Origin of the sequence: Amaricoccus sp. W119, assembly GCF_047275745.1 — a bacterium.
GTDB lineage: Bacteria > Pseudomonadota > Alphaproteobacteria > Rhodobacterales > Rhodobacteraceae > Amaricoccus.
In genome coordinates, this window is the sequence record NZ_JBKQWU010000003.1 from 1 (window position 1) to 226,343 (window position 226,343).

Annotated in this window: 207 protein-coding genes, 1 other RNA gene and 3 pseudogenes (1 of these 211 running past the window's edge); 98 read left to right on the forward strand and 113 right to left on the reverse strand. The window is 68.4% G+C overall.

What is annotated here, in order from left to right; translation table 11 throughout:
• Positions 1–60: 60 nt before the first annotated feature.
• The 10 genes from ACLJK8_RS03000 to ACLJK8_RS03045 all read right to left on the reverse strand — a co-directional run bounded on the left by ACLJK8_RS03000 (position 61) and on the right by ACLJK8_RS03045 (position 8,644).
• On the reverse strand, positions 61–237 hold the full coding sequence (locus tag ACLJK8_RS03000) for a hypothetical protein (RefSeq protein ID WP_413148532.1): 177 nt from the start codon (positions 235–237) through the stop codon (positions 61–63).
• A gap of 9 nt (positions 238–246) precedes the next feature.
• On the reverse strand, positions 247–498 hold the full coding sequence (locus ACLJK8_RS03005) for a hypothetical protein (protein WP_413148533.1): 252 nt from the start codon (positions 496–498) through the stop codon (positions 247–249).
• Complete coding sequence (locus tag ACLJK8_RS03010) at positions 498–1,676, reverse strand: phage portal protein (protein WP_413148534.1); 1,179 nt, start codon at positions 1,674–1,676, stop codon at positions 498–500. The genes ACLJK8_RS03005 and ACLJK8_RS03010 overlap by 1 nt, the downstream gene beginning before the upstream one ends.
• An 88-nt stretch (positions 1,677–1,764) precedes the next feature.
• Positions 1,765–3,102, reverse strand: coding sequence for a DNA-packaging protein (locus ACLJK8_RS03015; protein WP_413148535.1), 1,338 nt, complete (start codon positions 3,100–3,102; stop codon positions 1,765–1,767).
• A 430-nt stretch (positions 3,103–3,532) separates the two neighbouring features.
• Positions 3,533–4,531 (reverse strand): endolytic transglycosylase MltG, encoded by a 999-nt coding sequence (gene mltG, locus ACLJK8_RS03020; RefSeq protein ID WP_413148536.1) that lies wholly within the window; start codon positions 4,529–4,531, stop codon positions 3,533–3,535.
• Positions 4,532–4,540: 9 nt separating this feature from the next.
• Positions 4,541–5,809: a beta-ketoacyl-ACP synthase II gene (fabF, locus tag ACLJK8_RS03025; protein ID WP_413148537.1), complete on the reverse strand. Its 1,269-nt coding sequence runs from the start codon at positions 5,807–5,809 to the stop codon at positions 4,541–4,543.
• A gap of 139 nt (positions 5,810–5,948) precedes the next feature.
• A complete protein-coding gene (locus tag ACLJK8_RS03030; protein WP_413148538.1) occupies positions 5,949–6,182 on the reverse strand; it encodes an acyl carrier protein in 234 nt (77 codons plus the stop codon).
• Positions 6,183–6,366: 184 nt separating this feature from the next.
• The gene (gene fabG / locus ACLJK8_RS03035; protein WP_413148539.1) at positions 6,367–7,104 is read right to left on the reverse strand and encodes a 3-oxoacyl-[acyl-carrier-protein] reductase; all 738 of its coding nucleotides are present in this window, start codon (positions 7,102–7,104) and stop codon (positions 6,367–6,369) included.
• Between the two features lie 31 nt (positions 7,105–7,135).
• The gene (gene fabD / locus ACLJK8_RS03040) at positions 7,136–8,068 is read right to left on the reverse strand and encodes an ACP S-malonyltransferase (protein ID WP_413148540.1); all 933 of its coding nucleotides are present in this window, start codon (positions 8,066–8,068) and stop codon (positions 7,136–7,138) included.
• Between the two features lie 99 nt (positions 8,069–8,167).
• On the reverse strand, positions 8,168–8,644 hold the full coding sequence (locus ACLJK8_RS03045) for an Lrp/AsnC family transcriptional regulator (RefSeq protein WP_413148541.1): 477 nt from the start codon (positions 8,642–8,644) through the stop codon (positions 8,168–8,170).
• A 141-nt stretch (positions 8,645–8,785) separates the two neighbouring features.
• Here ACLJK8_RS03045 and ACLJK8_RS03050 point away from each other — a divergent pair, with 141 nt between their 5' ends.
• From ACLJK8_RS03050 to rplI, 4 genes are all read left to right on the forward strand, one after another.
• Positions 8,786–9,802, forward strand: coding sequence for a 1-aminocyclopropane-1-carboxylate deaminase (locus ACLJK8_RS03050; RefSeq protein WP_413148542.1), 1,017 nt, complete (start codon positions 8,786–8,788; stop codon positions 9,800–9,802).
• A gap of 250 nt (positions 9,803–10,052) precedes the next feature.
• On the forward strand, positions 10,053–10,433 hold the full coding sequence (rpsF, locus tag ACLJK8_RS03055) for a 30S ribosomal protein S6 (RefSeq protein WP_413148543.1): 381 nt from the start codon (positions 10,053–10,055) through the stop codon (positions 10,431–10,433).
• 17 nt (positions 10,434–10,450) lie between these two features.
• The gene (rpsR, locus tag ACLJK8_RS03060; RefSeq protein ID WP_413148544.1) at positions 10,451–10,678 is read left to right on the forward strand and encodes a 30S ribosomal protein S18; all 228 of its coding nucleotides are present in this window, start codon (positions 10,451–10,453) and stop codon (positions 10,676–10,678) included.
• A gap of 12 nt (positions 10,679–10,690) precedes the next feature.
• Positions 10,691–11,272 carry a 50S ribosomal protein L9 gene (gene rplI / locus ACLJK8_RS03065; protein ID WP_413148545.1) on the forward strand — a complete coding sequence of 194 codons (582 nt, stop codon included), beginning with the start codon at positions 10,691–10,693 and terminating at the stop codon, positions 11,270–11,272.
• Between the two features lie 145 nt (positions 11,273–11,417).
• On the opposite strand, the gene ACLJK8_RS03070 is transcribed toward rplI, so the two are convergent.
• Positions 11,418–11,804: an ester cyclase gene (locus ACLJK8_RS03070; protein WP_413148546.1), complete on the reverse strand. Its 387-nt coding sequence runs from the start codon at positions 11,802–11,804 to the stop codon at positions 11,418–11,420.
• Between the two features lie 142 nt (positions 11,805–11,946).
• Positions 11,947–12,621, reverse strand: coding sequence for a DUF2270 domain-containing protein (locus ACLJK8_RS03075; RefSeq protein WP_413148547.1), 675 nt, complete (start codon positions 12,619–12,621; stop codon positions 11,947–11,949).
• Positions 12,622–12,790: 169 nt separating this feature from the next.
• Here ACLJK8_RS03075 and ACLJK8_RS03080 point away from each other — a divergent pair, with 169 nt between their 5' ends.
• Both ACLJK8_RS03080 and ACLJK8_RS03085 read left to right on the forward strand, forming a co-directional pair.
• A complete protein-coding gene (locus ACLJK8_RS03080) occupies positions 12,791–14,275 on the forward strand; it encodes a replicative DNA helicase (protein ID WP_413148548.1) in 1,485 nt (494 codons plus the stop codon).
• 93 nt (positions 14,276–14,368) lie between these two features.
• The gene (locus ACLJK8_RS03085) at positions 14,369–14,512 is read left to right on the forward strand and encodes an entericidin A/B family lipoprotein (protein WP_413148549.1); all 144 of its coding nucleotides are present in this window, start codon (positions 14,369–14,371) and stop codon (positions 14,510–14,512) included.
• A gap of 21 nt (positions 14,513–14,533) precedes the next feature.
• Here the strand turns inward: ACLJK8_RS03085 and mgtE are convergent, their stop codons facing one another.
• On the reverse strand, positions 14,534–16,114 hold the full coding sequence (gene mgtE, locus ACLJK8_RS03090; RefSeq protein ID WP_413148550.1) for a magnesium transporter: 1,581 nt from the start codon (positions 16,112–16,114) through the stop codon (positions 14,534–14,536).
• Between the two features lie 210 nt (positions 16,115–16,324).
• Between mgtE and alr the strand changes: the two genes are divergently transcribed.
• The 7 genes from alr (at position 16,325) to ACLJK8_RS03125 (ending at position 23,252) form a co-directional block, all read left to right on the forward strand.
• Positions 16,325–17,428: an alanine racemase gene (gene alr, locus ACLJK8_RS03095; protein ID WP_413148552.1), complete on the forward strand. Its 1,104-nt coding sequence runs from the start codon at positions 16,325–16,327 to the stop codon at positions 17,426–17,428.
• Positions 17,425–18,213 carry an MlaE family ABC transporter permease gene (locus ACLJK8_RS03100; RefSeq protein ID WP_413148554.1) on the forward strand — a complete coding sequence of 263 codons (789 nt, stop codon included), beginning with the start codon at positions 17,425–17,427 and terminating at the stop codon, positions 18,211–18,213. The genes alr and ACLJK8_RS03100 overlap by 4 nt, the downstream gene beginning before the upstream one ends.
• Positions 18,213–18,986, forward strand: coding sequence for an ABC transporter ATP-binding protein (locus ACLJK8_RS03105; RefSeq protein WP_413148556.1), 774 nt, complete (start codon positions 18,213–18,215; stop codon positions 18,984–18,986). Before ACLJK8_RS03100 ends, ACLJK8_RS03105 begins: the two co-directional genes overlap by 1 nt.
• A gap of 13 nt (positions 18,987–18,999) precedes the next feature.
• Positions 19,000–20,406, forward strand: coding sequence for a DNA repair protein RadA (gene radA, locus ACLJK8_RS03110; RefSeq protein WP_413148558.1), 1,407 nt, complete (start codon positions 19,000–19,002; stop codon positions 20,404–20,406).
• Between the two features lie 11 nt (positions 20,407–20,417).
• Positions 20,418–20,978 carry a CvpA family protein gene (locus ACLJK8_RS03115; RefSeq protein ID WP_413148560.1) on the forward strand — a complete coding sequence of 187 codons (561 nt, stop codon included), beginning with the start codon at positions 20,418–20,420 and terminating at the stop codon, positions 20,976–20,978.
• 133 nt (positions 20,979–21,111) lie between these two features.
• On the forward strand, positions 21,112–22,575 hold the full coding sequence (purF, locus tag ACLJK8_RS03120) for an amidophosphoribosyltransferase (protein WP_413148562.1): 1,464 nt from the start codon (positions 21,112–21,114) through the stop codon (positions 22,573–22,575).
• Complete coding sequence (locus ACLJK8_RS03125) at positions 22,572–23,252, forward strand: SDR family NAD(P)-dependent oxidoreductase (protein WP_413148563.1); 681 nt, start codon at positions 22,572–22,574, stop codon at positions 23,250–23,252. The genes purF and ACLJK8_RS03125 overlap by 4 nt, the downstream gene beginning before the upstream one ends.
• A 153-nt stretch (positions 23,253–23,405) precedes the next feature.
• Here ACLJK8_RS03125 and tsf read toward each other — a convergent pair whose 3' ends face one another.
• The 17 genes from tsf to metZ form a co-directional block, all read right to left on the reverse strand.
• Entirely contained in the window at positions 23,406–24,284 is an 879-nt protein-coding gene (gene tsf / locus ACLJK8_RS03130) for a translation elongation factor Ts (protein WP_413148565.1), read from the reverse strand.
• A gap of 103 nt (positions 24,285–24,387) precedes the next feature.
• The gene (rpsB, locus tag ACLJK8_RS03135; RefSeq protein WP_413148566.1) at positions 24,388–25,161 is read right to left on the reverse strand and encodes a 30S ribosomal protein S2; all 774 of its coding nucleotides are present in this window, start codon (positions 25,159–25,161) and stop codon (positions 24,388–24,390) included.
• A gap of 272 nt (positions 25,162–25,433) precedes the next feature.
• Complete coding sequence (locus ACLJK8_RS03140) at positions 25,434–25,685, reverse strand: hypothetical protein (RefSeq protein ID WP_413148568.1); 252 nt, start codon at positions 25,683–25,685, stop codon at positions 25,434–25,436.
• 163 nt (positions 25,686–25,848) lie between these two features.
• The gene (gene glmM / locus ACLJK8_RS03145; RefSeq protein WP_413148570.1) at positions 25,849–27,189 is read right to left on the reverse strand and encodes a phosphoglucosamine mutase; all 1,341 of its coding nucleotides are present in this window, start codon (positions 27,187–27,189) and stop codon (positions 25,849–25,851) included.
• 21 nt (positions 27,190–27,210) lie between these two features.
• Positions 27,211–28,233, reverse strand: coding sequence for a dihydropteroate synthase (gene folP, locus ACLJK8_RS03150; RefSeq protein WP_413148571.1), 1,023 nt, complete (start codon positions 28,231–28,233; stop codon positions 27,211–27,213).
• Positions 28,230–28,910, reverse strand: coding sequence for an HAD-IA family hydrolase (locus tag ACLJK8_RS03155; protein ID WP_413148573.1), 681 nt, complete (start codon positions 28,908–28,910; stop codon positions 28,230–28,232). Before ACLJK8_RS03155 ends, folP begins: the two co-directional genes overlap by 4 nt.
• A gap of 21 nt (positions 28,911–28,931) precedes the next feature.
• Positions 28,932–29,846, reverse strand: a complete 915-nt coding sequence (locus ACLJK8_RS03160) for a dihydroneopterin aldolase (RefSeq protein WP_413148575.1) — start codon at positions 29,844–29,846, stop codon at positions 28,932–28,934.
• A 201-nt stretch (positions 29,847–30,047) separates the two neighbouring features.
• Complete coding sequence (locus ACLJK8_RS03165; protein ID WP_413148577.1) at positions 30,048–30,809, reverse strand: cell wall hydrolase; 762 nt, start codon at positions 30,807–30,809, stop codon at positions 30,048–30,050.
• A gap of 182 nt (positions 30,810–30,991) precedes the next feature.
• Positions 30,992–31,930: an ArgK/MeaB family GTPase gene (locus ACLJK8_RS03170; RefSeq protein WP_413148579.1), complete on the reverse strand. Its 939-nt coding sequence runs from the start codon at positions 31,928–31,930 to the stop codon at positions 30,992–30,994.
• Positions 31,927–34,563, reverse strand: a complete 2,637-nt coding sequence (locus tag ACLJK8_RS03175) for a putative PEP-binding protein (protein ID WP_413148580.1) — start codon at positions 34,561–34,563, stop codon at positions 31,927–31,929. Before ACLJK8_RS03175 ends, ACLJK8_RS03170 begins: the two co-directional genes overlap by 4 nt.
• Before the next feature lie 180 nt (positions 34,564–34,743).
• Positions 34,744–37,128 (reverse strand): glycine--tRNA ligase subunit beta, encoded by a 2,385-nt coding sequence (gene glyS / locus ACLJK8_RS03180; RefSeq protein ID WP_413148582.1) that lies wholly within the window; start codon positions 37,126–37,128, stop codon positions 34,744–34,746.
• Between the two features lie 85 nt (positions 37,129–37,213).
• Entirely contained in the window at positions 37,214–37,657 is a 444-nt protein-coding gene (locus ACLJK8_RS03185; RefSeq protein ID WP_413148584.1) for a DUF6446 family protein, read from the reverse strand.
• Positions 37,654–38,595, reverse strand: a complete 942-nt coding sequence (locus ACLJK8_RS03190) for a glycine--tRNA ligase subunit alpha (RefSeq protein WP_413148586.1) — start codon at positions 38,593–38,595, stop codon at positions 37,654–37,656. Before ACLJK8_RS03190 ends, ACLJK8_RS03185 begins: the two co-directional genes overlap by 4 nt.
• A 71-nt stretch (positions 38,596–38,666) precedes the next feature.
• On the reverse strand, positions 38,667–40,115 hold the full coding sequence (locus tag ACLJK8_RS03195) for a TrkH family potassium uptake protein (RefSeq protein WP_413148588.1): 1,449 nt from the start codon (positions 40,113–40,115) through the stop codon (positions 38,667–38,669).
• A gap of 182 nt (positions 40,116–40,297) precedes the next feature.
• Positions 40,298–40,645, reverse strand: coding sequence for a hypothetical protein (locus tag ACLJK8_RS03200; protein ID WP_413148590.1), 348 nt, complete (start codon positions 40,643–40,645; stop codon positions 40,298–40,300).
• Positions 40,646–40,995: 350 nt separating this feature from the next.
• Positions 40,996–42,078: a GTP cyclohydrolase FolE2 gene (gene folE2 / locus ACLJK8_RS03205; RefSeq protein ID WP_413148592.1), complete on the reverse strand. Its 1,083-nt coding sequence runs from the start codon at positions 42,076–42,078 to the stop codon at positions 40,996–40,998.
• Between the two features lie 202 nt (positions 42,079–42,280).
• Positions 42,281–43,459 (reverse strand): O-succinylhomoserine sulfhydrylase, encoded by a 1,179-nt coding sequence (gene metZ / locus ACLJK8_RS03210; RefSeq protein WP_413148593.1) that lies wholly within the window; start codon positions 43,457–43,459, stop codon positions 42,281–42,283.
• A 183-nt stretch (positions 43,460–43,642) separates the two neighbouring features.
• Here metZ and ACLJK8_RS03215 point away from each other — a divergent pair, with 183 nt between their 5' ends.
• From ACLJK8_RS03215 to glgX (ACLJK8_RS03255), 9 genes are all read left to right on the forward strand, one after another.
• Positions 43,643–44,347 (forward strand): glutathione S-transferase N-terminal domain-containing protein, encoded by a 705-nt coding sequence (locus ACLJK8_RS03215; RefSeq protein WP_413148595.1) that lies wholly within the window; start codon positions 43,643–43,645, stop codon positions 44,345–44,347.
• Positions 44,348–44,524: 177 nt separating this feature from the next.
• On the forward strand, positions 44,525–45,562 hold the full coding sequence (gene pyrC, locus ACLJK8_RS03220; protein WP_413148597.1) for a dihydroorotase: 1,038 nt from the start codon (positions 44,525–44,527) through the stop codon (positions 45,560–45,562).
• Between the two features lie 74 nt (positions 45,563–45,636).
• A complete protein-coding gene (locus tag ACLJK8_RS03225; RefSeq protein WP_413148599.1) occupies positions 45,637–46,332 on the forward strand; it encodes an orotate phosphoribosyltransferase in 696 nt (231 codons plus the stop codon).
• Positions 46,333–46,561: 229 nt separating this feature from the next.
• Positions 46,562–49,024 carry a glycogen/starch/alpha-glucan phosphorylase gene (locus ACLJK8_RS03230; protein WP_413148600.1) on the forward strand — a complete coding sequence of 821 codons (2,463 nt, stop codon included), beginning with the start codon at positions 46,562–46,564 and terminating at the stop codon, positions 49,022–49,024.
• Positions 49,025–49,150: 126 nt separating this feature from the next.
• Positions 49,151–51,385, forward strand: coding sequence for a 1,4-alpha-glucan branching protein GlgB (glgB, locus tag ACLJK8_RS03235; protein ID WP_413148824.1), 2,235 nt, complete (start codon positions 49,151–49,153; stop codon positions 51,383–51,385).
• 57 nt (positions 51,386–51,442) lie between these two features.
• The gene (gene glgC / locus ACLJK8_RS03240) at positions 51,443–52,663 is read left to right on the forward strand and encodes a glucose-1-phosphate adenylyltransferase (protein WP_413148602.1); all 1,221 of its coding nucleotides are present in this window, start codon (positions 51,443–51,445) and stop codon (positions 52,661–52,663) included.
• 41 nt (positions 52,664–52,704) lie between these two features.
• Positions 52,705–54,159 carry a glycogen synthase GlgA gene (gene glgA / locus ACLJK8_RS03245; protein ID WP_413148604.1) on the forward strand — a complete coding sequence of 485 codons (1,455 nt, stop codon included), beginning with the start codon at positions 52,705–52,707 and terminating at the stop codon, positions 54,157–54,159.
• Positions 54,156–55,784, forward strand: coding sequence for an alpha-D-glucose phosphate-specific phosphoglucomutase (locus tag ACLJK8_RS03250; RefSeq protein ID WP_413148606.1), 1,629 nt, complete (start codon positions 54,156–54,158; stop codon positions 55,782–55,784). Before glgA ends, ACLJK8_RS03250 begins: the two co-directional genes overlap by 4 nt.
• An 8-nt stretch (positions 55,785–55,792) precedes the next feature.
• Entirely contained in the window at positions 55,793–57,841 is a 2,049-nt protein-coding gene (gene glgX, locus ACLJK8_RS03255) for a glycogen debranching protein GlgX (RefSeq protein WP_413148608.1), read from the forward strand.
• On the opposite strand, the gene ACLJK8_RS03260 is transcribed toward glgX (ACLJK8_RS03255), so the two are convergent.
• From ACLJK8_RS03260 to ACLJK8_RS03290, 7 genes are all read right to left on the reverse strand, one after another.
• Complete coding sequence (locus ACLJK8_RS03260) at positions 57,838–58,098, reverse strand: formate dehydrogenase subunit delta (protein WP_413148610.1); 261 nt, start codon at positions 58,096–58,098, stop codon at positions 57,838–57,840. The genes glgX (ACLJK8_RS03255) and ACLJK8_RS03260 overlap by 4 nt on opposite strands.
• Positions 58,095–58,940 carry a formate dehydrogenase accessory sulfurtransferase FdhD gene (gene fdhD / locus ACLJK8_RS03265; protein WP_413148611.1) on the reverse strand — a complete coding sequence of 282 codons (846 nt, stop codon included), beginning with the start codon at positions 58,938–58,940 and terminating at the stop codon, positions 58,095–58,097. The genes ACLJK8_RS03260 and fdhD overlap by 4 nt, the downstream gene beginning before the upstream one ends.
• Before the next feature lie 4 nt (positions 58,941–58,944).
• Complete coding sequence (fdhF, locus tag ACLJK8_RS03270; protein WP_413148613.1) at positions 58,945–61,845, reverse strand: formate dehydrogenase subunit alpha; 2,901 nt, start codon at positions 61,843–61,845, stop codon at positions 58,945–58,947.
• A 13-nt stretch (positions 61,846–61,858) separates the two neighbouring features.
• Positions 61,859–62,905, reverse strand: coding sequence for an EamA family transporter (locus tag ACLJK8_RS03275; RefSeq protein ID WP_413148615.1), 1,047 nt, complete (start codon positions 62,903–62,905; stop codon positions 61,859–61,861).
• Complete coding sequence (locus ACLJK8_RS03280; RefSeq protein WP_413148617.1) at positions 62,902–64,449, reverse strand: NADH-ubiquinone oxidoreductase-F iron-sulfur binding region domain-containing protein; 1,548 nt, start codon at positions 64,447–64,449, stop codon at positions 62,902–62,904. The genes ACLJK8_RS03275 and ACLJK8_RS03280 overlap by 4 nt, the downstream gene beginning before the upstream one ends.
• Entirely contained in the window at positions 64,446–64,916 is a 471-nt protein-coding gene (locus ACLJK8_RS03285) for an NAD(P)H-dependent oxidoreductase subunit E (protein ID WP_413148619.1), read from the reverse strand. Before ACLJK8_RS03285 ends, ACLJK8_RS03280 begins: the two co-directional genes overlap by 4 nt.
• Before the next feature lie 150 nt (positions 64,917–65,066).
• A complete protein-coding gene (locus ACLJK8_RS03290) occupies positions 65,067–65,978 on the reverse strand; it encodes a LysR family transcriptional regulator (RefSeq protein WP_413148621.1) in 912 nt (303 codons plus the stop codon).
• A 256-nt stretch (positions 65,979–66,234) separates the two neighbouring features.
• Between ACLJK8_RS03290 and ACLJK8_RS03295 the strand changes: the two genes are divergently transcribed.
• The 4 genes from ACLJK8_RS03295 (at position 66,235) to mdoH (ending at position 72,004) form a co-directional block, all read left to right on the forward strand.
• Positions 66,235–66,507 carry a SemiSWEET transporter gene (locus tag ACLJK8_RS03295; RefSeq protein ID WP_413148623.1) on the forward strand — a complete coding sequence of 91 codons (273 nt, stop codon included), beginning with the start codon at positions 66,235–66,237 and terminating at the stop codon, positions 66,505–66,507.
• Positions 66,508–66,722: 215 nt separating this feature from the next.
• A complete protein-coding gene (gndA, locus tag ACLJK8_RS03300) occupies positions 66,723–68,138 on the forward strand; it encodes an NADP-dependent phosphogluconate dehydrogenase (protein WP_413148625.1) in 1,416 nt (471 codons plus the stop codon).
• Between the two features lie 261 nt (positions 68,139–68,399).
• Positions 68,400–69,905 (forward strand): glucan biosynthesis protein, encoded by a 1,506-nt coding sequence (locus tag ACLJK8_RS03305; protein WP_413148627.1) that lies wholly within the window; start codon positions 68,400–68,402, stop codon positions 69,903–69,905.
• Positions 69,893–72,004: a glucans biosynthesis glucosyltransferase MdoH gene (mdoH, locus tag ACLJK8_RS03310; RefSeq protein WP_413148629.1), complete on the forward strand. Its 2,112-nt coding sequence runs from the start codon at positions 69,893–69,895 to the stop codon at positions 72,002–72,004. Before ACLJK8_RS03305 ends, mdoH begins: the two co-directional genes overlap by 13 nt.
• Before the next feature lie 75 nt (positions 72,005–72,079).
• On the opposite strand, the gene ACLJK8_RS03315 is transcribed toward mdoH, so the two are convergent.
• Positions 72,080–73,162, reverse strand: coding sequence for a helix-turn-helix domain-containing protein (locus tag ACLJK8_RS03315; protein WP_413148631.1), 1,083 nt, complete (start codon positions 73,160–73,162; stop codon positions 72,080–72,082).
• Positions 73,163–73,387: 225 nt separating this feature from the next.
• Here ACLJK8_RS03315 and adh point away from each other — a divergent pair, with 225 nt between their 5' ends.
• The 4 genes from adh to ACLJK8_RS03335 all read left to right on the forward strand — a co-directional run bounded on the left by adh (position 73,388) and on the right by ACLJK8_RS03335 (position 77,398).
• Positions 73,388–74,905 carry an aldehyde dehydrogenase gene (gene adh / locus ACLJK8_RS03320; protein WP_413148633.1) on the forward strand — a complete coding sequence of 506 codons (1,518 nt, stop codon included), beginning with the start codon at positions 73,388–73,390 and terminating at the stop codon, positions 74,903–74,905.
• A 69-nt stretch (positions 74,906–74,974) separates the two neighbouring features.
• Complete coding sequence (locus ACLJK8_RS03325) at positions 74,975–75,382, forward strand: DUF779 domain-containing protein (protein ID WP_413148635.1); 408 nt, start codon at positions 74,975–74,977, stop codon at positions 75,380–75,382.
• A gap of 67 nt (positions 75,383–75,449) precedes the next feature.
• A complete protein-coding gene (adhP, locus tag ACLJK8_RS03330; protein WP_413148637.1) occupies positions 75,450–76,481 on the forward strand; it encodes an alcohol dehydrogenase AdhP in 1,032 nt (343 codons plus the stop codon).
• A 182-nt stretch (positions 76,482–76,663) separates the two neighbouring features.
• Positions 76,664–77,398 carry a response regulator gene (locus ACLJK8_RS03335; protein WP_413148639.1) on the forward strand — a complete coding sequence of 245 codons (735 nt, stop codon included), beginning with the start codon at positions 76,664–76,666 and terminating at the stop codon, positions 77,396–77,398.
• Positions 77,399–77,444: 46 nt separating this feature from the next.
• On the opposite strand, the gene ACLJK8_RS03340 is transcribed toward ACLJK8_RS03335, so the two are convergent.
• Positions 77,445–78,410 (reverse strand): GlxA family transcriptional regulator, encoded by a 966-nt coding sequence (locus tag ACLJK8_RS03340; protein ID WP_413148641.1) that lies wholly within the window; start codon positions 78,408–78,410, stop codon positions 77,445–77,447.
• A gap of 175 nt (positions 78,411–78,585) precedes the next feature.
• Here ACLJK8_RS03340 and ACLJK8_RS03345 point away from each other — a divergent pair, with 175 nt between their 5' ends.
• From ACLJK8_RS03345 to ACLJK8_RS03355, 3 genes are all read left to right on the forward strand, one after another.
• Positions 78,586–79,956, forward strand: a complete 1,371-nt coding sequence (locus ACLJK8_RS03345) for a class II 3-deoxy-7-phosphoheptulonate synthase (RefSeq protein WP_413148643.1) — start codon at positions 78,586–78,588, stop codon at positions 79,954–79,956.
• Between the two features lie 5 nt (positions 79,957–79,961).
• Positions 79,962–80,843 carry a phosphoserine phosphatase SerB gene (serB, locus tag ACLJK8_RS03350; protein WP_413148645.1) on the forward strand — a complete coding sequence of 294 codons (882 nt, stop codon included), beginning with the start codon at positions 79,962–79,964 and terminating at the stop codon, positions 80,841–80,843.
• Between the two features lie 96 nt (positions 80,844–80,939).
• Positions 80,940–83,300 (forward strand): ATP-dependent helicase, encoded by a 2,361-nt coding sequence (locus tag ACLJK8_RS03355; protein WP_413148647.1) that lies wholly within the window; start codon positions 80,940–80,942, stop codon positions 83,298–83,300.
• Positions 83,301–83,313: 13 nt separating this feature from the next.
• Here ACLJK8_RS03355 and ACLJK8_RS03360 read toward each other — a convergent pair whose 3' ends face one another.
• Positions 83,314–83,853: an AAA family ATPase gene (locus ACLJK8_RS03360; RefSeq protein ID WP_413148649.1), complete on the reverse strand. Its 540-nt coding sequence runs from the start codon at positions 83,851–83,853 to the stop codon at positions 83,314–83,316.
• Between the two features lie 219 nt (positions 83,854–84,072).
• A complete protein-coding gene (locus ACLJK8_RS03365) occupies positions 84,073–84,282 on the reverse strand; it encodes a DUF1127 domain-containing protein (RefSeq protein WP_413148651.1) in 210 nt (69 codons plus the stop codon).
• Between the two features lie 517 nt (positions 84,283–84,799).
• Between ACLJK8_RS03365 and ACLJK8_RS03370 the strand changes: the two genes are divergently transcribed.
• The 8 genes from ACLJK8_RS03370 to ACLJK8_RS03405 all read left to right on the forward strand — a co-directional run bounded on the left by ACLJK8_RS03370 (position 84,800) and on the right by ACLJK8_RS03405 (position 92,833).
• On the forward strand, positions 84,800–85,888 hold the full coding sequence (locus tag ACLJK8_RS03370; protein WP_413148653.1) for an Mrp/NBP35 family ATP-binding protein: 1,089 nt from the start codon (positions 84,800–84,802) through the stop codon (positions 85,886–85,888).
• Between the two features lie 152 nt (positions 85,889–86,040).
• Positions 86,041–87,228 carry an ABC transporter substrate-binding protein gene (locus tag ACLJK8_RS03375; RefSeq protein ID WP_413148655.1) on the forward strand — a complete coding sequence of 396 codons (1,188 nt, stop codon included), beginning with the start codon at positions 86,041–86,043 and terminating at the stop codon, positions 87,226–87,228.
• Between the two features lie 70 nt (positions 87,229–87,298).
• Positions 87,299–88,057 carry an ABC transporter ATP-binding protein gene (locus ACLJK8_RS03380; RefSeq protein ID WP_413148825.1) on the forward strand — a complete coding sequence of 253 codons (759 nt, stop codon included), beginning with the start codon at positions 87,299–87,301 and terminating at the stop codon, positions 88,055–88,057.
• Positions 88,058–88,077: 20 nt separating this feature from the next.
• A complete protein-coding gene (locus ACLJK8_RS03385; RefSeq protein WP_413148826.1) occupies positions 88,078–88,758 on the forward strand; it encodes an ABC transporter ATP-binding protein in 681 nt (226 codons plus the stop codon).
• The gene (locus ACLJK8_RS03390; RefSeq protein WP_413148657.1) at positions 88,758–89,771 is read left to right on the forward strand and encodes a branched-chain amino acid ABC transporter permease; all 1,014 of its coding nucleotides are present in this window, start codon (positions 88,758–88,760) and stop codon (positions 89,769–89,771) included. The genes ACLJK8_RS03385 and ACLJK8_RS03390 overlap by 1 nt, the downstream gene beginning before the upstream one ends.
• Positions 89,768–91,075, forward strand: coding sequence for a branched-chain amino acid ABC transporter permease (locus tag ACLJK8_RS03395; protein WP_413148659.1), 1,308 nt, complete (start codon positions 89,768–89,770; stop codon positions 91,073–91,075). Before ACLJK8_RS03390 ends, ACLJK8_RS03395 begins: the two co-directional genes overlap by 4 nt.
• Before the next feature lie 82 nt (positions 91,076–91,157).
• Positions 91,158–92,204 carry an aldo/keto reductase gene (locus ACLJK8_RS03400; RefSeq protein ID WP_413148661.1) on the forward strand — a complete coding sequence of 349 codons (1,047 nt, stop codon included), beginning with the start codon at positions 91,158–91,160 and terminating at the stop codon, positions 92,202–92,204.
• Positions 92,201–92,833, forward strand: coding sequence for a glutathione S-transferase family protein (locus ACLJK8_RS03405; protein ID WP_413148663.1), 633 nt, complete (start codon positions 92,201–92,203; stop codon positions 92,831–92,833). The genes ACLJK8_RS03400 and ACLJK8_RS03405 overlap by 4 nt, the downstream gene beginning before the upstream one ends.
• A 5-nt stretch (positions 92,834–92,838) precedes the next feature.
• On the opposite strand, the gene ACLJK8_RS03410 is transcribed toward ACLJK8_RS03405, so the two are convergent.
• From ACLJK8_RS03410 to ACLJK8_RS03445, 8 genes are all read right to left on the reverse strand, one after another.
• Entirely contained in the window at positions 92,839–93,972 is a 1,134-nt protein-coding gene (locus ACLJK8_RS03410; protein ID WP_413148827.1) for an META domain-containing protein, read from the reverse strand.
• 291 nt (positions 93,973–94,263) lie between these two features.
• A complete protein-coding gene (locus tag ACLJK8_RS03415; protein WP_413148665.1) occupies positions 94,264–95,856 on the reverse strand; it encodes a phospholipase D family protein in 1,593 nt (530 codons plus the stop codon).
• A gap of 265 nt (positions 95,857–96,121) precedes the next feature.
• Positions 96,122–97,072: an alpha/beta fold hydrolase gene (locus tag ACLJK8_RS03420; protein ID WP_413148667.1), complete on the reverse strand. Its 951-nt coding sequence runs from the start codon at positions 97,070–97,072 to the stop codon at positions 96,122–96,124.
• Between the two features lie 127 nt (positions 97,073–97,199).
• The gene (locus tag ACLJK8_RS03425) at positions 97,200–97,940 is read right to left on the reverse strand and encodes a YebC/PmpR family DNA-binding transcriptional regulator (protein ID WP_413148669.1); all 741 of its coding nucleotides are present in this window, start codon (positions 97,938–97,940) and stop codon (positions 97,200–97,202) included.
• A 249-nt stretch (positions 97,941–98,189) separates the two neighbouring features.
• The gene (locus tag ACLJK8_RS03430) at positions 98,190–99,914 is read right to left on the reverse strand and encodes an SLC13 family permease (protein ID WP_413148828.1); all 1,725 of its coding nucleotides are present in this window, start codon (positions 99,912–99,914) and stop codon (positions 98,190–98,192) included.
• A gap of 159 nt (positions 99,915–100,073) precedes the next feature.
• Positions 100,074–101,003 carry a DMT family transporter gene (locus ACLJK8_RS03435; RefSeq protein WP_413148671.1) on the reverse strand — a complete coding sequence of 310 codons (930 nt, stop codon included), beginning with the start codon at positions 101,001–101,003 and terminating at the stop codon, positions 100,074–100,076.
• Position 101,004: 1 nt separating this feature from the next.
• Positions 101,005–101,844, reverse strand: a complete 840-nt coding sequence (locus ACLJK8_RS03440) for a YmdB family metallophosphoesterase (RefSeq protein ID WP_413148673.1) — start codon at positions 101,842–101,844, stop codon at positions 101,005–101,007.
• Between the two features lie 139 nt (positions 101,845–101,983).
• Positions 101,984–102,568: a 5-formyltetrahydrofolate cyclo-ligase gene (locus ACLJK8_RS03445; RefSeq protein ID WP_413148675.1), complete on the reverse strand. Its 585-nt coding sequence runs from the start codon at positions 102,566–102,568 to the stop codon at positions 101,984–101,986.
• 450 nt (positions 102,569–103,018) lie between these two features.
• On the opposite strand from ACLJK8_RS03445, the gene ACLJK8_RS03450 reads away from it, so the two are divergent.
• Both ACLJK8_RS03450 and ACLJK8_RS03455 read left to right on the forward strand, forming a co-directional pair.
• Positions 103,019–103,639 carry a hypothetical protein gene (locus ACLJK8_RS03450; RefSeq protein WP_413148677.1) on the forward strand — a complete coding sequence of 207 codons (621 nt, stop codon included), beginning with the start codon at positions 103,019–103,021 and terminating at the stop codon, positions 103,637–103,639.
• 34 nt (positions 103,640–103,673) lie between these two features.
• The gene (locus ACLJK8_RS03455; RefSeq protein ID WP_413148679.1) at positions 103,674–104,495 is read left to right on the forward strand and encodes a hypothetical protein; all 822 of its coding nucleotides are present in this window, start codon (positions 103,674–103,676) and stop codon (positions 104,493–104,495) included.
• 24 nt (positions 104,496–104,519) lie between these two features.
• Here ACLJK8_RS03455 and ACLJK8_RS03460 read toward each other — a convergent pair whose 3' ends face one another.
• The 7 genes and pseudogenes from ACLJK8_RS03460 to ACLJK8_RS03490 form a co-directional block, all read right to left on the reverse strand.
• A complete protein-coding gene (locus tag ACLJK8_RS03460; protein ID WP_413148681.1) occupies positions 104,520–105,584 on the reverse strand; it encodes a HesA/MoeB/ThiF family protein in 1,065 nt (354 codons plus the stop codon).
• Between the two features lie 6 nt (positions 105,585–105,590).
• Positions 105,591–106,556 (reverse strand): cysteine synthase A, encoded by a 966-nt coding sequence (cysK, locus tag ACLJK8_RS03465; protein WP_413148683.1) that lies wholly within the window; start codon positions 106,554–106,556, stop codon positions 105,591–105,593.
• A gap of 8 nt (positions 106,557–106,564) precedes the next feature.
• Complete coding sequence (locus tag ACLJK8_RS03470; protein WP_413148685.1) at positions 106,565–107,014, reverse strand: RrF2 family transcriptional regulator; 450 nt, start codon at positions 107,012–107,014, stop codon at positions 106,565–106,567.
• Between the two features lie 113 nt (positions 107,015–107,127).
• Positions 107,128–107,565: pseudogene (dut, locus tag ACLJK8_RS03475) on the reverse strand (dUTP diphosphatase); the annotation flags it as partial.
• Between the two features lie 20 nt (positions 107,566–107,585).
• Positions 107,586–108,782: a bifunctional phosphopantothenoylcysteine decarboxylase/phosphopantothenate--cysteine ligase CoaBC gene (gene coaBC, locus ACLJK8_RS03480; RefSeq protein WP_413148687.1), complete on the reverse strand. Its 1,197-nt coding sequence runs from the start codon at positions 108,780–108,782 to the stop codon at positions 107,586–107,588.
• A 133-nt stretch (positions 108,783–108,915) separates the two neighbouring features.
• Positions 108,916–109,770, reverse strand: a complete 855-nt coding sequence (locus tag ACLJK8_RS03485) for a ChaN family lipoprotein (protein ID WP_413148689.1) — start codon at positions 109,768–109,770, stop codon at positions 108,916–108,918.
• An 88-nt stretch (positions 109,771–109,858) separates the two neighbouring features.
• Entirely contained in the window at positions 109,859–110,740 is an 882-nt protein-coding gene (locus ACLJK8_RS03490) for an RNA polymerase factor sigma-32 (RefSeq protein ID WP_413148691.1), read from the reverse strand.
• A gap of 361 nt (positions 110,741–111,101) precedes the next feature.
• Here ACLJK8_RS03490 and ACLJK8_RS03495 point away from each other — a divergent pair, with 361 nt between their 5' ends.
• On the forward strand, positions 111,102–112,601 hold the full coding sequence (locus ACLJK8_RS03495) for a YifB family Mg chelatase-like AAA ATPase (protein WP_413148693.1): 1,500 nt from the start codon (positions 111,102–111,104) through the stop codon (positions 112,599–112,601).
• Here the strand turns inward: ACLJK8_RS03495 and ACLJK8_RS03500 are convergent.
• Positions 112,586–113,500: an alpha/beta hydrolase gene (locus tag ACLJK8_RS03500; RefSeq protein WP_413148695.1), complete on the reverse strand. Its 915-nt coding sequence runs from the start codon at positions 113,498–113,500 to the stop codon at positions 112,586–112,588. The genes ACLJK8_RS03495 and ACLJK8_RS03500 overlap by 16 nt on opposite strands.
• 15 nt (positions 113,501–113,515) lie before the next feature.
• Positions 113,516–114,457, reverse strand: a complete 942-nt coding sequence (gene gshB, locus ACLJK8_RS03505; RefSeq protein ID WP_413148697.1) for a glutathione synthase — start codon at positions 114,455–114,457, stop codon at positions 113,516–113,518.
• Between the two features lie 240 nt (positions 114,458–114,697).
• Between gshB and ACLJK8_RS03510 the strand changes: the two genes are divergently transcribed.
• Positions 114,698–114,904, forward strand: a complete 207-nt coding sequence (locus ACLJK8_RS03510) for a TOBE domain-containing protein (protein WP_413148699.1) — start codon at positions 114,698–114,700, stop codon at positions 114,902–114,904.
• A 124-nt stretch (positions 114,905–115,028) separates the two neighbouring features.
• Here the strand turns inward: ACLJK8_RS03510 and ACLJK8_RS03515 are convergent, their stop codons facing one another.
• Positions 115,029–115,604, reverse strand: coding sequence for a PadR family transcriptional regulator (locus ACLJK8_RS03515; protein ID WP_413148701.1), 576 nt, complete (start codon positions 115,602–115,604; stop codon positions 115,029–115,031).
• 115 nt (positions 115,605–115,719) lie between these two features.
• On the opposite strand from ACLJK8_RS03515, the gene ACLJK8_RS03520 reads away from it, so the two are divergent.
• The 4 genes from ACLJK8_RS03520 (at position 115,720) to ACLJK8_RS03535 (ending at position 120,053) form a co-directional block, all read left to right on the forward strand.
• The gene (locus ACLJK8_RS03520; RefSeq protein WP_413148703.1) at positions 115,720–117,756 is read left to right on the forward strand and encodes an FAD-dependent oxidoreductase; all 2,037 of its coding nucleotides are present in this window, start codon (positions 115,720–115,722) and stop codon (positions 117,754–117,756) included.
• Between the two features lie 36 nt (positions 117,757–117,792).
• Entirely contained in the window at positions 117,793–118,233 is a 441-nt protein-coding gene (locus ACLJK8_RS03525; protein WP_413148705.1) for a nuclear transport factor 2 family protein, read from the forward strand.
• 490 nt (positions 118,234–118,723) lie between these two features.
• Positions 118,724–118,852: a hypothetical protein gene (locus tag ACLJK8_RS03530; RefSeq protein ID WP_413148707.1), complete on the forward strand. Its 129-nt coding sequence runs from the start codon at positions 118,724–118,726 to the stop codon at positions 118,850–118,852.
• 259 nt (positions 118,853–119,111) lie between these two features.
• Complete coding sequence (locus ACLJK8_RS03535) at positions 119,112–120,053, forward strand: EamA family transporter (RefSeq protein WP_413148709.1); 942 nt, start codon at positions 119,112–119,114, stop codon at positions 120,051–120,053.
• A gap of 31 nt (positions 120,054–120,084) precedes the next feature.
• Here the strand turns inward: ACLJK8_RS03535 and ACLJK8_RS03540 are convergent, their stop codons facing one another.
• On the reverse strand, positions 120,085–120,708 hold the full coding sequence (locus ACLJK8_RS03540) for a TetR/AcrR family transcriptional regulator (protein WP_413148711.1): 624 nt from the start codon (positions 120,706–120,708) through the stop codon (positions 120,085–120,087).
• Between the two features lie 102 nt (positions 120,709–120,810).
• On the opposite strand from ACLJK8_RS03540, the gene ACLJK8_RS03545 reads away from it, so the two are divergent.
• On the forward strand, positions 120,811–121,224 hold the full coding sequence (locus ACLJK8_RS03545) for a VOC family protein (RefSeq protein WP_413148713.1): 414 nt from the start codon (positions 120,811–120,813) through the stop codon (positions 121,222–121,224).
• A 45-nt stretch (positions 121,225–121,269) separates the two neighbouring features.
• Here the strand turns inward: ACLJK8_RS03545 and ACLJK8_RS03550 are convergent, their stop codons facing one another.
• Both ACLJK8_RS03550 and ACLJK8_RS03555 read right to left on the reverse strand, forming a co-directional pair.
• Positions 121,270–122,322, reverse strand: coding sequence for an NAD(P)H-dependent flavin oxidoreductase (locus ACLJK8_RS03550; RefSeq protein ID WP_413148715.1), 1,053 nt, complete (start codon positions 122,320–122,322; stop codon positions 121,270–121,272).
• A 170-nt stretch (positions 122,323–122,492) separates the two neighbouring features.
• On the reverse strand, positions 122,493–123,953 hold the full coding sequence (locus ACLJK8_RS03555) for an APC family permease (protein WP_413148717.1): 1,461 nt from the start codon (positions 123,951–123,953) through the stop codon (positions 122,493–122,495).
• 428 nt (positions 123,954–124,381) lie between these two features.
• Here ACLJK8_RS03555 and ACLJK8_RS03560 point away from each other — a divergent pair, with 428 nt between their 5' ends.
• Positions 124,382–124,618 carry a DUF6489 family protein gene (locus ACLJK8_RS03560; protein WP_413148719.1) on the forward strand — a complete coding sequence of 79 codons (237 nt, stop codon included), beginning with the start codon at positions 124,382–124,384 and terminating at the stop codon, positions 124,616–124,618.
• A 75-nt stretch (positions 124,619–124,693) separates the two neighbouring features.
• Here the strand turns inward: ACLJK8_RS03560 and ACLJK8_RS03565 are convergent, their stop codons facing one another.
• Together ACLJK8_RS03565 and ACLJK8_RS03570 are read right to left on the reverse strand one after the other, a co-directional pair.
• On the reverse strand, positions 124,694–125,950 hold the full coding sequence (locus ACLJK8_RS03565; RefSeq protein WP_413148721.1) for a glycerate kinase: 1,257 nt from the start codon (positions 125,948–125,950) through the stop codon (positions 124,694–124,696).
• A 12-nt stretch (positions 125,951–125,962) separates the two neighbouring features.
• Positions 125,963–127,036 carry a tartrate dehydrogenase gene (locus ACLJK8_RS03570; protein WP_413148722.1) on the reverse strand — a complete coding sequence of 358 codons (1,074 nt, stop codon included), beginning with the start codon at positions 127,034–127,036 and terminating at the stop codon, positions 125,963–125,965.
• Between the two features lie 130 nt (positions 127,037–127,166).
• Between ACLJK8_RS03570 and ACLJK8_RS03575 the strand changes: the two genes are divergently transcribed.
• Both ACLJK8_RS03575 and ACLJK8_RS03580 read left to right on the forward strand, forming a co-directional pair.
• Positions 127,167–128,081 (forward strand): LysR family transcriptional regulator, encoded by a 915-nt coding sequence (locus ACLJK8_RS03575; RefSeq protein ID WP_413148723.1) that lies wholly within the window; start codon positions 127,167–127,169, stop codon positions 128,079–128,081.
• A 126-nt stretch (positions 128,082–128,207) separates the two neighbouring features.
• Complete coding sequence (locus ACLJK8_RS03580; RefSeq protein WP_413148724.1) at positions 128,208–129,473, forward strand: SLC13 family permease; 1,266 nt, start codon at positions 128,208–128,210, stop codon at positions 129,471–129,473.
• 61 nt (positions 129,474–129,534) lie between these two features.
• Here the strand turns inward: ACLJK8_RS03580 and ACLJK8_RS03585 are convergent, their stop codons facing one another.
• Positions 129,535–129,933 (reverse strand): DoxX family protein, encoded by a 399-nt coding sequence (locus ACLJK8_RS03585; protein WP_413148725.1) that lies wholly within the window; start codon positions 129,931–129,933, stop codon positions 129,535–129,537.
• A gap of 343 nt (positions 129,934–130,276) precedes the next feature.
• Positions 130,277–131,335 (reverse strand): DUF3616 domain-containing protein, encoded by a 1,059-nt coding sequence (locus ACLJK8_RS03590; RefSeq protein ID WP_413148726.1) that lies wholly within the window; start codon positions 131,333–131,335, stop codon positions 130,277–130,279.
• A gap of 242 nt (positions 131,336–131,577) precedes the next feature.
• Here ACLJK8_RS03590 and ACLJK8_RS03595 point away from each other — a divergent pair, with 242 nt between their 5' ends.
• The 6 genes from ACLJK8_RS03595 to ACLJK8_RS03620 all read left to right on the forward strand — a co-directional run bounded on the left by ACLJK8_RS03595 (position 131,578) and on the right by ACLJK8_RS03620 (position 136,951).
• The gene (locus ACLJK8_RS03595) at positions 131,578–131,928 is read left to right on the forward strand and encodes an ArsR/SmtB family transcription factor (RefSeq protein ID WP_413148727.1); all 351 of its coding nucleotides are present in this window, start codon (positions 131,578–131,580) and stop codon (positions 131,926–131,928) included.
• On the forward strand, positions 131,925–132,983 hold the full coding sequence (gene arsB, locus ACLJK8_RS03600; RefSeq protein ID WP_413148728.1) for an ACR3 family arsenite efflux transporter: 1,059 nt from the start codon (positions 131,925–131,927) through the stop codon (positions 132,981–132,983). Before ACLJK8_RS03595 ends, arsB begins: the two co-directional genes overlap by 4 nt.
• Entirely contained in the window at positions 132,980–133,408 is a 429-nt protein-coding gene (gene arsC, locus ACLJK8_RS03605) for an arsenate reductase (glutaredoxin) (protein ID WP_413148729.1), read from the forward strand. Before arsB ends, arsC begins: the two co-directional genes overlap by 4 nt.
• The gene (arsH, locus tag ACLJK8_RS03610; RefSeq protein WP_413148730.1) at positions 133,405–134,115 is read left to right on the forward strand and encodes an arsenical resistance protein ArsH; all 711 of its coding nucleotides are present in this window, start codon (positions 133,405–133,407) and stop codon (positions 134,113–134,115) included. Before arsC ends, arsH begins: the two co-directional genes overlap by 4 nt.
• Positions 134,116–134,318: 203 nt before the next feature.
• Entirely contained in the window at positions 134,319–134,921 is a 603-nt protein-coding gene (locus tag ACLJK8_RS03615; protein ID WP_413148731.1) for an NAD(P)H-dependent oxidoreductase, read from the forward strand.
• Complete coding sequence (locus tag ACLJK8_RS03620) at positions 134,918–136,951, forward strand: cation:proton antiporter (protein ID WP_413148732.1); 2,034 nt, start codon at positions 134,918–134,920, stop codon at positions 136,949–136,951. The genes ACLJK8_RS03615 and ACLJK8_RS03620 overlap by 4 nt, the downstream gene beginning before the upstream one ends.
• Positions 136,952–136,977: 26 nt before the next feature.
• Here the strand turns inward: ACLJK8_RS03620 and ACLJK8_RS03625 are convergent, their stop codons facing one another.
• Complete coding sequence (locus ACLJK8_RS03625; protein ID WP_413148733.1) at positions 136,978–137,394, reverse strand: Rrf2 family transcriptional regulator; 417 nt, start codon at positions 137,392–137,394, stop codon at positions 136,978–136,980.
• Positions 137,395–137,477: 83 nt separating this feature from the next.
• On the opposite strand from ACLJK8_RS03625, the gene ACLJK8_RS03630 reads away from it, so the two are divergent.
• Together ACLJK8_RS03630 and ACLJK8_RS03635 are read left to right on the forward strand one after the other, a co-directional pair.
• Entirely contained in the window at positions 137,478–137,921 is a 444-nt protein-coding gene (locus tag ACLJK8_RS03630) for a group III truncated hemoglobin (RefSeq protein ID WP_413148734.1), read from the forward strand.
• Positions 137,922–137,973: 52 nt separating this feature from the next.
• The gene (locus tag ACLJK8_RS03635) at positions 137,974–138,384 is read left to right on the forward strand and encodes a DUF488 domain-containing protein (protein ID WP_413148735.1); all 411 of its coding nucleotides are present in this window, start codon (positions 137,974–137,976) and stop codon (positions 138,382–138,384) included.
• Between the two features lie 54 nt (positions 138,385–138,438).
• Here ACLJK8_RS03635 and ACLJK8_RS03640 read toward each other — a convergent pair whose 3' ends face one another.
• Positions 138,439–139,071: a trimeric intracellular cation channel family protein gene (locus ACLJK8_RS03640; protein ID WP_413148736.1), complete on the reverse strand. Its 633-nt coding sequence runs from the start codon at positions 139,069–139,071 to the stop codon at positions 138,439–138,441.
• Positions 139,072–139,455: 384 nt separating this feature from the next.
• Here ACLJK8_RS03640 and ACLJK8_RS03645 point away from each other — a divergent pair, with 384 nt between their 5' ends.
• On the forward strand, positions 139,456–139,929 hold the full coding sequence (locus ACLJK8_RS03645) for a MarR family winged helix-turn-helix transcriptional regulator (RefSeq protein WP_413148737.1): 474 nt from the start codon (positions 139,456–139,458) through the stop codon (positions 139,927–139,929).
• A gap of 423 nt (positions 139,930–140,352) precedes the next feature.
• Here the strand turns inward: ACLJK8_RS03645 and gyrB are convergent, their stop codons facing one another.
• The 8 genes from gyrB to mutM form a co-directional block, all read right to left on the reverse strand.
• Complete coding sequence (gene gyrB / locus ACLJK8_RS03650) at positions 140,353–142,770, reverse strand: DNA topoisomerase (ATP-hydrolyzing) subunit B (protein WP_413148738.1); 2,418 nt, start codon at positions 142,768–142,770, stop codon at positions 140,353–140,355.
• 150 nt (positions 142,771–142,920) lie between these two features.
• Positions 142,921–143,355: a VOC family protein gene (locus ACLJK8_RS03655; RefSeq protein WP_413148739.1), complete on the reverse strand. Its 435-nt coding sequence runs from the start codon at positions 143,353–143,355 to the stop codon at positions 142,921–142,923.
• A 101-nt stretch (positions 143,356–143,456) separates the two neighbouring features.
• Entirely contained in the window at positions 143,457–144,578 is a 1,122-nt protein-coding gene (recF, locus tag ACLJK8_RS03660) for a DNA replication/repair protein RecF (RefSeq protein WP_413148829.1), read from the reverse strand.
• Between the two features lie 50 nt (positions 144,579–144,628).
• The gene (dnaN, locus tag ACLJK8_RS03665) at positions 144,629–145,747 is read right to left on the reverse strand and encodes a DNA polymerase III subunit beta (protein WP_413148740.1); all 1,119 of its coding nucleotides are present in this window, start codon (positions 145,745–145,747) and stop codon (positions 144,629–144,631) included.
• A gap of 230 nt (positions 145,748–145,977) precedes the next feature.
• Positions 145,978–147,576: a chromosomal replication initiator protein DnaA gene (gene dnaA, locus ACLJK8_RS03670; RefSeq protein WP_413148741.1), complete on the reverse strand. Its 1,599-nt coding sequence runs from the start codon at positions 147,574–147,576 to the stop codon at positions 145,978–145,980.
• 536 nt (positions 147,577–148,112) lie between these two features.
• On the reverse strand, positions 148,113–148,379 hold the full coding sequence (rpsT, locus tag ACLJK8_RS03675; protein WP_413148742.1) for a 30S ribosomal protein S20: 267 nt from the start codon (positions 148,377–148,379) through the stop codon (positions 148,113–148,115).
• A gap of 155 nt (positions 148,380–148,534) precedes the next feature.
• Complete coding sequence (locus ACLJK8_RS03680; RefSeq protein ID WP_413148743.1) at positions 148,535–149,311, reverse strand: enoyl-CoA hydratase-related protein; 777 nt, start codon at positions 149,309–149,311, stop codon at positions 148,535–148,537.
• A gap of 63 nt (positions 149,312–149,374) precedes the next feature.
• Positions 149,375–150,247 carry a bifunctional DNA-formamidopyrimidine glycosylase/DNA-(apurinic or apyrimidinic site) lyase gene (gene mutM / locus ACLJK8_RS03685; RefSeq protein WP_413148744.1) on the reverse strand — a complete coding sequence of 291 codons (873 nt, stop codon included), beginning with the start codon at positions 150,245–150,247 and terminating at the stop codon, positions 149,375–149,377.
• A 92-nt stretch (positions 150,248–150,339) separates the two neighbouring features.
• Here mutM and ubiE point away from each other — a divergent pair, with 92 nt between their 5' ends.
• From ubiE to ACLJK8_RS03715, 6 genes are all read left to right on the forward strand, one after another.
• A complete protein-coding gene (gene ubiE, locus ACLJK8_RS03690; protein WP_413148745.1) occupies positions 150,340–151,101 on the forward strand; it encodes a bifunctional demethylmenaquinone methyltransferase/2-methoxy-6-polyprenyl-1,4-benzoquinol methylase UbiE in 762 nt (253 codons plus the stop codon).
• Positions 151,102–152,628 carry a 2-polyprenylphenol 6-hydroxylase gene (gene ubiB, locus ACLJK8_RS03695; protein WP_413148746.1) on the forward strand — a complete coding sequence of 509 codons (1,527 nt, stop codon included), beginning with the start codon at positions 151,102–151,104 and terminating at the stop codon, positions 152,626–152,628.
• Between the two features lie 155 nt (positions 152,629–152,783).
• A complete protein-coding gene (locus ACLJK8_RS03700; protein ID WP_413148830.1) occupies positions 152,784–153,866 on the forward strand; it encodes a DUF475 domain-containing protein in 1,083 nt (360 codons plus the stop codon).
• Positions 153,863–154,300, forward strand: coding sequence for a DUF1801 domain-containing protein (locus tag ACLJK8_RS03705; RefSeq protein ID WP_413148747.1), 438 nt, complete (start codon positions 153,863–153,865; stop codon positions 154,298–154,300). Before ACLJK8_RS03700 ends, ACLJK8_RS03705 begins: the two co-directional genes overlap by 4 nt.
• A gap of 190 nt (positions 154,301–154,490) precedes the next feature.
• The gene (locus ACLJK8_RS03710) at positions 154,491–155,618 is read left to right on the forward strand and encodes an aromatic ring-hydroxylating oxygenase subunit alpha (RefSeq protein WP_413148748.1); all 1,128 of its coding nucleotides are present in this window, start codon (positions 154,491–154,493) and stop codon (positions 155,616–155,618) included.
• A 118-nt stretch (positions 155,619–155,736) separates the two neighbouring features.
• Entirely contained in the window at positions 155,737–156,666 is a 930-nt protein-coding gene (locus tag ACLJK8_RS03715; RefSeq protein ID WP_413148749.1) for a lytic transglycosylase domain-containing protein, read from the forward strand.
• 52 nt (positions 156,667–156,718) lie between these two features.
• On the opposite strand, the gene murD is transcribed toward ACLJK8_RS03715, so the two are convergent.
• The 15 genes from murD to ACLJK8_RS03790 form a co-directional block, all read right to left on the reverse strand.
• Positions 156,719–158,128, reverse strand: a complete 1,410-nt coding sequence (gene murD / locus ACLJK8_RS03720) for a UDP-N-acetylmuramoyl-L-alanine--D-glutamate ligase (RefSeq protein WP_413148750.1) — start codon at positions 158,126–158,128, stop codon at positions 156,719–156,721.
• Positions 158,129–158,227: 99 nt separating this feature from the next.
• Positions 158,228–159,745 (reverse strand): calcium-binding protein, encoded by a 1,518-nt coding sequence (locus tag ACLJK8_RS03725; protein ID WP_413148751.1) that lies wholly within the window; start codon positions 159,743–159,745, stop codon positions 158,228–158,230.
• A 155-nt stretch (positions 159,746–159,900) separates the two neighbouring features.
• Positions 159,901–160,986, reverse strand: a complete 1,086-nt coding sequence (gene mraY, locus ACLJK8_RS03730) for a phospho-N-acetylmuramoyl-pentapeptide-transferase (RefSeq protein ID WP_413148752.1) — start codon at positions 160,984–160,986, stop codon at positions 159,901–159,903.
• Between the two features lie 94 nt (positions 160,987–161,080).
• On the reverse strand, positions 161,081–162,544 hold the full coding sequence (locus tag ACLJK8_RS03735) for a UDP-N-acetylmuramoyl-tripeptide--D-alanyl-D-alanine ligase (protein ID WP_413148753.1): 1,464 nt from the start codon (positions 162,542–162,544) through the stop codon (positions 161,081–161,083).
• Between the two features lie 71 nt (positions 162,545–162,615).
• Positions 162,616–164,136, reverse strand: a complete 1,521-nt coding sequence (locus ACLJK8_RS03740) for a UDP-N-acetylmuramoyl-L-alanyl-D-glutamate--2,6-diaminopimelate ligase (protein ID WP_413148754.1) — start codon at positions 164,134–164,136, stop codon at positions 162,616–162,618.
• Between the two features lie 46 nt (positions 164,137–164,182).
• Positions 164,183–166,021, reverse strand: coding sequence for a peptidoglycan D,D-transpeptidase FtsI family protein (locus tag ACLJK8_RS03745; RefSeq protein WP_413148755.1), 1,839 nt, complete (start codon positions 166,019–166,021; stop codon positions 164,183–164,185).
• A complete protein-coding gene (locus ACLJK8_RS03750) occupies positions 166,018–166,425 on the reverse strand; it encodes a cell division protein FtsL (RefSeq protein WP_413148756.1) in 408 nt (135 codons plus the stop codon). Before ACLJK8_RS03750 ends, ACLJK8_RS03745 begins: the two co-directional genes overlap by 4 nt.
• The gene (gene rsmH / locus ACLJK8_RS03755) at positions 166,422–167,420 is read right to left on the reverse strand and encodes a 16S rRNA (cytosine(1402)-N(4))-methyltransferase RsmH (RefSeq protein ID WP_413148757.1); all 999 of its coding nucleotides are present in this window, start codon (positions 167,418–167,420) and stop codon (positions 166,422–166,424) included. The genes ACLJK8_RS03750 and rsmH overlap by 4 nt, the downstream gene beginning before the upstream one ends.
• Complete coding sequence (locus ACLJK8_RS03760; RefSeq protein WP_413148758.1) at positions 167,417–167,926, reverse strand: division/cell wall cluster transcriptional repressor MraZ; 510 nt, start codon at positions 167,924–167,926, stop codon at positions 167,417–167,419. Before ACLJK8_RS03760 ends, rsmH begins: the two co-directional genes overlap by 4 nt.
• 530 nt (positions 167,927–168,456) lie before the next feature.
• Positions 168,457–168,853, reverse strand: an RNA gene (gene rnpB, locus ACLJK8_RS03765) — RNase P RNA component class A.
• A gap of 11 nt (positions 168,854–168,864) precedes the next feature.
• On the reverse strand, positions 168,865–169,494 hold the full coding sequence (locus ACLJK8_RS03770) for an N-acetylmuramoyl-L-alanine amidase (protein WP_413148759.1): 630 nt from the start codon (positions 169,492–169,494) through the stop codon (positions 168,865–168,867).
• Between the two features lie 86 nt (positions 169,495–169,580).
• Positions 169,581–170,213: a hypothetical protein gene (locus ACLJK8_RS03775; protein WP_413148760.1), complete on the reverse strand. Its 633-nt coding sequence runs from the start codon at positions 170,211–170,213 to the stop codon at positions 169,581–169,583.
• A gap of 109 nt (positions 170,214–170,322) precedes the next feature.
• A complete protein-coding gene (gene gatA, locus ACLJK8_RS03780) occupies positions 170,323–171,813 on the reverse strand; it encodes an Asp-tRNA(Asn)/Glu-tRNA(Gln) amidotransferase subunit GatA (RefSeq protein ID WP_413148761.1) in 1,491 nt (496 codons plus the stop codon).
• A complete protein-coding gene (gene gatC, locus ACLJK8_RS03785) occupies positions 171,813–172,100 on the reverse strand; it encodes an Asp-tRNA(Asn)/Glu-tRNA(Gln) amidotransferase subunit GatC (RefSeq protein WP_413148762.1) in 288 nt (95 codons plus the stop codon). The genes gatA and gatC overlap by 1 nt, the downstream gene beginning before the upstream one ends.
• Before the next feature lie 38 nt (positions 172,101–172,138).
• Positions 172,139–172,816: a ceramidase domain-containing protein gene (locus tag ACLJK8_RS03790; protein ID WP_413148763.1), complete on the reverse strand. Its 678-nt coding sequence runs from the start codon at positions 172,814–172,816 to the stop codon at positions 172,139–172,141.
• A gap of 57 nt (positions 172,817–172,873) precedes the next feature.
• On the opposite strand from ACLJK8_RS03790, the gene ACLJK8_RS03795 reads away from it, so the two are divergent.
• Complete coding sequence (locus ACLJK8_RS03795) at positions 172,874–173,566, forward strand: metal-dependent hydrolase (RefSeq protein WP_413148764.1); 693 nt, start codon at positions 172,874–172,876, stop codon at positions 173,564–173,566.
• 73 nt (positions 173,567–173,639) lie between these two features.
• Here ACLJK8_RS03795 and ACLJK8_RS03800 read toward each other — a convergent pair whose 3' ends face one another.
• Together ACLJK8_RS03800 and ACLJK8_RS03805 are read right to left on the reverse strand one after the other, a co-directional pair.
• Positions 173,640–174,554: a sugar ABC transporter substrate-binding protein gene (locus ACLJK8_RS03800; RefSeq protein ID WP_413148765.1), complete on the reverse strand. Its 915-nt coding sequence runs from the start codon at positions 174,552–174,554 to the stop codon at positions 173,640–173,642.
• A 155-nt stretch (positions 174,555–174,709) separates the two neighbouring features.
• Complete coding sequence (locus ACLJK8_RS03805) at positions 174,710–175,144, reverse strand: nucleoside deaminase (RefSeq protein ID WP_413148831.1); 435 nt, start codon at positions 175,142–175,144, stop codon at positions 174,710–174,712.
• Positions 175,145–175,272: 128 nt separating this feature from the next.
• Between ACLJK8_RS03805 and ACLJK8_RS03810 the strand changes: the two are divergent.
• Positions 175,273–176,005: pseudogene (locus tag ACLJK8_RS03810) on the forward strand (pseudouridine synthase); the annotation flags it as partial.
• Between the two features lie 249 nt (positions 176,006–176,254).
• Here ACLJK8_RS03810 and ACLJK8_RS03815 read toward each other — a convergent pair.
• Positions 176,255–176,458 carry a cold-shock protein gene (locus tag ACLJK8_RS03815; protein WP_413148766.1) on the reverse strand — a complete coding sequence of 68 codons (204 nt, stop codon included), beginning with the start codon at positions 176,456–176,458 and terminating at the stop codon, positions 176,255–176,257.
• A gap of 515 nt (positions 176,459–176,973) precedes the next feature.
• Between ACLJK8_RS03815 and ACLJK8_RS03820 the strand changes: the two genes are divergently transcribed.
• From ACLJK8_RS03820 to ACLJK8_RS03840, 5 genes are all read left to right on the forward strand, one after another.
• Positions 176,974–177,921, forward strand: coding sequence for a 5-bromo-4-chloroindolyl phosphate hydrolysis family protein (locus ACLJK8_RS03820; RefSeq protein WP_413148767.1), 948 nt, complete (start codon positions 176,974–176,976; stop codon positions 177,919–177,921).
• The gene (locus tag ACLJK8_RS03825) at positions 177,918–179,099 is read left to right on the forward strand and encodes a toxic anion resistance protein (protein WP_413148768.1); all 1,182 of its coding nucleotides are present in this window, start codon (positions 177,918–177,920) and stop codon (positions 179,097–179,099) included. The genes ACLJK8_RS03820 and ACLJK8_RS03825 overlap by 4 nt, the downstream gene beginning before the upstream one ends.
• An 11-nt stretch (positions 179,100–179,110) precedes the next feature.
• Positions 179,111–180,160 carry a DUF2927 domain-containing protein gene (locus tag ACLJK8_RS03830; RefSeq protein ID WP_413148769.1) on the forward strand — a complete coding sequence of 350 codons (1,050 nt, stop codon included), beginning with the start codon at positions 179,111–179,113 and terminating at the stop codon, positions 180,158–180,160.
• 14 nt (positions 180,161–180,174) lie between these two features.
• Positions 180,175–181,302, forward strand: a complete 1,128-nt coding sequence (locus ACLJK8_RS03835; RefSeq protein WP_413148770.1) for an SPFH domain-containing protein — start codon at positions 180,175–180,177, stop codon at positions 181,300–181,302.
• Positions 181,303–181,531: 229 nt separating this feature from the next.
• Entirely contained in the window at positions 181,532–182,620 is a 1,089-nt protein-coding gene (locus ACLJK8_RS03840; protein WP_413148771.1) for an NADH pyrophosphatase zinc ribbon domain-containing protein, read from the forward strand.
• Between the two features lie 72 nt (positions 182,621–182,692).
• Here the strand turns inward: ACLJK8_RS03840 and ACLJK8_RS03845 are convergent, their stop codons facing one another.
• The 5 genes from ACLJK8_RS03845 to ACLJK8_RS03865 form a co-directional block, all read right to left on the reverse strand.
• The gene (locus ACLJK8_RS03845) at positions 182,693–183,448 is read right to left on the reverse strand and encodes a hypothetical protein (RefSeq protein ID WP_413148772.1); all 756 of its coding nucleotides are present in this window, start codon (positions 183,446–183,448) and stop codon (positions 182,693–182,695) included.
• A 165-nt stretch (positions 183,449–183,613) separates the two neighbouring features.
• Positions 183,614–184,108 (reverse strand): transcription antitermination factor NusB, encoded by a 495-nt coding sequence (nusB, locus tag ACLJK8_RS03850; protein ID WP_413148773.1) that lies wholly within the window; start codon positions 184,106–184,108, stop codon positions 183,614–183,616.
• Positions 184,108–184,638, reverse strand: coding sequence for a 6,7-dimethyl-8-ribityllumazine synthase (locus ACLJK8_RS03855; RefSeq protein ID WP_413148774.1), 531 nt, complete (start codon positions 184,636–184,638; stop codon positions 184,108–184,110). The genes nusB and ACLJK8_RS03855 overlap by 1 nt, the downstream gene beginning before the upstream one ends.
• Positions 184,639–184,641: 3 nt before the next feature.
• Positions 184,642–185,748 carry a 3,4-dihydroxy-2-butanone-4-phosphate synthase gene (ribB, locus tag ACLJK8_RS03860; RefSeq protein ID WP_413148775.1) on the reverse strand — a complete coding sequence of 369 codons (1,107 nt, stop codon included), beginning with the start codon at positions 185,746–185,748 and terminating at the stop codon, positions 184,642–184,644.
• Positions 185,749–185,764: 16 nt separating this feature from the next.
• On the reverse strand, positions 185,765–186,385 hold the full coding sequence (locus ACLJK8_RS03865) for a riboflavin synthase (RefSeq protein WP_413148776.1): 621 nt from the start codon (positions 186,383–186,385) through the stop codon (positions 185,765–185,767).
• Positions 186,386–186,620: 235 nt separating this feature from the next.
• On the opposite strand from ACLJK8_RS03865, the gene ACLJK8_RS03870 reads away from it, so the two are divergent.
• Positions 186,621–187,748: a polysaccharide biosynthesis/export family protein gene (locus ACLJK8_RS03870; RefSeq protein WP_413148777.1), complete on the forward strand. Its 1,128-nt coding sequence runs from the start codon at positions 186,621–186,623 to the stop codon at positions 187,746–187,748.
• Positions 187,749–187,785: 37 nt separating this feature from the next.
• On the opposite strand, the gene ribD is transcribed toward ACLJK8_RS03870, so the two are convergent.
• Both ribD and nrdR read right to left on the reverse strand, forming a co-directional pair.
• A complete protein-coding gene (gene ribD / locus ACLJK8_RS03875) occupies positions 187,786–188,895 on the reverse strand; it encodes a bifunctional diaminohydroxyphosphoribosylaminopyrimidine deaminase/5-amino-6-(5-phosphoribosylamino)uracil reductase RibD (protein ID WP_413148778.1) in 1,110 nt (369 codons plus the stop codon).
• 5 nt (positions 188,896–188,900) lie between these two features.
• On the reverse strand, positions 188,901–189,374 hold the full coding sequence (gene nrdR / locus ACLJK8_RS03880) for a transcriptional regulator NrdR (RefSeq protein WP_413148779.1): 474 nt from the start codon (positions 189,372–189,374) through the stop codon (positions 188,901–188,903).
• A 476-nt stretch (positions 189,375–189,850) separates the two neighbouring features.
• Here nrdR and ACLJK8_RS03885 point away from each other — a divergent pair, with 476 nt between their 5' ends.
• Together ACLJK8_RS03885 and ACLJK8_RS03890 are read left to right on the forward strand one after the other, a co-directional pair.
• Entirely contained in the window at positions 189,851–190,633 is a 783-nt protein-coding gene (locus ACLJK8_RS03885; protein WP_413148780.1) for a DeoR/GlpR family DNA-binding transcription regulator, read from the forward strand.
• A complete protein-coding gene (locus ACLJK8_RS03890) occupies positions 190,633–191,817 on the forward strand; it encodes an MFS transporter (RefSeq protein ID WP_413148781.1) in 1,185 nt (394 codons plus the stop codon). The genes ACLJK8_RS03885 and ACLJK8_RS03890 overlap by 1 nt, the downstream gene beginning before the upstream one ends.
• Before the next feature lie 4 nt (positions 191,818–191,821).
• Here ACLJK8_RS03890 and ACLJK8_RS03895 read toward each other — a convergent pair whose 3' ends face one another.
• The 3 genes from ACLJK8_RS03895 to nthA are packed head-to-tail and all read right to left on the reverse strand — an operon-like array spanning position 191,822 to position 193,543.
• A complete protein-coding gene (locus ACLJK8_RS03895) occupies positions 191,822–192,211 on the reverse strand; it encodes a nitrile hydratase accessory protein (protein WP_413148782.1) in 390 nt (129 codons plus the stop codon).
• A complete protein-coding gene (nthB, locus tag ACLJK8_RS03900; RefSeq protein ID WP_413148783.1) occupies positions 192,198–192,857 on the reverse strand; it encodes a nitrile hydratase subunit beta in 660 nt (219 codons plus the stop codon). The genes ACLJK8_RS03895 and nthB overlap by 14 nt, the downstream gene beginning before the upstream one ends.
• Positions 192,854–193,543: a nitrile hydratase subunit alpha gene (gene nthA, locus ACLJK8_RS03905; RefSeq protein ID WP_413148784.1), complete on the reverse strand. Its 690-nt coding sequence runs from the start codon at positions 193,541–193,543 to the stop codon at positions 192,854–192,856. The genes nthB and nthA overlap by 4 nt, the downstream gene beginning before the upstream one ends.
• A 97-nt stretch (positions 193,544–193,640) precedes the next feature.
• Between nthA and gyrA the strand changes: the two genes are divergently transcribed.
• Positions 193,641–196,448, forward strand: a complete 2,808-nt coding sequence (gene gyrA / locus ACLJK8_RS03910) for a DNA gyrase subunit A (RefSeq protein WP_413148785.1) — start codon at positions 193,641–193,643, stop codon at positions 196,446–196,448.
• Between the two features lie 45 nt (positions 196,449–196,493).
• Here gyrA and ACLJK8_RS03915 read toward each other — a convergent pair whose 3' ends face one another.
• The gene (locus tag ACLJK8_RS03915; protein WP_413148786.1) at positions 196,494–197,342 is read right to left on the reverse strand and encodes an urea carboxylase-associated family protein; all 849 of its coding nucleotides are present in this window, start codon (positions 197,340–197,342) and stop codon (positions 196,494–196,496) included.
• Between the two features lie 130 nt (positions 197,343–197,472).
• On the opposite strand from ACLJK8_RS03915, the gene ACLJK8_RS03920 reads away from it, so the two are divergent.
• On the forward strand, positions 197,473–197,814 hold the full coding sequence (locus ACLJK8_RS03920) for a DUF2853 family protein (protein ID WP_413148787.1): 342 nt from the start codon (positions 197,473–197,475) through the stop codon (positions 197,812–197,814).
• 114 nt (positions 197,815–197,928) lie between these two features.
• Here ACLJK8_RS03920 and lpdA read toward each other — a convergent pair whose 3' ends face one another.
• The 4 genes from lpdA to queA all read right to left on the reverse strand — a co-directional run bounded on the left by lpdA (position 197,929) and on the right by queA (position 202,593).
• Entirely contained in the window at positions 197,929–199,326 is a 1,398-nt protein-coding gene (gene lpdA, locus ACLJK8_RS03925) for a dihydrolipoyl dehydrogenase (protein ID WP_413148788.1), read from the reverse strand.
• Between the two features lie 152 nt (positions 199,327–199,478).
• Positions 199,479–200,048, reverse strand: a complete 570-nt coding sequence (locus ACLJK8_RS03930; protein ID WP_413148789.1) for a DUF924 family protein — start codon at positions 200,046–200,048, stop codon at positions 199,479–199,481.
• A gap of 42 nt (positions 200,049–200,090) precedes the next feature.
• Entirely contained in the window at positions 200,091–201,380 is a 1,290-nt protein-coding gene (locus ACLJK8_RS03935) for an MFS transporter (protein WP_413148790.1), read from the reverse strand.
• 169 nt (positions 201,381–201,549) lie between these two features.
• Positions 201,550–202,593 carry a tRNA preQ1(34) S-adenosylmethionine ribosyltransferase-isomerase QueA gene (gene queA / locus ACLJK8_RS03940; RefSeq protein WP_413148791.1) on the reverse strand — a complete coding sequence of 348 codons (1,044 nt, stop codon included), beginning with the start codon at positions 202,591–202,593 and terminating at the stop codon, positions 201,550–201,552.
• Between the two features lie 185 nt (positions 202,594–202,778).
• Between queA and bcp the strand changes: the two genes are divergently transcribed.
• From bcp to ACLJK8_RS04030, 18 genes and pseudogenes are all read left to right on the forward strand, one after another.
• Complete coding sequence (bcp, locus tag ACLJK8_RS03945; RefSeq protein ID WP_413148792.1) at positions 202,779–203,240, forward strand: thioredoxin-dependent thiol peroxidase; 462 nt, start codon at positions 202,779–202,781, stop codon at positions 203,238–203,240.
• Between the two features lie 313 nt (positions 203,241–203,553).
• Complete coding sequence (locus ACLJK8_RS03950) at positions 203,554–204,897, forward strand: DUF5930 domain-containing protein (RefSeq protein ID WP_413148793.1); 1,344 nt, start codon at positions 203,554–203,556, stop codon at positions 204,895–204,897.
• Positions 204,887–205,402 (forward strand): bactofilin family protein, encoded by a 516-nt coding sequence (locus ACLJK8_RS03955; protein ID WP_413148794.1) that lies wholly within the window; start codon positions 204,887–204,889, stop codon positions 205,400–205,402. Before ACLJK8_RS03950 ends, ACLJK8_RS03955 begins: the two co-directional genes overlap by 11 nt.
• 148 nt (positions 205,403–205,550) lie before the next feature.
• Positions 205,551–207,272, forward strand: a complete 1,722-nt coding sequence (metG, locus tag ACLJK8_RS03960) for a methionine--tRNA ligase (RefSeq protein ID WP_413148795.1) — start codon at positions 205,551–205,553, stop codon at positions 207,270–207,272.
• 126 nt (positions 207,273–207,398) lie between these two features.
• Entirely contained in the window at positions 207,399–207,947 is a 549-nt protein-coding gene (locus ACLJK8_RS03965) for a cytochrome b (RefSeq protein WP_413148796.1), read from the forward strand.
• Between the two features lie 142 nt (positions 207,948–208,089).
• Positions 208,090–208,461: a hypothetical protein gene (locus ACLJK8_RS03970; protein WP_413148797.1), complete on the forward strand. Its 372-nt coding sequence runs from the start codon at positions 208,090–208,092 to the stop codon at positions 208,459–208,461.
• Between the two features lie 448 nt (positions 208,462–208,909).
• Positions 208,910–210,511, forward strand: a complete 1,602-nt coding sequence (locus ACLJK8_RS03975; RefSeq protein ID WP_413148798.1) for an ABC transporter substrate-binding protein — start codon at positions 208,910–208,912, stop codon at positions 210,509–210,511.
• 87 nt (positions 210,512–210,598) lie between these two features.
• A complete protein-coding gene (locus ACLJK8_RS03980) occupies positions 210,599–211,606 on the forward strand; it encodes an ABC transporter permease subunit (protein WP_413148799.1) in 1,008 nt (335 codons plus the stop codon).
• On the forward strand, positions 211,603–212,505 hold the full coding sequence (locus ACLJK8_RS03985) for an ABC transporter permease subunit (RefSeq protein ID WP_413148800.1): 903 nt from the start codon (positions 211,603–211,605) through the stop codon (positions 212,503–212,505). The genes ACLJK8_RS03980 and ACLJK8_RS03985 overlap by 4 nt, the downstream gene beginning before the upstream one ends.
• Positions 212,506–212,507: 2 nt before the next feature.
• Positions 212,508–213,347 carry an ABC transporter ATP-binding protein gene (locus ACLJK8_RS03990; RefSeq protein WP_413148801.1) on the forward strand — a complete coding sequence of 280 codons (840 nt, stop codon included), beginning with the start codon at positions 212,508–212,510 and terminating at the stop codon, positions 213,345–213,347.
• A 53-nt stretch (positions 213,348–213,400) separates the two neighbouring features.
• Positions 213,401–213,634: an ATP-binding cassette domain-containing protein gene (locus ACLJK8_RS03995; protein WP_413148832.1), complete on the forward strand. Its 234-nt coding sequence runs from the start codon at positions 213,401–213,403 to the stop codon at positions 213,632–213,634.
• Positions 213,577–214,317 (forward strand): annotated as a pseudogene (locus ACLJK8_RS04000) (ATP-binding cassette domain-containing protein); the annotation flags it as partial. The gene ACLJK8_RS03995 and the pseudogene ACLJK8_RS04000, both read left to right, overlap by 58 nt.
• Positions 214,318–214,542: 225 nt before the next feature.
• Positions 214,543–216,648, forward strand: coding sequence for a glycogen debranching protein GlgX (glgX, locus tag ACLJK8_RS04005; RefSeq protein WP_413148802.1), 2,106 nt, complete (start codon positions 214,543–214,545; stop codon positions 216,646–216,648).
• A gap of 43 nt (positions 216,649–216,691) precedes the next feature.
• Positions 216,692–218,827 carry an AGE family epimerase/isomerase gene (locus tag ACLJK8_RS04010; RefSeq protein WP_413148803.1) on the forward strand — a complete coding sequence of 712 codons (2,136 nt, stop codon included), beginning with the start codon at positions 216,692–216,694 and terminating at the stop codon, positions 218,825–218,827.
• 81 nt (positions 218,828–218,908) lie between these two features.
• Positions 218,909–219,475, forward strand: a complete 567-nt coding sequence (locus ACLJK8_RS04015; protein ID WP_413148804.1) for a hypothetical protein — start codon at positions 218,909–218,911, stop codon at positions 219,473–219,475.
• Between the two features lie 72 nt (positions 219,476–219,547).
• Entirely contained in the window at positions 219,548–220,183 is a 636-nt protein-coding gene (locus ACLJK8_RS04020; protein WP_413148805.1) for a DJ-1/PfpI family protein, read from the forward strand.
• 16 nt (positions 220,184–220,199) lie between these two features.
• Positions 220,200–221,801: a GMC oxidoreductase gene (locus ACLJK8_RS04025; RefSeq protein WP_413148806.1), complete on the forward strand. Its 1,602-nt coding sequence runs from the start codon at positions 220,200–220,202 to the stop codon at positions 221,799–221,801.
• Positions 221,798–222,592 (forward strand): DUF4239 domain-containing protein, encoded by a 795-nt coding sequence (locus tag ACLJK8_RS04030; protein WP_413148807.1) that lies wholly within the window; start codon positions 221,798–221,800, stop codon positions 222,590–222,592. The genes ACLJK8_RS04025 and ACLJK8_RS04030 overlap by 4 nt, the downstream gene beginning before the upstream one ends.
• Positions 222,593–222,731: 139 nt before the next feature.
• Here ACLJK8_RS04030 and ACLJK8_RS04035 read toward each other — a convergent pair whose 3' ends face one another.
• The 4 genes from ACLJK8_RS04035 to ACLJK8_RS04050 form a co-directional block, all read right to left on the reverse strand.
• A complete protein-coding gene (locus ACLJK8_RS04035) occupies positions 222,732–224,132 on the reverse strand; it encodes an aldehyde dehydrogenase family protein (protein WP_413148808.1) in 1,401 nt (466 codons plus the stop codon).
• A gap of 88 nt (positions 224,133–224,220) precedes the next feature.
• Positions 224,221–224,433 carry a DUF2783 domain-containing protein gene (locus ACLJK8_RS04040; protein ID WP_413148809.1) on the reverse strand — a complete coding sequence of 71 codons (213 nt, stop codon included), beginning with the start codon at positions 224,431–224,433 and terminating at the stop codon, positions 224,221–224,223.
• Positions 224,421–226,016, reverse strand: coding sequence for an FAD-dependent oxidoreductase (locus tag ACLJK8_RS04045; RefSeq protein WP_413148810.1), 1,596 nt, complete (start codon positions 226,014–226,016; stop codon positions 224,421–224,423). The genes ACLJK8_RS04040 and ACLJK8_RS04045 overlap by 13 nt, the downstream gene beginning before the upstream one ends.
• Positions 226,017–226,025: 9 nt before the next feature.
• On the reverse strand, positions 226,026–226,343 hold the end of the coding sequence (locus tag ACLJK8_RS04050) for an MBL fold metallo-hydrolase (protein ID WP_413148811.1). 642 nt of this gene lie beyond the right edge of the window; only the last 318 of its 960 coding nucleotides appear in the window; its start codon lies beyond the right edge, outside the window; its stop codon occupies positions 226,026–226,028.

The following is a 226,343-nucleotide window of genomic DNA, read 5'->3' on the forward strand; positions in this document are numbered from 1 at the left end:
CGACGGCCGCCATCAGTGATGATCTCTATCTCAGACATAAGCACGTGCTCAGGCATATGCCTAAGCCTCCATGGCTGTGCTCAAGTGTCCGGTCGAAACGGGGGCCAATTCACCGCCCTGGTCCGGCGCGCCGAACAGGCTCGCATACCCGGCGATCTCGGTCCCATCGCCAAGCCCGAGATCACCGCCGAACTTGGCGAACTTGGTCTCGAGCGCCCCTTGCAATCCGAAGTTCATGCTCCCTCCTCAGGAACCGGTGACGTTCATGAGCCCGTAGGCGATATCCGCGAGGATCAGCGAGGCCGCGCCATAGACCGCGACCCAGATGCGCCGTTCGAGCCGGTCGAGTCCGACTTCGATCTGCACAAGCCTTCGCTCGAGCTGCGACCATCGCTCCTCCGCGATGCGCTCGTTCACTTCCAGCCGCGCGGAGGCCGCGTCGAACGGTTCGTAGAGAAACCGCGACCCGCCGACCCGGGCCGTCGAACTCTGCCGCATCACGCCTCCTTCGCGCCGGGAAGACCCAGCATGCGGCGCTTCTCGGTCTCGCTCAGGAAATCGGCCGCGGCGATCCGCGACCAGAGCGCCTCCCGCTCGGCCGAGAGCGCCGGGACATTGTCCTCATCGACCCGAAGCTGGAACGCCGTGCCGTAGAACGGCGGCAGCCATCCCGAGAGCGCCGCCAGCGTCTTCGCGACCATCGGCAGCACGGTGAGGCGATAGAAGGCCCGGTGCGCCTCCTGATAATTGGCGTAGGTATTGTCGCCCGGCAGCCCGAGCAGCATCGGCGGCACCCCGAAGACGAGCGCGATATCGCGCGCGGCCGCCTCCTTCGTCTTGTGGAACTCCATGTCGGAGGGTGAGAAGCCCATCGGCTTCCAGTCGAGCCCACCCTCCAGCAGCATCGGCCGCCCGGCATTGCGCGCACCCTGATGATGCGCTTCGAGCTCGTCGATGAGCCTGCTATACTGATCCTGCCCCAGCGCGCCCATCCCGTCGGCGCCCCGGTAGACGATCGCGCCGGAGGGCCGCGCCGCGTTGTCGAGCAGACCCTTCGACCAGGCGCCGGCGGAATTGTGCACGTCGATCGCGCTTCCCGCCGCGCGGAGCGGCGTCAGCCCATAGTGATCGTCCATCGGGTGGAAGCTCTTCACATGCAGGATCGGCGGCTGGTCGGGGACCCGCATGTCGAAGACATGTTTGCGCGCGCCCACGGCGTATTGATAGGCCTCGGGCCAGCCATCGGCGCCGGGAACCACGCTCATCCGATCGGACCGCAGGCAATGCAGTTCGCGCGGCCCTCCCGCCGTATGCTGCCCCGCGGCCTCCAGGTATGCGTCGCCTGCGAGCAGGAGATTGCCATAGAACGCCTCCATGAGCGCGGCGCCGCTCTGCCCCGGATTGGGGGCCGCGAGGAGATCCAGCACCGGATGCGTGTCGAAACGGCGATCGATGTCCTGCGCGATCACCGGGACCGCAGCCGCCGCCTCGGCGATGATCTTGACGCATCGGTGGCCGACCGGATTGTCGAGGAAGCCGATGCGCGTCAGCGTTCCGGGATCGCGGGACGACCAGGCGGCGCGCCCCGCCGCCTGAAAGGCAATCAGCGGCGCGGCCGCCGAAGCCTTCGCCTCCGGTACCCGCGGCGCTCCCGCGCGAAAGAGTTGCAAGACCATGAGGCCCGCTCCCGAATTGCCCTTGCATGTGTCGTGTCGTGACCGTCCCGCGCCGGGCGCGTCGTCGCGCCTCGCGGGAGGTGATCGCTCAGAGCCCGCGCACCCGGGGCTCGCGCCAGCTTTCGGCCGGCTCGATCATGAGCTCGGTCATCGCCCAGACCAGCGCGTCGACCCGGTCCGGGCTGCCACGCCCGGTAAAACCGTTGACGCTCATGGCCGTCATCTGATCTTCAAGCGCCGGGAAAGCTCCCCGATGGCAGATCCGGCCCTGTTCGTAGAGGGCCGCGACCGGCTCCGCCCGGACCGCCTTGCCCCGCGAGGCCCGGACCGCGCGGAACGACACCAGGGGATCGACCTGCCGCACCACGGTGGACACGAGATCGCCTCCCTGGTTGACCTCGGCGATCAGACGGTCGGCCTTGAAGCGGTGAAACAGCTCCACCGCGCGCGCCGCCCAGACCGTCGGCGTCGCTCCCTTCACGCTGCCGTCGAAGATGACCTCGCCGATCCAATCCTTGGGGTGGCCGTCCCGCGCGACCCCCGCGACGACGATCCCGCATTCATCGGCATCCTCGCCGGCGCTCACCGGGGGATCGACCGCCACGACAACGCGCGTGAGCTCGAGCGGGCGCGGCGTTCGCGCCGCCTCCAGCATCGGCCAGGTCCAGAGCGCGCCTTCGACATCCGTGAGCATAGCGCCGTCGAGTTCCTGCCGGCCGAGCCTGCTTCCGGCGTAGCGCCGGGTCACGGTCTCTAGGAAGCTCTTCGCGAGATGCATCCGGTTCGCCGAGGTCGGCGCCGCCGTCCTGACCGTTTCCACGTCGGCCAGAATGGCGCGCAGGAGAGCGTTGTTCCGCGGCGTGGTCGTCACCAACTGCCGGGGCCGCGTCCCGAGCCGGAGCCCGAACTGGAGCATGTCCCAGGTCGCCTGACCCTTCGGCCATTTCGCCAACTCGTCGCTCCAGGCGCAGTCGAACTGCGGGCCGCGCAGGCTCTCGGGATCGCTCGCCGAGAAGATCCGCGCCTCCGCGCCGTTCGGCCAGACCAGCCGGCGGCGGGAGGCCTGCCAGTCCGGTATCCGGTCCGGGGGCGAGCATCGCAGGATGCCCGACTCCCCGAAAACCATCACGTCGCGGGCCTGATCGAGTGTCTCCGCGATCAACGCGACGCGGGAGCACTCGCCCGGATCTTCCGGGCAGGCTCCTTCTACGCGGGCGCGGATCCACTCCGCGCCCGCGCGTGTCTTGCCTGCGCCGCGTCCCCCGAGGATCACCCAGGTCGTCCAGTCGCCCTCAGGAGGCAACTGGTGACCTTCAAGTGCCCAGTGCTCGAAGAGCCAGGGGAGAGCGGCGAGGGCGTTCGGCGAAAGACCGTTGAGGAAACGGTCGCGGTCAGCCTCGCTTTGACCAGACAGAAAGTCTCGCAAGGATTTCCGCTCGCGCGGCGTCGAGGTCGAGCTCTCCGCCCGCCCCCTCCGATCTGCTTCGTGCGCCAAGACCAGCCTCGATGTCGAGAACAGTTTGCAAGGCAGTCTGGTGCGCCCGGATCAGAGCCTCGTCCCGCCTGCCGCTACCGGGCTGACGCCCGTCGATGCTGCGCGCGATCCGCCCGTGAAGTGCCACGGTGAGATCACGATACAACTCTCGCGCACGCTCAAGCAGATCGCTCGGCGCCGCCAATTCATAAGCTGAGATTGTCATGTGATGATCGCCCTGGCTGCTCCGCCCGGGCCGAAACGAAAACGGCAGCTCACGCCCAAGGGCGTGTCTGCCGTCGCATTTCTACCAGCTTGCCCGAAGGTATACCTTAGGGCGTACGCTATGTCAACAGCTAAATCTCTGGTTGCGCGAAATCGGCTACTGGCCGGCCTCCCTCTGCCGCTCCGCCTCGATCCGACGCCAGGCGGCCACGTTGCGATTATGTTCGCTCAGCGACGCGGCGAAGACGTGGCCACCAGTGCCATCCGCCACGAAATAGCGCATGTCACCATCCGCCGGATTGGCCGTCGCCTCGATCGCCGCCTTGCCGGGATTGGCGATCGGCGTCGGCGGCAGCCCCTGAATCACATAAGTATTGTAAGGAGTTGGCCGCGATAGCTCGCTCGCCCGAAGGCCGCGTCCCAGTGCCTCCCTGCCCTCGGTCAGCCCATAGATCACCGTCGGGTCGGTCTGCAGGCGCATGCCCTCCCGCAGCCGGTTCTCGAAGACCGAGGCCACCATCGCCCGCTCGTCGGGCACGCCGGTCTCCTTCTCGACGATCGAGGCGAGGATCAGCAGTTCCTCCGGCGTGCTGAGCGGCAGGCCCTGTTTCCGGTTGGCCCAGGCCTCGGCGAGAATCTCCTCCTGCCGCCCGCGCATCCGGTCGATCAGCGCCTGGCGCGAATCGCCCCGCTGGTAGTCATAGCCCGCCGGCGCCAGCGACCCTTCGCCCGGGACCTCGGCGATCTCGCCCGACAGGTCGTCCCGCCCGTTCAGCAACTCGACCACCTGCCAGCTCGTCCAGCCTTCAGGCACGACGATCTGGCGCAGGACGTTGCCGCCCCGGTTCATCAGCGCGAGGATATCCTTCATCGAGGCGCCGGCGGGGATCTCGTATTCGCCGTATCTGAGCCCCTGATCCTGTTTCGAATACCGAGCGGCGATCCGGAACATCGACCCGTTGCGAATGGCCCCGCCGTCCTCGAGTTTCGCGGCGATGCTCGACAGCCCCTCGCCGCGATCGACCTCCATCAGCAGTGGCTCCGCCAACGGCCCCGGCGCGGCATACTGCCGCTGCCCCCAGACGATCACCCCGAAGAGCAGGGCGAGGCCGACGATCAGGACGGTCAGGGCATTGGCGGCGAGGTTCCGAAACATGCGGCGATCCTACACCGGACGGCGCAGGACCAGCGAGGCATTGGTGCCGCCGAAGCCGAACGAATTCGAGAGCGCGATGTTGATCTCCCGCTTCACCGCTTCCTTCGGCGCCAGGTCAATCGGGGTCTCGACGCTCGGATTGTCGAGGTTCAGCGTCGGAGGCGCCACCTGATCGCGCAGCGCCAGCACGCAGAAGATCGCCTCGATCGCGCCAGCCGCGCCAAGCAGATGCCCGGTCGCCGATTTCGTCGAGGACATCGTCACCTTGCTCGCCGCGTTCCCGAGGAGCCGAGCGACGGCCCCGAGTTCGATCTCGTCGCCGACCGGCGTCGAGGTCCCATGCGCGTTCACATAGTCGATGTCCGCCGGCGCGATCCCGGCGTCCTTCAGCGCCGCCGCCATCGCCCGGTAACCGCCGCTGCCATCGGGCGCCGGCGAGGTGATGTGATGGGCGTCGCCGGAGAGGCCATAGCCGATCACCTCGGCGTAGATCTTCGCCCCGCGCGCCTTGGCATGCTCGTATTCCTCGAGGACCACGATCCCCGCGCCTTCGCCCATGACGAAACCGTCGCGATCCTTGTCATAGGGTCTGCTGGCCTTCTCGGGCGTATCGTTGAACCCGGTCGAGAGCGCCTTGCAGGCGGCGAATCCGGCGATGCCGATCTCGCAGATCGCACCCTCCGCGCCGCCCGCGACCATCACATCGGCGTCGCCGTACTTGATGAGCCGGGCGCCGTCGCCGATGGCATGTGCCCCGCTCGAACAGGCGGTGACCACGGCATGGTTCGGACCCTTGAACCCGTACTTGATCGAAACCTGCCCCGAGCAGAGGTTGATGAGGCTGCCCGTGATGAAGAACGGGGACACCCGCCGGGGGCCCTTCTCCTTCAGCGTGATCGCCGTCTGGGCGATGTTATCCAGACCGCCGATGCCGGAGCCGATGATCACGCCCGTGCGCTCCCGGTCGGCCTCGTCCTCGGGCATCCAGCCCGAGTCCTCGACCGCCATCTGCGCCGCCGCCATCGCGAAGAGGATGAAGTCGTCGACCTTGCGCTGCTCCTTCGGCGGCATCCAGTCATCGGCGTTGAAGGTGCCGTCCGTCCCGTCGCCGCGGGGAACCTCGCAGGCGATGTCGCAGGCGAGATGACTCGCGTCGAACCGCGTGATCTTGCCCGCGCCCGACTGGCCGGCGATCAGCCGGGCCCAGGTCTCCTCCACGCCGCTGGCCAGGGGCGTAACCAGGCCAAGACCGGTGATAACCACGCGCCGCTTCGTCATTTTCACGCCCTCTTGTCGGTTTTGCGACCCTTTAGCCCGAAGCCCGCGGACCGACAAGCCCGGGGACCGTGCCAGCACATGAAAACGGCGCCCGGAACCCCCGGACGCCGTCGCGCCGCACCGAATTCAGGGCAATCGGTCAGGAGTTCGCCGAGATGAACTTCACCGCGTCGCCGTAGGTCTGGATCGTCTCGGCCGCGTCGTCCGGGATCTCGATGCCGAATTCTTCTTCGAACGCCATCACCAGCTCGACGGTGTCGAGGCTGTCCGCGCCGAGGTCGTCGATGAACGAGGCGTTGTCGGTGACCTTGGACTCGTCAACGCTCAGATGCTCCACGACGATCTTTTTGACGCGTTCTGCGATATCGCTCATTGTCTCTTCCTCTTTGGATCCCGGTCCGGGAGTCTTGACCTTTTCCGCCGATCCCCGGTCCGTCGCGCCGCTCGGGCAGTCCGAGGTGGTCCGAAGCTCGCCTATGGCTCGTCGCGCGCTATAGCATAACCGGGGCGCGCCGCAAATGTTAATGCGGGTGGCGCCAAGTCGCGCCCCCCGGTGGTTAAATCATGGCCATTCCGCCATTTACGTGCAGAGTCTGTCCGGTCACATAGCCTGCCTCCGACGACGCGAGATAGGCCACGGCGGCGGCGATCTCCTCGGAACTCCCCATCCGCCCGGCCGGAATGCCACCGAGAATCCGCCCCCGCTGATCGTCGTTCAGCGCGTCGGTCATCGCCGTCGCGATGAAGCCCGGCGCGACGCAGTTCACCGTCACGCCCCGGCCCGCGACCTCCTGGGCGAGGCTCTTCGACATGCCGATCACGCCCGCCTTGCTCGCCGCGTAGTTGGCCTGTCCGGGATTGCCCGTCACGCCGACGACCGAGCTGATGTTGATGATCCGCCCCCAGCGTGCCTTCATCATGCCCCGGAGCACGCCGCGCGAAAGCTTCATCACGCTCGTCAGGTTCACCGCGATGACCGTCGCCCAGTCCTCGTCGGACATGCGCATGAAGAGTTGATCGCGCGTGATCCCGGCGTTGTTGACGAGAATGTCGACCCCGCCCATCGCCTCCGCCGCCCGTTTCGGCAGCGCGTCGACCGCTTCCGGGTCGGACAGGTCGCAGGGCACCACGAAGGCCGCGTCGCCGATCTCCCCCGCGAGTTCCTCGAGCGGCGCGACCCGTGTGCCCGACAGCGCGACCTTCGCGCCCTGTGCCGCTAGCACCCGCGCCACATGGCCGCCGATGCCCCCCGAGGCCCCCGTCACCAGCGCGGCCTTTCCCGTCAGATCGAACATGCTTTCCTCCCCCTCAGACCCGAGCTTCGCGTCACGCGGACGCCAGGGCCGCCACATCGGCCGGCCCGTTGACCGCGCTGACCGCGACACTTCTGTCGATCCGGCGGATCATCCCGCTCAGCGCCTTGCCGGCGCCGATCTCGACCATCTCCTGAACGCCCTGCCCGGCCATCCAGAGCACGCTCTCGCGCCAGCGCACCCGGCCCGTCACCTGCTCGACCAGGAGGCGCCGGATCTCGTCCGGATCGCTCACGGCCTCGGCGACGACATTGGCGACCACCGGCACCGCCGGCGCCCTGATCTCCACATCGCCGAGCGCGGCCCGCATCGCTTCCGCCGCCGGCGCCATCAGCGCGCAATGGAACGGCGCGCTCACCGGCAGGAGCAGCGCGCGCTTGGCACCCTTCGCCTTGGCGATCTCCACCGCGCGCTCCACGGCGGCCTTGTTGCCCGAGACCACGACCTGCGCCGGGTCGTTGTCGTTCGCCGCCTCGCAGACCTCGCCCTGCGCCGCCTCGGCCGCGACGGCCTCGGCGCCCGCGAGATCGAGCCCGAGCAGCGCCGCCATCGCGCCGACGCCGACCGGCACCGCCTCCTGCATCGCCCGGCCTCGAAGCCTGAGCAGCCGCGCCGCGTCGCTCACGCTCAAGGCCCCGGCGGCCGCCAGCGCCGAATATTCGCCGAGCGAATGGCCGGCGACGAAAGCCGCCTTGTCGATGCCGAACCCCTCGGCCTCCATCGCCCGGAACGCCGCGAGCGAAGTCGCCATCAGCGCCGGCTGCGCATTGGCGGTCAGGGTGAGATCGGCGATGTCGCCGTCCCAGATCAGGGCCGAAAGCTTCTCGCCAAGCGCCGCGTCCACTTCCTCGAACACCGCCGCCGCGGCCGGATAGGCCTCCGCGAGATCCTTGCCCATGCCGATCACCTGAGCGCCCTGCCCAGGGAAGACAAACGCCCGTTTCATGGTCCGGTCTCCCTCGTTTTCAGCCTGACTAGCGCCCGCCCGCCCGAGCGTCCAGCCGTAGGGTGGGTGATTCACCCACCATTCCCACCCGCCATTCCCTCAGAACGCGAGCCGGCCGCCCTCCTTGACTTCCTTCATCACGAAGAAGGTCCGCGTCTGCCGGACGCCGGGAAGCGCGATCAGCGCCTCGGCGTGCAGCTTGTTGAAGTCACCGATGTCGCGCGCGCGGATCTTCAGGAGATAGTCGAAATCTCCGGCGACCAGATGGCAGTCGAGCACCACCGGCAAGGCCAGCACCGCCGTCTCGAAGGCCGCGAAACTCTCCGGGGTCGAGCGGTCGAGGACCACGCCGACCAGCACCACGGCGCCAAGCCCGACCCGCTCCGGCGCGATCACCGCCCGGACCTCGCGGATTACCCCCGCGTCGATCAGCCGCCGCGTCCGTCGATGACAGGTCGCCGGGCTGACGCTGATCCGCTCCGCCAGATCCGCGTTCGACATCCGCCCGTCCTCCTGCGACGCACGCAGCAGCAGGAGGTCGATTCGGTCCAGTTCGGCTTCGGAAGATTCGTTCATGTCACGGGCCGACATAGTTCTCTTCTCTCAGGCTGGCCAACCTGACGCAACGGATAGCATGGGAATGCTCCCAAGTTTGAAAGCACTCACCGCGCCGCCCGTGCTAACCCGGGCCCCGAAACAGAACGCAACGGAGTCCGCATGCGCCTCGACAAATTCGAACGCTACCCCCTCACCTTCGGCCCGACGCCGATCGAGCATCTGCCGCGGCTGACCGAAGCGCTCGGCGGCGAGGTCGAGATCTACGCCAAGCGCGAGGACTGCAACTCCGGCCTCGCCATGGGCGGCAACAAGCTCCGCAAGCTCGAATACATCGTGCCCGACATCCTCGCCTCCGGGGCGGATACGCTGGTCTCGATCGGCGGCGTGCAGTCGAACCACACCCGCATGGTCGCGGCGGTCGCCGCCAAGCTCGGGCTCAAATGCCGGCTCGTGCAGGAAAGCTGGGTGCCGCACGAGGATGCCGTCTACGACCGCGTCGGCAACATCCTGATGACCCGCCTGATGGGCGCCGACAGCCGCGTCGTCGAGGACGGGTTCGACATCGGCATCCGCAAGACCTGGGAGGCCGCGATGGACGAGGTACGGGCCTCGGGCGGCAAGCCCTACGGCATTCCCGCCGGCGCCTCGGTCCACCCGCTCGGCGGCCTCGGCTATGTCGGCTTCGCCGAGGAGGTGCGCGCGCAGGAGGCGGAGCTCGGCTTCGCCTTCGACTATATCATCGTCTGCGTGGTCACCGGCTCGACCCAGGCCGGCATGATCGTCGGCTTCAAGGCGGATGGCCGCGCCGAAAGGGTGATCGGCATCGACGGCTCCGGCACGCTCGACCAGACCCGCGCCCAGGTCGCGGAGATCGCGCGCAGGACCGCCGATCTGGTCGAACTCGGACAGGAGATCACCGGGGCCGACATCCACATCAACCCCGACTACGCCTATCCCGCCTATGGCGTCCCCTCGCGCGAGACCAACGAGGCGATCCGCCTCGCCGCCCGGACCGAGGCGATGATCACCGACCCGGTCTATGAGGGGAAATCGATGCAGGGCATGATCGACCTGACGCGCAAGGGCTTCTTCCCGAAAGGCTCCCGCGTTCTCTACGCCCATCTCGGCGGCGCCCCGGCGCTCAACGGATATGCATATACATATCGCAACGGCTGATCCGGCGACCGGGCGAGCCGGGTCCGGGCGGTCAATATGCTAATGCATGTCCGCGCCCAAGGCGTTTCTCCATCGCGTCCCGCCCGCGCGACGGGAAGCGCCCCCGGTTCGGCCAGCACCGCCGCCCTTGCCTTTTCACGGCCGATCTGACATAGCCCGGCATCCCTCCAAGGATTGCGTCGCGCGGCCTCTCGTATGGACCAGGAGGGGGTCGGTTCCATTTTGAAGCCCGCTTGGAAACAGGTGACATATGTCTCTTTACGAGCATGTCTTCATCGCGCGTCAGGATCTCTCCAACGCGCAGGCCGAAGGCCTCATCGAACATTTCGGCCAGGTCCTGAAGGACAACGGCGGCTCGGTCGTCGGCTCCGAATACTGGGGCCTCAAGACGATGGCCTACAAGATCAACAAGAACCGCAAGGGGCATTACGCCTTCCTGAAGTCGGATGCGCCCTCCGACGCGGTTCAGGAAATGGAGCGGCTGATGCGGCTCCACGAGGACGTGATGCGCGTCCTGACCGTGAAGGTCGACGCCCATGAGGAAGGCCCCTCGGTGGTCGTCCAGTCGAAGAACCAGCGCGACGAGCGCGACCGCGGCCGCCGCCCGCGCCGCGACGACGACAACAACTGAGCAGGAAGGCATAAACCATGGCGACCAGACCGTTTTTCCGCCGCCGCAAGTCCTGCCCCTTCTCGGGTGCCAACGCGCCCCGGATCGACTACAAGGACGTGAAGCTGCTGCAGCGCTACATCTCCGAACGCGGCAAGATCGTGCCCTCGCGCATCACCGCCGTTTCCTCGAAGAAGCAGCGTGAGCTTGCCCGCGCGATCAAGCGCGCCCGCTTCGTCGCCCTCCTGCCCTACGCCGTGAAGTAAGGAGCCAGAGAGATGGAAGTCGTACTTCTCGAACGCGTCGCGAAACTCGGCCAGATGGGCGAGGTCGTGAACGTCAAGCAGGGCTACGCCCGCAACTTCCTGCTGCCGCAGGGCAAGGCGCTCCGCGCGACGCCCGCGAACATGAAGCGCTTCGAGAACGAGCGCGCGCAGCTCGAAGCCCGCAACCTCGAAGCCAAGGGCGAGGCCGAGAAGGTCGCCGCCAAGCTCGACGGCCAGAGCTTCGTCGTGATTCGCTCCGCCTCCGACGGCGGCGCGCTCTACGGGTCGGTCAACACCCGCGACATCGCCGACGCCGCGACCGAGAACGGATTCTCGCTCGACCGCCGACAGGTCGTGCTGAACCAGCCGATCAAGGAACTGGGCCTGCACGGCATCGAGGTGCACCTGCACCCCGAAGTGACCGCGACGATCACCGTCAACGTCGCGCGCAGCACCGAGGAAGCCGAGATCCAGGCCACCGGCAAGAGCATCCAGGACCTCCAGGCCGAGGCCGACGCCGAGGCGGAGTTCGATATTCAGGAACTCTTCGACGACATCGGCGGCGCGGTCGAACCCGGCGACGACGACCGCTGAGCGTTCCGACCTCGGACATCTGGAAAGCCCCGCCCCTCCGGCGGGGCTTTCTTTTTTGGACTACTGTCCTGTGTCGCACCAGCCGCGGCGGGCGTCCAATCCACCCTTGAACGGCTGCGTTGAGCCCATGCTATCCTACAAAATCTCAGATTTGCGCGGCGATACTTGACTTGTCGATGATGGACCAGACGTTCTGAATCTTTCCATCCCGGAATTCGTAGAACACATTCTCGTCGAAGCGGACCCGCTTGCCGTTCACGCCTAAACCGAAGAGTTCGCCCGCCGGCGTGCAGTCGAATGCAAGCCGGCTGGCAATTATGGGCGGGTCGCAGGCAAGAACCGCGATGTTGAAGGAAAGATCAGGGATAGCACGGAAATCCGCAACGAGCATGTCCAAGTAGCCTTCGAGGCCGATTGTGGCGTCGTTGTATCGCACTTGGTTGGCAACAAAATGATGAAGATCCTGCCATCCCTGCCTGTTCAAGCACGCGATGTATCCCTGATAGGACTGTATGATCTCGTCTCGCCCCACTGCTCCCTCCTCAGTGTTCCGCCTGCACTGACTACAATTTGCGGGAGAGAAGAGGCAACGGCACGTCTGCTTTGTCCCGCGTCTCGGACCCTGCCCCGTAACAGACACGTCCGCGCGCATCGGACCATCGCCGGTTCACCCCTCACCCCACCGCCGCGCTGGTCCGGACCTGCCAGGCCAGGCGGTCCTGACGGGCGGTGAGGATGGCGATGACGACCCAGGTGCCGTGGAACACCAGCCCCGCGAGCACGACGACGAGCCCCGGGATCGGCCCGACGGCGGCGCGGATCAGGAAGACGTCCCAGTTCGGCACCGAGATCGGGTGGATCGCGAGCTTCCCGTAATAGGCCACCGCCTGCACCGCGAGGATATAGCCGTAGTTCTTGCGAATCCGTCGCCCGATCGCGCGGAGATAGCTGATGTGGAAATCCGGGTGCTGGTAGTCGTTGGCCAGCAGCCGGTTCCAGCTGCCGTCCCGGCGCACGCCCTCGCCGCGCAGCAGGGGTCCGCAGACATCCGTCTCGAGGAGGCGGCATCGCGCGCGCCAGACGTTGAAGTAGCGGTAGCGCCGCGCCTCGAACATCAGGAATACCGCGACCAAGAGGCCGACCAGAATCAGCGGCAGCGGCGAGGCTCCGGGGCCGGCGAAGGTCAGCGACAGCGCGAGGCCGGTCGTCACCACCGCCCAGTTCGTCGTCTGGTCGAGCCGCGTTCGCCAGATCGTGCTCCGGTAGACCTCGGCCCGGTAGATATGCGCCAGCATTCCCATTTCGGCCGAGTCGAACTTTCCGCTCTTGTCGTCCTGGCCCGCGTCCATGCCTCGTCCCCCTGTCGTTCCGGACAGTCTCCACCCGGTAGTCCACTATCGCAACCCGCCGGGCCGAGCCAGCACTTGCCGTCCCGAGGTGTTCCCCGCTATCCCCACAACTCACAGGCGGCGCCCCGGGACTTCCGGGGTATAACGACCGCTTCGAGGAGAGAGCAGCATGGCCGATGGACCGACCGCGCCCGAGGAGCTTTCGGGCACAACCCTGCCGCATAATGTCGAGGCGGAGCAGGCGCTTCTGGGCGCGCTTCTGGTGAACAACGACGTCTATGACCGGGTGGCGGCGATTCTGCGCCCGGGTCACTTCTTCGACCCCGTGCATGCCCGGATCTACGAGGTGGCGGGCGAGCGGATCAAGAAGAACGCGCTCGCGACCCCCGTGACGCTCAAGGCCTTCTTCGAGGAGGACGCGGGCCTCGCCGAACTGGGCGGCCCGGCCTATCTCGTCCGGCTCGCGGGGGCGGCGATCTCGCTTTTCGCCGCGCGTGACTACGCGCAGCTGATCTACGATCTCGCGATCCGGCGCGACCTCATCCTGATCGGCCAGGGGATCGCCGAGAAGGCGATGCGCGTCGATCTCGACAGCGAGCCCAAGGACCAGATCGTCGCCGCCGAGCAGGAGCTCTACCAGCTCGGCGAACAGGGCAAGGTCGACAAGGGGTTCGTCACCTTCCGCCGCGCGGTGACCGAGGCGGTCAACGTGGCGAACGCCGCCTATTTGCGCGACGGCGGGCTCGCCGGCATCTCGACCGGTCTCGCCGACATCGACAAATGGCTGGGCGGGCTGCACAATTCCGACCTGCTGATCCTCGCCGGCCGTCCCTCTATGGGCAAGACCGCGCTTGCGACCAACATCGCCTACAACATCGCGCGGAACTACAAGCGCGGCATCCGTCCCGATGGCAGCGAGGGGGCGATCGAAGGCGGCGTCGTTGGTTTCTACAGCCTCGAGATGTCCTCCGAACAGCTCGCGGCGCGCATTCTCTCGGAAGCGAGCCGCGTGCCCTCGGAACAGATCCGCCGCGGCGACATGACCGAGGAGGAGATGCGCCGCTTCATCCAGGCGGCGCGCGATCTCGAGAACTGCCCGCTCTTCATCGACGACACGCCCGCGCTGCCGATCTCGACCATCGCCGCGCGGGCGCGCAGGCTGAAGCGCCAGCACGGGCTCGACGCGCTCTTCATCGACTATCTGCAGCTCGCCCGCCCCGCCTCCTCCCGGTCCGAGGGCCGCGTGCAGGAGGTCTCCGAGATCACGCAGGGGCTGAAGGCGATCGCGAAGGAGCTGAACGTTCCGGTGATCGCCCTTTCCCAGCTCTCCCGTCAGGTCGAAAGCCGCGAGGACAAGCGGCCGCAACTTTCCGACCTCCGCGAGTCGGGCTCGATCGAGCAGGACGCCGACGTGGTGATGTTCGTCTTCCGCGAGGAATACTACCACGAGCGTCTGGAGCCGCCGCAGAACGACCCGAAATACGTCGACTGGCAGACCAAGATGAGCGACCTGCACGGCAAGGCGGAATGCATCATCGGCAAGCAGCGCCACGGGCCGGTCGGGACCGTGCGCCTCGCCTTCGAGGGCGCCTTCACCCGGTTCTCGAACCTCGTGCGACCGTATCAGGCCGGATCGGACATCGATTTCGGCTGAGATTCCGGCTGAGCTTTCGCCCGAGATTCCGGGCGGACTGAAACCGTTTGCCGGCTCCCGCGTTGAGAGCGGACAGAAACAAGCGAGGTTAACATGCGTACCATCACCACCATCCTGGCTCTCGGCTTCGTCGTCGCTCTCGCGGGCTGCAACACCATGCGCGGCGCGGGGCAGGACATCGAGTCGGGCGGAGAGGCCATCAGCGATCAGGCGACCGAAACCCAGAACAGCATGTAACCTCCAGGGAATCGGCGGCGGTCAGGTGAGAAAGACCGCCGCCAGCCCCAGAAAGGCGAAGAAGCCGAAGACATCGGTGATCGTCGTCACGAACGTCCCGGAGGCCAGCGCCGGATCGGCGCCGACCCTTTCCAACCCGATCGGCACGAGAACCCCGGCCAAGGCCGCGATCACCATGTTCCCGACCATTGCGATGGCGATCACGCCGCCGATGGCCACATCCTGATAATAGAGCCCGCTCATCGCCCCGATCATCACGGCGAAGCCCAGCCCGTTGATCAGGCCGACCACCGCCTCGCGGCCGATCACGCGCGGCATGTTGGAGGCGGTCAGGTTCCGCGTCGCGAGCGCGCGCACCGCCACCGTCAGCGTCTGCGTTCCCGCGTTACCGCCCATCGAGGCCACGATCGGCATCAGGACCGCGAGCGCCACCACCGATTCGATCACCCCGGTGAAGAGCGAGATCACCGCCGAAGCGAGGATCGCCGTGCCGAGATTGATGGTGAGCCAGATGAACCGGCTCCGCGCGATCTCGGCGACCCCGTCGTTCAGCCCCTCGTCGCCGACACCCGCGAGCAGGCGGAAGTCCTCTTCCGTTTCCTCTTCCAGCACGCCCATCGCGTCGTCGATCGTCACCATCCCGACGAGCCGGCCATCGGCGTCGACCACCGGCGCCGAGATCAGGTGGTACTTGTTGAAGTCATGGGCGACTTCCTCCTGCGACTGGTCGACTTCGAAGGTCCGGAAATCCTCGCTCATCAGGTCGCGGAGCCGCGCGACACGGGGCGCGGCCATCAGCCGGCCGAGGCTGACGAGGCCGATCGGCTTGAACTGCGGGTTGACGATGATGATGTCGTAGAAGCTCTCAGGCAGGTCCTCCTCGTTGCGCATGAAGTCGATCGCCTCACCCACCGTCCAGTGTTCGGGGGCGAGCACGACCTCGCGCTGCATCAGACGGCCGGCGGAATATTCCTCGTAGGTGGCGAGCGAGCGTTCGACCGCGAGCCGGTCGACGAGATCGAGCGCGCCGAGCAGGCGTTCCTGCTGCGGCTCGTCCAGATCCTCGGCGAGATCGACCACGTCATCGGTCTCGAGATCCTGGACCGCCGCCTTCAGCACCGCGTCCGGCAGTTCCTCGAGGATCTCGTCGCGGACGCCCTCGTCGAGTTCGGACAGCACCGCGCCGTCGAATCCGTCGCCCCAGAGCTTGATCAGATCGCGCCGCTCGTTACGGTTGATCTGTTCCAGCAGGTCGGCGATGTCGGCGGCGTGCAGCGGCTCCAGCAGGTGTTCGAGGCGCGGCCGGTCCTCGGTCTCGACGGCTTCGAGCACCGCCTCGACCTTGCGCCGGGTCAGCTTGTCGCCCTCGATCTCGGCCTGGATCTCCGCCTCGAGCCGCGCCGCCTCCTCGGCCCGCGCGGCTTCTTCCTCGGCCTCCCGCGCCGCGCGCGCCGCCTCCCGCGCCGCCCGGTCCTCGGCTTCCGTCTCGTCGGAGATTTCGGGACCCGCGTCGGCGTTCCCGCCCTCCGCGTCGGGCCGGGGGGCGACCTCCCGCTCATCGGCGTCACCGGGCTTCGGCGCGTGCTTCTCGTCCTCGGTCATCGTCGTCTCCTCGCACGGCCTCGCGCAGCGAAATTACACAGAACGCCCCGGACAAAAAGCCGCGGCGGCGAACAAACTGTGCCCCACCGCCGATTTCGGCGGCATTCCCGGCGGAGCGCCCACCACAGGCGCGCGGAGCCGGGGCACGCGGCCTTGACGCTCGGCCCGGCATCGTTCCCAGTGTCCCGATCTGGCGAGGGGAGACTGAACGTGGCGCGTGCTAGCCTGACCATCGATCTCGACGCCATCACGGCGAACTGGCGCGCGCTCGCGGCGATCGCCGGGCCCCGGGTGGAGGCCGCGGCCGTCCTCAAGGCGGATGCCTACGGGCTCGGCACCGCCCGGGTCGGGCCGGCGCTCCGCGCGGCCGGCGTCCGGTCCTTCTTCGTCGCGCTCGCCGAGGAAGGCGCCGCGCTCCGCGCCGCGATCGGCCCCGGCCCGTCGATCCGGGTCCTGAGCGGGCTGATGCCGGGGGACGCCGCCCTCTGCCGCGAAGCGGCGCTGACGCCCTGCCTCAACAGCCCGGAGCAACTGGGCGAATTCGAATCGGACCTCGCCGGGGCGCCCTGCTCGGTCCAGATCGACAGCGGCATGCAGCGCCTCGGCTTCGCCCCCGCCGACCTCTCCGCCTGCGCCGAACGACTGCGCGCGCTCCGGCCCGATCTGGTGATGAGCCATCTCGCCTGCGCCGACCTGCCTCACCCGCGCAACACGCTCCAGCTCGAGCGATTCGCCGCCGGCTCCGCCCTGCTGCCCGGCATCCCGCGGAGCCTCGCGGCGACGCCCGGCATCCTGCTCGGCCCCGGCTGGCATTTCGATCTCGTCCGGCCGGGCGTCGGCCTATTCGGCGGTCTGCCCTTCGCGGCCGCCCGGCCCGTGGTCCGCCTCGCGCTGCCGGTCATCCAGACCCGCGCCGTCGAGCCCGGCGAGGCCGTCGGCTATGGCGCCGCCTGGATCGCGGAGCGGCCGTCCGTCGTGGCCACGGTCTCGGGCGGATACGCCGACGGCCTGCTGAGAGCCATCGGGGGCGGGATCGGGGGTGGGATCGGCGGTCGTATCGAGGCGACGGGCATCTTCCTCTACGCGGGCGACGTAGCCTGTCCGATGATCGGCCGGGTCTCGATGGACCTCATCACCGTCGATGTCACCGAGCTCGCCTCGGTGCCGCCGCGCCTCGAAATTCTGAACGCGCGTCAGGGTGTTGACGATCTCGCGAGCGCCGCCGGCACCATCGGTTACGAGATACTGACGGCCCTTGGCGACCGGTACGAACGCGTCTACAACGGCGCCGCCCTGCCATTGGACCCCGCATGAACCCTGGTATCATCGTTTTCGGTTTCCTGGCCTCCGTCGGCCGGTCCGTCCTCGCGCTCCTGAACGCGACGGGACGGATCACGCTCTTCGCGGTCCAGACACTCTCGCACCTGCTGCGTCCGCCGTATTATCCGGTGGAATTCGCGCGGCAGATGCTCTCCATCGGCTATTTCTCGCTGCCGGTCGTCGGCATGACCGCGCTCTTCACCGGCGCCGCGCTCGCGCTCCAGATCAAGGCGGGGGGCGGCCAGATCGCCAGCGAGACGCTGGTGCCCTCGGTCGTGGCGATCGGCATCGTGCGCGAGCTCGGCCCCGTTCTCGCTGGTCTCATGGTCGCGGGCCGGATCTCCTCCTCGATCGCGGCCGAGATCGGCACGATGCGCGTGACGGAGCAGATCGACGCGCTGACCACGCTTTCGACCGACCCGATGAAGTACCTCGTGCTGCCGCGCGTCCTCGCCGCCTTCGTCGCTCTGCCGCTGCTCGTCGCGGTCGCGAATGTCATCGGCATCTTCGGCGGCTATCTGATCGCGGTCGGGACCTTCGGCTTCAATCCGGGCGCCTATATCCGCAACACGCTCGACTATATCGACCAGATCAGCGTCGTCTCCAGCCTCGTGAAGGCCGGGACCTTCGGCTTCATCCTCGGCCTGATGGGCTGCTACCACGGCTACAATTCCGGCCGGGGCGCGCTCGGGGTGGGTCAGGCGACCACCAACGCGGTCGTCTCCTCCTCGATCCTGATCCTCGCCGCCAACTACATGCTGACGCAGGCGTTCTTCTGATGTCCGGACCCGTATCAACCACGCCCAGGATCGCGCTCGTCGACGTGCACAAGTCCTTCGGCCCGAAGACGGTGCTCGCCGGCGTCAACCTCGCCGTGACCCGGGGCGAGAGCCTCGTCATCATCGGCGGCTCGGGCACCGGCAAGTCCGTCACGCTGAAATGCATGCTCGGCATCATGACCCCCGAACGGGGCCAGGTGCTGATCGACGGCACGCCGATCGAGAAGACCGACCGCGAGGCCTTCCTCAACGATTTCGGGATGCTGTTCCAGGGCGGCGCGCTCTTCGACAGCCTCACCGTCTGGCAGAACGTCGGCTTCCGGCTGCGCCGCAAGCCGTTCGCGCTCTCGAAACAGGAGGCGCGGGACCGCGCGATCGCCAAGCTCGCCCGCGTCGGCCTCGGGCCCGAGACGGCGGATCTCTTCCCGGCGGAGCTTTCGGGCGGCATGCAGAAGCGCGTCGGCCTCGCCCGCGCCATCGCGACCGACCCGCATGTGATCTTCTTCGACGAGCCGACGGCCGGTCTCGATCCGATCATGGCGGGGGTGATCAACGACCTGATCCGCGAGTTGGTGACCGAGATGGGCGCGACCGCGGTGACGATCACCCATGACATGACCACGGTGCGCACGGTCGCGGACAACGTGGCGATGCTGCACGATGGCAAGGTGCGCTGGCACGGTCCGGTCGGCGAGATGGACGATGCCACCGACCCCTATCTCGACCAGTTCATCCACGGCCGCGCCACGGGGCCGATCGCGGCGATCCGCTGAGGCGCCGAGCGGTATGGCCGCCCGCGCTCCCCGCTATGCCTGCGTCGAATGCGGCGCCACCCATGCGAAATGGTCCGGCCGGTGCGATGCCTGCGGGGTGTGGAATTCGATCGTGGAGGACGCGGGGCTGGCGCCGGGTCCTGCGAAATCGCTCGGGGCTGCGCGGGGGCGGCCGGTCGTGCTCTCGGACCTCTCCCATGCCGAGCCGGAGCCGCCCCGGACGCTTTCGGGGATCGCGGAACTCGACCGGGTGCTCGGCGGCGGACTCGTCCCCGCCTCGGCGGTGCTGGTCGGGGGCGACCCGGGCATCGGCAAGTCGACGCTGCTCCTGCAGGCGGCGGCCGCCTTCGCGCGCGCGGGGCGCGGTCCCGCGCCGATCTATGTCTCGGGCGAGGAGGCTTCGGCGCAGATCCGGATGCGCGCGGCCCGGCTCGGGCTTTCGGACGCGCCGATCCGGCTCGCCGCCGAGACCAATCTGCGCGACATCCTGACCACGCTCGAAGCCGAACGCCCCTCGGTCGCGATCATCGATTCGATCCAGACCATGTGGGCCGATCACGTCGAGAGCGCGCCCGGCTCGGTCGCCCAGGTCCGCGCCGCCGCGCATGAACTCGTCAGCTTCGCCAAGCGCCGGGGCACGGCGGTCATCCTCGTCGGCCATGTGACCAAGGAGGGCCAGATCGCGGGACCGCGCGTGGTCGAGCACATGGTCGATACCGTGCTCTATTTCGAGGGCGAGCGGGGTCACCAGTTCCGCATCCTCCGCTCGGTCAAGAACCGCTTCGGGCCGGCCGACGAGATCGGCGTCTTCGAGATGACCGGCGCCGGGCTCGCCGAAGTCGCGAACCCTTCCACGCTCTTCCTCTCGGAACGCGGCGCCGCCTCGCCGGGCTCGGTCGTCTTCGCCGGGATCGAGGGGACGCGCCCCCTGCTCGTCGAGGTGCAGGCCCTCGTCGCGCCCTCGGTACTCGGCACGCCCAGACGCGCGGTGGTCGGCTGGGATCAGGGCCGGCTCGCGACCGTGCTCGCCGTGCTCGAATCCCGCTGCGGCGTCGGATTCGCCGGGCTCGATGTCTATCTCAACATCGCGGGCGGGCTCCGGATCTCCGAACCCGCCGCCGACCTCGCCGTCGCGGCCGCGCTCGTCTCCGCCCGCGAGGGCATCGCGCTGCCGGCCGATCTGGTCGTCTTCGGAGAAATCAGCCTCTCGGGCGCGCTCCGCCCGATCGCGCAGGGCGAAGCCAGGCTCCGCGAGGCGGCCAAACTCGGCTTCGGCGGCGCCTATGCGCCCAAAGGGTCGAAACTGCCCGCGGCGAGCGGTCTCGCCATGGAGACGGTTGCGAACCTCGCCGGCTTCATAGAGAAGTGTTTCGGGCCCGCGCGATCGGAACCCGTAAAACGAGTACCTGGGGACGGTTAGGGTATCGAGGGATGGACGGTTTCACTCTTGTCGACGGCATCGTGCTCGCCGTCATCATCCTCTCCGCCATTCTCGCCTATGCGCGGGGCCTCGTGCGGGAGATGCTCTCGATCACCGGCTGGGTCGTGGCCGCGATCGCGGCCTTCGCCTTCGCCCCGGCCGTCGATCCGCTGATGCGCGAGATCCCGGTGCTGCGCGACGTTCTGGGCACGAACTGCGAGCTTGGCCTGCTCGCGGGCTTCGCGGCGGTCTTCGCGCTGGCACTGGTCGTCGTCTCGTTCTTCACGCCGTTTCTCGCCGGCGTCGTACAAAATTCCGCGATCGGGCCGATCGATCAGGGGCTCGGCCTGCTCTTCGGCGTGGCGCGCGGCTTCCTGCTCGTGATCATCGCGCTCGTCGTCTACAATCAGGTGCTCGGCGGCTCGGGCGGCATCCCGATGGTCGACAACAGCCGCAGCAGCGCGGTGCTCGACGCCACGCAGCGGCGGCTGACAGAGGACGCGCCCGCGGCGCTCTCCTGGGTGGTCGAGCGCTACGAGCTCCTGACCGCGAACTGCGCCCGCCCCGCCTGAGACCAGCCCCGCTCGAGGTCGAACCTGTCCGAGAACAATCCGCCGCGATCCGGAGACAATCCGTGTCGCTTGGTCCGGGTGACATTCCCGCGACACCGCCCTATATAGCGACCCGATCCCGAGACTCAGGGCGGTGCGAACAGTGTTGTCTCATCCATTCGACGACGACGAGCTGCATGAGGAATGCGGCATCTTCGGCGTGGTTGGCGTCCAGGACGCCGCGAACTTCGTCGCTCTCGGCCTTCATGCGCTGCAGCATCGCGGCCAGGAAGCCGGGGGCATCGTCTCATACGACCACGAGGCGGGCTTCTCGGAGGCGCGCCGCTTCGGTTACGTGCGTGACAATTTCACCAAGGCCTCGCTGATGGAAACGCTGCCGGGCAGCCTCGCCATCGGCCATGTGCGCTACTCCACCGCCGGCTCCAAAGGCACGACGGCGATTCGCGACGTGCAGCCGCTCTTCGCGGAATTCGCCATGGGCGGCTGCGCCATCGCGCATAACGGCAATCTCACCAATGCCGTCGCGCTCCGCGAGGAGCTGATCCAGCACGGTTCGATCTTCCAGTCGGGCTCCGACACCGAGTGCATCATCCACCTGATGGCGCGTTCGATCCAGAAAACGATACCAGAGCGGATCAAGGACGCGCTTCGCCGGGTCGAGGGCGCCTTCTCCGTCATCGCGATGACGCGCTCGAAACTGATCGGGGTGCGCGACGCGCTCGGCGTGCGGCCGCTGATGCTGGGCCGGGTCGGCGAGACCGGCTGGGTGCTCGCCTCCGAGACCTGCGCGCTCGACATCATCGGCGCGAGCTTCGAACGCGAGGTCGAGCCGGGCGAGATGGTGATCTGCACCACCGAGGGCGTGGAGAGCTTCTTCCCGTTCCAGAAGGTGAAGCCCAGGTTCTGCGTCTTCGAATACGTCTACTTCTCCCGCCCCGACAGCGTGATCGGCGGCCAGTCGGTCTACGAGACCCGGCGCCGGATCGGCGAGGAACTGGCGAAGGAAGCCCCGGTCGAGGCCGATCTGGTCTGCCCGGTTCCCGACAGCGGCACACCGGCGGCGATCGGCTTCTCGCAGCAGTCGGGCATTCCCTATGCGATGGGGATCATCCGCAACCAGTACATGGGCCGGACCTTCATCGAGCCGACCGAGCAGATCCGCAACATGGGCGTGCGCCTCAAGCTCAACGTCAACCGCGCGGTGATCGCGGGCAAGCGCGTCGTCCTCGTCGACGACTCGGTGGTGCGCGGCACCACGAGCCAGAAGATCCGCGACATGATCATCGACGCGGGCGCGGCGGAGGTCCATTTCCGCATCGCCTCGCCGCCCACCATGTGGCCCTGCTTCTACGGCGTCGATACACCCGACCGCTCCAAGCTCATCGCCGCGAGCAAGAGCGAGGAAGAGATCCGCGCCTACCTCGGCGTCGACAGCCTGCGGTTCATCTCGCTCGATGGCCTTTACCGCGCCTGCGGCGCCGCCGAGGGCCGCGATGCGGGTGATCCGCAATTCTGCGACGCCTGTTTCTCGGGCGAATACCCGATCCGTCCCTCCGACATGATCGACCACGGGTTCAAGCTCAAGGTCGTCGCGTGAGCGAGGCCCCCATCGCCCTCGTGACCGGCGCCAGCCGGGGTCTCGGCTACGCCGTCGCCCGCGCGCTTGGTGCGCGCGGCCATCATGTCGTGGCGGTCGCGCGCACCGTCGGGGGACTGGAGGAACTCGCCGATGCGATCGAGAGCGACGGCGGTCCGGCGCCGACGCTGGTGCCGCTCTCGATCACCGACACGGAGGGGCTGGCGCGGCTCTGCCTCGCGATCCACGAGCGCTGGGGGCGGGTCGATCTCGCCGTGCACTGCGCCGCCAACGCGCCGCCGCTCGCACCGGCCGCGCATATCGCCGACAAGGATTTCGATCAGGCGATCGAGGTGAACCTGCGCGCGACCGAACGGCTCATCACCATGGCGCAGCCACTGCTGCGCGCCGCGGCCTCGGGCCATTTCATCCATGTGACGGACGATCGCGCGGGCCAGCCGAACCACGGTTCCTATGGCGCCGGCAAGGCGGCGGCGGAGGCTCTGGTGCGCTCCTGGGCGGTCGAGACGGCGCGGATCGGCCCGAAGGTGTCGCTGTTCCAGCCGCGCCCGATGCCGACCGCGCTCCGCGCCCGGTTCTTTCCAGGCGAGAACACGTCGAGCCTGACCCCCTGCGCCGAGGAGGCCGCCCGCCTGCTCGAACTCGTCGAAGCGCCGGCGCCTGTCCCGGGCGGCTGACACCGATCCTCTCCGGTTGGCACGAGCGCATTCAGCCGGTGCTCGGAAGGCCGGGCGTTCCGAAAAAACAAGACCCCGCCGATCATCGGCGGGGTCTTTCGCATCAGTCCGGGCGGGATCGCCCGGGGATCGGCGGCCCGATCAGCGCCCCGATCAGCGACCGGCGGTCTTCGCGACCTCGGCGGCGAAATCGTCGGGGTCCTTCTCGATGCCTTCGCCCACGGCGAGCCGGGCGAATTCGACGATCTCGACGCCCGCGTCCTTCGCCGCCTGTCCGACGGTGATGTCCGGGTTCATCACGAACTTCTGCTTCAGGAGCGTGACCTCCTCGAAGAACTTGTTCATGCGGCCGACGATCATCTTCTCGATCACGCCCTCGGGCTTGCCGCTCTCGCGGGCCTGCTCGGTCAGGACGGCCTTCTCGCGCTCGACGAGCGCCGGGTCGAGGTCGGCCTCGGAGAGCGAGGCGGGCGAGGTCGCCGCGACATGCATCGCGATCTGCTTGCCGATCCCGTTATCCGTGCCCTTCAGGGCGACGACGACACCGATCTTGCCGAGCCCGTCGGCCACGGCATTGTGGACATAGGAGGCGACGGTTTCGCCCTCGACGGCCACCATGCGGCGGACGTGAAGGTTCTCGCCGATGGTCGCGATCTTCTCGGTCACGGTCTCCTCGACCGTCTTGTCGCCGAGCTTCGCGCCCTTCAGCGCCTCGATGTCGGAGACCTCGGTCGCCACCTCGGCGATCGCGCGCACGGTCGCCTGGAAGTCCGAGTTGCGCGCGACGAAATCGGTCTCCGAGTTCACCTCGACGATCACCCCGACGCCGCCCTTCACGGCCACGCCGACGAGACCCTCGGCGGCGGTCCGGCCCGACTTCTTCGCGGCCTTGGCGAGACCCTTGGTCCGCAGCCAGTCGACCGACGCATCCATGTCGCCGCCCGTCTCGGTCAGCGCCTTCTTGGCATCCATCATCCCCGCGCCCGTAGCGTCGCGCAGTTCCTTCACCATCGTCGCGGTGATCGTCGTCATCATCGCTCTCCCTCAATTAACATCGACGCCGGCGAGAGGGCCGGCGCCGCGAGCGGCCGCGGCGGCGGAGCCTATCCCCGCGCCGCGACGGTCACATGATGGCTTACGCCTCGGCCGGGTTCGGCTCCTCGGCGAATTCCTCGACCGGCGCCTCTTCCATCGCCCCGATATCGACGCCGGCCGCGCCCATCTGGGCGGCCATGCCGTCGATCGCCGCGCGGGCGATCAGGTCGCAATAGAGCGAGATCGCGCGGGCCGCGTCGTCGTTGCCCGGGATCGGGTAGTCGATGCCGTCCGGCGAGGAATTCGAATCCACGACCGCGATGACCGGGATGCCGAGCTTCTTCGCCTCGAGGATCGCGAGATCCTCCTTGTTGGTGTCGATCACGAAGATGAGGTCGGGAACGCCGCCCATCTCGCGGATGCCGCCGAGCGACTTCTGCAGCTTCTCCTGCTCGCGCTCGAGGTTCAGCCGCTCCTTCTTCGTGAGGCCGCTCGCGCCGGATTCGAGCTTCTCGTCGATCGCCCGCAGCCGCGCGATCGAGTTCGAGACCGTCTTCCAGTTCGTGAGCGTGCCGCCGAGCCAGCGGTGGTTCATGAAATACTGCGCCGAGCGTTCGGCGGCGTCGGCGACGGCCTTCTGCGCCTGGCGCTTGGTGCCGACGAAGAGCACGCGGCCACCCTTCGCGACCGAGTCGCGCACCGCCATCAGCGCCTGGTCGAGCAGGGGCACGGTCTGCGTCAGGTCGATGATGTGGATGCCGTTGCGGTCGCCGTAGATGTAGGGACCCATGCGCGGGTTCCAGCGATGCGTCTGGTGACCGAAGTGCACGCCGGCTTCGAGAAGCTGACGCAGAGTGAACTCGGGAAGAGCCATTACCGTCTTTCCTTTCCGGTTTTCGCCTCGGACGGGGAGAAGAGCCCTTCGGACCCAACCGGTGGACGACCCGGGGATGTCTCCCCCGGGGCGCCGCGCCCCCGCCTGTGGAATTGAATGCGCCGCCCATAGAGCCTTTCGCGGGGGAACGCAAGCCCGCCCCTCCCCCCGTGATCCCCGACGCACGCGCCGGGGATCACGGGCGACGAAAGAGGGCGGCCCCGCGGGACCGCCCTCCTGATGGCATTCGGCGTTTCGGTCGTCTCGCGGGCTCAGTCCGCCTGCGAGCCAGGCGCGCGATTGATGATCGCCGAGATCTGGTTCTGCTTGGACGCCCGGTCGGCCGGGCTGCCGGCGACCAGCTTGATCTCCTGAAGCTGCTTCAGGGTCAGCGTGGTCACGTCCACGCCGCTGATGCCGTTCTGGGCGAGGTCGGTGTTGACCTCGGCCTCGACGCGGCTCATGTCGGTCGGCGGCGCGGCGCAGGCGGCGATCGCGAGCGGAGCGGCGACGACAAGGGCCATGGCGGCCATTCTGTTCACGGAACGTCTCATTCTTTTCCCTCTTCTTCAGTCTCATGCCGACCATGGAAGGTGGCCGTTGCCCGGCGTCGCCTCCTGTTAGCAGTCGCATCTAAACTGCGATGGCGGGGAAAAGTTCCACTGAAAGAAGAAGATCGCGGGTGGATCAGGCGAACTTGACGGCCTCGGCCTCGATCTCGTCGAGGATCTCGCGCAGGAGCCCCGGGTCCTCGCATTCGCCCATGATGCGCACGAGGGGCTCGGTACCCGACTTGCGGATCACCAGCCGGCCGTGGCCGTCCATCCGCGCCTCCGCCGCCGCGATCGCCGCCCGGACGCTCTCGGCCTCCAGCGGAGCCGCGCCCTTGCGATAGCGGACGTTACGCAAGAGCTGCGGGAAGGGCTGGAAGACCCGCGCCAGTTCGCTCGCCCGCTGCCCGGTCTCGACCATCGCGCTCAGGAACTGCAGCGCGGCGATCAGCCCGTCCCCGGTGGTGACATAATCGGTCATCACGATATGGCCGGACTGTTCGCCGCCGAGATTGTAGCCGCCGGCCCGCATCGCCTCGACCACGTAGCGATCGCCCACGGCCGTGCGCAAGAGTCGCAGGCCCTGGGTGGCGAGATGGCGCTCGAGGCCGAGGTTCGACATCACGGTCGCGACCAGCGTGCCGCTCGCGAGGCGTCCGGCAGCGCCCCAGCGGTCGGCGATCAGCGCCATGATCTGGTCGCCGTCGGCCACCGCGCCGGTCTCGTCGATGATCATCACCCGGTCGGCATCGCCGTCGAGACTGATCCCGAGATCGGCGCCGTGCTCGACCACGGCCCGCGACGCGAGTTCCGGATGCGTGGAGCCGCAGCCGTCGTTGATGTTGAAGCCGTTCGGCCGCGCGGCGAGGGTCACGACCTCGGCGCCAAGCTCCCAGAGCACGTCGGGGGCCGTGCGATAGGCCGCCCCGTTCGCACAGTCGACCACGACCTTCAGCCCGTCGAGCCGCTGGCCGCGCGGGAAGGTCGTCTTGGCGAATTCCATGTAGCGGCCGCGGCCGTCGTCGATCCGGGTGGCGCGGCCGATCTGCCCCGGTTCCGCCAGCGAGGGCGCCGCGTCGAGCAGCGCCTCGATCGCCTCCTCGTCCTCGTCCGAGAGCTTGAACCCGTCCGGGCCGAAGAACTTGATGCCGTTGTCCTGGAAAGGATTGTGCGAGGCCGAGATCATGACGCCGAGATCGGCGCGCATCGAATGCGCGAGAAAGCCCACCGCCGGCGTCGGCACCGGGCCGACGAGGAAGACATCCATGCCGACCGAGGTGAAACCCGCCGTCAGCGCGTTCTCGATCATGTAGCCGGAGCGCCGGGTGTCCTTGCCGATCACCGCGCGATGCGCGTGGCCGCCGGTCTTGAAGAAGCGGCCCGCCGCCTGTCCGAGACGGAGCGCCATTTCCGCCGTCATCGGGTCGTCGTTCGCGCGGCCGCGCACCCCGTCCGTGCCGAAGAATCTCCGCGCCATGCCGCTCGCTCCGTTTCCGCCTTACCGCCTCGCGCCGCCTTCCTCGATCGCCGTCCAGAGAGCGACGGCCTGCCGGGTTTCGGCGACATCATGTACCCGTAGCACCTGCGCGCCCCGCCGCAAACCCTGCAGCGCGGCGGCGAGCGAGCCCGGCAGCCGGTCGTCGGGGTTCGGCGCCGTCCCGATCACGTCGATGAAACGCTTGCGCGACACGCCGAGCAGCACGGCGCAGCCGAGGTCGTGGAAGGCTGCGAGCCCGTCGATCAGCGCGAGATTGTGCTCCGCCGTCTTGCCGAAGCCGATGCCGGGATCGACGAGAATCCGCGACCGGGGAATCCCCGCGGCGACGCAGGCCTCCACGCGCCCGGCGAGATAGGCGTGGACCTCGGCCAGAACATCGGCGTAGCGCGGCGCCTCCTGCATCGTGCGCGGATCGCCCTGGGCGTGCATCAGACAGACGGCGGCGCCCGTTCCGGCCGCGAGTTCGAGACTGCCCGGATCGTATTCGAGCGCGGAGACATCGTTGAGGAGATCCGCCCCGGCGGTGATCGCGGCGCGCGCCACCGCGGCCTTGCGGGTGTCGATCGAGATCGGCGCGGCGATGCCGTCCTCGCGCAGCGCCTCGATCACCGGCACCACGCGGGCGATCTCCTGCTCGACCGGCACTTCATGCGCGCCCGGCCGCGTCGACTCGCCGCCGATGTCGAGGATGTCGGCTCCCGCGGCGATCAACGCCCGCGCCCGCGCGACCGCGTCGGCATGGGCGAGGAACCGGCCTCCGTCTGAGAAGCTGTCCGGGGTGACGTTCAGCACGCCCATGATCCGCGGCCGGTCGAGCGACAGCCCCAGAAGCGGCGCGCGCGGCGCCGTCAGCCTGACACGGGCGGCATGGGGCAAGCCCAGGGCCGGGACGAGCCTGGTCGGATGGCCGGGCCTATGCTCAGCCACTGTCGAGAAGAACAGCGCCCCACCGGCGAGCGGCAGCGCGCCTTCCGGCCATGGTGGTCCGACGAGCGGGATCGGGCGATGGAAGACACCGGTCATCGCGCGGTCTCCGCCGGCACGATCCGGGCCATGATCCGGGCAATCAGTGCCGGAAGCTCATCGTAATGTGCGAACTGCCCGGCGACGGGGAAATCCGCCTCGGGCCGTTCGCCATAGCCGCCCGCGCGCATCACGAAGGGCACGCCCGCCGCCTCGGCCACGCGGGCGTCGATCAGGCTGTCTCCGATCATCACCGCCGGCCCCGGCGGCAGCTGGTCGGCGGCGTGGGTGAACATCCGCGGATCGGGCTTCAGCACACCAACGCTGTCACCGCCGGTGAGACCCGTCACCGGCGGCATCAACGAAAGCCCGGTCAGGATCGCCCGCGCCGGCGCCACCGGCTTCTGCGTGCAGACCGCGAGCCCGTGGCCCTCGGCCGCCAGCGCCCTCAGCGCCTCCCCGGCGCCCGGATAGGCGATGACGCCGGTGATGGGATCGGCGCCGTAGAGCGCGTGATAGCGCGCGAGCGCCGGCTCGACGCCGTTCTCCGGGACCCCCCCGGTATGTTCGAGCAGCCGCGTCACCAAGACCCGCACGCCCCAGCCGACGAAGCCCGAGCAGGTTTCGGCGCTGACGGGCGGGCGGCCCAGTTCGGCGAGCATGCGGTTCGCGGCGGCCAGCATCGCGGGCAGCGAGTCGACGAGCGTGCCATCGAGGTCGAAGATGAGACGGGCCATGGCGGCTCCAGGGCTGAGAGGTCAGGAAAGGGTCGAGAGATCGGCGGGGTCGGAGAGCACCTGCGCGGTCGCGGCGCCGCCCGCCGCCGAGAAGCTGGCGCCGAGCCGCTCCGCGAGCCATCTGGCGAGCAGGGGCGGGTCGCTCGCGTCGGCCCCGGGGCGGGCGCGGGCGTCGAGCACCATCTTCGCGGGCGCCCAGATCACATGCTGGCGCCGGGCCAGCGCCCAGTCGAGTTCGGTGCGCGAGCCCACCACAGCGAAGCCCGGCGCCCGGTCGGCCAGCCGCCAGGCCGCGCGATCGATCGAGAGAAGTCCGGCACGCAGCGATGCCTCCGAGCGGGCCAGCGCTTCCGGCGGATCGGGGGCGACGCAGAGAACGAGCGGGCCCTGACGTTCAAGCGCCGCGGCGATCCAGGCCGTGCCGCGCGGGCCGCCGAGATGCTCGGGACCGAGATAGATCACGAGAGGCGTCACGCCCGCCACCGACTCCCCCGGAACTTCTCCGGCATCGGCGCGGGCGCGGACGATCTCCACGCCGAGGGAGCCCGTTCCGCGGTCGAGCTTCTCGATCCTGATGAAGACACGGCGCGCGCGCGGGTCGGCGAGCGTCCGGTCGGCGATGCGCTCCGCCAGCGTTTCGAGCAGGTCCAGCCGCTCCCGCTCCAGCTCGGCCGTGATCGCATCGGTGATCGTGTCATAGGAGATCACGCGGTCAACGTCGTCGCCCTCCGCCGCCGCGTGCGGCGCGACCTCCAGCACGACGTTGAACCGGAGCCGCTGCGTCGTACCGCGCTCCTCGCCGAAAGCGCCGATCTCGACCGCGCGGATGTCGTCGCGGACCGCGATCCGATCGCACGGCCGCCCCTCCGCCATGGCCCGCGCCCGGGCCTCAAGCGGACCGAAGGCGAGCCCGATCTCTTCCGAACCCTCTGCCAAGGACCACCCCCCGCGAACTCCTCCCGACCCCCTGTTAGCCCCGCCCGGCACCGGTTGAAAGCGGGAACCGCGGGGGAATACCCGAGGGTTGCGCCGATGATCTCGGGACGACAGCGGCTTGGAGATGAGGGATGGACCGGCGAGCGCGATCCGAAGGCGGCGGGCTGGCGGCAGGCCCAAGCTGGCAGGGCGCCTCGCGTCTCAGTTCGAGGCGACGCGCGTCCCGCCGGCGCGGTAGAAGACATGATGCCCGACCTTGGCGACGCGGGTCAGCTTGCGCGACCAGGAGGGACGAACCGCCGTGGTGTGGAAATGCGTCGCGCCATCGGTGACGGTACGCTCGCGCCCGGCGAGCATGAGGGTCGCGAGCTTCCGCGCGCGATCGCGCGGCTGGGCGCTGTTCATCACATCGGACCGGCCATCGCAGGCGTAGGAGAACTGACAGGCGCGGCCGGCGGTGCCGACCCCCTGCCGCGTCACGCCGCAGACGGTCTTCGGATAGGCGGGACTGTCCACGCGATTGAGGATCACCTCGGCGACGGCGATCTGCCCCGAAAGCGGCTCACCGCGCGACTCGAAATAGATCGCCTCGGCGAGACATTCCCAATCCTTGCCCCCGGTCGTCTCCGGCAGCGCGTCGAGCGCGGCGAAGCTGAGGCTGCTCTTTCCCGCCGCGCCGGCGAGCGCGCGCGCCGAACCCGGATCGACATTGCGGGTCGCGACCCTGGGCGCCCCCGCGGCGCCGCCCTTGGCAAGTTCGGAGAGCCGCCCCTTCCCGAGCCGCGCGCGCTCCTGCTCCAGCACCTTGGCGACGGCGGCGGTCGGCACCGGCGCCGTCGCCTCGGCCCGCGCCGTGCCGGGCGCGGCGATCAGACCGGGCACGGCGATCAGGCCTGCCAGAAGCAGGCTGGCGGTGATGACAAACAGGGATTGCCGGCGGGCAGGGATTTGCTGGCCGTTCATGGGCGTCCATCTCTTGGGCCGAGCCTCGTGCTCGGTCGGTCACATGCGTGTTGCTACTTTGCTCAGCCCGCGTAGTGGCCGATCCGGACCCCAAAAGTCCAAACGTTTACATTGCATGAGCGAAAAGCCGCCGCGGCTGCGATTTCGGCGACTATTGCAGTGCAGTTGAAAATCTCTGTGTTTCAGATGTTTTCAAGACTTGCCTGAACCGCCGCGCGAGCCGCGTCAGTTAACTCAACCACCGCTGAGAACGGTGTCGGATACTGATCTATACGCGGAGCCAGCGCCAAGAGGCCGACACTGCCGAATGATTCGGCGAGGCGCGATTCGGCCCAGGCCCGCGCCCGCGCCGCGTGCCGGGCCGCGCCCGCCGTCCCGTCCGGGACCCGCGCGGCGATGAGATCGAGCGCCTCGCCGATCCCCTCCCCGGTCGCGGCCGAGAGGATCGCCACCTCCGCCGGCGGCCCGTCCTCGGCGGCGAGCGACAGCGCGCCCCGCACATCCGCCGCCGCGCGCCGGGCCGGAGCGCCCATGTCGCCCTTGGTGACCAGCACGATGTCGGGCATCTCCATCACGCCCGCCTTCATGAACTGCAGCGCGTCGCCCGAACCCGGCTGCGCGCAGAAGACCACGATGTCGGCGCAATCGGCGATCTCGGTCTCCGACTGGCCGACGCCGACCGTCTCGACGATCACCCAGTCATAGAGCGCCCGCATCAGCACCGCGGCCGGGTAGGTCAGATCCGCCAGCCCGCCCAGTCGCTTGCGCGCCGCCATTGACCTGACGAACACGCCCTGATCGTCGGGATCGGTCTCGATCCGCGTCCGGTCACCGAGAAGCGCGCCGCCGCTTCTGCGCGAGGAGGGATCGACGGCGATCACGCCCACCCGCTCGCCCCGCGCGCGGAGCCGCGCGATCATCGCATTGGTGAGCGTCGATTTTCCGACACCCGGCGGCCCGGTCAGGCCGAGCACGATCCCGCCCGGCGCCCGGAAAGCCGCGTCGAGCAGCGCGACCAGCCTCGGATTGGCCGGATCGGTCTCGAGCGCCGACAGGGAGCGTGCGAGCGCCGGTTTGCCGCCCGCGCGCAGGGCGGCGAGATCTTCGGGCAGGGTACTCATGCGGAGGTCTCGTCCCCGCTCACATTGCCGACCAGGATCGTCGCCTGCGCCGCGGCGAGCCGGGCGATCGGCACCCGGAACGGCGAGCAGGACACATAGTCGAAGCCGGCGAGCCGGCAGAACCGCACCGAGGAGGGATCGCCGCCATGCTCGCCGCAGAGGCCGAGCTTCAGATCCGGGTTGCGCGCCCGTCCGCGCCGGGCCGCGATCAGCAGAAGCTCGCCCACCCCTTCGATATCGAGCGAATGGAACGGGTCCTCCGGGAAGGCGCCGACATTGACGTAATCGCGCATGAACCGCCCGGCATCGTCGCGGCTGAGGCCATAGGTCATCTGCGTCAGGTCGTTGGTGCCGAAGGAGAGAAAGGCGCTCACCCCGGCGAGATCGCCCGCGCGGAGCGCCGCGCGCGGCGTCTCGACCATGACGCCGAGCGAATAGTCGAGCGTCGCGCCCTGCTCCTCCTGCACCGCGATCGCCACCGCGTCGATGCGCTGCTTGACGAGTTCGACCTCGCGATAGGCGGAGACGAGCGGGATCATGACCTCCGGCACCACGGGATCGCGCGAATCGCGATTGACGGCGATCGCCGCCTCGAAGATCGCCCGCGCCTGGGTCTCGTAGATCTCCGGCATGGTGACCCCGAGGCGGACGCCGCGCTTGCCGAGCATCGGATTGACCTCCGCGAGCTCGCGCGCCCGCGCGGTGACCTGCGCGGCCGGAATGCCCATCGCGGCGGCGATATCCGCCATCTCCTCCTCCTCGTGCGGGAGGAACTCGTGCAGCGGCGGGTCGAGCAGCCGGATCGTGACCGGCGTGCCGCGCATGATCGCGAAGATCTCCTCGAAATCCGCCCGCTGCATCGGCAGGAGCAGGTCGAGCGCCGCGCGCCGCTCCTCCGGCGTGTCGGCGAGGATCATCTCCCGCATCACCGTGAGGCGCGCGGGATCGAAGAACATGTGCTCGGTCCGGCAGAGGCCGAGGCCGTCGCAGCTGAAATCCCGCGCGACGCGGGAATCGGCGGGGGTGTCGGCATTGGCGCGCACGTCGAGATCGCGCGCCGCGTCGGCCCAGTCCAGCAGTTCGGCGAGCGCGCCGCCGAGATCGGGCGCCACCATCTTCGGCGCCCCGGCGAGAATCTCGCCCCGGGTGCCATCGATGGTGATGAGCGCGCCTTCGTGCAGGACGCGGGAATCGGTGGTGACGAGCCTGCGGTTCTCGAGGTCGAGCCTGAGGTCGCTGGCGCCGACCACCGCCGGCAGGCCGAGGCCGCGGGCGATGACCGCCGCGTGGCTGGTCATGCCGCCCCGGATCGTGAGCACCCCCTTGGCCGCGTGCATGCCACGCACATCCTCGGGGCCGGTCTCCATCCGCACGAGGATCGTGTCCTCGCCCTGCGCCGCCGCCTGCATCGCCGCCTCGGAGGTGAAGACCATGTATCCGGTCGCAGCACCCGGGCTGGCCGCGAGGCCGCCACCCCAGACATCGCGCGCTGCGGAAGGGTCGATCTGCGGGTGCAGATGCTCGATCAGATTGTTCGGCTCGATCCGGAGCAGAGCCTGTTCGCGTGTGATCGCGCCCCGGTTGGCGAGATCGACCGCGATCCGCACCGAGGCGCGGGCGTTGCGCTTGGCGGGAACCGCGTCGACGACGTGAACCTCGCCGTTCTCGATGGTGAAATAGAGCTGAACCGCGTCGCCGAGACCCTCGGCCGCCCGCTCCGCGTAGCCGCGCAGCGCGTCGAGGCCTTCCGGGCACATCTCCTCGAGCGCGGGCTGCTCGCCGCCCTCGCCCCCTCCGGCCCGCCGCCCGCTCGCCAGCAGCACGCCGGTCCGGCGCGAGCCGGGCGAGGTCACGGCCCGCTGCTTGCGCGGCAGGAAGATCCCGTCGCAGGCCGGCGCGCCGGTGCGGGCATCGACGGTCTGGATATGACCCGCGCCGCTTACCCCCGGCGCGAGGCCGAGCGCGAGTTCCTGGATCACCAGCCCCAGCCCGCCCTCCGCCGGGCCGCCCTTGGCCTGACGCAGGATTCGCGCCGAGGCGCGGTCCCAGTCGCGCGCCATCGCCCGGGCGACGCCTTCGAGTTGCGCCGAGACGCTGTCGGGGAAATCCTCGTCGGTCTCATCGGCGTAGTAGCGCAGCATCTCGTCGGTGGCCGCGCGCATCGCCTCCGCCTCGCGCGGGCCGGAGCCGAGCGTCTTGTGGGCGATCGCCTCGAAACCTTCGGGGTCCACCCCGTGCACCATGAGCGCGAAGGTCGAGATCAGCCGGCCATGAAGCGAACGCGCGTCGAAGACGCCGATCGCCTCCTCGAGCGCGGGCAGGTTCTCGCGCGTGATGCCGATGTTGAGCGTGGCAGTCGGTCCGCCCCAGGCCCGTTCCATCGGGCTCGGCCGCAGGCAGAGCAGCCGTCCCGGCGCCGCGGTGGTCGGCAGTTCCGGCATCGGCCCGCCCTCGGAAAGCTGACGGACGCAATCGAAGGACAGCGCGACGCCGGGCGGAACCGGAAGCCCGAGCGCGGTCAGGCGCGCGAGCATATGGGCGCGGGAGCCGTGGACCTCGGCGCGCACCGCCTCACCCGCGTCAAGGCTGACGACGGCGTCCGTGGCGAGCTGGGTGATCTCCTGTGGCTTCATTGCGCCGCAACATAGTCTGGATTTTCAAACTGGCAAAGCGAAAGGTGAACGGACCATGACCATCGCCGAGGCTGTCACGGCGTGGAAGCGCAGCGCCGCAACACCCTGGCTTAAAGCCATGTTTCCGCCCGGCACCCACCGTTCCGGAGCCGATCGCCGACGGCGAGACTTTGGTCTCGCTCAGCCCTCGATCGCCGAGAAAACCGCCACCTGGTTCATCACTGCCCGGATTCGGTTCAGCAGGCAGAGCCGGTTCCGCCGGACCATGGCCGCCGGGGCGTTGACGGTGGTGGTGTCGAAGAAGGCGTCGATCGGCGCGCGGAGCCCCGCGAGCGCGGTCATCGCCGCCTCGAAATCCTCCCGTTCGAGCGCCGGGCCGATCGCCGCCTCGGCCTCGTCGAGCGCGTCGAAGAGCAGCCCCTCCTCCGGCGTCTCCGCGAGCTTCGGCTCGGGCGCCAGCGAGTATTCGACGCCGTCCTTCTTCTCCTCCGCTTCGAGAATGTTCACGGCGCGTTTGTAGCCTTGCAGCAGGTTCGCGGCGTCGCGGGCCTTGAGGAACTCGTTGAGCGCGTTGACCCGCGCGACGAGCAGCGTGAGGTCGTCGTTGCCGGGCATCGGTAGGCAGGCATCGATCACGTCGTGCCGAATTCCCTGATCGCGAAGGTACACCTTCAGGCGATCTCTCAAAAAATCAAGTATGTTAACGATTTCTATCGGCACTCTATCCGATGTGGCATCCGCTCGCGACTCAACAACTGCACCCTCATGATCTTCGGATACATTGACATCGGCATCGTCGTCGTCGTCAAATTCGTCTAGATCAAATCCCAAGAACGGGTAATCGTCGTCGATTATGCCCATCTCTTTGAGAGTAGGTATCAATCTATCCTCAAGATAAGCTTCAGAAATTAGTGCCGCTGCTTCAGCTTTGATATTCTCTTGCTCATCAATAAAATCATCGATCCTTTGAGTGAGGGCCGCTTTTTGCAGAGATCGAATGGTCCTTTGCGTATGGGCCGCGAGCACCCCGCTCAACCGCATCCGCAGCCTGGAAGCTAGCACCAACCGGATCACACCCAGCGCCGCCCGCCTCAGCGCGAACGGGTCCTTGCTCCCGGTCGGCTTCTCGTCGATCGCCCAGAAGCCGGTCAGCGTGTCGAGCTTGTCGGCGAGCGCCACCGCGACCGGGACCGGTTCGGAGGGCACGAAATCCGAGGGGCCGAGCGGCGAGTAGTGTTGCTCCGCCGTGAGCGCCACGGCGGCATCCTCGCCCGCCTTCTCGGCGTAGTACCTGCCCATGACGCCCTGAAGCTCGGGGAATTCATAGACCATCTGGCTCGCCAGATCGGCCTTGGCGAGTTTCGCCGCGCGTTCCGCGAGGTCAGGATCGGCGCCGACGAGCGGCGCGATCTCACGCGCCAGCGCGGCGATCCGGGCGATGCGCTGGCCCTGCGTGCCGAGCTTGTTGTGGAAGGTCACCGCGTCGAGCTTCGCTGCCATGTCTTCAAGCGGCGTGCGCAGGTCGTTCTCCCAGAAGAAGGCCGCGTCGGAGAGCCGGGCCGCGAGCACCTTCGCATTCCCCGCGAGGATCGCCGCACCATCGTCCGCCGTTTCGCGGTTGGCAACGACGATATAGCCCGTCACCTGCCCCGATTTCGGATCGCGGATCGAGAGGAACTTCTGGTGCTCCTTCATCGAGGTCGAAAGCACCTCGGGCGGCAGGGCGAGGAACCGCTCCTCGATCCGGCCCATCAGCACCACGGGCCATTCCACGAGCCCGCCGATCTCGGCGAGCAGCCCCTTGTCCTCGATCACCTCCAGACCTTGCGCGAAGGCGAGCTGGGTCGCGTCGTGCCAGATCTTCTCCGCCCGCGCACCGGCATCGAGAATGACGAAGGCGCGCGCGAGCTTCGCCTCGTAATCCTCGCAGGAGGAGACCGAAAATTCAGCCGGCGCCATGAAGCGGTGGCCGCGCGTGAGATTGCCCGAAGCGATGCCGTCGATGTCGAAGGGCACCACTTCCGCCCCCGCCTCGGTCGTGAGCAGGCAGAGGATCGAGCGGAGCGGGCGCACCCAGCGCAGGCTCCCCGCGCCCCAGCGCATCGATTTCGGCCAGGGGAAGGCGCGGATCACCGCCTCCACCGTCTCGGCGACGATCTCCGCCGCTTCCCGGCCCGGCTTCTCGATCCGCGCGAAGAGCACCTCCGCCTTCTTGTCGGGCCGGATTTCGATCCGGACGCCGGGGATCGCGATCACCTCTACCGGCCCCGCGGCCATCTCCGCCGCGTCCGCGGCACCGAGCCCGCGCAGGAAGCCCTCGCGCGCCTTCGCGGGCGCGTCCACCCGCGGCCCCTTGCGCTCCTCGTGACGAAGCGGCGAGCGTTCGCTCAGCCCTTCGAGCGCGAGCGTCAGCCGCCGGGGCGTGGCGAAGGCGGCGGCTCCGGAATAGGTCAGGCCGCGTTCGACCAGCCCCTCGGTGACGAGCCGGCGCAGGTCATCGGCGGCCTTCGCCTGCATGCGCGCCGGGATTTCCTCGGAGAAGAGTTCGAGCAGGAGATCGGGCATGGGCGGGGCTCAGCGCTTGGGAGGGAGGTGGGCCCGCGCTGGGCGGGCGTCGGTTTCGGGGAGACGCGGCGCGGTCATCGGGGCCTCACTGGTCGCGGAAGGTTTCGTTCAGCTGGCGCCAGAGATAGGCGCGGCCGTCGGGATAGACCGCCACCATCTCGTCGAACCCCTTCGGCTCGTCGCGGGTCAGCGCATAGGCGGTCGCCGCGCCGGCGACGATATCCTCGGTCAGCTGGTGCGCGTCGAAGCAGCGGAACCAGAATGGCGCGGTCAGCGGAGTCGCATCCGTGGCTGGCGCCAGACCCGCCACCGCTTCGGGGTCGAGCGCGAAACAGGCCCGGGGCTTCAGTGGCGAGGAGGAGGATGAGATGCCGCGATAGCCGGAGACCGCCACCGGCGTGCCCGCGATCATCAGCGACTCCACCCCGTCCCGCCGCTCGTAATAAGCGAAGAACTGCGTGTAGATCAGCAGGGCGGCGAAGGCCGCGAGGAAGACCAGGAAGCCCTGGACGAGCCGCTTGCCGTTCATGCCGCGGCGCTCGGCCTGCCCGCCTCGGTGGTCACGAAGGCGTCGGCGCAGGCCTTCGCGAGCGCGCGGACCCGGCCGATATAGGCCTGCCGCTCGGTCACTGAGATCACGCCGCGCGCGTCGAGCAGGTTGAAGAGATGGCTCGCCTTGATGCACTGGTCATAGGCGGGATGCGCCATGACGATGGTCCGCCCGGCCTTGTCGGGCTGGGGCGTCGCGAGAATGCGCTGGCATTCCGCCTCCGCGTCCTCGAAATGCCGGAGCAGCGTGTCGGTATCGGCCACGTCGAAGTTCCAGCGCGAGTATTCCTGCTCGGTCTGGCGGAACACATCGCCATAGGTGAGCGCGATTGGCGCGCCGGGATCGTTGAACGGCATGTCCATCACGTGATCGACGCCGAGCACATACATCGCCAGCCGTTCCAGCCCGTAGGTGAGCTCGCCCGAGACCGGGTGGCAGTCGTGACCGCCGACCTGCTGGAAATAGGTGAACTGCGAGACCTCCATCCCGTCGCACCAGACCTCCCAGCCGAGACCCCAGGCGCCGAGCGTCGGGCTTTCCCAGTCGTCCTCGACGAAGCGGATGTCGTGCAGCTCCGTGTCGATCCCGATCGCGTCGAGCGAGCCGAGATAAAGCTCCTGCAGGTCGGGCGGGCTCGGCTTGATCAGCACCTGGTACTGATAATAGTGCTGCAGCCGGTTCGGGTTCTCGCCATAGCGCCCGTCGGTCGGGCGGCGCGAGGGCTGGACATAGGCCGCCGCCCAGGGCCGGTCGCCGAGCGCGCGCAGCGTCGTCGCCGGGTGGAAGGTGCCCGCGCCCACTTCCATGTCATAGGGCTGCAGGATCGCGCAGCCCTTCGCGGCCCAGTAGGACTGGAGCCTCAGGATCAGCTCCTGAAAGCTTCGCGGGCGGGCATTCGGCGTCGGTTCGGTTCTCATCGCGGCCTCGGCGAAGGGATCAGGGGCGCGTTGCCTCCTTAAGCACCGCGTCCCCGACGGTCAATGCGCGCTCAGGCCCGCCAGTAGCTCGGCATGAAGAGCACGTAGACCGCCATGAGTTCGAGCCGGCCGGCCAGCATCAGGAAGGTCAGCACCCAGATCGCCGGATCGGGCAGCGACGCGTAATTGCCCGCCGGACCGATCACCGGACCGAGACCCGGCCCGATGTTCGAGAGCGCCGAGGCCGCCCCGGAGATCGAGGTGACCGGGTCGAGTCCGATCAGCACGAGCACCACCGCGCCCAGGCCCAGCGTGAGGAAATAGAGCATGAAGAAGGCCATGACCGAGCCCATGACCTCGGGCGAGATCACCTGGCCCTGATAGCGCGGCGTCACCACCCGGCTGCGGCTGTGCAGGCGCCGGATCTCGGCGTTGATGTCGGCGAAGAGCAGCTGGTAGCGGAACACCTTCGGCCCGCCGCTGGTCGAGCCCGAGCAGCCGCAGATCATCATCGCGACGAAGAACAGCGTCTGCGCCATCGGGCCCCACAGGGTGTAGTCGGTGCTCGCGAAGCCGGTCGAGGTGATGATCGAGGCCATGTTGAACAGGATCTCGCGCAGCATCTGCTCGCCGAGCACGTCGCCATTCAGGAGCCGCGCGACGACGAGCCCGGCGCAGAGGATGAGATAGATCGCGAGGAAATAGCGGATCTGCGAATCCCGGAAGAGCGATCTCGCATCACCCCGGGCGAACTGCACGAAGCGGATGAAGGACATCGCGCCCAGAAGCATGATGACAGTGCCGACATATTGCGCGAGCGGGCTGAAGTCGGCGAAGGAGTTGTCGTAGGTCCCCATTCCCCCGGTCGCCGCCGTCGCCATCGCATGGAGCACCGCGTCGAAACCCGACATGCCGCCGAGCGAATAGCCGAGCGCGCAGATCAGCGTGAGGAACACATAGACCGCGCCGCAGGCGATGACGATCTGCTTCGCCCGCGGAAGGACCTTGCCGAGCGTGTTGAAATCGCTCGTCTTCAGGAGCTGCATGCCGCCGATGTTGAGCAGGGGCAGCAGGATCAGCGCCATCAGCACGATGCCGAGACCGCCGATCCAGTGCAGCAGCGAACGCCACAGCAGCGCGCCGCGCGGCATTTCCTGAAGCTTCGCGATGACGGTGCCGCCGGTCGTCGTCAGCGCCGAGGTGGTCTCGAAAAGCGCGTCGGTCACGCTGAGCGACGGATCGCCGAGGATGAAGGGGACCGTGCCAAACAGGATGAAACTCACCCAGGCACCGACGGTCAGCAGGAAGCCCTGGCGCAGCCCGAGATCCGAATGCCAGCTGTCGGCGCAGGCGAGCGCCAGCGTGGTGCCGCAGCTGACCGTGATGATCATCGCGGCGACGAAGGCGCGGAAATTCGGGTCGCCGTCGATCAGGTCGAAGACCGCCGGAACGGCCATGACCCCGCCGAGCAAGGCGACGAGCCAGCCGATCACATATCCCACTGGCCGAAGGTCGAGCATTCGTGATCGATGGATGCCGCGCGGGGCAGCTGTCAAGTCCGCTCACATCGGAGCGGGCTCCGTCGTGCCGAACAACGGTAGAAATGACCCGGGGACTCCACGAAGAAAATCAGCGGTGGAACGCGGGACCGAACGCGGTACGCGAGGCCGATCGCCGAGGCGGACCGTCGGGTCGCCCGCGATCATCGGATCTGAAAGTCGACGATCTCCCGGCCGCGCAGCGAGCAGACCGCGTCCCTGAACTGGAAACCGTAATCCGGATCCGCGGCGTCCTTCCTCAGTTCATAGCTGATCGTGACGGTCTTCTCGTAGTCGCCGGATACGCGATCGGTCACTTTCCTGACCACCGGATAAGGGAGCCTGTTCCGCGCGAACCGGTCGCAGATCGTGACCGCGAGCCCGTCTCCGATGGTCTCGCGCTCCTGATGGGCCTCGCGGCGGTCGGCGCGATCCTGTTCCACGATCCGGGCCGCGGCGAGGCATTGAGCGAACTCGGGCGTTCCGGCCGTCAGGCCAGAGGCCGTGCACAACAACTGTTCCCGCGTCGGTTCCGGGTCCGCGCTCGTCGCGAAATCGCTATCGGAGCAAGCCACGACGACAAATGGGAGCGCGAGCAACAACCTTCCGAGCATGTCTTCCGTACTCCGATGACAGATCCCGCGTCATTGATATCGGAGTTTCTTCGATCCAACAAAGAGAACTGGCGGGTATCGATGATCACTTCGCGCGATGATCCCCGAACCCCCCGTTTACTGTCCGGCGCGCGATCGGAGGCGGCAAACGGTCCGCGGGACAGGAAAAATCGCCGCGCCGGCCAGGCGCGTGGCGGTCCGGGCGCCCCCGCGCGATGCCGCGAGCGGGTCGCCGCTCGCGGCATCGCTCAACCGACGTGATAGAGCGTGTCGAATAGCCGCGGGTCGTAGCTCGACTGGTGGAAGGTCTCGCCGCGCGTCAGGATCGACACCGCGTCGTGCGAGTGGAGCGATTCCTGATGGCTCGCCACAACGCGGAAGTCGCCGATCCGATGCTCCTTGTCGAGTTCGGCGCAGAGCACGCGCACCGCGTCCTCGACGAAGATCGGATTGGCGCCGGAAAGCTCGGCGAAGGCCTGTTCGTCCTCGCGCTTCACCATCACCTGGGTCTCCGTCGGGATCGCGCGGGCGCAGAGATCGACCAGATCCTCGAACCACAGCCGTTCGGCCCCCGCGAGTTCCACCGAGACGCGCGCGACGGAACGCTGCGCGTGCGGGACCGCGATCCGGCCCCGCGACTCGCGCGCATGCTCGGAAAGCTCCAGCGAGCACGGGCAGGTCGAGGAATAGACGTAGTCGAGATGCATGATCCGCTTCGTGTCGCGGCCATGGCGGACCACTTCGAGCGCCACGTCGTAATACTGGTAGCCCTCGAGTCCGCTTCGCAGCGAGCGGCGCACCATCGGATAGCGGAAACGCATCTGGATGCGCGCGTCGAAGGAATCGAGATCGGCGACGTAGGAATCGAGCACGCCCTGGATCACCTCGGCCGAGAAATGCTTCTCGGCATGCTGGTAGAAGGAGCGCATGATCCGGCTCATGTTGATGCCCTTGCGATCCGCCTCGAGCGAGACGGAGCCGGTCACCGAGGTTTCGAGCTGGACCTCGCCGCCGCCCCGCACGCGGTAGCGGATCGGCAGGCGGAAGTTCGAGATCCCGACGTGCTGGATCGGCACCCGCGCGCCCTTGATGAGCCCCGCGGGGCCGTTCTGCAGGTCGGGCATCGCCGCGAGATAGGCGGCGTCGGGACGGAACCCGTCCTCGTAGCCGCGGGCGAGATCGGGATAGGGCGCGGCGCGCGCGATGAGTTCCGCCACCTCGGCGGCGCCGGCGTCGCCCGCGCGGCCGGCCCAGCGCATGAGAAGCCGCGCGGCGGCCTTCGCCTCCGCCTCGGTCGGCTGGTGCTCTTCGATCAAGGTCGGTCCGTCCATTTCCTTACCACCCCTGGTCTCGCCCGGATCATATAGGGTGCCCTGGGCACGCTCCCAAGCGGGAAATGCCCGGCCGATGCTAATTGGCAATGCCGGGCAAGAAGTTAAAGCTGAATGACGACGGTTTTTCGTCGGTTCGCGACGGATGGTCGCGGATGAGGCCTACGACGGCCGGGGCGGCCGTCCATGGAACCCGTGCCGATCAGACCGACTCCAATGCCCGCTTCAGATCCGCGATGAGATCGTCGCCGTCCTCGAGCCCCACCGAGAGGCGGACCAGCCCGTCCGAGATACCGAGGGCCGCGCGCTGCTCCGGGGTGAGGCGCTGGTGCGTCGTGGTCGCGGGATGGGTGATCAGGCTCTTGGCATCGCCGAGGTTGTTCGAGATCCGTACGATTTCGAGCGCGTCGAGGAAGCGGAAGGCGCCGGCCTTGCCACCCTCGATCTCGAGCGCCAGCATCGTGCCGCCGGTCTCCATCTGCCGCTTCATGACCTCGGCCTGCGGATGATCCGGCAGGCCGGGATAGATCAGCCGCGCGAGGCCTGGAGTGCCGGGCAGCGCATCCGCGATCGCGGCGGCGGTCTCCGCCTGGGCGCGGCAGCGCAGGTCGAGCGTCTCGAGCCCCTTCAGCATCACCCAGGCGTTGAACGGGCTGAGCGCCCCGCCGGTGTGCTTCACGAAGGTCTCGAAGGGGCCGCGGATGAATTCCTCGGTGCCGAGCACCACGCCGCCAAGGCACCGGCCCTGGCCGTCGATATGTTTCGTCGCCGAATAGACGACGATATCGGCGCCGAGCGCGAGGCTGCGCTGGAAGACCGGCGTCGGGAAGACATTGTCGACCACGACCTTCGCACCCGCCGCGTGCGCGATCTCCGCGACGCCCGCGATGTCGATGACTTCCAGCGTCGGATTGGACATGGTTTCGAAGAAGACGAGCTTCGTCCCCTGCCGAACCGCCGCGCGCCACTGCTCGAGATCGGTGCCGTCGACGAAGCTCACCTCGACGCCGAAGCGCGGCAGGATCGTCTCGGCGATATAGAGGCAGCTGCCGAAGAGCGCGCGCGACGACACGACATGATCGCCTGCCTGAAGCTGGCAGGTCAGCGCCGCGTAGACCGCCGCCATGCCCGAGGCGGTGGCGAAGGCCGCCTCCGCGCCTTCGAGCGCGGCGATCCGGTCCTCGAACATGCGCGTGGTCGGGTTGCCGTAACGGGCGTAGATGAACTCGTCCTCGCCCGAGGAGATGAACCGCCGCTCCGCCGTCTCCGCGTCGGGATAGACGAAGCCCTGGGTCAGGTAGATCGCCTCGGAGGTCTCGCCGTAATGGCTGCGCCGCACGCCGCCATGCACCAGTTTCGTGCGCGGGCTCCAATCGGTCATGATCGCCTCCTCGCCGGACGCTCCGGCTTTCCGGGGCCTCGGCGACTAGCGGAACCGGGCGACGCGGTCAAGGGACAGCCCCCCGGGACCCCGGTCCCCGCGGCGCTTCCGTCTTGACTTGCGCCCCGGCCGAGGCAACTTCGCGGCCGAAGCCCTTGTTGAAGCCCTTGTGGGAGGATGGCCATGAAGGCCCCGATCGATCTCTACTACTGGCCGACGCCGAACGGGCACAAGATCTCGATCGCGCTCTGCGAGATGGATCTGCCGTTCAACGTGAAGCTCGTGAACATCGGCGCGGGGGAGCAGTTCGAGCCGGATTTCCTCCGCATCGCACCGAACAACCGGATGCCCGCGATCGTCGATCCCGAGGGGCCGGATGGCCAGCCGATCGCAATCTTCGAATCCGGCGCGATCCTGCAGTACCTCGGCCGCAAGACCGGGCGCTTCTATGGCACCTCCGAGCGGGAGCGGGTCGAGATCGACAAATGGCTCATGTGGCAGATGGGCGGCGTCGGCCCGATGGCGGGCCAGGCGCATCACTTCCTGAACTACGCGCCCGCGATGGAGCCGCCGAACGATCTGCCCTACGCGAAGGACCGCTACCGGCGCGAGGTCGGGCGGCTCTATGGCGTGCTCGACCGCCGGCTCGCCGATCGCGACTATGTCGCGGGTTCCTATTCGATCGCCGACATGGCGATCTGGCCCTGGGCACGGGGCTGGGAGAAGCAGCAGCAGGATATCGCGGACTGGCCCAACATGGGCGCCTGGCTCGACCGCGTGGGCGAGCGCCCCGCGGTTCAGGCCGGTGTCACGCTCGCGGACGACAAGCGCGGCGATCTGACCACCGATCGCGCGGCGCAGCGGATTCTGTTCGGCCGGCCGGACTGATCCCCGGCTCCGACCGATACCCGATACCCGACCCCGGCCCGTGCCCCGGCGACGGTCGGGGATGGGGCCGGGACGGACATTCCAGCCCTTCGGCCTTGCCCGCCGGCGGTGGGGTGGGTATGGCCTTGCCGACCGCCGGCCCCGTTCGGCGCCCCCTTGAACCCGGACTCGCGGCCCATGACCGAGATCACCATAACCCGACCGGACGACTGGCATCTGCATCTGCGCGACGGCGAGATGCTGAGGGGCGTCCTGCCCGCCTCGCGCGATTTCGCCCGCGCGATCATCATGCCGAACCTCGTGCCCCCGGTCGTCACCGGCGCGGAGGCCGCCGCCTATCGCGACCGCATCCTGGCCGCGCGGCCCGAGGGGCAGGGCTTCGAGCCGCTGATGACGCTCTACCTGACCGAAGGGACCGATCCCGAGGATGTGGCCAGCGCCGCCGCTTCCGGCCTCGTCACGGCGGTCAAGCTCTATCCGGCCGGGGCCACGACCAATTCCGCGAGCGGCGTGCGCGATGTCGCGAAGGTCATGGGCGTGCTCGAACGGATGGCCGAGATCGGCCTGCCGCTCTGTGTCCATGGCGAGGTGACCGACCCGGCGGTCGATATCTTCGACCGCGAGGCCGCCTTCATCGAGCGGGTGCTGGACCCGGTTCGCACCCGGCTGCCGGAACTCCGGATCATCATGGAGCATGTGACGACCAGGGACGGGATCGACTACATCGCGGGCTCCGGGGAGAACCTCGCCGGATCGCTGACCGTCCACCACCTGATCCTGAACCGCAACGACCTGCTGGTCGGGGGCGTGAAGCCGCATTTCTACTGCCTGCCGATCGTGAAGCGCGAGCACCACCGCGCCGCTCTCGTCGCGGCGGCGACCGGGGGCGACCCGCGCTTCTTCCTCGGCACCGACAGCGCGCCGCATTCGAAGGACCGCAAGGAATGCGACTGCTGCGCCGCGGGCGTCTTCACCGCGCCGAATGCGATGGCCTGGCTCGCCCAGGTCTTCGAGGCGGAAGGCGCGCTCGACCGGCTCGAAGGTTTCGCCTCGCTCAACGGCCCGGCCTGGTACGGACTGCCGCCGAACGCGGAGAAGCTGACGCTGCGGCGGTCCGAAGCGCCCCTGCCCGCCCCGGAAGCGCTCCAAACCGGCGCCGGGCCCGTCGTCGTCTTCGATCCGGGGCTCCCGCTTCACTGGCACGTGGTCGCCTGAAGCGCGACCTGACAAACTCGACCTGAAACTCTCGACCAGGCACTCTCGACCGGACACTCTCGAAAGGATCAGCCATGTTCGCCAACACCTTCCCGACCGAGGCGGAGATGGCGCGGCTCTTCGCGCGGATGCTCTGGGAGATCCGGGCGGTGCATTTCAACGCCGCCGAGCCCTACAAGTTCGCCTCCGGCATGGCGAGCCCGGTCTATATCGACTGCCGCAAGATCCTCTCCTACCCCCGGGTCCGGAGCGCGGTGATCGACTTCGCCGCCGCCACCATCCTGCGCGGCGCGGGTTTCGAGCAGTTCGACGCGGTCGCGGGCGGCGAGACGGCGGGCATCCCGCTCGCTGCGCTTCTGGCCGACCGTCTCGGCCTGCCGATGATCTACGTCCGCAAGAAGCCGAAGGGCCATGGCCGGGGGGCGCGGATCGAGGGCGAACTGCCCGAGGGCGCGCGGGTGCTGGTCATCGAGGACCTGACCACCGCGGGCGGCAGCATGATGAGCTTCATCGAGGCGATCCGCGCGGCGGGCGGCGTGGTCGAGCACGGAATAGCGCTCTTCTACTATGACATCTTCCCCGAGGGCCGGCCGGGAATGCGGGCGAAGGGCGTCACGCTCCACAACATCTCGACCTGGCGCGACGTGCTCGCCGAGGCGCGACGCGACCGGCTGTTCGACGAGCGCACGCTGGGCGAAGTCGGCGACTTCCTCGCCGCGCCGCTCGAATGGTCGGCAGCCCATGGCGGCGTCTCCTCGCTCGGAACCTGACGATTTCTCTCGTCAGTCCAACATCTTGAAACACTCCGCTCCCACGGCGGCCCGCTCGGGCCGCGCGTGTCGGTGGTGCTTGATCCCGGCGACAACATCGACATACTCCGACTCAGTGCGGCGGGTCCGCCGGGAGGAAGCGACCACCCCGACAGGAGACGATGCGACAAAGCATCGCAATGGCTGAAAGACTCAATCGGCCCACCTTGTGGCCACCAAGGACAGACCCATGAACCAGCCGCAGCAATCCCTCCCGCTGTCACGCACCCGTTCCACCGATCCCGAACACCTCGCCAACGAGATCATCGACCGGCTGATGTATCGCATCGGCAAGAACTCCCGCGCCGCGAAACCCTATGACTGGCTGGAAGCGTCGATCCTCGTGATCCGCGACCGCGCCATCGAGCGCTGGATGGAGACGACGAGCGACACCTACGCCGCCGGCACCAAGCGCGTCTATTACCTGAGCCTCGAATTCCTGATCGGCCGGCTGATGCGCGACGCGGTCAGCAACCTCGGCCTGCTGGAGCCGATGCGCGACGCGCTGAAAATCCTGAAGGTCGATCTCGACCTGATCGCCGAACTTGAAGCCGACGCCGCGCTCGGCAACGGCGGCCTCGGCCGGCTCGCCGCCTGTTTCATGGAGAGCATGGCGACCGTCGGCCTGCCCGCCTATGGCTACGGCATCCGCTACCGCCACGGCCTCTTTCGCCAGAAGATTTCCGATGGCTACCAGGTCGAACTGCCGGAGACCTGGCTCGAGCACGGCAATCCGTGGGAATTCGACCGGCGCGAGGCCGCCTACGAGATCGGCTTCGGCGGCCGCGTCGAGTTCCACGAGGCCAGCGGCGCCGAGGAGAAATTCGTCTGGGTGCCGCAGGAACGGGTGATCGCGACCGCCTATGACACGCCGATCGTCGGCTGGCGCGCGGAGCGGGTGAACACGCTGCGGCTCTGGAAGGCCGAACCGCTCGATCCGATCCGCCTCGACGCCTTCAACGCGGGCGATCACGCGGGCTCGCTCGCCGAGAGCAACCGCGCCGATGCGCTGACCCGCGTGCTCTACCCCGCAGACACCTCGCCCGCCGGGCAGGAACTGCGGCTCCGGCAGGAGTATTTCTTCTCCGCCGCCTCGCTCAAGGACATCATCCGCCGCCACCTGCAGCAATACGAGACGCTCGACAATCTCGGCGAGAAGGTCTCGGTCCAGCTCAACGACACCCACCCGGCGGTCTGCGTGCTGGAGCTTATGCGGCTGCTGGTCGACGAACACGGGATGACCTCGACCAAGGCGTGGAAGATCACCCAGGAGACGATCAGCTACACCAACCACACGCTGTTGCCCGAGGCGCTCGAAAGCTGGCCGGTGCCGCTCTTCGAACGGATGCTGCCCCGGCACATGCAGATCCTCTACGAGATCAACGCGCGGTTGCTGCGCCAGGCCCGGACCGAGCTTCGGATGCACGACGACCAGATCCGCAACATCAGCCTCATCGACGAGGATGGCGAGCGGCGGGTGCGGATGGGCAATCTCGCCTTCGCGGGCGCGCATTCGATCAACGGCGTCTCGGCGCTCCACACCGAACTCATGAAGGAGACGGTCTTCGCCGATCTCCACAAGATGTTCCCGACGCGGATCAACAACAAGACGAACGGCATCACGCCCCGGCGCTGGCTCATGCAGTGCAATCCCGGTCTCTTCAGCCTGATCCGCGAGGCGATCGGCGACGGCTTCATGGACGATATCGAGAAGATCGCGGATATCGAGAAATTCGCGAAGGACGCCGAGTTCCAGAAGCAGTTCGCGGCGGTGAAGCTCGCGAACAAGGAGAGGCTCGCGGGGCTGGTCCGGGAACGGATGGGGGTGAAGGTCAATCCGGAGTCGCTCTTCGACATCCAGATCAAGCGCATTCACGAATACAAGCGCCAGCTTCTCAACATCATCGAGGCCGTGGCGCTCTACGACCAGATCCGGTCCCACCCGGAACGCGATTGGGTGCCGCGCGTTAAGTTCTTCGCGGGCAAGGCGGCGCCGACCTACTACAACGCCAAGCTCATCATCAAGCTGGCGAACGACGTTGCCAGGGTCATCAACGCGAACCCGTCCGTGCGCGAGGTGCTCAAGATCGTGTTCGTGCCGAACTACAACGTGAGCCTCGCGGAAGTTCTGGTTCCGGCCGCGAACCTCAGCGAACAGATCTCGACCGCCGGCATGGAAGCTTCCGGCACCGGCAACATGAAGTTCGCGCTGAACGGCGCGATCACCATCGGCACGATGGACGGCGCCAATGTCGAGATCAGCGAACAGGTCGGCATGGACAATATCGTCATCTTCGGCCTGAGCGCGTCGGAGGTGGCGGCCAAGCGGGCCGAGGGCTACGACCCGCGCCAGGTGATCGAACGGTCGCCCGAACTCAGCCAGGCACTCACCGCGATCGCCTCGGGCGTCTTCTCGCCCGACGATCCCGACCGCTACAAGGGACTGATCGGCGGGCTCTACGACCACGACTGGTTCATGGTGGCGGCTGATTTCGACTCCTACGCCGCCGCCCAGCGCCGGGTCGATGCGATCTGGAGCGACAGTTCGGACTGGTGGGAAAAATCGATCCTGAACACGGCGCGGATGGCCTGGTTCTCGTCGGATCGCACGATCCGCGAGTATGCGCGGGAAATCTGGAAGGTCGATATCTAGAACAGATGGCCGGCGCGCCGTGCCGGTCACGATGGAGGGACGCCTATCGTGAAGAAACCGACAGCGCGCGCCAGGTCGGGCGGAAAATCCGGGCCGGACGAGACATCCGGCGCGGATGAGAAACCCGTGTCGGGCGGCAAGTCCGGGACGGGCGGGCGGTCCAAGGCGACGCCCGGGCTTCCTCCCGGAGAGATCGAGGCGATCGTCGATGGCCGGCACGGCGATCCCTTCGCCGTGCTCGGGCCGCATTCGGTGGGCGCGCGGCTCTTCGCCCGCGCCTTCGTCGAGGGCGCCGACACGCTCGCCGTCGAGACGCTGGAGGGCAAGCCCGCCGGTGAGCTCGAACGCAAGCACGACGCGGGCTATTTCGAAGGCTTCCTCAAGATCCGCAAGCGCCAGCCGCTGCGCTACCGGGCGCGCAACGAGGGCGGCGAATGGGAGGTCGTCGATCCCTATTCCTTCGGCCCGGTGCTCGGGCCGATGGACGACTACTACATCCGCGAGGGCAGCCACCTCCGGCTCTTCGACAAGATGGGCGCGCATCCGATCAGCCATGAAGGCGCGGAAGGGGTGCATTTCGCCGTCTGGGCCCCGAATGCGAGCCGGGTGAGCGTCGTCGGGCCGTTCAACGCCTGGGACGGGCGGCGCCATGTCATGCGCCTGCGCCGCGATACCGGCATCTGGGAGATCTTCCTGCCCCACGTCCATTGCGGCGAGCCCTACAAATACGAGATCCTCGGCCCCGACGGGACGCCGCAGCCCCTGAAGGCCGATCCCTTCGCCCGCGCCGCCGAGCTTCGTCCGGCGACCGCCTCGGTGATCGCGCCCTGGCTCGACCATGAATGGGGCGACACGGCGCATCGCGAGTTCTGGGCCAAGACCGATCCCCGGCGCCAGCCGATCTCGACCTACGAGGTTCATCCCGGCTCCTGGAAGCGGCGCGAGGACGGCTCCTTCCTGAGTTGGGACGAACTCGCCGACGATCTCATCCCCTATGTCGTCGAGATGGGCTTCACCCATATCGAGTTCCTGCCGGTCAGCGAGCACCCCTACGATCCGTCATGGGGCTACCAGACCACCGGCCTCTACGCGCCCAGCGCCCGGTTCGGCCCGCCCGAGGGGTTCGCGCGCTTCGTCGACGGCGCGCATCGCGCGGGGATCGGCGTCATCATCGACTGGGTTCCGGCGCATTTCCCGACCGACGCGCATGGGCTCGCGCATTTCGACGGAACCGCGCTCTACGAACACGCCGATCCGCGGCAGGGGTTCCACCCCGACTGGAACACCGCGATCTACAATTTCGGCCGGCAGGAAGTGATGAGCTATCTCATCAACAACGCGCTCTACTGGTCCGAGATCTTTCACGTCGACGGGCTGCGCGTCGATGCCGTGGCCTCGATGCTCTATCTCGACTATTCGCGCCGCCAGGGGGAGTGGATTCCGAACCGCTACGGCGGGCGCGAGAATCTCGAGGCGGTCGAGTTCCTGCGCGGCATGAACAAGGCGGTCTACGGCAGCCACCCGGGCACGATCACCATCGCCGAGGAAAGCACGAGCTGGCCCAAGGTCTCGGCGCCGGTGCACGAGGAGGGCCTCGGCTTCGGGTTCAAGTGGAACATGGGGTTCATGCATGACTCGCTGCAGTATTTCCAGCGCGACCCGATCTACCGGAGCTTCCACCACAACGACCTGACCTTCGGGCTGCTCTACGCATTCTCCGAGAATTTCGTGCTGCCGATCAGCCATGACGAGGTGGTGCACGGCAAGGGCAGCCTTCTCGGCAAGATGCCCGGCGACGCCTGGCAGAAATTCGCGAACCTGCGGTCCTATCTCGCCTACATGTGGGGCTATCCGGGCAAGAAGCTCCTGTTCATGGGGCAGGAATTCGGCCAGGGCGCGGAATGGTCGGAATCGCGCGGGCTCGACTGGTGGCAGCTCGGCCTGCCCGAGCATCAGGGAGTCCGCGATCTGGTGCGCGACCTGAACCTGGCCTATCGCGACCTGCCCGCGATGCATGCCCGGGACTGCGAGGGCGAGGGTTTCGGCTGGCTGATCGCCGATGACGCGCGCAACTCGGTCTATGCCTGGAGCCGGCAGGCGCCGGATGCGAACCAGATCGTCGTCGTCTGCAACCTGACGCCGGCGACCCACGACCACTACCGGGTCCCCTTCCCGAAAGAGGGGCGCTGGCGGGAGATCATCAATACCGACGCGGCGGCCTATGGCGGTTCCGGCAAGGGCAACATGGGCGGCGTGACCGCGACGCGGGACGACAGCGGAATCGGCGCGCATATGGTTCTGCCGCCGCTCTCCGTGACGTGGCTGGAACATGAGCCCGAGACGCAGGACTCAACAAAATGACAGGACGGGGGAAATACCGTGGTTGAAAAGAAAGCGCAGCCGCTCGCGAGAGACGCGATGGCTTATGTCCTCGCGGGTGGACGCGGAAGCCGGCTGAAGGAACTGACGGACCGGCGTGCCAAGCCCGCCGTCTACTTCGGCGGCAAAGCGCGGATCATCGATTTCGCGCTGTCGAACGCGCTCAATTCCGGCATCCGCCGCATGGGCGTCGCGACCCAGTACAAGGCGCACAGTCTCATCCGCCACCTGCAGCGCGGCTGGAACTTCCTCCGCACCGAGCGGAACGAGAGCTTCGACATCCTGCCCGCGAGCCAGCGCGTCAGCGAGACGCAGTGGTACGAGGGCACCGCCGACGCGGTCTTCCAGAACATCGACATCATCGAGGACTATCACCCGGAATTCATGGTGATCCTCGCCGGCGACCACATCTACAAGATGGACTACGAGCTGATGCTGCGCCAGCACGTCGACTCGGGCGCCGATGTGACCGTGGGCTGCCTCGAAGTGCCGCGGATGGAGGCGGTCGGCTTCGGTGTCATGCATGTCAACGAGAACGACGAGATCACCGCCTTCGTCGAGAAACCCGCCGACCCGCCGGGCATCCCCGGCCAGCCGGACATGGCGCTCGCCTCGATGGGGATCTACGTCTTCAGCACCAAGTTCCTGATGGATCTGCTGCGCCGCGACGCGGCCGACCCGAATTCAAGCCGCGACTTCGGCAAGGACATCATCCCCTACGTGGTCGAGAACGGGAAGGCGATCGCGCACCGCTTCAGCCAGTCCTGCGTCCGGTCGAGCCATGAGGCGACCTCGTACTGGCGCGATGTCGGAACGGTCGACGCCTATTGGGAAGCGAACATCGACCTCACCGACATCATTCCCGAACTCGACCTCTACGAGCGGAACTGGCCGATCTGGACCTATGCCGAGATCACGCCCCCGGCGAAATTCGTCCATGACGAGGACGGGCGCCGCGGCTCGGCGGTCAGCTCGCTGATCTCGGGCGACTGCATCGTCTCGGGCGCCTCGATCCGGCGCAGCCTGCTCTCCACCGGCACCAAGGCGCATTCCTACGCCAGTCTCGAAGAGGCGGTGATCCTGCCCGATGTCCATATCGGCCGCAACGCGCGGCTGCGGAAGGTGGTCGTGGATCGGGGCGTGATCATCCCCGACGGGCTCATCGTCGGCGAGGACCCGGAGCTTGACGGCAAGCGGTTCCGGCGGACGGACAACGGCGTCTGCCTGATCACCCAGCCGATGCTCGACAAGCTCGGCTGACGCGTGCCCATGCCCCGGTGAAACGATGAAGATGTGAAACGATGAAGATCCTCTCGGTCGCCTCGGAGGCCTATCCGCTCATCAAGACCGGCGGCCTCGCCGATGTCGTCGGCGCGCTCCCTCCCGCCCTAGCCCGGCGGGGGATCGAGATGCGCGTGCTCCTGCCGGGCTACGGCTCGGTGATGACCAAGCTCCAGGGCGCGCCGAGCGAGGTCGTGTTCGAATACGACTCACTCCTCGGCGTGCCGGCGCGACTCCTGTCGACCCGAACCGACGAGCTGGACCTGATCGTGCTCGACGCGCCGGGCCTCTATCATCGCTCCGGCGGCCCCTATGTCGACGCGGCGGGGATGGACCACGGCGACAACTGGCATCGCTTCGGCGCGCTCGCGCGCGCCGGGGCCGACATCTGCGCCGGCATCCTCGAGGGATTCAGACCAGATGTCGTTCACGCGCATGACTGGCAGGCCGGGCTGCTGCCCGCCTATCTGCGCTATTCGGCCATCGCCTGCCCCTCGGTGATGACGATCCACAACATCGCCTTCCAGGGGCATTTCTCGGCCGCGGTCCTCGGGGGGCTTCATCTGCCGCCGCATGCCATGGCCCTCGACGGCGTCGAATACCACGGCGGCGTCGGATACCTGAAGGCGGGACTCGCCAATGCGAGCGCGATCACGACCGTGAGCCCGACCTATGCCGAGGAGATCCGCACCCCGGCCTTCGGCATGGGGCTCGAGGGGCTGATCAACTCCCGCGCGGCCGTGCTGTCCGGGATCGTCAACGGCATCGACACCGATGTCTGGAACCCGGAGACCGATGCGATCCTGCCGCGCACCTATTCTGCGGGCGATCTATCCGCGCGGCGCGCCAACCGGCGCGAGATCGAGACGCGCTTCCAGCTCGACGAGGACGACGACCCGCTCTTCATCGTGGTGAGCCGCCTCACCACGCAGAAGGGCATCGACCTGCTGGCCGAGGTGACGGGCGATCTTGTCGCCGAGGGAGCGAAGCTCGCGGTCCTCGGCACCGGCGACACCTGGCTCGAAGACGGTTTCGCCGGCGCCGCCGCGCGGCATCGCGGCCGGGTCGGCGTCGTCATCGGCTATGACGAGGGCCTCTCGCACACGATGCAGGGCGGCGCGGACGGGATTCTCATCCCCTCCCGGTTCGAGCCCTGCGGCCTGACCCAGCTCTACGGGTTGCGCTACGGCTGCGTGCCCATCGTCGCACGCACGGGCGGTCTCGCCGACACGGTGATCGACGCGAATTCCGCCGCGCTGAACGCCGGGGTCGCGACCGGCGTCCAGTTCCTGCCCGTGGACGCCCCCGGCCTGCGCTACGCGATCAAGCAGGCGGTGCGCCTCTATCGGCAGCCGGGAACCTGGGCCGGCCTTCAGGCCAACGGCATGGGCGCCGATGTCTCCTGGGATCGCAGCGCCGGCCTCTACGCCGACCTCTACAAGTCACTCCTTCCGGTAGCAGGACAGCCCGCATGATCAAGACCGTCACCACGACCCCGTATGACGACCAGAAGCCGGGCACGTCCGGGCTCCGCAAGAAGGTTCCGCATTTCCAGCAGCCGAACTATGTCGAGAACTTCATCCAGTCGATCTTCGACAGCCTCGAAGGCTATGAGGGCAAGACGCTGGTGATCGGCGGCGATGGCCGGTACTTCAACCGCGAGGTGATCCAGATCGCGCTGAGGATGGCGGCCGCCGCCGGCTTCGGCAAGGCGATGGTCGGCCGGGGCGGCATTCTCTCGACGCCCGCCGCCTCCAACATCATCCGCAAGTACGGCGCCTTCGGTGGCATCATCCTGAGCGCCAGCCACAATCCCGGCGGTCCGAACGAGGATTTCGGGATCAAGTACAACGCCTCGAACGGCGGGCCGGCGCCCGAGAAGATCACCGATGCGATCTACGCCCGGACCCGGGAAATCAAGGAGTACAAGGTCCTCGACGCGCCCGACGTGGATCTCGACGCCGAGGGAACGTTCCAACTTGGCGAGATGGCGGTCGAGGTGGTCGACCCGGTGGCCGATTACGCCGCGCTCATGGAGGAGCTTTTCGACTTCCCTGCGCTGAAGGCGATGTTCGCCGACGGCTTCACCATGTCGATGGATTCGATGTCCGCCGTGACCGGGCCCTATGCGAAGGAGATCCTGGAGAACCGGCTCGGCGCGGCGCCCGGCACGGTGAAGAACGCGACTCCCCTGCCCGATTTCGGCGGCCATCATCCGGACCCGAACCTCGTTCATGCGAAGGAGCTCTACGATCTGATGATGAGCGAGGACGCGCCCGATTTCGGCGCGGCCTCGGACGGCGACGGCGACCGGAATCTCGTCATCGGCAAGGGGATCTTCATCACGCCCTCCGACTCGCTTGCGATGCTGTCGGCGAACGCGCATCTCGCGCCGGGCTATGCCGGCGGGCTTGCCGGGATCGCGCGCTCCATGCCGACGAGCGGCGCGGCGGACCGGGTGGCCGAGAAGCTCGGCATCGGCATCTACGAGACGCCGACGGGCTGGAAGTTCTTCGGCAACCTGCTCGACGCCGGCATGGCCACGATCTGCGGCGAGGAGAGCGCCGGCACCGGCTCGAACCACGTCCGCGAGAAGGACGGGCTCTGGGCGGTGCTGCTCTGGCTCAACATCCTCGCCGCGCGCAAGGAACCGGCGAAGGCGATCGCCGAGGCGCATTGGAAGGAGTTCGGGCGCAACTATTACGCGCGCCACGACTACGAGGGGATCGACACCGCCGCCGCGAACGGGCTGATGGACGCGCTCCGCGAGAAGCTGCCCGAGCTTCCGGGCAAGGAGATCGCGGGGCTGAAGATCGTCGAGGCGGATGACTTCGCCTATCTCGATCCGGTCGACGGCTCGACGAGTTCGAAACAGGGTATCCGCGTGCTCTTCGAAGGCGGCAGCCGCGTAGTCTTCCGCCTCTCGGGAACCGGAACCTCGGGCGCGACGCTGCGCGTCTATATCGAACGCTACGAGGACGATCCGGCGAAGCTCGATCAGGAGACCCAGGCCGCGCTCGCCGATCTGATCGCCGCCGCCGAGGAAGTCGCCGAGATCTCGACCAGGACCGGCCGGTCGGAGCCGGACGTCATCACCTGAGCGGCGCCATGGAACTGCCGGCGGGCATCCGCTTCGGCGCGGAGCCCCTCGGCGATGGCACGCGCTTCACCGTCTGGTCGGCTTCGGCGGACCGGATCTGGGTTTGCGTCTTCGATGAGGCCGGGCGCGAGATCGACCGCGTGGCGATGACGCGCAACGCGGACGGTATCCATTCGGCGATGGTGCCCGGGACCGGTCCGGGGACGCGCTACGGCCTGCGCGCCGATGGTCCGAACGACCCGGCGGCGGGGTTCTGGTTCGATCCGGCGAAGCTCCTGGTCGATCCCTACGCCTGGGAACTGGACCGGCCCTTCGCCTACGATCCGCTGCTGGCGAGCCCGCGCGCGGCGAAGGTCGATACCGCGGAGCTGATGCCGAAGGCGATCGTCCCGCGGGCGGTGGCACCGCTCGAACCCGCGCCTCCGGTCTTCAAGCCGGGCGGGCTGATCTACGAGCTTTCGGTCCGCGGCTTCACGATGCTGCATCCGGAGGTGCCGGCGAAGCAGCGCGGCACTGTCGCAGCCCTCGCTCATCCCGCCGTGCTGGCGCATCTCAAGGCGATCGGCGTCTCGGCCGTGGAGCTCATGCCCATCGTTGCCTGGATCGACGAGCGGCATCTCGGCCCGCTCGGCCTCACGAATTCCTGGGGCTACAATCCGGTCGCGATGATGGCGCTCGATCCCCGGCTCTGCCCCGGCGGGCTCGCGGAGTTACGCCGCGCGGTCGCGGCGCTCCGAGCGGCGGGGATCGGCGTGATCCTCGATCTCGTTTTCAACCACACCGGCGAGAGCGACGCCTTCGGCCCCACGCTCAGCCTGCGCGGTCTCGACGCCCGGGCCTATTTCCGCATGGGCCCGCAGGGGCAGCTCATCAACGACACTGGCTGCGGCAACACGCTCGCCTGCGATCATCCGGCGATGCGCCGACTGGTCCTGGATACGCTCCGGCATTTCGTCGGCCAAGCGGGCGTGGATGGGTTCCGCTTCGACCTGGCGCCGATCCTCGGGCGCTCGGCGCGGGGGTTCGACCCGAAGGCGCGGTTGCTCGCCGAGATCGCCGCCGATCCGCTGCTTGCCGACCGCGTGCTGATCGCCGAACCCTGGGACATCGGGCCCGGCGGCTATCAGCTCGGCAGTTTCCCCGAGCCCTTCCTGGAATGGAGCGACACCTTCCGCGACCGTGTCCGGCGGTTCTGGCGCGGCGACCCATACATGCTCGGCCCCTTCGCGACGGCGCTAGCGGGCTCGAGCGACACCTTCCGCCCGCCCCGGACGCGTACGGTCAACTTCGTCGCCGCGCATGACGGGTTCAGCCTCGCCGACCTCACGGCCTATTCCCGCAAGCACAACGAGGCCAATGGCGAGGAGAACCGGGACGGGCATGACGAGAACCTGAGCTGGAACAACGGGGTCGAGGGGTCGACGCGCGATCCGGCGATCCTCTCGGCGCGGGCGCGCGACACCCGGGCGTTGCTCGCGACGCTCTTCGCCTCGCGCGGAACGATCATGCTCGCGGCGGGGGACGAGTTCGGGCGCGGCCAGCACGGCAACAACAACGCCTATGCGCAGGACAATGCGATCACCTGGCTCGACTGGCGCGGGCGCGACCGGACGCTGGAGGCCTATTGCATCGACCTCGCCCGGACCCGCCGCGCGCATCCCCGGCTTGGCGACCCCCTGTTGCTGACCGGGCAGGCGGGGCAGGCGGGGCCGGAGGATGTGCCCGACGTGGCCTGGATCACGCCGGAGGGCGCGGCGATGACCGACGGCGACTGGGAGCGGGCGGAAGGCCGGGCCTTCGCGATGATCCTCGGGGCCGCAGGCGCCCGGGGAGGCCCGGAAAGGCTCGCCGTGATCTTCAACCGGGGCCATGACGAGATCGCCTTCGTGCTGCCACGGCGCGACGGTTTCGCCTGGGACACCGCGCCCGACACCGCGCCGAATGTCCCGCAGGTCACCATCGCGGGACGCGCCGTCCGGTTCATCGAAGAAAGCTCGGTACCGGACACCGCGCGAACCGCGCCCGATCCCGGCCGGCCCGGCGCCACTGTTTCCTAGCCGGCGTCGCACCCTGGCTGGGGTACGGGCGATGGCCGCGGATCGGTGAAGACGCGGATCGCGCCCGCGCGGGCGAGTTCGCTCAGGCCCTCGCCGCCTGTGTCGAGGATCGCGGCGAGCTGGCGGCGCATCCGGGGGTCCCAGAAGTCGCGGATATGGTGCTCGACGCTCTGCTCCGCCTCCTCCCGCGGATAGGGGCGGAAGAAATCGGCGATCTGGTTCAGCATCCGGATCAGTTCGGCGTGGCTGTCGCTCATGGCGTGCGGTCTTCCCTCAGTGGCGCGGCGAGCGCGGTCTCGTCGAAAATCATGATGTCGCGTCCCGCGCGGCAGGCGAGCACGAGCCCCGCCCGCGCCGCGAGACGAAGCGCCAGCGCGCTCGGCGCCGAGACCGCGGCGACGAGGGGCGCGCCGATGGCGGCGGCCTTCTGCACCATCTCCACGCTGACCCGGCTCGACAGCAGGATGAAGCCGTCGGCCGCGTCCCGCCCGTCGCGGGCGAGCGCGCCGGCGAGCTTGTCGAGAGCGTTGTGCCGGCCGATATCCTCGCGGACCAGAAGCCCGCCTCGCGCGCCGTCGCGGAAAGCCGCGGCATGGGTGGTCTTGTTGACCTGCTTCATCACCTGAGCGGCGGGCAAGGCGTCGAAGGCTTCGAGCAATGCCGCGCGATCCGGCAGCGGCCCGCGGCGGGCAACCCGGCGCGGCGGGGGCAGCACGGCCTCCAGGCTCTGCGCGCCGCAGATGCCGCAGCCCGCCCGGCCCGCGAGCGTGCGGCGGCGGCCCTCGACCTTCTCGATCCGCGCCGGATCGAGCGTCATGTTGCAGATCATGCCGTCCGCCGCCTCGGCGATGCGGAGCCCGCCGATATCGCCCGCCCGCTCGACGATCCCCTCCGTGAGCGCGAAGCCGACAGCGAAATCCTCGATATCCGCGGGCGTCATCATCATCACGGCGAAGGTCTCGCCGTTCAGCAGAATCGCGACCGGCATTTCCTCGGCGATCTGCCAGGCGGCCCGCTCCGCGCCATCGGGCGTGAGCAGCGTCCCCGCCGCCACGGGCGAGACGTCGAGCGGTCCCGTATCGAGGCGGCGGATCTCCATGCGCCTATTCCGCGGCGGTCAGGTTCACGCGGTAGTTCGTGCGACCGAGTTCCTCGCGTTCCTCCTGCCATTCCGAAGGCTGGTTCGAGCGGGTGATCTGAACCGCCGTCACCTTGTATTCGGGGCAGTTGGTCGCCCAGTCGGAATTCTCGGTCGTGATCACATTCGCGCCGGAACCGGGGTGATGGAAGGTCGTGTGTACCACGCCCTGCGGCACCCGGTCCGAGACGCGCGCGCGTAGCGTCGTCGTGCCGATCCGGCTGCCGACCGAGACGAGGTCGCCGGTTTCGATCCCGCGCTCCTCCGCGTCGTGCGGATGGATCTCGATGATATCCTCCGGATGCCACTGGCTGTTCTCGGTCCGCCGGGTCTGGGCGCCGACGTTGTACTGGCTGAGAATGCGGCCCGTGGTCAGGATCAGCGGATAATAGCGCGTCGAGCGTTCGGTCGTCGGCACGTATTCGGTCACCATGAACCGGCCCTTGCCGCGCACGAAGCCGCCGATATGCATGATCGGCGCGCCGTCGGGATAGTCGGCATTGACCGGCCATTGCAGCGAGCCCGCCTCGTCGAGCCGGTCGAAGCTCACCCCCGCGAAGGATGGCGTCAGCCGCGCGATCTCGTCCATGATCTCCGCCGCGCTCTCGTAGTGCATCGGATAGCCCATCGCGGTCGAGAGGCGGCAGACCACCTCGTGCTCGCTCATCCCCTGCTTCTCCTCCATCACCGGACGGACGCGGTTGATGCGCCGTTCGGCATTGGTGAAGGTGCCGTCCTTTTCGAGGAAGGAGGTGCCGGGCAGGAAGACATGGGCATAGGCCGCCGTCTCGTTCAGGAACAGGTCCTGCACGACGAGGCAATCGAGCGCGGAGAGCGCCGCCTGCACATGGCCGGTGTTCGGGTCGGACTGCGCGATATCCTCGCCCTGGACGAACATGCCGCGATAGCTGCCGTCGATGGCGGCGTCGAACATGTTGGGGATGCGGAGCCCCGGTTCGCCCAGCAGCGTGACGCCCCAATCCTCCTCGAAAAGATGCCGCGTCACATCATCCGCGACATGGCGGTAGCCGGGGAATTCATGCGGGAACGACCCCATGTCGCAGGAGCCCTGCACGTTGTTCTGGCCGCGCAGCGGGTTCACGCCAACGCCGTCATGGCCGATATTGCCGGTCGCCATCGCGAGATTGGCCATCGCCATGACCATGGTCGAGCCCTGGCTGTGCTCGGTCACGCCGAGCCCGTAGTAGATCGCGGCGTTGCCGCCGGTCGCATAGAGCCGCGCCGCTTCGCGCAGCGTCTCGGGCGTGGTGCCGATCGTCTCGGCGAGTGCCTCGGGCGAGTTGCGCTCCTCGGCGACGAAGGCGCGCCAGCGGGCGAAATCCTCCGCCTCGCAACGTTCGGCGACGAAATCCTCCTGAACCAGCCCCTCGGTCACCACGACATGCGCGAGCGCGTTCATGAGCGCGACATTGGTGCCCGGACGAAGCTGGATGTGATGCGCGGCCTGGATGTGCGGCGAGCGCACGAGGTCGATCCGCCGCGGGTCGGCGACGATGATCCGTGCCCCGTCGCGCAGCCGCTGCTTCATCCGGCTCGCGAAGACCGGATGCGCGTCGGTGGGATTGGCGCCGATCAGCAGGATCACGTCGGACTTGTCGACCGATTTGAAGTCCTGCGTCCCGGCGGAGGTGCCGAATGTCATCTTGAGCCCATAGCCGGTCGGCGAGTGGCAGACGCGGGCGCAGGTATCGACGTTGTTGTTGCCGAAGGCCGCGCGGATCATCTTCTGCACCACGTAGACTTCCTCGTTGGTGCAGCGCGAGGAGGTGATGCCGCCGATCGAATCGCGGCCGTGCTTCTCCTGGATCGCCTTGAACCGGGCCGCGGCGAAATCGATCGCTTCCTCCCAGGAGACCTTGCGCCACGGATCGGTGATCCTCTCGCGCACCATCGGCGAGAGCTGGCGGTCCTGGTGCGTCGCATAGCCGAAGGCGAAGCGGCCCTTGACGCAGGAATGGCCTTCGTTGGCGCCGCCGTTCTTCCACGGCGTCATGCGCACGATGGTCTCGCCCTGAAGCTCGGCCTTGAAGGAGCAGCCGACGCCGCAATAGGCGCAGGTGGTGATGACCGAGCGGGTCGGGATGCCGTGCTCGACCTGGCTCTTCTCGACCAGCGTGGCGGTCGGGCAGGCCTGCACGCAGGCGCCGCAGGACACGCAGTCCGAGGAGAAGAAGTCATCGGCTCGGGTGCCCGCGGAGACGCGGCTCGCGAAGCCCCGACCCTCGATCGTCAGGGCGAAAGTGCCCTGCACCTCGTCGCAGGCCCGCACGCAGCGCGAGCAGACGATGCATTTCGAGGCGTCGTACTGGAAATACGGGTTCGAGACGTCGATCGGCACCTTGTGGGCGTCGTCGAAATGGTTCTCGCCCTTCATGCCGTAGCGCACCTCGCGCAGGCCCGAGACGCCGGCCATGTCCTGCAACTCGCAATCGCCGTTGGTCGGGCAGGTCAGGCAGTCGAGCGGGTGGTCGGAGATGTAGAGCTCCATCACGCCCCGGCGGAGCTTCTCCAGTCGCTCGGTCTGGGTGCGCACCACCATCCCCTCGCGCACCGGCGTCGTGCAGGAGGCGGGCGTGCCCTTCACCCCCTCGATCTCGACGAGGCACATGCGACAGGAGCCCCAGGCCTCCATGTTGTCGCTGGCGCAGAGCTTCGGGATCGGCCGGTCGACGAGGCCCGCCGCCCGCATGACGGAGGTGCCTTCGGGGACCGTGACGGGAACGCCATCGATCGAGAGCGTGACCGGCGCGCCCTCCCGCCCCGGTGTGCCGAGATCGACTTCCGGCCCGATGCCGGGCGCGCGGAGGCCGCGGAGGATCTGGGGGATGTCCTGATGGATCGTCATGATGCGGTTCCTCTCAGTGCCGGTGCCGGTGGTGGGCGTCGGGATAATGCCGGTGGCTGTGCGTCATCGCCGCGTGCCGGTGCGGATGCGAATGCCAGGTGCCCGGCGCGACCGGATATGGGTGATCGTGAAGATGGTGCGCGTCATGGCGATGCCAATGCGTATGCTCCATCGCCAGATGGGTGTGATCGTGCTCATGCGTCTCGGTCAGATGCAGCCAGACGCCGAGCGCCATCAGCGCGCCGGCGGCCAGCAGGCCGACGGTCAGCGGCTCGCCCATGAGCGTGACGGCGAAGGCCGCCCCGAGGAACGGCGCGACCCCGAAATAAGCGCCCGCCCGCGCGGTGCCGAGCCCGCGCAGCGCGAAGATGAAGAGCGTGAGGCTGACGCCATAGGCGAGGAACCCGAGCAGCAGCGCCGCGCCGAGCGCCGGCGTCCCGGGCAGACCCGCCCCGAGCACGAGGGCGATCGTCACATTGACCGGCCCCGCGACGAGGCCCTTCACCATGGCGAGCCAGCTCGCATCGGCGAGCGAGACCTGACGCGTGAGGTTGTTGTCGATCCCCCAGGCGAGACAGGCGCCAAGCACGAGCAGCGAGGGCACGAGATCGCCCATTTCGAACTGCCCGCCCGTGGCGATCAGCACCGCGCCGGCGGTGATCGCAACCATGCCGAGCGCGACACGGCCGTCGAAATTCTCGCGAAAGACGAACCAGGCGACGAGGGCGGTGAAGACCCCCTCGGCCGTCAGAAGCAGCGAGGCGGCGGAGGCATCCATGCCTGCGAGTCCGGCCATCAGCAGGACGGGCCCGACGACGCCGCCCGCGAGGATCGCACCCGCGAGCCAGGGAAGCTCGGCCCGCTCCGGCCGCGCCTCCGGCTGACGCGTCGCATGCCGCCAGATAAGGAGTCCGAGGCCCGAGCCGAGATAGAGGAGCCCCGCGAGCATGAACGGATCGACCGCGCCGACGAGCAGCTTGCCGAGCGGCGCGGCCAGCCCGAAGAGCAGCGCGGAGGCGAGCGCCGCCTGGACCGCCGGATCGCGGAGGGCGCCCATCATTCCGCCGCCACGGGGGTGGCGCGGTCGAAATCCTCGGGGAACAGCCGGATCGCCGAGAGGACCGGCATCGGCGTCAGCCCGCCCATCGCGCAGAGCGAGCCGTCGCGCATCACCTCGCAGAGATCGTCGATCAGCGCGATGTTCTTCGCGACATTCTCGCCGCGCAGGATCTTCTCCACCGTCTCCTTGCCGCGAATGGCGCCGATCCGGCAGGGCGTGCACTTGCCGCAGCTTTCCTCCTCGCAGAACTCGAAGGCGAAGCGCGCCATCTCGGCCATGTCCACGGTGTCGTCGAAGACCACGACGCCGCCATGGCCGAGCATCGCCTGCGCCTCCGCGAGCGCCTCGTAGTCCATCGGCAGATCGAGCATCGCCTCGGAGACATAGGCGCCGAGCGGCCCGCCGACCTGCGCGGTCCGGAACGGGCGGCCGCTCTTGGTGCCGCCGCCGAAATCCTCGATCAATTCGCGGATGGTGACGCCGAAGGCCTTCTCGACCAGACCGCCATGCTTGATGTTCCCGGCGAGCTGGAAGGGCTGGGTGCCCTGCGAGCGGCCGACGCCGTAGTCCTTGTAGAAGGCCGCGCCCTTGTCGAGCACGATCGGCACCGAGGCGAGCGTCAGCACGTTGTTGATCACCGTGGGCGCGCCGAAGAGGCCCGCGATCGCCGGGATCGGCGGCTTGACGCGAACCGTGCCGCGCTTGCCCTCGATGCTCTCGAGCATCGAGCTTTCCTCGCCGCAGATATAGGCGCCGGCGCCGCGGCGGACCCGCATCCGGAAGGCGCGGCCCGAGCCGCCGACATCCGGCCCGTTCCAGCCCGCGTCCTCCATCACGCGAATCGCGGCCTTCATCTGGCTGATCGCGCGGGGATATTCGGAGCGGATGTAGATATAGCCCTCGGCAGCGCCGGTCGCGAGGCCCGCGATCGTCATCGCCTCGACGAGCAGCAGCGGATCGCCCTCCATCACCATCCGGTCGGCGAAGGTGCCGCTGTCGCCCTCGTCGGCGTTGCAGGCGACGTATTTCCTGGGCGCGCTCTGGTCGAGCACCGTCTTCCACTTGATCCCCGCCGGAAAGCCCGCGCCGCCCCGTCCGCGAAGCCCGGATTCGAGCACTTCGGCGCCGATCGCCGCCGGCTCCATCGCCAGCGCCTTCCGAAGGCCCGCGAGCCCGCCATGCGCCTCGTAATCCGCGAGGTCGAGCGGATCGATCACGCCGACGCGGGCGAAGGTCAGCCGCTCCTGTTTCGCGAGATAGGGAATGTCCCCGGCCCGGCCGTGGCCGAGCGGATGATCGCTCCCGTCGAGGATCGCGTCGAGCACCGAGGCCGCGTCCTCCGCGCTCACCGGGCCGAAGGCGACCCGCTCGGCACCCGTGCCCGCCTCGACGAGCGGCTCGAGCCAGAGCAGCCCGCGCGAGCCGTTGCGGATGATCTCGATCTCGACGCCCCGCGCCTTGGCGGCGGCCCCCAGGGCGGCGGCGGTCTCGTCGGCGCCGGCGGCGAGCGCCGCGGTATCCGCCGGCACATAGATCCGGGTCATGACAGCGCCTCCACCAGAGCCGCGTCGAGCTTTTCCTCGGTCACATGCGCGAGCGGCCGGTCGTTCAGCATCGCCGCCGGCGACTGGGCGCAGAGGCCGAGGCAGAACACCTGTTCGATGGTGACACCGGCGCGGGACGTTCCGCCAAGCTCGGTGCCGTAGCGCTCGCAGATCCGTTCGATCAGCCGGCTCGCGCCCATCGACTGGCACGATTCGGCGCGGCAGACCTTGAGGACGACGCGCCCCGCCGGCTCGCGGCGGAAGTCGTGGTAGAAGGAGACGACGCCATGCACCTCCGCCCGGCTGATGTTGAGCGCGTTCGCGATCGCGGGCAGCACCTGCTCGGGCACGTAGCCCTCGCGGTCCTGAAGCTCGTGCAGGATCTCGATCAGTTCGGCGGGGTCGTTTCCGTGGCTTGCGCAGATTTCCGCCGCGGCCGTCGCCCGCGGGTCGGTTGCATCGGGCATCGCTTCGTTTTCCTCCTGTCCGCGCCTCTCGGTAGCGCGGCTTCTCCCTGAAATATGCGCCCACATCGGTCAGGTTGCAAATCGGGTGATTCTATGACTCGATAGACAATGTCGATGATGCGGCGCATCATTGATCGACACCATCAATGATCATTCCGTGGCGGAGGTCAGCCCCGCGATGCCGCCCAGCGCCTTCGCGGTCTCGATGAGCGCGGCGATGAGTGGCGGCGGCGGATCGCGCTCCAGCGCCACGATGCCGATCGTCCGCGTCAGCGCGGGCGCGACGAGGGGGATCGAGCGGACGCGGCCGCCCTCGCCGAAGATGGCGGCGAAATGCGCCGGCAGGATCGTCGCATACCCGCCGTGCGCGACATGGGCGCAGAGCGCCAGCATCGAGTTGCTCTCCACCATCGGCCGGGGCGCGCGCTCGGCCGTCGCGAAGGCCGCGTCGAGGATGCGCCGGTTCTGCATGTCGGGCGTCATCGCGCAGAGCGGCAGGTCCGCCGCCTCGGCCCAGGTGATCTCCGCGCGCCGGGCGAGCACCGAATCGGCGGCTACGAACAGCCGGTACTGCTCGGCGAAGAGCGGCCAGGTCGTGCCGATCCCGAGCGGTTCGCCGTCGAGATAGGTGAGGCCGGCGTCGATGGAGAAATCCTCAAGGCCGCGCGCGATCTGGCGCGAGGTCTGAGACAGGATCTCGAATCCGATCCGCGGGTAGCGCAGGCGGAGCGCCTCGGTCAGCCGCGGCAGGCAGGGCATCGCGGTTGGAATCACACCGAGCGTCATCCGCCCCTCGGGCTCGCCGGAAAGCGCGGAGAGGTCGCGACGCATGCCGTCCACGTCCTCGACGATCCGCCGCGCCCAGCCAAGCACGCGCTCGCCCTCGGGCGTCAGCCCGTGGTAGCGCTGGCCGCGCAGCACGAGCGGAACGCCCAGTTCCTCCTCGAGCTGGCGAATCCGTGCCGAAAGCGTCGGTTGGGTGACGAAACAGGTCTCCGCGGCCCGGGTGAAATGCCCTTCGCGCGCCAGAGCGATCAGGTAGCGCAACTGCCGGATGTCCATCCCGATCTCCCTCGGCCCCCGCCCGATCCATCCGCCGAAGGGAGCAGGAGCCGGGCCGCGACGCAACCGGCAACCGTTCCCGCGCGAATCCCCAAGGCCATCTCTGCGAGCATCCCCGAAGGCAACCCCGGCTTTCGGCGCGGTTAACGGCGGGATGCGCCAAATGCATGGCAGGCATGCGAAAATCCGAGCATCGCGCGGCGCCCGCGTCTCTCTATATTCGCCTCGTTTCGCCCTCCTGTTCGGATTAGTAACGATGCCTGGCATCCTCGAAGCGACCGGCCTTGTCGCAGCCGTCCTGACCACCCTCGCCTTCCTGCCGCAGGTCATCCAGACCTGGCGCAGCCGCTCGACCGCCGGCCTGAACCTCGGCATGCTGCTGTCGCTCGCGACCGGTGTCGCACTCTGGTTCGTCTACGGACTCGGAACCGGCCAGGTGCCGGTGATTCTCGCCAACGGCGCGACGCTGATGCTGGTCGCGGTGCTTCTGGGCCTGAAACTGCGCGATCTGTTCGTCCGGCTGGCCTGAGCCGCGCCCGCGCCGCGGAGGAGCAGCTGAGAAGCCGGGCGAGCCTCGGGGGAAACGCGCCGTGCCCGCGCGTTTCCTAGGGCCGACAAATTGTCTCGGTGAAAGATTGCGTCGCCCCGGACGCATCCGCGCTATATATTCGCAATCGCAGCGTACCGCGCGGCGACCCGGACGACAGCGCGTCGGCCGGTTTCCGACAATGCCCAGGGGGAACTATGAGCTCAGAAATCGGTCTTCTTGGCCTTGGCACGATGGGCCGGGCACTGGCACTGAACATCGCTGACAAGGGCCACGACATCGCCGTTTTCAACCGCACGACCGAGGTCACCGGGAAATTCGCGGCCGAGGCGGGGGATCTGGCGGAGCGGATCACGCCCTGCGACACGCTCGAAAGCTTCGTCGCCGCGATCCGGAGCCCGCGCACGATCATCCTGATGGTTCCGGCCGGCAAGCCGGTCGACGAGATGATCGCCGCGCTTCGGCCCCTGCTCGCGCCCGAGGATCTGCTGATCGACGCCGGCAACGCCGATTTCCACGACACCCGCCGCCGCGCCGCCGAGGCGCGGGACAAGGGCGAGCTCTTCCTCGGAATGGGAGTCTCGGGTGGCGAGGACGGCGCGCGGCATGGTCCCTCGATCATGGGCGGCGGCCCCAGGGAAGGCTGGGATCGCGTATCCTCCGTGTTGGAGGCGATCGCGGCGAAATACGAGGGCACGCCCTGCGCTACCTGGATGGGCGAGGACGGCGCCGGCCATTTCGTCAAGACCGTGCACAACGGGATCGAGTACGCCGACATGCAGATGATCGCTGAGGTCTACGGCATCATGCGCGACGGGCTCGGCATGGAGGCGACCGAGATCGCCGATGTCTTCGACCGCTGGAACGAGGGGCCGCTCAGGAGCTTCCTCATCGAGATCTCCGGCAAGGTCGCGCGCACCATCGACCCGGAAACGCACCAGCCGCTGCTCGACGTGATCCTGGACGCCGCGGGTCAGAAGGGAACCGGGCGCTGGACCGCCATCGAGGCGCTGATGCTCGGCGCCCCCGCCTCGACGATCGAGGCGGCGGTCGGCGCGCGCAACCTCTCTTCCCGGCTGCAGGACCGCAAGGGCGGCGAGGCGATCTTCGGGCCGGCGCCGACGCGGATCGAGCCGGCGGAGGGCGTGCTCGACGAACTCGAACAGGCGCTGCTCGCCGGCAAGATCTCCTGCTATGCCCAAGGCTTCGGGCTCCTCTCCGCGGCCTCGCAGGAATACGGCTGGGACCTGCCGCTCGATGCGATCGCCCGCGTCTGGCGCGCGGGCTGCATCATCCGTTCGGCGATGCTCGACGACATGGCCCATGCGCTCGCGGTCTCCGGCCTCACCAACCTCATGTTCGCGCCGAGCTTCGCCTCGCGGATGACGGGGAATCACGGAGGACTCCGCGCCACCGTCGCCAAGGCCGCGCTGCATGGGCTCCCCGTGCCCGCGCTCAGCGCCGCGCTCGCCTATTTCGACACGATGCGGACATCGCGCGGCACGGCCAACATGCTGCAGGGCCAGCGGGACTACTTCGGGCTGCACGGGTTCGAACGGCTGGACCGGTCCGGGACCCATCACGGGCCGTGGGCGACCAATCCTCAACCTTGACGTGTGAGGCACTACGCGGATCTAACGCTGGCCGATCATACGTGCGATAATCGGCGTGTCGTGGGAACGGATGACGGGTTCTCGCGTGTTCTCAATTGCTAAGCCATCGGTTTCTCGGCAGAGAAGCGATGTGTGGAAAGGCGGGCCGTGACTCGAAAGCGCTTGTTCCGGGCAAGTCGGTTTCCCGCGACCGCGCGGGTGGAGACGGGGCTAGCTTTTGCCGCGCGCGCGTCGTAAGATCGGGCGAGGGACTATAATTCCATGAACCGTCGAAGCTTTCTCGGTACCGCGGGCGCTCTCCATCTGGCGGCCTTGTTTCGGGGGTCAGCCGCCTTCGCCCAGGACTCGGCCCCGTTCAGCCGCGGCACCGTCGTCGAAGCCGCGCGGGCGCTTGCGTCCGAGCCGTTCGTCCAGCCCGGGCCGGCGGTCCCGGACCCGTTGCTGCAGCTTTCCTATTCCGACTACCAGCATATCCGGTACAAGGACGACCGGCGGCTGTTCACCAATCCGCCCAGTGGCTTCGCCGTCGATCTTCTGCATCCCGGTTTCATCTACCGGGTGCCAGTCGAGATCTACACCGTCGAGAACGGCAACGCGACCAAGGTCGGGTTCAACACCGACCTCTTCACCTATCAGGGCATTGAGCCGCCGGGACCGGACGCCGCGCTCGAGTTCAGCGGCTTCCGCGGACGCACGCCGCTCAACTCGCCCGACTTCATGGACGAGTTCCTCGTCTTCGCCGGCGCGAGCTACTTCCGCGCGATCGCACGGGGCCAGATCTTCGGTCTCTCGGCGCGCGGGCTCTCGATCGGGACGGCCGACCCGGGGGGCGAGGAATTTCCGTTCTTCAAGACCTTCTGGCTCGAGCGGCCCGGCGACGGGCGGATGGTCGTCCACGCGCTGCTCGACGGGCCGAGCGCCTCGGGCGCTTTCCGCTTCACGATCCGCCCCGGCGACGAGACGATCATGGATGTCGAGGCGACCGTCTGCGCCCGCGTCGACGTCCGCACCATGGGTCTCGCGCCGCTGACGTCGATGTTCCTCTACGATGCCAAGGAGCGGGACGGCTACGACGATTTCCGGCCCGGCGTCCATGACAGCGACGGGCTCGCGATGTGGAACGGCGGGGGCGAGCGCATCTGGCGCCCGCTGCACAATCCCCGCCTGCTGCAGGTCAGCTCCTTCGCCGACAGCGGCCCGCGCGGCTTCGGCCTGATCCAGCGCGAGAAGCGGTTTTCCGAGTACGAGGATCTGGAGGCGCTCTATCACAAGCGCCCGAGCCTCTGGGTCGAGCCGATCGGCGACTGGGGCAAGGGTCAGGTGGTGCTGGTCGAGATCCCGAACACCGTCGAGATCCACGACAACATGGTCGCGTTCTGGCGCCCGGAGGAGCCGCTTCTGGCCGGCGGCGAAACCACCTTCACCTACCGGCTCACCTGGGGTTGGGACGCGCCGCCGACCCATCTGCTCCGGGTCACCCGCACGCTGACCGGGATCGGCACGCAGGAAAGCTGGCGGCGTTTCGCCGTCGATTTCTCCAATCCGGGCGTCGCCGTTGGGGCGCCTGCCACCGAATTCTCCGCCAATATCTCCGCCTCGGTCGGAGCGGTGCAGAACATCGTCGTCATGGACAACCCAGAAATCGGCGGCATCCGCGTCGCGTTCGAGGTAGATCCCCAGGGCAACGAGGCCGTGGATCTGCGGCTCGACCTGCTGCGCAATGGCGCGCCCGCGGGCGAGGTGTGGGTCTACAGATGGACCGAGTAGCCAAGGCGATCCCGGCGCGGGAAGCCGGTCCGCCGCTTCCCCCGCCCTCGCCGCGCGAAATGCCGATCCAGAACCTCCGCCGCTTCGACCGGTCGAAACGCGCGGTCAAACCCAGCTTCGACCGGAGCGTGTTTCTCGCCCGGCTGTCGCTCTTCGGCGGCACGCTGGCGCTCACCGCCTGGATGGCGCACGAGATGTATCTCGTGCTCTCGGTCGGTGAACTCGTCGCCATCGAGATGGTGATGCTCGTCCTTTTCGTCATCAACATCGGCTGGATCGCCTTCGGCGCGGTCTCGACCCTGCTCGGCCTCCTCTCGACGCCGAAGCCGCGACCCCGGACGAAAACGCCGCTCCGCGACAGGGTGGCGCTGCTGCTGCCGGTCTACAACGAGGACACGGCGCAGTTCGTCGGCACCGCCTGCGCCACGCTGCGGGAACTGGCCGAACGCGGCGAGGGCAAGAGTTTCGATCTTTTCGTGCTGAGCGACACCAACAAGGCCGATGTCTGGCTCGCCGAGCAGGCGATGATCGCGGAGGCGCGGCGCGACCCGTTCATCGCCCGCCACCTCTTCTATCGCCATCGCCTCAAGAACCGCGAGCGCAAGGTCGGCAACATCAGCGACTGGGTGGAACGTTGGGGCGGCGCCTATCCGGCCTTCGTGGTCTTCGACGCCGACAGCCTCATGGAGGCGGAAACCATCATCGAACTCGCGCACCGGATGGAGGCCGACGACAAGGCCGGGCTCATCCAGACGGTGCCCTGCCTCATCAACGGCCGCACGGTGCTCGCCCGCGCCCAGCAATTCGCGGCGCGCGTCTACGGCCCCCTGCTCGCCCGCGGGCTCGGCGTCTGGTTCGGCAATGCCGGCAACTACTGGGGCCACAACGCGATCATCCGGACCGAGGCCTTCGCGAGCGCCGCCGGCCTGCCGATCCTGCCCGGGCGCAAGCCCTTCGGCGGCATGGTGATGAGCCACGATTTCGTCGAGGCGGCGATGATGCGCCGCGCCGGCTGGTCGATCATCATGGCCGACGATCTCGGCGGCAGCTTCGAACAGGCGCCGCCCAATCTCATGGAACTCGTCGCGCGCGACCGCCGCTGGTGCCAGGGCAACCTGCAGCATCTGGCGCTCATCAACACCGCGGGCTTCCACCCGCTGAGCCGCCTGCATCTGGCGATGGGGGTCATGTCTTACCTCGCCTCGCCGCTCTGGTTCCTGTTCCTGCTGACGGGCATGCTGCTCGCGTTGCACGCCAATCTCGTGCCACCGAACTATTTCCCCGAGGGCTGGTCGCTGTTTCCGACCTGGCCGCAGATCGACGCGCGGCGCGCGATGATGCTCTTCGGTCTCTGCATGCTGGTCTTGTTCCTGCCCAAGCTGCTCGGCCTCATCGCCTTCATCGGCGAACGCGCCTCTCGCGGGCTCCGCATCCGGGTCGTCGTGGGCTTCTTCGTCGAGAACATCGTATCGGCGCTGATCGCGCCCGTAATGATGCTGACCCAGAGCCGGTCGGTGGTGGAGATCCTGACCGGCGCCGACAGCGGCTGGCGCGCGCAGGCGCGCGACGCCGAGCGCATCCCCTGGCGCATTCTCTGGAGCTTCCACCACCGCCACATGTTCGTCGGCATCCTGCTCGCCGTGCTGGCCGGGCTGATCTCCTGGTCGCTCCTGGCCTGGATGAGCCCCGCGCTCACCGGAATGATCGTCGCGATCCCGCTCGCCGCCTTCGTCTCCAACGGCAAGGTTGGAAGCTGGCTCAAGCGTCGTGCGCGGCTCCTGGTGACGCCGGAGGAGGAGCATCCGCCGGTGATCTCGATCGCGGCCGAGGCCATCGCGGAGGAAATGCGCGACCGCCGCCCGCCGCCCGCGACCATCGCCGATCTGCTCGCCGACAAGCCCGCGCTCGACCGGCACCTCGCCTGGCTCGACGCGCCGACCGCGCGGCGGCCGGGCGAGCCGGATGCCACACTGGCGGCGGGCTGGCTGAAGCTCTGCGACGGGGCCGAGCCCGATTCGCTCGATCCCGCCGAGCGCTACGCCATCCTCGCCTCGGAACCGATCATGCGCCGGCTGATCGCCGGGAGCGTCGCGCTCTGACCGGAAGCACCGGCCGCCGGCGCCGCCCCGCGCCGCGACCGGTCCCGCCGATCTCACTGTCCCCGTCGGGACGCCCTATTGCGATGAATGTCCTTCGGGCAGGGCGGCGATGCGCCGGTGGATCGTGCTCCGATGGATGCCGAGCCGCCGCGCCGCCTCGCTGACGTTGCCGCCACATTCGCGGAGCGTCCTGAGGATCAGCTCGGTTTCCGCGTCGTGGAGCGTCTCGGCCGCGCGCGCGGGCTCGGCGAGGAATTCCGGAGCGCCCTTGTCGGCGTCCTGCCACTCGCAGACGAAGCTCTCCCCGTTCGGCCCGCGCAGTGTCGTGCCGCCCCAGGCGGCGCGTGCCTGGATGCCGAACAGCGCCTCGAACTGGACGCGGTCGAGCGCGTCCCAGGCGAGTCCGACCAGCGACAGGCCGCGTCGGTTCGCAGCCACCAGCGTCTCGTCGCGGAAGATCAACGCCCCCTCGCGCACGGTGCCGAGCATGCCGGCATCGGTATGCAGCCGGAGAATCCGGCAGCCATCGAACCGCTGACGCAGCAGCCGATGCTCGATCTGTGCGACCGCCATGCGCACGAGCCCGAGCGCGTGGGTGTGGGCAGTTCCCGAGGAGCCGGAGATATCGAGCACACCCATCGTCGCGCCGCGCGGATCGATGATCGGCGTCGCCGAGCAGCTGAGAAGCTCGTGCCCGGCGAAATAATGCTCCCCACCGTGCACCGCCACCGCCCGCCGCTCCGCCAGCGCGACGCCGATCGCATTCGTGCCCGTGCTCGCCTCGCTCCAGTCCACGCCCGGGCGAAGCGCGACCCCGGCGGCCCGCCCGGCGAAGGCCGTGTCGCCGAGCGTATCGAGGATCATGCCTGTCGCATCGGTGAGAATGACGACGCTCCCGGTCTCGCGCGCCTCGACGCCCAGCATCTCCAGTTCGGGGCGGCAGAGACGACAGAACCGCGCATGACGCTCGTGCAGGTGGCGCAGGTCGCCCTGCGGGATCGGGTCCGGCGTCGGTGTCGTGCGCTCCCGCAACCCCATGTCGGAGCAGCGAATCCAGGAACGCAGCACCGCGTGGCCGAGTTGGTCCGAGGGGAGCTTCCCCTCGTCGAAGTATTCCTGTCTCGCGCGATCGATCGTCGAATCGCCTGCACGGCGCATAAGAGCCGCTCCCTTCCCTGAGGTGTCGCAATCTGCGACAGCGTGACTTTTTTTGTCGCTTGGTGCGTCACACGATAGCTGGAAGCGCAACCTTGTCCAACGTTCAGCGTATAAACCCTGTGTCATCGGCGAACATCCGGTTGACGCGTGGGTACGGTCACGTACTCTCTCAATCAATAAGAAAGGCGGGCAGATCCCGCCGCCATCAGGAGGAGATAAAACATAATGAACGTTCAGGACGCTGTCGCCACTCGAAAAGCTCCGTTCAAGGCCAAGTACGGCAACTTCATCGGTGGCGAATTCGTTGAACCCGTCGAAGGTCGCTATTTCGACAACACTTCCCCGATCAACGGACAGGTCATCACTTCCCTCGCCCGTTCGAGCGATAAGGATATCGAGCGCGCGCTCGACGCGGCCCATGCCGCGAAGGACGCCTGGGGGGAAACCTCGCCCGCCGAGCGAGCCCAGGTGCTCCTGCGCATCGCCGACCGGATGGAGGAGAATCTCGAAACGATCGCCACGGCCGAGACCTGGGACAACGGCAAGCCGATTCGCGAAACCATGGCGGCCGACATTCCGCTCGCGATCGACCATTTCCGTTACTTCGCCGGCTGTCTGCGCGCGCAGGAAGGCTCGCTTTCCGAGATCGACAAGGACACGATCGCCTATCATTTCCATGAGCCGCTCGGCGTCGTGGGTCAGATCATCCCGTGGAACTTCCCGCTGCTCATGGCCTGCTGGAAGCTCGCCCCCGCGCTCGCCGCCGGCAACTGCATCGTGCTGAAGCCCGCCGAGCAGACCCCCGCCTCGATCATGGTGCTGCTCGACATCATCGGCGACCTGCTGCCCCCGGGCGTGCTCAACGTGGTGAACGGTTTCGGCGTCGAAGCCGGCAAGCCGCTGGCCTCCAACCCGCGGATCGCCAAGATCGCCTTCACCGGCGAGACGACGACCGGCCGGCTCATCATGCAGTACGCCGCCCAGAACCTCATTCCGGTGACGCTGGAGCTCGGCGGCAAGTCCCCGAACATCTTCTTCGAGGATGTGGCGAACGAGGACGACGACTACTTCGACAAGGCGCTCGAAGGCTTCACGATGTTCGCGCTCAACCAGGGTGAGGTCTGCACCTGCCCGTCGCGCGCGCTGATTCACGAGTCGATCTTCGACCGCTTCATGGAGCGGGCGGTGAAGCGCGTGGAAGCCATCAAGCAGGGCGACCCGCTCGACCCCTCGACCATGATGGGCGCGCAGGCCTCGTCGGAGCAGATGGAGAAGATCCTCTCCTATCTCGACATCGGCCGCCAGGAAGGCGCGGAAGTGCTCGCCGGCGGTGAGCGCAACAAGCTCGAAGGCGATCTGGCCGACGGTTACTACGTGAAGCCGACGGTCCTGAAGGGCAACAACAAGATGCGGGTCTTCCAGGAGGAGATCTTCGGCCCGGTCGTCTCGGTCACGACCTTCAAGACCGACGAGGAAGCGCTCGAGATCGCCAACGACACGCTCTACGGCCTCGGCTCGGGCGTCTGGACCCGCGACGGCAACCGCGCCTATCGCATGGGCCGGGGCATCAAGGCCGGCCGTGTCTGGACCAACTGCTACCACGCCTATCCGGCCCACGCCGCCTTCGGTGGCTACAAGCAGTCGGGCATCGGTCGTGAGAACCACCGGATGATGCTCGACCACTATCAGCAGACCAAGAACCTGCTGGTCAGCTACTCGCCGAAGAAGCTCGGCTTCTTCTGATCTCCCTGAGCAACTCCGGGGGTCCGGCCTTCGGGCCAGCCCCCGGCTTTTTCTTCGGGGAGGTTTGCCATGGCGGAAGTTGACGACAAGACCGGGGAGCAGGCGAGCGGGGCCGGCAAGGGAGCGGAGAAGGGGGCCAGCAAGGTCACCGCGACGCCGGCCGCGCTCGAACTGCTCGCCGAGATCGAAGCGGACCATGGGCCGGTGCTGTTCCACCAGTCCGGCGGCTGTTGCGATGGCTCCTCGCCGATGTGCTATGGGCGCGATGAATTCATGATCAGCGCGACGGACGTTCTGCTTGGCTACGTGGGGGACGCGCCGTTCTACATCAGCGGACCGCAGGCCGCGGTCTGGGCCCATACCGATCTGATCATCGATGTCGTGACCGGCCGTGGAGGGATGTTCTCCCTCGACAACGGCAGGGAACGCCGGTTCCTGACCCGCTCGACGATCTGCGCGGTCGCGCCGTCCAGCTGACGGTCAGGAGACTACCCCCGCGCGTCCTGCGCGGGGCACCAAACGAAAAGACAGGAGGAACAAATCCATGGCGAAGACCATGAAGGCCGCCGTCGTACGCGAGTTCGGCAAGCCGCTGTCGATCGACGAGGTTCCAATTCCCGAACCTGGCCCCCAGGAAATCCAGGTCGCCGTCCAGGCGTCCGGTGTCTGCCATACCGACCTGCACGCGGCCGAGGGGGACTGGCCCGTCAAGCCGAACCCGCCGTTCATTCCCGGCCATGAGGGCGTCGGCTTCGTCTCCGCCGTCGGCAAGGACGTGAAACATGTCAAGGAAGGCGACCGTGTCGGCGTTCCCTGGCTCTACAACGCCTGCGGCCATTGCCGTCACTGCCTCGGCGGCTGGGAGACGCTCTGCACCGAGCAGAAGAACACCGGCTACTCGGTGAACGGCGGCTTCGCCGATTATGTGATCGCCGACCCGAACTACGTCGGCCACCTGCCCGACAACGCGGATTTCGCCGAGATGGCGCCGATCCTCTGCGCGGGCGTGACGGTCTACAAGGGCCTCAAGGTCACCGATACCAAGCCCGGCGACTGGGTTGTGATCTCCGGCATCGGCGGCCTCGGCCACATGGCAGTCCAGTACGCCAAGGCGATGGGCATGAACGTCGCCGCGGTGGACATCTCCGAGGACAAGCTCGAGCTTGCCAAGAAGCTCGGCGCGACCCTGACGGTGAACGCCAAGGAAGAGGACCCGGCCGCGGTCATCAAGCGCGAGACCGGCGGCGGCGCCCAGGGCGTGCTCGTCACCGCGGTCAGCCCGAAGGCCTTCGAACAGGCGATCGGCATGGTGGACCGGGGCGGCACCATCTCGCTCAACGGCCTGCCCCCGGGCGACTTCCCGCTCGACATCTTCGGCATGGTGCTGAACGGCATCACCGTGCGCGGCTCGATCGTCGGCACCAGGCTCGACCTGCAGGAGTCGATCGACTTCGCGGCGCAGGGCAAGGTCAAGGCGACGATCTCCAAGGCCAAGCTCGAGGATGTCAACGACGTCTTCGCGAAGATGCACAAGGGCCAGATCGACGGCCGTATCGTGCTCGACATCGCCGGCTGACCCCGGCCGCCGACCTGAACGACCCGGCGGGGCCTCCTCGGAGGCCCCGTTCGCGTGTCGCGCCTTAACCGGCGGGTAAGCATGGCTGGCGAAGCTGCCCGGGAAGCGGCCTCTCGCGATGGCCGCGTTATCCGGGGATGGCGCCGATGGCTCCGTGCCCCTTGTTGCTGGGAGCACGGCCTATGACCCTTCCGCTCACTGATACCGCGACGCCTCGCCCGGCGACCGGCCCGAGGCGGCATTGCCTCTTCGGTGTCACGATCCTGCTCGTCGAGGACAGCCGGGGCGTTTCCGAAGCGGTCCGCCTCTTCGCCGCGGAGAGCGGCGCGCGGCTCCGGCGGGCCGACAGCCTCGCCTCGGCGAGCCGCCACCTCGCGATCTACCGGCCGAACGCCGTGATCATCGACCTCGGGCTGCCGGATGGCGACGGGCTCGCGCTGATCCGCCATCTCGCCGCCGCCGCGACACCGCTCCGCAGCATCATCGCGATGAGCGGACATGATCCGGCGAGCTGGCAGCCCGCCGCGCGCGCCGCCGGCGCCGTCGCCTGTCTGGAAAAGCCGATCCCGAGCCTGCGCGCCTTTCAGGACACGGTTCTCTCGGTCCTTCCCGACGCCGCCGACCGCCGGATCGCCGAGACCGCGGAACTTTCGCTCGACGGCCGCGCCTCGATGCGGGCCGCCTTCGACGCCGACCTGCGCCGCGCGCAGGCGCTGCTCACCGAGGCGATAGAGACCGCCGACCGGGACATGATCATCTATTGCGCGCAGTTCATCGGCTCGGTCGGCGACATGATCCCGGACCCGTCCCTGACCGCAGCCGCGCGGGCGACGAACGGACCGGGACCGCGGGCTCATGAACTGGTCGCCCGGCTTTCCGACCGGATCGCCCGCGCGACATCCGCCGCCCTCGGCTGAGCAAGGAATCGATCGGACCCCTGGGCGCCAGGGCGCCCGGGCGGGGCTACTCCCGCGCCTCCGAGGTTCCCCGCTCCCGGTAGGGCGTGGTCTGGTAGAACGCCCGGTAGCATTTCGAGAAATGCGACGGCGACGAGAAGCCGCAGGCGAGCGCGACATTGATCACGCTCATCTCGGTCTGCATCAGGAGGTTGCGCGCCTTCTTCAGCCGCAGTTCCATGTAGTATCGCTTCGGGCTGCGGCTCAGGTAGCGGCGGAACAGCCGTTCGAGCTGGCGCGTCGACATGCCGACATCCTGCGCCAGCGTGGCGGGCGAGATCGGCTCCTCGATGCTTGTCTCCATCCGGTGCATGACGGTCGAGAGCTTCGGATGCCGCACGCCGATCCGGGTCGGGATCGACAGCCGCTGGGTGTCGCGGTCGGAGCGGATCTCGGTATGGATCATCTGATCGGCCACGAGATTGGCGAGTTCCGATCCATGCTTGCGGGCGATCAGGTTCAGCATCAGGTCCGTCGAGGCGGTGCCGCCGGCCGCGGTGTAACGGTTCTGGTCGATCACATAGACGTTCTGGGTCACGTCGATCTCGGGGAAGTCCTCGTCGAATCCGTCGCGGTTTTCCCAGTGGATCGTGCAGCGCCGCCGGTCGAGCAATCCCGCCTGCGCGAGCACCTGCGCGCCGGTGCAGACGGCGCCGATCGCCGCGACCCGCCGGCTCTCGCGCCGCAGCCAGGTCAGGATCGGCCGGGTGATCGAGTCCTTCACATCCGCGCCGCCGATCACGATCAGCGTGGCATCGCGTGCCAGTTCGTCGAAGCCGCCATCCGTCTGGATCGGAATGCCGTTCGATGCCCGGACGGGTTCGCCCCCCTCGCTGACCGTCCGCCACCGATAAAGCTCGCGCCCCGACATCTTGTTCGCGAGACGCAGGGGTTCGACCGCGCTCGCGAAGGCGATCATGGTGAACCGCGGGACCAAGAGGAAGACGAAGGTGTCCGGGCGGCTGTCTGCCATCGGCTGGGACTCGATCCTGGCGTTGACGATACGATCGTGGCCGGGATCTAGGGCCGCGCGCGCCGCCAAGGTCAAGTGGCAAGATGCGCGCAGGGGGCGCGGGGTATGGTAAAAGCCGCGTGGCTGGGCTATGCAGCGCCCAATTTTTCCGACCAATCCCCGGGGAGCCAAGACCATGTGTGCTGACTGGACCCGATCCGACTGGCGCTCGAAACCGCGGGTACAGATGCCCGACTATCCCGACGCGGCCGAGCTTCAGAGGGTGGAGCGCGAGCTCGCCTCCTATCCTCCGCTCGTCTTCGCCGGCGAAACCCGCAAGCTGCGCGCGCAACTCGCCGATGTGGCCGAAGGGCGCGCCTTCCTGCTGCAGGGCGGCGACTGCGCCGAGAGCTTCGGCGCCTTCAGGGCGGACATCATCCGCGACACCTTCAAGGTGATGCTGCAGATGGCGGTCGTCCTCACCTTCGGCGCGAAATGCCCGGTGGTGAAGATCGGCCGCATGGCTGGCCAGTTCGCGAAGCCCCGCTCGGCCCCGACCGAGACGGTCGACGGCGTGGAACTGCCGAGCTACCGCGGCGACATCATCAATGATTTCGAATTCGCCGCCGCCGCCCGCGTTCCCGATCCCCAGCGCATGCTGCGCGCCTATACCCAGGCCGCCGGCACGCTGAACCTCCTGCGCGCGTTCAGCCAGGGCGGGTACGCGGACATCACCCGCGTGCATTCCTGGACGCTCGATTTCACCGCCGGCCAGCCGGGCTACGAGCAGTACCACAAGCTCGCCAACCGGATCTCCGGCGCGCTCGATTTCATGAACGCGGCCGGTGTCAGCCCGGATACCAGCGACGCGCTGCACCGGGTCGACTACTACACCAGCCACGAAGCGCTGCTGCTCGAATACGAGGAGGCGCTCTGCCGCATCGACTCGACCACCGGCATTCCGGTCGCGGGCTCGGGCCACATGATCTGGATCGGCGACCGGACGCGCCAGCCCGACGGCGCGCATGTCGAATTCTGCCGCGGCGTGCAGAATCCGATCGGGTTGAAATGCGGCCCGTCGATCTCCGAGAGCGACCTGCTGCGGCTGATCGACCGGCTGAACCCGAGCAACGACGCCGGCCGGCTGACGCTCATCGCACGGTTCGGCGCGGGCCAGGTCGGCGAGCATCTGCCCCGTCTCATCCGCGCGGTCGAGCGCGAGGGGCGCAAGGTGGTCTGGTCCTGCGATCCGATGCACGGCAATACCGTGAAGTCGGAGAGCGGCTACAAGACCCGTCCCTTCGAACGGGTCCTGCGCGAAGTGCGCGAGTTCTTCGCGATCCACGCGGCGGAAGGCACCTATCCGGGCGGCGTGCATTTCGAGATGACCGGCCAGGACGTGACCGAATGCACCGGTGGCGTTCGCGCGGTCACCGACGAGAATCTCCGCGACCGCTATCACACCGCCTGCGACCCGCGGCTCAATGCGAGCCAGTCGCTGGAGCTCGCCTTCCTCGTCGCGCAGGAGCTCGACAACCGCCTCCAGGCGCAGCGCGCGGTGGGCTGATCCGGGTGACGGTTAAACAAGTACTGGTCCTGACGGCGACGGGCGGCCTGCCCGACGTCGCCGCCGGGATGATCACGCAGGCGATCACCGCCGCCAGCGGCGAAATCGGCGCGACGCGGCGTCTCGCCGGCACCGCCGTCGAGATCGAACTTGCGAAAGCGCCGGCGGCGGGGGCGATCGCGGAGGCGGCGGCGCGGATCGGCGTCGATGCCAATCGCGTCCCGACCGCGCATCGCCGCAAGCGGCTGCTGATCGCCGACATGGATTCGACGATCATCGGTGTCGAATGCATCGATGAACTCGCCGATTTCGCCGGCGTGAAGCCGATGGTGGCCGAGATCACCGAACGCGCCATGCGCGGCGAGCTCGATTTCGAGGCGGCGCTCCGCGCCCGGGTCGCGCTGCTGCGCGGGCTGCCGGAGAGCACGCTCGAGCAATGCTACGAGGCGCGCGTCCATCTCAATCCCGGCGCGCGGGTGCTGACGCGGACGATGGCCGGCCTGGGCGCCGAGACCGCGCTGATTTCCGGCGGCTTCACCTTCTTCACGACGCGGGTCGCCGAGGCGGCGGGATTTGCCTGCAACCAGGCCAATACACTCGTCGTGGAAGGGGGCGTACTGACCGGCGAAGTCACCGATCCCATTCTCGGCCGCGAGGCGAAACACGCGGCCCTCCGGCGGCTCGCGACCGACTTCGGCCCGGAACTGGCGATCGCCGTGGGCGACGGCGCGAACGATCTCGACATGATCGTCGCGGCGGGGCTCGGGGTCGCGTATCGCGCGAAACCCGCGCTCGCCGAAGCCGCCGACGCGCGGATCGAGCATTCCGACCTGACCGCGCTGCTCGCGTTGCAGGGCATCCCCGAGTCCGAATGGGTCACGGATTGAGACACCGGGCAGCCTGTGCTGTCCGGGTCGCCCGGGATCGGAACATATGGAGAACTCCCCTTCCCTTCCCGGCGATTCATCCTTAACTTGGCGGCGATGAACGGGCACTGGATCGACGAGGCGGATGCGTTCGAGGCGGCGGAGGCGCGGCCCCTTTCCGCGCGCGCGGCGGCGGCGCGGCCCGCGCCCTATCTCGACGGGCTGAACGAGGAACAGCGCGCGGCGGTCGAGGCGCTCGACGGGCCGGTTCTCGTGCTCGCGGGCGCGGGTACCGGCAAGACCCGCGCGCTGACGACGCGAATCGCGCATCTGCTCGCCACCGGCCGGGCGCGGCCGAACGAGGTTCTCGCCGTCACCTTCACCAACAAGGCGGCGCGCGAGATGCGCTTCCGCATCGGCCAACTTGTCGGCGGCGTGGTCGAGGGGATGCCCTGGCTCGGCACCTTCCATTCGCTCTCCGTCAAGATCCTGCGCCGCCACGCCGAGCTCGTCGGGCTGAAGTCGAATTTCACCATCCTCGATACCGACGACCAGCTGCGGCTGATGCGCCAGATCGTGCAGGCGGAGCGGATCGACGAGAAACGCTGGCCGCCCCGGATGCTGGCCTCGCTCATCGACGGCTGGAAGAACCGCGGCCTGACGCCCGAGCGTGTGCCGAGCTCGGAGGCGAGCGCCTATGCCCATCGCGGTACCGAGTTCTACGCCGCCTATCAGGAGCGGCTGCGTACGCTCAACGCCTGCGACTTCGGCGACCTGCTCCTGCACACGGTCGGGATCTTCCAGAACAACCTCGACGTGCTCGACCGCTACCAGTCCTGGTTCCGCTACATCCTCGTGGACGAGTATCAGGACACCAATGTCGCGCAATATCTCTGGCTCCGGCTGCTCGCCGGGCGGGATCACAACATCTGCTGCGTCGGCGATGACGACCAGTCGATTTATGGCTGGCGCGGCGCGGAGGTGGAGAACATCCTGCGGTTCGAGAAGGACTTCCCCGGCGCCAGGGTGATCCGGCTCGAGCGTAACTACCGCTCCACGCCGCATATCCTCGCCGCCGCCTCGGGCGTTATCGCGGCGAACGAGAGCCGGCTCGGCAAGACGCTCTGGACCGACATGGCGCAGGGCGAGAAGCTCCGCCTCATCGGCCATTGGGACGGCGAGGAGGAGGCGCGCTGGATCGGCGAGGAGATCGAGGCCTATACCCGCGGCACCCGCGGGCTCGACCCGGTTCCAGCGGATGGCATTGCCATTCTCGTCCGCGCCACGCATCAGATGCGCGCCTTCGAGGACCGGTTCCTGACGATCGGCCTGCCCTATCGCGTGATCGGCGGCCCGCGCTTCTACGAGCGGCAGGAGATCCGCGACGCGATGGCCTATTTCCGCGTCGCGGTCTCGCCCGATGACGGGCTCGCCTTCGAGCGGATCGTGAACGTCCCGAAACGCGGCCTCGGCGACAAGGCGGTGCAGGAGATCAACCGCGTCGCCCGCGAGAACGGGACGAGCCTGCTCGAAGCCGCGCGTATCCTCGTGGCGCAAGGCGGGCTCGGCGCCCGCGGCCGGGGACAGCTTGGCGCCTTGGTCGCCGATTTCGACCGCTGGAACGCGATGATCCGCGACGGTTCGAACCATGTCGAGCTTGCCGAGGCGATGCTGGAGGAGAGCGGCTACGCCCAGATGTGGCAGGCGGAGAAGTCGCCCGACGCGGCCGGGCGACTCGAGAACCTCAAGGAACTGGTCAAGGGCCTCGCCGAATTCGAGAACCTGCAGGGTTTCCTCGAACATGTCAGCCTCGTCATGGACAACGCGCAGGAGGAGGGCGCGCGCAAGGTCTCGATCATGACGCTGCACGCGGCCAAGGGGCTGGAATTCCCCTGCGTCTTCCTGCCGGGCTGGGAGGACGGGCTCTTTCCCTCGCAACGCGCGATGGACGAGTCCGGGCTGAAGGGGCTCGAGGAGGAGCGCCGCCTCGCCTATGTCGGGATCACGCGGGCGCGGCGGTTCTCCACGATCAGCTTCGCGGCGAACCGGCGGGTCTACAACCAGTGGCAATCCGCCCTGCCCTCGCGCTTCATCGACGAATTGCCGCCCGAACATGTCGAGGTGCTGACCCCGCCCGGCCTCTACGGCGGCGGCTATGGCGCCGCCGCGGTTCAGCCGAAGAGCACGCTCGCCGACCGCGCGGCAGAGGCGGATGTCTACGACTCACCCGGCTGGAAACGGATGCAGGCCCGCGCGGCCGCCCGTCCCGTCTCACAGCCGCGCGAGGCGAAGAACATGGTGATCGACGCCACCGCGATTCCCGCCTTCGGCGTCGGCGACCGCGTCTTCCATCAGAAATTCGGCTACGGCGAGGTGCGCGTCGTCGAGGGCGACAAGCTAGCGATCGATTTCGAGAAGGCGGGCTCGAAGAAGATCGTCGCCCGCTTCGTCGTCGCAGCGGACGATATCCCGTTCTGACGGCGGCCCGCCATCAAACGCCGATGCGATCCATGACGAAGGCGGCCCGCTCCTCGACGCTCGCGAGCGGCAGGCGGACGAGGCGATAGCCGAGCCGGGAATAGACATCGGCCATTACCGCGCAGGTCGCTTGCGCCTCGGCCGCGTCCTGTCGGCGCTCCTTGTCCCGCGTGAAGATCTCGTCCCAGAACGGCGCGATGAAGACAAGCGGGTTGTACCGGAACACTCGCGCCGCCTCGCGCGCATGTGCGGGGACGGGGAGGCCGCTCAGGGTCAGATATCCTATCACATCGGGAAGTCCGCGATCCATCAACACGGGTCCGGGAAGCCCGGAGGCTTCATGATGCGACCGCGTTTCCCATCCGAGCATCAGCTCCGCGAAGGCGGCGCGATTCTTCCAGGGCAGCGCTTCGCCGCCGATTCGCACCTGATCGCGAATGATCGCGCGCCCGGCCTCGGGCATGGAACGCAGGCCCAGACCCGCGAGCGCATCGATCAGTGTCGTCTTGCCCCCGCCGGGGCCACCGGTCACGACGAACAGGTGGTTACACATTTCCCACCTTCGGAACTGTTGTGGGAAGAAGCGCCAGTGGACCCGACCGCCGTCGGATACCCGGGTGGCGAAGCGGCAGCATAGGGCCGCGGTCGAACAATGCCCACCGGTGGGAAGCGCGTGAACGCCAAAAAAAACAGCCGGGCATGAGCCCGGCTGAGTTGGGGAGGAAACTTGGCAAGCGGGCGCCGCGCCACGGGGCGCCCGGGGAATTCCGGATCAGCGGCCGTAGACGCTGTCGTAGGCGATCTCGCGGATCGAGTAGCTCGAGATGCCGAGGTCGCGCAGCTCGCGGTCGCTCAGCGAGCGGAGTTCGTTCAGCGTGCGCAGGAAGAGGCGATAGTCGGCGACCGCCTTGGTGATCGCGGCGAAAAGACCGTGGCCGAGGCCGTTGTTGGTCGCGAACGGGAAATTGACAACATGTGCCATGACTGTGTGTCCTTGCGTCTGTACCGTCCCGGAGCCGTCTCCGGGGTGTTGTTGATGTTCAAAGGCGCCGGCGGCGGCGCGTTTCAGGGGTTCGCCCGGGGCGCCGAAGCGATCCCGGACCGGTCTTCTGGCCCGTCGAAACGGTGGCTGAACATTCGTCTCATCTCTTGTCCGCCTCCTTTCGTTAATGTTCGGTTGTGAGCGTTCCCTTGCTGTTGCATTGCAAAATAAACGATCCCGGCCCTTACACAACGATCATTGTCGGAAGGCCGTCATGCAGCTAACGCATAGCTATTAACATTCGATTTACCAGTATGTTACCGAGTAAAATTCATAGGGATCACGCGATCCCGCCATGCAATGTCAGCCATGTTGCCCCGCAGCTCGCGAACGAAGAATGCGAAACCCGGACCGGTACCGGCAGGCTCTCGAGCAATGCGCCCTTGTCTCGGCCGCGACGCGGAGCGATCTTCGCCAGACCGGCGATAGCCCGCAGGACCGACGAAAGAAGCTTCCGATGCCAGTGACCGAACCCGTGACCAAAGACGACGTGATGACCGCCCTGCGCTCCATCCAGATGCCCGGTTCGGGGCGCGATATCGTCGAGGCGGATATCGTCCGGGCGGTCACGGTGGAAGCTGGCCGGGTCAGCTTCATTCTCGAGGTCGATCCGGCCCAGGGCGAGGCGCTCGAGCCGACGCGCGCCGCCGCCCAGGCCGCCGTCGAGGCGTTGCCGGGCGTGACCGCGGTCTCGTCTCTGCTGACCGCGCATGGCCCTTCGCCGAAGGCGCCGCCGCCGGACCTCAAGATCGGCCGCCACCCGACGCCCCAGGCCGGGCCCCAGGCGGTGCCGGGCATCCGCCACATCCTCGCGATCGCCTCCGGCAAGGGCGGCGTCGGCAAATCGACCGTCGCCGCCAATCTCGCCGTGGCGCTCGCCGCCGAGGGGAAGAAGGTCGGGCTGCTCGACGCCGATATCTACGGGCCGAGCCAGCCCAGGATGATGGGCGTCTCCGGCCGCCCCCGCTCGCCCGACGGCAAGACCATCCTGCCGCTCGTGAACCATGGGGTCACGATCATGTCGATCGGCCTGATGCTGCGCGAGGGCGAGGCGGTGGTGTGGCGCGGGCCGATGCTGATGGGCGCGCTGCAGCAGCTGATGGGCCAGGTCGCCTGGGGCGAACTCGACGCGCTGATCGTCGACCTGCCGCCCGGAACCGGCGACGTGCAGCTGACGCTGAGCCAGAAATACGTGCTGACCGGCGCGATCCTCGTCTCGACGCCGCAGGACATCGCGCTCCTCGACGCGCGCAAGGCGCTCGACATGTTCGACAAGACCAAGGTGCCCGTGCTCGGACTGATCGAGAACATGTCGAGCTACATCTGCCCGAACTGCGGCCATGAGGAACATATCTTCGGCCATGGCGGCGCGAAGGCCGAAGCCGCGCGGCTCGGGGTGCCCTTCCTCGGCGAGGTGCCGCTCGACATCGCGATCCGCCTCGCCGGCGATTCGGGCACTCCGGCCGTCGCCGCCCACCCTGCAAGCGCCGAGGCGGAGGCGTTCCGCGCCATCGCACGCCGGCTGATCGCGGATCGGATCGTCTGAAGCGCGATGGAACGCCCCCGGCGGGCGTCTCCGCGGCCGCGTGCCGCTTGCCCGCCGGCGCCGAGCGGGTATTGTGACGAAACGCGTTCACCACCCCGGAGGGCTTCGGCCCGGCGCCGGGGGCCGTTCAAAGACGGATCAAGGAGCTTTTCATGAAGCGCATTCTGCTCGCGACCGCGGTCTCCGCCGGCCTCGTTTCGGCCGCCGCGGCGGAGCCGGTCAACATCGGCGTCATCCTCGGCTTCACCGGCCCGCTCGAGTCGATCACGCCCGGCATGGGCGGCAGCGCGGAGGTGGCGCTGAAGGAGGCCTCCGATTCCGGCAAGCTGCCGAACGGCATCACACTCAACCCGGTCCGGGCCGACTCGACCTGCGTCGACGCCGCCGCCGCGACCACCGCGGCCGAGGGGCTCGTCAGCAGCCAGAACGTCGCGGCGATCATGGGCGCCGACTGCTCGGGCGTCACCACCGCGGTCGCGACCAACGTCGCCGTTCCGCGCGGCGTGACGATCATCTCCCCCTCCGCGACCTCGCCCGCGCTCACGGATCTCGAGGACAACGGCTATTTCTTCCGGACCGCGCCCTCCGACGCCCGGCAGGGCGAGGTTCTCGCCGATCTCGTGACCGAGAACGGCACGACCGAGGTCGCCGTCACCTATACCAACAACGACTACGGCAAGGGTCTCGCCGACACTTTCGCGGCGGCCTTCGAGGAGCGGGGCGGCACCGTCGCGATCTCGGCGGCGCATGAGGATGCCAAGGCCGACTATTCCGCCGAGGTGGCCGCGCTTCAGGCCTCGGGCGCCGACACACTCATGGTCTTCGGCTATGTCGACCGGGGCGGCCGCGGGATCGTGCAGGGCGCGCTCGATACCGGCGCCTTCGAGAATTTCTACTTCGCAGACGGCATGTACGGCCAGAGCCTGATCGACGCCGTGGGCGACGAGATCAATGGCATCGTCATCGGCACCCTGCCCGGCGTCGAGGGCGAGGGCGCGGATATCTTCGCCAAGGTCGCCGAATCCCACGGCATGGACCCGACCGGCACCTATGTGCCCGAGAGCTACGATGCCGCCGCCCTGATCGCGCTCTCGATCGCCGCTTCCGGATCGGCGGACCGGACCGCGATCCGCGACCACGTGATGAATGTGGCGAACGCGCCGGGCGAGCAGATCTTCGCGGGCGAGCTTGCCAAGGGGATCGAGATCCTGACCTCGGGCGGCGATATCGACTATCAGGGCGCGACGGGTGTCGAACTGATCGGCCCGGGTGAGGCCGCGGGCTCCTACCGCGTCTACGAGATCGAGAACAACGCCCCCGTTACGCTCGGCTACCGCTGAGCGCGACGGGAAGACGGAGTAAACGAAGGTGTCGGCCTCCCCAGCGATCGTCGAGGTCGACGACCTCCGCATGCATTTCGGCGGCATCCGCGCGGTGGATGGCGCCTCGATCCGGATCGCGGAGGGCTCGATCACCGGGCTGATCGGGCCGAACGGCGCCGGAAAATCGACGCTCTTCAACGTCATCGCCGGGCATTACCGGCCGACCTCCGGCAGCGTCAGGCTCGACGGCGAGGACATCACCGGTCTCTCGCCGCACGAGCTCTTTCACAAGGGGCTGCTGCGGACCTTCCAGACAGCGCATGAGTTCTCGACGCTGACGGTGCGCGAGAATCTGATGATGGTCCCCGCGGACCAGCCGGGCGAGGCGCTCCTGAACGCCTGGTTTCGGCCGGCCGCGGTTCGGGCGCGGGAGGAAGAGGTGCGGGCACGCGCGGACGCGGTGATCGACTTCCTCGAAATCCCGCATGTGGCCGACGAATACGCCGGCAATCTCTCGGGCGGACAGAAGAAGCTCCTGGAACTCGGCCGAACGATGATGGTCGATGCGAAGATCGTCTTCCTCGACGAGGTCGGCGCCGGGGTGAACCGCACGCTCCTCAACACGATCGGCGATGCGATCCTGCGGCTCAACCGCGAGCGCGGCTATACTTTCTGCATGATCGAGCACGACATGGATTTCATCGGCCGCCTCTGCGACCCGGTCATCGTGATGGCCGAGGGCAAGGTGCTGGCCGAGGGCCCCGCGGACGAGGTCCGCGCCAACGAGGCGGTGATCGAGGCCTATCTCGGCCGCGGCCTCCGCAACAAGCCGGGGGCGATCGCGTGAGTTTCCTGATCGGCGAGGCGATGACCGGAGGCTACGGCGGCGCCGACATCCTGCACCGGTGCACCATCGCAGTGGAGCGCGGCGAGATCGCGGTGATCGTCGGGCCGAACGGCGCGGGCAAGTCCACGGCGATGAAGGCGATCTTCGGCATGCTGCGCCTCCGCGAAGGCGGCGTGAAGCTCGACGGCGAGGTCATCACGCATCTCTCCCCGCAGGAGCGGGTGCGCCGCGGCATGGGATTCGTGCCGCAGGTCAACAATGTCTTCACCTCGATGTCGGTGGAGGAGAACCTCGAAATGGGCGCCTTCATCCGCGAGGACGACTATTCGGACACGATGGAACAGGTGTTCTCGCTCTTCCCGATCCTGCGCGAGAAACGCGCGCAGCCGGCGGGAGAGCTCTCCGGCGGCCAGCGCCAGCAGGTCGCCGTCGGACGCGCGCTGATGACGAAACCCAAGGTGCTGATGCTCGACGAGCCGACCGCCGGCGTCTCGCCCATCGTGATGGACGAGCTTTTCGACCGCATCATCGAAGTCGCCCGCACCGGCATCTCGATCCTGATGGTCGAGCAGAACGCCCGCCAGGCGCTCAACATCGCCGACAAGGGCTATGTGCTGGTGCAGGGTCAGAACCGCTACACCGACACCGGAGAAGCGCTGCTCGCCGATCCGGAGGTACGCCGGACCTTCCTGGGGGGCTGATGGAAAACGTTCTCAACGCCCTCGTGCTGCTGGCCAATTTCGTCCTGATCCCGGCGGCGACCTATGGCGCGCAACTGGCGCTCGGCGCGCTCGGGGTCACGCTGATCTACGCCGTGCTGCGCTTCTCGAATTTCGCCCATGGCGATCTGATGGCCTTCGGAACCATGGTGACGATCATGGTGACCTGGGGGCTGCAGTCGGCCGGGGTCAGCATCTCGCCCTTCCCGACCGCGCTCATCGCGCTCCCCGTCGGCATGATCGGCGCGGTCACGCTGACGCTGCTGACCGACCGCTGGGTTTTCGCCTTCTACCGGGAGCGAAGGGCCGATCCGGTGATCTTCGTGATCGCCTCGGTCGGGGTCATGTTCATCTACAACGCCATCACCCGCTTCTTCATCGGCGTCGGCGACCAGCGGTTCGAGGATGGCGAACGTTTCGTGATCCGCGTGCGCGATTTCCGCGCGATGACCGGGCTCGACGAGGGGCTCGCGCTGCGCACCTCGCAGGTCCTGACGCTCGTGCTGATGGTGGCCGCCGTCAGCTTCGTCTTCTGGTTCCTGAACCGGACGCGCACCGGCAAGTCGATGCGCGCCTATTCCGACAACGAGGATCTCGCGCTTCTCTCGGGCATCAACCCCGGCCATGTGGTGCGCGTCACCTGGGTCATCTCCGCCTGCCTCGCGACGCTCGCGGGCACGCTCTACGGACTCGACAAGTCGTTCAGCCCGCTCGTCTATTTCCAGCTCGTGCTGCCGATCTTCGCCTCGGCCATCGTGGGCGGCATCGGCCAGCCGGTCGGCGCGGTGGTCGGCGGCTTCGTCGTCGCTTTCTCGGAAGTGATGCTCACCTACGCCTACAAGGGCGTGCTGACCTGGCTCCTGCCCGAGGGCATGGTGCCTGGCGGCCTCGCACAGCTTCTCGGAACCGACTACAAGTTCGCGATCTCCTTCGTCATCCTGGTGATCGTGCTTCTGGTACGACCGACGGGCATCTTCCGGGGGAAAGTGGTATGACGGGCGCCCCGCGTGTCATCGCCCTCTATGCCGTGATGGCGGGTCTGCTCGTGCTCGTCGGGCTCATCCAGAGCTGGACCGTCGCGCTCGCGATCCTGCAGCTTTCGCTCATCTCGGCGATCATGTCGCTCGGCGCCAACATCCAGTGGGGTTACGCCGGGCTCTTCAACGCCGGGATCATGGGCTTCGCGGCGCTTGGCGGCGTCGCGGGGGTGCTTGTCTCGATGTCGCCGGTCCCGGGGGCGCTGGCGGCGGGCGGGCTCGATCTCGCGCTCGCCATCCTCGCGATCGTGGTCACCATCGTGCTGATCGTGGTGGCGCGGGGGCGGCTCCTGCCGAGCTACCGAACCCCGGTGACGCTCCTGATCGCGCTCCTCGGCTATCTCGTGATGCGCCGCTTCCTCGATCCCGCCTCGGCGGCGATCGAGAGCGCGACCGGGGCGCAGGGCTACATGGGGGGTCTCGGCCTGCCGATTCTCCTGTCCTGGCCGGTGGGCGGGCTCTTCGCGGCGGGCGCGGCCTATCTGGTCGGCAAGGTCGCGCTCGGCCTGCGCTCGGACTATCTCGCGATCGCGACGCTCGGCATCGCCGAGATCATCGTCGCCGTGCTGAAGAACGAGAACTGGCTGACGCGCGGCGTGAAGAACGTGACCGCCATCCCCCGCCCCGTCCCCGACCAGATCGTGCTGCAGCAGCAGCCCTGGGTGATCGATCTCGCCGCGCGCTTCGGCTCCGACACGATCACCACCGCGGCCGTGGTCTCGCGGCTCTGGTACGCCGGTCTCTTCGCCGTGGTGCTCGCACTCCTGCTCTGGCTCTGCGAACGCGCGCTCCGCTCGCCCTGGGGACGGATGATGCGGGCGATCCGCGACAACCGCGACGCGGCGGAGGCGATGGGCAAGGATGTGACACGGCGCCACCTGCGCGTCTTCGTGCTCGGTTCCGCCGTGGTCGGCATCGCGGGCGCGATGCTGGTGACGCTCGACAGCCAGTTCACGCCCGCGAGCTACCAGCCGCTGCGCTATACCTTCCTGATCTGGGTGATGGTGATCGTCGGAGGCTCCGGCAACAACTGGGGCGCGGTGCTGGGCGGGTTCGTCATCTGGTACGTCTGGATCGTGGCCGAGCCGCTCGGCAACTGGCTGACGGCCAATCTCGCCGCGCTGACCAGTCCCGGCGGCTGGTGGGACAGCCATATCCGCGCCGCGGCGCCGCATTTCCGGCCGCTCCTGATGGGCGTGATCCTGCTCCTCACGCTGCGCTTCGCGCCCCGCGGCCTCATCCCGGAGGCGCGCGGGCGCTGACAGGGAGGCCCGGAAGGCGGCCCTTGCCCCGGCGCGGCGGGTGGAGCATTGAGCCGGTCAGCAAGACAGAAAGGGCGATACCTTGAAATACCGAGCTCTCGGCCGGAGCGATCTCCAGGTCTCCGAATTCTGCCTCGGCACGATGACCTGGGGCAGCCAGAACACGCCCGAGGAGGCCTTCTCGCAGATCGACCTGGCGCTGGAACGCGGCATCAACCTGATCGACACCGCCGAGATGTATCCGACGACGCCGCTTCGCGCCGAGACGGTCGGCGAGACCGAGCGGATCATCGGCAAGTGGATCAGGGCGGGCGGCGCGCGCGACAAGCTCGTGCTCGCAACCAAGATCACCGGCGAGGGCAGTCAGGCCGTTGACCGCGGCGGCGCGCCGATTTCGCCCGAGACGCTGCGCGCTGCGATCGACGGCAGCCTGAAACGTCTCGGCGTCGATTGCATTGACCTCTACCAGCTGCACTGGCCGAACCGCGGCTCCTACCACTTCCGTCGGCACTGGAATTTCGCACCGGAGGGCCAGCCGGCGGATGTCGAGGACGACATGCTGGCGATCCTGCGCGCGATCGGGGAGCTTCGGGACGCGGGCAAGCTGCGCCATTTCGGGCTTTCGAACGAATCGGCCTGGGGCACGGCGATGTTCCTGAAGCTCGCCGAGCGGGAGAACCTGCCGCGCGTCGTCTCGATTCAGAACGAGTACAACCTGCTCTGCCGGCTCTTCGACCTCGACCTCGCGGAACTCGCGCATCACGAGGGCGTCGGCCTTCTCGCCTATTCGCCGCTGGCGGCGGGCTTGCTGACCGGCAAGTACATCGCCGGCGCCCGGCCTGCGGGCTCGCGCGAGGTGGTCAACGGCAACAGCCTCGGCGGGCGGATCTCGAAATTCTCCGAGCCGGTCGTGGAGGAATACGTGGGCCTCGCGCGCGAGCACGGGCTCGACCCGGCACAGATGGCGCTGGCCTTCTGCGCCTCGCGGGCCTTCATGGGTTCGGTGATCCTCGGCGCGACCACGCTCGAACAGCTGGAGACCGATATCGCCGCGGCGGAGCTCACGCTGCCGGAGGCGGTCACGCTCGGCATCGCCGCGATCCGCCGGCGCTGCCCGATGCCGACATGACCGGCGCGATGTCCGAGCCGGTGCTCTACGGCCACCCGGATTCAGGCCATGCCTGCAAGGTCGCGCTTGCGCTGGCGCTCGCGGGTATCGCGCACCGCAGGGTCCGGGTGGATATCTGGGCGCCGCCGGCGACCCGGCCGCCGGAGTTCCTCGCGGCCAGTCCCTTCGCCGAGGTGCCGCTTCTCGTGATCGACGGAACCCCGATGGTCCAGTCCGGCGCGATCCTGCTCGAGATCGCCCGCCGAACCGGGCGTCTCGGCGGTGAGAGCGCAAAGGGGATGCGCCGGGGCGCGGAGCTTCTGATGTGGGAGGCCAACCGCTTCGGCATGTGCCTGCCGCAACTCAAGGAGGCACTGCGCCCGGGCGGCGACATCTTCCCGCCCGGCGCGGTCGAGTGGCTGCGCGGGCGCTACGCGGTGGACCGCGCGCGGTTCGACATCCTGCTGGGCTCGGGGCCGTTCTTCCACGGGACGGAACCCGGGATCGGCGACTGCGCGATCTGGGGCTATGCACAGTGGGTCGAGGCCGCCGGTGCCGAGCCGAGCACAGCCATGATCGCCTGGCGCGACCGGATGCGCGCGCTCCCGGCCACCCGCGCGCCCGAGGACTACTTCCCCGCGCGCGCCTAACCGGTTCAGGGGAGGTCGATGGACTGGAACAGCCCGATCTGCATTCCCGATGAATCGAGCAGTTCCAGCGCCTCGCCGTTCACCCGCCAGCCGCGCGTGGCGGCGAGCGCGCCGGTCAGCATCCGCTCCCATTCGTCGAGCGGACCGGCGCAGGCCTTCATCGTCGCGGCCGGGTTGCGGAAGTTCAGATCGTCCCCGTCCCGCTCGAAGGCGCCGATCAACTGGTTGCAGCCCACCGTCGCGGCGAAACGGTTCTCGTCTTCCGTCAGGATGAGGTGCGGATCGGGATGCCCCTCGATCGGAGTGATCTCGGTCTTGCCGAGACGCACGATGCGCCAGTAGGTGTCGGTCAGGCTCCGGCTGTTCATGGCTTGCTCGCAGGTCTCCTCGGGCCAGACGCCCGTGAAGCGGTTGACCACGATGGTCGGCCCGGTCTCGTCGTCCCCCTCCTCGCCCGCCTCCAGCACCCGGCCCTCGAAGCTCGACATCAGGGGGGTACCTTGCGCGACCCCGGCGGCGAGATAGGCCGCTTCGAGCGTCGGAAACTCCTGACTGGTCGAAAGCGGATAGACACGGCCCGTCAGGCATTCGGTGATCAGCGCGCGGTCGGCGAGAAAGCTCACCATGCCACGCACCGGCACACGAATCGCAAGGGCGGTCGTCCCCGAAGTTCCGGTCAGGTCGCGCGGCGCCCGCGGCCCGTCCTCGGGAGCGTCGACCGGCCGGAGCCGCCCGGGCAGGATCGAGAATTCCAGCCTGCCCTCGCCATCCCAGAGAATCAGCCGCTGGAGCGACGGGTCGATCCACCAGCGACCGAGAGAATCCTGGTTTCGGCCCGCCGGAAGCCACCTGCGGCGGAGGCTGAAGACGTGATCGGGCCAGAGATTGAGCCGGTAGCGGATCGCGTCGCAGTCCGCGCAGGGAAGGTCCCCGCTGTAGGTCGCGGGCAGATCGACGCCGAGCCCTTCCGGCGCCACCTCCTGGGCCTTTGCGACCACCACCTCGCCGGTGGAGGCGTCCTCCACCGCGCCCTCGCCGCCCAACTTACGGATCAGGTCCAGTCCCGGAAGCGGCAGGCCGTCCCCGACCGCCGACCCGGCGGCGACCGCGACGCGCGCGTGAGCCTGCCCCGATGTCACGCTCAAGATCAATCCCCAGCCGACAAAGAGGCATACAAAAAACAAGCACCATGAGGCTGGCGCGCACGCCGCCTTACGCGAGATCATAAACCACCCCTGGAATCGGATCTTCCTCGGTTGAAAGCATGCCGGCAATTTCTCGCCGAGCCAATGCCTAACCCATCAACAACTGCTTGCAAACTCTCAATTTCGCAATGGCAGTTCACGAGGAATCGTGCCGACCACGCCGGTTCCGTGGCGATTCGTCGCTGCCCTGGAAACGATTTGGGCGCGGTGCGATCAATGATCGCGTCAGAGCTGAGACTTGATCGGCAGGTGCCGGACGATCGCCGCCACGAGTCGGCGCGTCCGGCTCGCCAGCGGCTCCTCCGTCAACTCGCGCGCCCCGTCGTGCCAGCGCGTCGCCGCGCCGTCGAGATAGACCTCGTAGCTCTTGTCCGGCGCGGTCAGCTCCTCGAACACCCGATCGACCTCCTCCGCGATGGCGGCGTCGTCGAAGAAGAGCCCCATCTCGGTGTTGAGATAGGCCGACCGCAGGTCGAAGTTGAACGAACCGATGAAACCCGATTCCCCATCGACGGTGAAGGCCTTCGAGTGCAGCGAGGCCCGGTCCGAGCGGCGCAGCGAGGATCGCGCCCGGTCCGGATCGAACGGCCGGAGCTCGAACAGGCGGATGCCGGCCCTGAGCAGTGGCGGCCGCGCGACCGAATATCCGCCATGGACCGTCACCTGATTGGTCGAGGCGAGCGAGTTCGTCAGGATCGCGACCTGCACCCCTCGCTTCGCCAGGGCCGAGAGCCCGTCGATCCCCGCCTCGCCCGGCACGAAATAGGCCGAGATCACCCGAAGCTCGCGCCGGGTCTCGGCGATCGCGGCGCCCAGCGGCCCGATCAGCCAGTCCTCCCGGTCCTGCCGCTGCGTCTTGCCCGGCGGGTCAGACAAGACGCGCGCCGTGGTCGTCCAGTGGATCGGCCGCGCCCGTTCGAGAAACTGGCCGAGACGTTCCTGGCGTAGTGCCTGTTCGCGATAGATGTCGGCCAGCGCATCCCGGTCCACCTCGGCGAGACGGCGCCTGAGGCCTCGAAGATTGGCCCGGGTGTAGCGCAGGAGCGACCGGATCGGCAGCGTCAGCGCGCTGTTCCAGTAGGTGTCGAAGATCTCCGACACCTCATGGACCGCGGGCCCGACGAGCAGCGCGTCGAGGTCCGCCGAGTTGAAGTCGTCCGCGGCGTCGAAATAGGTGTCGCCGATGTTGCGGCCGCCGATGATCGCGACGCGACCATCGACGATCCAGGCCTTGTTGTGCATGCGCCGCGTCACCGCGAGCAGGCGAAGGATCATTTCCGCCCCGCGGCGCAGCGAGGCACCCCGGTTCTTGGCCGGGTTGAACAGCCGGACCTCGATTCTCGGATGGCCGTTCAGCGCCAGATACTCGGGGTCGAGCCCGCGTGTGTTGATGTCGTCGAGCAGGAGGCGCACGCGCACGCCCCGATCCGCCGCCGCGAGCACCTCCCGCGCGAGAAGGTTCCCGGTGAGATCTCCGCGCCAGAGATAGTACATCATGTCGATCGAGCGCCCGGCCGCGCGCGCCGACAGCGCGCGGGCGGCATAGGCCTGGTGATTGTCGGCGAGGACCATGATCCCGGTCTCTCCCGGCCGGGCATCCGTCAGCGGCGCGACGCATTGGTCGGCGGCGGTCGGGGGCCCGTCGATCGGCAGCGCGGTCGAGGGAGCGCCCCGGGCGCGCTTGGCGAAACGCCCGTAAAGCCAGACCGAGACGAAGGAGGAGCCAAAGGCGAGCGCGGCCGTGACGAGGATCGTGACCAGCACATCGCCGTCGATTCCGGGCAGGCCGAGCAGCACTGGAGGGAACGCGGCGCTCACCGGAGCCTCTTCGCCCCGCTGCCACGCCCTGGCTGCTCCGCGCCGGCCGCGATGGTCAACCGGGAGATGCGATTGAAGGGCTCGGCTGTCATCGGTCTCCCCGTTCGGCGCCCGAGAATATCGACGCCCCGGCGGATTGTGAAGCGGGGGAGAGGGGCCCGGGGACGCGATGGCGCGTTCCGGCTCGCGCCCGTGCCCAAGGTCAGACTATCGTTCTGGTCCCGCGCTCTGGCCCCTCGTTCGGGCCGGCGGTCAGACTCCGCGTTCAGGCCCGGGCACGAAGCCGGGTGAACGCGCCGAGGACGGCGGGCAGCGCGACCTGGTGCGGCATGTGGCCGACGCCCGCGAGCCGCGTCAGCCGCGCTCCCGGCACCGCGGCCGCGAGCCGCTGCGCGTGCGCGCCGAAGCTCACCGTGGCATCGGCGTCGCCGTGCACGATCTCGAGCGGAGGCGCGAGTTCGGGATAGCGGCGCACCATCGGCTCCAGCCACTGGCGCAGGGTCGCGAGCTGGCGGGCGTTACGCCGCAGACTCTCGGGCCGCAGCGTCAGCGGCAGGTCGAGATGCTGCACATAGCTCGCCGGAACCTCCTGCGGCGCGAAGGCATGGCCTGCCACCCGCCGGGCCAGTCTCGCCGAGACGAGATGGCTGAGGCAACGGGCGGCCATCGAGCCGAAGACCGGGAGGTCCATGAGGCTGTTGGCCATCCCGCTCGACCCGCGCCAGCCATGCGAGGGCGCGGAGATCACCAGGAGGCCCGCGACGCTCCTCGGCGCGTCGAGCGCCCAGGCAAGGGCGACCGCCCCGCCATAGCTGTGCCCGATCAGATAGGCGCGACTCACGCCCGCGCGCTCCAGCGCCGTGCGCAGGAGACGCGCCTGCACCGAAAGGCTGTCGCCGCCCTGCGAGGGCCAGCCGCTCTCGCCATGGCCGGGCCGGTCGAAGGCGAAGACGGTGTGCCGGGCCAGCAGCGCAGGGGCGAGCCGGAAGGTCATGTCGTTGAGATTGCCGCCGGCGCCATGGATCAGCACGACGGCCGGACCGCGGCCCATCCTGCGGAAGGCGATCGGAATTCCCTCCACCACGACCCGCTCCCGCGCGCCCGGCGCGGGTGGCGGCGGAACCTTCCGGCGCGGCCGTCCGGTCGCCGGCCCCCGGCTCTCGCCCGGCGCGGCATCGGGCAGGCCATGGGGGGTCTCGGGGTCCGAGGGATTCATGGGGTGACCTCCCTGCCGAGTCGCTCGCGCCGGAGAGCCCGGACCGCTCGGCCAGCAAAAGGTCTAACCCGCGCGCGGGCCCCGGGCAACAGAAGCCTCGCCCGCGGGCCTCTCCTGCCCGCCCGGTTCAGAGCTGCGCCATCACCTCGTCGGAGATCTCGAAATTGGCCGTCACCGACTGCACGTCGTCGTCGTCCTCGAGCGCCTCGATCAGCTTCATCAGGCTCTGCGCCGCGTCGAGGTCGAGCTCGGTCGTGGTCTGCGGTTTCCAGACCAGCCGGGTCGATTCGGCCTCGCCGAGCGCCGCTTCGAGCGCGGTCGAGACATCGTTGAGATCGCCCACCGCGCACCAGATCACATGCCCGTCCTCGGAGCTTTCGACATCCTCGGCGCCGGCCTCGATCGCGGCCTCCATCACCTTGTCGGCGTCGCCGGTCTCGGCGGAATAGACGACCTGGCCCATCCGGTCGAACATGAAACTGACCGAGCCGGTCTCGCCGAGATTGCCGCCGCGCTTGGTGAAGGTCGAGCGCACGTTGGAGGCGGTCCGGTTGCGGTTGTCGGTCATCGCCTCGACGATGATCGCGACGCCGTTCGGGCCGTAGCCCTCGTAGCGGATCTCCTCGTAGCTCTCCGAGTCACCGCCCGCGGCCTTCTTGATCGCCCGGTCGATGTTGTCCTTCGGCATCGAATTCGCCTTCGCCTCCTTCACGGCGAGGCGGAGCCGCGGGTTCTTATCCGGGTCCGGATCGCCCATCTTCGCGGCGACGGTGATTTCCTTGGACAGTTTCGAGAACAGCTTCGACCGGGCGGCATCCTGCCGGCCCTTGCGATGCTGGATATTGGCCCATTTGGAATGGCCGGCCATGGGAGGCTCCGGATCGTTGCTTCGGGGGACTGATTGCTGGCGGGCGTCATATCCCAGCGAACCGCCCCGATTCAAGCCCACCTCCCTCGACGGCCCGCTGCCCGCGAGGCCGGCGGGTCGGGAAGATCGCGCGCCCCGACCAGCCGTCGCGATCACGCGCCCCGCCGCCGGGCCGTCGTCATCCTGCGTGACGGAAGCTTGATGGCCCGATGACGCTTCGACGACGCCGCGGCCCCACGAATGGCCGCCCTATTCGGGAACCAGCGGCCAGAACATCGGGATCGTCATGCAGGCGGTCAGCCCGGTGATGATGTTGAGCGGAATGCCGATGCGCATGTAGTCGGAGAACTTGTAGCCGCCCGGCCCGTAGACCATCGTGTTGGTCTGGTAGCCGATCGGCGTCGCGAAGGCGAGCGTGGCGGCGAACATGACCGCGACCACGAAGGGCCGGGGTTCGAGCCCGAGGCTGTGGGCGAGCGCGATCGCGATCGGCGTGACGACGACCGCGACCGCGTTGTTCGACAAGAGCTCCGTCAGGATCTGCGTCATGAAATAGAGCACGAGCAGCACGGTGATCGGCGCCATGGTCGAGAGCGCGGGCGAGATCCAGTCCACCAGCATCTGGACCGCGCCCGAGTTCTCGAGCGCCTGTCCGACGATCAGCATCGAGAAGATCAGCATGAGCAGCGAGGCGCTCACGGTGGCATAGGCCTCCTCCGGCTCGATCGTCCGCGTCGCGAGCAGGACGACGACGCCGAGCATCGCCAGCACCTGGATCGGCGCGACCTCGAAGGCCGAAAGCGCCACGATCGCCGTCAGCACGCCGAGCACGAGCGGCGCGCGGCCGCGGCGGAAGGGCTTCTCCGTGGTCTCGTTGAGATCGATGAGATCCACGTCCTGCGCCAGACGGCCGATATCCTCGGGCGAGCCTTCGAGCAGCAGCGTGTCACCGACGCGCACCACCACCTCGTCGAGCTGGCGACCGATGTTCTGGTTCCGGCGGTGCATGGCCAGCGGATAGACGCCGTAGCGGCGGCGGAGCCTGAGGCTCCCGAGCGAGCGGCCGACCAGCTTGCAGTCGGGCGAGATCAGCGCCTCGACCGTCGTGGTCCGCTTCGAGCCCAGCCGGTCCACGAGGGCGACATGGTTCGAATCCTTGAGCCCCAGCAGTTCCTGCATCTCGGTGCGGAGGACGACGCGGTCACCCTCGGCAAGCGCCACGTCGGGGAAGTCGCGCCGGAGCGATTCGTCGCCGCGCAGCACGTCGATCACCCTCATGCCCTCGCGCTTGAAGATCGCGACCGACATGACCTGCTGGCCGATGAGCGGCGATCCCTCGGGCACGACCACGTCGGTGAAGAACTTCATCCGCTTCCGGCTGCCGAGCAGATCGGCCATCGAATCGCGGTCGGGCAGCAGCCGGGGCACGAGAATCCAGAGCGTCGTGAATCCCACCGCGAAGACGACGAGGCCGAGCGGCGCGATCTCGAACAGCGAGAATGGCGGCATCCCGGCCCGACGCGCGACACCATCGACGAGAATGTTGGTCGAGGTGCCGATCATCGTCATCATGCCGCCCATCACGGTGACATAGGAGAGCGGAATCAGGAGCTTCGAGGGCGCGAGCGACATGGCATGCGCGAGCTGCACCGCCACCGGGATCATCAGGGCGACGAGCGGCGTGTTGTTGGTGAAGGCCGAGGCGACGGCGACGAAGATCCCGATGGCGAGAAGCACCAGTATCCGGCTCTCGGCGGCGTGGCGCGTGACGATCCGGCCCAGTTCGTTGATGAGGCCGGTCCGCACCATGCCGCCCGAGACGATGAACATCGCCGCGATCGTCCAGGGCGCCGGGTTCGAGAAGGCCTCCAGCATGTCGCTTGGCGGCACATAGCCGAGCGTCACGAGGATCGCCGCGCCGCACATCGCCGTCACCTCGGGCGAATAGACCTCGAGGATGAAGACGACGAGCATGCCGACGAGGACAAGCAGCGTCACGATCGCGGGGCCATTGCCCTGCGTGAATAGGTCGATCAAGGGTGTTACTCGCTAAGTCTGAAACTGGAGGACGCCACGCAGACCGGTCCCTCGCCCGGAACCGGCGCGCACAATGACCCAACGCGGGCGCCGGTTTCAAGCGTCTTTCGCATGCGCCTCCCGCGGCCGGACCAGCGCGATGCCCGCGAGCATCAGCGCGAGCGCGAGCCAGACCGCCGGCCCGGGCCGCTCGCCGAGCAGGATCATCCCCCAGAGCACCCCGGCGACCGTGACGACATATCCGACCTGCGCGGCGAAGACCGCCCCGCCGTGTCCCGTCAGCCAGACATAGGCGACATAGGCGCAAAGATTGACCGGCGCCGCCGCGGCGAGCGCGAGTTCCGCCGCGCCGAGAGACCGGGGAAGCACGAAGGCGTCGAAGGCGAGCGCGAAGGGCGCGGTGAGCGCGACGCTGAGCAGTCCGGCCGCGAAGAGCAGGCCGATCGGATCGAGATCCGCCGCCCGCGACGAGAGGATGTTCGCCTCGAGCGCGTAGCAGAGCGGGGAGAGCGCGGCGATCAGCACGTAGAGGGCCGGGATCGACCCGCCCGCCGCGCCCCCGGGCGCGCCAACCGTCGCCCCCGGCAGCGCGAGGACGCCCACCGCCGCGAGACCGAGCAGGAGGCCGGCGCTCCGCCGAAGCTCGAACCGCTCGGCGCCGAGGAGGATCGCCATCGGCAGCGCGAAGATCGGCACCATGGCGATCACGATCGCCCGGACCCCGGCCGGCAGTTCCGCCGCCGAGACGAAGGAGAAATACCCCGGCAGAGCCGTCCCGAAGACCGAGATCGCGAGCAGGGCCGGGCCGTTGTCCCTGATTCTCGGCCAGGGCCGCCCGGTCACGACGAGCACCAGGCCCGCGAGAACGGCCAGCAGCGCGTTGCTCCAGAGCAGGAGTGCCAGCGGCGGATATCCCGCGCTCGCGGCGATCCGCAGGAGCGGCATGGTGAGCCCCCAGCACGCGCCCGCGGCGGCGAGCACGGCGGCGGGAAGCACGGCGGCCCGAAGGGCGGCGTCGCGAAGCATCTCAACCCGTCGAAACCGTGGCTTCCCCGCCCGGCATCGCGGCGGCGAGCCGCCCGCCCAGGCGGATCGGACAGGCCCGGAGCGCCTTGCCCGAGCGGTCGTCCGTCTCGACATAGACGCCCGAGAGCGTCGCCTCGCCCTTCGCGGGCTCGAACCGGGACCGGGTCATGCCGGTGACGAAGCGGCTGATGGGCTCCAGCTTGTCCATGCCGATCACGCTGTCATAATCACCGCACATCCCCGCGTCGGACTGATAGGCCGCGCCCTTGGCGAGGATCATCGTATCCGCGGTCGGCACATGGGTGTGGGTGCCGACGACGAGGCTCGCACGCCCGTCGCACCAGTGGCCGAGCGCCATCTTCTCCGAGGTCGCCTCGGCATGGACATCGACGATCACCGCCTGCGCGAGTCCACCGAGCGGCGCGGACCGGAGCGCCGCGTCGATCGCCGAGAACGGGTCGTCGAAGGGCCGTTTCATGAAGACCTGCCCCAGCACCTGGGCGACGAAGACCTTGCGGCCCCCGGGCGCGTCGAACAGCCGCGCGCCCCGGCCCGGCGCGGCCTTCGCATAGTTGAGCGGCCGCAGGATGCGCTGATCCTGCTCGATATGGGCCAGCATGTCGCGCTGGTCGAAGGCGTGGTCGCCGAGCGTCACGCAATCGGCGCCGGCTTCGAACAGCCCTTCGGCATGGGCGGCGGTCAGCCCCATTCCGCCCGAGGCGTTCTCGCCATTGACCACGACGAAATCGAGTTTCCAGTCGCGACGGATCTCCGGAAGGTACCGCGCCACCGCGGCGCGTCCCGACCGACCCATCACATCGCCGAGGAAAAGCAGCTTCATCCCGCCGCCATAAGCCGGAACCGGGCGCGGGTCCAGCCCGGTCGGAGTTGAGCGGGTCCCCGAGGCGGTCCCCCGCCGCCGCGCCGCCTCGCGGAGACCTCGGCGGTATCAACCCGAGAGGAGCACCTCGGAGAACACCTCAGCCCGGCGCCGGCGGATAGCGGACGCCCGCTTCCGTGATCACCCCGTCGAGCGGCGCGTCGGTCGGGCCGCGCGGCACTTCCCGGACGAACTGGCCCTCGTAGCAGAAGCCGAAGGCGCTGACCGCGCGGCGCGCGCGGAGCTTGCCGAGTGTCCGGTCGTAGAATCCGCCGCCATAGCCGAGCCGGTGGCCGTCGTCGTCGAAGGAGATGAGCGGCACCAGAAGCGCGTCGGGCTCGATCCAGTCACCCTCCGCCGGGATCGCCACGCCGAATGGCCCGGTCTCGAGCCGCGCGTCCGGGGTCCAGGCCCGGAACAGCAGCGGCCGGGCGGCGGCCTCGATCACCGGCACGCAGACGGTGCGGCCAAGCCCGAGGAGCGCGAGCATCGCCGGGCGCGGATCGATCTCCGTCCGGATCGGCAGGTAGCCCGCCACGGTTCGCGCCTCGGGCATTCCGCCGAGCACCTCCAGCGCATGCTCCGCCGCCCGCCGCGCCGCGCCGCGACCCTCGGCATGCGCCCGCGCCCGCGCCGCGTAGCCCTCGCTCCGGGCCTCGGCCTTCAGCCGTTCGAGATCGGTCACGTCTTGTCCAGGGACTGCGATGATTGAAGGGGGGATGAAGTGGCGGAACCAGCGCGACCGTGGGGGCGTCTAATCCTTGAGAGCCTGGCTAACCAGGTGGGCACCAGATGCGATAGGCCAGGACCAGTCACAGAGCCGGTTCCCTCAAGAATATTTAAGGCCACTAGGATTTGGCCCGTCACGCGAAGGCCAGAAGCCGCCAGCGCGTAATGTAGGCGGAAACGCGGGGGTTTTGAAGGGGCGGTGGTGAGGAGCAGCGCGTACGGTCGATCATCGCGGCTCCCGGCCCCGGGCGTGCCGTTTCGATCAGAGCCGTCCCAAAACCGATCACGATCGTCCCAACCCGCGGAGCATCGCGAGATGCGCAATCGCCACCATCCATTCGGCCACCCAAGTCGATGAGCCCGCAGCCATCGATTGACATCCTTTTGTATGGCGGCGACAGTATACTTGATCGTAGCGATTCTCTCATTTATGAATTCCGGTATCGACATGATTTCATTTTTGCTTGAAACAGACATCCCCAGAATACGCGTTCTTGAGCGCATCGGAATCGCAGTTATATTTTTCTCTCTTGCTATTTTTTGCTTTATTGTTTTAATTCGAAAAGTTCAGATAGTAGATGCAAAACTTCAATGGTTTGCTCTTACAGTAACGCTGAGTACGCCTATTTTTGTTTTGATATCAGTGATAGTATTTGCCTGGGTAAGCTATTCCAATCCGATTTCGATCAGGGCGCCCTCCTCATCTTCTGAAACCGCTGCGCCGTCCACCTCTGATACCGCTTCCGATTTACGAGTCTATGACTTCGTTGGGTTGGGCGGAGCGGGAGACCTTCTGGATCAAAACATTGGGCTTGCGTTCGAAAACTACAGTATATCACATCAACCAGCTAGAGTGACTTTTTCAAGCGATGAAGCTCGCCGTATGACCAGGATTGGTCTAAAGTTGCACGCCATCCATAAAGTAAAACCATTCGATCCCGGGATTACAAACACACCTGACGGTTTCGATAAGTGGGAATCGACAATAAATGCAGAATTCAATAGGTTATTTAATGACAATAACTAGAGTAATACCCATAGTACTTTGCTTTTTGGTCTTTATGAAACCCGCGCAGGCTGATCCATACCTCGACAAGCTGGATGATGCCGTTTTACGGCAGCTTGAATCACAAGGCGCGACACAGAGGTTCGTCGTAGGGAATCCAACCACCGGGAACGAGACGGTCATCGACGTCAACTTCAGCAACGGAACCGGAGTGCCGCGAAGCCGAACCACCTCAGCGAACCGATTCGCCAAAGTGGACATCCCCCGTCGTTTCCTTCTACGTTCCGTCGGTTGGATGGACGCGCTCGCGCTTTCGGATGCGAACTCTGACGTTCGAGCCAGGTTGCCGGACTACCAGGCGGCCTTTGTTCCGACCGACCTGACAGTTCCCGTGCCTTTCTGGAAGCGCATTGGCCAAGAGCCTGAGCAAGCCGGCGAAACGCGGCGCACGATGGATTATTCGACCTCCTTCCAGAAAAAGTTCCTCTCAACAGTACTGTTGATTGAAGCGCATGAGTTCTCTCACATTATACTCGACCACAGACGGTCGGCGAGTTCGATCCTGCTGGAGCAGGAAGCAGAGGCGGACGGCGCCTCGGTCGTCTTCTTCCGCGCTATCGTGAACCTACTCCCCGAAGAGGCGGAGCGCCAGCTTCGGACCATCCGCGACGGCATGCCCGCGCTCTTCACCTTGACGAACGATGCATACGTGGATCCTGGCTATCCGCCGCTCGCGTGTCGCATCCGAAGGTTGGCGGGCTCCGAATTCGACGATGTCGTGTTGGGCACCGAGGATTGCGCGATCTATGGCGCCGCGTTCGAGCGTGGCGAGGAACAGATGCGTGGCCTGATCGAGAGCGGATTGAGCATGCAATGAGCCTTCACTCTCCTTCTTCCCGCCTCACCCGCAAACCGCGCACCCCTCCCGCGCCCTGATCCGGACCACTCTCGTCTCGGCCCGGAGCCCGTCGAAGAGCACCATCCGTCCCCGGAGCCCCTCCCCGGCGCCTGCGATGTGCTTCACCGCTTCGAGGGCCAGCATCGCCCCCAGCACGCCCGGCAGGGGGCCGACCACGCCCGCTTCGGAGCAGGAGGGGGCGAGGCCGTCGGCGGGGGGCTCGGGAAAGAGGCAGCGGTAGCAGGGGCCGCCGCGCGCCGGGTCGAAGAGGGCGATCTGGCCCTCCCACTGGCTCATCGCGGCGGAGAGGAGCGGGAGGCCCAGGGCGACGCAGGCGGCGTTGACCGCGTAGCGGGTGGCGAAATTGTCGGAGCCGTCGATCACGAGATCGGCGCCGTCGAGGAGTTCGGGCGCGTTGTCGGCGTCGAGGCGGATCTCGCGCGGCTCGACCGTCACCAGCGGGTTCAGCCGGTCAAGCGCGGCGCGGGCCGCCTCCGCCTTCGGGGCGCCAACGTCCGCGGTCCCGAACAGGATCTGGCGCTGCAGGTTCGAGAGCGACACGGCGTCGTCGTCGATCACCCTGAGCGCCCCGACCCCCGCGGCGGCGAGATAGAGCAGCGCCGGGTCGCCAAGACCACCCGCGCCGATCACCGCCACCCGCGCCGCGCGGAGCCGGGCCTGTCCCGGCCCGCCGATCTCGCGCAGGACGATGTGGCGCGCATATCTGGTCAGTTCGTCCGGGGTCATGCCGCCTCCTCCCGATCCGGCTCCCGCCGCCCCGGTCGCGGGCGGCCGCGGCGGATGCGTCACCCGCGCCCGGGCCCGCCTGCGGAGCGCGCGGATCAGCAAGGCATAGCCGAGGATCGGCGCCGCGATAAGCCCGCCCCAGCCGAGGCGATAGACGAGCAACGCCGGATCGCCGCCCGGGAGCGCCTGGCTCGCAACCAGAAGGAAAAGCCAGCCCAGCAGGATCGCGACCATGACCGGGCGGGACGCGCGCAGCAGCCGGGCGCAACCGAACGCCGCCAGCATGAGCGCGGTCGCAAGCACGGCCACGGTCCCGGACATGGGGCCTCAGATCCCGTCGAAAAGCGCGGTCGAGAGGTAGCGCTCCGCGAAGCTCGGCAGCACGGTGACGACGCGCTTGCCCTCCATCCCGGGCTCCTGCGCGATCTCGAGCGCGGCGGCGACGGCTGCTCCGGAAGAGATGCCGGCCGGTATCCCTTCGAGCGATGCGAGGCGCCGGGCGAAATCGAGCGCGGTCTCGTTGCCGATGGTGAGCACCCGGTCGATCAGCTCCGTATCGAGGATCGGCGGGACGAAGCCCGCGCCGATGCCCTGGATGCGGTGCGGACCCGCGTCGCCACCGGAGAGCACCGGGCTGTCTTCCGGCTCGACCGCGACGATCCGGACGCCGGGCGCGCGTTCGCGCAGCATCCGCCCGACCCCGGTCAGCGTGCCGCCGGTGCCGACGCCTGCGACGAAGACGTCGAGCGCGCCGCCGGTATCGGCCCAGATCTCCTCGGCCGTGGTGGCGCGGTGGACCTCTGGATTGGCGGCGTTCTCGAACTGCTGCGGCATCACCGCGCCCGGGATCTCGTCGAGCAGTTCGCCCGCCCGCGCGATCGCACCCCGCATCCCTTCGGCGGCGGGCGTGAGCTCCAGCCGGGCGCCGAGCAGGATCAGCATCTTGCGCCGTTCGAGCGACATGCTCTCGGGCATGACCAGCACGAGGCGATAGCCGCGCGCCGCGCAGACGAAGGCGAGGCCGATCCCGGTATTGCCCGAGGTCGGTTCGATCACCGTGCCGCCCGGGGCGAGCACCCCCTCCGCCGCGAGCGCGTCGAGCATGGCAACGCCGATGCGGTCCTTGACCGAATGCGTCGGATTGAAGAACTCGAGCTTGGCGAGGATCTCCGCCCGCGCCCCCTCGGCGGCGGCCAGTTTCGCCAGCCGCACCAGTGGCGTGCCGCCGATCGTTTCGGTGATATCGGCGTAGATCCTGCCCCGCGGGGGCCTCGCCGTCGGAAAACCGTCCATCGGCCGCCTCAGATCGTGAAATCGGGGAGCGTGCCGTCGGCGCGCGGAATGCCCTGGCCGCGGGCCCGGCGGCAGAGGTCTTCCATCGTGATCGCGTCGAACCGGCGCAGGATCTCGCCTTCTATATCCTCCCAGAGCGGCGTGATCACCTTCTCGCCCAGCGCGGCGGTCGACGGTGACGGGTCCTCGTCGGTGTCGAGCCCCTGCACCACGCGCACCACGTCGCCGAGCGTCACCCGCCGCCGCTCCCGCGCCAGCGTGTAGCCACCTCTCGGCCCGCGGACGCCGCGCAGCACGCCCTCCCGGACGAGGCGTTGCAGCACCTGTTCGAGGTAGCGCTGCGGGATCCCCTGGCGCGCGGTGATGTCGCGCGACTGCACCGGATCGGGCCGCGCATTATAGGCGATGTCGAGCACCGCCTCGAGCGCCAGCGCGGTCTTGCGCGACAGCCTCAGCATGGGTCCCTCCCGGACGCACCGCCCGCCGAACCCACCGCACCCGCCGGACCTGACCCCGGCGAGCTCAATCCCGTCGGGCCCAATCCCGTCGGGCCCAATCCTGTCGGGCCCAATCCGGTCGAGCCGAAACCGCCCGCGCCGCGCGCCGTCACATCGAGGCTCGCCGCCTCGACCAGCGCGGCGCGCGTCACCGGAGCGAAGATCATCTGCGCGACGCGCGTCCCGTGGCCGATGGTGACGGGACGGTCGCCGTGGTTGATCACGATGATCCCGATCTCGCCCCGATAGTCAGCGTCGATCGTGCCGGGACTGTTCAGGAGCGTCAGCCCGTCGCGGAGCGCGAGTCCCGAGCGCGGCCGCATCTGCGCCTCGAACCCGGCGGGAATGCCGAGCGCGAGCCCGGTCGGGATCAGTCGCCGCTCTCCCGGCGCCAGAGTCACGCCGCCCGGCCGGTCCTCGGGAGCGAGATTGGCCTGAACGTCCATGCCCGCCGCCGCCTCGGTCGCGTAGGACGGAAGCGGCAGCGCGGGATCGCGGCCGGGAAGGACCATGAGCGCCACCGCGACCCCGGTCATGCGAGCGCCTCGGCGATCCGGTCGACCAGGGCCTCGGCGGTCGCCTCCTTCGACATCCGGGGCCAGGTCTCGGCGCCCGCCTCGGTGATCAGCGTCACCGCGTTCTCGGTGCCGCCCATGATCCCGGAAGCCGGCGCCACGTCATTCGCGACCAGCCAGTCGCAACCCTTGCGGAGCCGCTTCGCGGTCGCATTGGCAAGCACGTCGTCGGTCTCGGCCGCGAAGCCGACCACGAGGCCGGGCCGCCCGGCGGAGAGATTGGAGACGGTCTTCAGGATGTCGGGATTCTCGCCGAATTCGAAGCTCGGCGCCGCGCCGTCGGGGGATTTCTTCACCTTCGACCCGCTCGGCGCCAGCACATGCCAGTCGGCGACCGCCGCCGCGAAGATCGCCACGTCGGCGGGCAGTGCCCCGAGCACCGCGTCGCGCATCTCGAGCGCCGTCTCCACCTCGACGACCTCGACGCCATTCGGTCGCGGCGCCTCGGCCGGGCCGGTCACGAAGGTCACGCGCGCCCCCCGTCGCGCGAGCGCCGAAGCGATCGCGCTGCCCTGCCGGCCCGAGGAGCGGTTGGCGATATAGCGCACCGGATCGATCGGCTCATGCGTCGGGCCCGAGGTGACGAGCGCATGGCGGCCGGTCAGCGGTCCCGCCCCTGCGAGCGCCGCCTCGATGGCGGCGAAGATGGCCGGTGGCTCGGCCATCCGTCCCGGCCCGAACTCGCCGCAGGCCATCGCGCCCTCGTCCGGACCGACGAAGCGCGTGCCATCGGCCTTCAGCGTCGCGAGATTGCGCTGGGTCGCGGGATGGAGCCACATGCGTACGTTCATCGCCGGCGCCATCAGCACCGGCTTGTCGGTCGCGAGCAGGAGCGTGCTCGCGAGATCATCGGCGAGGCCATTCGCGGATTTCGCCATCAGATCGGCGGTCGCTGGCGCGACGACCACGAGATCGGCGGCGCGCGACAGTTCGATATGCCCCATCTCCGCCTCGGCGGTGAGGTCGAAAAGCTCGCTGTGGATCGGATCCTCCGCCAGCGCCGACAGCGACAGCGGCGTGACGAATTCCGCGCCCGCCCGGGTCAGCACCGGCACGACCGCGATGCTGGCCTTCCGGGCCAGCCTGACCAGTTCCAGAGACTTGTACGCGGCGATGCCGCCGCCGACGATCAGGAGAATGCCGCGTCCGGCCATGTTTCACACCTCGGGCGCGGGTGGTTGCCTGAACCCCGCGGCGAGAGTGTAGTTCGCACGCGCCCCGGCTTCAAGTCACGCCACCGCGCCCCGGGATCGGGACGGGCATGAGGACGCCGTATCGCGCGGGAGACTACGGCGGGTTTTCCGCGGATCTCCGCTCCTGCCTCAGCTGCGCGCACGGATCTTCGCGCGGGGGCGCCGGGGCCAGCAGCAGCGCGTCATAGTCTTCCGCGTTGCCCGGGTCCTGTTCGAACTGGCCGAGGGTCACGATGCTCAGGCCCGGCTGGGCGTGGCCGACGAGCGCCGGCATCCCCCGGACCTTGTCCGCGTGGCCGCTGCCGGTGATGACGACCACCTGTCCGCCGCCGGTCATCGTCCGCGCCCAGATCGTCGCGTCGGCGAGGCTCGCGTCGCGAAAGCGCTGCGCCTCGACCAGTCCGGGCAGCATCTGGGGAGGAAGCGCGTCGCAATGGGCCGCGGCCTGTTCCGCCTCGCGGAACCGCTGTTCGGCGGCGGGAAGCGGCCGGTCGAGACCGTAGTTCGACGCATCGGGCCCGAAGGCGCCCGCCGCGCCCTCGATGGTTGCGCGTCGCACATCGGAACGGGGCTGCTCGGCACCGAAGATCTGGGCGCGCGGGGCGGCGGCGAGGATGTTCCAGTAGAAGTCGAAAGCGGGCCAGCCGCTTCGCTCCCAGTCGAGCGCGGCCGCGACCTCGCCTTCCCCGGCGCCGTTCGCGCGAAGCTTGTTCACGGCTTCCTCGTCGGCCTGCGGAATCATCTCGAAGACGAGCGCGTCGGGTTCGAGCGCGGCGACGATCTCGGCCTGGTTCGCGTGATGCGCCGGATTGTCATGCACCTCCCCGAGCACGACGATGTCCGCGTCACGGGCGAGGTCGATGAATTCGGGCACCGTCGAAGCCTGCGAGGCACCCGGGATCTGTACGCAACCGAAAAGCACCGCGATGGCGCCCGGGCCAAACCGCATCATCACCCCCAGAGATACGGAAAAACATCCGGCGATGTCGTCGCACTATGTCACGCGACCGCGCCCGCGTCACGCGCTTTCGCCCGCCTCAGGCGGTCGCCAGGGTCTCGGCGGCCGATCCGCTAACGCTTTCAAGGCGTTTGCGGAGTTTCCCGAGAGCCTGCGCCTCGAGTTGGCGGATGCGTTCCTTCGAGAGGCCGAGCTCCTGGCCGAGGCTTTCGAGCGTGCGCGGCTCATCCCGGAGCTTGCGCTCGACGATGATCATCCGCTCCCGCGCATTCAAGGCTCCGAGCGCCTCGGCGAGCCAGCCCCGGACGCGCGCGAGATCGGCGTCGCGCGTCACGGTCTCCTCAGCCCGCGGCGCCTCGTCCTCCAGCGTCTCCACCCATTCGCGGCCTTCCTCGCCCGCCTGCTGCGCGTTGAGCGAGAAGTCGGCGCCGGAGAGCCGCGCGTCCATCATCTCGACATCGCGGAGCGGCACGCCCACTTCCTCCGCGATCATCTCGCGCAGGCGCTGGCTGTCGAGAATTTCGCCCGTCGCACTCGCCTCGCGCTCCAGCTTCGCGCGGACGCGGCGGAGGTTGAAGAACAGCGCCTTCTGCGACGAGGTCGAGCCGGTCCGCACCATCGACCAGTTGCGCATCACGTAATCCTGGATCGACGCCTTGATCCACCAGACGGCATAGGTCGAGAAGCGCACGCCGCGGTCGGGATCGAACTTCTCCGCCGCCTTCATGAGCCCCACGCCCGCTTCCTGGATCAGATCGGGCATCGGCGCGCCGTAGCGGCGATATTTCGCGGCCATCGAGATCGCGAGACGCATGTAGGCGTTGACGAGCCGGTGCAGCGAAGCTTCGTCCCGCTCGTCGCGCCAGGCGCGGGCGAGCGCGAGTTCGGTGTCCGCGTCGAGCATCTCCGCGCCCATCGCGCGTTTGGTGACGGTCCGAAGTCCGATGTCGTCCAGAGCCATATGCCGTCCTCCTCGGGGAGCGGGAAGACCGCGGTCCGCGGCGGAACGCGCGCTTCTCGACCCTTGCACAGTGCTCTACGCGCGAGGGGGCGATTTGGATCACCAGAATTTTCGGGTCCAGCGCGCCGCGGTCATCCCGGAACGGCGCTCAAAATCAGGGAAACATCCGGCAGAGTTATAATTTCATTAACTTTTCCGGGAATCGACCAGCCGGGTGGGGGGACCCGCCGAAGTTAGAAATATTCTCATCCGCCGGCGGGCCGCGAGCGTCGGGACCCGGAAATCCTCCTCGCCGCGGGACCGGTTAACCCGGGTGAAACGCGTCTCCGGCCACGGTCGCGCGAATTGCCGAGGGGATGCCATGGTCGCCCGCGCCTATACGGTGGCTTTTCAGGGGCTCGAGGCCCGGCCGGTCGAGGTGCAATGCGCCATCGCGGCCGGATTGCCCGCGTTCAACCTCGTCGGTCTGCCGGACAAGTCGGTCTCCGAGGCCAAGGAACGGGTGCGCGCGGCGCTGGTCGCCATGGGGCTCGCCCTGCCCGCGAAGCGGATCACCGTCAATCTCTCCCCCGCCGATCTGCCCAAGGAGGGATCGCATTTCGACCTGCCGATCGCGCTCGCGGTTCTGGCCGAGATGGATGTCGTGCCGCGCGACGCGGTCGCGGGCGTCGTGGCACTCGGGGAGCTGTCGCTCGACGGAGGCATCGTCGCCGTCACCGGGGCGCTGCCCGCCGCCGTAGCGGCGGCGGAGGCCGAGCGCGGCCTGGTCTGCCCCGCGGGGCGCGGCGCCGAGGCCGCCTGGGTCGGCGCCGCGCAGGTGATCGCGCCGCGCTCGCTCCTCGCGCTCGTCAACCACATGACGGGCAAGGCCGTGCTCTCGCCCGCGGAGCCGGGCATCGTCGCCGGAGCGGTGGAGGCGCGGGATCTGAGCGACGTGCGCGGACAGGAGAAGGCGAAGCGCGCGCTCGAGATCGCCGCCGCGGGGCGGCATCATCTCTTGATGATCGGGCCTCCGGGGAGCGGCAAGTCGATGCTCGCCGCGCGCCTGCCCGGCATCCTGCCGCCGATGGCTGCGGCGGAGGCGTTGGAGACCTCGATGATCCATTCCGTCGCCGGGCTGCTCGGCGAGGGCGGGATCAGCCGCGCCCGGCCGTTCCGCGAGCCGCATCACACCGCCTCGGTGGCGGCGATCGCCGGCGGCGGACGCGGCGCGAAACCGGGCGAGATCAGCCTCGCGCATCACGGCGTGCTGTTTCTCGACGAATTTCCCGAGTTTCCGCGGCCCGTGCTGGAGACGCTGCGTCAGCCGCTCGAAACCGGGGAGGTCGTGGTCGCGCGCGCGAATGCCCATGTGCGCTACCCCTGCCGCTTCCTTCTCGTCGCCGCCGCCAATCCGTGCCGCTGCGGCTACCTCGCCGATGCGTCGCGCGCCTGCGGCCGGGCGCCGGCCTGCGGCGCGGATTACATGGGGCGGATCTCCGGGCCCCTGCTCGACCGCTTCGACCTGCGTGTCGAGGTTCCGGCGGTCTCGATCGACGATCTCGCTTCCGCGGCCGCGGGCGAGCCGAGCGCCCTGGTCGCCGAACGCGTCGCCGCGGCCCGCGCCCTCCAGCGCGCCCGGTTCGAGGGCGTGACCGGCGCGCTCGTGAACGCGGACGCCGAGGGCGAACTGCTGACCGCCATCGCCCGGCCAGAACCCGACGCGGCGCTGTTGCTGCGCGAGCTTGCAACCCGGTTCCATCTCAGCGCCCGCGCCTACCACCGCGTGCTCCGCGTCGCGCGCACCATCGCCGATCTCGACGCGAGCCCCGCCACCCTTCGACGCCATGTCGCCGAGGCGGCGGGCTATCGGCTCGGCTGAGCGACGCGCGGACGCGCGAAGGCCGCCGCCCGGTCGAGCGCGCGATCGGCTTCGGGCAGCTGGTCCTGGTAGAGTTGCCAGCCATGCGGCGTCGCGGGCCAGAGCTCCAGCTTCGCCTCGACGCCCTGCCGCGCCAGCGCCTCGGCGAGCGCGCGGGCGTCGTCGCGCAGGATCTCCGCCCGGCTCGCCTGGATCAATGTCGGCGGCGCGCCGCGCAGATCGGCGAAGAGCGGCGAGGCTCGGGGATCGCGCGGATCGGCGCCGGCCAGATAGAGGTCGCGGATCTCCGTCACCCGATCCGCGGGGAGCAGCGCCTCACGGCCCGCGAGCGTGGTCAGGCTCGGCTGCGAGAGCGTCAGATCCACCCAGGGCGAGAAGGCGAGGACGCAGGCCGGCATCGGCAGTCCCTCCGCGCGGAGCGACCCGAGCAGCGCGAAGACGAGGCCGCCCCCCGCGCTGTCGCCGCCGAGCACGAGTTTCGCGGGATCGGCGCCCTCGGCGAGAAGCGCGCGATAGGCGGCGAGCACGTCCTCGACCGCGGCGGGAAACGGATGCTCCGGCGCGAGGCGATAGGCCGGCAGGATCGCCCCGATGCCGATCCGCCGCGCAAGCTGCGCGACCATCGCCGCGTGCGTGCGGGGCGAACCGACACAATAGGCGCCGCCGTGCAGCCAGAGCAGCGCCGCCCCCGGCGCCGTTCCGGGCGGCGGCCCATCCACGCGGACCGCCGGGAGATCCCCGAGCGGGCGCGAAGTCAGACGCGCGTCCTTTGGCGGATGAAGCCGCGAGGCGACGCGTTCGAACCGCTGGCGCGCGCGGGTGAAGTCGTGCTCGCGCGCGAGATACCGCTTCTCGACGAAGCGGAGCCAGAGTTCGAGCGCGGTAAGCTGCCAGGACATCGCCGCTCCGATGGCCTATGCGCGGCGGCGCTCGATCGCCTCCCAGATCTTCGCCGTGACATTGGTTCCGTCGAACCGCTCCAGCTCCTGGAGCCCGGTGGGCGAGGTCACGTTGATCTCAGTCAGCCAGTCGCCGATCACGTCGATCCCGACGAAGATCTGTCCCTTCTCCCGCAGGAGCGGCCCGATCCGGGCGCAGATCTCCCGGTCGCGGTCGTTCAGCGCGACCTTCATCGGCGTGCCGCCGGCGTGCATGTTGGAGCGGGTCTCGCCCTCCTGGGGCACGCGGTTGATCGCACCGACCGGCTCGCCATCGACGAGAATGACGCGCTTGTCACCGGCGCTCACGGCGGGCAGGAACTTCTGCGCGATCAGCGGCTCGCGGTTCAGCGAGGCGAAGAGTTCGTAAAGCGCGCTGAAGTTGCGGTCGTTCGGGTCGAGCCGGAACACGCCCGCGCCGCCGTTGCCGTAGAGCGGCTTCAGGATGATGTCGCCATGCCGAGCCTTGAAGGCGCGCAGGGCGCCGATGTCGCGCGCGATCATTGTCGGGGGCGTGAGGTCGGGAAAGCCGAGGACCAGGAGCTTTTCGGGGTAATTCCTGACCCAGAACGGATCGTTGACCACCAGCGTCGTGTCCCGGAGCCGCTCGAGCAGGAAGGTGGTCGTCAGATAGCCCATGTCGAAGGGCGGGTCCTGACGCAGCCAGACCACGTCCCATTCGGCGAGGTCGATCGTCGTCTCCTCCCCGAGTTCGAAATGCGCGCCCTGCTGGCGGCGCACCGTCACGGGCCAGCCATGCGCGAGAACCCGGCCCTCGTCGAGGACCAGCCGGTCGGGCGTGTAGTAGAACAGCGAATGCCCGCGCGACTGCGCCTCCTCCATGATCCGGAAGGTGCTGTCGGCGTTGATATTGATGGCTTCGATCGGATCCATCTGGACCGCGACTCTGAGATGCATTGCTTTCTCCCGACGGAATTCGGAGCCCAGTCATGGCCGACTACCGGGACGCTGGCAAGAAGCGCCGGCCCGGGCTCCGCCGGCACCCTCCGTCCGCGGCGTGGCGGCCCCCGCGCGGTTTCCGGGGTCGGCCTTGACCTGAGGCGGGGCACCCGTCCATTGAGGTCCGCGCGGGCGTCGCCAACGGTACCAGGGACGGGCGGCTCCCGCCCTGTCCCGATCCAGCCCAGGGAGGCACCTATGAAAATCAGCGCGCGGAACGCACTGAAGGGAACGATCACCGAAGTCCAGAAGGGCGCGACCACCTCGCATGTGAAGATCGATGTCGGAGGCACGGTGGTCACCGCGTCGATCACCAACCAGTCCGTCGACGATCTCGGCCTCGAAGCCGGAAAGACCGCCTACGCGGTGATCAAGGCCTCGGACGTGATGGTCGGCGTCGACTGACCACCCCTTGCCGCGCGGCGCGCCGGCGGGGTCCGCCGATCCGCCGCGCGGAATTCATGGGCCGCCTTCCGGCGTCCCAACCGTCCGATCCGCCGGGCGGATTTCTGTCCCCCCCGATGGCCAATCAGGCTCCGGGCTTCAAAGGTCGGCGCAGGACTTCCGGCCCGGTCTCGTCCGATTCGAGGATTCGCAGCGCCTCGCGCAGCAGCTCGATCCAGCCGGCTTCGTTGCGGATGCCGCCGTCGAGGATCAGCCCGCGCAGCGCATCGGCGCGCGATGATGGCGCACCGCCGAAATCCCGCGCCTTGATGGCGCGGTACTCCGCGAGCTTCCGCTCATGCTCGGCGATCCTGTCGTGGAGCGTCGCCGCGAGGCCGGTCGGACCCAGCGCCGCCTCGCCCCGCAGCCGCACCATGAGCGCGTCGCGGAGCGGCGGCCCATCCTCGCCCAGCGGAACCCAGCGGCGCAACTCCGCGAGACCGGCGGGCAGGACGCGGTAGAGCCGCTTGCCGCCGCGCGCGCCCGGCTGAGCCTCGGAGGCGATCAGCCCCGCCGCCTCGAGCCGGGCCAGATCGCGATAGATCTGCTGATGCGTGGCCGGCCAGAAATAGCCGATGGACTTCCCGAAGCGCCGGGCGAGATCGAGCCCGGAGCCGGATTTCTCGGTCAGCGCGATCAGGATGGCATGGGGCAGCGACATCTGTCCGGGTTCCGCGGGGGCTTACGCGACGTCGCGGTCGCGGATTTATGCAACTTGTTGCAATAGTAGCCGGGCCACGGCCCCCTTGACCAGCCGAATCGCGGGAAAGCTCTACATGACCGACCATTATCCGCTGATGAACCGCCCGCTCGACCTGGGCTTCACCACCCTGCCCAATCGCGTGCTGATGGGCTCGATGCATGTCGGGCTGGAGGAACTGCCGGGCGGGTTCCGGCGCATGGCCGCCTTCTATGCCGAGCGGGCGCGCGGCGGGGTCGGCCTGATCGTGACCGGGGGGATCGCACCCAACGAACAGGGCCGGCCGGCGAAGATGGGCGCGATGCTGACGACCATGGAGGAAGCCCACAGGCACCGCGTCGTCACCGACGCGGTTCACGCCGAGGGCGGCAGGATCGCGATGCAGATCCTGCATTTCGGCCGGTACTCCTACCAGCCCGACCTCGTGGCCCCCTCCCCCGTGCAGGCGCCGATCAACATGTTCCGGCCTCGGGAACTGAGCGGCGCGGAGGTCGAGGAAACGATCGACGATTTCGCGCGCTGCGCGGCGCTGGCACGTCGCGCGGGCTATGACGGCGTCGAGATCATGGGGTCGGAGGGCTATCTCATCAACGAATTCATCGCCGCGCGCACCAACCGCCGCGACGACGCATGGGGCGGCGGCTACCGCGACCGCATCCGCTTCCCGGTCGAGATCGTGCGCCGCGTGCGCGAGACGGTCGGCGCCGATTTCATCATCATCTACCGGCTCTCGATGCTGGATCTGGTCGAGGACGGCTCCACCTTCGACGAGGTGCTGGAGCTCGCCCGCGCGATCGAGGACGCGGGCGCCACGATCATCAACACCGGGATCGGCTGGCATGAAGCGCGTATCCCGACGATCGCGACCAAGGTGCCGCGCGCGGCCTTCGGATGGGTCACGAAGCGGCTGATGGGACAGGTCGGCATCCCGCTGGTGGCGACCAACCGGATCAACACGCCCGAGGTCGCCGAGGGGCTGCTCGCCGATGGCGCCTGCGACATGGTCTCGATGGCCCGGCCCTTCCTCGCCGATCCCGATTTCGTCCGGAAGGCGCGCGAGGGCCGCGGCGACGAGATCAACACCTGCATCGCCTGCAATCAGGCCTGCCTCGATCATGTCTTCGCCCAGAAGGTGACCTCCTGCCTCGTCAATCCGCGAGCCTGCCACGAGACCGAGATCGTCATTCGCCCGGCGGAGGAGCCGAAGGCGATCGCCGTCGTCGGCGCGGGACCGGCCGGGCTCGCCTTCGCCCGGACCGCCGCCGAGCGCGGGCACAAGGTCACGCTCTTCGACGCGGCGGAGCGGATCGGCGGCCAGTTCAACGTGGCGAGGACGATCCCCGGCAAGGAGGAGTTCGACGAGACGCTGCGCTACTTCGGCACCGCCGTCGCGCGCGCCGGGGTCGACCTGCGCCTCGGTACCCGCGTCGCGGCGAAGGATCTCGCCGGCTTCGACGAGGTTGTGCTCGCGACCGGCGTCGCGCCGCGCCGGCCGGCGATCGACGGGATCGATCATCCGAAGGTCGTGAGCTACCTCGACGCGCTCGCCGATCCCGCTTCGGTGGGGCGCCGCGTGGCGATCATCGGCGCGGGCGGCATCGGCTTCGACGTCGCGGAGAAGCTCACCCACGCGGAGGAAGGAGACAGCACGGGAGTAAGCATGGGCCGGCATCCGGAGAAGTTCTTCGCCGAATGGGGCATCGATCCGCGCTACACCGCCGCCGGCGGGCTGACCGAGCCGCGGCCGGAGCTTTCGCGGCGTCAGGTCTGGCTGCTGCAGCGCAAGGCCTCGAAGATCGGCGCGGGACTGGGCAAGACCACCGGCTGGATCCATCGCGCCGGGCTGAAGGCGCGGGGCGTGCGGATGATCACCGGCGCCACCTATCTACGGGTCGATGACGACGGCCTTCGCATCGGCCTCGGAGACCGGGAAGAGACCATTCCCGCCGATACGATCGTCGTCTGCGCGGGGCAGGAGCCGGAGCGCGCGCTCCACCAGCCGCTCCTCGACGCGGGCATGCGCGTACATCTGATCGGCGGCGCCGATGTGGCGGCGGAACTCGACGCCAAGCGCGCGATCCATCAGGGGACGACGCTGGCGGCTACCATCTGACGGCCGACTTCCGACACTGACCACGGGGAGGACGACATGCCCGAAACAGAATTGACGCTGGACCCCGCCGCCGCCCGGTCGCTGGCGCACTGGCACGGGATGGTCGCCCGGCGCGACCTGTCCCGGCTGCCCGAGATCGTCGCCCCGGAGGCGGTCTTCCGCTCGCCCACGCTGCTGCGCGGTTTCGAAACCGCGCCGGCGCTCGTCATGGCGATCGAGACCGTCAACACCGTCCTGGAGGATTTCGCCTGTCAGCGCGAATTCGCCACCGCCGATGGGCGAAGCGTCGTGATCGAGTTCAGCGCCCGGCTGGGCGACAAGCGCCTCAAGGGGATCGACATGATCCGCTTCGGCGACGACGGCCGGATCGTCGATTTCGAGGTCATGGTGCGCCCGCTGAACGCGTTGAAACTGCTCGGGGAGGCGATGAGCGCCCGGCTCGGGGAAGCGCTCATCGCCTACAAGGGCGCGTCCTGACCGCGCGCAAGACGATGGGCCTCGCCACCGCCCCGGGCGCCATGCCCTGAGCCGGTGACGGTCTTGTTCCCTCCTGAGGCTTGAACCTCGCGTTGCGTGAGGTGGCACATTCTCCCGATGACGGAGGAGTCGGACCGTGACCAGTCGATATGCCACATCCGCTTGTCGCGGGGCCGGCCATCCCGGTCGCGGCCTCGGCCGGGCGTGATCGCCCTCGCCGCGATCGGACGCCGCGTGGGCTCTATGGAGAACCGGGGCGACCATTCATACCTGCGAGGGGAGGAGATCCCCATGACATCATCAACCGACACGTCGATCGCCTGCTCGCTCGGCGCCGGGGACTTCACGGCGCGGACAGGCTGGATCACAACGCTCGCGCGCGAGCATCTGCGATCGGCGCGCCGAGAGCCGCTGACGCTGCGTCTCTCCTATGCGCCCGAGGCCCGCGCCCCGGTCCGCGAGATGGTCGAGAAGGAGCGGGATTGCTGCGGTGCGCTTCGACCTCCACGACGACGCGGCAACCGTCGATCTCACGATCACAGCTCCCCCGGAAGCGGCGGAGGTCGCGGGGTTCCTGTTCGATCACTTCGCACCGGTCACGATCGGAGATGGCGGCTGATGCGCCGCTTCGCGCGGCTGTCCTGAGCCCGCGCCCCTGCCGATCCCGGCGCATGGCATCGCTTCATCCGCCGCGTGTCCAGCCGATCGGCCAACGTCGCTCGACGCCGGGGCGCGGTTCGGACTATCAGGGAGATCCGGCGCCTCGGGCCACCGGGGCCGTGAGGCGTCGCGCGGCGCCTCCCGGCGCGCCGGCGGGTCGCATCCGCCCCCCGACGCGGTTCGCGCCGGGCGACATCTGACCGAGATCGAGGCCCGACATGCCGAAGCCGCCCCCCGAAACCCGCGTCCGCGCCGCCGCCGGGTCGGACTGGCAGGCGCTGTCGCTGCTGCTGGTCGGCGGGCTCATGCTCGCGATCATCGTCAATCTCTCGAAGGGCGGCGCGAGGCTCGGGCTGAGCGCGGCGCAGATCACCTTCTTCTTCAGCCTCGGGGGTGGGACGCTCCTGCTCGGGATCGACCGTTTCCGCGCGCATCCACCGCTGCGTGGCCGGCACCTGAGGGCCTATGCCGCGCTCGGCGCGGTCAGCTATGCCGTGCCGACGACGCTCGGCGCCGTCGTCGCCGCCCGCGTGGACGCGGGTTTCGCCTCCGTGCTGATCTCGCTCTCGCCCGTGCTGACCTTCGCGCTCGCAGTGCTGCTCGGGATGCAGGGCATGTCGCGGAGGCAGGGGGCCGGGCTGCTTCTCGGCCTCGTCGGAACCTGGCTCCTGGTGCTGCCCGGGCTGACGCGGCCCGGGGAGACCGCCGTCGTCTGGATGCTGCTCGGACTCGTCATCCCGGCCTCACTGGCGACCGGGAACATCCTCCGGACGCGGCTGGTCCCGGTCGAGACGCCGAACCGGCTCATGGTCATCGGAGTCCTGCTCGCCGCCGCGCTCTACCTCGCGCCCTTCGCCCTCAGCACCCCGCTCTCGCCGGCGGGGACCGGCGCCGCGGCCGCCCTGCTCGCCGCCGGGGCGCTCGTCACCGCGGGGTTCAACCTGGTGCTCTTCCAGCTGCAGAAGGTGGCGGGACCGGTCAGGCTCAGCCAGGTCGGCTATGTCGCGGCCGCCTTCGGTATTCTCGTCGCCGCCGTGGCCTTCGGCGAAAGGCCTCGTCCGAGCCTGCTCGCGGCGGTGGCCTTCATCGTCGCGGGCATCCGGCTCGTCAACGCGGCGCGGCCGTCCGGCGCGCGGACCCGGGAGGCGGCGGGCGAGTAAGCGCCGGGCATGGCCGCGAAGGCCGGCCAGCTCAGGGAGCGAAGGCACGAAACAGCGCGGCGACCGAGGCCTGCCATCCCGACCGCTTCCCCGGCCCGGTCCCCGATTGGCTCCCCGACTCACCCCCCGGCTCCCCGTCGGGTCGCGCGCTCAGCCCGAGCGCCAGCCCGTTCAGCGCCCCGTCGAGCATGTCGGCGAGATCGCGCGCCGGTCCGGGGAAGACGATCTCGCCCGCGTCGAGCGCCTCCGCCACACCCAGGGCGAGGTAGGAGGCGCTCGACGCCTCGTCGATTTCCCGCCACCGCCGCGAGCCGAGCACGGTCGGCGCATCGATGAGCAGGAGTCGCCGCGCATCGGGACGCAGCATGAACGCGACCCAGGCGACGGAGCCCTCGATCAGCCCGTCGAGCCGCGTCGGCGCGGCCTCCGCCGCTTCGAGGACCTGCTGCCCCGCCTCGGCGCCGATCTGGTCGCAGACCGCCTCGAAAAGCGCCGCCTTGTCCCTGAAATGGTGGTAGAGCGCGCCGCGCTTGACGCCCGCCGCCTCCAGGATCGCCTCCGTCGCGGTCCCGGCGAAGCCCTGCGCCGCGAAAAGCGCGCGGGCGGATGCGATCAGCCTCTCCCGCGTCGCCGCGGCGCGTTCAGCGTTCTTCACGATTGCCATCTCCGCGGTTGACAGACTGTCCGTCTGTATCTACGTTCCAGAATACAGACAGACAGTCTGTTTATCAAGACACAGCTTCGAAAGGGCGGAAAGATGCGTTTCACCGACCGTTACCCCCTGATCGTGACCTCCCGGAAGGACGAATGCCGCGACTTCTGGGTCCGGCACCTGGGCTTCGAGATCGGCTTCGACTCGACCTGGTTCGTCTGGCTCCACGCGCCGGACCATTCGGCGACCATCGCCTTCATGACCCCGGACCACCCCTCGGCGCCTCCGGGACCGGACGAATTCTCGGGCAAGGGCATGTGCTTCGAGATGCAGGTGGACGACGCCGACGCGACCCATGCCGAACTGTCCCGGGCGGGCGTGCCCGTGACCCATGCGCTTCGCGACGAACCCTTCGGCCAACGCCGGTTCGGCTTCGCCGATCCGTCGGGTCTCTGGATCGACGTCTGCGAGCAGATCGCCCCCGCCGAGGGCTTCTGGGACCGCTACATGGTCGCCTGACACGGGCCGCGAGCCTGCCCGGTCCTTGGGATCGGCGGGTGGGGTTCAGCCGCGCATCTCTTCCAGCAGCGCCCGGACGAGCTCTCCCGCCGGAAGCTCCCGCGCGAGGGGGGCACCCTGCCCCGCCCATTGCGCGGCGAATTCGTGATCGCCCTGCCCGACCGCGAGCGCGCTGAGCTGCTTGGCGGCGTCGTAGGCAAGGGGATAATCGGCCGCCCGCGGGCTGCCCGGCGCCTCGCCTTCCCGGATTAGCCGGTTCACCATGCCGCGCGCCGGACGCCCGGAGAGCACCGGCGTCAGGCGGGTCCTGGTGGATCGGTCGCCCTTGAGATTGTCGCGGTAGTTCGCGTTGGCGGCGGATTCGGGGCAGAGGATGAAGGCCGTGCCAAGCTGCGCCGCCGCCGCGCCGATCTCGAGCATGGCGCGAATCCCCGCGCCGTCCATGATGCCGCCGGCCGCGACGACCGGCAGAGGGCTCGTCCGCGTGAGCAACCGGGTCAGCACGAACGTGCTCAGCCGCTCGTCGGCGGCTTCCGGATCGAACATCCCGCGGTGTCCGCCCGCCTCGATCCCTTGCGCCACGATCGCATCGATCCCGGCGGCTTCGATCGCGGCGGCCTCCTCCGCGTTGGTGGCGGTCGCCATCGTCCGTATCCCGGCGGCGCGAAAGGCTTCGATCCAGTCCCGCGCCGGGATGCCGAAATGGAAGCTGACGATCGCGGGCCGGGTGTCGAGGAGCATCCGGAACGCCTCCTCGTCGGCGAGAAAACTCTTGTAGATCTCGTCGAGCCGCTCCGGGGCCGCGCCGCCGAACTCGGTGAAGAGCGGCGCGAGATGCCGCAGCCAGGCGCCCTCGCGCGCCGCGTCCCGTTTCGCGGGCGCATGGCAGAACACATTGACGTTGAAGGGCCTGGCCGTGAGCGCGCGCGTCTCCTCGATCATCGCGCGCGCCTGAGCGGCCGTGCTCGCCCCGATCCCGAGCGAGCCGAGGCCGCCCGCCTCTGACACGGCCGCGGCCAGCGCGGGCGTCGAGACGCCCGCCATCGGCGCCTGGATGATCGGATTTGGCAGTTCGAACAGGTGCGCGGCGCCGCTCATCGTATCCTCCGGGATGGATCGAAGCACGTAAGACGGTCAACCAGTTCCGCGATGGCGCGCCGATCGTCAAGGGTGCGGAGGCGGGGGATCGGCCGCCTCCGCCCGCGGGTCATGCTCCAGGGTGCCCGGGGAGGACCGGCGGACCGAAGTCCGCCCCGCGGCCGCCCCGCTCAGTTGCGCGGCGCGTCCTCGTGATGCTCGGCGAGCGCCTGCGGATCGCGCAGTCCGCCCTCGCGGTGGCGCACGAAATGGTTCCAGCCCCAGGTCAGCGCCCAGAGGATCACGCCGATGCCGATGAGCCAGGCGGCGATGCGGTACTGCGGCATCTGCGAGGCGCTCCGCGCCCAGGGGCCGGCGAGGAAGGCGCAGGTGACGGCGCCGACCCAGGGCACCCAGCCCGGCGCGCGGAAGTGATCATGCTCGACCTTCTGCTTGCGCAGGACGAGGAGCGAGATGTTGACGATGGTGAAGACGCAGAGCAGGAGGAGGGCCGTGGTGCCGCCGAGCAGGCTGACCGCCTGTCCGCCGCTGTTGCTCACCACGAAGAAGATCAGCCCGAACGAGAGCAGCGTGGTGAAGAGGATCGCCACCCAGGGCGTACGGCGCGTCGGATGGACCCGGCCGAGGACATGCGGCAAGACCCGCTGGTTCGCGAGGCCGTAGAGCAGCCTCGACGCCATCAGCATGTTGATGAGCGCCGAATTGGCGACGGCGAACATGCCGATGAAGGGGAAGATCGTGTCGAAGGGCAGGTTCGGCGCGCCGGCGCGAACCACCTGCGTCAGCGCCGAGCCCTTGGAACTGTCGGTCAGGTCGCCCACGGGCACGAGCGCCACGGCGCAGATCGAGACCATCACGTAGATGACGCCGGTGATCCCGAGTCCGGTCAGCATGACGCGGGGGAAATCCCGAACCGGATTGGTGCATTCCTCGGCCATGTTCACCGAATCCTCGAAGCCCACCATGGCGAAGAAGGCGAGCGAGGTGGCGGCGGTCAGCGCCATGAAGGCGCTCTTCTCCTCGGAGGAGCGGAACACCATGACCTCGGAGAAATCGGCGCGGCCCTGGCTCATCGCCCAGAAGCCGATGAAGATGATCATCAGCAGGCCCGAGAGCTCGACGCAGGTCAGGATCACATTCGCCTTGACGCTCTCGCCGACGCCCCGGAAGTTGATCGCGGCGACGAGCGTCATGAAGAGGAGCGCCAGGACGAGGATGCCGAAACTCCCATCCTCGAAGCCGAGTCCGAACCCGTCCGAGAGAAAGCCCGCGAAGGCGTTGGAGGCGGTCGAGGCCGAAGTGATGCCGGAGCACATCACGGTGAAGGCGACGAGGAAGGTGAGGAAGTGAACTCCGAAGGCGCGATGCGCGTAGAGCGCGGCGCCTGCGGCCTGCGGATAGCGGGTCACGAGCTCGAGATAGGAGAAGGCGGTTATCGTCGCCACGGTGAAGGCGACGAGGAAGGGTGCCCAGGCGGCGCCGCCGACCTCGCCCGCGACCGAGCCGGTCAGCGCGTAGACTCCGGTGCCGAGGATGTCCCCCACGATGAAGAGCAGCAGAAGCTTCGGGCCCATGACCCGGTTCAGTTCGGGCTGCCCTCCGTGGGTGCCCTCGGCCGATGTCGTGCTCATGAATGTCCCCCCTCAAACACGCCAATTCAGACTCGCCAGTCAGGCGCGCAAATCAGGCCCGCGATCAGGCCCGGGCCCGGCTCGCCAATTCGTGAAGCAACGCCTGAGCCGTCGCCGGGTTCCCCTCCTTGGTTCGCCGCCATCGTACTCGCCGATCCCGGCTCCGGATGGGCGGTCAGCGCACGACGGTCCGGCGTTGCTCCACGCCCGGAGGCGACGCCGCGCCGGAACGCGCGGCGGCGGCTTGGCACCCGTCCCGGGACTTCTGAGGCACGGCAGCCTTGACAGGCCGCGCCGCGCTGATTTCGCGTGGATGAGACGAATTCGCGGTATATCGGCCTTGACGGAACCGTTCCGGGCTCGCTGATCGAAGGTGCCTCGTCCCGCCGCGAAGCGACCCTTGCCCGAACCCGATGAGGAGACACGCCATGAAGATCACCGTCGAGATCGACTGCACCCCCGCGGAGGCCCGCGACTTTCTGGGCCTGCCGGATGTGAAGCCGATCCAGGAGGAGATGATGAGCGACATGCGCGAACGGATGATGTCGGCGGCCCATGCCATGGACCCGGCGGAAATCCTGCGAAGCTGGATGTCAGGCACCGGCGGGTTCGACCGGAGCCAGGATCTCTTCGCCCTCATGACCGGGGCCAAACGCGGCAAGTGAGGCCGCGCATCGTCGCGGGCCCCTGAGCCGCCGCGAGACCGGCCCCCCCCCCCCCGCCCGCGTCGCGCTCCCTCGTCAAAGCACGAGGACGGCCCGGAAGTCGTTCACGTTGGTCAGGGTCGGGCCCGTCCGGATCAGCGCGCCGACGCGGTCGAACAGGCCGTAGCTGTCATGGCCATCCAGATGGTCGCGCGGTTCCAACCCGGCACCGCGGGCCCGCGCCAGCGTGTCGGGGCCGATGATCGCGCCGGCGGCGTCCTCGGTGCCATCGATGCCGTCGGTGTCGGCGGCCAGCGCCTGGATGCCGGGATGACCGCCGAGCGATTGCGCGAGGCCCAGCAGAAACTCGGTGTTGCGCCCGCCCCGGCCGGGTTTCGCCCCGCCGATCGTCACGGTCGTCTCGCCGCCCGAGAGCAGGACGGCCGGCGCCGCGACCGGCATGCCATGGGCGGCGCAGGATCGCGCGATACCGGCCATGGCGATGCCGAGCTGCGCCGCCTCGCCCTCCAGCGCGTCGCCGAGGATCAGCGGCGTGACCCCCGCCGCCCGGGCGACCTCGGCGGCCGCCTCCAGCGACATGCGCGGGGTGGCGATCATGCGGTAGTCCGGGGTGAAACCGGGCCGCGGCTCGGCCGGGCGCAGCAGGATCTCGCGGGCGGCGGCGGGCAGCGACGGGCCGAGCTTCGCCACCAGATGCGACAGATCCTCGCCCGCCGTCGGATCGGGCACCGTGGGTCCGGAGGCGACGGCCGCCGGGTCGTCTCCGGGCACGTCCGAGATCGCGAGCGTGACCAGCCGGGCCGGCGCGGCGGCGCGGGCGAGGCCGCCGCCCTTGACGCGCGAGAGCCGTCTGCGGACCCGGTTCATGTCCTCGATGGTCAGGCCGGATTTCAGGAGCAGCCGGTTGACCTCGATCTTCTCGGGCAGCGTCAGCGGCGCTACGGGAAGCGTCATCAGCGCGGAGCCGCCCCCGGAGATGAGCGCGAGCACGAGATCGTCAGGCCCCGCCGCCTTGGCGGTCCGCAGGATCTCCTCGGCGGCCCGCTCCCCGGCCGCGTCGGGGACGGGATGCGCGGCCTCCAGCACCCTGATCCGCTCGGTCGGCACGGCATGGCCGTAGCGGGTCACGACCACGCCCAAGAGGTCGACATCGGGCCAGGCCAGTTCGAGCGCGCGCGCCATCGCGGCGGCGGATTTGCCCGCCCCCACGACGACGCAGCGGCCGGCGGGTTTCCCGGGCAGATGCCGGGCGAGGACGGTCGCGGGGTCCGCCGCCGCGATCGCCGCGTCCATCATCCGGCGCAGCAGGTCTTTCGCATCCTCGTCCGTCATCGCTCGTGCCCCTCAGATGTTTTCGCCGCGGATCGCTTCGCAGACCGCGTCGGTGACATCCTGCGTCGTCGCCTCGCCGCCCACGTCCGGGGTCAGGACGCCATCGGCGCAGACCTTCTCGACCGCGCGCATCAGCCGGTCGGCGGCGGCGTTCTCGCCGAGATGGTCGAGCATCTGCGCCGCCGTCCAGAAGGTCGCGACCGGGTTTGCGATCCCCTTGCCGGTGATGTCGAAGGCGGAGCCGTGGATCGGCTCGAACATCGAGGGGAAGCGCTTCTCCGGGTCGATGTTGCCGGTCGGGGCCACGCCGAGGCTGCCGGCGAGCGCGCCTGCGAGATCGGAGAGGATGTCGGCGTGCAGGTTGGTGGCGACGATCGTGTCGAGGCTCTTCGGGTTCTTGACCATGCGGACGGTCATCGCATCGACCAGCATCTTGTCCCAGGTCACATCGGGAAATTCCTTCGCCACCTCGGCGGCGATCTCGTCCCACATCACCATGCCGTGGCGCTGCGCGTTCGACTTGGTGACGACCGTCAGCAGCTTGCGCGGCCGCGACTGGGCCAGCTTGAAGGCGTAGCGCATGATCCGGGTGACGCCGGCGCGGGTGAAGATCGCGACCTCGGTGCCGACCTCTTCCGGCAGGCCCCTGTGCGCCCGGCCTCCGTGGCCGGAATACTCGCCCTCGGAATTCTCACGGACGATCACCCAGTCGAGATCGCCCGGGCCGACGCCTTCGAGCGGCGACTTGATGCCCGGCAGGATCTTGGTCGGCCGCACGTTGGCATACTGGTCGAAGCCCTGGCAGATCGGCAGGCGCAGGCCCCAGAGCGTCACGTGATCGGGAACGTCGGGCGCGCCGACCGCGCCGAAGAAGATCGCATCGAAGCCCTTGAGCTGCTCCGGGCCATCTTCGGGCATCAGCGCGCCGGTCTTCTTGTAGCGCTCGGAGCTCCAGTCGAACTCCGTCACGTCGAACTCGAAGCTTCCGTCGCGGCGGGCGAGCGCCTCGAGCGCCTGAAGTCCGGCGGCGATGACTTCCGGGCCGATACCGTCGGCGGGGATGGCGGCGATCTTGTAGGTGTTCATGGGGTCGATCCTTGCTCGGTTAGAATGTGGTGTTCGTCGTTCACGAGGCGACTATCGCACCGGGCAGCGCCGTCCTCAATTTTCGTAGGATTATATAGATAAGAGTGATAATATCGCGCCGGGAGGCGATATGGACATCGACCAGATCAAGTGCTTTCTCGCCGTCGCGGAGGAGCTGCATTTCGGCCGCGCGGCGCGGAGGCTCGACATGCTGCCGGCCTCGCTCAGCCGGCAGATCCGGTTGCTGGAGGATCGCTTCGAGACGCGGCTCTTCCTGCGGACCACGCGCAACGTCTCGCTCACCGAAGCCGGCGCGGCCATTCTGGAAGACGCGCGAGCGCTGGTCGCGCAGGCCGACCGGTTCGAGGAACGCATCCGGACCGTCAGGCGCGCGGAAACCGCCGTCCTCAAGGTCGGCGCCATCGACAGCGCCGCGGCGGGCCTGATGCCGCAACTCATGCAATTGCTGCGCGCCGCCCATCCCGAGATCGAGATCCAGCTGATCGAGTTGAAGACCATCCATCTGCTGCCGAGGCTGTTGAGCGGCAGTCTCGACATCGCCTTCGTGCGGCCGCCCGACATCCGCGACCCGAGGATTCATTTCCAGACGCTGTTCTTCGAGACCGCCGTCGTCGCCCTGCCCGATGGTCACGCCCTGGCCGATCGCGCCGCGCTGACGGTCCAGGACATCTCCGACGAGCCGCTGATCGTGCCCGACCGCCGTTCGCGCCCGCATTCGCACGACCTGACGATCAAGCTCTTCACCGATGCCGGGCTGACGGCGCGGATCGCCCAGATCGCCGAGGAAAAGCACACGATCGTCAATCTGGTCGCGACCGGCACGGGACTGGCCATCGTGCCGCGCTGGGCGTCGCGCATCGCCCTTCCCGGCGTCAGCTTCGTTCCGCTGACACTGCCCGAGGGCACGACACGCGGCAAGCTGATCCTCGCGGCGGCCTGGGCGCGCGGCACCCGCGACGATCAGCGCGACGCTTTGCTGGCAGTGCTGGACGAGAACCTGCGGGCGATCGAGGCTAGTGCCTGACTGTTCTTATTATATCTATTTTAAATATAATATTTCGCGAATTTATCCCCGTGCGTCTCTCGCCTATCCCGGTCCTGATCCTGGCCCTCCTCAGCGGGCCGGAACCGGAAACCTGGGGAGGAAATCATGGACCCGGCAAGCATCACCCTCGTATTGTTGTTCTTCGCGATCGCCATGTTCGTCTGGGAGCGGATCCCGCTCGCCCTGACCGCGATGATCGTCTGCGTCGGCCTCGTCCTGACCGGCGTGCTCGAAGCGGGCGAGGCGTTCGACGGGTTCGTCAACAGCAACGTCATCCTGTTCGTCGACATGTTCATCATCGGCGGCGCGCTGTTCCAGACCGGCATGGCGGCCGAGATCGGCGGCATGGTCACGCGTTTCGCCAGGACGGAGCGGCAACTCGTCGTCGCCATCATGCTGATCACCGGGCTGATGTCGGGCGTGCTCTCGAACACCGGAACGGCGGCGGTCCTGATTCCGGTGGTGATCGGCATCGCGGCGAAGTCCGGCTTCGCGCGCTCGCGCCTGCTGCTGCCGATCGTCTTCGCGGCGGCGATGGGCGGCAATCTCAGCCTGATCGGCGCGCCGGGCAACATGATCGCCCAGGCCGCGCTGCAGGAGCAGGGGTTGAGCTTCGGCTTCTTCGAATACGCGCTCGTCGGCCTGCCGATCCTGCTGGCGGGCATCCTCTTCATCGCCACGATCGGCTTTCGGCTGCTGCCCGATCACAAGACCGAGGAACTGGCGGCGGACAGCCTGCGCGAAGTTTCGGCATCGGTTCCGGCATGGAAGAAGAACGCGTCGCTGATCGTTCTGGTCCTGACCATCCTCGGCATGGTGTTCGAGGCGCAGATCGGCATCCGCCTGCATATCACCGGAGCGATCGGGGCCATCGCGCTGATCCTGCTCGGGGTCATCAGCGAGGAGGAGGCCTATCGCTCGATCGATGCCAAGACGATCTTCCTCTTCGGCGGCATCCTTTCCCTCGCCACGGCGATGGAAAAGACCGGAGCCGGGCAGATCATCGCCGAGACCGTGCTCGGTTTCACCGGGCCCGAGACGCCGATGTTCGTCTTCCTGCTCGTCATCTTCCTGCTGGCGGTGGTCATGACCAACTTCATGTCCAATACCGCGACGACCGCGCTTCTGGTGCCGATCAGCCTGTCGATCTCGACCCAGATCGGCGCCGATCCCCGGGCGGTCTTGATGGCGACTGTGATCGGCGGATCGCTCGCCTATGCGACGCCGATCGGGATGCCGGCCAATGTGATGGTGCTTGGTCCGGGCAAGTACACGTTCATGGATTACACGAGGGCAGGTCTGCCGCTCATCCTGGTCTCGACCGTGGTCGCGATGATCCTGCTGCCGATCCTGTTCCCGTTCTATCCGTGACAGGACGCCGCGCGGCGGCGGGCGGGCGGCGTCTCACCCGAGACGCCGCCCTTCGGCGCGCTCAGGCCCGGCCGGCGCGTTTCTCGTCGAGGCTCCACGAACCGGGCCCCGCGAAGACCAGATAGAGGAAGACGAAGCAGAAGAGGATCGCCGCGTCGCCCCTGTTCAGCACCGGGAAGAAGCTGTTTCCGGCGAAGTGAAAGAACCAGTAGGCGACGGCCATCTGCCCCGAGAGGATGAAGGCGACCGGGCGGGTCATGAAGCCAACGAGCACGGCGAGGCCGCCGAAGGTCTCGAGGATGCCCGCGATCAGCGAGAGTAACGACAGCCCGTCGCCGCCACCCTCGCCCGAGGACGGAAATCCGAAGAGCTTCATCGTCCCGTGCTCGATGAAGAGCAGCGCGGTCACGATACGCAGAATTCCAAGAGCTTGTGGCCGATATTCGCCCAGGTTGTCCATGCGGCGGTCCTTTCTCGTCCGGTTGCGACACGATCGGCGCGGCGGGTCCGCGCCGATCTCCGTTCGGGCTCTGTCCGGGGCGGGATTCGGAAGACCGGCGCGGCCTTTCGCATCGCGCGCGTGCCTTGAGCGCGTGAGACTGTGTTCACGGGGCCGGAGTGTATCGTCCCGGCACACCCTGTCTACCGCCGAGCGAGTCCGAGCGTGCGGCGGGTGGCCGCTGGCCGTTCACAAGATCGCGCGGCCGCGCGCGACGGGCGCCTTCGCGGGGCCATCCGGGCTTCCCGTGTGGACCGCGGGGCTCGAGGGAAGCTCCGCGAGTGGCGGGCAGGCGGATCGGACCCTACGGCATCCGCCAGATGTCCGCGGTCACCACGCTGCCCTCGCCTTCCAGCCGATGATCGGACGGGCTGTCATAGACCACGAGCCAGTCCTCGCCCCAGGCGACAAGGCCTTCGGGATGATCGACCGCGCCCCGGTACGGCAGTTCGAGCACATGCTCGACCACCTCCTCCTCATGCACCTGCCCGGCGCGGAAGCCCGTGGCCCGCTTCCAGCGCAGCACATGCGCCGGTCCGTCGCCGGTCATGGTCGGGCCGACCAGCACCAGCATGTCGTCGCCATCCCAGGCCAGGTCGCGCACGCCGAGGCCCCGCGTCGGCAACAGGTGCTTGCGGTAGCGCCGGTCGCCGTCGATCCGCCTCGGCTTCAGGTATCCCGACCGCGTGAGCTTCATCCGCAGTTCCAGCACCACCGCCCGCCCGCGCAGCACCGGGCCACGCAGGCCGAGCCAGACCCGGTCGCCGCGCGCGGCGATCCCCTCGATGTCGAGCCCGTTCTCCTTGGAAGGAATGTCGAGAAAGCGCGCGAGATGCGGATCGTCGCGGAGCCAGGAAAAGAGCTTCGCCCGCTTCTTCGTGAAACGCACATGCGCGGCGCGCCGGCCCTTGTGCTTCGCCTTCGGCGCGAAACCACCCCTGGCCTTCGCGAGCGGGAAGCGGCCGAGGAAGTAGCGGTTCGGATCGCGGTCGACCGTCTCCATCACCTTCAGCCCGGCGGCCGGCCTTTCGCCATCCGGCTTGTTCCGTTTCAGCGAATGCGAACCCACGACCCAGAGCCAGTCGCCGTCGCAGTCGAGGCCCTCGATATCCATCTCGCCATCCGACCCGCCGGGAAGGTCGACGAGTTGGCCCAGCGCGAAATGCCGGTGGTCGCCCCATTCGTTCTCGCCCGTTTCCGTGAGCCGGTCGACGCCGGCGGATTCATCGCAGGAGAGAAACAGGCTGTTGCCGCGCCGCGTCGCCGCCGAGAGATCCTCATGCACCGGATCGTTGAGATGCTCCACCGCCTTGTGGTGCTTGAAACGCAGCGTCAACTGGGCTTTCGGCTTGTCCGCTGGCATGATGATCTCCTGTTAATTCACGGGGATGACGCGAAACCGCGGCCCCGGGTTCCGCCGCGGGTTCCGAGGCGGCCGCATCTCCGAAGTTCGCGGTTCGTCACCGGCTCCGGCGCCGTTTCGCCCGGACCTTGACGCGCTCGACCGATGGAGCGCATCGCGAAGGATCAGTTTCCTGCCCGACCCATTGCACCGGGCCCGGGTTTCGGTTAGCTATATTTCAATATTCATAGGATTATCGAATCATGGATCAATCACAGGCTCTCATGGCCTTCGGCGCGCTCTCGCAGGATACACGCCTGTGCCTGCTCCGCATGCTGGTGGTGGCAGGCCCGGACGGGCTGGCCGCCGGCACGCTGGCCGACCGCGCGGAGGTTTCCCCGTCAAATGTCAGCTTCCATCTCAAGGAACTGGAACGCGCCGGCCTGGTCTCGACCCGGCGGGAATCGCGATCGATCATCTACCGTGCGGAGTTCGACGCGCTCATCGGCCTGATCCGGTTCCTGATGCGGGACTGCTGCTCGGGACGGCCCGAGATCTGCGCGCCGGTCCTGTTCCCGGATTGCTGCGCGCCGCGCGCGGAGGCCGCGCGATGAGCCGCTTCGAGCGGTATCTTTCGGTCTGGGTCGGGCTTTGCATCGTCGCCGGCGTCGCGCTCGGCCACCTGTTCCCGAGCTTCTTCCAGGCCGTTGGCGCGGCGGAGGTGGCGAGCGTCAACCTGCCCGTCGCGGTGCTGATCTGGCTCATGATCATCCCCATGCTGCTCCGGATCGATTTCGCGGCGCTCGGGCAGGTCGGAGCCCACTGGCGCGGCATCGGCGTCACGCTTTTCATCAACTGGGCGGTGAAGCCCTTCTCGATGGCCCTGCTCGGCTGGCTCTTCATCGGCTACCTGTTCCGTCCCTGGCTGCCCGCGGACCAGATCGAATCCTATATCGCGGGGCTCATCATCCTGGCGGCGGCGCCCTGCACGGCGATGGTCTTCGTCTGGTCGAACCTCACCCGCGGCGAGCCGCATTTCACGCTGAGCCAGGTCGCGCTCAACGACGCGATCATGGTCGTGGCCTTCGCGCCGATCGTGGCCTTCCTGCTCGGGCTCTCGGCGATCAGTGTGCCCTGGACGACGCTCGTGCTCTCGGTCGTGCTCTATATCGTCGTTCCGGTCGTCGTCGCGCAGATCCTGCGGCGCCGCCTGCTCTCGGCCGGAGGTCAGCCCGCGCTGGACAGGGTGCTCGGCAGGCTCCAGCCGGTTTCGCTCGTGGCACTGCTCGCGACCCTGATCCTGCTCTTCGGCTTCCAGGGCGAGCAGGTCATGGCGCAGCCCATGATCATCGCGCTGCTGGCCGTGCCGATCCTGATCCAGGTCTATCTCAACTCCGGCCTCGCCTATCTGCTGAACCGCGTCGCCGGCGAGCAGCACTGCGTCGCGGGCCCCTCCGCCCTGATCGGCGCGAGCAATTTCTTCGAACTGGCGGTCGCGGCGGCGATCAGCCTCTTCGGATTTCACTCGGGCGCGGCGCTCGCGACCGTGGTTGGCGTTCTGGTCGAAGTGCCGGTAATGCTCTCGGTCGTCTGGATCGTGAACCGATCAAAAGGCTGGTACGAGCGCGGAGCGCGCGTTCACCCATCCATGGAAAGGCCCGCGGAATGACCGTGACCATCTACCACAACCCCGCCTGCGGCACGTCGCGCAACACGCTCGCCATGATCGAGGGGAGCGGCGAGACCCCGATCGTGGTCGAATATCTGAAGGCCCCGCCCAGCCGGGAGCGTCTGGTCGAACTACTGGCCGCCATGGGACTGCCCGCCCGCGCCCTGCTGCGCGAGAAGGGCACGCCCTACGCCGCGCTTGGCCTCGATGATCCGAAATGGAGCGAGGAGGAGCTGATCGGCTTCATGCTGGAGCATCCGATCCTGATCAACCGGCCGATCGTCGAGAGCCCGAAGGGCACGCGGCTCTGCCGGCCCTCCGAACGCGTGCTCGACCTGCTCGACAATCCCGCGCCGGAATTCGCCAAGGAAGACGGCGAGGTGATCTTCCACCCCGGCGGCTCCGCCGAAGGCCCGACGCCGTGAGCGACGGCTTGCCGAACCTCCTGCCCTCCGCCTTCCAGCGTCCCGACCCCACGACGCTCCGCCCGGTCGAGCTGCCCCATGCGCCGCGCATCCTGCTGCTCTATGGCTCGCTGCGGTCCCGCTCCTACAGCCGTTTCCTGACGCTGGAGGCCGCGCGCCTGCTCAGCGCGATGGGGGCGGAGACCCGGGTCTTCGATCCGCGCGGGCTTCCCCTGCCGGACGACGCGCCGGCGGACCATCCGAAGGTTCAGGAGCTGCGCGAGCTCTCGGCCTGGTCGGAGGGGCAGGTCTGGTGCAGCCCAGAGCGCCATGGTGCGATGACCGGCATCCTGAAATCGCAGATCGACTGGATTCCGCTCTCCATCGGCGCGGTGCGCCCGACGCAGGGCAAGACCCTCGCGGTGACGCAGGTGAGCGGCGGCTCGCAGTCGTTCAACGCGGTCGGCCAGATGCGCATCCTCGGTCGGTGGATGCGGATGATCACGATCCCGAACCAGTCGTCGGTCGCCAGGGCCTATGAGCAGTTCGACGACGAGGGGCGCATGAAACCCTCGCCCTACTACGACCGCGTGGTGGATGTGATGGAGGAGCTGATGAAGTTCACGCTCCTCACACGGGGCATCGCGGGGCAGTTGACGGACCGCTACAGCGAGCGGAAGGAAGCGGCCGAGGCGTTGGAAGCGAGGGTCGGACTCGACGCGATCTGAGATCGCGGCCGGTCGGGCAGCGGCCCGGAACCAGAACCGCCGGACTTCAACCCTTCAGGTCCGGGCCACCCTGGCTCGGGCCGATCGGCCCCCCCTGCGCCGCGGCCGGGACCGGCTGGCGCCATCCGGCAATGGCGCATTCCTCCCCGCTTTCGTAGAAGGCGGCTGAATCGCGGCTCGTGGCCGTTCAGCCAGGACAGCCCATGGCCAGAGTCATTCTTTACTACGCCCATCCGGGGCACCGGTTCTCCCGGGCGAACCGCGCGATGTGGGCCGCCGCCGAAGCGGTCGATGGCGTCACCCGGGTCGATCTCTATGCCGAATATCCGCGTCAGAACCTCGACGTCGAGCGCGAGCAGGAACGGCTCCTGACGCATGATGTCATCGTGCTGCAGTTCCCGCTGTTCTGGTATTCGTCGCCTTCGCTGGTCAAGGAATGGATCGACCTGACGCTGGAGCGCGGCTTCGCCTATGGCAAGGGCGGCGACAAGCTCAGCGGCAAGTGGATGATGCTCGCCGTCACCGCGAGCGGGCCGCGCGAAGCCTATGCGGCCGGAGGCTATCAGCGCTACCCGTTGCGCGCGTTCCTGACCCCCTTCGAACAGACCGCGCGCCTCTCCCGGATGCGCTTCGCCGCGCCCTATGTCCTGCACGGCGCGCTCGGGACCGACCCCGGCCCGCACGCGGAAGGTTTCGCGAGGCTTCTGGCCGCGATGCGTGACGGCACCTACGATCTGGACCGCGCGGAACGCGCCGAGATCATCACGCATGACACATTGCCGCTGATCGGGGAGAGCGAACGGTGAGCATCGATTTCCTGCTGCTGGCCTTCGTCTTTCTCGCCGCGGGCGTCATCGCCGTGCCGGCGGCGGCGCGGCTCGGGCTCGGATCGGTGCTCGGCTATCTCATCGCAGGCGTCGCGATCAGCCCGCTCCTCTCGGCCCTGCGCGTCGATCTCGAGGAGATCCAGCATTTCGCCGAGTTCGGCGTCGTCATGATGCTGTTCCTCGTCGGGATGGAGCTTCGTCCGATGGCGCTCTGGGACATGCGCGGGCGGCTCATAGGGCTCGGTGGGCTTCAGGTCTCGGCGACCGCGCTCCTGGTGATGGCCGCCGCCCTCGCGCTCGGTCAGCCGTGGTCCGTGGCGCTCGGCATCGGTCTCGTCCTCGCCATGTCCTCGACCGCGATCGTGCTGCAAACGCTCGATGAGAAGGGGCTCATGGGATCGGACGGGGGGCGGGCCTCGTTCTCGGTGCTGCTGTTTCAGGACATCTCGGTCATCCCTATCATCGCGCTCGTCCCGCTGCTCGCGCTGCCGGAACTGGCCGATACCGGGGCCGGCGTGGCGACGGAGGCCGAAGGGCACGGCGCCGCCGCGGGGATCTTGCCGAGGCTGGCCGGCTGGCACGCGGCGCTCGCGACGATCGTGGCCATCGCCGGGGTGGTGGCGGGCGGCATCTATCTCACGCGGCATGTCTTCCGCTTCATCGAGACGGCGCATCTGCGGGAGCTCTTCGTCGCGGCGACGCTGCTCTTCGTCATCGGCATCGCTCTCGTCATGACGATGATCGGCCTCTCGCCGGCGCTCGGCGCCTTCATCGGCGGCGTGGTCCTCGCCAACAGCGAATACCGCCACGAGCTCGAAAGCGACATCAGCCCGTTCCGCGGCCTGCTCCTCGGCTTGTTCTTCATGACGGTCGGCGCCGCGATCAACTTCGAGTTGATGTTCGCCGATCTCGGGGCGATTCTGGCGATGACACTCGGGCTGATGGCGATCAAGGCGCTGGTGCTGTTGACTCTCGCCTGGCTCTTCCGACTCAGGGGCGCCGACCGCTGGCTCTTCGGGCTCGGGCTGGCGCAGGCCGGCGAGTTCGGCTTCGTGCTCCTCTCTCTCACGCTGGCCAATAACGTGATCCCGCGGGAGGTCGCCGAGCGCCTGTCGCTCGTCGTGGCGATGTCGATGCTGCTGACACCGCTTCTCTTCATCTTCCACGACCGGGTAATCCTGCCGCGCTTCCGCCGCGAGGAGGCGCGCGAACCGGACGCGATCGAGGAAAAGGGCGAGGTCATCATCGCGGGCCATGGCCGCTTCGGGGGCAACGTCAACCGGATGCTGCTCGCGGCGGGCTACAAGACGACGGTGCTGGACTATTCGTCGACCCAGCTCGAAGTGCTGCGCGCCTATGGGGTGCGCGCCTTCTATGGCGATGCGACGCGGCCGGATCTCCTGGAGGCCGCGGGCATCGCCGAGGCGCGGATGCTGGTGATCGCGATAGATCAGCGGGAGGCCGCCACCGAACTCGTGCGCTATGTCACCAAGACCTATCCGCGGGTCCACGTCATCGCCCGCGCACACGACGATCAACATGTCTACGAGCTCTGGGCCGCCGGCTGCCGCGACATCATCCGCGAGACCTTCGACGGCAGCGTCCGCGCCGGCCGGTCGGCCTATGAGGCGCTCGGCATGCATCCGTTCGAGGCGGAGACCCTGACCCGGGCCTTCGTCGCGGATGCGCGGATGTTCCTTCGCGAGCTGGCGCCGCTCTATGATCCGGATGTTCCGCATCACCTGAACGCGCCCTACCGCGACCGCGCCCGCGAATTGCAGGCGGAGCGCGACGCCCGGCTCGCGGCGCGCGGCACCGCCTTCGCGGCCCGCTCCGACCGGGCGTGGTCGCCGCCAACGGCGCGCGATCGGGAGGAGGCGGAACGGGCGGGACTGGATTCGGGTGGCTCGGATCTCGGGCATTCGGATCGCGGGGTCCCGGATCTCGGGGTCCCGGATCTCGGGGGCGCGGCAGGCGATCCGCGCGGCCGGGGATCGGTTCCGAACTGACGGCCGCGACGACTCCCCTCGCCGCGTCACGCGGCCGCGCTGGCGGGCAAGGCGATATCGGCGAGCGTCGAGCGGTCCAGGTCCTCCAGAAACCGCGCCTCGGCATGGCGGAGCCGCGCCTTGAGCCGGCAGCGGCCATCAATCGCGCAGAGGCCACCTCCCGACCCGAAACATTCGACCAGCGGCTGGCCCTCTTCGAGCAGCCGCACAACCTCGCCGAGCCGGATCTCCGCCGGTTCCCGGCCGAGGACCGCGCCGCCACCGCCGCCGCGCCGCGTTTCCACGAGCCCGCCGCGGGCCAGCCGTTGCATGATCTTCGCCAGATGGTTGCGCGAGAGGCCGAACTCCCGGGCAAGCTCACCCGTCGAGACCGGCTGCCCCGGCGTGCCCGCCATCCGCATCAGCATCCGGAGGCCGTAGTCGGTGAAGGATGTGAGCCGCATCGTTTCCGTGTCCGGTTGAATTGGTATTTACAATACCTATTCATCATCGTAGCTCTCAAGGCAAGCTGGAACGGGAGGCGCCGATGTCATCAGCCAGACCGAGGATCGCATCCGCGCGTCCCGACATGACGGCCGAGCTTATGGCCCGGACAGGTCTCGACGACGACATCCTGACGGCGCTCGTGCATCGCTTCTATGCGAAGGTCCGGGCGGATGCCGCACTCGGTCCGATCTTCGCCGCGCGGATTACCGACTGGGAGCCGCATCTGGAACGGATGGCGGCCTTCTGGTCCTCCGTCGCGCTGATGACCGGGCGCTACCACGGCGCGCCGGTGCCGGCGCATGCCGGCCTCCCCATTGGATGGGCGCATTTCGAGCGGTGGCTGGCGCTGTTTCGGGAAACAGCCTTCGAAGTCTGCCCGCCTCAGGGTGCCGAGCATGTGATCGAACGCGCCGAACGGATCGCGCGCTCGCTTCACATGGCGGTCGAGGACGCCAGCTCCGGCCCGGTTCCGTCACTGCGATGACGGGTCGATCGAGCCGCGAGGCTCGGAGTCCGGCCGGCGCGGAGGATCTCCGGTGAGCCGGAACCCGCCCCTCCCCGCGAGCCTCGCCGATCGCATCCGCCTCAAGCGGATATACCTCGCCGCCCATGCCTCCGACGGCAAGCGCGTGCTCGTCGACCGCCTCTGGCCGCGTGGCATGTCGAAGGACCGCGCCCGCCTCCACGACTGGAACAAGACCGTCGCCCCGAGCCAGGAGTTGCGCGTCTGGTTCCACGCGGACCGGGAACGCTGGGAGGAGTTCCGGGCGCGATACGTGAAGGAACTCGAGGCCAGGGGCGAGGCGATCCGGGGGCTCGCCGATCTCGCGCGGGACGATATCGTCACGCTGGTCACCGCGGCGAAGGACGCGGACCATAACCACGCCGTCGTGCTGCGCGACCATCTCCGTGCCTGGATCGGGGCGCGAGAGGCCGGGAAACCATGAGGGATTGCTTCCGGCACCGCCGCCGGGACCTCTCGCGCGGAGGCTACGCCGGTCTCACAGAAGGTCCCTCGGATCGCGTCCGGGCCGGGACTTGTAGGCCGGCAAGGTCCAGCCGAACCGGAGCGCCCCGCCCCGGACACCCAGCGCGACGATGAAGGCGACCGCCGCCGCGAGCGACTGCGGCTGGTCCGAGGCCCGGGCGGCCACGAACACGACCGAGCCCGCCATGGCCGCGGCGACATAGATCTCCTGCCGCATCAGGACCGAGGGTTCGCTGGCCAGCACGTCGCGGATGATGCCGCCGAGCGTGCCGGTGATCATGCCCATGATCACGCCGACGACCGGCGACCCGGTGATCACGAGCCCCTTGTAGGCGCCGAAGACGGCGTAGGCCGACAGGGCCACCGCGTCGAGCCAGACCAGTGTCCGGTATCTCGATTCGATGCGATGCGCCGTGCAGTAGACCACGACCGCCGTGACCGCGCAGACCAGGATGTAGACATGCCGCTCGACCCAGAAGACCGGAACGCCGAGGATCAGGTCGCGCACGGTCCCGCCGCCGGTCCCGGTGATGGCTGCGAGGAACATGAAGCCGATAACGTCGAGCTGCTTTCGCGAGGCGGCGAGCGCCCCCGAAGCCGCGAAGAGCGCGACGCCCGCGTAATCCAGAACTTCGATCGGGCTCATCGCAGTCTCCTCTTCCTGTCGAGCGCGGCGCCCGGCACGCGGACAAGGGTCCGCGCCGGACCGATCCGCCCCGTCGCGCCCCGCGCATAGCGTCTTTCGACCGGCCCCGCCCAGCCCCATTCTGGACCGCGGTCGCCGCGACCCGATGCTGGCCGCGGCCTCCGGAAGCGCGGCAACTCCCGAGGTCCGGGTAACGGCGGTGAAACGGAGCGTGTTGCCGTGACCGCGGCCAAAGAAGTCTCGGCGATCGGGGCGCGGCGAGAGCGAAAACACCTCGCGACTCGGACGTCGGCGTCGCATACCGCGTCCAAAGCACTCATGTCGTTGCCCGCCCCGTTCCCGCTATGGGTTTGTAAAATTGCGCCAAGACCTGAGGATCAGCCCATGACACAGATTCACGACCTTCCGGGGCACCTGATCCGCCGCGCGCACCAGACCTCCGTCGCAGTCTTCACGGCGGAGACGCGGGCCGCGGGCTTCGACCTGACACCGGTGCAATACGGCGCGCTGGCCACGCTGATGGACCATCCTGGCATCGATCAGGCCACGCTCGCGGGGCTGATCGCGCATGACCGGGCTACGATCGGGGGAGTCGTGCTTCGCCTGGAGAGCCGGGGCTACATCGAACGCAAGGTGCGCGAAGACGACCGCCGCGCGCGCATCCTGACCCCGACGCCGCGCGGTCAGGCCTTGTACCAGGCCATGAGGCCCGCCATCCTGGCCGCGCAGGAGCGTATCCTCGCCGGACTGGACGGGAACGAGCGCGAGCCCTTCATGCGGGCGCTGCGGAAGCTCGCTGAGTCCGGGAACGGCCTCAGCCACGCGCCTGGCGATCGCGTCGGCGGGTCGTCTGAATAAGCCGCCATGCGCGGCGAACGTACCGGCACGCGGCATCTCGCGGTCTCGGCTCCGAGGCCACGGCGAAGACCGTCTCCCCGGACTATTGCCCCCGCCGCGCCGCCGCGAAATGCGCCAGTCGGTCAGCAGGGGCTTTCTGGAGTGCCGCCGGCTGCAGGCCCTTTCAACCTGGGCGCCCAGCGCCGGGCGGCTTGCCAGCTTGCCAGCTTGCCAGCTTGCCAGCTTGCCAGCTTGCCAGAAGGCGCAGCACATCCGCCATCAGCCGGTAAAGCGTCCCGAGGCGAGCCAGTCGCGGCCGTGGCGATCACCACTTCGAGCCGGCCGAGGCGCTGGATTCGCCCCCCGCCGATCCTCAGGAGCAACCAGCTCGATCGGATTCAGCGTAGCGGACGGTCCACCGTAGCGCGAACTCGCTCCGCCCCCTCAGAAATCGAGATTCGCCACGCTGAGCGCGTTGGTCTGGATGAACTCGCGACGGGGCTCCACCTCGTCGCCCATCAGCTTGGTGAAGACCTCGTCCGCTTCCTCGCGATGCTCGATACGCACCTGCAGGAGCGTCCGTGCCTCCGGGTCGAGCGTGGTTTCCCAGAGCTGTTCCGGGTTCATCTCGCCGAGACCCTTGTAGCGCTGCAGGCTGAGCCCCTTCTCGCCCTCGCGCATCACCGCGTCGAGCAATTCCGAGGGGGCGTGGATCTCCTGGCTCTTGTCCTTGCGGATCAGTTCGGCCGGGGCGCCGTAGACCTCGGCCAGCGCCTCACTCAGCGCCGCGAGCCGGCGTGCCTCGGCGGAGCGGAGCGCCGCGCCGTCGATGATGCGCGTCTCCTCGACGCCACGCAGCACGCGCCAGAGCCGGATGCCCGCGTCCTGCGTCGGGCGCCCCTGCCAGCCGCGCGCGTATTCGGGCGCGATCATGTCGAGCCGCGCCGCGACCCGGTCCGCCGTGCCCTGCGGGTCGTCATCGAGCACGCCGCGCGCCAGCGCGCCGGCGATCGCCGCCTGTTCCAGCACGTGGCGCGAGTAATGCGTCGGGAAGCTGTTCAGCGCCGCGCGGACCGCCCGCGCCTCCTCCACCACCCGCGCGAGATCGGCGCCCGCGAGCACGGAGCCGTCGCCGAGTCTCAGGCTCGCACCATCGAGCCCCTGCTCGATCAGATAGGAATCGAGCGCCGGCTGATCCTTCAGATAGACCTCCGAGCGCCCCCGCGTCACCTTGAAGAGCGGCGGCTGGGCAATGTAGAGATGCCCCGCCTCGATCAGGGGCGCCATCTGCCGGAAGAAGAACGTGAGCAGCAGCGTGCGGATATGCGCGCCGTCCACATCCGCGTCGGTCATGATGATGATCTTGTGGTAGCGGAGCTTGCCGAGATCGAATTCGTCGCGCCCGATCCCGGTGCCGAGCGCGGTGATGAGCGTGCCGATCGCCTCGGAGGACAGCATCCGGTCGAAACGTGCGCGCTCGATGTTGAGGATCTTGCCCCGAAGCGGCAGCACCGCCTGGTTCGCCCGGTGCCGGCCCTGTTTCGCCGAGCCGCCGGCCGAGTCACCCTCGACGATGAAAAGCTCCGCCTTCGCGGGGTCCTTCTCCTGGCAGTCGGCGAGCTTGCCGGGCAGGTTCGCGACATCCATCGCCGTCTTGCGCCGCGTCAGGTCGCGGGCCTTGCGCGCCGCCTCCCGGGCGACGGCGGCTTCGACGATCTTGCCGACGACGATCCGCGCCTCGGCCGGGTTCTCCTCGAACCATTCGGCCAGCCGCTCGTTCAGGAGGCTCTCGACCGCGGGGCGCACCTCGGAGGAGACGAGCTTGTCCTTGGTCTGGCTGGAGAATTTCGGGTCCGGCACCTTGACCGAGAGAACGCAGGTCAGCCCCTCGCGCGCGTCGTCGCCCGAGAGCGTCACCTTCTCCTTGCGGGCGATCCCGCTGGAGCCAGCGTAATTGTTGATCGTCCGCGTCAAGGCACCCCGGAAGGCCGCGAGATGCGTGCCGCCGTCACGCTGCGGGATGTTGTTGGTGAAGGGCAGGACGTTCTCGTGGTAGCTGTCGTTCCACCACATCGCGACCTCGATCCCGATGCCGTCGCGCTCGCCCGAGACATAGACCGGGTCCTTGATCAGCGGCGTCTTCGAGCGGTCGAGATAGCGCACGAACTCGCGGACGCCGCCGTCGTAATGCAGATCGACTTTGCGCTCCTCGGCATGGCGCTCGTCGCGCAGGCGGATGCGGACGCCGGAATTGAGGAAGGCGAGCTCGCGCAGCCGGTGTTCCAGGGTCGCGAAGGAATAATCGAGGTTCTTGAACGTGTCGGTCGAGCCGAGGAAGCGCACCTCGGTCCCCTTGCGCTCGCCCGCCGGGCCGACGCGGCGCAGGTGCTCGACCGTGTCGCCACGCTCGAACCGTGCGTAATGCTCGTGGCCCTCGCGCCAGATCCTGAGTTCCAGCCAGTCTGAGAGCGCGTTCACCACCGAGACGCCGACGCCGTGCAGACCGCCCGAAACCTTGTAGCTGTTCTGGTCGAATTTGCCGCCGGCGTGGAGCTGGGTCATGATGACCTCGGCGGCCGAGACGCCTTCGCCCTCGTGAATGCCGACGGGGATGCCGCGGCCGTTGTCGTAGACGCTGACCGAATTGTCGGCGTGCAGCGTGACGGTGACCTCGGTCGCATGACCGGCGAGAGCCTCGTCGATGCCGTTGTCGACGACCTCGTAGACCATGTGATGCAGGCCCGAGCCGTCATCGGTATCGCCGATATACATCCCCGGCCGCTTGCGGACGGCCTCCAGCCCTTTGAGAACCTTGATGGAATCGGCGTCGTAAGTCTCGGGGACGCGGGCGGCTTCGGCCATGCTGTCGGGAGTCCTTGGTTATGGTGTCACAATTTAGCCATTGCCGACCGAAATGTCACCCTCGGCGGGCCGCGAAATCGCCGATTTTCCGTCCCAGACCAGCCTGTTAACGCCTTTCGCACCCGGACCCTCCGGTACCGGCCGCCTTCCTCAGCCGCCCGCCGCCGGCAGTGTGAGCGTGCCGTCCGCGCCGAGGTTCCAGAACGGGTTCATCGCGAGTTCCCAGACATGGCCGTCGGGATCGGCGAAATACCCGGAATAGCCGCCCCAGAACACCTTCTCGGGCCGCTTCAACTCCGTGGCCCCGGCGGAGAGCGCGAGGTCGAAAGCCGCGTCGACCTCGGCCTCGGTCGCGAGATTGCGCGCGAGCGTGATGGCGCCCGTGCCGAGGCCCGAGCGTTCCGCCCTCATGTCCTCAGCGAGATCGTCGATCCCGAAGAGCGCCAGCACCTGGCCGGCGACTTGGATGAAGACCACACCCTCGGGCGCCTGGGCGGCTTCCCAGCCCAGCGCCGCGTAGAAGGCGCGGGATCGCTCGAGATCGGCGACGCCGAGCGTGATGAGGCTGATCGATTTCGGAAACATGCTCCGTCCTCCGTGGGTCGGCTGATCCGCGCAGCCTGTCGGCGGGGCGGCGAGCCGTCAAGGATCGGCGGTGCATCGCCCGGCCCGCGGGTCGCCCCAGCCTAGAGATCGTCCGGTCGGCGGATCATGGAGCCGTCCGGCCCGTCTTCGACCCGCAGCCGCTCGCCATCAAGCCCTTCGAAAAGCTCGGACCCCGTGCCGGTGAGAAACGCCTGCGCGCCGAGGTTCGAGATCGCCGTGTAGAGCGCCCGCCTCCGATCCGCGTCGAGGTGTGCCGCGACCTCGTCGAGCAGCAGCGGCGGCGCCGCGCCGAAATCCCGCGCCACCGCCCAGGCGTTGGCGAGCACGACGCCGATCAGAAGCGCCTTCTGCTCGCCGGTCGAGCAGAGACGCGCCTCGACACCCTTCGCCGCGTAGACGGCGCCGAGGTCGTCCCGGTGCGGGCCGAGCGTGGTGCGCCCGGCCGCGAGATCGCGCGGCCGGTTCTCACGCAGCGCGTCGCGAAGCCCTTCCGCGTCGCGCGGCCCCTCCGCGAGCAGGGACAACTCGCCTCGGGGAAACCCCGGCGTCGCGGGCGCCTCGGCGAGCCGCGCCAGCGCCCGGCGCCGCGCGGTGTCGATCCGCGCACCCTCCTCGGCGAGCCGCGCTTCGAGCGCGTCGTACCAGGCGGCGTCCCGGGACTCGTCGCGCAGGAGCCGGTTGCGCTCCCGTAAGGCCCGGTCATAGGCGAGCGCGGCCTGAGCATGGTCGGGAACGAGGCTGAGCGTCACGCGGTCGAGAAAGCGCCGCCGCTCCGCCGCGACTTCCATCCAGAGCCGATCCATCGCCGGGGTGAGCCAGAGAACCCGGGCCACCCCGCCGAGCGCCGACTGCGCCGCGACCTTGCCATCGATCTCCACCCGCCGGCCCGCGCCCCCCTCGCTCCAGGTGGCGATCTCATGGGCGCCGCCCGGCCCGTCGAGCCGGGCCGTGACCTTCCAGCCGATCCGCTCGGGCAGGCGGGCCAGTTCCTCCGCCGCCGCGCCGCGCAGGCCGCGACCGGGCGAGAGGAGCGAGATCGCCTCGATGAGATTGGTCTTGCCCGCCCCGTTCGGCCCGAAGATCGCGACGGGGGCGCCCGAGAAGGCGAGCGCCGCCGCCGCGTGGGAGCGGAAATGCGAGAGCGTCAGGCGGCGGAGGATCAGCCGGCCGGGACGGGCCCCATCTTTCGCCCGGTCTCTCACCCCGCCTTTCGCCGCGTTCTCCGCCGCGTCGCCCAGCCCGTCCGCTGGCGTCACACCCGCATCGGCATCACGACATAGACGGCCGATTCGTCATTGCCCTCGCGCATCAGCGTCGGATCGCCTGACGAGTTGAACAGGAAGACCGCGTTCTCCCGGTCCACCTGACCCGCGATCTCGAGCAGGTATTTCGCGTTGAAGCCGATCTCCAGTCGCTCGTCGGCATAGGCGACCGCGAGTTCCTCGTCCGCCGCGCCCGAATCGGGGGCGTTGACCGAGAGGACCAGCCGGTCCTCCTCGATCGCCATCTTCACCGCCCGCGACCGCTCGGAGCTTACCGTCGCGACACGATCAACGGCCTGCGCGAATTCGGCCGCGTCCACCTCGAGCCGGCGCGCGTTGTTGGTCGGGATCACGCGGGAATAGTCGGGGAAGGTGCCGTCGATCACCTTGGAGGTCAGCGTCACCTCCGGCGTCGCGAAGCGCACCTTGGTCTCGCTGACCGAAACCGCGATCGTCGCCTCGTCGTCGTCGAGCAGCTTGCGAAGTTCGCCCACCGTCTTGCGCGGCACGATCACGCCGGGGATGCGCTCCGCCCCCTCGGGCAGCGGCGCGTCGATGCGGGCGAGCCGGTGCCCGTCGGTCGCCACGCAGCGCAGCACCGGCCCCTCGGTCGAGGTCGCCGCGTGCATGTAGACGCCGTTGAGATAATAGCGCGTCTCCTCGGTCGAGATCGCGAATTTCGCCTTGTCGAACAACCGGCGCAGCACCGGCGCGGGGCAGGAGAAGTCGCAATCGTATTCCGCGCTGGCCATGATCGGGAAATCCTCGCGCGGCAGCGTCTGGAGCGAGAAATGCGACCGCCCCGCCCGCACTTCGAGCCGGCCGGCGGAGGGATCGTCGGCCAGTTCCACCATCGCGCCGTCGGGAAGCTTGCGGACGATCTCATGCAGCGTATGCGCGGAAACCGTGGTGGCGCCCGCGTTCACGACCATGGCGCGCGCCTTGTCGATCACCTCGATGTCGAGATCGGTGGCGCGGAAGCTGACCTGATCGCCCTCCGCCTCGATCAGCACATTGCCGAGAATCGGGATCGTGTTGCGCCGCTCAACCACAGATTGCGCGCGATTCATGGCCCGGAGCAGGGCACCGCGCTCCATGCTGAGTTTCATGCCTGTTCCCCCTGCTCCCGTCCGCCCGGACCGGGGCGGGGAGGCGACACTAGCGGATCGTGCGCGGACTGCAAGGGCAAGCTTGCTCGGCGCACGGGTGACGCGCGGAGTGGACTTCGGCCTGTCCTCCCACGATCCGTCCAGGCGGTGCATGGCTCGGCCTCGGCCGCCTTCCTCCCACCCGCGATCCCGGGTCGGTCGGACCACGGTCCGCCGCCATTGGTCTCCGCTTACGCTTCCAGCATCCGGCGGAGAAGCTCCACGTCCTCGGCGATCTGGTTGTCGGTCTTCTTCAGCTCTTCGATCTTGCGAACGGCGTGGATCACCGTGGTGTGGTCCCTGCCGCCGAAACGGCGGCCGATCTCCGGCAGGCTCTTCGAGGTCAGCGTCTTGGCGAGATACATCGCCACCTGACGCGGCCGCGCGACCTGGCGCGCCCGGCGGGCGGAGAGCAGGTCGGACATCCTCAGGTTGTAATGATCCGCCACCTTCCGGATGATCTCGTCGATCGTGACCTTGCGCTCGGAGGCCCGCAGCACATCCGCGAGGCATTCCTGCGTCATGTCGAGATTGATCTCGCGGCCTACCAGCCCCGCGAAGGCGAAGAGCCGGGTCAGCGCGCCTTCGAGCACGCGGACATTCGACGAGATCCGGTGCGCGAGGAACTCCATCACCCCCGCGCCCACGACGACACCGGGATGCGCCTGCATCTGTGCCTCGGCCTTCGCCTGGAGGATGCCGAGCCGAAGCTCGTAATCGGTCGGGTGCAGGTCCACGACGAGACCCCACTGGAGCCGAGACTTGATGCGCTCCTCGAGCCCGTCGATCTCGCCCGGCGCGCGGTCGGCGGAGATGATGATCTGCTTCTGCTGGTCGATGAGCGCGTTGAAGGTGTGGAAGAACTCGTCCTGGGTCGAATCCTTGCCGGCGATGAACTGCACGTCGTCCACCATCAGCATGTCGACCGAGCGGAACATCTCCTTGAACCCATGCATCTCCTTGAAGCGAAGCGCCGAGACGAAACGGTACATGAACTGTTCCGCCGAGAGATAGAGCACCTTCGCATCGGGCGTGTTGTGGCGCACCTCCCAGGCGATCGCATGCATGAGATGCGTCTTGCCGAGACCGACGCCGCCATAAAGGAAGAGCGGATTGAAGGCGACCTCGCCGCCATCGGCAACGCGGCGCGCGGCGGCATGGGCGAGTTCGTTCGGCTTGCCGACCACGAAATTGTCGAAGGTGAAACGGCCGTCGAGCGGCGCCTGCGGCAAATCGACGTCAGCGGGCATGACGGGCCCCTCGGATCTGGAACGGAGAACGGCGGGCGCCCCGGGCGTCTCGCCGGGCGCCGCGGATGGCTCCGCGTCGCCCGGGATTCCGCGCGCTGGGTCCGGGTCGGCGGCCGGGTCGCTGGATGCGATCCCACCGGGCTTTCCGCCGCGCACGATCCCGGGACGGGGGGACCGCGGACGATATGGCCCCGAGGTGGATGCCGGCGAGGACCCCGACGGGGGCGCGACCGGGGCCGCGGAAAGCGGTCCGGAGGGCGGTCCGGGATCGTTCGAGCAGACCGCGACCGTGAACTCGAGCCTGCTCACGGGGACCTGTTCCTTGGCGAGCAGGTGGCGGATCGCCTCGCCGTAGTTGCGCTGCACCCAGGTGCCGATGAAGGTATTGGGCGCGGAGATGCGGACGATCCCGTGATCGGCGCCGACGAAGGCGAGGGGGTCGATCCAGTTCTGATAGGCGTCCTTTCCGATCTGGCTCTTCAGATGGCCACGCACACGCGACCACGCCCCAGAACTGGCATCCGGCATGTCATTCATCATCAGGCTGCTTCGTGGGATACGGCTTGGCGGAAAACGCGGGCGGCTGGGTGGTCGGACAGGCGGTCGGACGGGCCGTCTCGCTGATCCCGGCTGGCCGCGCGCACTCTGTTCGAACTCTCACAAGAACGCATGCCCATTCCCTCCGCGAGGCTTATCATTCTTACCGCCGCCAACATCAGCCGTGAATAGCTCCAGAACGATCAGGCCGCCGGCCAGTTACGCACAGTCTCTCCACCCCTTCACGACCGGCTATTCTTTCGTTCCACAACATAAGCCACTCGACTGTTCGGGCGGCGGGCCAGAACGTCGGCGGCGGGTTCAGGATAGCACGAAGGGCAGGAGTCAGATTCGTCACACTGTGGTTAACCATACCCAAGAGCCCCGAAACGGACAACCGGACCGAAGGAGGAACATCTCCGAATTCCCCCGGACGCCTCCCGGGCGCCTCCCGCACCACTCGGGGCTCGTGCCCGCGCAAAGAAAAACGCGCCCGAATCGGGCGCGTCGAAACGGTCCAGGGACCGCGGTTCAGGCTGTCAGGCGCTCAGGGCCTTCACACGGCCAGCGAGGCGCGAGACCTTCCGCGAGGCGGTGTTCTTGTGCGTCACGCCCTTGCTGACGCCCCGCATGATCTCGGGCTGCGCGGCGCGCAGCGCCTCGGTCGCGGCCGCGCCGTCGCCCGAGGCGATGGCTTCCTCGACCTTCCGGATGAAGGTGCGGATGCGCGAACGGCGCGCCTTGTTGACTTCCGTGCGACGCTCGGTCTGGCGCGCGCGCTTCTTGGAGGACGGCGAATTTGCCATATATGAGGTCCGTTTGTCAGTCGTGAATGGATCAGGGCGCGTCTCTATCGCCGGGCCCGCCCGAAGTCAACCGCCTATCGGGACATATCGGGCCGACGCCCGCGGTTCGGGCGGGTCTTCCGGCGCCGCTTCCCGGCCGGCGGGGCTGCCAGGATCTACCGTCCTTGGAATCTCGGCTCGCGCTTTTCGAGGAAGGCCGCCATGCCCTCCTTCTGATCCGCCGTCGAGAACAGCGCCTGGAACATCCGCCGCTCGAAGATGAGGCCCTCGCGCAGGCTCGACTCGGTCGCGCGCGCCACCGCCTCCTTCGCGGCCTTGATCGCGAGCGGCGGTTTCGACGCGATCGTCCGTGCGACCGCCCCGGCCTCGGCGAGCAGTTCGTCCGCCGGGACCACCCGACTCACGAGCCCGGACCGCTCGGCCTCCTCCGCCCCGATGAGGCGGCCCGTCAGCACCATCTCCATCGCCTTCGACTGCCCGACCAGCCGGGGCAGCCGCTGCGTGCCGCCGAGGCCCGGAATGACCCCGAGATTGACTTCCGGCTGGCCGAATTTCGCCGTATCGGCGGCGAGGATGAAATCGCAGAGCATCGCCAGTTCGCAGCCCCCGCCAAGACAGTAGCCCGCGACCGCCGCGATGATGGGCTTGCGGCAGCGCAGGATCGCTTCGGAGGAGGCGGTGAACATGTCCTCACCGAAGGCGTCGACGAAGGTGCGTCCCGACATCTCGCGGATATCCGCCCCGGCGGCGAAGGCCTTCTCCGATCCCGTGACGACGATCGCGCCGACCGCCGGATCGGAATCCGCCGCGCCGACCGCCTCGGCGAGTTCGGCGAGAAGCGCCGCGTTCAGCGCGTTCAGCGCCTCGGGGCGGTTGAGCCGGATCGTCGTGACCCGGTCCTCGGTCGAGACCAGAAGCGTCTTGTAGTCCACGGGCGGTTCCTTCTTCGCAGGCGCGCCAAGATGGCGTGGGCCCGGGCGGGGATCAAGCGCGCATCAGACCGGACTCCGCTCCGGCTGGCAGCCGGGGCAGAAGAAGCTGGACCGCCCGGACTGGACGATCCGCGCGATCTCCTGCCCGCAGCGGGCGCAGGGCTCGCCCTCCCGGCCGTAGACGGCGAAGGAATGCTGGAAATAGCCAAGCTCGCCGTCGGCCTGTCGGTAGTCGCGGAGCGAGGACCCGCCCGCGGCGATCGCGTCGATGAGGACCTCGCGGATGGCCAGCGTCAGCGCGGCGATATCCGCTTCGCCGAGATCCGCCGCGCGCGTCGCCGGGTTGATGCCGGCCCGCCAGAGCGCCTCGCAGACGTAGATGTTGCCGAGCCCCGCCACGTTCCTCTGGTCGAGAAGCGCCGCCTTGACCGGCGTCCGCCGGCCCGCGAGCCTCGCCGCGAGGTGGAGAGCGTCGAAGGCGTTGCCGAGCGGTTCCGGCCCGAGCCCCGCGAGCAGGCGGTGCGTCTCGATCGCGGCGGTCGGCCAGAGGTCCATCGCCCCGAACCGCCGCGCGTCGTTCATCGTGACCCGGGCACCGCCTTCGAGGTCGAGGACGACATGATCATGCGGCATCGGCGCCGGATGGGCGTGATGGAACACCCCCACCGTCTCGCGACTTTCCCCGCCCGAGACGAGGAGCCGGCCCGACATGCCGAGATGGACGATCAGCGTCTCGCCCCGGTCGAGCCCGATCAGCAGGTATTTCGACCGCCGCCCGAGCCCCAGAACCCTGGCGCCGGTCAGCCGTGCGCCCATGCGCTCGGGGAAGGGCCATCGCAGGTCCGGCCGCCGGATATCCGCGCGGAGGATCACGCGGCCGGTCATCACCGGCTCGAGGCCCCCGCGGACCGTCTCGACCTCGGGCAGTTCGGGCAAGGCTCTCCTCCGGCCGTCTCGATCCCGCGCGCCTTGTCTCCGCGCGCCGGCACCATATAAGCAGGGGCGCCATCGACAGAAAGGCCCCGGCGATGACCGATCCCGACCCCCGCGCCAGTTCCACGCATTTCGGCTTCGAGACGATTCCGGAGGCGGAGAAGGCGCGGCGCGTGCATGGCGTCTTCACTTCGGTCGCGTCGAAATACGACATAATGAACGATGCGATGAGCCTCGGCATCCACCGGCTCTGGAAGGATGCGATGCTCGACTGGCTGGCGCCGCGGCCGGGAACGCGGCTCCTCGATGTCGCGGGCGGCACCGGGGACATCGCCTTCCGCTATCTCGACCGGGTGAAGGGCGCGGCGCATGTCACCGTGCTCGACATGACCGAGTCGATGCTGGTCGAGGGCCGCGGCCGCGCGGAGGCGACGAAATTCGCCGACCGGCTCGACTGGGTGACGGGCGACGCGATGGCCCTTCCCTTCCGCGACGCGAGTTTCGACACCTACACGATTTCCTTCGGCATCCGGAACGTGACCCGGGTCGAGGAGGCGTTGAGCGAGGCCTTCCGCGTGCTCCGCCCCGGCGGGCGGCTCATGGTGCTCGAATTCTCCCGTGTGCCGAACGACGTGCTGCGCTGGCTCTACGACCGCTACTCGTTCAACATGATCCCGAGAATGGGTCAGGTGATCACGGGCGATCGGGACAGCTACCAGTACCTCGTCGAATCGATCCGCCGCTTCCCGCCGCAGGAGCGTTTCGCCGAGATGATCCGCGCGGCCGGCTTCGACCTCGTGAAATACCGCGATCTCTCGATGGGGATCGCGGCGCTGCATTCCGGCTGGAAGGTCTGAATGCGCGGCCCGCACAATATCTGGCGGCTGATCCGGACCGGCGCGACCTTCGAGCGGACCGGGGCGATGGAAACCGCGCTCGAAGCCCTCGACGCGCCGACGCCGCTCCGGGTCGCCGCGCGCGTGCTCGGCCGGCCGTTCCAGTTCCTCGGCCACGCGGGCGATCCGTCGCAGCCGCCGGTCGTGCGCGCGCTGACGGCGCTCGGCCCCGCCTACATCAAGTTCGGCCAGCTCATGTCCACCCGGCCCGATATCGTGGGCCCCGAACTCGCGGACCAGCTCAAGGTCCTGCAGGACAAGCTGCCCGCCTTCTCCGACGCGGAGGCGCGCGCCGCGATCTCGCGCGAACTCGGCGTCGATCCCGACGCGCTCTTCTCCGAATTCGGCGCGCCCGTCGCCGCCGCCTCGCTCGCCCAGGTGCACCGCGCCAGGCTTCGCGACGGCGGACGCTCGGTCGCAATCAAGGTTCTGCGCCCGGGGATCGAGCGCGCCTTCCTGCGCGACGTGGACGCCTTCTATCTCGCGGCCTGGATCATCGAGAATCTCGCCCCTTTCAGCCGCCGCCTGCGGCCGCGCGCGGTGATCGAGCATTTCGAGGGCGTGGTCCGGGGCGAGCTTGATCTCCGCATGGAAGCGGCGGCGGCGGCGGAGTTCCGCGCGACGACCGAGGAGGATACCGGCTTCCGCGTCCCGAGCGTGATCTGGCAGGCCTCGGGCCGCCGGGTCATGACGCTCGAATGGGTCTCGGGGATCAACCTCGGCGATCTCGAGGCGCTCCGGGCGAGCGGGGTCAACATGACCGATCTCTCGCACCGGGTGATCCAGACCTTCCTCACCCATGCGCTGCGCGACGGGTTCTTCCACGCCGACATGCATCAGGGCAATCTGAAGCTCGGCCCCGACGGCGCGCTGGTGGCGCTCGACTTCGGCATCATGGGCCGGATCGACGCCTATACCCGCCGCGTCTACGCCGAGATCCTGCACGGCTTCCTGCTGCGCGACTATACCCGCGTGGCCGAGGTGCATTTCGAGGCCGGCTATGTGCCGAGCGACCGCGACATGTCCGAATTCGCCCAGGCGCTGCGCGCGGTCGGCGAGCCGATCTTCGGTCAGGACGCGACGCATATCTCGATGGCCCGGCTGCTCGCCCATCTCTTCGAAGTGACCGAGCGCTTCGGCATGGAGACGCGGACCGAGCTCATCCTGCTCCAGCGCACCATGGTGGTGGTCGAAGGGGTCGCGCGCAGTCTCGACCCGGCGATGAACATGTGGGAAACCGCGCGGCCGGTCGTCACCGATTACATCGCCGAGAACATCAGCCCGCTTGCGACCGCGCGCGACCTCGCCTCGGCGCTCCGCGTGCTGACCCGCTTCGGCCCGCGCCTGCCCCAGCTCGCCGAGGCGGCGCTCATTCGCGCGAGTTCGGAGGCCGCGGTGCGTCCCCGCCGCGTGATCCCGGGCTGGCTCTACGGCCTCGGCGGCCTCGTGGTCGGCGGGGCGCTGGTCGCGCTCGGCGGCTTGCTCTGAGGCGGCCGGGGAACGCGCGCCCGGCGCGTCGATGCGACAAAACGGGCGCCCTGCCCTGTACTCTGGCCATCAGAGACCCGATATCGCTCTGATAGGCACCCGGGCGGCGGCGCCGCCCGCAAAGCAGCGGAGGTCCCGTGAGCGAAACCAACGCGATGCCCACATCGTCGTCGTCCGAGTCGTCGTCGGTGTCCTATTTCAAATGGGCCTTCATCGTGACCGCCCTCGGGCTTGTCCTCGGCGGCGTCGTCGGATGGGTCTATACCGGGACGGTCACGGGGACCTTCTCGATCTTCTTCATCTGCGCGGTCCTCGCGATCCTCGAGATCTCGCTCTCCTTCGACAACGCCGTCGTCAATGCGAACAAGCTGAAGACGATGACGCCGAAATGGCAGCGGCGCTTCCTGACCTGGGGCATCCTGATCGCGGTCTTCGGCATGCGCATCGTCTTCCCGCTCGCGATCGTCGTCGTCGCCGCCGGGATCGGTCCCATCGCGGCGCTCGACCTCGCGATCTACCGGCCGCGCGAATACGCCGAGATCATGCGCGAGGCGCATCTCGGCATCGCCGCCTTCGGGGGCAGCTTCCTGATGATGGTCGCGCTCACCTACTTCTTCGACAAGGAGAAGAACGTGCACTGGGTGAAGCCCGTCGAGCGCTGGCTGAGCCGCGCCGCCGACATGCGCGGCATCGAGATCGCCTTCGTCCTCCTGATGATCATCCTCTTCACGACCCTGCTCGGGCCGGAGGACGGGGCGGCGTTCATGACGGCGGCCGTGTGGGGGCTCGTGACCTTCCTCGTCGTCGATGTCGCGCGGAACATGCTCGACCGCGCCAACCGGTCGAGGAACGCGGCGGCGCGGGGCGGGCTCGGCGCGTTCCTCTATCTCGAAGTGCTCGACGCGAGCTTTTCCTTCGATGGCGTGATCGGCGCCTTCGCGCTGACCTCGAACATCTTCATCATCGCGATCGGCCTCGGCATCGGGGCGATGTACGTGCGCTCCATGACGATCATGCTGGTCGAGAAGGGCACGCTCGCCGAATACCGCTATCTCGAACACGGCGCCTTCTACGCGATCTTCATCCTCGGTATCATCATGTACTGCCAGACGATGATGCATATCCCCGAGGTCGTCACCGGCCTCGGCGGCGCGCTCCTGATCGGCGTCGCGCTCCTGTCCTCGATCCGCTACAATCGCGCCAAGGCCAATGGCCGCGACGCGGGGAAGTCGAGATGAGCACGAAAGGGCCGAAACCTGATCCCGAGGGCGGACCGGCTCTCCTGTCGGGCGGCAATCCCCAGATTCCGAAAGGCGAGGGCAACGCCCCGGTTCAGGCCTATATCGCCGCGATGCCCGGATGGAAGCGTGACGTGGGCGAGAAGCTCGACGCGCTGATCGAAGCCGCCGTCCCCGAGGTCCACAAGGCCGTCAAGTGGAACACGCCCTTCTACGGTCTCGAAGGCGAGGGCTGGTTCATCTCCTACCACTGCTTCACGAAATACGTGAAGGTCACGTTCTTCCAGGGCGCGAGCCTCGACCCGGTGCCGCCGGAGACATCGAAATACCCCGCCGTGCGCTATTTCCACATCCACGAGGATGAGCCGATCGACGAGGAAACGTTCGGGAACTGGGCGGCGCAGGCCAGCGAACTCCCCGGCGAGCGGCTCTGAGATTAGGCGCAGACTAACTCATCTGAAAGCAAATTCTATTTTATCAAATCAACGCCACGCCGCAATGTGGTGAAAGTCGCCGGATCGGACAAATGCCTTCGGGGTCTCGCCCGCATCCCGGCCAGGATCACATGCCGAAGGCCGCCGCGTCCGTCGCGGTATCGCGCCTCTCGTTTCGCGGAGAAAGCCCATGACCCGGATGGATGCCATCGACCCGATCGCCGAACTGAAGGCCACCGCCGCCCGCCCGTTCACGCAGGCCATGGCGATGCCGCCGGCGCTCTATACCTCCGAGGCGGTCTGCGCCGCCGAGAAGGAGCGGATCTTCGCCCGCGACTGGATCTGCGTCGGCCGCGCCTCTCGGCTCGCGAAGCCGGGCGAGTACATGACCTATGATCTCGCCGGTCAGCCGGTCATCGTGCTCCGCGACAACGACGGCGAGATCCGGGCGATGTCGAACGTCTGCCTGCACCGGATGTCCACGCTCCTGACCGGATCGGGCCGCCGCAAGGTCATCACCTGCCCCTATCACGCATGGATGTACGAGCTCGACGGCACGCTCCGGAACGCGTCCTACATGGACCGGAACGAGTGTTTCCACCGCGAAGGGATGCGTCTCCCGCAGGTGCGCTGCGAGGTCTGGCTCGGCTGGATCTTCATCACGCTGAATGAAACGGCGGAACCTGTCGCGCGCCGCCTCGCGAAGCTCGCAGGCGAGATCGCGCCCTTCGGGATGGAGGATTACGTCGAGTTCTTCCGCGAGGAACATGTCTGGGACACGAACTGGAAGGTCCTGGCCGAGAACTTCATGGAGAGCTATCACCTGCCGGCCTGCCACGCGGCGACGATCGGCGGCGTCTCCAACATCGCCGAGTTCGATCTGCCGGAGGGCGAGCCCGCCTACAACATCCACTTCATCTCGAAGGACGAGAAGTTCCGCCTCGCCTGCGCCCATCCCGCGAACACGCGGCTCACGGGCGAATGGCGCACCCGGAACGCGATCTTCTCGGTCTATCCGTCGCTGATGATCACCGTGACGCCGGGCTATTTCTGGTATCTCTCGATGCAGCCGGTCTCCGCGGGCCAGGTGCATATCATCTTCGGTGGCGGCTTCTCCCCGGATTTCGCGAATGATCCGGAGGCGGAGAGCATGATCGCCGAGGTCAAGGCGCTGCTCGACGCGGTGAACGTCGAGGACCGGGGCTGCACCGAACGGGTCTACAAGGGCGTGTCGTCCCGGCTGGCGGCGGCGGGGCCGATGAGCCATCTGGAACGCCCGCTCTACGATTTCGCCCGGTATCTGGCGGAGCGTCTGTGAGATCGCGGGGTCGCGGGGCCCGGACGATGCCGCCGGGCGCGGGGCGGATGCCGGCGCGTTAACGCATCCTCAACCCCGCGCTCGCCAGATCGTACGCGGCACCCTATCCTCCCGCCCCATGTCGTCCCGCCTCATGCGCGCCGCGCTTCGCCTCGTCCTCATCCTTATCCCGCTCGCCGCCTCCGCGACCGAGCCCGAGCGCGTGTTGCCGGCCGCCATGGTGGAGGCCGCCGGCGGCGCGCTGATCGACGTGTCGCGGCCGCCGCCCCGACCCGTCGGGCCGGACGCGGCTCCGACCTCCGGTGACGCGCGGGTCTGCGGGATGATCGAGGCGTCGGCGGCGACGGCCGGCATCGACCCGCATTTCTTCGCCCGCCTCATCTGGCGCGAGTCGCTCTTCGATCCGGCGGCGGTCAGCCCGAAGGGCGCGCAGGGCATCGCGCAGTTCATTCCTTCGACCGCCGCGCTCCGAATGCTCGAAGATCCTTTCGACGCGGAAAAGGCGCTCGACGCCTCGGCGCTCTATCTGGCGGAACTGACGCGCACCTATGGCAACATCGGCCTCGCCGCCGTCGCCTACAACGGCGGGGAAGCCCGCGCGGCGCGCTACAAGGCGGAGGGCGGGACACTGCCGGGCGAGACGCTCGCCTATGTCGAGGCGATCACCGGCCTTGGCGCGGGCGAGTGGCGGCTCGCGAGTCCGGGCGTCGATCTCACGCTGAAGGGCGACGGGTTCCGGGCCGGCTGCCTCGCGCTCGCCGCGACCCGGGGCAAGCGGCAGGCGATCCCGTCCGAACCGCTCCGCGCCTGGGGCGTCATCATCGCCACCAACCGGGACCGCGAAGGCGCCCGCCGCCAGGTCGCCCGCCTCGGCAACCGTGTGCCGATGCTCGCGGCGGAGCGCATCAGCTACGCCCGCCCGAAACGCCTCGGCCTCTCGCGGAGCCTCGTCGCCGCGCAGGTCGGACGCGACACCCGCGAGGAGGCCGATGCCTTCTGCGCCAAGTATCGTGCAAACGGCGGAGACTGCGTCGTCCTGCGGAACTGACGGCTTCGGCGCGCTCCCCTTGTGCTACGAGCGGGCCCCTTGCTCGCCGCCGTCAGGCGCCGAGCGCGGCCCGCACCAGCTCCTCGAAATGCCGGCCGCGGGTCTCGAAGCTCGAATACTGATCGAAGCTCGCGCAGGCGGGCGCGAGCAGGATCACCTCGCCCGGCTCCGCCTCGGCGAGCGCGCGTTCGACCGCGCGGTCCATCGTGCCGACGATTTCCGAGGGCGTACCGCCCAGGGTCGCGGCGAAATCCTCCGCCGCCTCGCCGATCAGATAGGCCTTGGCGACGCGGCCGAAGAGCGGCGCCAGCGCCGCGATCCCGCCCTCCTTCGCGCGCCCCCCGGCGATCCAGCGGACCCTGTCGAAGGAGAGCAGCGCCTTCTCCGCCGCGTCCACGTTCGTCGCCTTGGAATCGTTGACGACCCGCACCCCGTCATCGCGCGTCGCGATCAACTGGCTGCGATGGGCGAGGCCGGGGTAGCTCGCGAGCGCCGCCTCGATCTGTTTCGGCCCGAGGCCGAGGCTCCGCGCCACCGCGTAGGCCGCGCAGGCGTTCTGATGGTTGTGCGCGCCCGGCAGCGTCACCATCCCCCGCAGGTCGATCGAGGCGACCTGCCGCCCGCCGCGCCATTCGGCGAGAAACCCCTTCCGCGCGAAGACGTTCCAGCCGGGCCCGGAGAGCTTGCGCGCCGAGGAGATCCGGATCACCGGCTCGCCCGAACCCGCCTCCTCGCGCATCACGTTGGCGAGGAAGCGCCCCTCGTCCTCATCGACGCCGATCACGCTCCGCTCCGGCCCGCCCTGATCGAAGAGCCGCCGCTTCGCCGCGAAATAGCCGCCCATGCCGCCGTGCCGGTCGAGATGGTCGGGGGAGAGGTTCATGAAGACCGCGATATCGGGCTGCAGCGCACGGGCGAGGTCGATCTGGTAGGAGGAGAGCTCAAGGACCACGACCATCCCGTCCTCGGCCGGGTCGAGGTCGAGGGCGCCGCGGCCGAAGTTGCCGCCGATCTGCACCGGCCGCCCCGCGAGCCCCGCGACATGCGCGATGAGCGCCGTGGTCGTGCTCTTGCCGTTCGAGCCGGTGACGCAGACGACGCTCGGCATCCGGTCGAAGTTGTCCCAGTCGGGGGTGGCGAAGGAGCGGAAGAACAGGCCGATGTCGTTGTCGACAACGACGCCCGCGTCCCAGGCGGCGGCGATGGCCGGATGCGGCGCCGGATAGAGATGCGGGATGCCGGGCGAGACGATCATCGCCTTCACGCCTTCGAGCGTCCTGCCCCGCGCGGGATCGGCGGCGGTGAACCCCTCTGCCTCCGCCGCCGCGCGCGCGCCCTCGCCGTCATCCCAGACCAGCACCTCCGCGCCGCCCGCGCGCAGCGCCCGCGCCGAGGGCAGGCCCGAGCGGCCGAGGCCGAGCACGAGCACCTTGTGGCCGGAGTAGCCGCGGACAGGGATCATCGGGAGTGCTCCATCATCGGGGGAGGGCGGACAATGCCCCGCTTCCACGACGGATGCAAACGACCCGCGACGCGCCCCGGAGCCGGGACGGTCGCCGTCTCAGAACAGGAAATCGCCAAGCCCGATTTCGTCCGGGTCCGTGTCCTTGATGCGGATCGAATGGCCTTCAGGAAAGCTGATCAGCGTGTCCTCGCCGCGCGCCTCGCGGGCGATGATGAAGGGTCGCGCCTCGGCCCGCGAAAGGCCGGTGAGTTCGATCCGGTCCCGCCCGTCGGCGAAATCCTCGATCACGTCGCGGCCACTATTGAAGACGAAGGTGTCCTCCCCCACGCCGCCCCGGAGACGGTCGTTGCCCAACTGCCCCACCAGCCGGTCGTCGCCCCGGCCGCCCGTCAGCGTGTCGTCACCGGTGTTTCCGTAGAGCCGGTCATCGCCCGAACGTCCGCTCAGCCGGTCATCGACCAACGTCCCCCGCAACCGGTCCGCGCCACCATCGCCCGCGCGCCATGGCAGGTCGAGCGAACGGGACGCAAGGAAAACATCGAACTGGTCGCCAATGGTCGCCTGATAGGTCGATCCAATGTCGCCGAGGATGTCGAGGGTCGTGTTTCCGAAACCCAGGTCGCTTTGGGTCTGTTCGGTGATCCGGACCGACGCGTCCACCGGCCGCCCATCGGGACCCATGACGCGGCCATAGAGATCGTATCCATCGACGCGCGGCCCGAACGCATCCTCGACCGTATGAATGTAGGTGACGAGCGTATGGCCCTCGCCGAGGTCAACCACGTCATGCACGAACTGGTCGCCGGACTGGCGGTCGCCGTTGACCCTGACCGATCGCGTCTCCCCCACCCCGTTCGTATCGAGCAGCCGAAAGTAGACATCCTGGCCATCCGCCGCCTCCGCGCTTTCGCGGTGCCACGTGAGCGCATAGCCACCGGCCGTGCCAACCATCTCGGGGTTCATGATCTCGCGCGAGATTTCACCCTCTCCGGCGCGGATGACCGGAACGACCGTCCTCTCGTCGGACACCGGAGTTCCATCCGCCTCGAATACCCGGACCTTCACGACGTATCCGTCCGAATCGGTTTCCCGCCAACCGACCGCGAAATTCCCGCCCCGGCCCGAGGCGATGACCGGATTGGGCGCCCCCGCGTCTCGCGCGGTAGTTCCCGACACCTCTGCGAGGCGCATGACACCGCCGATCGCCTCGCCATCCGAATCGTGGCGATAGGCCAGCAGCGTATAGGTATCCGACGCGATGCGTCCGACCAGCGTCACCGACTCGTCGGAGGTGAGCGTCGTGATCCCCTCGACGAGATGGTGGCCGGTATGGTTCGGCGTCAGTTGCAGCGCGGGGCCACGGGGACTCCCGTTCGGATCGGCGAACCTCACATATGTGTCGTAAAGAGCGTCCTGCGTGCCGTCGCGCGCCGAGGGGCCGTTGCTCTCGAATGCGACGGCGAACCCTCCGTCCCCGAAGGCGGTCGCCGCGGGCAGCCGTTGATGACCTTCCGTGATGTCAGGGATAATGAAATCAACGGTGTTATCCCCCCCGACACGGCCTTCGACATCAGCGAAGCCGTCCGCCCCGGCACTAGTCCAGAATCCGATCACGCTCCCATCCGCCCTCGACAGGATGAAGGGATGAAACTGTCCCCCAGCGGTCTCGCGTGAAAGGTCATATGTTGGCATGATGTCGCTCCCCCGTTTGGCAGAGCAATTTTACCCCCTCCCCCACCCTGCCACCAAACGATTTACCCGCGAGGCGACTATCTTAGCTTCAGCGTCGCGAGGCCGATGACGGCGAGGATCAGGCTCACGATCCAGAATCGGATCACGATCTGCGGCTCGGCCCAGCCCTTCTTCTCGAAATGGTGGTGGATGGGGGCCATCAGGAAGACGCGCTTCTTGGTGCGCTTGTAGTAGCCGACCTGGATGATGACCGAGAGCGCCTCCACGACGAAAAGGCCACCGACGATCGCGAGCACGATCTCGTGCTTGGTCGCCACCGCGATCGCACCCAGCGCGCCGCCGAGCGCGAGGCTGCCGGTATCGCCCATGAAGACCGCCGCGGGCGGCGCGTTGTACCAGAGAAACCCGAGCCCCGCTCCGATCAGCGCCGCGACGAAGACGGTGATCTCGCCGGTTCCCGGCACGAAATGAACGTCGAGATACTGCGCGAAATTCGCGTGGCCGACGACATAGGCTATGATGCCGAAGGCGCCGGCGGCGATCATCACCGGCATGATCGCGAGCCCGTCGAGCCCATCCGTCAGGTTGACCGCGTTGGCCGCGCCGACGATCACCAGCATCCCGAAGAGCAGGAAGGCGGGCCCGAGCGGCAGGAGCAGCCCCTTCAGCACCGGAAAGGCCAGCATTCCCGTCAGCCCCTCGGGATGCAGATGCATGGCCCAGGCGCCCGCGATCAGCGCGATGAGAAAGCCCGCGCCGAGCCTGAGCTTGCCCGAGACCCCGTCCACCGTCTGGCGCTTCACCTTGGCATAGTCGTCGGCGAAGCCGATCATGCCGAAGCCGAGCGTCACGAACAGCACCATCCAGACGAAGCCGTTGTCCCAGCGCGCCCAGAGCACCGTCGCGAAGGTGAGCGCGGAGAGGATGAGCAGCCCGCCCATCGTCGGCGTGCCGGCCTTCGAGATGATGTGGCTCTGCGGCCCATCGGAGCGGATCGGCTGCCCGCGGCCCTGCCTCAGCCGCAGCATGTCGATCAGCGGCCGCCCGAAGACGAAGCCGAAGAGGAGCGCGGTCATGAAGGCGCCGCCCGCCCTGAATGTGATGTATCGAAACACGTTCAGGAACGAGAACTGGGTTGATAATTCGGTCAGAAAGTAGAGCATTCGAGGGCCTGTCCGCTCGCAGTGGTTGTACCCGCCGGTTGGCGGCGGTTTGTTCGTTGGCCTTGTTCTTCCCGGGGGCCGGTGATCGCGAGGCTCAGACCGCCGCCTCCAGCGCCGCCTCCACCGCCTCGGGGGGTCGGGCATCGCCGAGTTTCTTGATCGCCTCCACGACGCGGCCGACCCGCGAGCCCAGCGAGCCCTTGACCATCGCGATGTCACCCGCGTCGAGCAGCCGCCCGACACGCGCGGCCATTTCGTCGGCGGTCTCGAACCATTCGCCGCGCTGCCCGGGCGGCAGGATGTCGTAGAGCGCGCGCATCCGCCCGCCCGCGCAATGGACCTTGTTCACCGCCCGCATGGCCGGCACCCGCGCCAGACCCTCGTGCAGCGCGCGTTCCTCGGGGCCGAGTTCGAGCATGTCGCCGAGAAAGGCCACCCGGCGGCCCCGCGCGACCCGGCCGAGCCCGTCCTCGGGGTCCTCCGCGGCGAAGACTTCGAGCGCGGCTTCCATGGCGGCGGGATTGGCGTTGTAGCTCTCGTCGATCAGCCGGATCGCGCCGTCGAGCCCGCCGGGGCCGAGCAGCACGGTCCAGCGCGCGCCCCGTCCCTCCGGTGCGCGCCAGTTCGAGAGCGCGAGCGCGCCGCGCGCCAGGTCGCCGCCGAGCGCCTCGACGCAGGCGAGCGCGCCGAGCGCGTTCAGCGCGAGATGCGCGCCGGGGGCGGCGATCTTGAAGAAGAAGGTCTCGCGTGCGCGACGCGCAGAAAGCGATGTTCCCTCGGTGCCGAGCCTCACGTCGAGGAGCCGGTATTCCGGTCGGCCCTCGGCGCCGAAACGGATCGGGCGCGCGCCCGCCTTCGCCGCGGCGCGGCGCAGGATCGGATACTGCGGGATGTCGCGGTTCATCACCGCGACGCCGCCCGGCTCCAGCCCCGCGAAAACCGTCGCCTTTTCGCGCGCGATCCCGTCGAGGTTCTCGAAAGCCGCGAGATGCACGGCGGCGACCGTCGTCACCATCGCGACATGCGGCCCGGCGAGCCGCGCCAGCGGTTCGATCTCGCCCGGCGCGTTCATGCCGATCTCGATCACCGCGTAATCGCGATCCTCGGCGAGCCGCGCCAGCGTGAGCGGCACGCCCCAATGGTTGTTGAAACTCTTGTCCGCGGCGTGCACCCGGCCCTGCGCGCCGAGCGCCGCGCGCAGCATTTCCTTGGTCCCGGTCTTGCCGACGGACCCCGTCACCGCGACCACGCGCCCGCGGAACCGGGCCCGGGCCGCCGTCGCGAGCGCGCGCAGCCCTTCGAGCACATCCGCCACGACGAGGAGCGGCGCGTCCGATGCGACTCCCTCGGGCACGCGCGAGACCAGCGCGGCCGCCGCGCCGCGCGCCAGCGCCTCGGCGACGAAATCATGGCCGTCGCGGGCGGCGGTCAGCGCGACGAAGAGATCCCCCGGCAGGAGCGTCCGCGTGTCGATCGAGACGCCGGTCGCCCGCCAGTCGACGCCGCGAGCGCCCCCCGTCGCCGCGACCGCCGCGTCCCGCGTCCAGAGCACGCTCAACTCCTCAAGCCCCCAGCTTCACGCAACAAACCCTCAATCCACCAGTCCCTCAGTCCTCAAGCCACCAGTTCTCACGCGCCCAGCCCGTCGAGCGCGGCGACGGCCACGCTCGCCTGTTCGATATCGTCGAAGGGCAGGACATCGTCGCCGACGATCTGCCCGGTCTCATGCCCCTTGCCCGCGATGAGGAGCGCGTCCCCCGGCTGAAGCGCGTCGACCGCGGTCAGGATCGCCTCGGCCCGGTCGCCGATCTCGACCGCCTCGGGGCAGCCCGCGCGCACCTCGGCGCGGATCGCCGCCGGGTCCTCGCTTCGGGGGTTGTCGTCGGTCACATAGACCACATCGGCGCCATCCGCCGCCGCCCGCCCCATCAGCGGACGCTTGCCCCTGTCCCGGTCGCCGCCGGCACCGAAGGCGATCAGGATACGGCCCATCACATGTGGCCGGAGCGCGCGGAGCGCGGTCGCGATCGCATCGGGCGTATGGGCGAAATCCACGAAGACCTGCGCGCCGTTCGCGCGGGTCGCGGCGCGCTCCATCCGGCCGCGGACGGTCCTGAGGCGCGCGAGCGCGTCGATCGCGAGCGCGGCATCGCTGCCCGAGCCGATCGCGAGGCCGAGGGCCACCAGCGCGTTATAGGCCTGGAAGCCGCCGATCAGGTCGAGCCGCGTCTTGTGGCTGCGTCCGGCCCAGGCGAAGAGCAGATCCTGTCCGGTCGCATCGAACCGCTGCCCGATCAGCCGCAGCTCCGACCCCTCGGCCCGGCCGACGGCGATCACCCTCTGGCCGCGCGCGCGGGCGGCGCCAGCGAGTTCGCGCCCGCGCGGGTCGTCCACGTTGATGACCGCCGCGCCGCCCTTCGGCAGGACCCGGTCGAAGAGCGCGCGTTTCGCGGTGAAATAGGCCTCGGCATCGGCGTGGTAGTCGAGATGGTCGCGCGTGATGTTGGTGAACCCGGCCGCGGCGAGCCGCACGCCATCGAGCCGGTGCTGGTCCAGCCCATGGCTCGACGCTTCCATCGCCGCGTGGGTCACGCCCTGGACCGCGAGATCGGCGAGCAGCGCGTGCAGCGTCAGCGGTTCCGGCGTCGTGTGCCGCAGCGGCGCGTGCACCGCGCCCTCGACGCCCGTGGTGCCGAAATTCACCGCCCGCTCGCCGAGATCCTCCCAGATCTGCCGCGTGAAGCTCGCGACCGAGGTCTTGCCGTTGGTCCCCGTGACCGCGACCATCACCTCGGGCTGCGCGCCTGACCAGCGCGCGGCGGCGATCGCCAGCACGCGGCGAGGATTGTCCGCGACGACGACCGGGACCGTCATCGGCCCCTCCGCCGCCTCGATCCTCTCCAGCCCCTCGGGATCGGTCAGGATCGCGCTCGCCCCCATGCGGAGCGCGTAGGGGATGAAATCAGCGCCATGCATCCGGCTGCCGGGCAGCGCGGCGAAGAGGTGGCCGGGCTTGGTCTCCCGGCTGTCGACGGAAAGGCCCGAGATCTCCGGCAGCGTGCCCGACCAGTCGCCGCCCCGCCGCGTACCGGTCAGCAGGCCCAGCGTCTCGAATCCCATGAGCTTTTCCGCGCGATCGCTGCCGGTCATCTCTTAGCCTCCGCGCCCGGGTAGGACCCGCTTCCCGATCAAGGGGCTAGTCGTTTCCGGCAAGCGTGTAAAGCGACGCCGCCCGCGTCGGAGGATTCGTGCTCCGGGCCGTGGGCCCCTCGGCCTGTGGCCGCGGAGCGGGCGGCTTCGGCCGCAGCCCGAGAACGGGGGTCAGCCGCTCGATCACCTCGGCCGCGACCGGCACGGCGGTCAGGCCGGCGGTCCGGAAGGCTGTCTCGTTGATATAGGTGATCGGCTCGTCGAGGCTGACGATCAGCACGTATTCGGGATCGTCCGCCGGGAAGAAGCTCGCGAAGGAGGCCATCACCTTGTCGCGCGCGTAGCCGCCTTCCGGCAGCGGCTTGTCCGCCGTCCCGGTCTTGCCGCCGACGTCGTAGCCCGGAATGTCGGCACCGTTCGCGGTGCCCCGGACCACCACCTGACGCAGCATCGCGCGAACCTCGGCGGAGGTCTGGGACGAGAGCACGCGCTCGGCCTCGGTCGGGCGCCAGTCGCTCTCGAGGATGCTCGGCCGCACCAGAAGCCCGCCGTTCACCAGCGCCGCGTAGGCGGTCGCCAGATGAAGCGGCGTCACCGCGATCCCGTGACCGAAACCGATCGTCATCGTCGAGAGATCGGACCATTTGCGCGGCAGCATCGGCGTCGTGCGCGCCGCCTCGCTCAGTTCGACCGGAACCGGGGAAAGCATCCCGATCCTGCCGAGGAAGTCCTTCTGCGCCGCCGCGCCACTCCCGATCGCAAGCCGCGCGGCGCCGATGTTCGATGAATGGACCAGCACATCCTCGACGGAGAGCAGGTCGCCGTAGTCATGGTAGTCGCGGATCGTGAACCGGCCCCATTTCATCGGGCCCTTGGTATCGATGATGGTTCCGGGCGTCGCCTCGCCCCGCTCGATCGCGAGCGCGGCCGTCATCGCCTTGAAGGCGGAGCCAAGCTCGTAGCGGCCCTGGGCCGCGCGGTTGAAGAGCGGGCTCTCCGCCGGATCGCCCTCGGTCGGCGGCGCCGGGCGCAGGTTCGGGTCGAAATCGGGCAGGCTCGCGAGCGCGCGGATCTGGCCGGTATCGGCCTCCATCAGGATACCGACCGCGCCCTTGGCGCTCATCTCCGCCATGCCCTTGGCCAGCACCTCCTCGAGCGCCACCTGCGCGTCGAGGTCGATCGAGAGCCGGAGCGGCGTTGTGACTGCGGCCGGATCGCGCAGCCGGCCGTCGAGCTGGCGTTCCACGCCCGCCGTGCCGACGACCTCGGCCGCGTCCACGCCCTCGCGCCCGAAGCTGGCGCCGCCGAGGACATGGGCGGCGATCGCGCCATTGGGGTAGAGCCGCACCTCGCGCGGGCCGAAGAGCAGGCCCGGCTCGCCGATGTCATGCACCAGTTGCCGCTGCTCCGGCGAGATGGTGCGCTTGATCCACATGAACTTCCGGCCGTCGGTGAACTTCTCCGTCAGGTATCCGGCGTCGAGTTCCGGGAAGATCCGGGCGAGCTGGCGCGCGGCGTTCTCGGGATCGATCAGGTCGCGGGGCTGCGCATAGAGCGAGGCGGTCACGATATTGGTGGCGAGAAGTGCTCCGTCGCGATCGACGATATCCGCGCGCTGCGCCCGGATCGGCTCGGCCGAGGCGGCGCCGCGCGGCTCGACCGGCACGGCGGCGGAGAGCAGCGCCATGCGCGCTCCCACGGCGGTGAAGCCGAGGATGAAGGCGGTGCCGAGCAGCAGGATGCGGGTCTCGGCCTTCCGGCGCTCCTCGCGGTGGCGCGCGGCGAGCCGGGCGGCGCGTTCCTCCGCCTCGACCAGATCGGGATCGGTACCTTCGGCGCGGGCGGACAGGATGCGGGCGAGCGGGCGCAGGGGTCTCCGGATCATTCGATCGCTCCAATCGTGGCGAGGGCCGCGCGGCGGTTCGCGGCCTCCGATGGCGGCGGCGCATCGGCTCCGGGATCGCGGGCACCCGTCTCCCGGTCGGTCGGCATGGGCGGGGCTGGCGGCGGGAAGGGAACCTCCGCCACATCGCCGAACTGGCCAGGCGTGAGATCGACGAGGCCTAGCGCCTCGGCATTGGCGCTCACGAGCTGGCGCAGGCGGTCCGGCCGGTTGAGATACGCCCATTCCACCTTCAGGACGCCGAGCGACTCGCGCTCCACGGCGATCTCGGCGCGAAGATCCGCGACCCGGGTCAGCGCGTCCTGCGTCGCATAGTTGACCCGGTAGGCCCAGGTCGCGCAGACCGCCAGCAGCACCACGGCGGAGAGGTAGAGAACCGCCCTCATGATCTGAACTCCCGCGCGATGCGCGCCGGCAGGCCCAGTTCCGTCGCGCCAAGCGGCACCGGCGGCGTATCCAGCCTCCGTGCGATCCTGAGCTTCGCCGAGCGCGCCCGGGGGTTGGCCGCGACCTCCTCGGCATCCGCCTCCACCGCCTTACGCGTGACGAGCGAGAAGGACGGAGGCGGTCCCTCGGTGGCGGGCGCATGACGGCTGCCGCCCGGCGCCGCGCCGGAACGGTCGCGGAGGAAGCGCTTCACCACGCGGTCCTCCAGGGAATGGAAGGTGACGACCGCGAGCAGGCCACCCTCCTTCAGCGCGCGCTCCGCCGCCGCGAGGCCGCGGACAAGCTCGCCGAGCTCGTCATTGACCGCGATCCTGAGCGCCTGGAACGAGCGCGTCGCGGCATGCGGCTGGCCGGGCTTCGGCCGCGGCAGCTGCCGCTCGATCACCTCGGCGAGCCCCAGCGTCGTCTCGAACGGCACGGCGCGGCGCGCGGCGACGATCGCCCGTGCGATCCGGCGCGAGGCGCGCTCCTCGCCATACTGGAACAGGATGTCCGCGAGCTCGCCTTCCGGAAGATCGTTCACGAGGTCGGCGGCGGTCGGTCCGGCCTGCTCCATCCGCATGTCGAGCGGCCCGTCCTTCTGGAAGGAAAAGCCCCTTTCGGGGGCGTCGATCTGCATCGAGGAAACCCCGATGTCGAGCACGACGCCGTCGACCTCGGGGGAACCCGCTTCACTCGCAATACGATCAAGATCGCCAAACCGCCCGGGCACCAGCGTGATCCCCGCCACAGGGACCGCCGCGGCCAGCACATCCGGATCGCGATCGATCCCGATCACGCGATCCGCCCCCGCGCCGCGCAGCGCGCGCGCGTATCCGCCCGCTCCGAAGGTGCCGTCGACCCAGATGCCGGCGACGGGTGCGACCCGTTCGAGGATCGCCCCGATCAGGACCGGGACGTGCGGCGGCGCGGCGGAGATGGGCGACATCATCATTCGTCACCCTCGTCCGGGATCTCGTCGAGGGCGGCCATCGGATCGCTCATCGGATCGCCCGCGACCATCCGGGCGCGGCGCTCTTCCTGCTCGGCTTCGGCGACTTCGGGGACGCGGATTCGGAACGTGTCGAGGTGGCCCTGGAACACCAGTTCATCCATCGCTCGAATTTCGTCCCGCAAGTCCTTGGGAAGAACGATTCGTCCGTTGGGATCGACTTCGAGGTAGGTGGAATTGGTGAGATACATCTCGATCGCATTCTCCCGCGCGTCGCGGGACGGGATCTTGCGAATCCGACGCTCGAGGCGCGTCATCGAATCGATCGTATAGCCTTCCAGGTAGCCGTGCTCCCGGGCCTGACCATGGACGAGGATGAATCGGAGCGGCTTGCCATCGACCCATTCCGGGTCGCCCTCGCGCAGCACGGTGCGAAAGACGGCGGGGATCGACACGCGCCCCTTGCCGTCCACCTTGTGGACCGACTTGCTTCTGAACGCCGGTCGCAACTCGCGTCCTACTCCTGCCTCTCTCGGAACGAAAACGGGTCGTGCTTAGTCATAAGCACGACCCGTCGTCGGTCCTGATTGGGCCCCTGGCCCGACTGCCACGTATTTCTTCTACGTGTTGCTCGTTTTCTCAGTCGCGCCGGGTCCGTCTACTTTGGGAAAACAGGGGGTGCCTGTATGAAGCCTGCCAAACTTCTGGTGGGTCTTTCGCCCTAAATTGATCCATCAACCTCTGTCGTCCGTGATTATTGGGATAGCATGGGAATCCATGGAAATCAATGGACTTCGGCTCCCCGCGGCGCGGGCCATCGATCGCTGTTCCAGGCCCCGGACGGGCTCGGCGATTCTGGCAGAACTTGTAGGCTCACCAGAGCGTTACCACTAGATCTACTGCAACCTCTGGTTGATATTTGAGGGTACCGCGGTGAACCATCTCGCGGTGCCGAGTTATCCTTCGACGCGAGGCAAGGTTAAAGGATCCCGAATCGCAAGGCATAGGCGGATTATCGCCCATAATCTTGTGGAAAACTGCGCGCGGATGGCCTGTAAGCCGGATTCTGTAACCCCATCAATGGTTTGATCAGGGGCCGATGACCATTCGTCTAGGCCTGCCGTCGCCGGCGGGCTCCAGCGGCCAACCCGGATCGCTCGGGCGGAAGAGCCTTGGGATGAAATCCCACGCGATCCCTATTTGGCCTTGCTCCTGGCGGGGCTTGCCGTGCCACCGACGTCGCCGCCGGCGCGGTGGGCTCTTACCCCACCGTTTCACCCTTGCCTCCGGGGGACGGAATCCCGTCGGAGGCGGTCTGATCTCTGTGGCGCTTTCCCTCGGGTTGCCCCGGGCGGGCGTTACCCGCCGCCATTCCTTCCCGGAGTCCGGACTTTCCTCGCCCCGGTCTCCCGGGCCGCGGCCATCCGGCCATCCGCGCGTGCCCCGTTTAAGTGGGGAGAGCGGGCGCGTCAACGCAAGGGTGGCGACGGGCGATTTCCAGCGCGAGAGCCACATCGGTCGCGGAGAGCGGCCCGGAAGCCCATGGCCGGAACCGCAGCCGGAATGCTCCAAGCACCACCGGCCAGCCGCCCACGTCGGCGGCATGGTATCCCATGACACCGCAGGCGCGGGCGAAGACCTCCCAGTCGGCGGTCGCGGGTCCGAGCCCTCTCTCGCCGACGAAGATCGCGCGGCCGCCCCGGGCGAGACGGGACCAGTCGAACTTCGGCCCGGGATCGGCCTTGCGTCCCGGCGCCATGTCGGAATGGCCGATCACCCGGGCGGGTGGAATGTTCCAGCGCGCCATGATGTCGTCGAGCAGACGTTCGAGCGCCACCATCTGCGGTTCGGGATAGGGCGGCAGGCCGTCGAGCGGGCCGGGATTGACGAGTTCGATGCCGATCGAGCGCGAGTTGACGTCGTGAACCGCGCCCCAGGCCCCGGTCCCGGCATGCCAGGCCCTCGCTTCCTCAGGGACCAGTTGCCAGAGCTCCCCGCGCCCGCCGACGACATAATGCGCGGAAACCTCCGCCGCCGGGTCGCAGAGGCGGTGGAGCGCCGCCTCGGCGCACTCCATCGCCGTATGATGCAGGACGATCAGATCCGGCAGCGCCCCGTCGCGACGTTCGCCGTGGTTGGGGCTTGGCCGGAAGACCGCGGCGATCAGCCCGGCAGCTCGCGATAGGGCCTCGGGTCCCAGTCGCAGGCGAAGCCGTCGCCGTCGGGATCGAGCCCGTGCTGGTCATTCTGAGGTCCGCCCGCCGCGAGGAAGACGCGCTGCGCGTCGTCGTCGCTGCTGAACCGCCGGCAGCCGGTCTTGAGACCCAGGCTCCTGCCCCGACTGTAGATGCTTTCGCCGACCGCGTTCGTGGACTGGCGCGCGAAAAGCGCGATGTTCACCCCTTCGACCCGGTCGGGCAGACGGCCGGGCTGCACGATCACGAGCCGCGAGCGGTCCTCGTCCAGCTTCCGCTGGGCGATGGCGGCGTCGATCTTCTGCTCCTCGAGCGTGGTCTGCATCAGGTTCAGCGTATCCGCGTCGAGCGGCCGGCCGATCCCGGGCGCCGCGTCCGCCGTCGTGACACCGACGGGCGCGCGCTGGACACCATCCGACAGCGTTCCGGCATCGAGCGACGGGGCCGCGCCCACAGCCGTACTGGCGCCCGCGCCCGTCGCGGCCGGAGGCACCGTCGTACCATAGGTCGCCGTACCATAGGTCGTCGTGCCGGAAGTCGACGCGCCATAGGAGGATGCTCCGGCATAGGGCACCTCGGTCACGACCGCGGGCTCCGGCACCGACAACTCACCCGACGTGCATCCGCCCAGAAAACCCAAAGCCAGTACCGCGAGAAGCCCCTTGTTCATTACGCCCGATACCCTGTCCTGCGCTGGTTCGACCTTGTTTCTACCACCATTTTTCCGGCTTGGCAGTAAATTCGCTGGCACGCTCCAACGCATAGGCCACGTCGAGCATCCCGGCCTCGTCCCAGGGCCGCCCGATCACCTGCAGGCCGAGCGGCAGCCCGTCGCCGTCCAGACCCGTGGGCACCACCGCGCCCGGCAGGCCTGCGAGGTTCACCGTGACGGTGAAGACATCGTTGAGATACATCTCGACCGGGTCGCTCGACGCCATCTCGCCGAGCCCGAAGGCGGCGGAGGGCGTGGCCGGGGTCAGGATCGCGTCGATCCCCTGTTGCTGGAAGACCGTGTCGAAATCGCGCTTGATCAGCGTCCTGACCTTCTGCGCGCGGGTATAATAGGCGTCGTAGAAGCCGGCGGAGAGCACATAGGCGCCGATCATCACGCGGCGGCGCACCTCGGGGCCGAAGCCTTCGGCGCGGGTGCGCTCGTACATCTCGGTGATGCCTTCCCGCCCCCCGATCCGCGCGCGGCGGCCGTAGCGCACGCCATCGTAGCGCGCGAGGTTGGAAGACGCCTCGGCCGGCGCGATCACGTAATAGGCCGGGAGCGCGTATTTCGTATGCGGCAGCGTGATCTCGACCAGTTCCGCCCCGGCGGCGCGCAGCTTCTCGGCGCCATCGGACCAGAGCGCCTCGATCTCGGCGGGCATGCCGTCGACGCGGTACTCGGTCGGGATGCCGATCCGCTTGCCGCGCATGTCGCCGACGAGCGCGGCCTCGAAATCCGGCACCTCGCGCGGGGCGGAGGTCGAATCCCGCGGGTCGTGGCCCGACATCGCCTTCAGCATGATCGCGGCGTCGCGCACCGTCTTCGTCATCGGCCCCGCCTGATCGAGCGAGGAGGCGAAGGCGACGATCCCGAAACGGGAGCAGCGGCCATAGGTCGGCTTCACGCCGACGATGCCGGTGAAAGCCGCGGGCTGGCGGATCGAGCCGCCGGTGTCGGTCCCCGTCGCGCCGAGGCAGAGATCCGCCGCGACCGCCGCCGCCGAGCCGCCGGAGGAGCCGCCGGGCGTCAGCGGCGTTGCCTCGCCACGCCGTCGCCACGGGCTGATCGCCGGGCCATAGGCCGAGGTCTCGTTCGACGAGCCCATGGCGAATTCGTCCATGTTGAGCTTGCCGAGGCAAACCGCGCCCGCTTCCCAGAGCTTGGAGGTCACCGTGCTCTCGTAGGGCGGGCGGAAACCGTCGAGGATGTTGGACGCCGCCTGCGCCGGCGCGCCCTCGACGCAGAACAGGTCCTTGATCCCGAGCGGCACGCCGCAGAGGTCGGGCGCCTCGCCCTGCGCCAGCCGATCCGCGGCCGCCTTCGCCTGTTCCCGCGCGCGGTCGGGCGTGAGCGCGGTATAGGCATTGAGCGCGGTGGCGCCCTCGGCGGCGGCGAGGCAGGCTTCGGCCAGTTCCTCGGCGCCGATCTGCCGGGCCCTGAGCTGGTCGCGGGCTTCGGCGATGGTGAATTTCGCTGGATCGGACATCACTCGACGACCTTCGGCACGGTGAAGAAACCGGAGCGGGCGTCCGGCGCATTGGCGAGCACGCGCTCGGGATAGCCGCCGTCGCTCACGGCATCGGCGCGGAGCGGCGCGGCCATCGGCGTGACCGAGGTCATCGGCTCGACGCCCGCGATATCGACCTCGCCAAGCTGCTCCATGAAGCCGAGAATGGCGGAAAGCTCGGTCGCGAGCGGGTCGAGATCCGCCTCGGCGACCTCGATCCTCGCGAGATGGGCGACGCGGCGCGCGGTCTCCTTGTCGATCGACATGAGGGCTCCGGAACTTCGGGGACGACGGGTCTCCGCCTCTACCCCGCCCGGGCCCGCGGTGCAAGGCCCGGCCCGGCCGCGTTCCGGTGACGGACCATCACCCGGATCATCCAGCCGAGCATCACCGCGTTCAGTAGATGCCAGAGGAAATGCGTCCCGAGCGGGAAGGCGCCGCAGACCGGGCCATCCAGCGTGCGGAAGGTGAGCGAGACGCAAAGGATCACGACGCCGATCGCGAGGCCGCGGGCGGTCTCTCGCGCCCGTCGGCGAAGCATGAACGCGTAGAGGCCGATCAGCAGAACGACCGGCAGGTAGCTGACAGATCCGTTCAGCGAACCCGCGACCCGTTCAACGAGGCCCGAGACCGCGGCGGAGAACGGAACATAGAGCAACGACACCAGCCCCCCGGCCCAGACCGGCGCGCCGAGAAACCGGGTGGTGGCCAAATGAATGTAGATCAGGATGAACGCGAGGATCGGCAGCACATCGGCGAGCCCGGCCCAGACCTGCGCGAAGGTGTGGAACAGGAAGGAGCCGATGCCGATGATGCCGAGCACGAGCGCGAGCAGGCGGGCCCCGGCATCGCCGCGCGTCATCGGCCAGGCCAGCGCGGCGGCCAGGAGAAAAGCACCGTTCGTCAGCGCGTTGACCGGTTCGGACCAGAACCCCGGGTCGGTCCGCTCGCAATAGGCATTGACGGCCCGCGTCCAGTCCATCGACAGTCTCCTCGCACCCCTATCGGCTTCCTACCCTGTCAACAGGAGAAAATCGACATGAAGATCATATGGTTGGGACATTCCGGGTTCCGCGTCGAGATCGAGGATCAGGTGCTGCTGATCGACCCCTGGCTGACCGGAAATCCGATGTTCCCGGCCGAGCGCCGCGACGAGGCCATCGGCGGCGCGACCCAGATCCTGCTCACCCATGCCCATGGCGATCACTCCGGCGACGCGATCGCGATCGCGAAGGAACTCGGCATCCCGGTCGTCGGCACCTACGACCTCGTGAGCTTCTGGGAGAGCCGCGACGGCATCCAGGGCGTCGGGTTCAACAAGGGCGGAACCGTCGCGCTCGGCCGCGTGAAGGCCACGCTCGTCAACGCGACCCATTCATCTTCGCTGAGCGGCGCGACCGGCCCGATCTACGGCGGCTGCGAGGCCGGGTTCATGATCGAGGGCGAGGGCCGGACCATTTATGTCTCCGGCGACACCGACGTGATGGCGGACATGGAAATCTTCGAGGATCTCCACCACCCGGAGATCGGCATCCTCTGCGCCGGCGGCCATTTCACCATGGACATGGCGCGCGCCGCCTATGCCGCGAAACGGTTCTTCAACTTCAAGACGGTGATCCCCTGCCACTACAGAACCTTCCCGCTACTCGCCCAGTCGGCGGAGGAACTGGTGAACGGCCTTCCCGGCGTCGATGTCCGCGAACCGGAGGTGCTGGTCCCGATCGAACTCTGATTGAGCGCCCACCAGCGACCAGCGCGTCACCGCCCGCTGGCGGAAGCGCGCTGGGCTGTCGTGCGTTGGCCTGTCAGTTGCGGGTCTCGTACTCCGCCATGTTCTCCGGCGTCACCAGTTCGAAGGGAACGTAGGTCTTCTGGTCGAATGACATTCCGTTGACGATGTTGAGGGCCACGTCGATCGCAGTGTTGCCCTGACCGAAGGCGTCCTGGAAGACGGTTACATCGAGATCTCCCTCGCTCATCGAGACCAGGGCTTCCTTCGTCGCATTGATCCCCGCGATAACCAGCGGCTGTGGGTCCTGCCCTGAGGCGCGGATTGCCTGGATCGCCCCGATGGCGGATTCGTCGCCGTTGGCGATGATCGCATCGACCTCCAACCCTGTCGACAGCCAGTTGGTCATCAGGTCGAAAGCCTCGATCCGGGTCCAGTTGGCGCTCTGCTCCGCGACGATCTCGAGCCCCTTGCACTCGTCAGTCGCCACAACGTCGTGAACGTCCTGCGTCCGCTGACGCGCAGCCTGGTTGCTGAGTTCGCCGACGATGATCGCTACCCGGCCTTCGCCGCCGAGCAGCCGGCAAACTTCCCGCGTCTGCAGCGTACCCGACTCGATCTCGTCGGAGGCGACGAATGCCTGGTTCGAGGGCAGGTCATCGACGTTAACCGGCTGACGGTTGACATAGATCAGCGGAACCCCCGCGTCCTCGGCCATTCGTGTTAGGGCATTGGTTCCATCGGTATCGACCGCGTTCACGATGATCGCGTCAACGCCCAGTGCGATGAAGTTCTGCACCTGACTCATCTGCTTCTGAACGTCGTTCTGGGCGTCCTCGATCTGCAACGAGACGCCTTCCTTGCCATCCGCGTAATCCGTCATTCCGTTGCGGAGCACCGTCAGAAAGCTATCATCGAACGCCGCCATGCTTACGCCGATCTCCTGTGCCGATGAGATCGTCGCAATGGTGACAATGATCGACGCGGCCAAGCAAACACGCTTCAAGACTTCTCTCCCTATTTTTGATTTCTCTTCGGCGGACAGTCGCCCCCGGAGCTTGGGATACGGCTCGCAATCCGGTTCCGGCAAGGATTGGCTTGATCAGATCTGATCAAACGAGGCCAGCACGCGCAACGACACTCGAATCACCGCCGCGCGGCGAAGAACATCCGGAGAAGCTCCGCCGCCTCCGTCTCCGCGATCCCCCCGAAGACCTCCGGGCGGTGATGCGTCTGCGGATGCGAGAAGACCCGCGCGCCCTGCTCCACCCCGCCGGATTTCGGATCGGAGGCGCCGTAGCAGAGCCGTCCGATCCGTGCCGCCGCGATCGCCGCGGCGCACATGGCGCAGGGCTCGAGCGTGACATAGAGGTCGAGCCCGGTGAGACGCTCCGACCCGCGCGCGGCGCAGGCGGCGCGGATCGCCAGCATCTCGGCATGCGCGGTCGGATCGGAGAGCTCGCGCGTGCGATTGCCGGCGCGGGCCAGGACCGCGCCGGTCGCGGGATCGGCGATCACCGCCCCGACCGGCGTCTCGCCCCGGTCCCGGGCCGCGCGCGCCTCGTCGAGGGCGATCCGCATCAGGGGAGCGAACAGCACCATGCCGCCGCTTCGCATGGCCGGCGGTCGCCCGGCAAGCGGCTTGCGCGCTCCGAGGCGCCTTGCGATTTGCTTTGCGGGGACACGCCGGCCCATGTAGGAGCACCGGCATGAGCACCGATCCCGACTCCGAGCGCATCGCGAAACGCCTGGCCCGCGCCGGCGTCGCCTCCCGCCGCGTCGCCGAGACCATGATCGCCGAGGGGCGCGTCGCGGTGAACGGACGCTTGATCGACAGCCCGGCGCTCAACGTGACGGCGGCCGATCGCATCCAGGTCGATGGCAAACCGCTCGCCGAGGCGGAGGCCACCCGCCTCTGGCGCTATCACAAGCCCGCGGGGCTGGTGACGACCGACCGCGACGAGAAGGGCCGCGACACCGTCTTCACCCACCTGCCGCCCGACATGCCGCGGGTCCTGTCGATCGGGCGGCTCGATCTCAACTCCGAGGGGCTGCTGCTGCTCACCAACGACGGCGCGCTCAAGCGGCGGCTGGAACTGCCCTCGACAGGCTGGCTCCGCAAGTACCGGGTGCGCGCGAAGGGGGAGCCGAATGACGCGGCCCTGGAGCCGCTGAGGCGCGGCGTGACGATCGACGGCGAGAAGTTCCAGCCGATGACCGTCAGCATCGACCGGCAGCAGGGTGCCAACGTCTGGCTCACCATCGGGCTCCGCGAGGGCAGGAATCGCGAGATCCGCCGCGCGCTGGAGCATGTGGGGCTCACGGTGAACCGGCTGATCCGGCTCTCCTACGGCCCGTTCCAGCTCGGTGATCTGCCCCCGGGGGCGGTGGAGGAAGTGCGGCCCAAGGTCTTGCGCGACCAGATCGGCCTGCCCGTTCCGGCGGGGCGGCCAGAAACCAAACCGGAGACCGGTCCGCGGCGTCCCGCCGCGGCGAAAACGTCCGCGGAGAGCGGTAGGCTTTCTCGCGTGTCTGGGAATCGCCGCGCGCCCGAAACAACCGGGGCGCGAGGTGGGCGGACATCACCTCAAAAGAAACCGCCCCGGACCTGATCCGGGACGATTCGGGGAGACGCGCGGGCGAGCAGTCAGATCGGAGAGCGCTCACATGCCGCCACGTTCGATTGTCTCGTCAAACCTTCAGATGGCCGGCGCTCTTGCGGCCATCACGGCCGTCTATGAGTTCGTACTCGATCGGCTGGTTGTCCTGCAGTGTCTGCAGCCCGGCCGCCTGCACGGCCGTGATATGTACGAAAATGTCCTTTCCACCATCGGAGGGCTGAATAAATCCGTAGCCTTTCTCCGTGTTGAACCACTTGACAGTGCCTTTAGCCATTCTGAAGCGCCCTTTAGTCGTCAGACCGGAGCACAATGCCCCGGGTCACAGCACGTCACGTCCTCGTGACCGCCGCGGGGCAATATCAGAGCACGGAACCTACCTTCGGAAACACTAGCCCGAATCACTACCCAAAAAAAAGCGCCTTGGACCTTTTTCGCAACGCCGAAACGCCCGTGCCCGCGTGATTTCGCGCCCCCGGCCCCGACCCCGGACCCGCCCTGGACCCATGGCACTAGCAACCGCTCCGCGAGGTGACTATCTTTCCAGCATTGCCCGGCGGTCTAGGCCGTCATGATTGCCCGGTGGCGAAAGCCGCCGTGGCGCCCGAGTGTTAGAGAGGCACCCTTGCGACTCACCGGCTTCATCGTACTCGCCGCGATCGTGCTCTCCACAGGCTTCGCCGCGCTGGCGGGGCCGGTGCCCGTTCGGGTGCCCGGGGCTGACACACCGTCACGCCTGCCCGGTCAACTCTCCCCCGCCCCCCACGCCCCGGCCGTTTCCGGAGATTTCTGATGGCCGCCCAGCGCTACGGGGGCAAGTATTCTCCCGACCCCTCGGTCACCCCGAAGGCCGGCGGCGGGGATGGCGCGAAGCGCGGTGGTGCCACGCCGCCGCCGCCGTTCCGCAACCGGCGCGCGAGCAGTGTGAGCTTCCGGGCCCGGCTGATGTTCGCACTGCCGATCCCGCTCTTTCTCGGCGGCCTCTTCGCGATCGGCTCCGGCGACCCCGTCGCCATGGTGGCCAATCTCGGCGGCTTCGCGGGCCTCATGGGCTCCGCCTGGCTGCTCGCCGAGGGGCAGCGGGCGGAGGCCGCCTACGAGGCGCGCGCGGTCGCCCGCCCGCCAGCGATTCCGCGCAAGCTCTTCGCAGCCGCGATCACCGGCGTCTCGATCGCGGCGGTGAACTTCCTCAGCCTCGATCAGGGACTCGGCTCGATCGCCTACGGCCTCGTCGCCGGCCTCGCCCATGTCGCGGCCTTCGGGCTCGATCCGATGAAGAAGAAAGGCATCGCCGGCTTCGACGATTTCGCCTCGGAACGCGTCGCACGCGCGATCGACGCCGCCGAGGACCTGCTGCGCGAGACCTCCGCGGCCGCCAACCGGATACGCGACCGGCGGCTGCAGAGCCGGGTCGAGCGGGTCTGCGACAACGCCCGCGATGTCTTCCGCGTGGTGGAACGCGATCCGCGCGACCTGCCGCGTTCCCGGGCCTTCCTGAGCGTCTACCTGCTCGGCCTGCGCGACGCCACGGTGAAATACGCCGATCTCGCCGACCGGGGCGGCGCCCCGGGCGCGCGCGAGCGCTTCGAGTCGCTGCTCTCGGATCTCGAGGCGAGCTTCGGCAAGCAACGCACCCATCTGCTGGAGGACAACCGCGGCTCGCTCGATGTCGAGATCGAGGTGCTGCGCGACCGTCTGCGGCAGGATGGACTCGTCCCCATCGAAGGAGAGAAGTCATGACCGAGGAAGTCCGGGCCCAGGCCGAGGCGACCATCAAAGACGTCGAGGAAGTGACGGCGCTCCTCCTGCCCGAGCCGGAGCCCGAACCGGTCGTCGATCCGCGCGCGCTCGATCCTCAGGCCCAGGCCGAGGTCGAGCGTCGCAAGGCCGAGATCGACATGAGCAATACCCAGTCGATCATCCGCTTCGGCTCCGCCGCCCAGGCCGAGTTGCAGTCGATCAGCCAGGACATGCTGGCGGGCGTGCGTAACAAGGACGTGGGACCGGCGGGCGACAGCCTGCGCGACATGGTGACCTCGCTGCGCGGCTTCTCGATGGACGAGCTCGACCCGAACCGGAAGCGCAGCTGGTGGGAGCGCCTCACCGGCGCCGCCGAGCCGCTGGCGGAATTCGCCGCGAAATACGAGACGGTGCAGGCGCAGATCGACAAGATCTCCGCCGAACTGCTCCAGCACGAGCACGCGCTCCTGAAGGACGTGAAGTCGCTCGACAAGCTCTACGAGAAGACGCTCGACTTCTACCGCGAGCTGGCCCTCTACATCGCCGCCGGCACCGCGAAGCTCGCCGAGATCGACGGAACGGAGGTTCCGGCGCGGGAAGCGGCGATGAACGCCGCCGCCGAGAGCGACAAGATGATCCGGGCACAGGAGCTGCGCGACCTGCGCGCCGCGCGCGACGATCTGGAGCGGCGGGTGCACGACCTGAAGCTGACGCGGCAGGTCACGATGCAGTCGCTGCCCTCGATCCGGCTGGTGCAGGAGAATGACAAGAGCCTGATCACCAAGATCAACTCGACGCTCGTCAACACCGTCCCGCTCTGGGAGACCCAGCTCGCCCAGTCGGTGACCGTCCATCGCTCGCGCGAGGCGAGCCGCGTGGTGAAGGAGGCGAACGACCTGACCAACGACCTGCTGCGCAAGAATGCCGAGAACCTGCGCGAGGCGAACGCCGAGATCCGCACCGAACTCGAACGCGGCGTCTTCGACGTGGACGCGGTGCAGAAGGCGAACGACGACCTGATCGCGACGATCGAGGATTCGCTCAGGATCGCCGACGAGGGCAAGGCGCGCCGCGCCGAGGCCGAACGGAGCCTCCAGCGGATGGAGGGCGAGCTTCGCGACACGCTCGCCGCCGCCAGGGCGCGCGGAGACGCGCCCTCCAGCCGACCCACGGCCTGACGGCGGGGCGCATGTCGAGCGGCGGAGCGGGCGGAGATGCTGCGCGCGCGACCGGGCGGATCGCCCCGGGGGTCGCGCTCGCCGGCCTGTTCGCCCTGACCGGATGCGGCTGGTCCGGTGGCGGCTGGTACGGTGGCGGGGACGCGGTTCCCGTGGCCGCGCCGTCGCCCGACAGCTTCTCCGCGCCCGCCGATGCGATCCCGCCGCTCCCCGAGGAGGGGATCGATCCGCGGGAGCTGCGCCAGTTCTATTCCGATGTGCAGCGCGATCTGATCGCGACCGGCCGGCTCAGGACCGACACGGCCCCTTCCGACGCGCCCTATGGCGTGCCCGAACTGGTGCGGGATTTCGAGCGGGTGGCGTTCTACAACGAATATACCAATGTCGACGGCGAACTGGTGCACGAGGAATCCTCCTATGTCCTCCGCCGCTGGGCCAAGCCGATCCGGGTCGCCGCGATGGCCAGCCCCGCGACGCCGAAGGACTCCGCGCGCGACCGCGGCAATGTCGCGGCCTATGCCCAGCGCCTCGCGCGGCTGACCGGCGCGGACATGCGCATGGCGGACGATCCGTCGGTGAACTTCCTCGTGCTCTTCATGAATTCCGACGAGCGCGAGCTATTCGCCGACCAGATCCGGCGCCGCTACCCGATCTTCGCGCCGGCGATCATGAACACCATGCGCGACGCGCCGCTCGACACGTTCTGCATCACCTATTCCTACGAGGACCCGTCCGATCCCGCGCTCTACGACGCCGTGCTGATCCTGATCCGGGCGGAGCATCCGTCGCTCACGCGGCTCTCCTGCGTGCATGAGGAGATGGCCCAGGCCATGGGCCTCATGAACGACAGCCCGGAGGCGCGGCCGTCGCTCTTCAGCGACAGCCTCGAATTCGCCCTGCTGACCGAGCATGATGAAATATTGCTCCGCATGCTCTACGATCCCCGCCTGAGCCCCGGCATGACGGCGGAGGAGGCGCGTCCGCTCCTCCCCGACATCGCCCGCGACGCCATCGCCGCGGAACAGCGCGACGGCGGCGCGCCGGCCCCGGCCGTGAACTGAGAGGAAGGCTTCCCATGTCGATCTTTGATTTCCTCCGTGGCGAGTTCATCGACGTCATCCACTGGACCGACGACACGCGCGACACCATCGTCTGGCGGTTCGAGCGGCAGGGTCATGCGATCAAGTACGGCGCCAAGCTGACCGTGCGCGAGGGGCAGGCGGCGGTCTTCGTCCATGAAGGCCAGCTCGCCGACGTGTTCGGCCCGGGGCTCTACGAGCTCCAGACCAACAACATGCCGATCCTGACGACGCTGCAGCACTGGGACCACGGATTCCAGAGCCCGTTCAAATCCGAGATCTACTTCGTCAACACCCGGCTTTTCACCGATCTCAAATGGGGCACGAAGAATCCGATCCTCTGCCGTGACAAGGAGTTCGGACTGGTCCGGCTGCGCGCCTACGGCACCTATACGATGCGGGTGACGGACCCGGGCAGGTTCCTGACCGAGATCGTCGGCACCGATGGCGAGTTCACGACCGAGGAGATCGAATTCCAGATCCGCAACGTGATCATCACGCATTTCAGCCAGCTGATCGCCGCCTCCGGCATCCCGGTGCTCGACATGGCGGCGAATACGCTCGACCTCGGCAAGCTCGTCGCCGACAGGATCTCGCCGCTGATCGCGGATTACGGGATCACGCTGCCCGCCTTCTACATCGAGAACGTCTCGCTCCCGACCGAGGTCGAGAGCGCGCTCGACAAGCGCACGGCCATGGGCGCGGTCGGAGATCTCAGCCGGTACACCGAATTCTCCGCCGCCGAGGCGATGACGAAGGCGGCCGCGAACCCGGACGGCGGCGGCGGGATGGCCGCCGGGATGGGCGCCGGCATGGGCATGGCGATGGGCGCCCGGATGGCCGAAGGCATGGGGCGAAGCGGCCCATGGGGCGCGGCGCCCGCGGCCGATGCGGCGCCGCCCCCGCCCCCGGGCGCCGCGACGCGGGTCTGGCACGTCGCAGAGGGTGGCGCCACGAAGGGCCCCTATTCCGAGGATGAGCTCGCGGTCATGGTCTCGGGCGGCGCGGTCACGGGCGAGACCTGGCTCTGGACGCCGGGCAGCGCCGACTGGAGGCGCGCGTCCGAAATTCCGGAAGTCGCCCGCTTCCTGAGCGCGACGCCGCCGCCCCCGCCCGCGGACTGAGGTCTCGCGGATGAGCGGTTCGGATTCCGGAAACCCGTGGACGGCGGGCTCGCCACCCCGCCCCGGCGGATCGGGCACGAGCGGCCCTTGGGGTCCGGCGCCCGCCGCTCCGGGGCCGGACTCTCCGGGGCCCTCCGCTCCCGGGCCTGACGCCCTACGCCCCTCCCCGCCTCCGACCGAAACGGTGGCCCCGCGTCCTCCCGCGCCGGAAGCCGCTCCAGCGGGGCCGGTGAAGCTCGAGGACCACCGCTTCCCCTGCCCGGCCTGCGGCGCGCCAATGCGGTTCCGGCCGGGCACGACGGCGCTCCGCTGCCCGCATTGCGGCCACGAGGAGCCGATTCCGGACGCACGTGGCGGCATCCCGGAACTCGACCTCCGCGGCGCGGCGGAGAAGGCGGTTCCCGCCGTCGAGATGGAGGATCTGCGCGTCGTCCGCTGCGAAAGCTGCGGCGCCGAGGTCGAGTTCGACGCCGATATTCACGCCAAGGTCTGCCCGTTCTGCGCCGCGCCGATCGTGACCGACACCGGGGTGCGCCGCTACATCAAGCCGCAGGCGCAATTGCCCTTCCTGCTGACCGAGGACGAGGCGCGGCAGGCGATGAACCGCTGGCTCGGCCGGCTCTGGTTCGCGCCGTCGAACCTCAGGGCCTATGCCCGCGCCGGCCGGGCGATGGACGGGATCTACGTCCCCTACTGGACCTACGACGCCGAGACGCGCACGCGCTACAGCGGCCAGCGCGGCAAGGTCCACTACGAAAGCCATCCCGTGCGGGTGCGGGTGAACGGACGGACCCAGACCCAGACGCAGCAGGTCGCGCGCGTCCGCTGGTATCCCGCGCAGGGCGCGGTGGCGCGGAACTTCGACGACGTGCTCGTGCTCGGCTCCAACAGCCTGCCGAAGCGCTACACCGATGCGATCGCGCCCTGGGATCTCTCGGCGCTCTCCGCCTATGAGCCGCGGTTTCTCGCGGGCTTCCGCGCCGAGGGCTATTCGGTCCCGGTCGAACAGGCTTACGGCGAGGCGAAGGAGATCATGGACGAGGTGATCCGGCAGGACATCCGTCGCGACATCGGCGGCGACCGGCAACGGATCGGCGCGATGGAGACGAGCGTCGGCGCGCTCACCTTCAAGCACGTGCTGCTGCCGGTCTGGGTGGCGGCCTACCGCTATCACGGCAAGAGCTACCGCTTCGTGGTCAACGGCCGCACCGGCGCGGTGGAGGGCGAGCGGCCCTATTCGTCGATGAAGGTCTTCTTCTTCGTCCTCGCCATGGTGCTCGCCGCCGTCGCCGTCGCCTATCTGCAGGTCGCGTCCTGAGGCGCCGGCCGGTTCCGGCGACGCGTTCGTTGGCGCGGCCGGCCTCGTGAAGCTCCGGGCCGGACCGGAACCTCAGCCGATGCTGGCGGCGATCTGTTCGACGCTCACGCCTTCCTTCACCTCGCGGAGCCGCGCATAGACAAGGGCGGTGAATATGGCGAAGAGCGCGTAGTAGATCGCCGAGACGAAGGATTCGACCAGCACCGACAGGGCGAAATTGTTCTCGACCGCGTAGAGCGCCGACCCCGCGAGCATGGCGAGGCCGACGATGACGACCCCCATCAGCAGGACGGCCCCGGCGAGTTGCCAGCGATAGCCTTCGGTCAGTTCCTGCGCCCGGCCGAGCCCGCGCCAGCCCGAATTCTCGAAGACCACCGCCTCGACCCAGGGCAGGAAGCGCGCGACGACGTAGAGGCCCGGCACGATCAGGAGCGCGAAGCCAAGCCCCGCGAGCACGCTGATCACGATCCCGAGCACGGCGATCGGCAGCAGGTGCCGCGCCGCCTGCCGCGCGTACTGCCCGACGGAATGCGTCTTGCCGATCACCGCGTCGAGCGCGACGAGGCAGAGCACGCCGACGACGAAATAGCTCAGCACCATGCTGAGCGAGCCGAGCATCAGCGCGCCGAAGCTCGGCACGGCCGGCATCGCGGCCTCGCCTCCCTCGGCCATCGGCGCCGCCGGCCAGGCGGCCCGGTTCAGGAGCGAAAGCGCCAGGGCCGGAACGAAGGCCATCGGAAACACGGTCGAGAATTTCGCGAGAAGGAGGCCGAAGGATTGCGCGACGATGCGTCCGGCCCCGAGTGGCGGCGGCGAAGGATGGCTCACGGGCGAGATGCTCCCTGCGGTTTCGATCCGGGCCCGCGGAGCGGCCCCGCCCGAGACCTAGCGGATCGGCCGGCGGGAGAGAAGTGCGCGGAAGCGCCCAGTGTCCCGAATGAGCCCGGTCCCGAATGACCCCGTCCCGGATGACCCCGGTCTCGGATGACTGGCTCAGGCGAAGGCGTCGGGCCGCGCCTCGCGCGCCATGTGGTCGAGCACCGCGTTGACGAACTTCGATTCCTTGCCTTCGGGATAGAAGGCCTTGGCCACGTCGACGAATTCGGTGATCGTGACCTTGGGCGGCGTGTCGGTCGCGACAAGCTCGGCCCCCGCCGCGCGGAAGAGCGCGCGCAGGGTCGGATCGATCCGGTCGATCGGCCAGCGCGCCACAAGCCCGCGATGCGTCAACTGGTCGATGCGCGCCTGTTCCGAGACGGTGGCGTTCAGAAGGCGGCGAAAGTGGTCGAGATCCGCTTCGGCATATGCCACGCCATCGATCTCCGCGCCCATCCGATGCGTTTCGAACTCGCGGAGCACGGTATCGAGCCCCACATCGGCGGCCTCCATCTGGAAGAGCGCCTGCACGGCATAGAACCGCGAGGCCGAGCGCATGCGCCGGCCCTGGGCGGCGGTGGGTTTCGGACCTGGCGGCGGGCTGGAGTCCATCACGAATCGACCGTCTGGACCCCGGCCGGCCGGAAGCCGGCGCCGGAGAGGCGTCCGGCCTTGGCAAATCGCCGCGCGAGGGCGACGAGATGCATCGCCGCGATCGCGGCGCCGCCGCCCTTGTCCTGCCCGGCCGCTTCCGCGCGGACCCGCGCCTGTTCCTCGTTCTCGACCGTGAGAATGCCGTTGCCGATGCAGAGCCCGCCGAGGCCGAGCAGCGTCAGCCCGCGCGAGGAATCGTTGCAGACTGTCTCGTAATGGGTGGTCTCGCCCCGGATCACGCAGCCGAGTGCCACGAACCCGTCGAAACCGTCGTCGCGGCTCGCGAGCCGGATCGCGGTCGGAACCTCGAGCGCGCCCGGCACCTCGATCGTCTCATGCGTGGCACCCGCCGCCTCGATCGCCGCGCGCGCGCCCTTGAGCAGCTCGTCGGCGATGGCACGGTAGAACGGGGCGACGACGATCAGGAATTTCGTCGGCTCGTCGAAACTCGGGGCGGACAGACCCTCGTGGTCCAAGGTGCTGGCCATGGTTCAGCCTCCGCTGGCGGGAATGGGGCGGGTGCCGGTGATCGAGAGCCCGTAGCCTTCGAGCCCGACGATCTTCGGCATCGGCGAGTTGGTGAGCAGCAGGATATCATGCAGGCCGAGCGCGTTCAGGATCTGCGCGCCCACGCCGTACTGGCGCAGCTTCTCGGGCGAGACGTGATCGCCGAGATCGACCGCGCTCGCCATGTCGCGCAGGAGCACGAGCACGCCCCGGCCTTCGCCCGCGATCGCGAGCATCGCATCGCGGAGCTGGTGGGACCGGCCGGCGTGAATTCCGAGCATGTCCTCGATCACATTGGCGGCGTGCATCCGCACGAGCACCGGCTCCGGCGTCGAGAGATCGCCCTTGGAGAGCACCAGATGCTCCGCCCCGCTCGCCGTGTCGGCGAAGACCCTGAGCTGCCAGTCGCCGCCGAATTCCGAGGTGATGCGGCGCACCGCGGTCTCGCGGACCAGATTGTCGTGGCGCAGCCGGTAGGCGATCAGATCGGAGATGGTCCCGACCTTGAGCCCGTGGCGCTGCGCGAACTGGATGAGATCAGGCAGCCGGGCCATCGTGCCGTCGTCGTTCATCACCTCGCAGATCACGCCGGCGGCGTTGAGCCCTGCGAGCCGCGGGATGTCGACCGCGGCCTCGGTATGGCCGGCGCGCACCAGCACGCCGCCCTCGCGCGCCCGGAGCGGAAAGACATGGCCCGGCGTCGCGATGTCCAGGGGACCGGAGCGCGAGTCGATCGCGACCGCCACGGTGCGGGCGCGGTCGGCCGCCGAGATCCCGGTCGAGATCCCTTCGCGCGCCTCGATCGAGACGGTGAAGGCGGTCTCGTGCCGCGAGGAATTGGACGCGGACATCTGGGGCAGGCCGAGCGCGTCGAGCCGTTCCGCCGTCAGGGCGAGACAGATCAGCCCGCGCCCGTAGGTCGCCATGAAATTGACCGCGTCGGGCGTGCACATCTGCGCGGGGATGATGAGATCGCCCTCGTTCTCCCGATCCTCGTGGTCGACGAGGATGAACATCTTGCCGTTGCGCGCGGCATCGATGATCTCCTCGATCGGCGAGATCGCATCGTGATAGTCGGTCGACAATTCCATTCCTGGCCCCCTCACGTCAGCCCGCGCTGAATTCGGTAAGACGCGCGACATAGCGCGCCAACGTGTCGATCTCCAGATTGACCAGCAGTCCCGGCCGCGCCGCGCCCCAGGTGGTATGCGCCCGGGTATGCGGGATGATGTTCACGCCGAACTCCCGGCCATCGACCTCGTTCACCGTGAGCGAGGTTCCGTTGAGCGCGACGGAGCCTTTCGGCGCTATGTATCTCGCCAGCGCCTCGGGCGCGCGAAAGACGAAGCGCATGCTGTCGCCCTCGGGCGTCATGCTCACGATCTCGGCGCGGCCGTCGATGTGGCCTGAGACAATATGTCCACCGAGTTCGTCGCCGAGGCGGAGCGCGCGTTCGAGGTTCACCCGCGATCCCGCCGCCCAGGCCGTGCCCTCGGAGCGGATGTTGGTCCTGGCAACCGTCTCGGCGGAAATGTCCACGTCGAACCAGCCACCGCCTTCCGTGCGCGCGCCGCGGTCCACAACCGTGAGGCAGACGCCGTCGCAGGCGATCGAGGCGCCGAGCGCGATCGAGTCGGAGGCATAGACCGTCCGTATCCGGGCGCGAAGGTCGCCCCGGTCCTCGAGACGCTCGATCTCGCCCATGTCGGTCACAATTCCGGTGAACATCGGAGGGTCCCGGTCGCTCGTTTGGCTCAGGCCCAGCGTCCTAAACCTCGGCGTCCCGGTCGGCAAGGGAGGATTGCCGGGAGACCCATCGGTGCGGATCGGCAACAATCGCGCCGCCTCGCGCACCGTCCCGGCGCGCCGTGTCTGGCTTCGCCGTCGCAAACCCGCTAGCCTCGCCTGCCAAGCCCGGGCGGTGATCCGGGAAAGAGGCCAACGAGCGGACAAGAGGCAATCGATGCGATTGAGGGCGAAAGCCGCGGCGCGCCTGCTGGGCGTGATCCTGATCGGCGCGCTGGCGGGCTGTACCATGCCGCGCTCGGGCCCCACGGCGAGCGATCTCAGGTCGCCGAGCGTCGATCCCTCGTTCAACATGCATACCGTGGAGGTGACGCCGGTGATCGCGACGATCACCCGCGTGGACACGCCGCTCGGCTTCCCGGGTTCCATGACCGGCGCGGGGGTGGTCTCGCCCGACACGATCGCGCCCGGCGACCGTCTCGCGGTCACGGTCTGGGAGAATGTGAGCACCGGCCTGCTCGCCGGAGTCGGACAGAAGAACACGCCGCTCGCCGATTTGCAGGTGGACCAGTCGGGCCACATCTACGTGCCCTACGCCGGCCGGATCGACGCGTCGGGGCTCACGCCCGACCAGCTTCGCGCGAAACTCGTGGAGAGCCTTCAGGGCCAGACGCCCGATCCGCAGGTCGAGGTGCGCCGCGTGGCCGGCGACGGTTCGACCGTCGCGGTGATGGGCGAGGTCGAGACGCCCGGCGTCTACCCGATCGAGGCGCCGACCCGGCGGCTCTCGGCGATGCTGGCGCGGGCCGGTGGCGCGCGGGTGCCGATCGAGGTCGGTCAGGTGAAGCTCGAACGCGCCGGGACGACGGGCCGCGTCTGGCTCCGCGACCTCTACGACAATCCGCGCGAGGACATCGCGCTCCGACCCAACGACCGGGTGATCGTCGAGACCGACCGGCGCGCCTTCACCGCGCTCGGCGCGACGAGCCGGCAGAGCCGCGTGAACTTCACCGAGCGCGACATGACCGCCCTCGAGGCGATCGCCGCCGCTGGCGGTCTGGACGGTCGGGCGGCCGATCCGACTGGCGTCTTCGTCTTTCGCGAGGAGAATTCGGACATCGCAAACCGCGTCCTCGGCCGCGGCGATCTCGCCGGGCCGCAGCGCATGGCCTATCTGATCGATCTGACGGAGCCCGAGGGGCTGTTCGCGGCGCGCGATTTCATCATCCGCGACGGCGATACCGTCTACATGACCGAGGCGCCCTTCGCCTCCTGGAGCCGCGTGCTCGCGGTCGCCATCACCGCGGTCAACCTCTCCGCCTCGGTCGACCGGCTCGCCGACTGATCCCCGGCCTTTGGGGCGTCTCCGGGCCCGCCCGCCGCTACTCCCGGACCCAACGCGTCCGCGTGTCGGGTCCGACGCGCGTGACATCGGCGATCCGGTAGCGCGGCGCGAGCGCGAGCGACTCGAGACCGATCGCCCCCACGCCCGGCAGCCCTTCGGCGCCGATCACGATCCCGGCGGTGTAGCAGATCACCTCGTCGACCAGCCCGGCCTCGATCAGCGCGCCGGCCAGCCGTCCGCCGCCCTCGCAGAGCACCCGCGTGAGCCCGCGCTCGCCAAGAAGCCTCATCATCGCGGCGAGGTCCATCTGGCCATCCGGCTGGAACGGGACCTCGATCAGATCGGCGCCCATCTCCGTCCATGCCGTGCGCCGCGCCTCTTCCGCCTCCGCGTGATGGCAGAGCCAGAGCGGCACCTCGCCCGCGGTCTGGCCGATGTAGCTCGACCGGGGCAGCGCGAGAGAGCCCGTGACCACCACACGGACCGGGTTCGCATCGCCGATGCCGAGGCCCCGCACGTTGAGCCGGGGGTCGTCGTCGCGCGCGGTGGCGGCCCCGACCAGCACCGCGTCGGCGCGCGCGCGCATCAGATGGACCTCGGCCCGCGCCCAGGGCCCGGTGATCCATTTGCTCTCGCCCGAAGCCGTGGCGATTCGGCCGTCGATGGAGGTCGCGAGCTTCAGCGTCAGCGTCGGACGGCCGGTCCGGATACGCTGGAGAAAGCCCCGGTTCAGCGCCTCGGCTTCCTCGGCGAGACAGCCGACATCGACCGTGATGCCCGCCGCCTTGAGCGCGGCGAGCCCCTCGCCGTTCACCCGCGGGTCCGGGTCGCCGATCGCGACGACGACGCGCGCGACGCCCGCGGCGATCAGCGCGCCCGCGCAGGGACCGCCGCGGCCCGCGTGCGAGCAGGGTTCCAGCGTGACATAGACCGTGCCGCCCCGCGCACCGTCGCCCGCCTGCGCCAGCGCCATCGCCTCGGCATGCGGCCGGCCGCCGTCCTGGGTCCAGCCGCGGCCCACCACCGCGCCCGCCTGCGAGACGATCACGCAGCCGACGGCGGGGTTGGGCCACACCCGCCCGAGCGCGCGCGCGCCAAGGCCGAGCGCCGCGCGCATGAAGCCCGCGTCCAGATCTGAAAAGGCCATGATATTCAGTTGTCGTCCTGTACCGCCGGCGCCGGTCGAAGTTCGGACACGAAGTCTTCGAAATCGTCGGCCGCCTGGAAATTCTTGTAGACGCTTGCGAAGCGCACATAGGCGACGGTGTCAATCCGTGCCAGCGTCTCCATCACGATGGTCCCGATCGTATCCGAGGGAACATCGGTCTCGCCGAGCGATTCGAGACGCCGGACGATGCCGGAGATCAGCTGGTCGAGCCGCTCGACCTCGATCGGGCGCTTCTGCATCGCGATCCGGATCGACCGTTCGAGCTTGTCGCGGTCGAAGGCCTCCCGCCGGCCGTTCTTCTTCACGACGACGAGATCGCGCAGCTGCACCCGCTCATAGGTAGTGAACCGGCCGCCGCAGGCCGGGCAGAAGCGGCGGCGGCGGATCGATACATGGTCCTCGGCGGGACGGCTGTCTTTGACCTGGGTGTCGATACTTCCGCAAAACGGACAGCGCATGCCCCATCCTTACCCGTGCTTCGGACCGGGAGCACTATAGGGACTGGACAACAGATTGGGTAGAGGCTTCGTCGCAACCACTACTGGCCGCGGGCGATCCGGCCGTCCGACCGGGATCGATCCGGGGGAGCATCGGGCTGGGCTGTGACCGATCGGCTACGCCGCGCGGCTTTCCGGGTACAGTCGCGCGGTCGGGTCTTGAAGGCGACCGGGCGCCCGCGGCATTGAGAACGCCCGAGTACCCCGGCGATGACACGCCGCCGCGCGTGTCCCCAGTCGCCCTCCCCCGCAAGTCTCCACCCCGCCGTCGCCGGAGGCGGCGCCATCCCACCGTCGCCGGAGGCGGCGCCATCCCACCGTCGCCGGATGCGGCGCCATCCCGACGCTCCACATCCATCTTGACGATCCGGCTTTGCCCGTTTATGCATGTTTCTGCATGAAGCCGTCGATTCTGCACTCCTAAGAAGAAAACCACCATGAGCAGTTTCCTGACATCCGAGCGCCTCGACGCGATCGAGGCGCGACTTCTCAGCGAGGGCCGGGTCGTCGCGGCGGAACTCGCGCGCGACTTCGCGACCTCGGAGGACACGATCCGGCGGGACCTGCGCGCGCTCGCCGCCGCCGGCCGCTGCCGCCGCGTCTATGGCGGGGCGCTGCCCGCCACGCCGTCGAAGGGGCCGATCAGCAGCCGCGCGCGCCTCGCCGCGCCGGTGAAGGAGGCGCTCGGCGCCGCGCTGGCGCGGCTGGTCGAGCCGGGCATGACGGTGTTCCTCGACACGGGCTCGACCAACCTCGCCGCCGCGCGGGCGCTGGCGGCCAGTTCCGACCTCGGCGGCGTCACGCTCGTGACCCATACGCCGGCGATCGCGGCGGCGCTGGTCGAGGCGCGGGGCGGGGCGCTCGTCGCGATCGGCGGCCGGGTCGATCCGGTGATCGGCGCCGCGATCGGCGCCCATGCGCTGGAGGAGATCGCCGGGCTCCGGCCCGACCTGCTCCTGCTCGGCACCTGCGGGCTCGACCCCGAGGGCGCGCTGACCGCGCATTCGGTCGAGGACGCCGCCGTGAAGCGCCGCCTCGCCGCCAACAGCGGCGCCGTCGCCACCGCCTGCGACCGGAGCAAGATCGGCACCGCCGGTCCGTTCTCCGTCATCGAACTCGCCGCCTGCGACACGCTCGTGATCGAGGCCGGCCTGCCCCAGACCGTACGGGACCGCCTGGCGGACATCGGTCCCGAGCTTATCGAAGTGGAAACCGTGTGATGACCGAAACCGCCCTGCCCCCCGCCCGCTCCGCGCTGATGCCCAAGGAACGCGTCGCCGTCTCGGTCGCCTTCCTCTTGAACGGCTATCTCGTCGGCAACTGGGCGCCCCGGATTCCGGTGTTCAAGACCCAGCTCGGCATCGACGAGGCGATGCTCGGCCTCCTGATCCTCGCCTTCGGCGTGGGCTCGCTCGTGACGATGCCGCTCGTCGGCGCCGTGATCGCGCGTGACGGGTCGCAGAGGATCCTGCGCGCGCTGACGCTCTGCCTCGCGCCCTCCTGGTTGTTCCTCGTCCTCGCGCCCGCCCTGCCCGTCGCCTTCGTCGGCGCCTTCCTGTTCGGCGGGATCATCGGCGGCATGGACGTGGCGATGAACGCCAACGCGGTCTCGGTCGAACGCTCGATGCGGCGCGCGATCATGTCGTCCTGCCACGGCTTCTGGAGCCTCGGCGGCCTCATCGGCGCCGCGACGGGCGGCGTGCTGCTCGGACAGTTCGGAGGCATGGCGCAGTCGGCGGTGATCGTGGTCGTCTGCGCCGCGCTGCTCGCGTTCATCTGGGGCGCGATCATGCGCGACCGCGCCGCGCCGCAGGCGGAGAAGCAGCCGCTGCGACTGCCGCGTCAGGCGCTCCCCTGGATTCTCGGCGCGATGGCGCTCCTCTGCATGATCCCGGAAGGCTCGGTGCTCGACTGGAGCGCGCTGTTCCTGCGCGACGAGCTTGACGCCTCGGTCGAGGTCTCGGGCTTCGCCTACGCCGCCTTCGCCGCGACCATGGCGGTGATGCGCTTCACCGGCGATCTGATCCGCGACCGGTTCGGCGCGATCCGGACCTTCCGGGTCTCCGCGCTGGTCGCCGCCGCCGGTCTCGTCGTCGCCGGCTTCGCGCCGAGCCCGAGCATCGCCATCGTCGGCTTCGCCGTCTCGGGTCTCGGCATCGCGAACCTTGTCCCGATCGCCTTCTCGGCGGCGGGCAATCTGCCGGGGCTGCCGCCGGGCGTCGGGATCTCGCTCGTCACCTTCCTCGGCTATTCCGGCATGCTCTTCGCGCCGTCACTGATCGGCTTCATCGCCGCCCATGTCGGCCTCGGACTGATCTTCGCCGTGCTGCCGGTGCTCTATCTCGTCGCCTTCGCCTTCGCGCATCATGCGCGAACCGCCGACATGGCCGAGGAGCACCGCTGACGAGCTAGCGATCCGGCAGGTTTTCGAGTCGGATCGGCGTGCCATGCGGCGTCGCCTCCGCCGCGCGCTGCCAGTCGCGGGCAAGCCGCGCCACATCCTCGGCGGAGGCCACGCCGGCCTCCGCCAGCATCTTTTCCAGCGCGCCGAGCCAGGCCTCGTAATAAGGCCCGCCGCCCGCGCATTCCGCGCCCAGCGCCTCCGCCCAGGCATTTCCGTCGAAGAGCCCCCGGTCGCGGAGCAGCACGGCGAGCGCGAAGGCCTTCGCCTCCCAGGGCGCGGCGAAGACCGGCTCGCCCGGCCGCTCGACCGGCAGAGGCATGTCGGATGGGTTCGTGTCGGGCAAGTTCGTGTCGGCCAAGTTCATGCCGGGCGGAGTCATGTCAGGCGGGTTCAAGATAGCTCTCCCAGGCATCGACCGAGACCTCCGAACCGGGCTCGGCATCCGCGCCCCAGAGATCCTCGCCCCGGAAGACGACGGTATAGACCCACTCCGGATTTTCCCCCCTTCGATCGGCATTGGTGTCGGGAAAGACGAAACCGCCCTGCACGGTCTCGACCACGCCGGTCTTGTCGCGCGCGTACGCCGGCAGGCGGGTATGCCCCGCCGGATTCATCGACCGCGTCCGCACCCGGTCGCCCGCGGCGAAACGGGCGGGCGCCCCGACCTCGCGATCGCAGGGCCCACCGCGCTTCAGAGCGGCTGCGACGGTTTCCGCGCGCAACACACGCGGCGCCTCGGGACCCGGCCGCAGCGGATGGCCGGCCGCGCGCTCGTCGGCGCCGACGAAGCCGTGGCGTTCGAGCAGCTTTTCCAGCGCGCGCACCCAGATCTCGTAATAGCTCGACCGGTAGTAGGTGACCCAGGGCAGGGTCTCGCGCGCGTGCCGGCTCTCGTCGATCGTCCAGGCGCCGAGCGCGCCGCAGGCGAGCGTGACCGCGAGCGCCCGCGCCTCCCAGGGCGCGTGAAACAGTGGCTCGTCCGCCTCCGGCTCGACCGGGCCGAACCCGTGCCGCCCGCCGAGATCCTGCGGCCCGTTCATCGCCCCGCCCCCGGAACGTTCGTGGCCGGCGATGCGGCGAGCGCCGTGCCGATCATCGCATCGCGGCCGACGAGATCGGCGAGTTCCTCAAGGCCCAGCCCCTCGGTCCCCTCGGGCCGGAGCGGCACGACGAGATAGCGAAGCTCGGCCGTCGAATCCCAGACGCGGATCCTGGTCGCCGCCGGAAGGTCCAGCCCGAACTCCCGCAACACGCCGCGCGGATCGCTGACCGCCCGCGCGCGATAGGGCGGCGCCTTGTACCAGACCGGCGGCAGCCCCAGCACCGACCACGGGTAGCAGGAGCAGAGCGTGCAGACGACGAGGTTGTGCGTGTCCCCGGTGTTGAAGACCGCGCGCATATGCTCGCCCTGCCGCCCGGCGTAGCCCATCTCCGTGATCGCCGCCGTCGCATCCTCGCGCAGCCAGTCGGCGAAATCCGGCTCCAGCCACGCCCGCGCCACCACCCGCGCGCCATTGCGCGGCCCGACCTTCGAGACATAGGTCTCGATGATCGCGTCGAGCGCCGCCGGGTCGATCAGGCCCTTCTCGGTCAGGATGGTCTCGAGCGCCATCACCCGCGCCGTCATCGGATCGAGGTGATTGTCGGGCCCATGGTCGTGACCGTGATCATGACCGTGATCGTGCCCCGGATTCTGCCCCGGATTCTGCTCGTGATCGTGCGGCATCGGCGCCTCTCCCCCGGGCTGCGATTGCGGACGGCGTGGCGCCCGTCTATAACTGCTTATCAGACGCTTAGGCGCCCCGGAACAGGATCGCTTTCCCTTGACCGACACTCCCGACGACGAGACTCCCGATCAGGAGCCCGAAGCTCCGCGCCCGTCCCACAGCGGACCCGCCATCGCGATCGAGTCGGAGATGCGCACCGCCTATCTCGACTATGCGATGAGCGTGATCGTCAGCCGCGCGATCCCCGATCTGCGCGACGGGTTGAAGCCCGTGCATCGCCGCATCCTCTATGCGATGAACGAGACCGGCAACACGCATGACAAGCCCTATCGCAAGAGCGCGCGCCCCGTCGGCGACGTGATGGGCAAGTATCACCCCCACGGCGACAGCGCGATCTACGACGCGCTCGTGCGCATGGCACAGCCGTTCTCGATGTCGCTGCCGCTTCTGGACGGTCAGGGCAATTTCGGCTCGATGGACGGCGACGCTCCGGCGGCGATGCGCTACACCGAGGTGCGGCTCGACAAGCCGGCCGACTATCTGATGGCCGACATCGACAAGGATACGGTCGATTTCCAACCGAACTACGACGGCAAGGATCTGGAGCCCTCCGTCCTGCCGGCGCGCTTCCCGAACATGCTGGTCAACGGCGCGGGCGGCATCGCGGTCGGCATGGCGACGAACATCCCGCCGCATAATCTCGGCGAGGTGATCGACGCGACGCTGGCGCTCATCGAGAATCCCGACCTCGGCGTCGCGGAGATCATGGAATATATCCCCGCACCGGATTTCCCGACCGGCGGCATCATCCTCGGCCGCGCCGGCGCGCGGAAGGCCTATCACGAGGGCCGGGGCTCGGTGATCATCCGCGCCCGCACGAAGATCGAGGAGATCCGCAAGGACCGTTTCGCCATCGTCGCGACCGAGATCCCCTATCAGGTCAACAAGGCGACGATGATCGAGCGGATCGCCGAGCTCGCCCGCGACAAGAGGATCGAGGGCATCGCGCATGTGCAGGACGAGAGCGACCGTTTCGGCGTGCGCGTCGTCGTCGAACTGCGCCGCGACGCGACGCCCGAGGTGGTGCTGAACCAGCTTTTCCGCTTCACGCCGATGCAGACCTCCTTCGGCTGCAACATGCTGGCCTTGAACGGCGGGCGGCCGGAACAGCTCGATCTCCGCAAGTTCCTCACCTCCTTCCTCACCTTCCGCGAGGAAGTGGTCGCGCGCCGCACCGCCTTCGAACTGCGCAAGGCGCGGGAGCGAGCGCATATCCTCTGCGGCCTCGCCGTCGCCGTCTCGAACGTGGACGAGGTGGTGGCGACGATCCGGTCCTCCGCCGATCCCGCGGAGGCGCGCGAGCGGCTGATGACGCGCCGCTGGCCGGCCGAGGACATCGCGCCCTATATCCGGCTCATCGACGACCCGAGCCACCGGATCAACGAGGACGGCACCTACAACCTTTCCGAGACCCAGGCCCGCGCGATCCTCGATCTCCGTCTCCAGCGCCTGACCGCGCTCGGCGTCAAGGAAGTGACCGACGAACTCGAGGAACTGGCGGGCAGGATCCAGGACTATCTCGACATCCTCGCGTCGCGCGCGCGGATCATGGAGATCATCTCGAACGAGCTCCGCGAGGTCCGGACACTCTTCGCCGTGCCGCGCCGCTCCGAGATCATCGAGCATGACGCCGATCTCATGGACGAGGATCTGATCGAGCGCGAGGACATGGTCGTGACCGTGACCTCCGGCGGTTACATCAAGCGCACGCCGCTGACCGAGTACCGCGCCCAGCGCCGGGGCGGCAAGGGCACGCAGGGGATGGCCACGAAGGACGAGGATTTCGTCACCACGCTCTTCGTCGCCAACACCCATACCGCGCTCCTGTTCTTCACCACGAGCGGGATCGTCTACGAGCTCAAGACCTGGCGCCTGCCGCTCGCCGCCCGCAATGCCCGGGGCAAGGCGATCGTCAACATCCTGCCGATCGACCAGGGCACCTCCATCGCCGCGATCATGCCGGTCGACGTGCCCGAAGAGGAGTGGTCGAAGCTCCAGGTCATGTTCGCGACCTCGGACGGCGACGTGCGCCGCAACGCGCTCGACGATTTCACCAATGTGAAGGCCAACGGCAAGATCGCGATGAAGCTGCCCGAGGGCGTCCGGCTCATCAACGCGCGGATCTGCTCCGAGGACGACGACGTGATGCTGACGACGAAGGCGGGGCGCGCCATCCGCTTCCCGACGCCGGATGTGCGCGTCTTCAAGGGCCGCGACTCGACCGGCGTCCGCGGCATCCGGCTCGCGAGCGGCGACGAGGTGGTGTCGATGGCGGTGATCCGCCATTTCGAGGCGACCGCCGAGGAGCGCGCCGCCTATCTCAAGCGCCGCCGGGCCGTGATGGGCGCGCCCGAGGAGGAGGTCGAGGCCGAGGAGGGCGAAGAGGCGGCCTCGGGCAACTTCGAGCTCGGCCAGGCCCGCTACGTCGAGATGTCGGAGGCGGAGGACCTGCTGCTCACCGTCACCGAGAAGGGCTTCGGCAAGCTCTCGTCGAGCCATGACTATCCGGTCCGCGGCCGGGGCGGTCAGGGCGTCGCCGCGATGGACCGCGCGATGCGGGGCGGGCCGCTCGTCACGCTCTTCGCCGTCGATCCGAACGACCAGATCATGCTCGCGACCGACGCTGGCCAGTCGATCCGCTGCCCGGTCTCGGACATCTCGTTCCGCTCCCGGGGCGCCGGCGGCGTTCGCGTCTTCCAGACCGCGGGTGGGGAGCGCGTCGTCTCCGTCGCACTCGTCGCCGAGGCGGGAGTCGATGTGAGCGGCGTCGATGGAAATGGCGGCGAGGAGGACGGCGGCGCGACGGGCGACGCGGCGGGTGACGGGGCGGCCCCGGAAAGCTGAAAGCGGGAGAAGCTTCCTCGGGAGCGCGGCGGCTTTCGCGCGCTCTCAGGCCTCCCCCCAGGGCGGGGTCGGCTGCTTCATCCCGTGCGCGCCGCGATACTCCGGCGACCGGGGCGGCGCCCAGCCGTCCAGCGTGCCTCCTGCGAGATCGTAGACTTCCACCGCGAGCGGCCGGCAGACGTCGAGCGGGTCGCGCGCCTCAGGCCCCCAGAGCGGAACCGAGAGGTCGCCGCCGGGGCAGGTCGAGAGCGCGCAGAGCAGATCCTGCTCGGCGAAGAACTCGAGATAGTCGCCGGGCTTCGCCGGACAGTCGCGCATGAAATACCGGTCCGCGTGATTGAGCCCGGTGCATTGGAAGACGTTCAAGACGTCATGGACGTCGAATTCCGTGAGCCCGAAGGGTGCGACCGCCCGGACCAGATTCGAGTGGCAGCAATGGTCGAAATCCTCGCCCGTCAGCAGCCGGTTCACGTAAGGATCGCATCGCGTGCCGAGCAGGTCGTGCACCCGCCCGCCGTATTCGTCCACGCCGTAGCCGGCGAGCGCATCCGCCGTGATCGTGACGAGCGGCCGCAGAAAGGGCAGCGTCGACCAGAGACGGTCGAAGACCGTCACATGCGCCGCCTGCAACTGCCGCGTCCGCGAGGCCCAGAGCCGCTCGCGCGGGTTGTGGCGGTTCCAGATGTTGAGGTCGCCAACCTGCGGCCCCTCGGGTGCCACGATGCGGAAAACCTGCCCCGCGGCGACGTGCCACGCCCGGCCGGTCCGGATCGGGATCACGAAGCTTTCCGCCAGTTCGCGCTCCGCGCCGGCGATCCGGGTGTAGAAATCGCGGTCGAGCGCGAGGGCGGAGCCCTCTCCCGCCTGATAAGCCGCCGGAAAGTCGCGTGTCATCGTCCCCTCCTGTCCTCGGGCCCCGAGCTTGGCCGATGCCGCCGCCGCCCCGCAACCGCCTTCCGCGGCCCCGGCCGATGGCGCTAGACTGCCGGATGGCGACAAAGACGCGTCGGACAGGGAGAGAAACATGGGAAAGCGCGACGAACTGATCGCGGACTACGCGGCCGACATCTCCGGGAAATGCGGACAGACCCCCGACATGGAGCTTCTGACCCGGGTCACGATCGGTTGCGGCCCCTCGATCTACCGGGCGGATTCGACGCTCGTGGCCGGGTCGGACCCCGAGGAACTCGAGCGGATCGAGAAGAACTTCCTGATTAAGAAGCTCGGCCTCGCCGGCGGGCCCGAACTCGCGCAGGGCATCCAGGCGGTGATCCAGACCTATGGCCCGTCGAACCCGCGCAAGCATCGCGCCGTGGTCTATTATCTGCTGACGAAACATTTCGGCCGCGAAGCCGTCTACGCCTGAGGCTCGGCGCCCGGGCAGCCCCTCGGAACTGGCGTGGCGACCCCGGCGGGCAAGCCGCCCCCGATTGGCGGGGGCGGTAGAGAGGGCGGGCGCGGACGGCCCGCCCCGCTGGTCTCACATGTGAAGCATCTTCCCGTAGGCGTCGAGCACCGCCTCGTGCATCATCTCCGACAGCGTCGGGTGCGGGAAGACGGTGTTCATGAGCTCCTGCTCGGTCGTCTCGAGGCTCCGGCCGACCACATAGCCCTGGATCAGCTCGGTCACTTCCGCGCCCACCATATGCGCGCCGAGAAGCTCGCCGGTCTTCGCGTCGAAGACGGTCTTGATCATCCCCTCGGGCTCGCCGAGCGCGATCGCCTTGCCGTTGCCGATGAAGGGGAAGTGCCCGACCTTGACCTGATAGCCGAGCTCCTTGGCCTTCGCCTCGGTATAGCCGACGCTCGCCACCTGCGGCTGGCAGTAGGTGCAGCCGGCGATCGCCTCGGGCTTGGTCGGATGCGGATGCTGGCCGGCGATCAGCTCGGCGACCATGACGCCTTCGTGCATCGCCTTGTGCGCGAGCCAGGGCGCCCCGGCGAGATCGCCGATAGCATAGAGCCCGTCAACGCCGGTGCGGCAGTATTCATCGACCACGACATGGGTCCGGTCGACCTTCACGCCCGCTTCCTCGAGCCCGAGGTTCTCGACATTACCGACGATGCCGACGGCGGAGATGACAGTGTCGAATTCCTCGGAAGTCTCCTTCCCGCCGGTCTCGATCGTCGCGACCACCTTGTCGGCGCTCCGCTCGAGCTTCTTGACGGTCGATTTCTCCAGGATCGTCATGCCCTGCTTCTGGAACTGCTTCTTGGCGAAACCGGAGATCTCGGCATCCTCGACCGGCAGCACGCGGTCGAGCACCTCCACCACGGTCGTCTTGGCGCCGAGCGTGTTGTAGAAGCTCGCGAATTCGATGCCGATCGCGCCCGAGCCGATGACGAGCAGCTTCTTCGGCATGTGCGGCGGCACCAGCGCGTGGCGGTAGGACCAGACGCGCTTGCCATCGGCCTCGAGGCCCGGCAGGTCGCGGGCGCGGGCGCCGGTCGCGAGGATGATCGCCTTGGACCCGGTGATCTCTTCCTCGCCCTTGTCGGTCTTGACCGAGACCTTGCCCTTCCCGGCGAGCCGGGCGTCGCCCATGATCACGTCGATCTTGTTCTTCTTCATCAGGAAGCCGACGCCGGAGTTCAGCTGCTTCGCGACGCCGCGCGAGCGCTTCACCACCGCGTCGAGATCGTAGCCGACATTCTCGGCCTTCAGCCCGAATTCCTTGGCGCGATGCATGAGGTGGAAGATTTCCGAAGTCCGGAGCAGCGCCTTGGTCGGAATGCAGCCCCAGTTGAGGCAGATCCCGCCGAGATTCTCCCGCTCGATCACGCAGGTCTTCAGGCCCAGCTGCGCGCAGCGGATCGCGGCGACGTAACCGCCCGGACCGCTTCCGATCACCACCACATCATAGGTCTTACCGGCCATATCTCACATCCCCCGGGGAAACACGCGTGTTCCCGCGCTTCTAAACGGTTTGAACGTCCTGGGCCAGTGCGACCCAGGACTGTCGTCTTACAGCGTTTCCCCGGTGTCAACCGGGCGGCGCGCGCGAAGCCGATTCGAGGTCACGTCGAGGCTCAGGCCGCGCGGGCCCGGGCGACCGCCTCGGCGTAGCCCCCGGCGTCGAGATAGGCCTGCTCGTCCCGGGTACAGATCCGGCCGAGCGCCGCGTTTCGCGTGGGGAAACGCCCGAATCGCCGAATCACGTCGCGATGCGCGCGCGCGTGGACGAGGCTTTCCGGGTCCTCGACCGTCATGAACATCCGCACCGACCGCGCCTGGTCGGAGCCCATCTCCGAATGTTCGAGCGGGAGATAGAAGAACTGCCGCTCGACCTCGGACACCTGACGGTCCTGACCGAAGCCGATCGCGCGTTTCGCGACCCGGCGCGCCTCGCGGTCGCTCGCGAAGGCGCGCGCCTCGTTCCGGAACATGTTGCGCGGGAACTGATCGAGCAGGATCAGGAGCGCCAGCGTCCCGCGCGGCTTGACCACCCAGCGATCGAGCCGGCCCGCGCTCGCCTCCTCCCAGAGATCGGCGTAGCGGGCGCGGATGTCGTCATCGAGCCCGGCGGGCGGGTCATACCATCCCTCCGGGCCGATCTTCTCCAGCCAGAATTCGAGAATTTCCTCGGCGCGTTGGTCCATTTCCTCCTCCTTCGATGGGCGTCGGTGACCTCCGCGCCCTTCCTATTGGTTCTCGTTCCCACTCTCGTTCCCAGGCGTCTCGGGCGCCCCGGTTTCCTGCCGCCGCTCGGAGGCGACCGCCTGCGCGACCTCGACCGCGACGGGCGAGGCCTGAGGTAGAAACGGCGGATAGCTGGCCGCTGTTCCCCCGGTGGGCGAGGCGCGCCGCGTCATCCGGTAGATCGCATAGACCGCGACCAGCCCGAAGAGCACCGCGAGGTAGAAGAAATACCCACCCGGTCCCATCGCCGTCATCAGCCAGCCGATCACGAAGGGGCCGCTGATCGCGCCGAGCCCGTTGATGAACAGGAGCCCGCCCGAGGCCGCCGCCATGTCCGCGGGCTCGAGAAAATCGTTCGTATAGGCGATCAGCAGCGCATAGAGCGGGTTCGCCACCCCCCCGATGAAGAAGCCAAAGATGAGCAGTGTCCAGGCGTTCGGCGGCGCCACGGTGGCGAGCGCGGTGAGCGCGGCGCCGAAGGCCGTGAGCCCCGCGATCAGGATGCGCCGGTCCATCCGGTCGGAGGCCCGGCCGATCGGCACCTGGCAAACGAGCCCGCCGAAATAGATCACCGCGACGAAGGCCGCGATCTCGCCCACGTCGAGCCCGCGCTCGGTGCCGAAGACCGAGGCCATGCCGAAGACCGCCGCGAAGACGCCGCCGAGCGCGAAGGTGCCGACGCAGCCGAGCGGCGAGATCCTGAAAAGCTGTCCCAGCGTCATCCGCTTCGTCGTGCTGTAGGGCGGCGCCGGGCTCGCGGAGAGCAGGATCGGCGGGAACGACACCGAAACAAGCACCGACATGATGATGAAGAGCGTGTAGCCGCCGGGATCGGCCACGTTGAGGAGCCCCTGCGCGGTGATGACCCCGACCATCTGGACGATCATGTAGAGCGAGAGCGCCTGGCCCCGGGTCTCGTTGCTCGACGCCTCGTTGAGCCAGCTCTCGGCGACGACGTAGATCCCGGCGAAACAGAAGCCCACGAGCAGGCGCATCGCCGCCCAGAGCACCATATGGGCATCGGCGGCGTAGAGGATGAAGGCCGCGGCCACGAGCGAGGCGAGCGCCGAGAAGACTCGGACATGGCCGACGCGGCGGATCAGATTCGCCACGACCCGCGTGCCGACGAGGAAGCCCGCGTAATAGGCGCTCATAACCCAGGCCATGGAAGTCGGCGCGAATCCCTCGATTCCGCCCCTGATGCCCAGAAGCGTCCCCTGCATGCCGTTTCCGATCATCAGGAACATCATTCCGAGCAGGAGCGCCCAGGAAGTCTTGAGTACCGCCGTCATCCGCGCCGCCGTCCATTGCCTTCCGGTCCACGCGGGCCCGGCCCAGTACCACCTGGGGAAGCGCAGCTTATCCCAACTCCCGTCATGGGCGACAGGGGAATACGCGCGGGATAGTCCACACCGAAGGCGCGACGATCCGCCGCGGGCGCGGGCGGGAGCGTCGCGCCCACTACTCCGGCAGCAGCAGCGAACTGTCGCCGTAGGAGAAGAAACGGTACCGCTCCGCGACCGCGTGCCGGTAGATCTCGCGGATGCGCCCGACACCCATCAGCGCCGAGACGAGCATGAGCAGCGTCGATTTCGGCAGATGAAAGTTCGTCATCAGGCCGCTCGTGACGCGAAACTCGTGGCCGGGCCGGATGAAGATATCGGTATCGCCGCGCCAGGGTGCGATCCGGCCGGGCGCCGTGGCCGCCGATTCGATCAGCCGGAGCGCCGTCGTCCCGACCGGGATCACGCGGTGCCCGGCGGCGCGCGTGGCCTCGATCGCCGCCGCGGCCTCGGGGGTGATCTCGCCCCATTCGGCATGCATCCGATGCGCCTCGATATTCTCTACCTTCACCGGCAGGAAGGTGCCCGCGCCGACATGAAGCGTCACGCGCGCCGTCTCGACGCCCCGCGCCGCGAGCCCCGCCAGCAGGTCCTCGTCGAAATGCAGCGAGGCCGTCGGCGCCGCCACCGCGCCGGGGCGGGCGGCGAAGACGGTCTGGTAATCCTCCCGGTCCCGGGCATCGACGGCGCGGCGCGTGGCGATATAGGGCGGCAGCGGCATCTCGCCCACGGCCTCCAGCGCGGCGTCGAGCCCCTCCCCCGCGCGGTCGAAGGCGAGGACGACCTCCGCCCCCTCCTTGTCGCGCACCTCCGCCGAGAGCGCGTCGCCGAAGCCTATCCGGTCGCCGACCGCGAGCCGCTTGCCCGGACGCGCCAGCGCGCGCCAGGTCCCGTCCGCCCCCGCCGCGATCAGCGTCGCCTCGATACGCGCCTCCGCGCCATTCGCCCGCCGCCGGACGCCCGCGAGCCGCGCCGGGATCACCCTGGTGTCGTTCAGCACCAGAAGGTCGCCCGGGCGCAGCCAGCGCCCGATCTCGGCGACCGTCGCGTCGGTGATCCGTTCCGGCCCGGCGACCAGCAGCCGCGACGCGGGGCGCGGCCTGACCGGACGCAGCGCGATCAGATCTTCCGGCAGGTCGAAATCGAAATCCTCGAGCCGCATCCCGCCCTCCCGGCCGCGCCCATGCAATCCCGCGCGGACCAGGGACCGCGCGCCGCGCCGCCTCTTATGCCCCCCACCCGGCGCCGGCAACCGGGCGCGACCGGCTTGGTCCCTGCTCGGGTCCCCCCTTGCGCCCCGGGCGCCCGCCCGGTCTGATCGGAACCGGAACAATTCGGGAGGATATCATGCTCAGCTCCGGCGACACCGCCCCCGGCTTCACCCTGCCCCGCGATGGCGGCGGCGAGGTCTCGCTCTCCGATTTCGCGGGCAAGCCCGTGGTCGTCTATTTCTACCCGCGCGACGACACCCCCGGCTGCACCACCGAGGCGGTGGAGTTCTCCGCCAACCTCGGCGCCTTCGAGGCGCTCGGCGCCGCGGTCATCGGCATCTCCAAGGACAGTGTGAAGAGCCACGACAAGTTTCGCGACAAGCACGGGCTCGGCGTGATCCTCGCCTCCGACGAGAACGGCGATACCTGCGAACGCTATGGCGTCTGGGGCGAGAAATCGATGTACGGCAAGACGTTCATGGGCATCACCCGGGCAACATTCCTGATCGGGCCGGACGGGAAGGTCGCGCGCGCCTGGCCGAAGGTTAAGGTCGCCGGCCATGTCGCCGAAGTCCTCGACGCGCTGCGGGCGCTCTGATTCCCCCGAGGTCCCGAACGGTTCCCGCTCACGAAAGGTTACCGATGCGTTACAGACCGGCCGCGGCCGCGAACTGGTCGCCCGCCGGCGCGCCGACCTCGCAGATCACGAGAAAAATGGCGTACATTCAAGACATTGGCTCAAGGCCGCCATCGATGCCTCCGCCGCGGACACGTCCGCGCGCGGTGCCGAGACCGGCGGATCTTCGCCGACGCGGACCCGATCGCATTGCTAAACGTTTACCGTCTTCTTAATCACCGGTCCTGATGGGGGCAGTGCAGCGAAAGCCTCAAAGCAGCAACGAGGTAAACGCATGGCGGGACCCGAACGCCGGCCGAATTGGGGCTTGTCCGCGATCCTGCCGGAAAAGCACATCACCATCCGTCAGGATGGCGGCGCCCGCCACATCATCATCGGCCCGTTCTCCCAGCTTCTCGCCGGCCTCGGCGGCGCGGCTTTCCTCGGCTACATCGCATTCTCGGCCGCCGCGCTGGTCAGCGAGTCCGTCGCGCCGCGCGCCGCGACGGAGGTGAACCCGCTCCGCGCCGCCTATGAGCAGCGGCTCGACGATCTCGCCGCCGAACGCGACGAGCGTGCCAGCGAGGCGCGGTCGGCCGAGGGCCGGTTCCAGCTCGCGATGAACCAGATCAGCCGCCAGCAGAGCGACCTCCTCGCCGCGGAGAGCGAGCGGCGCGAGCTTTCCGCCGCGCTCGACGCCATGCGCGACAGGCTGCGCGACGCCGTCTCGGCGCGGGATGCGTCCCTCGCCGCGAACTCGGCGACCGCGAACCTCGGAGCCGCCAACGCCGCGGCCGGGAGCCCGGAATTCCAGGCCGGCGCGACGCCCGGCGGCGATCTCGACGATACCGTCCGCGCGCTTTCCGCCCAGCTCCGCGACACCGCGACCGCGCGCGACACAGCGACCGCGCGAACCGCCGAACTGACCCGCGAAGTCACCGACATGCGGCTGCGCGCCGATCTGGCGGCGAAGCGTCAGGACCAGATGATCGACGAGGTCGAGCAGGCGGTCGCGATGTCCTTCGGCCCGCTCAGCAAGGCGATGTCGAACGCGGACATCGATGTCGACGCGCTGCTCGAGACGGTGCGCTCGAATTACTCCGGCGAGGGTGGCCCGCTGGAACCCGCGGTCGCGACCCGCGATTATGACGGCGGCGTTCGGAACCCGCGCCTCGGCGCGATGATGCGCGACCTCGATCAGCTGAACCTGCTGCGGGTCGCCGCGAACAAGGTTCCGCTCGCCATGCCCGTCAACGACGCCTACCGGCTGACGAGCGAGTTCGGCGTGCGCCGCGACCCCCGCGGCGCCGGCCGCCGCATGCATTCCGGCCTCGACCTCGCGGGCCCCAGGGGCACCGGCATCCACGCGACGGCCGACGGCGTCGTCACGACCGCGGGCGCCGAGCGCGGTTATGGCAAGGTCGTGCGGATCCGGCACGATCTCGGCTATGAGACGATCTACGCGCACCAGTCGAGCATCCGCGTGAAGGTCGGACAGCGCGTCTCGCGCGGTGACCGTATCGGTGATATGGGTAACACCGGGCGGAGCACTGGCGTGCATCTGCATTACGAGGTGCGGCTCAACGGCGCCGCTGTGAACCCTCTCCCCTACATGGAGGCCGCGCAGAATGTTCAGTAAGACCCGACCGAGCGAACCGCTACCGCAGCCGACCCCGACCCCGGAGCCGCGCGCCGACTTCAAGCCCTCCCCGGCCCCGAGCGCGGCCCCGTCGGCGAAGGCCAAGCCGGCCGCGTCCGTCCTCGCCTCCGACATCATGATCACCGGCAACATCCGCTCGACCGGCGACATCCAGGTCGAGGGCATGATCGACGGCGACGTGCGCGCCGAGGTGCTCATCATCGGCGAGAGCGCGACGGTGAAGGGCGAGATCGTCGCCGAGGAGCTGATCGTTCACGGGCGCGTCACTGGCCGCCTGCGGGGCGTCAAGATCCGCCTCAGCTCGACCGCCAAGGTCGAGGGCGACGTGGTGCACAAGACGATCGCGATCGAGAGCGGCGCCCATTTCGAGGGCTCGGTCCATCGCGAGGAAGATCCGCTCACCAAGGGTGCCAAGCCGCAGCCGCCGCGCATCACCGGACCCTCCTCGGTGGCCCCCGCCGAGATGGACGGCGCCCCCAGCTAGGCGCGCGGCCCACGCGCGAGCCCAGCCGCGCCGGCTTCGAAGGCAGGCGGCTCGGACACATGGGCGCCCGAAATTCTCTTGCCGATCCGCTCTGGTCCGCCGGGGCGGATTGTCTTAATTCGACGCTAAGCGTCAGCGAGAGAAGATCATGGCCCGCATACTCGTCACCTCGGCCCTGCCCTACATCAACGGCATCAAGCACCTCGGCAACCTGGTCGGCAGTCAGCTACCCGCGGATGTCTACTCCCGCTACATGCGCGCGCGGGGTCACGAGGTCATGTTCATCTGCGCCACCGACGAGCATGGCACCCCCGCCGAACTCGCCGCCGCCAAGGCGGGCGAGCCGGTGGCCGAATACTGCGCGCGGATGTGGCAGGTCCAGAAGGATCTCGCCGATGGTTTCCGGCTCTCCTTCGACCATTTCGGCCGGTCGTCATCGGCGCGCAATCATCGGCTGACCCAGCATTTCGCCGGCCTCCTCGCCGATGCGGGGCTGGTCGAGGAAGTGTCCGAGCGGCAGGTCTATTCGATCGACGACGGCCGCTTCCTGCCCGACCGCTACATCGAGGGCACCTGTCCGAACTGCGGCTACGAGCGCGCCCGCGGCGACCAGTGCGAGAACTGCACCAAGCAACTCGACCCGACCGACCTGATCAACCCCCGCTCGGCGATCTCGGGCTCCACCAACCTGGAGGTTCGCGAGACGAAGCACCTCTACCTGCGCCAGAGCCTGCTGCGCGACCGGCTGCGGGAATGGATCAACTCCAAGACCGACTGGCCGGTCCTGACCACCTCGATCGCGCATAAATGGCTCGACGATGGCGAGGGCCTCCAGGACCGCGGCATCACCCGCGATCTCGACTGGGGCATTCCGGTCAGGCGCGGCGAGGCCCCCTGGCCGGGCATGGAGGGCAAGGTCTTCTACGTCTGGTTCGACGCGCCGATCGAATATATCGCCGCGACCGCCGAATGGGCCGACGCGACCGGGCAGGACGACGCGGCGTGGCAGCGCTGGTGGCGCGAGGATCTCGGCGCCCGGGACGTGCGCTACGTCGAGTTCATGGGCAAGGACAACGTGCCCTTCCACACGCTCTCCTTCCCCGCGACGATCCTCGGCGCGAACCACGATGGCGCCGAGCCGTGGAAGCTCGTCGACTACATCAAGTCGTTCAACTACCTCAACTATGACGGCGGCAAGTTCTCCACGAGCCAGGGCCGCGGCATCTTCATGGATCAGGCGCTGGAGATCCTGCCCTCGGACTACTGGCGCTGGTGGCTGCTCTCCAACGTGCCGGAAAGCTCCGACGCCAACTTCACCTGGGACAGCTTCCAGGGCGGTGTGAACAAGGATCTCGCCGATGTGCTCGGCAATTTCGTGAGCCGGGTGACGAAATTCGCCCGCTCCCGCTTTGGCGACAGCATTCCCGATGGCGCCTACGGTCCCGACGAGCAGGCGGTCATCGCCGATCTCGGTCGCCGCCTCGCAGCCTATGAGGCCGCCATGGAGGCGATCGAGCTTCGCAAGGCGGCGCAGGAGTTGCGCGGGCTCTGGGTGGTCGGCAACGAGTATCTGCAGGGAGCGGCGCCCTGGGCGGCGTTCAAGACCGATCCGGCGCGCGCGGCGGCGATCACCCGCTTCGCCTTCAACCTGATCCGCCTCTACGCCGTGCTGAGCCGCCCCTTCCTGCCCGATGCCTCGGCCAAGATGCTGGAAGCCCTGAGCCAGCCGGACGACGCCTGGCCGGACGACATCGGTGAGGCGCTCGCGACGCTCCCGGGCGGACATCCGTTCTCGGTTCCCGATGTGCTGTTCCAGAAGATCGAGGATGCGCGCCGGAGCGAGCTCGAGGCGCGGTTCGCCGGAGTCTGAGCCGGGACAAGCCGGCGATTGATAACCCAACGCAAACAATTCCGTGATCCCGGGTCGATTGTTCAACGGATTTCGGGCACCTTCCCGTTCCATGCTTGACGAGTCATTTTCTTGATGAGGTACGGAATGGATCTGGAACTGCGTGACACCCCGAAACGGTACGGGCTGGTGAGCCGTGCGCTGCACTGGAGCATGGCGGCGCTCTTCGCCTGGCAATTCCTCGGCATCGTGGTCCGGGGCGTCGTCGCCAAGGACAGCGCGCTCGATCAACTCTTCCAGACGACCCATTCCCCCTTCGGATTCCTCCTGTTCCTGCTCGTCCTGATCCGCGCGCTCTGGACCCTGAGCAACCGACGGACCCGCCCGGCCTACGATCGCGGCCCGCTCGGGGTCGCCGCGCGCGCCGGCCACGCCGCGCTCTACGCGCTCATGGTCGTCGTCCCGCTCCTCGCGCTCCTGCGCGCCTACGGGACCGGCCGGGGCCTCAACGCATTCGGGCTGCTGCAGATCATCCCCGCCACCGGCGAGCGGATCGGCTGGCTGGTCGCCCCCGCGAGCGCGCTGCACGGCCCGCTCGCCTGGGCGCTTCTGGTGCTGATCGCCGGACATGTCGCGATGGTTTTCGTCCATCGCGACCTGCTGCGGGACAACGTGCTCGCCAAGATGGCCGGCTGACGACGCGCCGGCGGGCGGTTTCCGCCCCGCGGGGGGTCACCGGCCCTTGCGTCGAACCCGCTCTCGGCCCAGCAATGAACTTCCGCCGCCCCGGTTTCCGAGGGGTCGGCGAGTGGGGGGCCGAGATCAGGAGATACCGCCGGTGACCACGATCTTTTCCCTCGAATTCGACGAGATCTTCGCCCGCACCAGCCCGCTCGGCCATGCGTTCTCCGAAAAGCTCACCGACCTCGGCGGCGAGACGGTGCGGATGCGCGGCTTTCTCGCACCCGCCGTGCCGGGCAAGAGCGAAGCCCTGGTCCTGACACGGCGCCCGGCGGCGGTCGGAACACAGGGCGGCACCGACGACGGCTGGCCCGACGACGCGGTTTTCGTGCTGCCGGCCAGCGGCAAGGGCGCGTTCTCTCCGGGGCGCCGCGCCGAGGTCGAAGGCATCCTCGAACATGGACCGGAGCGCATCGCGGACATGCCTACCCTCGTCCGACTGCGCGCGGCTCGCCTGACGACGCTCTGAGGGCAGGTTCGTCGGCGCGGGACCGCTCGCGGCGGCGCCGCCCGATGACGGATGCCGGACCACCGGCGCGTCGGCCTCGGGGGCCGGGCCGGTCGGCCGCCGGTCCCACATCCGGCCCCGCCACCCGCGCGACGGATCGCCGCGCCGGCGCCCAGAACTTCAATTGATCCGTCACGGACGACCCGGACGGGTGACGGCGCGGCTTGCCTCCCACTTCGCTTGGGGCCATGCTCCACGATGTGATGGGCCAATTATTTCGAACTCATTCGTAACCGTCGCGGCCCGCCCGTCTGGGCGGGGCCAGGCGACGAATCGCATTCTGCTGGGCGGCGCGAATCGGTATCAGGAACATTGACCCACGCGCGGCCGAGTCCGTGGACCAAACGGCGGAGTCCTGTCAGGGTCCGAAAACAAGATGCCTTCAACCGGGAGTCAGAGGAACAATCACATGACATACCTTTCCCGTGGCCTGCTGGCCGCCTCGGCGCTGGCGCTGAGCGCGGCGGTGGCCGAAGCCAAGACCTTTGTCTATTGCTCGGAAGCTTCGCCCGAGGGTTTTGATCCCAGCCCCTATACCGCCGGCACCACCTTCGACGCCTCGGCGCATGCGATCTACAACCGCCTGGCCCAGTTCAAGCCCGGCACGACCGAAGTCGAACCGGGTCTGGCCGAAAGTTGGGAAGTATCGGAGGACGGCACCGAATACACCTTCCACCTGCGCCAGGGCGTCAAGTGGCACGCGAGCGACAGTTTCACCCCGACCCGTGACTTCAACGCCGACGATGTGGTCTTTTCCTTCGAACGGCAGGCCGATCCCGAACATCCCTGGCATCAGTACATTCCGGGCATCACCTACGAGTATTACACCTCGATGGACATGCCGAACCTGGTCAAGTCGATCGAGAAGATTGATGACTACACGGTCAAGTTCACGCTGACCCAGCCCGAAGCGCCCTTCATCGCCAATGTCGCCATGCCCTTCGCCTCGATCGTGTCGAAGGAATACGCCGACGCGCTCGAAGCGGCGGGCACGAAGGAGGACCTGAACAACCTGCCGATCGGCACCGGTCCGTTCCGGTTCGTCGCCTATCAGAAGGACGCGGTGATCCGCTACCAGAAGAATGCCGACTACTGGGGCGAGGCGCCGCTGATCGACGATCTGGTCTTCGCCATCACCCCCGACGCCGCCGTGCGGCTGCAGAAGCTGAAGGCCGGCGAATGCCACCTGATGCCCTATCCGGCGCCCGCCGACATCGAATCGATCCGCGCCGACGACAGCCTGAAGCTCGACGAGCAGCCCGGCCTCAATGTCGGCTATCTGGCCTACAACACCACGATCGCCCCCTTCGACAATCCGAAGGTCCGCAAGGCGCTCAACATGGCGATCAACAAGCAGGCGATCGTCGACGCGGTCTTCCAGGGCGCGGCCGAGCCTGCGAAGAACCCGATCCCGCCGACCATGTGGTCCTATAACGACACCATCGAGGATGATCCCTACGACCCGGAAGCCGCCAAGGCGATGCTGGAGGCGGAAGGCGTCACCAACCTCTCGCTGAGCATCTGGGCGATGCCGGTGCAGCGCCCCTACATGCCAAACGCGCGGCGGACGGCCGAGCTGATGCAGGAGGATCTCTCCAAGGTCGGCGTGAGCGTCGATATCGTCTCCTATGAATGGGGCGAGTATCTCGCCAAGTCGATGGAGGCGGGCCGCCAGGGCGCGGTCATTCTCGGCTGGACCGGCGACAATGGCGACCCGGACAACTTCCTCTCGGTGCTGCTCTCCTGCGATTCCGCCGGCGAAGGCGGGGCGAATCGCGCCTTCTGGTGCAACGAGGAATTCTCCGGGCTCCTGAAGGAGGCCAAGACCAATTCGGATCAGGCCGAGCGCACCCGGCTCTATGAGGCGGCGCAGGTCATCTTCAAGGATCAGGCGCCGTGGTACACCATCGCCCATTCGACGCAGTATGTGCCGATGGCGGCCAATGTGACCGGCTTCGTCATGAGCCCGCTCGGAGATTACACCTTCGAGGCCGTGGATATCGCCGAATGATCCGGGGCTTCGCCTGACGCGCGAACGCACGAGGGCGAGCGAACGCGCGGGGCGCCACCCCCGCGCGTTCATGAAGGAAAGAGGCGCATGATCCGTTTCATTCTCTCCAAGCTGCTTTACCTGGTCCCGACATTCCTCGGGATCACCATCATCGCCTTCGGCTTCGTCCGCATCCTGCCGGGCGATCCGGTGCTCCTGATGGCCGGCGAGCGCGGCGTCTCGCCCGAGCGCCACGCGGAACTGAGCGCGCAGCTCGGTTATGACAAGCCGATCGTCATGCAATACTTCGACTTCCTCGGCCGGCTGCTGCAGGGTGACCTCGGCAATTCGCTCGTCACCAAGAAGCCGGTCGTGACCGAGTTCATGGCGCTCTTCCCCGCCACGGCCGAGCTCGGGCTCTGCGCCATCCTGATCGCGACCCTGATCGGCGTTCCGGTCGGCGTGCTCGCCGCGATCAAGCGCGGCAGCTGGTTCGATCAGGTCTCGATGACGACGGCGCTGGTCGGCTTCTCGATGCCGATCTTCTGGTGGGGCCTGCTCCTCATCATCCTCTTCTCGGGCACGCTCGGCTGGACGCCGGTCTCGGGGCGGATCAGCCTGCTCTATTTCTTCCCGCCGGTCACCGGCTTCATGCTGATCGACAGCCTGCTCTCAGGTCAGGAGGGTGCCTTCGCCTCGGCGGTCAGCCATCTGATCCTGCCCTCGGTCGTGCTCGCGACCATCCCGCTCGCGGTCATCGCCCGCCAGACACGCTCGGCCATGCTGGAGGTGATGGGCGAGGATTATGTCCGGACCGCCCGCGCCAAGGGGATGCCGCGCCGCCGCGTCATCGGCGTCCACGCGCTCCGCAACGCGCTCATTCCGGTCGTCACCACGATCGGGCTGCAGATCGGCGTGCTGATGGCGGGCGCCATCCTGACCGAGACCATCTTCTCGTGGCCCGGCATCGGCAAGTGGATGATCGATTCGATCTCGCGCCGCGACTATCCGGTGGTGCAGTCCGGGCTCCTGATGATCGCCGCCATCGTGATGCTGGTGAACCTGCTGGTCGATCTCACCTACGGCCTGATCAATCCAAGGATCCGTGCGACATGAGCGATACCTCGGTCAAGCTGTCGGACGCCGCCATCCGCCGCCGGATGCTGGGCGAGTTCTGGTTCTATTTCCGCCAGAACCGCGGCGCGGTCGCCGGTCTCGTCGTATTCGCGCTCCTGGTCGTGGTCGCGCTCCTCGCGCCGCTGCTCGCGCCCCATCATCCGAGCACGCAGTACCGCGATGCGCTGCTCTTGCCGCCGGTCTGGCAGGAGGGCGGCCGCGCGGAATTCCTGCTCGGCACCGACGCGGTCGGGCGGGACATGCTCTCGCGGCTGATCTTCGGCGCGCGCTATTCGCTCTTCATCGGCATCGTCGTCGTCTCGATCGCGCTCTCCGGCGGCATCATCATCGGGCTTCTCGCCGGTTTCTTTCGCGGCTGGGTCGACGCGGTGATCATGCGGGTGATGGATGTGATCCTCGCCTTCCCCTCGCTCCTGCTCGCGCTGGTGCTGGTCGCGGTGCTCGGGCCGGGCCTCACCAACGCGATGATCGCGATCGCCATCGTCTATCAGCCGCATTTCGCCCGCCTGACCCGCGCCGCGGTGATGAGCGAGATGCGGCGCGAGTATGTCACCGCCGCCCGCGTCGCCGGGGCGAGCAACTTGCGGCTCATGTTCAGGACGATCCTCCCCAACTGCCTCGCGCCGCTCATCGTGCAGGCGACCCTGTCCTTTTCCTCCGCCGTGCTCGATTCCGCGGCGCTCGGCTTCCTCGGCATGGGCGCGCAGCCGCCGGCGCCGGAATGGGGCACCATGCTGGCCGAGGCACGGGAGTTCATCCTGCGCGCCTGGTGGGTCGTGACCTTCCCGGGCCTCGCGATCCTGATCTCGGTGCTGGCGATCAACCTGATGGGCGACGGGCTGCGCGACGCGCTCGACCCGAAACTGAAGCGGAGCTGACCATGGCGCTCTTGAAGATCCGCGACCTGACGGTCCGCTTCGCGACCGCGACGGGCAGTTTCACGGCGGTGGACGGCATCGATGTCTCCGTCGGCCGGGGCGAGGTGCTGGCGATCGTCGGCGAATCCGGCTCCGGCAAGTCGGTGTCGATGCTGGCGGTCATGGGGCTCCTGCCCGACACCGCCACCATCACCGCCGAGGAGATGACCTATGACGGCCGCGACATGCTCACCATGTCCGCGGCCGAGCGGCGCAAGCTGATCGGGCGCGAGATCACGATGATCTTCCAGGAGCCGATCGCCTCGCTGAACCCCTCCTTCACCACCGGGTTCCAGATCGAGGAAGTGCTGCGGCTCAATCTCGGAATGTCGCGCCGCGACGCGCACGCGCGCGCCGTCGAGCTTTTCAACGCCGTGGGTATCCCCGAGCCGGAGGAGAAGCTGAAAGCCTATCCGCACCAGATGTCGGGCGGCCAGTGCCAGCGCGTGATGATCGCGATCGCCATCGCCTCCAACCCGCGTCTGCTGATCGCGGACGAGCCGACGACGGCGCTCGACGTGACGATCCAGAAACAGATCCTCGACCTGCTCCTGAAGCTGCAGGAGGATTACGGCATGGCGCTGATCCTGATCACCCATGACATGGGCGTGGTTGCCGAGACCGCCGACCGCGTGGTGGTCCAATACAAGGGCAGGAAGATGGAGGAGGCCGATGTGCTGAGCCTGTTCGAGGCGCCCAAGCACCCCTACACGCGCGCGCTGCTCTCGGCGCTGCCGGAGAACGCGACCGGCGATCGCCTGCCGACCGTCGCCGACTATTACGATCGGGAGGGCACCCAATGACCCCGGTCGTCGAGGGCCGCGCCATCGTTCAGGAATATCACATTCCGGGCGGCATGTTCGCGCGCGCCCGCAGCGTGCGCGCGCTGAAGGGGATCGACTTCCGGGTCGAGAAGGGCAAGACGCTGGCGATCGTCGGCGAAAGCGGTTCCGGCAAGTCTACGCTGGCGCGTATCGTCGCGTTGATCGACCCGCCCACCGAGGGCGAGCTGCTGATCGAAGGCGCCCCNTGGCGATCGTCGGCGAAAGCGGTTCCGGCAAGTCTACGCTGGCGCGTATCGTCGCGTTGATCGACCCGCCCACCGAGGGCGAGCTGCTGATCGAAGGCGCCCCCGTCGACATCCGCGCGCGGCGCCCCGGGCCTGAACTCCGCTCGAAGGTCCAGATGGTGTTCCAGAACCCCTATGGCAGCCTCAACCCGCGCCAGAAGATCGGCGACGTGCTGACCGAGCCGCTGGTGATCAACACCGACGTTCCGGCCGCCGAGCGCCGCGACCGGGCCCGGGCGATGCTCGGGAAGGTCGGGCTCATGCCCGAGCACTACAACCGCTATCCGCACATGTTCTCCGGCGGCCAGCGGCAACGTATCGCCATCGCACGCGCGCTCATGCTGAACCCCTCGCTTCTGGTCCTGGACGAGCCCGTCTCGGCGCTGGACCTCTCGGTGCAGGCGCAGGTGCTCAATCTCCTCGCCGATCTCCAGGACGAGCTGGGCCTGACCTATGTCTTCGTCAGCCACGACCTCTCGGTGGTCCGCTACATCGCCGACGAGGTGATGGTGATCTCGAAGGGCGAGGCGGTCGAACAGGGCACGCGCGACGAGATCTTCGCCGGGCCGAAACACCCCTATACCCGCCAGCTCTTCGCCGCGACCCCGATCACCGACATCGAGGCGATCCGACAGCGCGTCGCCCGCCGCGCCGCCGCGCGCACGGCCGCGCGCACGGCCGCGCGGGAACAGGCGACGGCCTGACGATCCGGACGACGGAGATCCGACTTCGGCGCCGCTCCGGAGCCTCGCCAGCAGCACCAGCCCAAAGGGGCGCGATCCGTCGTCACGGACAGTGGCGTGTCGACCAGCGCGGGTCGCCCGGCGCGGATCGGGCAACGATTTGTTAATCGTCCTGCGAGACCACTGATCCGTGCGAGCGCCCCGACAATCCGGCCGCGCGGCCAGTATCGGATCATGGATCTCCCAATGAATGAGTGTCGGCGCGTTGTAATCGACCATGCGATCGCTCAAGGTCAGCCGCACCCGCTTGGGCCTTCCGTTCAGGCCAACGGGGTCAATTTCTCGCTGTTCTCGCAGAATGCCACCGGTGTCGAGTTGTTGCTGTTTCGCGACGACACGGCCCCGCTGCCGTATCAGACCGTGCGTCTCGATCCGGTCGTGAACCGCGCCTTCGGGTTCTGGCACGTGTTCGTGGAAGGACTGCGTCCGGGAGCGCTCTACGGCTATCGGATCGACGGTCCGTGGGACCCGGCGAACGGCCATCGCTTCGACCGATCCAAGCTCGCCATCGATCCCTATGCCCGCGGTCACTCCGCGACGCTCTGGGATCGCGGCGCCGCCTGCGCGCCGGGCGACAACGTCGAGACGGCGATGCGAAGCGTGGTCATCGACTGGTCGGATTACGACTGGGAAGGCGACCAGCCGCTCGGCCGGCCGATACAGGATCTCGTGATCTACGAGACGCATGTCCGGGGCCTGACCCGATCGCCGAGTTCCGGGGTCGAGGCGCCCGGGACTTTCGGCGGGTTGATCGAGAAGATCCCGTACCTGCGGGAGCTCGGCGTGACCGCGCTCGAGCTTCTGCCGGTCTTCGAGTTCGACTCGAGCCAGGTCCTGCGCCAGGGCCCCGACAAGCAGCCCCTCCGCAACTACTGGGGCTACAGCACGATCGGCTTCTTCTCGCCGGAGAACAGCTACTGCCTGACGCCCGAATACGGCACGCATGTCAACGAATTTCGGGACATGGTGAAGGCGCTGCATCGCGCCGGGATCGAAGTCATTCTCGATGTGGTGTTCAACCACACCGACGAGGGCAATCATCTCGGGCCGGCCATGTGTTTCAAGCTGCTCGACAATTCGATCTACTACCATCTCGTCCCGCACGACCGGCAATACTACATGGACTATTCCGGATGCGGGAATACGTTCAACTGCAATCATCCGGTCGTCGCCAAGCTGATCGTCGAGTGCCTGGAGTTCTGGGTGCGCGAGATGCATGTCGACGGGTTTCGGTTCGACGAAGGCTCGATCCTGACGCGCGACGAGAACGGCGAGACCGTCCTTCACCCGCCGGTCGTCTGGGCGATCGAACTCTCCGAGACGCTGGCCAACACGAAGATCATCGCCGAGGCCTGGGACGCCGCGGGCGCCTATCAGGTCGGCTACTTTCCGGGCTATCGATGGGCGGAGTGGAACGGCCGGTTCCGCGACGTGGCGCGGCGCTTCATCCGCGGCGAGGGCGGGCTGATCGGCGAGGTCGCTGATCGTCTCTGCGGCAGCGCCAGCATCTATCAGGCCAGCGGCCACGCTCCGATCAACAGCGTCAACTTCATCACCTGCCACGACGGTTTCACGTTGAACGACCTCGTCAGCTACGACGAGAAGCACAACTGGGCGAATGGCGAGGGCAACAACGACGGCGCCAACGACAACAACGGCTGGAACTGCGGCGCCGAGGGGCCGGCGGGGCCCGAGATCGAGCGGGTACGCGCCCAGCAGATCAAGAACTTCGCCACGTTCCTGATGCTGTCGCAAGGCGTGCCGATGATCACCGGCGGCGACGAGATCCGCCGGACCCAGGGCGGCAACAACAACGCCTATTGCCAGGACGAGATCAGCTGGTTCGACTGGAGCGGTGCCGAGCGCGAGGCGGAGATGCTGCGCTTCTTCCGGGAGGTCATTGATCTGCGCCGGCACCATCCGATGCTGCGGCGCTCGCGTTTCTTCACCGGCGCCCGCGATGCACGCGGCGTGGCGGACGTGACCTGGCACGGAACGCGGCTCGGCCAGCCGGACTGGGACGACGCCAGGTCGAGAGTGCTGGCCGCCACGTTCGGCGCGCAGGACGCCGCCGAGATCGACCTGCACGTGATGTTCAACATGGCGGATCACACGATCGGCTTCGATCTGCCCACGATCCCGGGCCGCGAATGGCGGCGCATCCTCGACACCTCGCTGCCATCCCCGAACGACATCGTGTCCCCAGGGCATGAGGTTCGGGTGGCCGGCCAGGAATACCTGGTGAATGGCCGCTCCATCGTCCTGCTGGGCAGTTTCGACCGCCGCCAGTGACGTTTCTCCGTAACGCTCTGCAGAACCACCCCGAGGCCCAGTCATGATCAATGTCGCATTCTCGTTCTCCGACACCATCGCCGGCTATTGTACCGGGTTCGACGAGGAGGCCGACAGTTTCGGGATACGAACCTCCGACGGGCGAGACTTCGTCGTCAGGCTGACGCCGACGACCTATGCCGAGATGACCCGCAATCTGGGCGAGGCCTATATCGATTGCGGCGGGCAGATGCGCGCGATGCTGGTGCCGGACCGTTTCGTCTTCGCCTATGGCGTCCACTACCCCGAAAGCGACAAGCCGTTCGAGGCGAAGATGCTCGTATTCGCCGGGCGGACGGAAACCGACTTCGTCTTCGAGCAGAAGGACTGGTGGATCAAGCAGATCCGTCAGCTCGGCACGTTCTTCCTGCGCGCGCAATTCGCCGGTCCCGATGGCGCGCTCGACATCAACTATCGCAATTACCGCACGGCGCTCACCGCCGACGGCACCCGGACCGACACGGCCCGGCAGGAATGCGATACGATTTCCCGGCTCGTCTACGGATTTGCGAGCGCCTACCTGCTGACCGGCGAGGAGCAATTCCTCGAGGCGGCCGAGGCGGGAACCGACTACCTTCGCGACCATTTCCGCGCGAGCGATCCGACCGCCGGGATCAACTACTGGTATCACGCCATCGACGTGAGCGGGTCGCGCACGCGCAAGGTCCTGGCCTCCGAGTTCGGCGACGATTTCGATGCCATCCCGGCCTATGAGCAAATCTACGCGCTGGCGGGTCCGGTCCAGACCTACCGGATCACCGGTGACAGCCGTATCCTGGCGGATGCGCGCGCGACGATGACCATGTTCGACCGGTATTTCTACGATCCCGAGCGCGGTGGCTACTGGTCGCATATCGACCCGGTGACGTTCGACGGAACCAGTGAAACGCTCGGCCACAACCGGTCGCGCAAGAACTGGAACTCGGTCGGCGACCACGCTCCGGCCTATCTCATCAACCTGCTGCTCGCGACCGGGGACGAGCGCGAGCGCAAGATGCTCGAATACTGCGCCGACCAGATCACCGAGCACTTCCCGGACTTCGAGAACTCGCCCTTCGTCAACGAGAAGTTTCACGGCGACTGGTCGCACGATCAGACCTGGGGCTGGCAGCAGAACCGGGCCGTCGTCGGGCACAACCTGAAGATCGCCTGGAACCTGATGCGCATCGCCAGCGTGAAGCCCGACCAGCGCTATGTCGATCTGGCCGAGAAGATCGCCGCCCTGATGCCGCGGCATGGCATGGATAAGCAGCGCCTCGGCTGGTACGACGTGGTCGAACGCGTGCTCGCCGATGGCGAGACCGTTCACCGTTACGCCTGGCACGACCGCAAGGCCTGGTGGCAGCAGGAACAGGGCATCCTCGCCTACATGATCCTGGCCGGCGTCCAGAAGGATGCGAAGTACCTGAAATACGCCCGCGAATCCTCGGCCTTCTATAACGCCTGGTTCCTCGACCATGACGCCGGCGGCATCTACTTCAACGTGCTGGCGAGCGGCCTGCCCTATCTGATGGGAACCGAGCGGATGAAAGGCAGCCATTCGATGAGTGGATACCACTCGTTCGAACTCTGCTATCTCGCGGCGGTCTACGGCAACCTGCTGATCACCAGGCAGCCGCTCGATCTCTACTTCAAGCCCTACCCGCATGCGTTCCCGGACGGCGTGCTCCGGGTATCGCCCGACCTGCTGCCGCCCGGATCGGTGCGGATCGAGAGTGTCACCGTCGACGGGGCGCCCTATGGAGACTTCGACCCCGAGGCGCTGACGGTCGCCCTGCCCCGGAGCACGGAGCGGGTGAAGGTCCATGTCCGGCTCGTGCCGACGAGCGGCGTCGAGCACTTCGACGTGGCGACCAGTTCCGACGGCGAGACCATGACGCTCGAGATGTCGGGCGCGCTCGACGAGCGCGGGATGCCGGCCTTCCTCGCCGCGATGGCGAAGGTGCTGGAGGCGCGGCCGAAGGCCCTTGTCCTCGACGTGGCGAGCCTGACCTCGATCACCGCGCCCGCCATCCGCGAACTCGCCCTCATGCGGCAGAAGCTCGATATCGACGCCGATATCCGCGTCACGGGCGCCCGCCCCGAGATGAGGGAACGGCTCGCGGACGCGGAAATCAGCGAAGGCATGACTGTCGGTTGACGATCAAGACAGGTGGCCGCCCGACGCGGTCACCTGCTCGCAGCGGGCGAGCGGTACGAACCGCGCGCAAGGAGAGTATCTGTGTCAAGACGCAAGAACTGCTACGACGGTCTTTCGGCCGACTACTCGCGCCCGGACAAGGTCGAGGAGGCGCTGGCAACGAAGCTGATCCGGCTGGGCGAGCAGATCGTCGCCCGCAAGGAGTCGAGCTTGCCCGCGATCGGGCCGGATTACACCCCCGGGACCATCGAGGAAGAAAACCGCGAGTGGTGGCCGACGCATTGCGAGGCGCTGCGCCAGAAACGCGGCGACATCCTGACCGGGGAATACCGCGACGATCTCGTCTACTTCTGCCAGGACGGTCCGTATCGGGGCATCACCGAACAGGGTGAGCGCGAGAAGCACTGGTGGGCGCTGATCGCGCAGCCGGGCGTCACGATGACCTGGCCGATCGTGATGTTCTGGAGCGAGTTCGTCCATTTCGAATGGGCCGCCATGGACGACGAGACGCATGAGACCATCGCCAAGGGCAGCGTCTGCTGGGTGCGGCGCGGCCATCGCGGCGGCTGCTACTTCAAGAGCGAGCAGCTCACCTTCTACCGGGACGTCTACGCGCCGGACCGGCTCCTAAAGCTGATCGGCGGTTAGGCCGGGCGGAGCGTTCGGCCGCGAAGACTGGGTGCGCTCACGCGCGCGGGTGCAAAAAGATGGAGTTGCACAATGACCGGCGACACGGATCGCGGCATCTTTGGTGAAGCCAGGCACGGGCGGATCGGAGTGCTCATCGAGGAGCATTTCGACCAGACCGAGTTCCAGAAGTTCAACGGGTTCTTCCCTGCCAAGGGCTACCAGCTCGTCTACATGACCCATCTCTGGGGCCAGCCTTCGCTGCATTTCCGCGCAAACCCCGATGATGGCGTAGTCGAATCAGAGGTCACGGTCACGACCGAGGTCAACGAGGTCCGGGTCGGTGACTATCTCGGCTTCCTGCTGATCGGCGCCTATGCGATGGATCGCCTGCGCTATCAGGCCAATCCGCGAAAAGGTCAGCCCAATGCCGCCCCGGCGGTCGAGTTGCTGCGGCGCGCGAGCGCCACCCAGGGCGTCAAGATCGGCACGATCTGTCACAGCCTGTGGCTCCTCTGCGCCGACCGCGCCCTGCTCGAAGGACGGCGCGTGACCTGCGCGCACAACATCATCTGCGACGTCGAGAACGCCGGCGGCGATGTCGTCTTCAACGGCGATCAGACCGAGGATCTCGTCATCGACGGCGATCTGATCACCGCCAAACATCCCGGAGTCACCGACAGGTTCCTCGAGGCCTATGTCGCCGAGTTGAACAAGGTCCCCGCCTGAAGCGGACGAGGTCATCATGAAATCCGAACACTCCGACGCGATCGTCATCGGCAGCGGCTTCGGCGGCGCCATCGCCGCGCTCCGCCTCGGCGAGCACGGCGTCCAGACGCTCGTGCTCGAACGGGGCAGGCATTGGCCGGTCACCGAGGAGCAGGACACGTTCTGCACCTACCGCGAACCGGATGGCCGCGCGGCGTGGCTGAGCGATGAAACCGTCCTGTTCGAGCCGAAGCCGATCCCGCGTTTCACCGGCCTGCTGGAGCGCCTGGTCGAGGACGGCATCACCGTCTGGTGCGCCGCCGGCGTCGGCGGCGGTTCGCTGGTCTACAACGGCTGCCACTATCAACCGCGGCGCGAGGTCTTCGAGCGGGTGTTCCCGAAGAAGATCCCCTACGACGAGATGGACAGAGTCTATTATCCGCGGGTCCGCTCGGTGGTCGAGCCGTCACCCATCCCGGGCGACATCCTTGCCAGCGACTTCTACCTCGGCAGCCGCGTCTTCGCCGAGCAGGCGGCATTCGCGGGTCTCGGGGCGAAGCGGCTCGACATCGCCATCGACTGGGATCTGGTGCGCGAGGAGATCGAGGGCGGCAAGCATCCGGCGGCCATCGCAGGCGAGATCTGGTATGGCCTCAACAGCGGGGCGAAACGGAGCGTCGACCACAATTACCTGGATCGCGCCCTGAAGACCGGACATGTCGAGATCCGGTCCCTGCACCGGGTCACCGAAATCGGCGAAGCCGGGAACGGCGGCTACCGGATCGCCTGCGAGCGCATAGACGAACAGGGCAACGTGGTCGAATCCGTGGAATTTACCACGGAGCGGCTGTTCCTCGCCGCCGGCTCGGTTGGAACGACCAAGCTCCTGGTCCGGGCGAAGGGCCGCCAGGCTCTGCGCGGGCTGAACGAGTTCGTCGGCAAGGACTGGGGCAACAACGGCGATACCTTTGCCACGCGCTATGTCTCCACCCGGACCAATCCCGGCCAGGGCGGCACGGCCTCGGTCGTCATCGAGCATCCGGACAATCCGATCCTGCCGACCTCGCTCATCGTCTATCCCGAATGGGATGCGCCCGAGGGAACCCTGACCACCCTCGGCATGACCCTGCCCGCGGATCTCGGCGAGTGCGCCTATGACCCGGAGACCGGACAGGCGGTCGTGCGCTGGCGGAGCGATACCCCGGCCAATGCGAGGATGCTCGACGCGGTCAATCTGACCTACAAGCTGCTCAACGACGCCAACCCCTACGACCTGCCGCCGGAGGGGAGTCTCAGCTTCTCCGGTCACTTCCACTGCCCGATCAACGGCTTCCCGGAACGGTCACATCTGAACGCCGGCCAGCACGAGATCACCTCGGCCAATGGCGGGATCACCGCGCATCCGATCGGCGGCGTGGTACTCGGCAAGGCATGTGACTGGTTTGGCCGGGTCAAGGGCTATCAGGGTCTCTACGTGATCGACGGCGCGATGGTGCCGGGCGGCTGCACCGCCGCCACCAATCCGGCGCACACGATCGCCGCGCTGGCCGAACGGTGCCTGGAGACGATCATCGCGGAAGACTTCTCCCGAAAGCCCGAGGCGCGATCGCGGACGGAAGGCGTGACCGAGGCGATATGACCTACGGGCAGGGAGCGCTCATCGTCGCCGCCTGCTGCGTGATCGCGGCGACGATGGGTTTCGCCGCGTTCCGCCTGACCCATGTCGATCTGCGCCGAAATCATCATGAGGTCGGAGGCATGATCTTCCTGCAGGTCGGTGTCGTCTACGGCGTCGTCCTCGCCTTCGTCTTCGCGCAGGTCTTCGAGGAGATCACGGTCGCCTCCGACGCCGTCAACGCGGAGCGCGGCGACCTGCACGCCATCGCAGCGCTGGCAAGCGCGCTGCCGCCGGACTCGGCCCGTGCGCTGCGCGAAGCGATCGTCGGCTATGTCGACGCCGTGATTTCGGAGGAATGGCCGGCAATGGACGAGAACCGCGAGGAGAGCCCGGTCGCACGCGCGCGGTTCAACAGGATGCTGCTGGTTGCCTCCGGGATCGACGTCGCCGGTGGCGAAGCGGCGGCGGCGCGTGACCACATCATGGACCTCCTGCTCGATGCCCAGGCGAGCAGGGCGACGCGGATCCATGAGTCCGGGAACGGTGTCCCCCAACTCATCTGGATTCTGCTGATCGGGTCCGCCGTCCTGCTGCAGTTGTTCGTCGTCTTCTCCGGCACGGAGTACATGTATTCGCACGTCATGTTCTCGACGACATTCTCGCTGCTCGTCTCGTCAATTCTGGTCGTGATCGCGCTGATGAACTATCCGTTCTCGGGCTCGATGCGGCTGAGTTCCTCGGAATTCGCCGCGACACTCGCGAGAGTAAACCAGAGCTTCCATGACGCGGGCCGCTCGGCGGAACTGAACTGACCGGGCTTCCGTCCCCATCCGCGGTGCCACATCCTTGCTCACCCGTGATCGCCGGCGCGTCCGCGCCCGAGTTCGCCGGCGTTCGAACCGGGCCGCCCCGAGCGGGGGCGGCGCGGTGGCGCGCCGGCCCTCGCCCGGATCAGGAGAACATCACCTGGACGCTGGTGTTCTCCTTCAGCCCCTCCTCGGCGAACTGGACGCCGAAGCCCGACTGCTTGACGCCGCCGAACGGGGCGTTCGGCTGGATCGCGCCGTGGCGGTTGATCCAGACGGAGCCGCATTCGAGCCGCCGTCCGACCGCCTTGGCCGCGTCGATGTCGGAGGACCAGATCGAGCCGCCGAGGCCGTTCTGGCTGTCGTTCGCCGCCGCGACCGCCGCGTCGATGTCCGAATAGCGGATGATCGGCAGCGCCGGGCCGAACTGTTCCTCATCCACCAGGGCGTCACCATTGGCGAGATCGGCGACGATCGTCGGCGGGAAGAACAGCCCCTCGCCCGGCGCACCGCCGAGCAGAACCTTGCCGCGCCCGACCGCGTCGGCGACGAGATGCGAGACCTTGTCGAACTGCATCCGGTTCTGGACCGGTCCGAGGATCGAGGTCTCGTCGAGGCCATTGCCGACCTGGACGCCGCGGGCATAGGCGACCAGCGCCTCGCAGACCGCGTCGTGGATGTCGTCATGGACATAGAGCCGCTTCATCGCGGCGCAGGTCTGGCCGTTGTTGAGGAAGGCACCCCAGAACAGCCCCTCGGCGATCTTCTCCGGGTCGGCGTCGGGCAAAACGATGCCGGCGTCATTGCCGCCCAGTTCGAGCGTCAGGCGCTTCAGGTTCTCCGCCGCCGAGCGCATGACGTGGCGGCCGGTCGCGGTGGAGCCGGTGAAGACGATCTTGTCGATCCCGGCATGCGTGGCCATCGCCGCGCCGACATTGAAGCCCTGATCGTTGCCGGTGACGGCGTTCAGCACGCCCGCCGGAAGCACCTCGTTCACCAGTTCCACCATCCTGAGCGTCGAGAGCGGCGTCAGGGGCGAGGGTTTCAGCACGACGGTGTTCCCCGCCCGGAGCGCGGGCAGATAGTGCCAGACCGCGATCATGACCGGGAAGTTCCAGGGCGTGATCGAGCCGACGACGCCGAGGGGCTTTCGCGCGAGCTCGATCCTGCCCTCGTTGGTATCCTGCAGCACTTCCGGCGGCAGGGAGAGGCCCGCGGTATATCCGGCCCAGGCGGCGGCGCCGCCAAGCTCCCAGCGCGAGCCGAACCCGTTCAGCGGCTTGCCCTGCTCGCGGGTGAGCAGATGCGCCAGTTCCTCGGCGCTCGCGGTGATCGTCTCCGCCACGGCGCGGCAGGCGGCGCCGCGGGCGTCGTCGCTCATGCCGGCCCAGCCCGGGGCCGCTTCGCGGGCCGCCGCGACGGCGCGGTCGAGATCGGCGGCGCTGGCGTTCGGGGCGGTGTCCACCACCTCGCCCGTCGCGGGGTTGCGAACCTCGAAACGGTCCGCGGACGTGGCGGCCTCGCCGCCGATGATCATGTCGAACATTGGGGTCTCCTGCGCGGGGGTCACGCCCCGTCTCTACGGAATTGGGTCTCTTCGGGGAGTGAGGCCCCGCGGGGGGCCTCTTTTCGGGTCAGTCGGCCGGGGCCGGCACGTCGCGGGGACGCGCCACCGCGATGGCCTGCGTGATCACCTCCGCGTCGCCGATGTGGTTGGCGAGCGTCAGCGCGAGCTTCGCCCAGACCTTCAGGCTCTCGGCTTCGGTGAGGCCCTCGTGCAGGGTGACGAGCCGCTCGTAGACATCGTCGGGGCTCCGGAGGTTCGGGGCGGTGTTCAGTTCAGCCATTGCTTGCCTCCCTTGGCATGGGCGAGCGCCGCGTCGATCGCGGCCGGATCGGGCGTCTTCCACCGCGCCGCGACATAGTGATCGGGGCGGATCAGGCAGGCGCCGCCGTCTCCGAGCCCCAGCCGGTCCGCGGCGAGGCCATCGACCTCGATCAGCCGGACGGCGGCGGGCACCCTACCGGTCCAGCCCCGGGCGAGGACGACGAACTCGTCGCCGATCGCCTCGAGCAGCCAGCCGTCGCCGTGCGGCGCGTCGAGCACCGGAGCGCCGGGCGCGACACCGTTCGCCCAGCCGTCGGCGTCCGGCGTCGAGAGCGGGCTTGCCGGGTAGTGGACGGCGGTCGAGAGCCGGCCCGAATTCACGATGGGCCGCGCGAAGGCGTGGTCACGCGCGAGTTCGAGCACCGCGTCGCGCAGCGCCTGGCTGGCGGGGGATTTCGGCGTCAGGAAGTCGGTGGAGCGGGTCGAGTTCAGGATGTTCTCGTCCGCCGTGGCGATCGCCTCCTCGTTGTAGGTCTCGATCAGACCGGCCCCGGCCTCGCCCCTGAGCACGAGATCGAGCTTCCAGCCGAGGTTGTCCACATCGGCGAAGCCGCCGTTGCAGCCACGCGCGCCGAAGGGCGAAACGAGATGCGCCGAGTCACCGGCGAAGACCACCCGGCCATGCACGAACCGCGCCATCCGCCGGCACTGGAAGGTGTAGACCGAATACCATTCGCGCTCGAACTCGACATCGGGCCCGAGCATCGCCCGCACGAAGGGCTCGACATTCTCCGGCTGGATCGCGGCCTTCCGGTCGACGTCCCAGCCAAGCTGGAAGTCGAGGCGCCAGACATCGTCGGGCTGCTTGTGCATCAGCGCCGATCGGCCGGGGTTGAACGGCGGATCGAACCAGAACCAGCGCTCCGACGGCATCTCGTGCTTCATCCGGATGTCGGCGATCAGGAAATTGTCCTCGAAGACCCGGCCCTCGAAATCGAGCCCGAGCTTGTCGCGCACCGTGGAGCGCGAGCCGTCGCAGGCGATCAGCCATTCCGCCCTGAGCTTGTAGGCCCCGCCCTCGTCCGCGATGACGGCGAGTTCCACGCCGTCGTTTCTCGGTGTGACGTCCTCGACGCGGTGGCCCCAGCGGATCTCGACGTTGGGCAGTTTCTCGACGCCGTCGAGCAGGAATTCCTCGATGTAGTACTGCTGGATGTTGATGAAGCCGGGACGCTTCTGATCCTTCACCGGCAGCATGTCGAACTGATAGACCGGTTCGCCACCGTCGCGCCAGAAGACCTTGCCGACGTTCCATGTCACGCCCTTCTCGACGGCGGGATCGCCGACGCCGAGGCGGTCGAGAATGTCGAGCGAGCGCTTCGAGAAGCAGATCGCCTTCGAGGCATGGGCGATGAAGTCGAGCCGGTTCAGCACCACGACCTCATGCCCGCGACGGCCGAGGTCGAGCGCCATCGCGAGGCCGACCGGGCCCGCGCCGACGATGACGACGGGCGCGGTGTCGGTCGGCGAGTCCGGCGTCGGGATGGGCGCCGGGGTGGCGCCGATATCCTTGTAGACCGGGATTCCGGGAATGTTTGCCATTTCGCCACCTCAGCCCTGAAGTTTCGCCCAGACCTCGCGGTCGCGCTCGGCCGTCCAGATCCGCGGGTTCTCGATACCGTCGAACTCGTCCCAGAGCCGCTGCACGTCGAAGGGCAGGCAATGCTCGAAGATCGGCCAGGCACCGAATTCGGGAGCGAGCGCGTCGCGCGTCGCCTCGAAGGCCTCCTTGAGATCGCCGCCCGCCTTGTGGACGCGGCCGACGTTCTCGATCATGCCGTTGAGGAACATCCGCGTCTGCTCGACGGCGGCGTCGGTCTCGGCGGTCCCGCGCGAGACGGCGCCGCGGCCGCCGATCAGGTTTTCCGA

Bases quoted from the DNA above. Each gene is read 5' to 3' on its own strand.
- ACLJK8_RS03000 (WP_413148532.1), bottom strand. From the start codon at position 237: ATGAACTTCGGATTGCAAGGGGCGCTCGAGACCAAGTTCGCCAAGTTC.
- ACLJK8_RS03005 (WP_413148533.1), bottom strand. From the start codon at position 498: ATGCGGCAGAGTTCGACGGCCCGGGTCGGCGGGTCGCGGTTTCTCTAC.
- ACLJK8_RS03010 (WP_413148534.1), bottom strand. From the start codon at position 1,676: ATGGTCTTGCAACTCTTTCGCGCGGGAGCGCCGCGGGTACCGGAGGCG.
- mltG (WP_413148536.1), bottom strand. From the start codon at position 4,531: ATGTTTCGGAACCTCGCCGCCAATGCCCTGACCGTCCTGATCGTCGGC.
- fabF (WP_413148537.1), bottom strand. From the start codon at position 5,809: ATGACGAAGCGGCGCGTGGTTATCACCGGTCTTGGCCTGGTTACGCCC.
- ACLJK8_RS03030 (WP_413148538.1), bottom strand. From the start codon at position 6,182: ATGAGCGATATCGCAGAACGCGTCAAAAAGATCGTCGTGGAGCATCTG.
- fabG (WP_413148539.1), bottom strand. From the start codon at position 7,104: ATGTTCGATCTGACGGGAAAGGCCGCGCTGGTGACGGGGGCCTCGGGG.
- fabD (WP_413148540.1), bottom strand. From the start codon at position 8,068: ATGAAACGGGCGTTTGTCTTCCCTGGGCAGGGCGCTCAGGTGATCGGC.
- ACLJK8_RS03045 (WP_413148541.1), bottom strand. From the start codon at position 8,644: ATGAACGAATCTTCCGAAGCCGAACTGGACCGAATCGACCTCCTGCTG.
- ACLJK8_RS03050 (WP_413148542.1), top strand. From the start codon at position 8,786: ATGCGCCTCGACAAATTCGAACGCTACCCCCTCACCTTCGGCCCGACG.
- rpsF (WP_413148543.1), top strand. From the start codon at position 10,053: ATGTCTCTTTACGAGCATGTCTTCATCGCGCGTCAGGATCTCTCCAAC.
- rpsR (WP_413148544.1), top strand. From the start codon at position 10,451: ATGGCGACCAGACCGTTTTTCCGCCGCCGCAAGTCCTGCCCCTTCTCG.
- rplI (WP_413148545.1), top strand. From the start codon at position 10,691: ATGGAAGTCGTACTTCTCGAACGCGTCGCGAAACTCGGCCAGATGGGC.
- ACLJK8_RS03075 (WP_413148547.1), bottom strand. From the start codon at position 12,621: ATGGACGCGGGCCAGGACGACAAGAGCGGAAAGTTCGACTCGGCCGAA.
- ACLJK8_RS03080 (WP_413148548.1), top strand. From the start codon at position 12,791: ATGGCCGATGGACCGACCGCGCCCGAGGAGCTTTCGGGCACAACCCTG.
- ACLJK8_RS03085 (WP_413148549.1), top strand. From the start codon at position 14,369: ATGCGTACCATCACCACCATCCTGGCTCTCGGCTTCGTCGTCGCTCTC.
- mgtE (WP_413148550.1), bottom strand. From the start codon at position 16,114: ATGACCGAGGACGAGAAGCACGCGCCGAAGCCCGGTGACGCCGATGAG.
- ACLJK8_RS03100 (WP_413148554.1), top strand. From the start codon at position 17,425: ATGAACCCTGGTATCATCGTTTTCGGTTTCCTGGCCTCCGTCGGCCGG.
- ACLJK8_RS03105 (WP_413148556.1), top strand. From the start codon at position 18,213: ATGTCCGGACCCGTATCAACCACGCCCAGGATCGCGCTCGTCGACGTG.
- radA (WP_413148558.1), top strand. From the start codon at position 19,000: ATGGCCGCCCGCGCTCCCCGCTATGCCTGCGTCGAATGCGGCGCCACC.
- ACLJK8_RS03115 (WP_413148560.1), top strand. From the start codon at position 20,418: ATGGACGGTTTCACTCTTGTCGACGGCATCGTGCTCGCCGTCATCATC.
- tsf (WP_413148565.1), bottom strand. From the start codon at position 24,284: ATGACGACGATCACCGCGACGATGGTGAAGGAACTGCGCGACGCTACG.
- rpsB (WP_413148566.1), bottom strand. From the start codon at position 25,161: ATGGCTCTTCCCGAGTTCACTCTGCGTCAGCTTCTCGAAGCCGGCGTG.
- ACLJK8_RS03140 (WP_413148568.1), bottom strand. From the start codon at position 25,685: ATGGCCCTTGTCGTCGCCGCTCCGCTCGCGATCGCCGCCTGCGCCGCG.
- glmM (WP_413148570.1), bottom strand. From the start codon at position 27,189: ATGGCGCGGAGATTCTTCGGCACGGACGGGGTGCGCGGCCGCGCGAAC.
- folP (WP_413148571.1), bottom strand. From the start codon at position 28,233: ATGACCGGTGTCTTCCATCGCCCGATCCCGCTCGTCGGACCACCATGG.
- ACLJK8_RS03155 (WP_413148573.1), bottom strand. From the start codon at position 28,910: ATGGCCCGTCTCATCTTCGACCTCGATGGCACGCTCGTCGACTCGCTG.
- ACLJK8_RS03165 (WP_413148577.1), bottom strand. From the start codon at position 30,809: ATGAACGGCCAGCAAATCCCTGCCCGCCGGCAATCCCTGTTTGTCATC.
- ACLJK8_RS03170 (WP_413148579.1), bottom strand. From the start codon at position 31,930: ATGAGTACCCTGCCCGAAGATCTCGCCGCCCTGCGCGCGGGCGGCAAA.
- ACLJK8_RS03175 (WP_413148580.1), bottom strand. From the start codon at position 34,563: ATGAAGCCACAGGAGATCACCCAGCTCGCCACGGACGCCGTCGTCAGC.
- glyS (WP_413148582.1), bottom strand. From the start codon at position 37,128: ATGCCCGATCTCCTGCTCGAACTCTTCTCCGAGGAAATCCCGGCGCGC.
- ACLJK8_RS03185 (WP_413148584.1), bottom strand. From the start codon at position 37,657: ATGAACGGCAAGCGGCTCGTCCAGGGCTTCCTGGTCTTCCTCGCGGCC.
- ACLJK8_RS03190 (WP_413148586.1), bottom strand. From the start codon at position 38,595: ATGAGAACCGAACCGACGCCGAATGCCCGCCCGCGAAGCTTTCAGGAG.
- ACLJK8_RS03195 (WP_413148588.1), bottom strand. From the start codon at position 40,115: ATGCTCGACCTTCGGCCAGTGGGATATGTGATCGGCTGGCTCGTCGCC.
- folE2 (WP_413148592.1), bottom strand. From the start codon at position 42,078: ATGGACGGACCGACCTTGATCGAAGAGCACCAGCCGACCGAGGCGGAG.
- metZ (WP_413148593.1), bottom strand. From the start codon at position 43,459: ATGACCGATTGGAGCCCGCGCACGAAACTGGTGCATGGCGGCGTGCGG.
- ACLJK8_RS03215 (WP_413148595.1), top strand. From the start codon at position 43,643: ATGAAGGCCCCGATCGATCTCTACTACTGGCCGACGCCGAACGGGCAC.
- pyrC (WP_413148597.1), top strand. From the start codon at position 44,525: ATGACCGAGATCACCATAACCCGACCGGACGACTGGCATCTGCATCTG.
- ACLJK8_RS03225 (WP_413148599.1), top strand. From the start codon at position 45,637: ATGTTCGCCAACACCTTCCCGACCGAGGCGGAGATGGCGCGGCTCTTC.
- ACLJK8_RS03230 (WP_413148600.1), top strand. From the start codon at position 46,562: ATGAACCAGCCGCAGCAATCCCTCCCGCTGTCACGCACCCGTTCCACC.
- glgC (WP_413148602.1), top strand. From the start codon at position 51,443: ATGGCTTATGTCCTCGCGGGTGGACGCGGAAGCCGGCTGAAGGAACTG.
- glgA (WP_413148604.1), top strand. From the start codon at position 52,705: ATGAAGATCCTCTCGGTCGCCTCGGAGGCCTATCCGCTCATCAAGACC.
- ACLJK8_RS03250 (WP_413148606.1), top strand. From the start codon at position 54,156: ATGATCAAGACCGTCACCACGACCCCGTATGACGACCAGAAGCCGGGC.
- glgX (WP_413148608.1), top strand. From the start codon at position 55,793: ATGGAACTGCCGGCGGGCATCCGCTTCGGCGCGGAGCCCCTCGGCGAT.
- ACLJK8_RS03260 (WP_413148610.1), bottom strand. From the start codon at position 58,098: ATGAGCGACAGCCACGCCGAACTGATCCGGATGCTGAACCAGATCGCC.
- fdhD (WP_413148611.1), bottom strand. From the start codon at position 58,940: ATGGAGATCCGCCGCCTCGATACGGGACCGCTCGACGTCTCGCCCGTG.
- fdhF (WP_413148613.1), bottom strand. From the start codon at position 61,845: ATGACGATCCATCAGGACATCCCCCAGATCCTCCGCGGCCTCCGCGCG.
- ACLJK8_RS03275 (WP_413148615.1), bottom strand. From the start codon at position 62,905: ATGATGGGCGCCCTCCGCGATCCGGCGGTCCAGGCGGCGCTCGCCTCC.
- ACLJK8_RS03280 (WP_413148617.1), bottom strand. From the start codon at position 64,449: ATGACCCGGATCTATGTGCCGGCGGATACCGCGGCGCTCGCCGCCGGC.
- ACLJK8_RS03285 (WP_413148619.1), bottom strand. From the start codon at position 64,916: ATGCCCGATGCAACCGACCCGCGGGCGACGGCCGCGGCGGAAATCTGC.
- ACLJK8_RS03290 (WP_413148621.1), bottom strand. From the start codon at position 65,978: ATGGACATCCGGCAGTTGCGCTACCTGATCGCTCTGGCGCGCGAAGGG.
- ACLJK8_RS03295 (WP_413148623.1), top strand. From the start codon at position 66,235: ATGCCTGGCATCCTCGAAGCGACCGGCCTTGTCGCAGCCGTCCTGACC.
- gndA (WP_413148625.1), top strand. From the start codon at position 66,723: ATGAGCTCAGAAATCGGTCTTCTTGGCCTTGGCACGATGGGCCGGGCA.
- ACLJK8_RS03305 (WP_413148627.1), top strand. From the start codon at position 68,400: ATGAACCGTCGAAGCTTTCTCGGTACCGCGGGCGCTCTCCATCTGGCG.
- mdoH (WP_413148629.1), top strand. From the start codon at position 69,893: ATGGACCGAGTAGCCAAGGCGATCCCGGCGCGGGAAGCCGGTCCGCCG.
- ACLJK8_RS03315 (WP_413148631.1), bottom strand. From the start codon at position 73,162: ATGCGCCGTGCAGGCGATTCGACGATCGATCGCGCGAGACAGGAATAC.
- adh (WP_413148633.1), top strand. From the start codon at position 73,388: ATGAACGTTCAGGACGCTGTCGCCACTCGAAAAGCTCCGTTCAAGGCC.
- ACLJK8_RS03325 (WP_413148635.1), top strand. From the start codon at position 74,975: ATGGCGGAAGTTGACGACAAGACCGGGGAGCAGGCGAGCGGGGCCGGC.
- adhP (WP_413148637.1), top strand. From the start codon at position 75,450: ATGGCGAAGACCATGAAGGCCGCCGTCGTACGCGAGTTCGGCAAGCCG.
- ACLJK8_RS03335 (WP_413148639.1), top strand. From the start codon at position 76,664: ATGACCCTTCCGCTCACTGATACCGCGACGCCTCGCCCGGCGACCGGC.
- ACLJK8_RS03340 (WP_413148641.1), bottom strand. From the start codon at position 78,410: ATGGCAGACAGCCGCCCGGACACCTTCGTCTTCCTCTTGGTCCCGCGG.
- ACLJK8_RS03345 (WP_413148643.1), top strand. From the start codon at position 78,586: ATGTGTGCTGACTGGACCCGATCCGACTGGCGCTCGAAACCGCGGGTA.
- ACLJK8_RS03355 (WP_413148647.1), top strand. From the start codon at position 80,940: ATGAACGGGCACTGGATCGACGAGGCGGATGCGTTCGAGGCGGCGGAG.
- ACLJK8_RS03360 (WP_413148649.1), bottom strand. From the start codon at position 83,853: ATGTGTAACCACCTGTTCGTCGTGACCGGTGGCCCCGGCGGGGGCAAG.
- ACLJK8_RS03365 (WP_413148651.1), bottom strand. From the start codon at position 84,282: ATGGCACATGTTGTCAATTTCCCGTTCGCGACCAACAACGGCCTCGGC.
- ACLJK8_RS03370 (WP_413148653.1), top strand. From the start codon at position 84,800: ATGCCAGTGACCGAACCCGTGACCAAAGACGACGTGATGACCGCCCTG.
- ACLJK8_RS03375 (WP_413148655.1), top strand. From the start codon at position 86,041: ATGAAGCGCATTCTGCTCGCGACCGCGGTCTCCGCCGGCCTCGTTTCG.
- ACLJK8_RS03380 (WP_413148825.1), top strand. From the start codon at position 87,299: ATGCATTTCGGCGGCATCCGCGCGGTGGATGGCGCCTCGATCCGGATC.
- ACLJK8_RS03385 (WP_413148826.1), top strand. From the start codon at position 88,078: ATGACCGGAGGCTACGGCGGCGCCGACATCCTGCACCGGTGCACCATC.
- ACLJK8_RS03390 (WP_413148657.1), top strand. From the start codon at position 88,758: ATGGAAAACGTTCTCAACGCCCTCGTGCTGCTGGCCAATTTCGTCCTG.
- ACLJK8_RS03395 (WP_413148659.1), top strand. From the start codon at position 89,768: ATGACGGGCGCCCCGCGTGTCATCGCCCTCTATGCCGTGATGGCGGGT.
- ACLJK8_RS03405 (WP_413148663.1), top strand. From the start codon at position 92,201: ATGACCGGCGCGATGTCCGAGCCGGTGCTCTACGGCCACCCGGATTCA.
- ACLJK8_RS03420 (WP_413148667.1), bottom strand. From the start codon at position 97,072: ATGAATCCCTCGGACCCCGAGACCCCCCATGGCCTGCCCGATGCCGCG.
- ACLJK8_RS03425 (WP_413148669.1), bottom strand. From the start codon at position 97,940: ATGGCCGGCCATTCCAAATGGGCCAATATCCAGCATCGCAAGGGCCGG.
- ACLJK8_RS03430 (WP_413148828.1), bottom strand. From the start codon at position 99,914: ATGCTCGTCGTCTTCATCCTCGAGGTCTATTCGCCCGAGGTGACGGCG.
- ACLJK8_RS03435 (WP_413148671.1), bottom strand. From the start codon at position 101,003: ATGCTTCGCGACGCCGCCCTTCGGGCCGCCGTGCTTCCCGCCGCCGTG.
- ACLJK8_RS03440 (WP_413148673.1), bottom strand. From the start codon at position 101,844: ATGAAGCTGCTTTTCCTCGGCGATGTGATGGGTCGGTCGGGACGCGCC.
- ACLJK8_RS03455 (WP_413148679.1), top strand. From the start codon at position 103,674: ATGAAACCCGCGCAGGCTGATCCATACCTCGACAAGCTGGATGATGCC.
- ACLJK8_RS03460 (WP_413148681.1), bottom strand. From the start codon at position 105,584: ATGTCCGGGACCGTGGCCGTGCTTGCGACCGCGCTCATGCTGGCGGCG.
- cysK (WP_413148683.1), bottom strand. From the start codon at position 106,556: ATGGACGGTTTTCCGACGGCGAGGCCCCCGCGGGGCAGGATCTACGCC.
- ACLJK8_RS03470 (WP_413148685.1), bottom strand. From the start codon at position 107,014: ATGCTGAGGCTGTCGCGCAAGACCGCGCTGGCGCTCGAGGCGGTGCTC.
- coaBC (WP_413148687.1), bottom strand. From the start codon at position 108,782: ATGGCCGGACGCGGCATTCTCCTGATCGTCGGCGGCGGCATCGCCGCG.
- ACLJK8_RS03485 (WP_413148689.1), bottom strand. From the start codon at position 109,770: ATGCGGTTTGGCCCGGGCGCCATCGCGGTGCTTTTCGGTTGCGTACAG.
- ACLJK8_RS03490 (WP_413148691.1), bottom strand. From the start codon at position 110,740: ATGGCTCTGGACGACATCGGACTTCGGACCGTCACCAAACGCGCGATG.
- ACLJK8_RS03495 (WP_413148693.1), top strand. From the start codon at position 111,102: ATGGTCGCCCGCGCCTATACGGTGGCTTTTCAGGGGCTCGAGGCCCGG.
- ACLJK8_RS03500 (WP_413148695.1), bottom strand. From the start codon at position 113,500: ATGTCCTGGCAGCTTACCGCGCTCGAACTCTGGCTCCGCTTCGTCGAG.
- gshB (WP_413148697.1), bottom strand. From the start codon at position 114,457: ATGCATCTCAGAGTCGCGGTCCAGATGGATCCGATCGAAGCCATCAAT.
- ACLJK8_RS03510 (WP_413148699.1), top strand. From the start codon at position 114,698: ATGAAAATCAGCGCGCGGAACGCACTGAAGGGAACGATCACCGAAGTC.
- ACLJK8_RS03515 (WP_413148701.1), bottom strand. From the start codon at position 115,604: ATGTCGCTGCCCCATGCCATCCTGATCGCGCTGACCGAGAAATCCGGC.
- ACLJK8_RS03520 (WP_413148703.1), top strand. From the start codon at position 115,720: ATGACCGACCATTATCCGCTGATGAACCGCCCGCTCGACCTGGGCTTC.
- ACLJK8_RS03525 (WP_413148705.1), top strand. From the start codon at position 117,793: ATGCCCGAAACAGAATTGACGCTGGACCCCGCCGCCGCCCGGTCGCTG.
- ACLJK8_RS03535 (WP_413148709.1), top strand. From the start codon at position 119,112: ATGCCGAAGCCGCCCCCCGAAACCCGCGTCCGCGCCGCCGCCGGGTCG.
- ACLJK8_RS03545 (WP_413148713.1), top strand. From the start codon at position 120,811: ATGCGTTTCACCGACCGTTACCCCCTGATCGTGACCTCCCGGAAGGAC.
- ACLJK8_RS03550 (WP_413148715.1), bottom strand. From the start codon at position 122,322: ATGAGCGGCGCCGCGCACCTGTTCGAACTGCCAAATCCGATCATCCAG.
- ACLJK8_RS03555 (WP_413148717.1), bottom strand. From the start codon at position 123,953: ATGAGCACGACATCGGCCGAGGGCACCCACGGAGGGCAGCCCGAACTG.
- ACLJK8_RS03560 (WP_413148719.1), top strand. From the start codon at position 124,382: ATGAAGATCACCGTCGAGATCGACTGCACCCCCGCGGAGGCCCGCGAC.
- ACLJK8_RS03565 (WP_413148721.1), bottom strand. From the start codon at position 125,950: ATGACGGACGAGGATGCGAAAGACCTGCTGCGCCGGATGATGGACGCG.
- ACLJK8_RS03570 (WP_413148722.1), bottom strand. From the start codon at position 127,036: ATGAACACCTACAAGATCGCCGCCATCCCCGCCGACGGTATCGGCCCG.
- ACLJK8_RS03575 (WP_413148723.1), top strand. From the start codon at position 127,167: ATGGACATCGACCAGATCAAGTGCTTTCTCGCCGTCGCGGAGGAGCTG.
- ACLJK8_RS03580 (WP_413148724.1), top strand. From the start codon at position 128,208: ATGGACCCGGCAAGCATCACCCTCGTATTGTTGTTCTTCGCGATCGCC.
- ACLJK8_RS03585 (WP_413148725.1), bottom strand. From the start codon at position 129,933: ATGGACAACCTGGGCGAATATCGGCCACAAGCTCTTGGAATTCTGCGT.
- ACLJK8_RS03590 (WP_413148726.1), bottom strand. From the start codon at position 131,335: ATGCCAGCGGACAAGCCGAAAGCCCAGTTGACGCTGCGTTTCAAGCAC.
- ACLJK8_RS03595 (WP_413148727.1), top strand. From the start codon at position 131,578: ATGGATCAATCACAGGCTCTCATGGCCTTCGGCGCGCTCTCGCAGGAT.
- arsB (WP_413148728.1), top strand. From the start codon at position 131,925: ATGAGCCGCTTCGAGCGGTATCTTTCGGTCTGGGTCGGGCTTTGCATC.
- arsC (WP_413148729.1), top strand. From the start codon at position 132,980: ATGACCGTGACCATCTACCACAACCCCGCCTGCGGCACGTCGCGCAAC.
- ACLJK8_RS03615 (WP_413148731.1), top strand. From the start codon at position 134,319: ATGGCCAGAGTCATTCTTTACTACGCCCATCCGGGGCACCGGTTCTCC.
- ACLJK8_RS03625 (WP_413148733.1), bottom strand. From the start codon at position 137,394: ATGCGGCTCACATCCTTCACCGACTACGGCCTCCGGATGCTGATGCGG.
- ACLJK8_RS03630 (WP_413148734.1), top strand. From the start codon at position 137,478: ATGTCATCAGCCAGACCGAGGATCGCATCCGCGCGTCCCGACATGACG.
- ACLJK8_RS03640 (WP_413148736.1), bottom strand. From the start codon at position 139,071: ATGAGCCCGATCGAAGTTCTGGATTACGCGGGCGTCGCGCTCTTCGCG.
- ACLJK8_RS03645 (WP_413148737.1), top strand. From the start codon at position 139,456: ATGACACAGATTCACGACCTTCCGGGGCACCTGATCCGCCGCGCGCAC.
- gyrB (WP_413148738.1), bottom strand. From the start codon at position 142,770: ATGGCCGAAGCCGCCCGCGTCCCCGAGACTTACGACGCCGATTCCATC.
- ACLJK8_RS03655 (WP_413148739.1), bottom strand. From the start codon at position 143,355: ATGTTTCCGAAATCGATCAGCCTCATCACGCTCGGCGTCGCCGATCTC.
- dnaN (WP_413148740.1), bottom strand. From the start codon at position 145,747: ATGAAACTCAGCATGGAGCGCGGTGCCCTGCTCCGGGCCATGAATCGC.
- dnaA (WP_413148741.1), bottom strand. From the start codon at position 147,576: ATGATGAATGACATGCCGGATGCCAGTTCTGGGGCGTGGTCGCGTGTG.
- rpsT (WP_413148742.1), bottom strand. From the start codon at position 148,379: ATGGCAAATTCGCCGTCCTCCAAGAAGCGCGCGCGCCAGACCGAGCGT.
- ubiE (WP_413148745.1), top strand. From the start codon at position 150,340: ATGACCGATCCCGACCCCCGCGCCAGTTCCACGCATTTCGGCTTCGAG.
- ubiB (WP_413148746.1), top strand. From the start codon at position 151,102: ATGCGCGGCCCGCACAATATCTGGCGGCTGATCCGGACCGGCGCGACC.
- ACLJK8_RS03700 (WP_413148830.1), top strand. From the start codon at position 152,784: ATGCCCACATCGTCGTCGTCCGAGTCGTCGTCGGTGTCCTATTTCAAA.
- ACLJK8_RS03705 (WP_413148747.1), top strand. From the start codon at position 153,863: ATGAGCACGAAAGGGCCGAAACCTGATCCCGAGGGCGGACCGGCTCTC.
- ACLJK8_RS03710 (WP_413148748.1), top strand. From the start codon at position 154,491: ATGACCCGGATGGATGCCATCGACCCGATCGCCGAACTGAAGGCCACC.
- ACLJK8_RS03715 (WP_413148749.1), top strand. From the start codon at position 155,737: ATGTCGTCCCGCCTCATGCGCGCCGCGCTTCGCCTCGTCCTCATCCTT.
- murD (WP_413148750.1), bottom strand. From the start codon at position 158,128: ATGATCCCTGTCCGCGGCTACTCCGGCCACAAGGTGCTCGTGCTCGGC.
- mraY (WP_413148752.1), bottom strand. From the start codon at position 160,986: ATGCTCTACTTTCTGACCGAATTATCAACCCAGTTCTCGTTCCTGAAC.
- ACLJK8_RS03740 (WP_413148754.1), bottom strand. From the start codon at position 164,136: ATGACCGGCAGCGATCGCGCGGAAAAGCTCATGGGATTCGAGACGCTG.
- ACLJK8_RS03745 (WP_413148755.1), bottom strand. From the start codon at position 166,021: ATGATCCGGAGACCCCTGCGCCCGCTCGCCCGCATCCTGTCCGCCCGC.
- ACLJK8_RS03750 (WP_413148756.1), bottom strand. From the start codon at position 166,425: ATGAGGGCGGTTCTCTACCTCTCCGCCGTGGTGCTGCTGGCGGTCTGC.
- rsmH (WP_413148757.1), bottom strand. From the start codon at position 167,420: ATGATGATGTCGCCCATCTCCGCCGCGCCGCCGCACGTCCCGGTCCTG.
- ACLJK8_RS03770 (WP_413148759.1), bottom strand. From the start codon at position 169,494: ATGGAGTGCGCCGAGGCGGCGCTCCACCGCCTCTGCGACCCGGCGGCG.
- gatA (WP_413148761.1), bottom strand. From the start codon at position 171,813: ATGTCCGATCCAGCGAAATTCACCATCGCCGAAGCCCGCGACCAGCTC.
- gatC (WP_413148762.1), bottom strand. From the start codon at position 172,100: ATGTCGATCGACAAGGAGACCGCGCGCCGCGTCGCCCATCTCGCGAGG.
- ACLJK8_RS03790 (WP_413148763.1), bottom strand. From the start codon at position 172,816: ATGGACTGGACGCGGGCCGTCAATGCCTATTGCGAGCGGACCGACCCG.
- ACLJK8_RS03795 (WP_413148764.1), top strand. From the start codon at position 172,874: ATGAAGATCATATGGTTGGGACATTCCGGGTTCCGCGTCGAGATCGAG.
- ACLJK8_RS03805 (WP_413148831.1), bottom strand. From the start codon at position 175,144: ATGCGGATCGCCCTCGACGAGGCGCGCGCGGCCCGGGACCGGGGCGAG.
- ACLJK8_RS03815 (WP_413148766.1), bottom strand. From the start codon at position 176,458: ATGGCTAAAGGCACTGTCAAGTGGTTCAACACGGAGAAAGGCTACGGA.
- ACLJK8_RS03820 (WP_413148767.1), top strand. From the start codon at position 176,974: ATGGCCGCCCAGCGCTACGGGGGCAAGTATTCTCCCGACCCCTCGGTC.
- ACLJK8_RS03825 (WP_413148768.1), top strand. From the start codon at position 177,918: ATGACCGAGGAAGTCCGGGCCCAGGCCGAGGCGACCATCAAAGACGTC.
- ACLJK8_RS03830 (WP_413148769.1), top strand. From the start codon at position 179,111: ATGTCGAGCGGCGGAGCGGGCGGAGATGCTGCGCGCGCGACCGGGCGG.
- ACLJK8_RS03835 (WP_413148770.1), top strand. From the start codon at position 180,175: ATGTCGATCTTTGATTTCCTCCGTGGCGAGTTCATCGACGTCATCCAC.
- nusB (WP_413148773.1), bottom strand. From the start codon at position 184,108: ATGGACTCCAGCCCGCCGCCAGGTCCGAAACCCACCGCCGCCCAGGGC.
- ACLJK8_RS03855 (WP_413148774.1), bottom strand. From the start codon at position 184,638: ATGGCCAGCACCTTGGACCACGAGGGTCTGTCCGCCCCGAGTTTCGAC.
- ribB (WP_413148775.1), bottom strand. From the start codon at position 185,748: ATGGAATTGTCGACCGACTATCACGATGCGATCTCGCCGATCGAGGAG.
- ACLJK8_RS03865 (WP_413148776.1), bottom strand. From the start codon at position 186,385: ATGTTCACCGGAATTGTGACCGACATGGGCGAGATCGAGCGTCTCGAG.
- ACLJK8_RS03870 (WP_413148777.1), top strand. From the start codon at position 186,621: ATGCGATTGAGGGCGAAAGCCGCGGCGCGCCTGCTGGGCGTGATCCTG.
- ribD (WP_413148778.1), bottom strand. From the start codon at position 188,895: ATGGCCTTTTCAGATCTGGACGCGGGCTTCATGCGCGCGGCGCTCGGC.
- nrdR (WP_413148779.1), bottom strand. From the start codon at position 189,374: ATGCGCTGTCCGTTTTGCGGAAGTATCGACACCCAGGTCAAAGACAGC.
- ACLJK8_RS03885 (WP_413148780.1), top strand. From the start codon at position 189,851: ATGAGCAGTTTCCTGACATCCGAGCGCCTCGACGCGATCGAGGCGCGA.
- ACLJK8_RS03890 (WP_413148781.1), top strand. From the start codon at position 190,633: ATGACCGAAACCGCCCTGCCCCCCGCCCGCTCCGCGCTGATGCCCAAG.
- nthB (WP_413148783.1), bottom strand. From the start codon at position 192,857: ATGAACGGGCCGCAGGATCTCGGCGGGCGGCACGGGTTCGGCCCGGTC.
- nthA (WP_413148784.1), bottom strand. From the start codon at position 193,543: ATGCCGCACGATCACGAGCAGAATCCGGGGCAGAATCCGGGGCACGAT.
- ACLJK8_RS03915 (WP_413148786.1), bottom strand. From the start codon at position 197,342: ATGACACGCGACTTTCCGGCGGCTTATCAGGCGGGAGAGGGCTCCGCC.
- ACLJK8_RS03920 (WP_413148787.1), top strand. From the start codon at position 197,473: ATGGGAAAGCGCGACGAACTGATCGCGGACTACGCGGCCGACATCTCC.
- lpdA (WP_413148788.1), bottom strand. From the start codon at position 199,326: ATGGCCGGTAAGACCTATGATGTGGTGGTGATCGGAAGCGGTCCGGGC.
- ACLJK8_RS03930 (WP_413148789.1), bottom strand. From the start codon at position 200,048: ATGGACCAACGCGCCGAGGAAATTCTCGAATTCTGGCTGGAGAAGATC.
- ACLJK8_RS03935 (WP_413148790.1), bottom strand. From the start codon at position 201,380: ATGACGGCGGTACTCAAGACTTCCTGGGCGCTCCTGCTCGGAATGATG.
- queA (WP_413148791.1), bottom strand. From the start codon at position 202,593: ATGCGGCTCGAGGATTTCGATTTCGACCTGCCGGAAGATCTGATCGCG.
- bcp (WP_413148792.1), top strand. From the start codon at position 202,779: ATGCTCAGCTCCGGCGACACCGCCCCCGGCTTCACCCTGCCCCGCGAT.
- ACLJK8_RS03950 (WP_413148793.1), top strand. From the start codon at position 203,554: ATGGCGGGACCCGAACGCCGGCCGAATTGGGGCTTGTCCGCGATCCTG.
- ACLJK8_RS03955 (WP_413148794.1), top strand. From the start codon at position 204,887: ATGTTCAGTAAGACCCGACCGAGCGAACCGCTACCGCAGCCGACCCCG.
- metG (WP_413148795.1), top strand. From the start codon at position 205,551: ATGGCCCGCATACTCGTCACCTCGGCCCTGCCCTACATCAACGGCATC.
- ACLJK8_RS03965 (WP_413148796.1), top strand. From the start codon at position 207,399: ATGGATCTGGAACTGCGTGACACCCCGAAACGGTACGGGCTGGTGAGC.
- ACLJK8_RS03975 (WP_413148798.1), top strand. From the start codon at position 208,910: ATGACATACCTTTCCCGTGGCCTGCTGGCCGCCTCGGCGCTGGCGCTG.
- ACLJK8_RS03980 (WP_413148799.1), top strand. From the start codon at position 210,599: ATGATCCGTTTCATTCTCTCCAAGCTGCTTTACCTGGTCCCGACATTC.
- ACLJK8_RS03985 (WP_413148800.1), top strand. From the start codon at position 211,603: ATGAGCGATACCTCGGTCAAGCTGTCGGACGCCGCCATCCGCCGCCGG.
- ACLJK8_RS03990 (WP_413148801.1), top strand. From the start codon at position 212,508: ATGGCGCTCTTGAAGATCCGCGACCTGACGGTCCGCTTCGCGACCGCG.
- glgX (WP_413148802.1), top strand. From the start codon at position 214,543: ATGAATGAGTGTCGGCGCGTTGTAATCGACCATGCGATCGCTCAAGGT.
- ACLJK8_RS04010 (WP_413148803.1), top strand. From the start codon at position 216,692: ATGATCAATGTCGCATTCTCGTTCTCCGACACCATCGCCGGCTATTGT.
- ACLJK8_RS04020 (WP_413148805.1), top strand. From the start codon at position 219,548: ATGACCGGCGACACGGATCGCGGCATCTTTGGTGAAGCCAGGCACGGG.
- ACLJK8_RS04025 (WP_413148806.1), top strand. From the start codon at position 220,200: ATGAAATCCGAACACTCCGACGCGATCGTCATCGGCAGCGGCTTCGGC.
- ACLJK8_RS04030 (WP_413148807.1), top strand. From the start codon at position 221,798: ATGACCTACGGGCAGGGAGCGCTCATCGTCGCCGCCTGCTGCGTGATC.
- ACLJK8_RS04035 (WP_413148808.1), bottom strand. From the start codon at position 224,132: ATGTTCGACATGATCATCGGCGGCGAGGCCGCCACGTCCGCGGACCGT.
- ACLJK8_RS04040 (WP_413148809.1), bottom strand. From the start codon at position 224,433: ATGGCTGAACTGAACACCGCCCCGAACCTCCGGAGCCCCGACGATGTC.
- ACLJK8_RS04045 (WP_413148810.1), bottom strand. From the start codon at position 226,016: ATGGCAAACATTCCCGGAATCCCGGTCTACAAGGATATCGGCGCCACC.